This is a genomic window from Micromonospora sp. WMMA1947, from assembly GCF_027497355.1.
Lineage (GTDB): Bacteria > Actinomycetota > Actinomycetes > Mycobacteriales > Micromonosporaceae > Micromonospora.
The window spans coordinates 6,022,979-6,251,362 of record NZ_CP114909.1; the positions used below are offsets into that span (position 1 = coordinate 6,022,979).

Annotated in this window: 207 protein-coding genes and 1 pseudogene (2 of these 208 only partly in view); 102 read left to right on the plus strand and 106 right to left on the minus strand. The window is 73.7% G+C overall.

Features of this window, described 5'->3' with window-relative positions:
- Positions 1–1,600 carry the 3' portion of a helix-turn-helix domain-containing protein gene (locus O7604_RS28235; RefSeq protein WP_269706868.1) on the plus strand. It extends 320 nt beyond the left edge of the window, so only the last 1,600 of its 1,920 coding nucleotides appear in the window; the start codon falls outside the window, past its left edge; the stop codon is at positions 1,598–1,600.
- Positions 1,601–1,632: 32 nt separating this feature from the next.
- Here the strand turns inward: O7604_RS28235 and O7604_RS28240 are convergent, their stop codons facing one another.
- The 3 genes from O7604_RS28240 to O7604_RS28250 all read right to left on the minus strand — a co-directional run bounded on the left by O7604_RS28240 (position 1,633) and on the right by O7604_RS28250 (position 4,999).
- Complete coding sequence (locus O7604_RS28240) at positions 1,633–2,241, minus strand: TetR/AcrR family transcriptional regulator (RefSeq protein ID WP_269700522.1); 609 nt, start codon at positions 2,239–2,241, stop codon at positions 1,633–1,635.
- Between the two features lie 11 nt (positions 2,242–2,252).
- A complete protein-coding gene (locus O7604_RS28245; protein WP_269700523.1) occupies positions 2,253–3,818 on the minus strand; it encodes an MFS transporter in 1,566 nt (521 codons plus the stop codon).
- A gap of 119 nt (positions 3,819–3,937) precedes the next feature.
- The gene (locus O7604_RS28250; protein WP_281578334.1) at positions 3,938–4,999 is read right to left on the minus strand and encodes an FAD-dependent monooxygenase; all 1,062 of its coding nucleotides are present in this window, start codon (positions 4,997–4,999) and stop codon (positions 3,938–3,940) included.
- A 54-nt stretch (positions 5,000–5,053) separates the two neighbouring features.
- Here O7604_RS28250 and O7604_RS28255 point away from each other — a divergent pair, with 54 nt between their 5' ends.
- Complete coding sequence (locus O7604_RS28255) at positions 5,054–5,620, plus strand: TetR/AcrR family transcriptional regulator (protein WP_269700525.1); 567 nt, start codon at positions 5,054–5,056, stop codon at positions 5,618–5,620.
- On the opposite strand, the gene O7604_RS28260 is transcribed toward O7604_RS28255, so the two are convergent.
- The 4 genes from O7604_RS28260 to O7604_RS28275 all read right to left on the minus strand — a co-directional run bounded on the left by O7604_RS28260 (position 5,617) and on the right by O7604_RS28275 (position 9,613).
- A complete protein-coding gene (locus O7604_RS28260) occupies positions 5,617–6,252 on the minus strand; it encodes a transcriptional regulator (protein WP_269700526.1) in 636 nt (211 codons plus the stop codon). The two genes, O7604_RS28255 and O7604_RS28260, sit on opposite strands and share 4 nt — an antisense overlap.
- Positions 6,253–6,399: 147 nt before the next feature.
- Positions 6,400–7,476, minus strand: a complete 1,077-nt coding sequence (locus O7604_RS28265) for an alcohol dehydrogenase catalytic domain-containing protein (protein ID WP_281578335.1) — start codon at positions 7,474–7,476, stop codon at positions 6,400–6,402.
- The gene (locus O7604_RS28270; RefSeq protein ID WP_281578336.1) at positions 7,473–8,915 is read right to left on the minus strand and encodes an aldehyde dehydrogenase family protein; all 1,443 of its coding nucleotides are present in this window, start codon (positions 8,913–8,915) and stop codon (positions 7,473–7,475) included. The genes O7604_RS28265 and O7604_RS28270 overlap by 4 nt, the downstream gene beginning before the upstream one ends.
- 44 nt (positions 8,916–8,959) lie before the next feature.
- A complete protein-coding gene (locus O7604_RS28275) occupies positions 8,960–9,613 on the minus strand; it encodes a TetR/AcrR family transcriptional regulator C-terminal domain-containing protein (protein WP_281578337.1) in 654 nt (217 codons plus the stop codon).
- Between the two features lie 87 nt (positions 9,614–9,700).
- Between O7604_RS28275 and O7604_RS28280 the strand changes: the two genes are divergently transcribed.
- Positions 9,701–10,873, plus strand: coding sequence for an acyl-CoA dehydrogenase family protein (locus tag O7604_RS28280; RefSeq protein WP_281578338.1), 1,173 nt, complete (start codon positions 9,701–9,703; stop codon positions 10,871–10,873).
- A 21-nt stretch (positions 10,874–10,894) separates the two neighbouring features.
- Here O7604_RS28280 and O7604_RS28285 read toward each other — a convergent pair whose 3' ends face one another.
- Positions 10,895–11,932 carry an aminotransferase class V-fold PLP-dependent enzyme gene (locus tag O7604_RS28285; RefSeq protein WP_269700531.1) on the minus strand — a complete coding sequence of 346 codons (1,038 nt, stop codon included), beginning with the start codon at positions 11,930–11,932 and terminating at the stop codon, positions 10,895–10,897.
- A gap of 548 nt (positions 11,933–12,480) precedes the next feature.
- Here O7604_RS28285 and O7604_RS28290 point away from each other — a divergent pair.
- The gene (locus tag O7604_RS28290; RefSeq protein WP_281578339.1) at positions 12,481–14,028 is read left to right on the plus strand and encodes an N-acetylmuramoyl-L-alanine amidase; all 1,548 of its coding nucleotides are present in this window, start codon (positions 12,481–12,483) and stop codon (positions 14,026–14,028) included.
- 24 nt (positions 14,029–14,052) lie between these two features.
- On the opposite strand, the gene dnaE is transcribed toward O7604_RS28290, so the two are convergent.
- Entirely contained in the window at positions 14,053–17,586 is a 3,534-nt protein-coding gene (gene dnaE / locus O7604_RS28295) for a DNA polymerase III subunit alpha (RefSeq protein WP_269700533.1), read from the minus strand.
- Between the two features lie 184 nt (positions 17,587–17,770).
- Between dnaE and O7604_RS28300 the strand changes: the two genes are divergently transcribed.
- The 4 genes from O7604_RS28300 to O7604_RS28315 all read left to right on the plus strand — a co-directional run bounded on the left by O7604_RS28300 (position 17,771) and on the right by O7604_RS28315 (position 20,283).
- Positions 17,771–18,112, plus strand: a complete 342-nt coding sequence (locus O7604_RS28300; RefSeq protein ID WP_269700534.1) for a PadR family transcriptional regulator — start codon at positions 17,771–17,773, stop codon at positions 18,110–18,112.
- Positions 18,109–19,053 (plus strand): permease prefix domain 1-containing protein, encoded by a 945-nt coding sequence (locus O7604_RS28305; RefSeq protein ID WP_281578340.1) that lies wholly within the window; start codon positions 18,109–18,111, stop codon positions 19,051–19,053. Before O7604_RS28300 ends, O7604_RS28305 begins: the two co-directional genes overlap by 4 nt.
- A 143-nt stretch (positions 19,054–19,196) precedes the next feature.
- Positions 19,197–19,736, plus strand: coding sequence for an RNA polymerase sigma factor (locus O7604_RS28310; protein ID WP_269700536.1), 540 nt, complete (start codon positions 19,197–19,199; stop codon positions 19,734–19,736).
- Positions 19,729–20,283 (plus strand): hypothetical protein, encoded by a 555-nt coding sequence (locus O7604_RS28315; RefSeq protein WP_269700537.1) that lies wholly within the window; start codon positions 19,729–19,731, stop codon positions 20,281–20,283. Before O7604_RS28310 ends, O7604_RS28315 begins: the two co-directional genes overlap by 8 nt.
- 9 nt (positions 20,284–20,292) lie before the next feature.
- Here O7604_RS28315 and O7604_RS28320 read toward each other — a convergent pair whose 3' ends face one another.
- Positions 20,293–21,645 (minus strand): serine/threonine-protein kinase, encoded by a 1,353-nt coding sequence (locus O7604_RS28320; RefSeq protein WP_269700538.1) that lies wholly within the window; start codon positions 21,643–21,645, stop codon positions 20,293–20,295.
- Positions 21,646–21,766: 121 nt separating this feature from the next.
- Here O7604_RS28320 and O7604_RS28325 point away from each other — a divergent pair, with 121 nt between their 5' ends.
- Positions 21,767–22,372, plus strand: a complete 606-nt coding sequence (locus tag O7604_RS28325; RefSeq protein WP_269700539.1) for a hypothetical protein — start codon at positions 21,767–21,769, stop codon at positions 22,370–22,372.
- Positions 22,373–22,418: 46 nt separating this feature from the next.
- Here O7604_RS28325 and O7604_RS28330 read toward each other — a convergent pair whose 3' ends face one another.
- Positions 22,419–22,979, minus strand: coding sequence for a GNAT family N-acetyltransferase (locus O7604_RS28330; protein WP_269700540.1), 561 nt, complete (start codon positions 22,977–22,979; stop codon positions 22,419–22,421).
- Between the two features lie 87 nt (positions 22,980–23,066).
- Here O7604_RS28330 and O7604_RS28335 point away from each other — a divergent pair, with 87 nt between their 5' ends.
- From O7604_RS28335 to O7604_RS28350, 4 genes are all read left to right on the plus strand, one after another.
- Entirely contained in the window at positions 23,067–24,356 is a 1,290-nt protein-coding gene (locus tag O7604_RS28335) for a sensor histidine kinase (protein WP_281578341.1), read from the plus strand.
- The gene (locus O7604_RS28340; protein WP_281578342.1) at positions 24,353–25,030 is read left to right on the plus strand and encodes a response regulator transcription factor; all 678 of its coding nucleotides are present in this window, start codon (positions 24,353–24,355) and stop codon (positions 25,028–25,030) included. The genes O7604_RS28335 and O7604_RS28340 overlap by 4 nt, the downstream gene beginning before the upstream one ends.
- Before the next feature lie 77 nt (positions 25,031–25,107).
- Positions 25,108–26,001 (plus strand): ATP-binding cassette domain-containing protein, encoded by an 894-nt coding sequence (locus tag O7604_RS28345; RefSeq protein WP_269700543.1) that lies wholly within the window; start codon positions 25,108–25,110, stop codon positions 25,999–26,001.
- The gene (locus tag O7604_RS28350; RefSeq protein WP_269700544.1) at positions 25,998–27,059 is read left to right on the plus strand and encodes an ABC transporter permease; all 1,062 of its coding nucleotides are present in this window, start codon (positions 25,998–26,000) and stop codon (positions 27,057–27,059) included. Before O7604_RS28345 ends, O7604_RS28350 begins: the two co-directional genes overlap by 4 nt.
- Positions 27,060–27,126: 67 nt before the next feature.
- On the opposite strand, the gene O7604_RS28355 is transcribed toward O7604_RS28350, so the two are convergent.
- The 7 genes from O7604_RS28355 to pgsA form a co-directional block, all read right to left on the minus strand.
- Positions 27,127–27,876: a YebC/PmpR family DNA-binding transcriptional regulator gene (locus tag O7604_RS28355; protein ID WP_043324998.1), complete on the minus strand. Its 750-nt coding sequence runs from the start codon at positions 27,874–27,876 to the stop codon at positions 27,127–27,129.
- 230 nt (positions 27,877–28,106) lie between these two features.
- Entirely contained in the window at positions 28,107–28,712 is a 606-nt protein-coding gene (gene pdxT, locus O7604_RS28360; protein WP_269700545.1) for a pyridoxal 5'-phosphate synthase glutaminase subunit PdxT, read from the minus strand.
- Positions 28,713–28,719: 7 nt separating this feature from the next.
- Positions 28,720–29,631, minus strand: a complete 912-nt coding sequence (pdxS, locus tag O7604_RS28365) for a pyridoxal 5'-phosphate synthase lyase subunit PdxS (protein WP_269700546.1) — start codon at positions 29,629–29,631, stop codon at positions 28,720–28,722.
- 128 nt (positions 29,632–29,759) lie between these two features.
- A complete protein-coding gene (locus O7604_RS28370) occupies positions 29,760–30,263 on the minus strand; it encodes a hypothetical protein (protein ID WP_281578343.1) in 504 nt (167 codons plus the stop codon).
- An 83-nt stretch (positions 30,264–30,346) separates the two neighbouring features.
- Positions 30,347–31,507 (minus strand): glycosyltransferase family 4 protein, encoded by a 1,161-nt coding sequence (locus O7604_RS28375; protein WP_281578344.1) that lies wholly within the window; start codon positions 31,505–31,507, stop codon positions 30,347–30,349.
- Positions 31,508–31,519: 12 nt separating this feature from the next.
- Complete coding sequence (locus tag O7604_RS28380) at positions 31,520–32,452, minus strand: phosphatidylinositol mannoside acyltransferase (RefSeq protein ID WP_281578345.1); 933 nt, start codon at positions 32,450–32,452, stop codon at positions 31,520–31,522.
- A complete protein-coding gene (gene pgsA, locus O7604_RS28385) occupies positions 32,449–33,069 on the minus strand; it encodes a phosphatidylinositol phosphate synthase (protein ID WP_269700549.1) in 621 nt (206 codons plus the stop codon). The genes O7604_RS28380 and pgsA overlap by 4 nt, the downstream gene beginning before the upstream one ends.
- A 252-nt stretch (positions 33,070–33,321) precedes the next feature.
- Here pgsA and O7604_RS28390 point away from each other — a divergent pair, with 252 nt between their 5' ends.
- Complete coding sequence (locus O7604_RS28390) at positions 33,322–35,478, plus strand: elongation factor G-like protein EF-G2 (protein WP_269700550.1); 2,157 nt, start codon at positions 33,322–33,324, stop codon at positions 35,476–35,478.
- Positions 35,479–35,871: 393 nt separating this feature from the next.
- Here the strand turns inward: O7604_RS28390 and O7604_RS28395 are convergent, their stop codons facing one another.
- The 4 genes from O7604_RS28395 to thrS all read right to left on the minus strand — a co-directional run bounded on the left by O7604_RS28395 (position 35,872) and on the right by thrS (position 40,386).
- Positions 35,872–36,930: an aldo/keto reductase gene (locus O7604_RS28395; protein ID WP_281578346.1), complete on the minus strand. Its 1,059-nt coding sequence runs from the start codon at positions 36,928–36,930 to the stop codon at positions 35,872–35,874.
- 207 nt (positions 36,931–37,137) lie between these two features.
- Positions 37,138–37,761, minus strand: a complete 624-nt coding sequence (locus tag O7604_RS28400; protein WP_281578347.1) for a hypothetical protein — start codon at positions 37,759–37,761, stop codon at positions 37,138–37,140.
- 32 nt (positions 37,762–37,793) lie between these two features.
- A complete protein-coding gene (locus O7604_RS28405; RefSeq protein WP_269706870.1) occupies positions 37,794–38,309 on the minus strand; it encodes an HIT domain-containing protein in 516 nt (171 codons plus the stop codon).
- A 55-nt stretch (positions 38,310–38,364) separates the two neighbouring features.
- Entirely contained in the window at positions 38,365–40,386 is a 2,022-nt protein-coding gene (gene thrS, locus O7604_RS28410; protein ID WP_281578348.1) for a threonine--tRNA ligase, read from the minus strand.
- A gap of 204 nt (positions 40,387–40,590) precedes the next feature.
- On the opposite strand from thrS, the gene O7604_RS28415 reads away from it, so the two are divergent.
- Positions 40,591–41,550, plus strand: a complete 960-nt coding sequence (locus O7604_RS28415) for a DUF1775 domain-containing protein (RefSeq protein ID WP_281578349.1) — start codon at positions 40,591–40,593, stop codon at positions 41,548–41,550.
- 150 nt (positions 41,551–41,700) lie between these two features.
- Here the strand turns inward: O7604_RS28415 and O7604_RS28420 are convergent, their stop codons facing one another.
- The gene (locus O7604_RS28420) at positions 41,701–42,630 is read right to left on the minus strand and encodes an ADP-ribosylglycohydrolase family protein (protein WP_269700555.1); all 930 of its coding nucleotides are present in this window, start codon (positions 42,628–42,630) and stop codon (positions 41,701–41,703) included.
- Between the two features lie 73 nt (positions 42,631–42,703).
- Between O7604_RS28420 and O7604_RS28425 the strand changes: the two genes are divergently transcribed.
- From O7604_RS28425 to O7604_RS28435, 3 genes are all read left to right on the plus strand, one after another.
- Positions 42,704–43,393, plus strand: coding sequence for a response regulator transcription factor (locus tag O7604_RS28425; RefSeq protein WP_013285422.1), 690 nt, complete (start codon positions 42,704–42,706; stop codon positions 43,391–43,393).
- A 29-nt stretch (positions 43,394–43,422) separates the two neighbouring features.
- Positions 43,423–44,814 (plus strand): HAMP domain-containing sensor histidine kinase, encoded by a 1,392-nt coding sequence (locus tag O7604_RS28430; protein WP_269706871.1) that lies wholly within the window; start codon positions 43,423–43,425, stop codon positions 44,812–44,814.
- Positions 44,815–45,042: 228 nt separating this feature from the next.
- On the plus strand, positions 45,043–45,318 hold the full coding sequence (locus tag O7604_RS28435; RefSeq protein ID WP_281578350.1) for a hypothetical protein: 276 nt from the start codon (positions 45,043–45,045) through the stop codon (positions 45,316–45,318).
- Here the strand turns inward: O7604_RS28435 and O7604_RS28440 are convergent.
- On the minus strand, positions 45,275–46,300 hold the full coding sequence (locus tag O7604_RS28440; RefSeq protein ID WP_269700557.1) for an adenosine deaminase: 1,026 nt from the start codon (positions 46,298–46,300) through the stop codon (positions 45,275–45,277). The two genes, O7604_RS28435 and O7604_RS28440, sit on opposite strands and share 44 nt — an antisense overlap.
- Positions 46,297–47,088 carry a trans-aconitate 2-methyltransferase gene (locus O7604_RS28445; protein ID WP_281578351.1) on the minus strand — a complete coding sequence of 264 codons (792 nt, stop codon included), beginning with the start codon at positions 47,086–47,088 and terminating at the stop codon, positions 46,297–46,299. Before O7604_RS28445 ends, O7604_RS28440 begins: the two co-directional genes overlap by 4 nt.
- 84 nt (positions 47,089–47,172) lie before the next feature.
- Here O7604_RS28445 and O7604_RS28450 point away from each other — a divergent pair, with 84 nt between their 5' ends.
- Positions 47,173–48,156 carry an aldo/keto reductase gene (locus tag O7604_RS28450; RefSeq protein WP_281578352.1) on the plus strand — a complete coding sequence of 328 codons (984 nt, stop codon included), beginning with the start codon at positions 47,173–47,175 and terminating at the stop codon, positions 48,154–48,156.
- Positions 48,157–48,238: 82 nt separating this feature from the next.
- Positions 48,239–48,430, plus strand: coding sequence for a hypothetical protein (locus O7604_RS28455; RefSeq protein WP_269700560.1), 192 nt, complete (start codon positions 48,239–48,241; stop codon positions 48,428–48,430).
- An 81-nt stretch (positions 48,431–48,511) separates the two neighbouring features.
- Here the strand turns inward: O7604_RS28455 and O7604_RS28460 are convergent, their stop codons facing one another.
- The 7 genes from O7604_RS28460 to O7604_RS28490 all read right to left on the minus strand — a co-directional run bounded on the left by O7604_RS28460 (position 48,512) and on the right by O7604_RS28490 (position 52,824).
- Positions 48,512–48,715, minus strand: coding sequence for a cold-shock protein (locus tag O7604_RS28460; RefSeq protein WP_007075740.1), 204 nt, complete (start codon positions 48,713–48,715; stop codon positions 48,512–48,514).
- A gap of 289 nt (positions 48,716–49,004) precedes the next feature.
- Entirely contained in the window at positions 49,005–49,277 is a 273-nt protein-coding gene (locus O7604_RS28465; protein WP_013285416.1) for a DUF4235 domain-containing protein, read from the minus strand.
- Positions 49,274–49,615 carry a DUF3618 domain-containing protein gene (locus O7604_RS28470; protein ID WP_013285415.1) on the minus strand — a complete coding sequence of 114 codons (342 nt, stop codon included), beginning with the start codon at positions 49,613–49,615 and terminating at the stop codon, positions 49,274–49,276. Before O7604_RS28470 ends, O7604_RS28465 begins: the two co-directional genes overlap by 4 nt.
- Complete coding sequence (locus O7604_RS28475; RefSeq protein WP_013474843.1) at positions 49,612–50,046, minus strand: phage holin family protein; 435 nt, start codon at positions 50,044–50,046, stop codon at positions 49,612–49,614. The genes O7604_RS28470 and O7604_RS28475 overlap by 4 nt, the downstream gene beginning before the upstream one ends.
- 255 nt (positions 50,047–50,301) lie before the next feature.
- On the minus strand, positions 50,302–51,501 hold the full coding sequence (locus tag O7604_RS28480; protein ID WP_281578353.1) for a mechanosensitive ion channel family protein: 1,200 nt from the start codon (positions 51,499–51,501) through the stop codon (positions 50,302–50,304).
- Positions 51,502–51,578: 77 nt separating this feature from the next.
- Positions 51,579–52,400, minus strand: coding sequence for a DUF1206 domain-containing protein (locus O7604_RS28485; RefSeq protein WP_281578354.1), 822 nt, complete (start codon positions 52,398–52,400; stop codon positions 51,579–51,581).
- Between the two features lie 64 nt (positions 52,401–52,464).
- The gene (locus O7604_RS28490) at positions 52,465–52,824 is read right to left on the minus strand and encodes a hypothetical protein (protein ID WP_281578355.1); all 360 of its coding nucleotides are present in this window, start codon (positions 52,822–52,824) and stop codon (positions 52,465–52,467) included.
- Between the two features lie 98 nt (positions 52,825–52,922).
- Between O7604_RS28490 and O7604_RS28495 the strand changes: the two genes are divergently transcribed.
- Together O7604_RS28495 and O7604_RS28500 are read left to right on the plus strand one after the other, a co-directional pair.
- Complete coding sequence (locus tag O7604_RS28495; RefSeq protein ID WP_281578356.1) at positions 52,923–54,149, plus strand: cysteine desulfurase-like protein; 1,227 nt, start codon at positions 52,923–52,925, stop codon at positions 54,147–54,149.
- Entirely contained in the window at positions 54,146–54,433 is a 288-nt protein-coding gene (locus O7604_RS28500; protein ID WP_269700566.1) for a GNAT family N-acetyltransferase, read from the plus strand. Before O7604_RS28495 ends, O7604_RS28500 begins: the two co-directional genes overlap by 4 nt.
- 45 nt (positions 54,434–54,478) lie before the next feature.
- Here the strand turns inward: O7604_RS28500 and O7604_RS28505 are convergent, their stop codons facing one another.
- Positions 54,479–55,978 carry a glycoside hydrolase family 3 protein gene (locus O7604_RS28505; protein ID WP_269700568.1) on the minus strand — a complete coding sequence of 500 codons (1,500 nt, stop codon included), beginning with the start codon at positions 55,976–55,978 and terminating at the stop codon, positions 54,479–54,481.
- A 137-nt stretch (positions 55,979–56,115) separates the two neighbouring features.
- On the opposite strand from O7604_RS28505, the gene O7604_RS28510 reads away from it, so the two are divergent.
- From O7604_RS28510 to O7604_RS28525, 4 genes are all read left to right on the plus strand, one after another.
- Positions 56,116–56,238, plus strand: a complete 123-nt coding sequence (locus O7604_RS28510; RefSeq protein WP_013285408.1) for a hypothetical protein — start codon at positions 56,116–56,118, stop codon at positions 56,236–56,238.
- A 67-nt stretch (positions 56,239–56,305) separates the two neighbouring features.
- Positions 56,306–57,937 (plus strand): RecQ family ATP-dependent DNA helicase, encoded by a 1,632-nt coding sequence (locus tag O7604_RS28515; protein ID WP_281578357.1) that lies wholly within the window; start codon positions 56,306–56,308, stop codon positions 57,935–57,937.
- Between the two features lie 63 nt (positions 57,938–58,000).
- Positions 58,001–58,504 (plus strand): hypothetical protein, encoded by a 504-nt coding sequence (locus O7604_RS28520; RefSeq protein ID WP_269700572.1) that lies wholly within the window; start codon positions 58,001–58,003, stop codon positions 58,502–58,504.
- 124 nt (positions 58,505–58,628) lie between these two features.
- The gene (locus tag O7604_RS28525; RefSeq protein WP_269700574.1) at positions 58,629–59,672 is read left to right on the plus strand and encodes a helix-turn-helix domain-containing protein; all 1,044 of its coding nucleotides are present in this window, start codon (positions 58,629–58,631) and stop codon (positions 59,670–59,672) included.
- Positions 59,673–59,845: 173 nt separating this feature from the next.
- Here O7604_RS28525 and O7604_RS28530 read toward each other — a convergent pair whose 3' ends face one another.
- From O7604_RS28530 to O7604_RS28565, 8 genes are read right to left on the minus strand one after another with little or no spacing between them, the layout of a single operon-like run.
- On the minus strand, positions 59,846–60,835 hold the full coding sequence (locus tag O7604_RS28530) for a DNA topoisomerase IB (RefSeq protein WP_269700576.1): 990 nt from the start codon (positions 60,833–60,835) through the stop codon (positions 59,846–59,848).
- Positions 60,819–61,778 carry a glycosyltransferase family 9 protein gene (locus O7604_RS28535; protein WP_281578358.1) on the minus strand — a complete coding sequence of 320 codons (960 nt, stop codon included), beginning with the start codon at positions 61,776–61,778 and terminating at the stop codon, positions 60,819–60,821. The genes O7604_RS28530 and O7604_RS28535 overlap by 17 nt, the downstream gene beginning before the upstream one ends.
- Entirely contained in the window at positions 61,775–62,476 is a 702-nt protein-coding gene (locus tag O7604_RS28540; protein ID WP_281578359.1) for an SDR family oxidoreductase, read from the minus strand. The genes O7604_RS28535 and O7604_RS28540 overlap by 4 nt, the downstream gene beginning before the upstream one ends.
- A gap of 55 nt (positions 62,477–62,531) precedes the next feature.
- Complete coding sequence (locus O7604_RS28545; RefSeq protein WP_281578360.1) at positions 62,532–64,013, minus strand: PfkB family carbohydrate kinase; 1,482 nt, start codon at positions 64,011–64,013, stop codon at positions 62,532–62,534.
- The gene (locus tag O7604_RS28550) at positions 64,010–64,702 is read right to left on the minus strand and encodes an SIS domain-containing protein (protein WP_281578361.1); all 693 of its coding nucleotides are present in this window, start codon (positions 64,700–64,702) and stop codon (positions 64,010–64,012) included. The genes O7604_RS28545 and O7604_RS28550 overlap by 4 nt, the downstream gene beginning before the upstream one ends.
- Entirely contained in the window at positions 64,702–65,919 is a 1,218-nt protein-coding gene (locus O7604_RS28555; protein WP_281578362.1) for a glycosyltransferase, read from the minus strand. The genes O7604_RS28550 and O7604_RS28555 overlap by 1 nt, the downstream gene beginning before the upstream one ends.
- Positions 65,904–66,878 (minus strand): glycosyltransferase, encoded by a 975-nt coding sequence (locus O7604_RS28560; RefSeq protein WP_269700584.1) that lies wholly within the window; start codon positions 66,876–66,878, stop codon positions 65,904–65,906. Before O7604_RS28560 ends, O7604_RS28555 begins: the two co-directional genes overlap by 16 nt.
- On the minus strand, positions 66,875–68,464 hold the full coding sequence (locus O7604_RS28565) for an HAD-IIIA family hydrolase (RefSeq protein ID WP_281580015.1): 1,590 nt from the start codon (positions 68,462–68,464) through the stop codon (positions 66,875–66,877). The genes O7604_RS28560 and O7604_RS28565 overlap by 4 nt, the downstream gene beginning before the upstream one ends.
- Before the next feature lie 255 nt (positions 68,465–68,719).
- Between O7604_RS28565 and O7604_RS28570 the strand changes: the two genes are divergently transcribed.
- Positions 68,720–69,166 (plus strand): SRPBCC family protein, encoded by a 447-nt coding sequence (locus tag O7604_RS28570; RefSeq protein WP_281578363.1) that lies wholly within the window; start codon positions 68,720–68,722, stop codon positions 69,164–69,166.
- A gap of 90 nt (positions 69,167–69,256) precedes the next feature.
- Positions 69,257–70,024 (plus strand): polyprenol monophosphomannose synthase, encoded by a 768-nt coding sequence (locus tag O7604_RS28575; RefSeq protein ID WP_194801004.1) that lies wholly within the window; start codon positions 69,257–69,259, stop codon positions 70,022–70,024.
- A gap of 394 nt (positions 70,025–70,418) precedes the next feature.
- Here O7604_RS28575 and O7604_RS28580 read toward each other — a convergent pair whose 3' ends face one another.
- Both O7604_RS28580 and O7604_RS28585 read right to left on the minus strand, forming a co-directional pair.
- Entirely contained in the window at positions 70,419–71,480 is a 1,062-nt protein-coding gene (locus tag O7604_RS28580; RefSeq protein WP_120572001.1) for an IS110 family transposase, read from the minus strand.
- Between the two features lie 251 nt (positions 71,481–71,731).
- Positions 71,732–73,324, minus strand: coding sequence for an NAD(P)/FAD-dependent oxidoreductase (locus tag O7604_RS28585; protein ID WP_281578364.1), 1,593 nt, complete (start codon positions 73,322–73,324; stop codon positions 71,732–71,734).
- A gap of 72 nt (positions 73,325–73,396) precedes the next feature.
- Between O7604_RS28585 and O7604_RS28590 the strand changes: the two genes are divergently transcribed.
- Entirely contained in the window at positions 73,397–74,830 is a 1,434-nt protein-coding gene (locus O7604_RS28590) for an aldehyde dehydrogenase family protein (protein WP_281578365.1), read from the plus strand.
- Positions 74,831–74,890: 60 nt separating this feature from the next.
- On the opposite strand, the gene O7604_RS28595 is transcribed toward O7604_RS28590, so the two are convergent.
- Positions 74,891–75,295: a ChaB family protein gene (locus O7604_RS28595; protein WP_194801001.1), complete on the minus strand. Its 405-nt coding sequence runs from the start codon at positions 75,293–75,295 to the stop codon at positions 74,891–74,893.
- 138 nt (positions 75,296–75,433) lie between these two features.
- On the opposite strand from O7604_RS28595, the gene O7604_RS28600 reads away from it, so the two are divergent.
- The 5 genes from O7604_RS28600 to O7604_RS28620 all read left to right on the plus strand — a co-directional run bounded on the left by O7604_RS28600 (position 75,434) and on the right by O7604_RS28620 (position 78,216).
- Positions 75,434–76,480 carry a YihY/virulence factor BrkB family protein gene (locus O7604_RS28600; protein ID WP_281578366.1) on the plus strand — a complete coding sequence of 349 codons (1,047 nt, stop codon included), beginning with the start codon at positions 75,434–75,436 and terminating at the stop codon, positions 76,478–76,480.
- Positions 76,481–76,537: 57 nt separating this feature from the next.
- Entirely contained in the window at positions 76,538–76,954 is a 417-nt protein-coding gene (locus tag O7604_RS28605; RefSeq protein WP_269700591.1) for a DUF2795 domain-containing protein, read from the plus strand.
- Between the two features lie 59 nt (positions 76,955–77,013).
- Complete coding sequence (locus O7604_RS28610) at positions 77,014–77,475, plus strand: SRPBCC family protein (protein WP_013285389.1); 462 nt, start codon at positions 77,014–77,016, stop codon at positions 77,473–77,475.
- A 102-nt stretch (positions 77,476–77,577) separates the two neighbouring features.
- Positions 77,578–77,838, plus strand: a complete 261-nt coding sequence (locus O7604_RS28615; RefSeq protein ID WP_269700592.1) for a hypothetical protein — start codon at positions 77,578–77,580, stop codon at positions 77,836–77,838.
- Between the two features lie 165 nt (positions 77,839–78,003).
- Entirely contained in the window at positions 78,004–78,216 is a 213-nt protein-coding gene (locus O7604_RS28620; protein WP_018784964.1) for a hypothetical protein, read from the plus strand.
- Between the two features lies 1 nt (position 78,217).
- On the opposite strand, the gene O7604_RS28625 is transcribed toward O7604_RS28620, so the two are convergent.
- Positions 78,218–78,664 carry a hypothetical protein gene (locus O7604_RS28625; RefSeq protein WP_281578367.1) on the minus strand — a complete coding sequence of 149 codons (447 nt, stop codon included), beginning with the start codon at positions 78,662–78,664 and terminating at the stop codon, positions 78,218–78,220.
- 163 nt (positions 78,665–78,827) lie between these two features.
- Between O7604_RS28625 and O7604_RS28630 the strand changes: the two genes are divergently transcribed.
- Entirely contained in the window at positions 78,828–79,187 is a 360-nt protein-coding gene (locus O7604_RS28630; RefSeq protein ID WP_281578368.1) for a DUF6401 family natural product biosynthesis protein, read from the plus strand.
- A gap of 60 nt (positions 79,188–79,247) precedes the next feature.
- On the opposite strand, the gene O7604_RS28635 is transcribed toward O7604_RS28630, so the two are convergent.
- Positions 79,248–80,108, minus strand: a complete 861-nt coding sequence (locus tag O7604_RS28635) for a hypothetical protein (RefSeq protein WP_128138840.1) — start codon at positions 80,106–80,108, stop codon at positions 79,248–79,250.
- Between the two features lie 200 nt (positions 80,109–80,308).
- Here O7604_RS28635 and O7604_RS28640 point away from each other — a divergent pair, with 200 nt between their 5' ends.
- The 3 genes from O7604_RS28640 to O7604_RS28650 all read left to right on the plus strand — a co-directional run bounded on the left by O7604_RS28640 (position 80,309) and on the right by O7604_RS28650 (position 84,540).
- Positions 80,309–82,462, plus strand: a complete 2,154-nt coding sequence (locus O7604_RS28640; protein ID WP_281578369.1) for a SpoIIE family protein phosphatase — start codon at positions 80,309–80,311, stop codon at positions 82,460–82,462.
- A gap of 9 nt (positions 82,463–82,471) precedes the next feature.
- Positions 82,472–83,149: an HAD family hydrolase gene (locus O7604_RS28645; protein WP_269700603.1), complete on the plus strand. Its 678-nt coding sequence runs from the start codon at positions 82,472–82,474 to the stop codon at positions 83,147–83,149.
- 101 nt (positions 83,150–83,250) lie between these two features.
- Complete coding sequence (locus O7604_RS28650) at positions 83,251–84,540, plus strand: cation:proton antiporter (protein ID WP_281578370.1); 1,290 nt, start codon at positions 83,251–83,253, stop codon at positions 84,538–84,540.
- Between the two features lie 56 nt (positions 84,541–84,596).
- Here O7604_RS28650 and O7604_RS28655 read toward each other — a convergent pair whose 3' ends face one another.
- A complete protein-coding gene (locus O7604_RS28655; protein ID WP_281580016.1) occupies positions 84,597–85,535 on the minus strand; it encodes an FAD-dependent oxidoreductase in 939 nt (312 codons plus the stop codon).
- 101 nt (positions 85,536–85,636) lie between these two features.
- Here O7604_RS28655 and O7604_RS28660 point away from each other — a divergent pair, with 101 nt between their 5' ends.
- The gene (locus O7604_RS28660) at positions 85,637–85,861 is read left to right on the plus strand and encodes a DUF3072 domain-containing protein (RefSeq protein ID WP_281578371.1); all 225 of its coding nucleotides are present in this window, start codon (positions 85,637–85,639) and stop codon (positions 85,859–85,861) included.
- Positions 85,862–85,863: 2 nt separating this feature from the next.
- On the opposite strand, the gene O7604_RS28665 is transcribed toward O7604_RS28660, so the two are convergent.
- The gene (locus O7604_RS28665) at positions 85,864–86,364 is read right to left on the minus strand and encodes a YfcE family phosphodiesterase (RefSeq protein ID WP_281578372.1); all 501 of its coding nucleotides are present in this window, start codon (positions 86,362–86,364) and stop codon (positions 85,864–85,866) included.
- Positions 86,365–86,447: 83 nt separating this feature from the next.
- The gene (locus O7604_RS28670) at positions 86,448–88,298 is read right to left on the minus strand and encodes a glycoside hydrolase family 15 protein (RefSeq protein WP_281578373.1); all 1,851 of its coding nucleotides are present in this window, start codon (positions 88,296–88,298) and stop codon (positions 86,448–86,450) included.
- Positions 88,299–88,410: 112 nt separating this feature from the next.
- Here O7604_RS28670 and O7604_RS28675 point away from each other — a divergent pair, with 112 nt between their 5' ends.
- Entirely contained in the window at positions 88,411–88,998 is a 588-nt protein-coding gene (locus O7604_RS28675; RefSeq protein WP_269700612.1) for a general stress protein, read from the plus strand.
- A 53-nt stretch (positions 88,999–89,051) separates the two neighbouring features.
- On the opposite strand, the gene O7604_RS28680 is transcribed toward O7604_RS28675, so the two are convergent.
- Complete coding sequence (locus O7604_RS28680) at positions 89,052–89,636, minus strand: DUF1684 domain-containing protein (protein WP_281578374.1); 585 nt, start codon at positions 89,634–89,636, stop codon at positions 89,052–89,054.
- A gap of 114 nt (positions 89,637–89,750) precedes the next feature.
- On the opposite strand from O7604_RS28680, the gene O7604_RS28685 reads away from it, so the two are divergent.
- Positions 89,751–90,233: a MarR family transcriptional regulator gene (locus O7604_RS28685; RefSeq protein WP_269700614.1), complete on the plus strand. Its 483-nt coding sequence runs from the start codon at positions 89,751–89,753 to the stop codon at positions 90,231–90,233.
- Positions 90,234–90,244: 11 nt separating this feature from the next.
- Positions 90,245–91,231, plus strand: a complete 987-nt coding sequence (locus tag O7604_RS28690) for a pirin family protein (RefSeq protein WP_269700615.1) — start codon at positions 90,245–90,247, stop codon at positions 91,229–91,231.
- A gap of 46 nt (positions 91,232–91,277) precedes the next feature.
- On the opposite strand, the gene O7604_RS28695 is transcribed toward O7604_RS28690, so the two are convergent.
- Positions 91,278–91,406: a hypothetical protein gene (locus tag O7604_RS28695; protein WP_255292629.1), complete on the minus strand. Its 129-nt coding sequence runs from the start codon at positions 91,404–91,406 to the stop codon at positions 91,278–91,280.
- 140 nt (positions 91,407–91,546) lie between these two features.
- On the opposite strand from O7604_RS28695, the gene O7604_RS28700 reads away from it, so the two are divergent.
- Entirely contained in the window at positions 91,547–93,136 is a 1,590-nt protein-coding gene (locus O7604_RS28700; RefSeq protein ID WP_281578375.1) for a phospholipase D-like domain-containing protein, read from the plus strand.
- Here the strand turns inward: O7604_RS28700 and O7604_RS28705 are convergent.
- Positions 93,085–93,822 (minus strand): hypothetical protein, encoded by a 738-nt coding sequence (locus tag O7604_RS28705; RefSeq protein ID WP_281578376.1) that lies wholly within the window; start codon positions 93,820–93,822, stop codon positions 93,085–93,087. The two genes, O7604_RS28700 and O7604_RS28705, sit on opposite strands and share 52 nt — an antisense overlap.
- Before the next feature lie 333 nt (positions 93,823–94,155).
- On the opposite strand from O7604_RS28705, the gene O7604_RS28710 reads away from it, so the two are divergent.
- The gene (locus tag O7604_RS28710; protein WP_269700621.1) at positions 94,156–94,977 is read left to right on the plus strand and encodes a SigB/SigF/SigG family RNA polymerase sigma factor; all 822 of its coding nucleotides are present in this window, start codon (positions 94,156–94,158) and stop codon (positions 94,975–94,977) included.
- Between the two features lie 129 nt (positions 94,978–95,106).
- The gene (hrpB, locus tag O7604_RS28715; protein ID WP_281578377.1) at positions 95,107–97,611 is read left to right on the plus strand and encodes an ATP-dependent helicase HrpB; all 2,505 of its coding nucleotides are present in this window, start codon (positions 95,107–95,109) and stop codon (positions 97,609–97,611) included.
- 3 nt (positions 97,612–97,614) lie between these two features.
- On the opposite strand, the gene O7604_RS28720 is transcribed toward hrpB, so the two are convergent.
- Positions 97,615–98,340 carry a protein phosphatase 2C domain-containing protein gene (locus O7604_RS28720; RefSeq protein WP_269700625.1) on the minus strand — a complete coding sequence of 242 codons (726 nt, stop codon included), beginning with the start codon at positions 98,338–98,340 and terminating at the stop codon, positions 97,615–97,617.
- Between the two features lie 213 nt (positions 98,341–98,553).
- Here O7604_RS28720 and O7604_RS28725 point away from each other — a divergent pair, with 213 nt between their 5' ends.
- The gene (locus O7604_RS28725) at positions 98,554–101,160 is read left to right on the plus strand and encodes a glycoside hydrolase family 9 protein (RefSeq protein WP_281578378.1); all 2,607 of its coding nucleotides are present in this window, start codon (positions 98,554–98,556) and stop codon (positions 101,158–101,160) included.
- Positions 101,161–101,204: 44 nt separating this feature from the next.
- Positions 101,205–101,525, plus strand: a complete 321-nt coding sequence (locus O7604_RS28730) for a multidrug efflux SMR transporter (protein ID WP_120570628.1) — start codon at positions 101,205–101,207, stop codon at positions 101,523–101,525.
- A 12-nt stretch (positions 101,526–101,537) separates the two neighbouring features.
- On the opposite strand, the gene O7604_RS28735 is transcribed toward O7604_RS28730, so the two are convergent.
- Positions 101,538–102,068: a DinB family protein gene (locus O7604_RS28735; RefSeq protein ID WP_281578379.1), complete on the minus strand. Its 531-nt coding sequence runs from the start codon at positions 102,066–102,068 to the stop codon at positions 101,538–101,540.
- A 227-nt stretch (positions 102,069–102,295) separates the two neighbouring features.
- Between O7604_RS28735 and O7604_RS28740 the strand changes: the two genes are divergently transcribed.
- Positions 102,296–103,216, plus strand: a complete 921-nt coding sequence (locus tag O7604_RS28740; protein WP_269700631.1) for a hypothetical protein — start codon at positions 102,296–102,298, stop codon at positions 103,214–103,216.
- Between the two features lie 240 nt (positions 103,217–103,456).
- On the opposite strand, the gene O7604_RS28745 is transcribed toward O7604_RS28740, so the two are convergent.
- Positions 103,457–103,984 carry a GNAT family N-acetyltransferase gene (locus tag O7604_RS28745; protein ID WP_231915570.1) on the minus strand — a complete coding sequence of 176 codons (528 nt, stop codon included), beginning with the start codon at positions 103,982–103,984 and terminating at the stop codon, positions 103,457–103,459.
- A 196-nt stretch (positions 103,985–104,180) separates the two neighbouring features.
- Here O7604_RS28745 and O7604_RS28750 point away from each other — a divergent pair, with 196 nt between their 5' ends.
- Together O7604_RS28750 and O7604_RS28755 are read left to right on the plus strand one after the other, a co-directional pair.
- Positions 104,181–105,500 carry an MFS transporter gene (locus O7604_RS28750; protein WP_281578380.1) on the plus strand — a complete coding sequence of 440 codons (1,320 nt, stop codon included), beginning with the start codon at positions 104,181–104,183 and terminating at the stop codon, positions 105,498–105,500.
- Between the two features lie 23 nt (positions 105,501–105,523).
- The gene (locus O7604_RS28755) at positions 105,524–106,057 is read left to right on the plus strand and encodes a GNAT family N-acetyltransferase (RefSeq protein ID WP_269700633.1); all 534 of its coding nucleotides are present in this window, start codon (positions 105,524–105,526) and stop codon (positions 106,055–106,057) included.
- A gap of 1 nt (position 106,058) precedes the next feature.
- Here O7604_RS28755 and O7604_RS28760 read toward each other — a convergent pair whose 3' ends face one another.
- The 5 genes from O7604_RS28760 to O7604_RS28780 form a co-directional block, all read right to left on the minus strand.
- A complete protein-coding gene (locus tag O7604_RS28760; protein ID WP_210894907.1) occupies positions 106,059–106,316 on the minus strand; it encodes a UBP-type zinc finger domain-containing protein in 258 nt (85 codons plus the stop codon).
- Entirely contained in the window at positions 106,313–107,893 is a 1,581-nt protein-coding gene (locus tag O7604_RS28765) for a Na+/H+ antiporter (RefSeq protein WP_269700634.1), read from the minus strand. The genes O7604_RS28760 and O7604_RS28765 overlap by 4 nt, the downstream gene beginning before the upstream one ends.
- Positions 107,894–107,930: 37 nt before the next feature.
- Positions 107,931–108,896 carry a TIGR03885 family FMN-dependent LLM class oxidoreductase gene (locus O7604_RS28770; protein ID WP_281578381.1) on the minus strand — a complete coding sequence of 322 codons (966 nt, stop codon included), beginning with the start codon at positions 108,894–108,896 and terminating at the stop codon, positions 107,931–107,933.
- 88 nt (positions 108,897–108,984) lie between these two features.
- On the minus strand, positions 108,985–110,397 hold the full coding sequence (locus O7604_RS28775; protein ID WP_281578382.1) for an NADP-dependent succinic semialdehyde dehydrogenase: 1,413 nt from the start codon (positions 110,395–110,397) through the stop codon (positions 108,985–108,987).
- Positions 110,398–110,409: 12 nt separating this feature from the next.
- Positions 110,410–110,673, minus strand: a complete 264-nt coding sequence (locus O7604_RS28780) for a DUF6343 family protein (protein WP_269700639.1) — start codon at positions 110,671–110,673, stop codon at positions 110,410–110,412.
- A 162-nt stretch (positions 110,674–110,835) separates the two neighbouring features.
- Between O7604_RS28780 and O7604_RS28785 the strand changes: the two genes are divergently transcribed.
- Together O7604_RS28785 and O7604_RS28790 are read left to right on the plus strand one after the other, a co-directional pair.
- Positions 110,836–111,429 carry an antibiotic biosynthesis monooxygenase gene (locus O7604_RS28785; protein ID WP_269700641.1) on the plus strand — a complete coding sequence of 198 codons (594 nt, stop codon included), beginning with the start codon at positions 110,836–110,838 and terminating at the stop codon, positions 111,427–111,429.
- Positions 111,430–111,528: 99 nt separating this feature from the next.
- Positions 111,529–112,383, plus strand: a complete 855-nt coding sequence (locus tag O7604_RS28790; RefSeq protein ID WP_269700643.1) for a GDSL-type esterase/lipase family protein — start codon at positions 111,529–111,531, stop codon at positions 112,381–112,383.
- Here the strand turns inward: O7604_RS28790 and O7604_RS28795 are convergent.
- The 3 genes from O7604_RS28795 to O7604_RS28805 form a co-directional block, all read right to left on the minus strand.
- Positions 112,360–113,103, minus strand: coding sequence for an EcsC family protein (locus O7604_RS28795; protein WP_269700644.1), 744 nt, complete (start codon positions 113,101–113,103; stop codon positions 112,360–112,362). The genes O7604_RS28790 and O7604_RS28795 overlap by 24 nt on opposite strands.
- Before the next feature lie 40 nt (positions 113,104–113,143).
- Complete coding sequence (locus tag O7604_RS28800) at positions 113,144–113,290, minus strand: hypothetical protein (protein ID WP_166456378.1); 147 nt, start codon at positions 113,288–113,290, stop codon at positions 113,144–113,146.
- 95 nt (positions 113,291–113,385) lie between these two features.
- Positions 113,386–114,231: a peptidase M23 gene (locus O7604_RS28805; protein WP_269700645.1), complete on the minus strand. Its 846-nt coding sequence runs from the start codon at positions 114,229–114,231 to the stop codon at positions 113,386–113,388.
- A gap of 392 nt (positions 114,232–114,623) precedes the next feature.
- On the opposite strand from O7604_RS28805, the gene O7604_RS28810 reads away from it, so the two are divergent.
- From O7604_RS28810 to O7604_RS28820, 3 genes are read left to right on the plus strand one after another with little or no spacing between them, the layout of a single operon-like run.
- Positions 114,624–115,544, plus strand: coding sequence for a PAC2 family protein (locus O7604_RS28810; RefSeq protein WP_120570641.1), 921 nt, complete (start codon positions 114,624–114,626; stop codon positions 115,542–115,544).
- A 37-nt stretch (positions 115,545–115,581) separates the two neighbouring features.
- Positions 115,582–116,379 (plus strand): exodeoxyribonuclease III, encoded by a 798-nt coding sequence (locus O7604_RS28815; RefSeq protein WP_281578383.1) that lies wholly within the window; start codon positions 115,582–115,584, stop codon positions 116,377–116,379.
- A 25-nt stretch (positions 116,380–116,404) separates the two neighbouring features.
- Positions 116,405–116,719, plus strand: a complete 315-nt coding sequence (locus tag O7604_RS28820; RefSeq protein ID WP_281578384.1) for an antibiotic biosynthesis monooxygenase — start codon at positions 116,405–116,407, stop codon at positions 116,717–116,719.
- 279 nt (positions 116,720–116,998) lie between these two features.
- Here the strand turns inward: O7604_RS28820 and O7604_RS28825 are convergent.
- Positions 116,999–117,637: pseudogene (locus O7604_RS28825) on the minus strand (class F sortase); the annotation flags it as partial.
- Between the two features lie 473 nt (positions 117,638–118,110).
- Positions 118,111–118,692, minus strand: coding sequence for a hypothetical protein (locus O7604_RS28830; RefSeq protein WP_281578385.1), 582 nt, complete (start codon positions 118,690–118,692; stop codon positions 118,111–118,113).
- A gap of 79 nt (positions 118,693–118,771) precedes the next feature.
- On the opposite strand from O7604_RS28830, the gene trmB reads away from it, so the two are divergent.
- The 4 genes from trmB (at position 118,772) to O7604_RS28850 (ending at position 124,365) form a co-directional block, all read left to right on the plus strand.
- Positions 118,772–119,458 (plus strand): tRNA (guanosine(46)-N7)-methyltransferase TrmB, encoded by a 687-nt coding sequence (trmB, locus tag O7604_RS28835; RefSeq protein WP_281578386.1) that lies wholly within the window; start codon positions 118,772–118,774, stop codon positions 119,456–119,458.
- Between the two features lie 117 nt (positions 119,459–119,575).
- Positions 119,576–122,080: a DEAD/DEAH box helicase gene (locus O7604_RS28840; RefSeq protein WP_269700654.1), complete on the plus strand. Its 2,505-nt coding sequence runs from the start codon at positions 119,576–119,578 to the stop codon at positions 122,078–122,080.
- Between the two features lie 119 nt (positions 122,081–122,199).
- Positions 122,200–122,847, plus strand: coding sequence for a hypothetical protein (locus O7604_RS28845; RefSeq protein ID WP_281578387.1), 648 nt, complete (start codon positions 122,200–122,202; stop codon positions 122,845–122,847).
- A 258-nt stretch (positions 122,848–123,105) separates the two neighbouring features.
- Positions 123,106–124,365 carry an Nramp family divalent metal transporter gene (locus O7604_RS28850; RefSeq protein WP_281578388.1) on the plus strand — a complete coding sequence of 420 codons (1,260 nt, stop codon included), beginning with the start codon at positions 123,106–123,108 and terminating at the stop codon, positions 124,363–124,365.
- Between the two features lie 55 nt (positions 124,366–124,420).
- On the opposite strand, the gene O7604_RS28855 is transcribed toward O7604_RS28850, so the two are convergent.
- From O7604_RS28855 to O7604_RS28870, 4 genes are all read right to left on the minus strand, one after another.
- Entirely contained in the window at positions 124,421–125,365 is a 945-nt protein-coding gene (locus O7604_RS28855; RefSeq protein ID WP_281578389.1) for an iron-siderophore ABC transporter substrate-binding protein, read from the minus strand.
- Between the two features lie 32 nt (positions 125,366–125,397).
- Positions 125,398–126,285 carry an ABC transporter ATP-binding protein gene (locus tag O7604_RS28860; RefSeq protein WP_269700658.1) on the minus strand — a complete coding sequence of 296 codons (888 nt, stop codon included), beginning with the start codon at positions 126,283–126,285 and terminating at the stop codon, positions 125,398–125,400.
- On the minus strand, positions 126,282–127,271 hold the full coding sequence (locus O7604_RS28865) for an iron ABC transporter permease (protein ID WP_281578390.1): 990 nt from the start codon (positions 127,269–127,271) through the stop codon (positions 126,282–126,284). The genes O7604_RS28860 and O7604_RS28865 overlap by 4 nt, the downstream gene beginning before the upstream one ends.
- A 146-nt stretch (positions 127,272–127,417) precedes the next feature.
- Entirely contained in the window at positions 127,418–128,464 is a 1,047-nt protein-coding gene (locus O7604_RS28870; RefSeq protein WP_281578391.1) for an iron ABC transporter permease, read from the minus strand.
- A gap of 105 nt (positions 128,465–128,569) precedes the next feature.
- Between O7604_RS28870 and O7604_RS28875 the strand changes: the two genes are divergently transcribed.
- Together O7604_RS28875 and O7604_RS28880 are read left to right on the plus strand one after the other, a co-directional pair.
- Positions 128,570–129,502 carry a MerR family transcriptional regulator gene (locus tag O7604_RS28875; RefSeq protein ID WP_281578392.1) on the plus strand — a complete coding sequence of 311 codons (933 nt, stop codon included), beginning with the start codon at positions 128,570–128,572 and terminating at the stop codon, positions 129,500–129,502.
- A gap of 4 nt (positions 129,503–129,506) precedes the next feature.
- Positions 129,507–129,866: a YciI family protein gene (locus tag O7604_RS28880; RefSeq protein WP_281578393.1), complete on the plus strand. Its 360-nt coding sequence runs from the start codon at positions 129,507–129,509 to the stop codon at positions 129,864–129,866.
- 16 nt (positions 129,867–129,882) lie between these two features.
- On the opposite strand, the gene O7604_RS28885 is transcribed toward O7604_RS28880, so the two are convergent.
- Together O7604_RS28885 and O7604_RS28890 are read right to left on the minus strand one after the other, a co-directional pair.
- Complete coding sequence (locus O7604_RS28885; RefSeq protein ID WP_228532080.1) at positions 129,883–130,350, minus strand: cytidine deaminase; 468 nt, start codon at positions 130,348–130,350, stop codon at positions 129,883–129,885.
- A 66-nt stretch (positions 130,351–130,416) separates the two neighbouring features.
- A complete protein-coding gene (locus O7604_RS28890) occupies positions 130,417–130,974 on the minus strand; it encodes a CGNR zinc finger domain-containing protein (RefSeq protein WP_281578394.1) in 558 nt (185 codons plus the stop codon).
- Between the two features lie 60 nt (positions 130,975–131,034).
- On the opposite strand from O7604_RS28890, the gene O7604_RS28895 reads away from it, so the two are divergent.
- Together O7604_RS28895 and hrpA are read left to right on the plus strand one after the other, a co-directional pair.
- The gene (locus O7604_RS28895) at positions 131,035–132,324 is read left to right on the plus strand and encodes an MFS transporter (RefSeq protein ID WP_281578395.1); all 1,290 of its coding nucleotides are present in this window, start codon (positions 131,035–131,037) and stop codon (positions 132,322–132,324) included.
- 44 nt (positions 132,325–132,368) lie between these two features.
- Complete coding sequence (gene hrpA / locus O7604_RS28900; RefSeq protein WP_281578396.1) at positions 132,369–136,364, plus strand: ATP-dependent RNA helicase HrpA; 3,996 nt, start codon at positions 132,369–132,371, stop codon at positions 136,362–136,364.
- Positions 136,365–136,509: 145 nt separating this feature from the next.
- Here the strand turns inward: hrpA and O7604_RS28905 are convergent, their stop codons facing one another.
- Complete coding sequence (locus O7604_RS28905; protein WP_281578397.1) at positions 136,510–137,439, minus strand: LysR family transcriptional regulator; 930 nt, start codon at positions 137,437–137,439, stop codon at positions 136,510–136,512.
- Between the two features lie 35 nt (positions 137,440–137,474).
- Between O7604_RS28905 and O7604_RS28910 the strand changes: the two genes are divergently transcribed.
- The 4 genes from O7604_RS28910 (at position 137,475) to O7604_RS28925 (ending at position 141,736) form a co-directional block, all read left to right on the plus strand.
- Positions 137,475–138,206, plus strand: coding sequence for a succinate dehydrogenase cytochrome b subunit (locus O7604_RS28910; protein ID WP_269700668.1), 732 nt, complete (start codon positions 137,475–137,477; stop codon positions 138,204–138,206).
- 1 nt (position 138,207) lies between these two features.
- Positions 138,208–140,145 (plus strand): fumarate reductase/succinate dehydrogenase flavoprotein subunit, encoded by a 1,938-nt coding sequence (locus tag O7604_RS28915; RefSeq protein ID WP_269700669.1) that lies wholly within the window; start codon positions 138,208–138,210, stop codon positions 140,143–140,145.
- Positions 140,142–140,894 (plus strand): succinate dehydrogenase/fumarate reductase iron-sulfur subunit, encoded by a 753-nt coding sequence (locus O7604_RS28920; protein ID WP_013285329.1) that lies wholly within the window; start codon positions 140,142–140,144, stop codon positions 140,892–140,894. Before O7604_RS28915 ends, O7604_RS28920 begins: the two co-directional genes overlap by 4 nt.
- A 134-nt stretch (positions 140,895–141,028) precedes the next feature.
- Positions 141,029–141,736 (plus strand): TetR/AcrR family transcriptional regulator, encoded by a 708-nt coding sequence (locus tag O7604_RS28925; protein ID WP_281578398.1) that lies wholly within the window; start codon positions 141,029–141,031, stop codon positions 141,734–141,736.
- Here the strand turns inward: O7604_RS28925 and O7604_RS28930 are convergent.
- From O7604_RS28930 to O7604_RS28945, 4 genes are read right to left on the minus strand one after another with little or no spacing between them, the layout of a single operon-like run.
- Positions 141,722–142,855 carry an acyl-CoA dehydrogenase family protein gene (locus O7604_RS28930; RefSeq protein WP_281578399.1) on the minus strand — a complete coding sequence of 378 codons (1,134 nt, stop codon included), beginning with the start codon at positions 142,853–142,855 and terminating at the stop codon, positions 141,722–141,724. The two genes, O7604_RS28925 and O7604_RS28930, sit on opposite strands and share 15 nt — an antisense overlap.
- A gap of 21 nt (positions 142,856–142,876) precedes the next feature.
- Positions 142,877–143,905: an LLM class F420-dependent oxidoreductase gene (locus tag O7604_RS28935; protein WP_281578400.1), complete on the minus strand. Its 1,029-nt coding sequence runs from the start codon at positions 143,903–143,905 to the stop codon at positions 142,877–142,879.
- Positions 143,905–145,065: a CaiB/BaiF CoA-transferase family protein gene (locus O7604_RS28940; RefSeq protein ID WP_281578401.1), complete on the minus strand. Its 1,161-nt coding sequence runs from the start codon at positions 145,063–145,065 to the stop codon at positions 143,905–143,907. The genes O7604_RS28935 and O7604_RS28940 overlap by 1 nt, the downstream gene beginning before the upstream one ends.
- Positions 145,062–145,841, minus strand: coding sequence for an enoyl-CoA hydratase-related protein (locus tag O7604_RS28945; RefSeq protein ID WP_281578402.1), 780 nt, complete (start codon positions 145,839–145,841; stop codon positions 145,062–145,064). Before O7604_RS28945 ends, O7604_RS28940 begins: the two co-directional genes overlap by 4 nt.
- Before the next feature lie 43 nt (positions 145,842–145,884).
- Between O7604_RS28945 and O7604_RS28950 the strand changes: the two genes are divergently transcribed.
- Positions 145,885–146,565, plus strand: coding sequence for a GntR family transcriptional regulator (locus O7604_RS28950; protein WP_269700676.1), 681 nt, complete (start codon positions 145,885–145,887; stop codon positions 146,563–146,565).
- Position 146,566: 1 nt separating this feature from the next.
- Here O7604_RS28950 and O7604_RS28955 read toward each other — a convergent pair whose 3' ends face one another.
- Positions 146,567–148,057 (minus strand): aldehyde dehydrogenase family protein, encoded by a 1,491-nt coding sequence (locus O7604_RS28955; protein ID WP_269700677.1) that lies wholly within the window; start codon positions 148,055–148,057, stop codon positions 146,567–146,569.
- Positions 148,058–148,133: 76 nt separating this feature from the next.
- Between O7604_RS28955 and O7604_RS28960 the strand changes: the two genes are divergently transcribed.
- Complete coding sequence (locus O7604_RS28960; protein ID WP_281578403.1) at positions 148,134–149,285, plus strand: acyl-CoA dehydrogenase family protein; 1,152 nt, start codon at positions 148,134–148,136, stop codon at positions 149,283–149,285.
- Positions 149,286–149,340: 55 nt separating this feature from the next.
- Here the strand turns inward: O7604_RS28960 and O7604_RS28965 are convergent, their stop codons facing one another.
- Positions 149,341–151,488: a 3-hydroxyacyl-CoA dehydrogenase NAD-binding domain-containing protein gene (locus tag O7604_RS28965; RefSeq protein ID WP_281578404.1), complete on the minus strand. Its 2,148-nt coding sequence runs from the start codon at positions 151,486–151,488 to the stop codon at positions 149,341–149,343.
- Between the two features lie 9 nt (positions 151,489–151,497).
- Entirely contained in the window at positions 151,498–152,712 is a 1,215-nt protein-coding gene (locus O7604_RS28970) for an acetyl-CoA C-acetyltransferase (protein ID WP_281578405.1), read from the minus strand.
- Between the two features lie 163 nt (positions 152,713–152,875).
- Here O7604_RS28970 and O7604_RS28975 point away from each other — a divergent pair, with 163 nt between their 5' ends.
- Both O7604_RS28975 and O7604_RS28980 read left to right on the plus strand, forming a co-directional pair.
- Complete coding sequence (locus O7604_RS28975) at positions 152,876–154,078, plus strand: TetR/AcrR family transcriptional regulator (protein ID WP_281578406.1); 1,203 nt, start codon at positions 152,876–152,878, stop codon at positions 154,076–154,078.
- 63 nt (positions 154,079–154,141) lie between these two features.
- Positions 154,142–155,335 (plus strand): TetR/AcrR family transcriptional regulator, encoded by a 1,194-nt coding sequence (locus O7604_RS28980; protein WP_281578407.1) that lies wholly within the window; start codon positions 154,142–154,144, stop codon positions 155,333–155,335.
- A gap of 12 nt (positions 155,336–155,347) precedes the next feature.
- On the opposite strand, the gene O7604_RS28985 is transcribed toward O7604_RS28980, so the two are convergent.
- Complete coding sequence (locus tag O7604_RS28985) at positions 155,348–156,565, minus strand: oxygenase MpaB family protein (RefSeq protein WP_269700683.1); 1,218 nt, start codon at positions 156,563–156,565, stop codon at positions 155,348–155,350.
- Between the two features lie 138 nt (positions 156,566–156,703).
- Here O7604_RS28985 and O7604_RS28990 point away from each other — a divergent pair, with 138 nt between their 5' ends.
- Complete coding sequence (locus tag O7604_RS28990) at positions 156,704–157,690, plus strand: oxygenase MpaB family protein (RefSeq protein WP_281578408.1); 987 nt, start codon at positions 156,704–156,706, stop codon at positions 157,688–157,690.
- Here O7604_RS28990 and O7604_RS28995 read toward each other — a convergent pair.
- Positions 157,598–159,460 carry an AMP-dependent synthetase/ligase gene (locus O7604_RS28995; protein ID WP_281578409.1) on the minus strand — a complete coding sequence of 621 codons (1,863 nt, stop codon included), beginning with the start codon at positions 159,458–159,460 and terminating at the stop codon, positions 157,598–157,600. The two genes, O7604_RS28990 and O7604_RS28995, sit on opposite strands and share 93 nt — an antisense overlap.
- Positions 159,461–159,664: 204 nt before the next feature.
- Positions 159,665–160,432, minus strand: coding sequence for a 3-oxoacyl-ACP reductase family protein (locus O7604_RS29000; RefSeq protein ID WP_269700686.1), 768 nt, complete (start codon positions 160,430–160,432; stop codon positions 159,665–159,667).
- Between the two features lie 137 nt (positions 160,433–160,569).
- Between O7604_RS29000 and O7604_RS29005 the strand changes: the two genes are divergently transcribed.
- From O7604_RS29005 to O7604_RS29035, 7 genes are all read left to right on the plus strand, one after another.
- Positions 160,570–161,793, plus strand: a complete 1,224-nt coding sequence (locus tag O7604_RS29005) for an oxygenase MpaB family protein (protein WP_281578410.1) — start codon at positions 160,570–160,572, stop codon at positions 161,791–161,793.
- Positions 161,794–161,815: 22 nt separating this feature from the next.
- Positions 161,816–162,397 (plus strand): isoquinoline 1-oxidoreductase, encoded by a 582-nt coding sequence (locus tag O7604_RS29010; protein WP_281578411.1) that lies wholly within the window; start codon positions 161,816–161,818, stop codon positions 162,395–162,397.
- 74 nt (positions 162,398–162,471) lie between these two features.
- The gene (locus tag O7604_RS29015) at positions 162,472–163,656 is read left to right on the plus strand and encodes a zinc-dependent alcohol dehydrogenase (RefSeq protein ID WP_281578412.1); all 1,185 of its coding nucleotides are present in this window, start codon (positions 162,472–162,474) and stop codon (positions 163,654–163,656) included.
- Positions 163,653–164,597, plus strand: coding sequence for an SDR family NAD(P)-dependent oxidoreductase (locus O7604_RS29020; protein WP_281578413.1), 945 nt, complete (start codon positions 163,653–163,655; stop codon positions 164,595–164,597). Before O7604_RS29015 ends, O7604_RS29020 begins: the two co-directional genes overlap by 4 nt.
- A gap of 68 nt (positions 164,598–164,665) precedes the next feature.
- Positions 164,666–165,814: an MBL fold metallo-hydrolase gene (locus O7604_RS29025; RefSeq protein ID WP_269700691.1), complete on the plus strand. Its 1,149-nt coding sequence runs from the start codon at positions 164,666–164,668 to the stop codon at positions 165,812–165,814.
- 109 nt (positions 165,815–165,923) lie between these two features.
- On the plus strand, positions 165,924–166,601 hold the full coding sequence (locus O7604_RS29030) for a sugar transferase (protein ID WP_281578414.1): 678 nt from the start codon (positions 165,924–165,926) through the stop codon (positions 166,599–166,601).
- Positions 166,598–167,242: an acetyltransferase gene (locus O7604_RS29035; RefSeq protein ID WP_281578415.1), complete on the plus strand. Its 645-nt coding sequence runs from the start codon at positions 166,598–166,600 to the stop codon at positions 167,240–167,242. The genes O7604_RS29030 and O7604_RS29035 overlap by 4 nt, the downstream gene beginning before the upstream one ends.
- A gap of 7 nt (positions 167,243–167,249) precedes the next feature.
- On the opposite strand, the gene dgt is transcribed toward O7604_RS29035, so the two are convergent.
- Positions 167,250–168,761 (minus strand): dGTP triphosphohydrolase, encoded by a 1,512-nt coding sequence (dgt, locus tag O7604_RS29040; protein WP_269700694.1) that lies wholly within the window; start codon positions 168,759–168,761, stop codon positions 167,250–167,252.
- Positions 168,762–168,810: 49 nt separating this feature from the next.
- Entirely contained in the window at positions 168,811–170,271 is a 1,461-nt protein-coding gene (locus tag O7604_RS29045; protein WP_269700695.1) for a D-glucuronyl C5-epimerase family protein, read from the minus strand.
- Positions 170,272–170,479: 208 nt separating this feature from the next.
- On the opposite strand from O7604_RS29045, the gene O7604_RS29050 reads away from it, so the two are divergent.
- Both O7604_RS29050 and O7604_RS29055 read left to right on the plus strand, forming a co-directional pair.
- A complete protein-coding gene (locus tag O7604_RS29050; RefSeq protein WP_281578416.1) occupies positions 170,480–172,912 on the plus strand; it encodes a Tex family protein in 2,433 nt (810 codons plus the stop codon).
- Positions 172,913–172,989: 77 nt separating this feature from the next.
- Positions 172,990–173,424: a hypothetical protein gene (locus O7604_RS29055; protein WP_269700697.1), complete on the plus strand. Its 435-nt coding sequence runs from the start codon at positions 172,990–172,992 to the stop codon at positions 173,422–173,424.
- Here the strand turns inward: O7604_RS29055 and O7604_RS29060 are convergent.
- Positions 173,387–174,400 (minus strand): DUF389 domain-containing protein, encoded by a 1,014-nt coding sequence (locus tag O7604_RS29060; RefSeq protein WP_269700698.1) that lies wholly within the window; start codon positions 174,398–174,400, stop codon positions 173,387–173,389. The genes O7604_RS29055 and O7604_RS29060 overlap by 38 nt on opposite strands.
- 181 nt (positions 174,401–174,581) lie before the next feature.
- Between O7604_RS29060 and O7604_RS29065 the strand changes: the two genes are divergently transcribed.
- The 3 genes from O7604_RS29065 to O7604_RS29075 are packed head-to-tail and all read left to right on the plus strand — an operon-like array spanning position 174,582 to position 178,137.
- On the plus strand, positions 174,582–175,712 hold the full coding sequence (locus O7604_RS29065) for an aminotransferase class I/II-fold pyridoxal phosphate-dependent enzyme (protein WP_281578417.1): 1,131 nt from the start codon (positions 174,582–174,584) through the stop codon (positions 175,710–175,712).
- Positions 175,709–176,917 carry a glycosyltransferase family 4 protein gene (locus tag O7604_RS29070; protein WP_281578418.1) on the plus strand — a complete coding sequence of 403 codons (1,209 nt, stop codon included), beginning with the start codon at positions 175,709–175,711 and terminating at the stop codon, positions 176,915–176,917. Before O7604_RS29065 ends, O7604_RS29070 begins: the two co-directional genes overlap by 4 nt.
- Positions 176,917–178,137 (plus strand): glycosyltransferase, encoded by a 1,221-nt coding sequence (locus tag O7604_RS29075; protein ID WP_281578419.1) that lies wholly within the window; start codon positions 176,917–176,919, stop codon positions 178,135–178,137. Before O7604_RS29070 ends, O7604_RS29075 begins: the two co-directional genes overlap by 1 nt.
- Positions 178,138–178,191: 54 nt before the next feature.
- Here O7604_RS29075 and O7604_RS29080 read toward each other — a convergent pair whose 3' ends face one another.
- The 6 genes from O7604_RS29080 to O7604_RS29105 are packed head-to-tail and all read right to left on the minus strand — an operon-like array spanning position 178,192 to position 184,883.
- Positions 178,192–179,526: a glycosyltransferase gene (locus O7604_RS29080; RefSeq protein ID WP_281578420.1), complete on the minus strand. Its 1,335-nt coding sequence runs from the start codon at positions 179,524–179,526 to the stop codon at positions 178,192–178,194.
- Positions 179,527–179,575: 49 nt separating this feature from the next.
- Positions 179,576–180,874 (minus strand): oligosaccharide flippase family protein, encoded by a 1,299-nt coding sequence (locus O7604_RS29085; protein WP_281578421.1) that lies wholly within the window; start codon positions 180,872–180,874, stop codon positions 179,576–179,578.
- 23 nt (positions 180,875–180,897) lie between these two features.
- Positions 180,898–182,178, minus strand: a complete 1,281-nt coding sequence (locus tag O7604_RS29090) for an O-antigen ligase family protein (RefSeq protein WP_281580017.1) — start codon at positions 182,176–182,178, stop codon at positions 180,898–180,900.
- 37 nt (positions 182,179–182,215) lie between these two features.
- Positions 182,216–183,223: an SDR family NAD(P)-dependent oxidoreductase gene (locus tag O7604_RS29095; protein WP_269700704.1), complete on the minus strand. Its 1,008-nt coding sequence runs from the start codon at positions 183,221–183,223 to the stop codon at positions 182,216–182,218.
- Positions 183,220–184,158: an NAD(P)-dependent oxidoreductase gene (locus O7604_RS29100; RefSeq protein ID WP_281578422.1), complete on the minus strand. Its 939-nt coding sequence runs from the start codon at positions 184,156–184,158 to the stop codon at positions 183,220–183,222. The genes O7604_RS29095 and O7604_RS29100 overlap by 4 nt, the downstream gene beginning before the upstream one ends.
- Positions 184,155–184,883, minus strand: coding sequence for a sugar phosphate nucleotidyltransferase (locus tag O7604_RS29105; RefSeq protein WP_281578423.1), 729 nt, complete (start codon positions 184,881–184,883; stop codon positions 184,155–184,157). Before O7604_RS29105 ends, O7604_RS29100 begins: the two co-directional genes overlap by 4 nt.
- Before the next feature lie 149 nt (positions 184,884–185,032).
- Between O7604_RS29105 and O7604_RS29110 the strand changes: the two genes are divergently transcribed.
- A complete protein-coding gene (locus O7604_RS29110; protein WP_269700708.1) occupies positions 185,033–185,962 on the plus strand; it encodes an NAD(+)/NADH kinase in 930 nt (309 codons plus the stop codon).
- A 6-nt stretch (positions 185,963–185,968) separates the two neighbouring features.
- Here the strand turns inward: O7604_RS29110 and pgm are convergent, their stop codons facing one another.
- Together pgm and glgC are read right to left on the minus strand one after the other, a co-directional pair.
- Positions 185,969–187,612, minus strand: a complete 1,644-nt coding sequence (gene pgm, locus O7604_RS29115) for a phosphoglucomutase (alpha-D-glucose-1,6-bisphosphate-dependent) (RefSeq protein WP_269700710.1) — start codon at positions 187,610–187,612, stop codon at positions 185,969–185,971.
- A 33-nt stretch (positions 187,613–187,645) separates the two neighbouring features.
- Complete coding sequence (gene glgC / locus O7604_RS29120) at positions 187,646–188,878, minus strand: glucose-1-phosphate adenylyltransferase (RefSeq protein WP_269700711.1); 1,233 nt, start codon at positions 188,876–188,878, stop codon at positions 187,646–187,648.
- 94 nt (positions 188,879–188,972) lie between these two features.
- Here glgC and glgA point away from each other — a divergent pair, with 94 nt between their 5' ends.
- From glgA to glgB, 4 genes are all read left to right on the plus strand, one after another.
- Entirely contained in the window at positions 188,973–190,166 is a 1,194-nt protein-coding gene (glgA, locus tag O7604_RS29125; RefSeq protein WP_269700712.1) for a glycogen synthase, read from the plus strand.
- A gap of 59 nt (positions 190,167–190,225) precedes the next feature.
- Complete coding sequence (locus O7604_RS29130) at positions 190,226–190,954, plus strand: class I SAM-dependent methyltransferase (RefSeq protein WP_281578424.1); 729 nt, start codon at positions 190,226–190,228, stop codon at positions 190,952–190,954.
- A 225-nt stretch (positions 190,955–191,179) separates the two neighbouring features.
- Positions 191,180–193,276: an alpha-1,4-glucan--maltose-1-phosphate maltosyltransferase gene (locus O7604_RS29135; protein WP_281578425.1), complete on the plus strand. Its 2,097-nt coding sequence runs from the start codon at positions 191,180–191,182 to the stop codon at positions 193,274–193,276.
- Positions 193,264–195,366 carry a 1,4-alpha-glucan branching protein GlgB gene (glgB, locus tag O7604_RS29140; RefSeq protein ID WP_269700717.1) on the plus strand — a complete coding sequence of 701 codons (2,103 nt, stop codon included), beginning with the start codon at positions 193,264–193,266 and terminating at the stop codon, positions 195,364–195,366. Before O7604_RS29135 ends, glgB begins: the two co-directional genes overlap by 13 nt.
- Positions 195,367–195,606: 240 nt before the next feature.
- Here glgB and O7604_RS29145 read toward each other — a convergent pair whose 3' ends face one another.
- Positions 195,607–196,647 (minus strand): phosphatase domain-containing protein, encoded by a 1,041-nt coding sequence (locus O7604_RS29145; RefSeq protein WP_269700719.1) that lies wholly within the window; start codon positions 196,645–196,647, stop codon positions 195,607–195,609.
- Positions 196,648–196,765: 118 nt separating this feature from the next.
- On the opposite strand from O7604_RS29145, the gene O7604_RS29150 reads away from it, so the two are divergent.
- The 4 genes from O7604_RS29150 to O7604_RS29165 all read left to right on the plus strand — a co-directional run bounded on the left by O7604_RS29150 (position 196,766) and on the right by O7604_RS29165 (position 200,967).
- Positions 196,766–198,370, plus strand: coding sequence for a hypothetical protein (locus O7604_RS29150; RefSeq protein ID WP_269700721.1), 1,605 nt, complete (start codon positions 196,766–196,768; stop codon positions 198,368–198,370).
- 16 nt (positions 198,371–198,386) lie between these two features.
- Entirely contained in the window at positions 198,387–199,190 is an 804-nt protein-coding gene (gene yaaA / locus O7604_RS29155) for a peroxide stress protein YaaA (RefSeq protein ID WP_269706875.1), read from the plus strand.
- A gap of 107 nt (positions 199,191–199,297) precedes the next feature.
- On the plus strand, positions 199,298–199,945 hold the full coding sequence (locus O7604_RS29160; protein WP_269700723.1) for a hypothetical protein: 648 nt from the start codon (positions 199,298–199,300) through the stop codon (positions 199,943–199,945).
- An 80-nt stretch (positions 199,946–200,025) separates the two neighbouring features.
- A complete protein-coding gene (locus tag O7604_RS29165; RefSeq protein ID WP_269700725.1) occupies positions 200,026–200,967 on the plus strand; it encodes a TAXI family TRAP transporter solute-binding subunit in 942 nt (313 codons plus the stop codon).
- 3 nt (positions 200,968–200,970) lie between these two features.
- Here the strand turns inward: O7604_RS29165 and O7604_RS29170 are convergent, their stop codons facing one another.
- Both O7604_RS29170 and O7604_RS29175 read right to left on the minus strand, forming a co-directional pair.
- Complete coding sequence (locus O7604_RS29170; RefSeq protein WP_269700726.1) at positions 200,971–202,359, minus strand: HAMP domain-containing sensor histidine kinase; 1,389 nt, start codon at positions 202,357–202,359, stop codon at positions 200,971–200,973.
- Positions 202,360–202,369: 10 nt separating this feature from the next.
- Positions 202,370–203,026 (minus strand): response regulator transcription factor, encoded by a 657-nt coding sequence (locus O7604_RS29175; protein WP_269700727.1) that lies wholly within the window; start codon positions 203,024–203,026, stop codon positions 202,370–202,372.
- A gap of 84 nt (positions 203,027–203,110) precedes the next feature.
- Here O7604_RS29175 and O7604_RS29180 point away from each other — a divergent pair, with 84 nt between their 5' ends.
- The gene (locus tag O7604_RS29180; protein WP_269700728.1) at positions 203,111–203,449 is read left to right on the plus strand and encodes a DUF952 domain-containing protein; all 339 of its coding nucleotides are present in this window, start codon (positions 203,111–203,113) and stop codon (positions 203,447–203,449) included.
- Positions 203,450–203,514: 65 nt separating this feature from the next.
- Positions 203,515–204,057, plus strand: a complete 543-nt coding sequence (locus tag O7604_RS29185; protein ID WP_269700730.1) for an acyltransferase — start codon at positions 203,515–203,517, stop codon at positions 204,055–204,057.
- 51 nt (positions 204,058–204,108) lie between these two features.
- Here O7604_RS29185 and O7604_RS29190 read toward each other — a convergent pair whose 3' ends face one another.
- From O7604_RS29190 to O7604_RS29205, 4 genes are all read right to left on the minus strand, one after another.
- On the minus strand, positions 204,109–205,857 hold the full coding sequence (locus tag O7604_RS29190) for a CDP-glycerol glycerophosphotransferase family protein (protein WP_269700732.1): 1,749 nt from the start codon (positions 205,855–205,857) through the stop codon (positions 204,109–204,111).
- Between the two features lie 192 nt (positions 205,858–206,049).
- Positions 206,050–207,333 carry a nucleotide sugar dehydrogenase gene (locus O7604_RS29195; RefSeq protein ID WP_269700733.1) on the minus strand — a complete coding sequence of 428 codons (1,284 nt, stop codon included), beginning with the start codon at positions 207,331–207,333 and terminating at the stop codon, positions 206,050–206,052.
- Between the two features lie 3 nt (positions 207,334–207,336).
- Positions 207,337–208,905, minus strand: a complete 1,569-nt coding sequence (locus tag O7604_RS29200; RefSeq protein WP_269700734.1) for a glycosyltransferase — start codon at positions 208,903–208,905, stop codon at positions 207,337–207,339.
- Positions 208,902–210,467, minus strand: coding sequence for a glycosyltransferase family 4 protein (locus O7604_RS29205; protein ID WP_281578426.1), 1,566 nt, complete (start codon positions 210,465–210,467; stop codon positions 208,902–208,904). The genes O7604_RS29200 and O7604_RS29205 overlap by 4 nt, the downstream gene beginning before the upstream one ends.
- A gap of 280 nt (positions 210,468–210,747) precedes the next feature.
- Between O7604_RS29205 and O7604_RS29210 the strand changes: the two genes are divergently transcribed.
- Positions 210,748–211,938 (plus strand): hypothetical protein, encoded by a 1,191-nt coding sequence (locus tag O7604_RS29210; RefSeq protein ID WP_281578427.1) that lies wholly within the window; start codon positions 210,748–210,750, stop codon positions 211,936–211,938.
- Positions 211,939–211,941: 3 nt separating this feature from the next.
- Here O7604_RS29210 and O7604_RS29215 read toward each other — a convergent pair whose 3' ends face one another.
- On the minus strand, positions 211,942–213,849 hold the full coding sequence (locus O7604_RS29215) for a hypothetical protein (protein ID WP_281578428.1): 1,908 nt from the start codon (positions 213,847–213,849) through the stop codon (positions 211,942–211,944).
- A 439-nt stretch (positions 213,850–214,288) separates the two neighbouring features.
- Here O7604_RS29215 and wecB point away from each other — a divergent pair, with 439 nt between their 5' ends.
- Genes wecB through O7604_RS29230 form a run of 3 tightly spaced genes read left to right on the plus strand, consistent with a single transcriptional unit; the run spans position 214,289 to position 218,941 of the window.
- Positions 214,289–215,374 (plus strand): UDP-N-acetylglucosamine 2-epimerase (non-hydrolyzing), encoded by a 1,086-nt coding sequence (gene wecB, locus O7604_RS29220; RefSeq protein WP_269700738.1) that lies wholly within the window; start codon positions 214,289–214,291, stop codon positions 215,372–215,374.
- A 34-nt stretch (positions 215,375–215,408) separates the two neighbouring features.
- Complete coding sequence (locus tag O7604_RS29225; protein WP_269700739.1) at positions 215,409–216,821, plus strand: glycosyl transferase; 1,413 nt, start codon at positions 215,409–215,411, stop codon at positions 216,819–216,821.
- Positions 216,818–218,941, plus strand: a complete 2,124-nt coding sequence (locus O7604_RS29230) for a glycosyltransferase family 1 protein (RefSeq protein WP_281578429.1) — start codon at positions 216,818–216,820, stop codon at positions 218,939–218,941. The genes O7604_RS29225 and O7604_RS29230 overlap by 4 nt, the downstream gene beginning before the upstream one ends.
- Positions 218,942–219,000: 59 nt before the next feature.
- Here the strand turns inward: O7604_RS29230 and O7604_RS29235 are convergent, their stop codons facing one another.
- The 5 genes from O7604_RS29235 to O7604_RS29255 all read right to left on the minus strand — a co-directional run bounded on the left by O7604_RS29235 (position 219,001) and on the right by O7604_RS29255 (position 225,346).
- Positions 219,001–220,587 carry a glycosyltransferase gene (locus O7604_RS29235; RefSeq protein WP_269700741.1) on the minus strand — a complete coding sequence of 529 codons (1,587 nt, stop codon included), beginning with the start codon at positions 220,585–220,587 and terminating at the stop codon, positions 219,001–219,003.
- Positions 220,588–220,685: 98 nt separating this feature from the next.
- The gene (locus tag O7604_RS29240; protein ID WP_269700742.1) at positions 220,686–222,341 is read right to left on the minus strand and encodes a glycosyl transferase family 1; all 1,656 of its coding nucleotides are present in this window, start codon (positions 222,339–222,341) and stop codon (positions 220,686–220,688) included.
- A gap of 32 nt (positions 222,342–222,373) precedes the next feature.
- Positions 222,374–223,399 carry a Gfo/Idh/MocA family oxidoreductase gene (locus O7604_RS29245; protein ID WP_281578430.1) on the minus strand — a complete coding sequence of 342 codons (1,026 nt, stop codon included), beginning with the start codon at positions 223,397–223,399 and terminating at the stop codon, positions 222,374–222,376.
- Between the two features lie 56 nt (positions 223,400–223,455).
- Complete coding sequence (locus O7604_RS29250; protein ID WP_281578431.1) at positions 223,456–224,562, minus strand: DegT/DnrJ/EryC1/StrS family aminotransferase; 1,107 nt, start codon at positions 224,560–224,562, stop codon at positions 223,456–223,458.
- A gap of 151 nt (positions 224,563–224,713) precedes the next feature.
- Positions 224,714–225,346, minus strand: a complete 633-nt coding sequence (locus tag O7604_RS29255; RefSeq protein ID WP_018784870.1) for a TetR/AcrR family transcriptional regulator — start codon at positions 225,344–225,346, stop codon at positions 224,714–224,716.
- A gap of 155 nt (positions 225,347–225,501) precedes the next feature.
- Here O7604_RS29255 and O7604_RS29260 point away from each other — a divergent pair, with 155 nt between their 5' ends.
- The 3 genes from O7604_RS29260 to O7604_RS29270 all read left to right on the plus strand — a co-directional run.
- Positions 225,502–226,404 (plus strand): ABC transporter permease, encoded by a 903-nt coding sequence (locus O7604_RS29260; protein ID WP_281578432.1) that lies wholly within the window; start codon positions 225,502–225,504, stop codon positions 226,402–226,404.
- A complete protein-coding gene (locus O7604_RS29265) occupies positions 226,397–227,197 on the plus strand; it encodes an ABC transporter ATP-binding protein (RefSeq protein ID WP_269700746.1) in 801 nt (266 codons plus the stop codon). The genes O7604_RS29260 and O7604_RS29265 overlap by 8 nt, the downstream gene beginning before the upstream one ends.
- A 105-nt stretch (positions 227,198–227,302) precedes the next feature.
- Positions 227,303–228,384, plus strand: partial view of a bifunctional cytidylyltransferase/SDR family oxidoreductase gene (locus O7604_RS29270; RefSeq protein WP_269700747.1) — the 5' portion only. Its footprint extends 421 nt past the window's final position; the window shows 1,082 of its 1,503 coding nt (coding positions 1–1,082); its start codon is at positions 227,303–227,305; its stop codon lies off the right edge, out of view.

The window sequence follows — 228,384 nt, forward strand, 5'->3', positions numbered from 1 at the left end:
CAACGACGACGAGCGCGGCGACACGTACATGCGGGTCACCGACGGCTCGATCTCGGCCCGGTTCCAGCGGCTGCGGCTGGAACTGGGCGACGGCCTGGGCGGCCTGGTGGCGCAGACCGGCACCCCGTACGTCACCTCGAACTACCAGGAGGACGAGCGGTTCCGGCACACCGGGGAGATCGACGGCGGGGTGGGCGAGGAGGGCCTGGTGGCCATCCTCGGCGTGCCGCTGCGGCTCGGCTCCAGCGTGATCGGCGTGCTGTACGCGGCGAACCGCTCGGCCCGGCCGTTCGCCCGCGAGGAGGTGTCGCTGCTGGTGTCGCTGGCGGCGCACGCGGCGGTGGCGATCGACACCGCGCGGCTGCTCGCCGAGACCCGGGCGGCGCTGGCGGAGCTGTCGGCGGCGAACAGCACCATCCGGGCGCACAGCAGTTCGGTGGAGCGCGCCGCCGCCGCGCACGACCGGATGACCGCGCTGGTGGTGCGCGGCGGAGGCATGGAGGACGTGGCGGCGGCGGTCACCGAGGTGCTCGGCGGGGCGCTGCTGGCGCTGGACGCCGAGGGCCGGCGGCTGGCCCGGGTCGGCGAGATCGAGGAGCCGGACCGGGCCGACATCGTGGAGGCGGTGGCCGCCTCCCGTACCGAGGGGCGCAGCGTGCGCCGGGGCCCGCTCTGGTACGCCGCGGTGGTGGCCGGCGCGGAGAACCTGGGCGCGCTGGTGCTGCGCCCGGACGACGAGCTGGTCGACGCCGACCAGCGCATCCTGGAGCGCGCCGCGCTGGTGACCGCGTTGCTGCTGCTGTTCCGCCGGACCGTGGCCGAGGCGGAGGGGCGGGTCCGCGGCGAGCTGCTGGACGACCTGATCGCCCGGCCGCTGCGCGACGCCGACGCGCTGCGCGCGCGGGCCCGCCGGATCGCTGTGGACCTGGACGCCCCGCACGTGCTGGTGGCGGTCGGCGACGACGCGTTCGCCGAGACCGGCTCGGCCCGGCAGCGGGTGCTGTCCTGGGCCACCACGTACGCCTCGACACGGGGTGGCCTGGCCGCGGCGCGCGACGGGCGGGTGGTGCTGATGCTGCCCGGCCGGGACGCGGGCGGCGCGGCCCGCTCGGTGGCCCGGGACCTGTCCCGGCTGACCGGCCGCCCGGTGACCGCCGGGGCGAGCGGGCCGTCGACCGGGCCGGCGTCGCTGGCCGTCACGTTCGCCGAGGCGGAGCGCTGCCTGTCCGCGCTGGGTGCGCTGGGCCGGGCCGGGCAGGGGGCGAGCACCGCCGAGCTGGGTTTCGTCGGGCTGCTGCTGGGCGCTGTCGGCGACGCCGGGGACCGGGACGTGGCCCGGTTCCTCGCCACCACTGTGGGGCCGGTGCTGGACTACGACGCCCGGCGGGGCACCGCGCTGGTGAAGACGCTGGAGGCGTACTTCGGGGTGGGCGGCAGCCTGGCCCGGGCCGCCGAGCAGCTGCACGTGCACGTCAACACGGTCACGCAGCGGCTGGAGCGGGTCGGTCACCTGCTGGGCGCGGACTGGCAGCGGCCGGAGCGGGCGCTGGAGGTGCAGCTCGCGCTGCGTCTGCACCGGCTGCGCACGCCCGCCCGCTGAGCGGCCGGACCGCGCCGGGCGGTCCGGCGCGGTCAGCGCACGCGCAGGCCGTCCAGGACCGTGTCCACGATCCGCTCGGGCAGCATCCGCTCGTCGCGCTCGGGGTGCCAGCGCAGCATTCGCTGGGTGAGCATCGGCGCGGTGAGCAGCGACATGGTCACCTCGACGTCGAGGTCGGCGCGCAGCTCGCCCCGGTCGATCCCGCGGTGCAGCACCTCGCGCATCGCCGCGCGCCGGGGCTCGATGATCGCCTCGTACGCCTGCCGGTGGGACGAGCTGCGGTTCACCTCGGGCACCAGGCAGGGCATGATCTTGCGGACCCGGGGGTCGGCGTGCTGGCCCACGGCGCCGACCAGCAGCACCAGGTCGTCGCGGACGGAGCGACCGGCGGTGCGGGGCGCGGGGCCCTTGAGCGTGCGCAACGCGTCCAGCAGCAGCGCGTCCTTGCCCGGCCAGCGGCGGTAGATGGTGGCCTTGCCGACACCTGCGCGGTTGGCGATCGCCTCGATGGACAGCGACTCGACGGTGCTGCCCTCGGCCAGCAGGTCGAGGGTGGCGTCGATGATCGCCTCGTCCGCGCGGGTACTCCGCGGTCGCCCGGGCGACCGCGGAGCATCCGCCGTGGAAGTCATGTCAGACATTGTCCACGAACCTACGCGGTACCGGCCAGCTCCCGGTCGGTGACCGGCGCCGCGTCGGGGGCGACGACCGGCCGCCCCGGCATCCAGCGCAGCACGATCACGATGCCGAGCGCGGCCACCACCGCGGAGGCGCCCGCCGCCCAGTGCATGGCCGAGACGAACGAGTCGTTCGCGGCGTCGATCAGTCGCGGCGCGTCGGGGCCGAGCCGGCCGGCGACGGCGTACGCCCCGGAGATCGACTCCCGGGCCGCGTCGCGTACCGGGGCGGGCAGGGCGGCCACCGCCGGGCCGACCTGGTCGCGGTAGACGCCGGAGAGCACCGAGCCGAGCACCGCCACGCCGAGCGCGCCGGCCACCTGCCGCACGGTGTTGCTCACCGCGGAACCGACACCGGCCTTCTCCCGGGGCAGCGACGACATGATCGACTCGGTGGCCGGGGGCATGATGTTCGCCATTCCGGCGCCCTGGAGGAAGCCCAGCGCCGAAAAGATCCAGATCGGGGTGTCCGCGTCGATGAAGACGAACGCGGCGAGCGCCACGGTGGTGAGCAGCAGCCCGGCGGCCGCGACCGCCCGGCCGCCGTAGCGGCGGACCATCGCGGCGCTGCGCGGCGCGAAGATGAGCTGGGCGGCGGCGAACGGCAGGAACAGCAGGCCGCTCTCCAGCGGGCTGTAGCCGCGGACGAGCTGGAGGTAGAACGCGCCGAAGAACATCACGCCCATGGCGGCGAAGAAGACCAGCCCGACCAGGGCCACCGGGGCGGCGAACCGGGGCACCCGGAACAGCCGTACGTCCAGCGACGGGTGGTCGCTGCGCAGCTCGTGGGCGACGAACCAGCCGAGCACCGCGAGGCCGCCGAGCACCGCGATCCACACCTGCGGGCGGTCGAAGCCGTGCTCGCCGCCGTCGATGATGCCGTAGGTGAGCGCGACCAGGCCGACCACCGACAGCAGCACGCCGAGCAGGTCGACCCGGCCGGGCTTCGGGTCGCGGGACTCCGGGACCAGGGCCGCGACCAGCACCACGCCGAGCACCACCACCGGCACGTTGATCAGGAAGACCGAGCCCCACCAGAAGTGCTCCAGCAGCGCGCCGCCGAGCACCGGGCCGATCGCCACCGCGAGGCCGACCGCGCCGGCCCAGACGCCGATCGCCTTGGCGCGCTCACGCGGGTCGAAGACGTTGGAGATGATCGAGAGCGTCACCGGCATGATGGCCGCGCCGCCGACGCCCATCAGCGCGCGGGCCGCGATGAGCTGGCCCGGGTCCTGCGCGTACGCGGACAGCAGCGAGGACAGGCCGAACAGCGCCAGCCCGAGGATCAGGAAGCGGCGGCGGCCGAGCCGGTCACCGAGCACGCCGAAGGTGAACAGCAGCCCGGCGAAGACGAGCGTGTAGGAGTTGATCGCCCATTCCAGCTCGCCCTGGGTGGCGCCGAGGCCGTGCACCGGGTCGGCCAGGGTGCGCAGGGCGACGTTGAGGATGGTGTTGTCGAGGACGACCACGAGGAGGCTGATCACCAGCACCCCGAGGATCGCCCACCTCCTCGGGTGTCCGGTGTTCTCGTGTGGTTCCACGTCCGTGCTCCCCCCGGTTTCCCCGCGTCGGAATACGATACGGGTCAGACTCGTAACGGAGCCGAGCGTAGGTGAGCGGGTTTCGATACGGAACTGGTTCGTATCGAATGTGTCTCAGGTCACGCGGGCGGCCCGGCCGCCAGCGCCAGCCGCAGCACCGCGTCCCGCACCGGCAGCAGCCGCCGCGCGCCGGACAACCGCCCCGCCCACCGCGCGCCCGCCGCGATCCGCTGCGTGGGCCGCCGGCGACGCCTGTCGTACGCCCGCAGCCCGGCGGGCAGGTCGTCGGCGTCGCGGACGCAGCCGGCGAGCGCGACCGCGTCGATGAGCGCCTGGCAGGCGCCCTGCCCGAGATCCGGGGTCATCGCGTGCGCGGCGTCGCCGAGCAGCACCGTCCGGCCGGACACGTACGACGGCAGCGGCGTCAGGTCGTGGATCTCGTGCCGCAGGATCCCCTCCGGGGTGAGCGCGTCGAGCACCCGCGGCACCGGCTGATGCCAGTCGCCGAAGAGACGGCGCAGCTCGGCAGCGTCGTCGGGCGGCGCCGGGTGCCCCTCGGGCAGCCGCACCGCGGCGTACCAGTTGGTGCGGCCCGGCCCGGCCGGGGTCAGCCCGAACTTGCGCCCCCGCCCCCAGGTCTCGCCACCCTCGGCCAGGTCCAGGTCGACCACACCGCGCCAGGCCACCGCGCCCGCGTAGCGCAGCGGGTACCGCCGGCCGTACATCGCCTCGCGCACCACGCTGTTGATCCCGTCCGCGCCCACCACCAGGTCGTACGCCTCGCGCAGCGGCCCCGGGTCGGCCACCGGGGCGTCCAGGCGCAGCACCGGGCCGGGCAGCGCGCCGGCCAGGACGGCGAGCAGCACCGGCCGGGTGACCAGGTACACCGGCTCGCCGTGGCGGCGCTCCAGCCGGTCGACGTCGATGCCGGCGATCCGGCTGCCGTCCGGGCGCCGGATCGACCCGCCGCCCTGGCGGCTGCCCCGGCGGCGCACCTCGGCACCGACGCCGAGCGCGTCCAGGGCGCGCATCGCGGCGGGCCAGATGCCGAGCCCGGTGCCGCTGTCCGGCAACGCGGCGGACCGCTCCAGGACCGTCACCTCCCAGCCCGCCGCCCGCAGGCCGATGCCCGCCGCGAGCCCGCCGATCCCGCCCCCGACCACGACCGCGCGTCCGCCCATGGCGTCACCGTACTACAGGTGTAGTCACCCGCACTACGGCTGTAGTCTGCCCCGGTGACCGATCGCCGCACGCTCCTGCTCGACGCCGCCATCCGGGTGCTCGGCACCGGCGGGCCGCGACAGCTCACCCACCGGGCTGTGGACGCCGAGGCGGGCCTGCCCGAGGGTTCCGCCTCGAACCGGTTCCGCACCCGGGAGGCGCTGGTCACCGGCGTCTTCGACCGGCTCGTCGAGGTGGAGACGGCGGCCTGGCAACGGCTCGCCGCGGACCTGCCGGCGGGCGACGTCGCCGCGTTCGCCGCCGTCGTCGGCCGGCTGATCCGGGAGTTCACCGACCAGCAGCGGGTGGTCACGCTGGCCCGGTACGCGCTGTTCGTCGAAGCGGCCGTGCGACCCGACCTGCGCCCGGCGATCGAGGCCGCCCGGGCACGGCTGGCCGGCTGGGGGGAGCCACTGCTCGCCACGCTCGGCTCGACCGACCCGCCGGCCCACTTCCGGATGCTGCTGGCACTCGTCGACGGGCTGCTCAGCAACCAGCTCGCCGCCCCGGACGACGACGTCGACCCGGAGGCCGCCGTCGCCACGCTGCTGCACGGCTTCCGCGCCGGCCCGTCCGCCTAGCTCCCGCCGGCGCGGCGCCCGGCCGCGGCGCGGCAGGTGCGCAGCGCGTCGGACAGGGTCGTCAGGTGCCCGGCCGGTGGCATGATCCAGCCCGGTCCGGCGCTGAGCACCCCCACCGACGGGAACTCCCGCGCGAACCGGGCCATCCGGTACGCCCGGCCGGTCACCGGGGTCTGCGACCACACCACCACCGTGTGCGGCCGGCTGCGGCGCACGGCGCTGGCCAGCGCGGGCCAGGGCAGGGCGGCGCCCAGCAGCAGGCTGCCCAGGTTCGCCTCCCGCAGCGCGGCGGCGAGCGCGTGCAGGCCGAGACAGTGCAGTTCCTGTTCCGCCGCGGCGAGCAGGATGCCGCCGCCCGGCGACCTCCGTCCCGGCTCCCGCAGCAGGGCGTCCAGGCCGGACCGGATCCCCTCGGCGAAGGCGTGCTCCACCGCCACCTCGACGGCGCTGTGCCCGGGCAGCGCGGCCAGCATCGGCGCGCAGACCCGCTCCCACACCGCCGTCACGCCCCACCGGCCCGCGGCCTCGACGACAAGCGCGGCGACCCGGTTGCCGTCCAGGTCCTCCGCGGCGAGCGTGAGGTGCTTGCGGACGTCCTCGACGGCGTCGCCCGGCATCGCCTCGGCCACCACCAGAAGCACCTCCCGGGTAGACGGTCACTACCCGGGGTTCGGCCCGACTGCACGGTTTGGATGCGCCCGGACCGGACCGGTCCGGGCGGGATGCGATCCCGGCACCGGGCCGGTGGGCCGGATCACACCGGCCCGGTGCCGGAGGGGTCACTCGGGGAACGTGACCACCCAGCGCGCGCCCTCGCCGCGAGCCAGCCGCTCCAGCGCCGCGGGCGCCTCGGTCAGCGGCACCGTGCCACTCACCAGCGGCGCCAGGTCCAGGTCACCGGCGGCAAGCGCGGCGGCCAGCTCCGGCACCTCCCGGTCCGGGTCGGTCGAGCCGTACACCGAGGAGCGCAGCGTGCGCGCGGAGTGGAAGATGTCCAGCGCGGAGAGGCTGAGCATGTCGTCGCGGGCGCCCATGCCGACCACGGTGACCGCTCCCCCGCGCCGCGTCGCCCGCCAGGCGGCGCGGATGGTGGCGGACCGGCCGACGCACTCGAACGCGTGGTCCACACCGCGTCCCTCGGTGCGAACCCGGATCTCCTTGCCGAGCCGGTCGTCGGAACGGAGGAAGTCGGTCGCCCCGGCGGCGAGTGCCAGGTCCCGCTTGGCCTCCACCACGTCCACGGCGAGGATCGGCGACGCCCCCGCCCGCCGGGCGGCGGTCAGCACGGCCAGGCCCACCCCGCCGAGCCCGATCACCGCGACCGACTCACCGGCCGCGACCCGTGCGGTGTTGCGGACCGCGCCGACGCCGGTGAGCACCGCGCAGCCCAGCACCGCGGCCTGCTCCGGCGGCAGTCCGGCCGGCACCGGTACGGCGGCGTGCTGCGGCACCACCACCTCCTCGGCGAGCGCGCCGAGCCCGAGCGTGACCTGAAGGGGCTCACCGGCGGCCGTCTGGCCCCGGGGTGTGGACGGGTTGGGGTTGGCGGCGCAGAGCCACGGTTCGCCGTGCCGGCAGTGCCAGCAGTCCCGGCAGGCCGGGGCCCAGTTGAGCACCACGGGTGTGCCGACCGCGAGCGTCGTGCCGGGCCCGGCCTCGGCCACCACGCCGGTCGCCTCGTGCCCCAGCACCAGCGGGTACGCGGGCGCCAGCGTGCCGTCCACCATGGCCAGGTCGGAGTGGCAGATGCCGGCGGCGCGGATGCGTACCCGCAGCTCACCCGGGCCGGGCGCGGGCAGGCGTACGTCCTCGACCGCCGGTGTCTCGCCCCGGCCGCGCACCACGAGCGCCCTCATCGCTGGATCGCCTTCACCTCGGTGAACTCCTCCACGCCGTACGCGCCGAGTTCCCGGCCGAGGCCGGACTGCTTGTAGCCGCCGAACGGGGCGAGCGGGTTGAACGCGCCGCCGTTGACGTCCACCTGGCCGGTACGCATCCGCCGGGCCACCGCCAGCGCCGCGTCGGAGTCGGCGGACCAGACCGCGCCGGCCAGCCCGTACCGGGAGTTGTTGGCGATGGCGACCGCCTCGTCGGTGTCGGCGAACGGGATCACCGCGAGCACCGGCCCGAACACCTCCTCCTGCGCGAGGGCGCTGTCCGGGTGGACGTCGGCGAAGACGGTGGGCGCCACGAAGTGGCCCCGCGGCGGCAGTGGCGTGTCCGGGCCACCGGCGACGAGCCGGGCGCCGTCGGCGAGCGCGCGGTCCACGTGGTCGCGTACCCGCTGGGCCTGCGCGGCGGAGGCCAGCGGGCCGAGCCGGGTGGCCGGGTCGAAGGGGTCGCCGAGCCGGTAGCCGGCCACCGCCGCCGCGACCAGGTCCAGCGCCTCGGCGTAGCGGTCGCGGTGCACGAGCATCCGGGTCCAGGCGGTGCAGGTCTGCCCGGAGTTGAGCAGCGCGTTGCCGACGCCGACCTTGACCGCGGTGGGCAGGTCGGCGTCGGCCAGGACGACGTTCGCCGACTTGCCGCCGAGTTCCAGCGACACCCGGGCGATCCGCTCGGCGGCCAGGTGCGCGATGCGCCGGCCGGTGGCGGTGGAGCCGGTGAACGAGACCAGGTCGACGTCGGGGTGGGCGGCGAGGGCCTCGCCGACCACCGGGCCGGTGCCGGGCACGAGGTTCACCACGCCGGGCGGCAGGCCGGCGTCGGTGATCGCGTCGAACAGCAGGTACGCGGTGAGCGGGGTCAGCTCGCTGGGCTTGAGCACCACGGTGCACCCGGCGGCGAGCGCGGGCGCGACCTTGGCGACCACCTGGTGCAGCGGGTAGTTCCACGGGGTGATCGCGCCGACCACGCCGACCGGCTCGCGGACGACGAGGGAGTTGCCCACCGTCTGCTCGGCGGCCGGCCGGGCGGCCAGGTCGACCATGCTCCGCAGCACGGTGAGCGGCAGGCCGGTCTGGACGCGGGTGGCGAGCTTGAGCGGGGTGCCCAGTTCGGTCGCCACGGTGCGGGCGATCTCGTCGGCGCGGGCGGCGAGCGCGGTGTGCAGCCGGTCCAGGTGCGCGGCGCGCTCGGCGGGTGCGGTGTCGGCCCAGCCGGGGAACGCGGCGCGGGCGGCGGCGACCGCGCGGTCCACGTCGGCCGGTGTGCCGGCGGGCACCTCGCCGACGATGCCGCCGGTGGCCGGGTTCTCCACCGGGACGGTGTCGCCCGAGGAGGGGTCGACCCAGTCACCGGCGATGTGCAGGTGGCGGCGCGTCAGCAGGGCGGGAGGGGCGTCGGCGAGATCCATGGCGTCCTTCGGGGGTGTGGAAACTAGCGGTGGGAGTTTCGACGCTACTCCGGACCGCCGACCCGTTCCAGCGGGGCGACGGTGGCGGCGTACTCGGCGGCGAGTCCGTGCAGCAGCGCGTCCAGGCCGAGCGCGAACGCGCCCTCGTCCACGCTGCGCTGGTGGCCGGCGAGCCGGTGCGCCTGGTTGAGGTGCGGGTGCGCGGCGTACAGCGAGGGGTCCTCGACGAAGCCGCGGGCGAACGAGCCGAGCGCGGAACCGGCCACGAAGTAGCGCATCGCGGCGCCGATGTGGGTGGCGCGCGCGGGCGGCCAGCCGGCCCGGACCAGCGCGCCGTAGACCGCGTCGGCCATGGCGAGCGCGGCCGGACGGCGGCCCGGCCCCTGCGCCAGGTACGGCACGATGTTCGGGTGCGCGGCCAGCGCGGCCCGGTACGAACGCGCCCAGCGGCCGAGCGCGTCGAGCCACTCGTACTCGTCGAAGACGCTGATGTCGACCGTCGCCGCGACGCCGTCGGCCACCGCGTCGAGGATCTCCTCCTTGGTGGCGAAGTGGTTGTAGAGCGAGGGGCCGCGGACGCCGAGCGCGGCGGCGAGCCGCCGGGTCGAGAGCGCGTCCAGCCCGTCGGCGTCGATCAGCGCCAGCGCGGTCTCGACGATCCGGTCGCGGGTGAGCAGGGTCTGTCGGGGTCGGGGCACCTGGTCATCATCCTCCTTCCGGCCCGGGGTCTGGACGCGGGAAAACTTCCAGCGCTAGTTTAGAGCCAGTCGACCTGAGGGGGCACCGTGGACTTCGCACTGTCCGACGAGGAACGCGCGATCCGGGACACCGTTCGCACGTTCGTCACCCGCGAGGTGATGCCGCTGGAGGCGGAGGTGCTGCGCCGCGAGCGCGCCCACCAGCCCGGCCTGGACCGCTCCGAGCTGCGCGAACTCCAGCTCAAGGCGAAGAAGTTCGGCTTCTGGGGGCTGGCCACGCCGGAGGAGTACGGCGGCATGGCCCTGCCGGCGGTCATGCAGTCCCTGATCTGGACCGAACTGGGCCGCACCTTCGTGCCGTTCCGCTTCGGCGGCGAGGCCGACAACATCCTGTTCCACGCCACCGAGGAGCAGAAGCGCGAGTTCCTGATCCCCACCATCGAGGGGGAACGGATCTCCTGCTTCGCCATCACCGAGCCCGGCGCGGGCTCCGACGCGGCGAACATCAAGCTGCGCGCCCGCCGCGACGGCGACGACTGGGTCCTCGACGGCGAGAAGACGTTCATCACCAACGGCAACGACGCCGACTTCGCCATCGTGGTCGCGGTGACCGACCCGGAGAAGGGCGCCCGCCGTGGCGGCGCGACCGCCTTCCTGGTGGACCGCGCGATGGGCTGGCGGTCGGAGTTCATCCAGACCATGGGCGAGGGCGGCCCGGCCTCCCTGATCTTCGACGGCGTACGGGTGCCGCACCGCAACATCCTCGGCGAGATCGGGCAGGGCTTCACGCTCGGCATGGAGTGGATCGGCAAGGGCCGCTACACCATCCCGTCGCACGCCATCGGCATCGCCGAACGAGTCCTCCAGATGGCGATCGACTACGCCAACACGCGGGAGACGTTCGGCGCGCCGATCGCCACCAACCAGGCCATCCAGTGGATGATCGCCGACTCGGAGACCGAGCTGGAGGCGGCCCGCTGGCTGATCCTGCGCTCGGCGTGGACGGTCGACCAGGGCCTCGACCCGCGGCACGCCTCCTCGATGGGCAAGCTCTACGGCGCCGGCATGGTCAACCGGGTGGTGGACCGGGCGCTGCAGATCCACGGCGGCATGGGCTACACCCGGGAGCTGCCGATCGAACGCTGGTACCGGCAGGTCCGGCTCTACCGGATCTTCGAGGGCACCGACGAGATGCAGCGGCTGATCATCTCCCGGGACCTGCTGCGCGGATACACGAAGATCGGCGGCCACCTGGCCTGATCGGTCACCCGGCCCGAGCCGTCAGCCGGTCAGCGCCTCGACCGCCCGGTCCACGTCCTCCTCGGTCGTGTACAGGTGGAACGAGGCGCGGACCCGGCCGGCCCGGACCGCGGCGCGCACCCCGGCGCGGGCCAGCCGCTCGTGCGCGTCCGGCACGTCGACGGAGACGATCGCGCTGTCGCCCGGCGGGCGGCCCAGCCCGGCCAGGAACCGGTTGGCCAGCCCCACGTCGTACGCGCGCACCGCCTCCGGATCGAGGTCGGCGAGCAGCTCCAGCGCCGGGGCGGCCCCGACGTAGCACAGCCAGGACGGGGAGATGTCGAACCGCCGGGCGTCGTCGGCCAGGCGCAGCGGCATGCCGTAGTAGGAGGCGTGCGGGTCCTGGCCGGCGTACCACCCGGCCGCGTCCGGGCGCATCCGCTCGCGCAGTTCCGGCGCCAAGTAGGCGAAGGCCGCGCCGCGCGGCGCCATCAGCCACTTGTACGCCCCCACCACCACCGCGTCCGCCCGGTCCGCGGCGAACGGCAGCCACCCGCACGCCTGCGTGGCGTCGACCACCACGAACGCGCCGTGCGCGCGGGCCGCCGCGACGATCTCGTCGTACGCGGTGACGGTGCCGTCGGCGGACTGCACCACGCTGAACGCCACCAGGTCGGTGTCGGCGTCGATCGCGTCGACCAGCCCCTCCAGCGGGACGGTGCGGACCCGCACCCCACGCTCCCGCTGGACCAGCCACGGAAACAGGTTCGAGGTGAACTCGACCTCGGGCACCACCACGGTGGCCCCCGCCGGCAGGCCGGCCGCGATCGGCGCGACGAGCTGCGACACGGCGGAGCCGATGCTCACGTCGGCGACGTCCACACCGGCCAGCCGGGCGAACGCGGCCCGGGACCGCCCGACCGACTCGTCCCACACCTCGAACGACACCCGCCCGGTCCGCCAGTCGGCGAGCACCCGCTGCACGGCGTCCCACACCGGCTCGGGCGGCAGCCCGTAGGTGGCGGTGTTCAACCAGCCCGGTTCCGGCTGCCACAACTTCCGCGCCTGCTCAAGCTCCATGCTCCCGACGCTAACCACCCCCACCCCAACCCCAACACCGCCAATCCCACCCCCGTGGCCCCCCACCCCCACCCCCACCCCCACCCCCACCCCCGCCGATCTTGCACTTTCAGCCCCGACAAAAGGTGCAAACTCACCAACCGCAGGGCCGAAACTGCAAGATCGCGCGACGGGGGCACCCGCCCTGTCGATCATGAAGTTGGCGCCGTCGGCGGTCCGATTTGTCGCCGCCAAGTTCATGATCGTCGCGCTGAGGGTGGGGGGAGGTGGGGCAGCGCTGCGGCGATCTCTGCGCGGATCCGGGGCAGGGGCCAGGTGGCCAGGTCAGGCAGGGAGTGGTGGCGGCGCAGCTGCCCGGCCGCGGCGCGCCGGGCAACACCACGACGGTACGGGGACAGTGCGCCCCGGTCGTCCCGCAGTCGTGAAGGAAGTCTTCAGCAAAGACCCATGTCGATGCAAGGTATCGACATAGATGAACGTCACGCTATAGGGTGCGGCGAACCGGCGACGTGAGCCCAGTCGCCCCCTGCAGTGGACGAGGAGTGCCTGTGACGATTCGGAGACCGTCGCGTCGGGTGAGCCTGCTCGGCGGCGCCATGATCCTCATGCTCGGTTTGACCGGCCAGCCGGCCCAGGCCGCGCCGGAGCACCGCGCGCAGCCTCTCGCCGCCGCCTTCGCGCAGGCCGCAGCCGATTCCGACGTGCCGCGCGACCTGCTCGCCGCACTCGGGTACGCCGAGACCCGCCTGGACGGCCACGGCGGCGCGCCCAGCGCCTCCGGCGGATACGGCGTGATGCACCTGACCAGCAACCCGAAGGTGCGCACCCTCGACGAGGCCGCGCGCCGGACCCGGCTGGACCGCGCCGACCTGCGTACCCGGGACGCGGCGAACGTGGCCGGCGCGGCGGCGGTGCTGCGTTCCTACGCCGACGAGGCCGGGCTCAGCGCGGCGCAGCGCGACGACGTCAACCAGTGGTACGGCCCGATCGCCCGCTACGGCGGCGCGACCGACGCGGCCACCGCCCGGCTGTACGCCGACTCCGTGTACGACCTGCTCGCCCGGGGCTTCATCGCGACCACCGCCGGCGGCGAGGTCAGCGTGGACGGCCGTCCGGTCGCGCCCCAGCGGGGCCGGTACGCCGACGTGGCGCCGCTGGGCACCGGCGACTTCGGCACCCTGAGCACCGACTACGGCCCGGCGGCCTGGGTGCCGGCCAACTCGTCCAACTACACGGTCTCCAGCCGCGAGTCGGCGTACCCGATCAACTACATCGTCATCCACACCATGCAGGGCAGCTACGCCGGCTCGATCAGCTGGTTCCAGAACGCCGCCGCCGGCACCAGCGCGCACTACCTGCTCCGCTCCTCCGACGGCGCGGTCACCCAGATGGTGCGGGACAAGGACATCGCCTGGCACGCCGGCAACTGGACCTACAACACCCAGTCGATCGGCATCGAGCACGAGGGGTACGTCGACAACGCCTCCTGGTACACCGACGCGATGTACCGGTCGTCGGCGGCGCTGACCCGGTACCTGTGCGACAAGTACGGCATCCCGAAGACCCGCACCAACATCATCGGGCACAACCAGGTGCCGGGCGCCACGCACACCGACCCGGGTTCGAACTGGAACTGGACCTACTACATGCAGCTCGTCACCGGCGGCACCACGCCCCCACCGACCGCCTGGTCGACGATCGTGGACAACACCACCGCCGGCCGGTTCACCGCGAGCGCCAACTGGGGAACCTCGACGTACTCGGCGCAGCGCTACGGCGCCGACTACCGGTACGCCAACCCGGTCGCGGCCAGCGACACCGCCTGGTACAAGGTGAACATCCCGGCGACCGCCACCTACCGGGTGGAGGTCTGGTATCCGGCCGTGGCCGGCTACAACACCTCCACGCCGTACATCGTGGCGACGACCAGCGGCAACCAGACGGTCTCGGTGAACCAGAGCGCCAACGGCGGTGCGTGGCGGTCGCTGGGCACCTTCACCCTGGCCGCCGGGGACGCCAACAAGGTCGGTGTCAGCAGGTGGTCCGGCAGCACCGGGTACGTGATCGCCGACGCCATCCGCGTCACCCGCGTCTGAGCGGCACGTCCCCGCTCGGCCCGGTCAGCTCACGTTGGCCGGGCCGAGCACGCTCTTGAGATCACCCATCAGCGCGGTGGTGGGCGCGACCCGGAACGGGCCGAGGCGCAGCGTGGTGACCTTGCCGCCGTTGAGCAGCTTTACGTGCACCTCGGTGTCGCCGGGGTGCAGCACGAGCGTCTCCTTGAGCCGTTCCACCAGGGGCGGCGTGCAGCGGTGCACCGGGATGGTCAGCGTGACCGGCTTGTTGGCCGGGTTGCTGGTGACGTCCGGCATGGACATGTCCATCGCCATGATGCGCGGGGTGTCGTCGCGCCGGTCGACCCGGCCCTTGACCACCACGATGGCGTCCTCGGCGATGTACTGCCCGATCACCTCGTACGTGTTCGGGAAGAACAGCGTCTCCACGCCACCGGCGAGGTCCTCCAGGGTGGCCGACGCCCAGGCCCGGCCCTGCTTGGTGACCCGGCGCTGTACACCGGAGAGGATGCCGGCCAGGGTGACCACCGCGCCGTCGGGCACGGTGCCCTCCTCGGACAGCGCGGCGATGGTGGTGTCGGCGGCCGCCCCGAGCACGTGTTCCAGGCCGAACAGCGGGTGGTCGGAGACGTACAGGCCGAGCATTTCGCGCTCGAACGCGAGCTTGTCGCGCTTGTCCCACTCCCCCTCGCCGATGACCGGCATGACGGTGGTGGTGCCGCCGGTCTCCGCCTCGCCGAAGCCGGCGCCGAACAGGTCGTACTGGCCGACCGCCTCCTTGCGCTTGACGTCGGCGTACGCGTCGATGGCGTCGGCGTGCACGGCGAGCAGGCCCTTGCGCGGGTGCTTGAGCGAGTCGAACGCCCCGGCCTTGATCAGCGATTCGATGGTCTTCTTGTTGCAGACCACGGCGTCGACCTTGGACAGGAAGTCGTAGAAGTCGGCGTAGTCGCCCTTCTCCTCGCGGCACCGCATGATCGAGGCGACCACGTTCGCGCCGACGTTGCGCACGGCGCCGAGACCGAAGCGGATCTCCTTGCCGACCGGGGTGAACGGCCCGGCCGAGGTGTTCACGTCCGGCGGGAGCACCTGGATGCGCATGCGGCGGCACTCGGACAGGTACATGGCCATCTTGTCCTTGTCGTCACCGACGGAGGTGAGCAAGGCGGCCATGTACTCGGCCGGGTAGTGCGCCTTCAGGTACGCGGTCCAGTAGGAGACCAGACCGTACGCGGCGGAGTGGGCCTTGTTGAACGCGTAGCCGGCGAACGGGACCAGCACGTCCCACACGGCCTGGATGGCCTCGTCGGAGTAGCCGCGCTCGCGGCAGCCGTCCCGGAACGGGATGAACTCCTTGTCGAGGATCTCCTTCTTCTTCTTGCCCATCGCCCGGCGCAGCAGGTCGGCCTGGCCGAGCGTGTAGCCGGCGAGGATCTGGGCGGCGCGCTGCACCTGCTCCTGGTAGACGATCAGGCCGTAGGTGGGCGCGAGGATCTCGCGCAGCGGCTCCTCCAGCTCCGGGTGGATCGGGGTGATCTCCTGGAGGCCGTTCTTGCGCAGCGCGTAGTTGGTGTGCGAGTCCACGCCCATCGGGCCGGGCCGGTAGAGCGCCAGGACGGCGGAGATGTCCTCGAAGTTGTCCGGTTTCATCAGCCGCAGCAGCGAGCGCATCGGCCCGCCGTCGAGCTGGAACACGCCGAGCGTGTCACCGCGGGCCAGCAGCTCGTACGCCGCCTTGTCGTCCAGCGGCAGGCCGAGCAGGTCCAGCTCCCGGCCGTGGTTGAGCTGGATGTTCTTCACCGCGTCGTCGATGATCGTCAGGTTGCGCAGGCCGAGGAAGTCCATCTTCAGCAGCCCGAGCGACTCGCAGGTCGGGTAGTCGAACTGCGTGATGATGACGCCGTCGGAGTCGCGCCGCATCAACGGGATGTGCTCGATGATCGGCTCGGCGGACATGATGACGCCGGCGGCGTGCACACCGGTCTGCCGGATCAGGCCCTCGATGCCCTTGGCGGTCTCGATGACCTTCTTGACGTCCGGGTCGGACTCGTAGAGGCCGCGGATCTCGCCCGCCTCGGCGTAGCGGGGGTGCTTCGGGTCGAAGATGCCGGACAGCGGGATGTCCTTGCCCATCACCGCCGGGGGCATGGCCTTGGTGATCCGGTCGCCGACCGCGTACGGGTAGCCGAGCACCCGGGCCGAGTCCTTGATCGCGGCCTTCGCCTTGATCGTGCCGAACGTGGCGATCTGCGCGACCTTGTCCTCGCCCCACTTGTCGGTCACGTACTTGATGACCTCACCGCGCCGGCGCTCGTCGAAGTCGATGTCGACATCGGGCATGGAGACGCGCTCGGGGTTGAGGAACCGCTCGAAGATCAGGCCGTGCGGGATCGGGTCGAGGTCGGTGATGCCCAGCGCGTACGCCACCAGCGAGCCGGCCGCCGAGCCACGCCCCGGGCCGACCGCGATGCCCTGGCTCTTGGCCCACTGGATGAAGTCGGCGACCACGAGGAAGTACGACGGGAAGCCCATCTGGATGATGACGCCCAGCTCGTACTCGGCCTGGACGACGTGGCCCTCGGGGATGCCGTTGGGGAAGCGGCGCTTGAGCCCGGCGAACGTCTCCTTGCGGAACCAGGACTCCTCGGTCTCGCCCTCGGGGATCGGGAAGCGCGGCATCAGGTTGTGGAACGTGAACATGCCGGCCGGGTCGACCTTCTCGGCCACCAGCAGCGTGTTGCGGCAGCCCTGCTGCCACAGCTCGGAGGAGTCGACGGCGCGCATCTGGTCGGCGGACTTGACGAAGTAGCCGCCGCCCTCGAAGCGGAACCGGTTCGGGTCGGCCACGTTGCTGCCGGTCTGGACGCAGAGCAGCACGTCGTGCGCCTCGGCCTGCGCCTCGTGGGTGTAGTGCGAGTCGTTCGTGACCACCGGCGGGACGTCGAGCTTGCGGGCGATCTCGGTGAGCCCGTCGCGGACCCGGCGCTCGATGTCGAGGCCGTGATCCATGATCTCCAGGAAGTAGTTGTCCTTGCCGAAGATGTCCTGGTACGCGGCGGCGACCTTGAGCGCCTCGTCGAACTGGCCCAGCCGCAGCCGGGTCTGCACCGCGCCGGAGGGGCAGCCGGTGGTGGCCATGATGCCCTCGGCGTGCTCGGCGATCAGCTCCATGTCCATCCGGGGCCACTTGACGTAGTGGCCCTCCATGGAGGCGCGGGAGTTGAGCTTGAACAGGTTGTGCAGGCCGTCGCGGTTCTTCGCCCACATGGTCATGTGGGTGATCGCGCCGTTGCCGGAGACGTCGTCGCTCTTCTGCTCGGGGCGGCCCCACTTGACCCGGGCCTTGTGGAAGCGCGACTCCGGCGCGACGTACGCCTCGACGCCGAGGATGGGCTTGACCCCGGCGTCCATGGCCTGCTTGTAGAAGTCGTTCGCGCCGTGCATGTTGCCGTGGTCGGTGATCGCCACCGCCGGCATGCCGAGCCGCGCCGCCTCGGCGAAGAGGTCCTTGAGCCGGGCCGCCCCGTCGAGCATCGAGTACTCGGTGTGTACGTGCAGATGCGCGAACGAATCGCCCATGCGTGGCGCCCCCCGGGTTGTGGATCAAGCTGCGTCGGAGTCGACCGACCCACCCTACCGAGGTGATCGTGCGGGCTCCACCGTCCGCGCCGAGGGTGGTCCGGGTCTCTCCGACTGGCCGGTGTACGGCACGCGATGTTCTTGTCTATTGCAATGGTGTGTGACACACAGTATCGTGTTGGACATGGTCAGCGAAGAGGTCCTCCGGACCCACCTCCAGGAGCTACGACGCGGCACTGTCGTGGTGGCCAGCCTGGTCGCCCTGCGCCGCCCCGACTACGGATACGCCCTGCTGCAACGGCTGGCCGCGCACGGCTTCGCGGTCGACGCCAACACGCTCTACCCGCTGCTGCGCCGCCTGGAGGACCAGGGCCTGCTGACCAGCGAGTGGAACACCGAGGAGAGCCGGCCGCGCAAGTTCTACCGGACCAGCGACGACGGCGAAGCCGTCCTGAACCGCCTGCTCGACGACATGAGCGCAGTGCGGACGTCCGTCACCGAACTGATCGAAGGAGCGGAACGATGAGTTCCCTGACCGACCGTTACGTCGCCGCCACCATGCGGGCCGTGCCCGCGCAGCGCCGCCTGGAACTCGCCGAGGAACTGCGCGGCTCCATCGCCGACATGATCGACGACCGGACCTCGGGCGGGCAGGACCACGCCTCCGCCGAACGCGAGGTGCTCACCGAGCTGGGCCACCCGGAGAAGCTCGCGGCCCGCTACAGCGACCGCACCCTGCAACTCATCGGCCCGCGCTACTACCTGACCTGGTGGCGGCTGCTGCGGCTGCTGCTCACCTGGATCCCGGCGATCGTCGGCGTGCTCACCGGCGTCACGAAGGCGCTCGTCGACGGCGAGCCGGGCGCGGCGATCGGCGCGGCCGTCGTCTCCGCGATGCAGACCGCGGTGCAGATCGCGTTCTGGGTCACGCTGGTGTTCGCCGTGCTGGAACGCACCCGCACGCCGCTCGGGCTGCCCGAGTGGACCGTCGACCAGCTCCCCGAGGAGACCCGGGAGCGGCAGATCAGCCACTCCGACAGCATCGCCTCCGTGGTGTTCCTGCTCGCCACCATCGGCCTCCTGGTCGGCCAGCACTTCCAGCGCTGGACCACCGACGACGGCACCCGGCTGCCGGCGCTGGACCCGGCGCTCTGGAGCTTCTGGCTGCCGGCCCTGATCGTGGTGCTGCTGGCCACCGTCGGCCTGGAGATCGCCAAGTACCGCTCGGGCCGGTGGACCTGGCCGCTGGTGGCGGTCAACGCGGTGCTCAACGTGGCGTTCGCCGCCCCGGTGCTCTGGCTGCTGGCCACCGACCGGCTGCTCAACCCGGAGCTGGTCGAGCGGTTCGCCTGGCTGCGCGACGGCGGGACCGTCGAGTTCGCCCGGGTGGCGGGCGCGGTGGTCGTGCTGGTCGCGATCTGGGACGTGATCGACAGCGCGATCAAGGCCGCCCGCGCCACCCGCTGAAGCCGGGCCGATCCTCCGGCCGCCCTGGCACCCGTCGGTGCCGGGGCGGCCCGCCGTCGGCTGCCCGACTCAGCGGCGGCGGCACGGTCGCCCCGGGCATAGCCTGGTCTTTCCGCACCACCGGCGAGCACTGGACACCCCTGATGCCCCTCCCCGACGGCACGGACGAGCTGGCCCGCTCGGCCGCACGCGGCGACCGGCAGGCGCTCGACGCCCTGCTGGCCACCGTCCGGCCGGAGGTGCTGCGCCAGTGCGCCCGCCTGCTGCCGCACCGGCAGGACGCCGAGGAGGCATGCCAGGACACGCTGCTCGCGCTCGCCCACGGCATCGCCGGATTCGAGGGACGCTCGTCGTTCGACACCTGGCTGTACCGGATCACCGCCAACCGGGCCCGTTCCACCTACCGCGCGCTGCGGCGGCGGTGGCAGCGGGAAGCCGGCGCCGTCCCGCTGCCGGACCCGCCCGACCCCCGCCGGACCAGCGTGGTGGCCGGCACCCGGCTCGACCTGCTCGACGCGCTCGACGCGGTCCCGCCGCAGCTCGCCGAGACGGTCACCCTGCGTGACGTGCTCGGGATGAGCTACCGGGAGATCGCCGACCTGCTCGACGTGCCCGAGGGCACCGTGAAGTCCCGCGTCCACGAGGCCCGCCGGCAGCTGCGCCGGCGGATGTCCGATGCGTGAGCCACCCCGCCGCCGTGTCGCGACGCTCGCCACGCTCGCGCTGCTCGCCGGGATGCCCGCCTGCGCCGACCGCCCGGTCTCACCGCTGCCCGCGCGCCCGCCGGTGACCAGCGCCGCCGCGCCGTCCGCCACGGCGTCCCCGCTCGCCCCCACCCCCGCGCCCGCGGTCGGCGAGGTCACCACACCGCCGGACGCCGCGCCGCCGAGCCCGCCGACCCGGGTACGGCCACCGGCCGCGCCCCGGACCACGAGACCCACCCCGCCGGTACGCACCACGCCACCGGCCGCGTGTCTCGGGCCGGTCCGCTACGACCTGGTCCTCGCCGAGACCGAGCTGGCACTGCTGAAGTCCCTCTGCCTCGCCGCCGGCGGGGTGCTGCGGATCCAGGGGATCGGGCCGGGCGAGGTCACGGTGGACCGCGAGGACCTGGTCTCACGCAACTACGAGGCCGGTGTGGTGGACATCCGGTTCGTGCGTACCGGGACGGTGGTGGTCACCATTCCGCAGGACGGCCGCGCGTACCCGATCACGGTCGTGGTGGTCTGACCGCGCCGGCTATCCGGCCCGCACCCCGGCGAGCACACCGTCGACGAAGTCCGCGCCCGCGCCCGCCGGGGGGACGAGCTGGACGTAGAGCAGACCGGCTCGGCCGGTGGCCAGTCCGGCGGCCTCGACGATCACCGGGCGGCCGGTGGGACAGGTGAACGTGACGACAGTCCACTCGACGCCGCCCTGCCGGCTGCGGCGCGGCGGCGCCCCGGCACAGTCCGCGTGCGGCCGTTCGGTCAGGAAACCCGCCGGGCCGGTCCGGCGGGCGGTGGCGGCGGAGAGGCCGACGAAGGCCCCGGGCAGGGCCGGGTCGACCGCCCAGCTCCCCGGATCCGGGGAGATCACCAGCGCCGGTTCGAGGTCGCCGTCGTCGCCGTACTGGCCGGCCCAGCCGGTGCCCTCGGCCCGCCAGCCGGCCGGCAGGACCACTGTCAGCGGGCCGCTGCGGCCCACCGCGCCGGCCGGGCCGGGACGGGCCGCGTCCCCGGCGCCCGTGCCGCCGACGGCGAGCGTCACCGCGACCGCGGCGACCATCCGGCCCGGGCGCGGCGCCCGCCGCGTCCGCGCGAGCGCGGGCCCACCGTCCACCGCGCGCCGCAGCGCCTGCCGGAACGCGTCAGCGTCCGGGTAGCGGTCGGCCGGGCGTACGGCGGTGGCCGTCCGCAGCACCGCGCCCACACCGGCGGGCACGCCGGCCCGTAGCCGCGAGGCGGCCGGTTCTCCGTCGGCCGGGCCGGTACGGCCGAGCAGCCGCAGTCCCAGGCGGCCCAGTCCGAACACGTCGGCCCGGGTGTCGACCACCGCCAGCGGCTCGTTCTGCTCCGGCGCCATGTAGCCGGGCGTGCCGGCCCGCGCGGTGAGCCCGGAGGCGGAGGCGAGCGCCTTGGCCAGGCCCAGGTCGGCGATGAGCACCCGCTCACCGTCCGGCACGGAGTGGAACAGGACATTGCTCGGCGTCAGGTCGCGGTGCACCACCCGGTGCCGGTGCAGCACCGCCACGCCCGCCGCGATCTCGTCGAGCACCGCCACGGCCCGGCCCACGGGCAGCGGCCCGTGCGCCAGCCGGTCCCGGAGGCTGCCGCCGTCCGCCCAGGCCAGCACCGCGTACGGGCGTCCGTCCGGCAGCTCGCCGACGCCGTGCACCCGGACCAGCCGGTCGTCGTCCAGTCGCCGCAGCAGCCGGGCCTCGTCGAGGAAGCGTTCCCGCACCCGCAGGTCGTGGCTCCAGTTCTCGGCCAGCACCTTGACCGCGACCCGGTCGGCGAGCGCCGGATCGTACGCCAGCCAGACCGTGGCGAAGGACCCCGCGCCGAGCAGACGCTCCACCCGGAACGCCCCGATCCGCGTCGGCGTGGTCATCGGCATCACCTCCGCCGACCGCCGCCACGATCACCGTCACGTCGACGGTAGACGATCCCGAACCGAACCGGACCGGCCGGAGACCAACAGGACAGGAGAATCCGACCGAAGGAGAACCGCCATGAACCGAATCCCGTCCACAGTCCTCGCCGGGCTGCTGGCGCTGACCGCTGTCGTGCCGGTCACCGCCGGCGCGCCGGTCGCCGCCGCCCCCGCCCTCGCCGCCGCCGACGCCGCCCCCGCCCTCGCCGCCGCCGACGCCGCCCCCGTCCGGCCGGCCGTCGCGGAGAACGAGGTGCTCAGCGTCCACGGCGCCGGCCCGTTCCGGATCGGGGCCCGGCTGGACCGGCTCGTCGCGGCCGGGCTGATCGACTGGACCGCGCCGGGCTGTCCCGGAATCGTGCACGCCGGCGTCACCGGCTCCTGGGCCGGGGCGATCATGCTGACCTTCCGGGCCGGCCGGCTCGTCTCGGTGGGCACGGCGACCGCCCCGCCGCGCTCCCCGGCCGGCGGGGCGGTCGGGATGTCCTTCGCCGAGCTGGAGCGCATCTACGGGCCGCGCGGCCGCATGATCCGCAACGACGCGGGTGACGCCGAGGCGTACCTGGTCCGGTTCGGGTCGCGGGTCGAGCTGTTCAGCGACCACCCGATCCGGCCCGGGGTCGGCTTCTACGCGGCCGGTCCGGCGTCGTACGTCGAGCGGTCGTTCCGGCAGGGCTGCTGCTGAGGAGTGGCGGGCCCGGCCGTCACGCCGGGCCCGCGTCCGCCCTCGCTCAGGCCGCCACTCGCCACTCGCGGGCCAGCAGCGCGTAGACCACCTCGTCGGTCCACTCCCCCTTGACGAACTCGTTCTCCCGCAGGTGCGCCTCCCGGCGCATGCCCAGCCGCTCCAGCACCCGGGCCGAGGCGGTGTTGCGGGCGTCCAGCCGCCCGACGATCCGGTGCAGGCCCAGCCCCTCGAAGCCGACCCGCAGCAGTTCCCGGGCCGCCTCGGTGACGTACCCCCGGCCGGTGTGGTCCGGGTGCGCCACGTACCCGATCTCGCCCTGCCGGTGTTCCCCGCTGGTCCAGCTCAGCAGCACGTCCCCGAGGAACTCGCCGGTGTCCGCCGACGTCACGGCAAGGTTGAGCACGTCGCCGGGGGCACGCAGCGCGGTCCGCCGGACCAGCCGCTCGATCGCCGCCCGGGCGGCCGCGTCGTCGTACGGCTCGTGGTAGAGGTAGCGGGTCACCTCCGGGCGGCCCCGGTAGTCCCGGACCACGGCGAGGTCGTCGGCGGTGAAGGCGCGCAGCAGCAGGCGCTCGGTACGTAACGGCAGATCGGGCACGAACACCCCGGCAGGCTACGTCCCGGCTGTCGTCCGGCCCACCCGTTTACGCCCCGGGCACCGCACCGGCGGCAGCGGTGGCATGGTCGTACGGTGAGCACCGCAACCACCACCGCCTGGCGCCGGCCGGCTCCCACAGCCGCCCAGTTGCGTGCCGACCTCTGGATCGGGCTCGCGGTCACCGTGCTGGCCCTGTTCGAGCTGACCCTGGCGTACAGCACCGGGGCCTTCCTGCTCGGACCACCACCGAGCGTCGCCGAGCAGATCTGGTGGACCGTCGCGGTGACCGCCCCGCTGGCGGTACGGCGGCGCTGGCCCGCCACCGTCGCGGTGATCGTGGCCGTCGCCTTCGTCGCCGGGCAGGCCCGGGCGGTCCCGCTGGCGCAGCTCCCGTCGGGCGCGCTGTTCGCCGCCCTGTTCACGCTCGGCGCGTGGGGCGCCGACCGGCGGCTGGCCGGGCGGCTGCGGGCCGGCATCATCGTGGCGATGTTCGCCTGGCTCTGGCTGTCCCTCGCGTTGCGGGCCGACCAGATCTCCGCGGCCTCCTTCGCCGACGCCGCCGGCCCGGTGCCGCCGGTGCTCGCCGCGGTGGTGAACGGCGTGCTCTACAACGTGCTCTTCTTCGGGTTCGCCTACTACGCCGGGCAGACCGCCTGGGTGGCCGCGCGCCGCCGGCACGAGCTACGCGAACAGGCCGAGCAACTGCGCCGCTCCCAGTCGGAGGCGCGCGAGCGCGCGGTGATGGGCGAGCGGGTCCGCATCGCCCGCGAGCTGCACGACGTGGTGGCCCACCACGTGTCGGTGATGGGCGTGCAGGCCGCCGCGTGCCGGCGCGTGTTCGACCGCGACCGGGACAAGGCGCGGACCGCCCTGGCCGCGATCGAGGAGACGGCGCGTACCTCGGTCGACGAGCTGCGCCGGATGCTCGGCGTGCTGCGCGACCCGGACTCCGCGTCCGGCGTGGCCGCGGCCCCCGAGGACATCGCCGGCATCGACCGGGTCGCCGCGCTCGTCGACCGGGCCCGGGAGACCGGGCTGCGGGCCGACCTCGGGGTGTACGGGGAACCGGTACCGTTGCCGCGCTCGGTGTCGCAGGCGGCGTACCGGATCGTGCAGGAGGCGGTGACGAACGTGGTCAAGCACGCCCACGCCACGACGCTGGACGTGCGGATCCGCTACCTGGCCCGGGATCTGGAGATCGACGTGAGCGACGACGGACAGGGCGGCGTGCCGGCCGCCGGGGCCGGGCTCGGCCTGGTCGGCATGCGGGAGCGGGTCGCCGCCCACGGCGGTGAGGTGGAGGCCGGGCCGCGTCCGGGCGGCGGCTTCCGGGTCCGGGCCCGCATGCCGCTGCCGGTCGAGGCCGCCGGGCGGGCGGCGTGAACGCGCCGGTACGGGTGCTGCTCGTCGACGACCAGCACCTGGTCCGGACCGGTTTCCGGGTGATCCTTGAGGTCGAGGACGACATCGAGGTGGTCGGCGAGGCCGCCGACGGGCAGCGCGCCGTGTCGATGGCGTCCGCGCTGCGGCCGGACGTGGTGCTGATGGACGTGGAGATGCCGGTGCTCGACGGTCTGGAGGCCACCCGCCGGATCACCGCCGACGCGACGCCGGGCGGCCCGGCCGTGCTGATCCTCACCACGTTCGACCGGGACGACTACCTGTTCGCCGCGCTGCGTGCCGGGGCGAGCGGTTTCCTGCTCAAGAACGGCACCCCGGAGGACCTGGTCGAGGCGGTCCGGGTGATGGCCCGCGGTGAGGGGCTGATCGCGCCGGCGCTCACCCGGCGGGTGATCTCCACCTTCGCCCGGCCCGGCGCGGTGCCGCCGGACCCCCGGCACGACGCCGCGACGGCGGACCTGACCCCGCGCGAGCGGGAGGTGCTGGAGCTGGTCGCGCGCGGGGCCAGCAACGCCGAGATCGCGGACGTCCTGCGCGTCGGCGAGGCCACCGTGAAGACCCACGTCAGCCGCGTGCTGGCCAAGCTCGGGCTGCGCGACCGGGTGCAGGCGGTGGTGTTCGCGTACGAGCACGGGGTGGTCCGGCCCGGCGGCTGAGGTCCGTCGCGCGACGGACCTCATGATCGCTCCGTGGTGGGACGACGGGAGCGGGGACCGGCCGTAGCGTCGGGGTCATGACCAGCGTGCTCCGCCTCGACGGCGTCGACCGCAGCTTCGGCGGCCGTCAGGTGCTCAAAGACGTCTCCTTCGACGTGACCGCCGGGCGCATGACCGGATTCGTCGGCGGCAACGGCGCCGGCAAGACCACCACCATGCGGATCATCCTCGGCGTGCTCGCCCCGGACGCCGGGCAGGTGACGTGGCGCGGGCAGCCGCTCGGCCGCGAGGCCCGGGCCCGGTTCGGCTACATGCCCGAGGAGCGCGGCCTCTACCCGAAGATGACCCCCCGCGAGCAGGTGGTCCACCTCGGCCGCCTGTACGGGCTGGACGCTGCCGGGGCGCGGCGGCGCACCGACGCGCTGCTGGAGCGGGTCGGTCTCGGCGAGCGGGCCGACGACCTGCTGGAGACGCTGTCGCTGGGCAACCAGCAGCGCGCGCAGATCGCCGCGGCGCTGGTGCACGACCCGGAGGTGCTGATCCTGGACGAGCCGTTCTCCGGGCTCGACCCGCTCGCCGTCGACATGGTGGTGACTGTGCTGCGGGAACGGGCCGCCGCCGGAGCGCCGGTGCTGTTCTCCAGCCATCAGCTCGACGTGGTGGAGCGGCTCTGCGACGACCTGGTGCTCATCGCGGACGGCAGCATCCGGGCCGCGGGCCCGCGCGAGGAGCTGCGCGCCGCGTACACCCTGCCCCGGTTCTCGCTCGTGGTCGACGGCGACGCCGGCTGGCTGCGGGACCAGCCCGGCGTGCGGCTGGTCGACCTCGACGGCGCCCGCGCCGTGTTCGAGGTGGACCCGCCCACCGACGACCAGGCGGTGCTGCGCGCGGCGCTGGAGCGCGGCCCGGTGCGCGCGTTCGGCCCGGTCACCCCGTCCCTCGCCGAGATCTTCCGAGAGGTCAACCAGTGAACACGATCCAGGCCACCCGGCTGGTCGCGGCCCGCGAGATCAAGGTCAAGGTCCGCGACAAGACGTTCCTCTACAGCACGTTGATCTTCCTGCTGCTCGCCGTCGTCGCCACGGTGGTGCCGGCGATGCTGAGCAGCGGTCCGTCCACCGTGGCGGTGACCGCCGCCGGTGCCGAACCGCTGCGCGCGGCCGGGCTGGACGTCCTGGTGGTCGCCGACGACGGCGCCGCCGAGCAGGCGGTACGCGACGGCGACGCGGACGCCGCGGTGGTCGCCGGTCCGGTCGTGGTCGCCGACGAGCGGGCCCCGGACGACGTGGTCTCCGCGCTCAGCGCGGCCCCGCAGGTGAAGCTGCTGGACCCGGACGCGGTGGATCCGCTCGTCGCGTACCTGGTGCCGTTCGCCTTCGCGTTCGTCTTCTTCTTCCTGTCCCAGACGTTCGGGATGCAGATCGCGCAGAGCGTCACCGAGGAGAAGCAGACCCGGATCGTGGAGATCCTGGTCGCCGCCGTGCCGGCCCGGGCGCTGCTGGCCGGCAAGATCCTCGCCGCGGGCGCGCTGGCGCTCGGACAGATCACCCTGATCGCGGCCGCCACGCTGATCGGCATGCGCCTGACCGGCGGAGGTGACCTGCTGGGCCTGATCGCGCCGGCGATCGGCTGGTTCGTGCCGTACTTCCTGTGCGGCTTCCTGCTGCTGGCGGCGATGTGGGCGGCCGCGGGTGCGCTCGTGAACCGGCAGGAGGACATCGCCGGGGCGTCCACCCCGGTGCAACTCGCGGTGATGGCGCCGTTCTTCGCGGTGGTGTTCCTCAACGACAACGCCACCGCGATGCGGATCCTGTCGTACGTGCCGTTCTCGTCGCCCACAGCGATGCCGGTCCGGCTGTTCACCGGCGACGCGGCGCCGTGGGAGCCGTTCGTGTCGCTGGCGCTGCTGCTGCTCGCGGCGGCCGGGTTCCTGCTCGCCGGGGCGCGGATCTACGAGGGTTCGCTGCTGCGCACAAACGGCCGGACCTCGATGCGGGCGGCGTGGCGGCAGCGCGAGCCGATCGGCTGACCGCGATACGCCGAGCGCCGGCCACCCCGGGAGCGGGGGGGCCGGCGCTCGGCGTATCGGACCGGGGTCAGCCGACCGCGGCCATCACCTCGTCGGAGACGTCGAAGTTGGCGTAGACGTTCTGCACGTCGTCGCAGTCCTCCAGCACGTCGATCAGCTTGAAGATCTTGCGCGCGCCCTCCTCGTCCAGCGGCACGTTCACGCTGGGGATGAGGGAGGACTCGGCCGACTCGTACTCGATGCCGGCGTCCTGCAGGGCGGTGCGGACCGCGATCAGGTCACCCGGCTCGGACACCACCTCGTACGCCTCACCGAGGTCGTTGACCTCCTCGGCGCCCGCGTCGAGGACGGCCATCATCACGTCGTCCTCGGTGGTGCCGCCCTTGGGGACGATCACCACGCCCTTGCGGGAGAACATGTACGACACCGAGCCCGCGTCGGCCAGCGAGCCGCCGTTGCGGGTCAGCGCGGTACGCACCTCGGTGGCGGCACGGTTGCGGTTGTCGGTGAGGCACTCGATCAGCATCGCCACGCCGTTCGGGCCGTAACCCTCGTACATGATCGTCTGCCAGTCGGCGCCGCCGGCCTCCAGGCCGGAGCCGCGCTTGACCGCGCGGTCGATGTTGTCGTTCGGGACCGAGTTCTTCTTCGCCTTCTGGATGGCGTCGTAGAGAGTCGGGTTGCCGGCCGGGTCGCCGCCGCCGGTACGGGCCGCCACCTCGACGTTCTTGATCAGCTTGGCGAACATCTTGCCGCGCTTGGCGTCGATGACCGCCTTCTTGTGCTTGGTCGTCGCCCACTTTGAGTGGCCGGACATCTGTTACCTCCGTTGCTACCCGCCGTCTGCATCGACCGCACCGCACACGCCCCGCTCCCCCACCGGCGCACGTCGAGGTGCTGTGATCTTCGCTGGGAGCCGCGGCTGGCTGATGGCCCTGCCGAATCTCGGCAATCCTACCGGCGGCGGGCGGGTCACTGTCACGCGCCGCACGGCACCGGCCCGCCCCAGCCCGCCCGAACCGGCACAACCAGGGACGGACCGGATGCTCAGGAAGCGGCCCGGACCAGCTCCACGAAGTGGCGGTGCAGCCGCAGGTCGCCGGTCAGCTCCGGATGGAACGAGGTGGCCAGCAGGTTGCCCTGCCGCACCGCGACGATCCGGTCCGCGGCCGGGCCGTCGGTCACCCGGCCCAGCACCTCGACGTCCGGGCCGACGCGCTCGACCCAGGGCGCGCGGATGAACACGGCGTGGAACGGACCGCCGTCGACGCCGGTGAGCGCCACCGGCGCCTCGAACGAGTCGACCTGACGGCCGAACGCGTTGCGCCGCACCGTCATGTCGACGCCGGCGAAGCCGCGCTGGTCGGGGCGTCCGTCCAGCACCTCGGTGGCGAGCATGATCAGGCCGGCGCAGGAGCCGTAGACCGGCATGCCGGCGGCGATGCGCTTGTCGATCGGCTCGCGCATCTCGAAGATGTCCACCAGCTTGCTGATCGTGGTCGACTCGCCGCCGGGGACCACCAGGCCGTCGACCGCGTCCAGCTCGCCCGGCCGCCGCACCGGCCGGGCGTCGGCGCCCGCGCCGGTCAACGCCGCGACATGCTCGCGTACGTCGCCCTGAAGCGCGAGCACGCCGATCACGGGTACGGTCACGCCGCGCTCACCAGCCGCGCTCGGCCAGGCGGTGCGGCTGGGGGATCTCGTCGACGTTGATGCCGACCATCGCCTCGCCCAGGCCACGGGACACCTTCGCGAGCACGTCCGGGTCGTCGTGGAACGTGGTGGCCTTGACGATGGCGGCGGCCCGCTGCGCCGGGTTGCCGGACTTGAAGATGCCCGAGCCGACGAAGACGCCCTCGGCGCCGAGCTGCATCATCATGGCCGCGTCGGCGGGGGTCGCGATGCCGCCCGCGGTGAACAGCACGACCGGCAGCTTGCCCTGCTCGGCGACCTCCTTGACCAGCTCGTACGGGGCCTGCAGCTCCTTGGCCGCGACGTACAGCTCGTCGTCGGGCAGCGACTGGAGCCGGCGGATCTCCTGCCGGATCTTGCGCATGTGGGTGGTGGCGTTGGAGACGTCGCCGGTGCCCGCCTCGCCCTTCGAGCGGATCATCGCGGCGCCCTCGGTGATCCGGCGCAGCGCCTCGCCCAGGTTCGTCGCGCCGCACACGAACGGGACGGTGAACGCCCACTTGTCGATGTGGTTGGCGTAGTCGGCCGGGGTCAGCACCTCGGACTCGTCGACGTAGTCGACGCCGAGCGCCTGCAGGATCTGCGCCTCGACGAAGTGGCCGATACGGGCCTTGGCCATCACCGGGATCGAGACGGCGGAGATGATGCCGTCGATCATGTCCGGGTCGCTCATCCGGGACACGCCGCCCTGCGCGCGGATGTCGGCCGGTACGCGCTCCAGGGCCATCACGGCGACAGCGCCGGCGTCCTCGGCGATCTTCGCCTGCTCGGGGGTGACCACGTCCATGATCACACCGCCCTTGAGCATCTCGGCCATGCCGCGCTTGACGCGGGCGGTGCCGACGGCGGTGGCGGTGGTCGGGGCTGCGGATTCAGACACGGGACATCGCTCCTCGGCGTGCTGGGGAGGTGACTGCGCAGGAATGCTATGACCGGCGCGACGCCGTGCCGAGCGCCAATCGAACCCCCGGTGGCCTGCCGTGTGGCCCCCGTCACGCCCGGTGGCGATCAGCCGGTGGTCACGTCCGCGTGCGACGCCAGCGTGGGGTCGTCGATGTCGAAGTAGCGGGGCCACTCCCGCCCGCGTCCCATCCGGAACAGCCGCACCACCGGACGCCCCCGGGCCGAGCGGGCGTCCCGGACCAGGTCGGTGTGCACCTGCCGGGCCAGCGCCAGCCGCCGGCTGGCCGCGATCACCGCCGCGCACGCCGGGTCGTCCGGGTCCAGCCGTACCGCGCGCAACTGCCGGGTCAGGTCGTTCTCGGCCGCCTCGCGCTCCTCCGGAGCGGCGTCCAGCGCGATCCGGGCGGCGGCGTACAGCTCCACGCCGTACCGCTGCTCGGCCAGGACCGCGGCGGCGGCCGCGCGGCGCAGCAGGTGCGCGTCCAGCGCGCGGGCCGCCGAGTCCGCGCGGACCTGCAGCCGCTGCACCCGGCCGGAGGTCCAGATCAGGTACGCCGAGAGCAGCCCGAGCACCGCGACCGCGCCCACCACCCACCACATGCCCGGCATCGTAGTGCTGCTCCTCATCCCGGCCGGCCGGCGCGGTGCACCGGTCGACGCGCTCGTCACAGCGGCCGCAGCGGCCACAGCGGTCAGCCCAGACCCGCCCACTCCTGGTCCATGACCCGGCCGTCGGTGGCCTCGATCGCGGCTGCGTATACCTCCAGAACGCGGCGGGCAACCACGGGCCAGTCGAAATTCGCCACCACCTGGTCGCCGCAGGCGGTCAGCCCGGCGCGGCGCCCGTCGTCGTCGAGCAGTCCGGACAGCGCGCCGGCCAGCGCGGCCGCGTCGCCGGTCGGGAACAGCAGGCCGGCCCGTCCGCCGTCGAGCACCCGGCGGAACGCGTCCAGGTCACTGGCGACCACTGTCGTGCCGGCGGCCAGCGCCTCGGTGAGGATCATCCCGAAGGACTCCCCTCCGGTGTTCGGTGCGACGTAGAGGTGCACGCTGCGCAGCATGCGTGCCTTGTCCGCCTCGGAGACCAGGCCGAGGAACGTGACCCGGTCGCGCAGGCCGGCCGGGAACCGCCCGTACAGCTCGTCGGCGTCACCCGGCCCGGCGACCAGCAGCCGCAGTCCCGGGCGGTGCGGCGCGAGCGCGACGAACGCGTCCCGCAGGATCGGGAAGCCCTTGCGCGGCTCGGTGAACCGGCCCAGGAACCCCAGCGTGCCGCCGGTGCCCGGGGCGCACTCCCCCGGCCAGCCCGGCAGCGGCGGCACCCCGGCGAACTTCGCCACCGCCACCCCGTTGGGGATCTCCACCGCGCCGCCGTCCATGTGCTCGACCTGCACCTTGCGGGCCAGCGCGCTGACCGCGATCCGGGCGGTGATCCGTTCCAGCACGATCTGCAGCGCGCCCTGCGCGGCCGACAGCACCCGGGAGCGGGTCATCGCGGTGTGGAACGTCGCCACCACCGGGCCGCGGGCGCAGAGCACCGCCAGCATCGACAGGCTCGGCGTGAGCGGCTCGTGCACGTGCAGCACGTCGAAGTCGCCCCGGGTGATCCAGCGCCGCACCCGGGCCGTGGAGACCGGGCCGAACGCGATCCGGGCCACCGACCCGTTGTACGGCAGCGGCACCGCCCGGCCGGCCGACACCACGTACGGCGGCAGCGCCGAGTCCTCGTCGGCGGGCGCCAGGACGCTCACCTCGTGGCCGAGCCCGAGCAGCGCCTCGGCCAGGTCCATGACGTGGTTCTGCACGCCGCCCGGCACGTCGAACGAGTACGGGCACACGATGCCGATACGCACTGCGCCCTCCCCCTAGACCGTCCCGGTGGTGGCCGGCGGCGCCGCCGACGTGGGCGTACCGTCCCGGCTCTGGTCCAGCCACATCCGCTGCAACATGTGCCAGTCTTGCGGATGCCGGGCGATGCCCGCCGCCAGACCGTCGGCAATCCGCTGCGTCACCGCGCGGACGCGGGCGTCCAGCGGGGCGCTGTCCGGATCCGGCAGCGGCAGCGGGCCCTCGATCGAGGCGCAGGCCGCGTCCGGCTCGTACCACATCGAGGCCACGTAGAGCGGGGCTCCGGTGCGGATGGCCAGCATCGCCGGCCCGGCCGGCATCCGGGTCCGCCCGCCGAAGAAGTCGACCTCCACGCCCCGGGCGGACAGGTCCCGGTCGGCGAGCAGGGGCACCACGTAACCGGCGCGCAGCCGGTCCACCAGCACGTCGAAGGCGGGACGCGGGCCGCCGGTGTTGGGCAGGATCTCCATCCCCAGCCCTTCCCGGAACCCGACGAACCGCTCGTACACGCCGTCCGGGAGCCGCTCGGCCACCGTGGTCATCGGCCAGCCGGTGGCAGCCACCCAGGCGCCCGCCGCGTCCCAGTTCCCGGCGTGCGGCAGCGCCACCACGGCACCGCGCCCGGCCGCCACGTCGGCGGCGAGCAGTTCCTGCCCGTCCAGGCGGAACCCGGCGAGGATCTCGGCGCGACTCAGGCCCGGCAGCCGGAACGCCTCCATCCAGTACCGGGCGTACGAGCGCAGGCCCTCGCGCACCAGCGCGTCCAGCTCCGCGTCGGGCAGTTCCGGGCCGACCACCCGGCGCAGGTTGGCGCGCAGTCGACGCGTACCCCCGCCGTCCTTGCGGTGGGCGCGGTCGGCGCCCGCCCGGAAGGCCGCGACCGCGACGGGCCGGGGCAGCGCCCGGACCAGGCGCCAGCCCGCGACGAAGCCCGCCTCGGTGAGGTTCACTCGGCGCCGACCCGCTGGGCCTGCCGGTAGACGTGGGCCATCCGCTGGCCCACCGTGAAGATCGAGACGGCGGCGAGCAGCCAGAGCGCGATCTCCAGCGCCGGACGGACGCCGACGCCGGTGAGCAGGCCGCCGACACCCACGATGAGCAGCCGCTCGGTGCGCTCGGCGATGCCCACGTTGCAGGTCATCCCCAGCCCTTCGGCGCGGGCCTTGACGTAGGAGACCAGGCCGCCCGCGGCCAGGCAGATCAGCGCCGCCGCCACGCCCGAGTAGTCGTGTTCGGTGGCCAGCCAGTACGCGACCGCGCCGAACACCGCGCTGTCGGCGACCCGGTCCATGCTCGAGTCGAGGAAAGCCCCGAACCGGGTGGACCCGCCGCTCATCCGCGCCATCGTGCCGTCGAGCAGGTCGGTGAGAGCGAAGACCGTGACGATCAGCGCACCGGCGACCAGGTGGCCGCGCGCGCCGAAGCCGAGCGCGCCGACGAGCACGCCGACGGTGCCGGTCACGGTGACCGCGTTGGGGGACACGCCGGCACGCAGCAGCGCGCGGGCGATCGGCTCCACGACGCGGGTCATGCCCGCGCGGGCCGTCACTTGGAAGATCTTCGCCATGGCGGTCCCACGATAACGGCCCGCAACCGCCGGGGACACAGCCGGGCGTACGACCCGCCCGACGGCCCTTGTGCGGGCACCCGCGCGGGTGTGAGATCGAGCCAGGAGGTGAGCCAGTTCACCGGATCACCGGTCCGCGTTCCCGTCCAGCAGGAAGTCACCGGAAGATATCGCCGCGGCGCCCGTCCCGGGTCCGCTCCCCCGTCGCCCGCGGCGGTCGCCACCACCACCGGTTGAGGGAGGTGCGCCGCGATGGCGCAGAAGAACGAGAAGGGTGTCACCGGCGGTGCGCCGGTGGTGACCGAGCCCGGCAGGGTCCGCAACGTGGTGCTCGTCGGGCACTCCGGCGCCGGCAAGACGACACTCGTCGAGGCGCTGCTGGCCGCCAGCGGCACGATCAGCCGGGCCGGCACCGTCACCGACGGCACCACCGTCTGCGACCACGACCCCGCCGCCGTACGCCAGCAGCGCTCGGTGAGCCTGGCCTGCGCTCCGCTGACGCACCGCGACGTCAAGGTCAACCTGCTGGACACCCCGGGGTACGGCGACTTCGTCGGCGAGCTGCGCGCCGGTCTGCGCGCCGCCGACGCGGCACTGTTCGTGGTCTCCGCCGTCGACGGCATGGACGCCGCCACCGCCGCCCTCTGGGAGGAGTGCGCCGCCGTCGACATGCCCCGGGCGGTGGCGGTCTCCCGGCTGGACCACCCGCGCGCCGACTTCGACGAGGCGGTGGCGCTGTGCCAGCGCGTCTTCGGCGACAACGTGCTCCCGCTCTACCTGCCCATGCTCGGCGACGACGGCGAGTCGGTGGCCGGCCTGATGGGCCTGATCACCCGCCGGGTGTACGACTACTCCGCCGGGCTGCCGGCCGAGGTACGCGAACCGGACCCGGAGCACCTGCCCGCCATCCAGGAGTCCCGCAACGAGCTGATCGAGGGGATCATCGCGGAGAGCGAGGACGAGACCCTGATGGACCGCTACCTCGGCGGCGAGGAGATCGACCCCGAGGTGCTCATCACCGACCTGGAGACGGCCGTCGCCCGCGGTCACTTCTACCCCGTGGTGCCGGTCTGCGCGGAAACCGGTGTCGGCCTGGACGCGCTGCTCGACGGCCTGGTCGCGGCGTTCCCGTCGCCGCTGGAGCACGACCTGCCCGCGGTGACCGGCGTGGACGGCTCGCCCCGCCCGCCGCTGACCTGCGACCCGGACGGCCCGCTCGTCGCCGAGGTGGTCAAGACGACAGTCGACCGCCACGTCGGGCGGGTCTCGCTGGTGCGAGTCTTCTCCGGCACGCTCCGCCCCGACCAGGTGATCCACGTGTCGGGCCACGGCATGGCCGAGCGTGGCCACCCGGACCACGACGCCGACGAGCGGGTCGGCCACGTCTACACCCCGCTGGGCGCGACGCTGCGCGAGGTGGCCGCCTGCGTCGCGGGCGACCTGTGCGCGATCACCAAGTCAGGCAGCGCGGAGACCGGCGACACCATCTCGGCCAAGGACGACCCGCTGCTGATCGCGCCCTGGGAGATGCCGGAGCCGCTGCTGCCGGTGGCGATCGTGGCGCGCAGCCGGGCCGACGAGGACGCGCTCGCCCGCAACCTGTCCCGGCTCGTCGCCGGTGACCCCACCCTGCGGCTGGAACGCAACGCGGAGACCCACCAGCTGGTGCTCTGGTGCATGGGCGAGGCGCACGCCGACGTGGTGCTCGACCGGCTGCGCGGCGGCGGCGTCGAGCTGGACACCGAGCCGGTCCGGGTGCCGCTGCGCGAGACGTTCGGCGCCGCCGCGCGCGGGCACGGCCGGCACGTCAAGCAGTCCGGCGGCCACGGCCAGTACGCGGTCTGCGACATCGAGGTGGAGCCGCTGCCCCGGGGCGCCGGCTTCGAGTTCGTCGACCGGGTGGTCGGCGGCGCGGTCCCGCACAACTACATCCCCTCCGTGGAGAAGGGCGTCCGGGCGCAGATGGAACGCGGCCTGGTCGCCGGCTACCCGGTGGTGGACCTGCGGGTCACGCTCGTGGACGGGAAGGCGCACAGCGTCGACTCCTCCGACGCGGCGTTCCAGACCGCCGGCGCGCTGGCGCTGCGTGACGCCGCCGAGAAGGGCCAGCCGACGCTGCTGGAGCCGGTCGACGAGATCACCGTCCGGGTGCCCGACTCGTCGGTCGGCGCGGTGATGGGCGACCTGTCCGGGCGGCGCGGCCGGGTGCTCGGCACCGAACCGGACCCGGATGCCGAGGGGCGCACTCTGGTCCGCGCCGAGGTGCCCGCGACCGAGTTGCTGCGGTACGCCGTCGAGCTGCGCTCGATGACGGCCGGCACCGGCACGTTCCGGCGCGAGTTCGCCCGCCACGAGCCCATGCCGGCCCACCTGGCCGACCAGGCCCGCAAGGAGTCCACCACCCGCTGACCCCCGCCGTCCCCGCGCCCTCCCGCTTCGGTCCCGCGATCTTGCACTTGCGGCCCCCGCAAAGGGGACATTCCCGGCACCGGAAGGGCCGCGACTGCAAGATCGGCGCCGACGGGGGGGGTGGGTCGGGAACTGCAGATCTTGGTAGGAAGTGGCCCCTATGGGGCGCTTTCGCACCAAGATCTGCAGCCGTCTCGGAATATGGGAAGCGGATCTCGTTTAGCGGAAGCGGTCAGCGGGGAGCGAGTCCGGCAAGAGTGATCGGCGGGCGGGCGGCTCGGCGAACGCGACGGGCCCGGCGGGCGTGATCGGGTCGGCGAGCTTGATCGGGTCGGCGGGCGGGCGAGTGGCCGGCTGGCGGCGTGACCGGGAGCGGGTGGCCGGGAAGCGCGGTCAGGGGCGGACGGCGGGGATCGGGGGCATCGGCCAGTGAGGGCGGTCGGCGTCCCGGAGGGCGGCCGAGCGTACCGCCGCCAGCTGCCGCTCCACCTCGGCGAAGTGGTCCGGCGCCAGCGGGCCCCAAGCCAGCGCGGCAGCGTTCTCCTCGACCTGCGCGACGGTACGGGCGCCGGGAATCGGTACGGCCCGGTCGCTGCGCGCCCAGATCCACCCGATCGCCCCCTGCGCGAGGGTACGACCGTCGGCGGTCAGCGCGTCGCGGACGGCGGCTACCCGGCGCAGCCACTCCGGGGCGGGCCGGCCGCTGCGGAACCACTCCAGCCAGGTCGGCCCGAGTCCGCGTACGTCGTCGCGGGGCAGCGTGGACTCCGGCGTGTACTTGCCGGTGAGCAGACCCATCCCGAGCGGTCCCCGGGCCAGGCTGGCGAGGTCGTGCTTGTCGCAGGCGTCGAGCATGGCCGGGGCGTCCCGGAGCACCGACAGCGCGTGCTGCACGGCGGCGGCACCGCGGGCGACCTGGGCGAACGCGCCGGCCCGGTCGGCCCGGTCGGTGCTCCAGCCGTACGCCCGGATCAGCCCTGCGTCGACCAGCTCGTCGAGCGTGCCGACGAGCGCCTCGGCCCGGGGCAGCGGCAGGTCGCCGAGGTGCAGCTGGTAGAGGTCGATGTGGTCGGTGCCCAGCCGGCGCAGCGAGTCGACAACCGCCCGGCGCAGGTGGTGCGGCGAGGCGTTCTCGCCGGTGGCCTGGCGGGTGTGCTCGTCGAACGTGTAGCCGAACTTCGTGGCGATCACCGCCTCGTCGCGCCGGCCGGCGAGCGCCCGCCCGAGCACCCGCTCGCCGTGTCCGGCGCCGTACGTGTCGGCGGTGTCGAACAGGGTGACGCCGAGGTCGAGCGCGCGGCGGATGGCCCGTACCGACTCGTCGTCGTCGACCCGGCCCCAGCCCAGCGGGCGCGCGCCCTCGGCCCACGGGCCGCCGATCGCCCAGCACCCCATCCCGAGGGCGCTCACCTCGATGCCGCTGCGCCCCAACTGTCGTGTGTCGACTGCCACCGCCGCATCCTGTCACCTTCCCCGCGCCCGCGGGCCGGTTCGTGGCCGACGAGTCCGTACGCGATCACGCCGCGTGACGCCCGGCGGCGAACAGTCACGGTGAACGCGATATGCCTGAGAGTCATGAATATGCCTCTGAGGTACATCGGTCCGAGGTCGTCCCTCCCGATCCGGCGCCGAGGAGGAACGCCGCTGTCCGGCAGGCCGTCAGCGTGCGTAGGCCAGCAGCACCGGCTCGTCCTGGCCGGGCCAGGTGCCGGTGAGCCCGCCCGCCGCCGGAACGTCGGCCGGGACCGGCTGCCGGACCACCGCCAGCTCGACCTCCCCCACCCGGACCACCGTCCCGCCGCTGTCAACCGGACCAGCCGAAACCGGACCGGTCGGCACCGGTCGGCCGGTCCGGCTGCCGGTCAGCGTCATGCTGGCCGGACGCACCTCACGCTTGCCGTCGACCTCGAAGTACTCCTCGGCCTGACCGGCGTCGGCGAGCACGGCGGCGGCCAGCAGCGGCGGGTACACCGGGTCGCCACAGGCGTCGTAGGCCCAGCGGCGGCCGAGCACCGAGTGCTCGATGACGCCCACGAGGTGCTCGTCCGCCCCGGCCAGCGGCGCGCCCCGGTAGGTCAGCGGCACCTGGAGCACCGGCCCGTCACCGGCGCGCACCAGCAGCGTCTCCACGCCGACCTCACCGGCCGGGTCGTCGAACCGGTACGCCGCGACGCGGGTGACCTCCGCGCCCGCCTCCCCGGCGAACCAGGACCGGCCGGGCAGCCAGGGTACGAGCAGCTCCAGTTTCGAGGGGCGCAGTTCCGCGCGGTGCAGGAGAGCCATGCGCGAGATCGTACTGTCGGAACGGGCCGCCGTCAGGCCGCCGCCCACGCCTTGGCGAGCAGCTCCCGGGTGTCGGCGAGCAGCTGCGGCAGCACCTTCGTCCGGCCGATCACCGGCATGAAGTTGGCGTCGCCGCCCCAGCGCGGCACCACGTGCTGGTGCAGGTGCGCGGCGATGCCCGCGCCCGCCACGCCGCCCTGGTTCATGCCCAGGTTGAAGCCGTGCGCGCTGGAGACGTGCCGGACCGCCCGCATGGCGGCCTTGGTGAACGCGGCCAGCTCGACCGTCTCCGGCTCGTCCAGCTCGGTGTAGTCGGCCACGTGCCGGTAGGGGCAGACCAGCAGGTGCCCGGGGTTGTACGGGTAGAGGTTGAGCACCGCGAAGACGTGCTCGCCCCGGGCCACCACCAGGCTCTCCTCGGCCGGCAGACCGGGGGCGCGGCAGAAGGGGCAGCCGGCCGGTTTCTCGTAGCCGCCCTCGGGCCGGTCCTCGCCGGAGATGTAGGTCATCCGGTGCGGCGTCCAGAGCCGGTCCAGCCCGTCCGCCAGACCGTTGTCGCCGCCGTACCCGGTGTCCCGCTCCGCCCCTGTCACACCGGCGATCCTACGATCCGGCCCGCTCGGCGGCAGGACCGGCGTTGGTACGCGACTCCACCACCTCGCGGACGTGCGCCACCGCCTCGTCGATCGGTACGCCGTTGCGCTGCGAGCCGTCGCGGTAGCGGAACGAGACGGTGCCGGCAGCCACGTCGTCGTCGCCGGCGATCACCATGAACGGGATCTTCTGCTGCTGCGCGTTGCGGATCTTCTTCTGCATCCGGTCGTCGCCCAGGTCCACCTCGGCCCGGACGCCGTGCCGGCGCAGCGTCGCGGCGAAGTCGACCAGGTAGTCGCCGTGCTCCTCGCGGATCGGGATGCCGACCACCTGCACCGGCGCCAGCCAGGCCGGGAACGCGCCCGCGTAGTGCTCGGTGAGCACGCCGATGAACCGCTCGATCGACCCGAACTTGGCACAGTGGATCATCACCGGCTGCTGCCGGGTGCCGTCGGCCGCCTGGTACTCCAGCCCGAAGCCCTTCGGCTGGTTGAAGTCGTACTGGATGGTCGACATCTGCCACGTGCGGCCGATCGCGTCCTTGGCCTGCACGGAGATCTTCGGGCCGTAGAACGCCGCGCCGCCCGGGTCCGGCACCAGTTCCAGCCCGGTCTCCAGCGCGCACTGCTCCAGCACGGCGGTGGCGGTCGCCCAGTCCTCGTCGGACCCGACGAACTTGTCCGGCCGGGAGTCGTCGCGGGTCGACAGCTCCAGGTAGAAGTCGTCGATGCCGAAGTCGCGCAGCAGGCTCAGCACGAAGCCGAGCAGGTGCTTGATCTCGGCCGGCGCCTGCTCCTTCGTGCAGTAGGAGTGCGAGTCGTCCTGGGTGAAACCACGCACCCGGGTCAGGCCGTGGATCACGCCGGACTTCTCGTACCGGTAGACCGACCCGAACTCGAACAGCCGCAGCGGCAGCTGCCGGTAGGACCGCCCGCGCGACCGGTAGATCAGGTTGTGCATCGGGCAGTTCATGGCCTTGAGGTAGTAGTCGCTGCCCTCCATCTCCATCGGCGGGAACATCGTGTCCTTGTAGTAGGGCAGGTGTCCCGAGGTGTGGAAGAGACCTTCCTTGGAGATGTGCGGCGTGCCGACGTAGTCGAAGCCCTCCTCGATGTGGCGCGCCCGGACGTAGTCCTCCATCACCCGCTTGAGCACGCCACCCTTGGGGTGGAAGACCGGCAGGCCGGAGCCGATCTCGTCGGGGAAGCTGAACAGGTCGAGGTCCGCGCCGAGCTTGCGGTGGTCGCGGCGGGCGGCCTCCTCCAGGAGCTTCAGGTACGCCTTGAGCTCGTCCCGGGTCGGCCACGCCGTGCCGTACACGCGCTGCAGCTGCGGGTTCTTCTCCGACCCGCGCCAGTACGCGGCGGCCGAGCGCATCAGCTTGAACGCGCCGATCAGCCGGGTGTTCGGCAGGTGCGGGCCGCGGCACAGGTCCGACCAGCAGACCTTGTCCTCGTTCGCGGCGAGGTTGTCGTAGATGGTCAGCTCGCCGCCGCCCACCTCCATCACCTCGGAGGAGTCCAGCCCTTCCCCCTTGACCTCGATCAGCTCCAGCTTGAACGGCTCCGCGGCCAGCTCGGCGCGGGCCTCGTCCAGGTCGGCGAACCGGCGGCGGCGGAACCGCTGGCCGGACTTGACGATCTCCTGCATGCGCTTCTCGAGCTTGGCGAGGTCGTCCGGCTGGAACGGCTTGTCGACACCGAAGTCGTAGTAGAAGCCGTTGTCGATCGGCGGGCCGATGCCGAGCTTCGCCTCCGGGAAGACGTCCTGCACCGCCTGGGCCAGCACGTGGGCGGTGGAGTGGCGCAGCACGTTCAGCCCGTCCGGGCTGTCCAGGGCGACCGGCTCGACGGCGACGTCCTCGGCCGGGCGCCAGTCCAGGTCGCGCAGCTGGCCCTGCGGGTCGCGGACCACCACGATCGCCTTCGGCCCGGTCATCGGCAGGCCGGCCGCGGCCACCGCGTCGGCCGCCGTGGTCCCGGCGGCGACGACGACGGGGTCGGCCACGACGGGGGTACGGGGTGCGGACACGGTGACTCCTAGTCGTCGACGGTACGGAAGGGCCGCTGAACGGCCCCTGCGATGCTATCGGTCGCCCGGACCCGGACCGCCGCCGACGCCACCGCCCGTCCCCGGAGAGTTCCGTGCCGGGTTGAACCTTTTCGCCCCGCCGCCCGAACTACCAGGTGGGGCCGGAGCCGGAACCGGCCCCAGTCGAGAAGGATGGGGACGATCATGAGGATGACCCGTCAGGGCCAGTGGGCGGCAGCGCTGCTGGCGGCCGTACTCGCCGGGGCGGTGGGCTGGCCGGGCGCGGCGAACGCGGCCGGGGTGACCGTCACGACCTCGCCCGCACAGGTCCGCCAGGGCGACGCGATCGAACTCTCCGTGCTGGTGCCGGCCGACAAGCCCGGCACCCGGACGACCCGGATCGAGCTGACCATGCCCGCTGACGCCCCGATCGGCGAGGTGTACCCGCTGTCGGTGCCGGACTGGGCGCCCACCATCACCACCCGCACGCTCGACCAGCCGGTCCCCGGCATGCACGCGGCCGAACTGAACCAGGTGACCCACGCGGTGAGCTGGCTGCGGATGCCCGGCACCGGAACCGGGCCGGCCCGGCTGCCGCTGGGCATGGGACCGATGCCCGCCACCGACCGGCTCACGTTCACCGTGACGCAGACGTACGACGACGGCACTGTGGTCCGGTGGGCGGACCCGGCGGGTGGCGCGCACCCCGCGCCGACGCTCGCCCTGCTGCCGCCACTGCCGGGCACCGTGACGCACGACGGCGCCCCCGCAGCGGGCGGCGCCGGGCACGGCGGTCACGGCGCGCCGGGCGCCCTCGGCGGGGTGCAGGGTGGCGCGCAGGGCGGCACGGCACCGGCGGCCGGGGCCGCGGACGACGGGCCGAGCGCCGACCTGCTGCTCGGCGGCGGCCTGCTCGCCGGGCTGGCCGGTGGCGCGGCGATCGGCTGGCTGCTCAGTCGCCGCCGGCACGACACCACGCCCCTCCCGGAAGACAGCAACGGCCCCTCCAACACCAGCGACACCCCCGACAGCGCGACCTCCGAAACCACCGCGACCGGCAGCGCGACGCCCGAGACTGCGCCCCTCGTCGGCGCGGCCTCCGACAGCGCGACCCCCGAAGCAGGCGAGCCCGTCACCGCCGGCACCGCCCCCACGCGCCCCTGACCGCCACCCGCCCAACAAGCGGACAACCAATCCACGATGCGAGACCACAGTAGATCTTGGTACGAAACGGCCCCCCTGGGGGCCATTTCGTACCAAGATCTCGGACTGCTGCGGCGGCGGAACGCAGCCGCGGGCGCGGGTGGGGTGGGGTCAGGCGGTGGCGGTCAGCCAGCCGGGGAGCGGCTCGCGGGCGGCCAGCCAGCCCTCCGGCACCCCGCCCGGCGCGCCGACCCCGGTGTACGCGGCCACGATCCCGCCCACGATGGCGGCGGTGGTGTCCACGTCGCCGCCCGCCTCCACGCAGGCCCGGATCGCGGCGGGGTAGTCGTGCAGCAGCGTGGCGGCGACCCAGAGCGTGAACGGCACGGTGTCCTGCGCGGTGACCCGGGAGCCGTTGCCGAGCGCGTCGGCCACCTCCGCGGCGCTACGGCCGAGCAGCGCGGCGGCCCGGCGTACCCCTCGGTGCACCTCACCGGCCGGGTCGAGCGCCCCGGCGACGGCGGTGAGCAGCCGGGCCGGGTCGGGCCGGTCGCCGTCGAGGCGGGCGCGGGCGGCGAGCGAGGCGGCCACCGCGACCGCCACCGCCCCGGCGACCCCTTCCGGGTGCGCGTGTGTCACCTCGGCCGAGGCGCGGGCCTGCGCGGCGGCACGGCGGGTGGAGTCGGCGTGCCAGGCGCCGAGCGGCGCGACCCGCATCGCGGCGCCGTTGCCGCAGGAGCCCTGCCCGTCGAACGCGGACGCGGCGGCCACCGGCCACGGCGTGCCGGTGCGGATCAGCCGCAGGACCGTCACCGCGCCCGGCCCGTACCCCCGGTAGGGCTCGCAGCGCTGCGCGAACGCCAACGCCAGCCGGTCGGAGTCGATCCGCCCGGCGGCGGCCAGCTCGGCCACGACGGAGCAGGCCATCTCGGTGTCGTCGGTCCACTCCCACGGCGGCGCGGGCAGCCGACCGGCGGCGAGGTCGTCCGGGCGCCGGCCGGGGACGAAGAACTGGGAGCCGAGGGCGTCGCCCACCGACAGGCCGGCCAGCGCGTCGCGGGCGAGCGCGAGGCGGGTGTCGGGGAAGAGCGTGAACGTCATCGCCGTCCCAGCTTGCCCGCTTCGCCGGACCGCCGCAACGCGTCCGGCTTGCCACGCCGAGTACGGTGCTGACGTGGCAACCGTCCTGCTGGTCGAAGACGACCACGTCGTACGCGGCGCCATGCTGCGGTCGCTCACCGACCGGGGGCACGCGGTGCACGCCGTCGGCACCGCGCTCGACGCGCTGCGGCGGGTCGCCGCGGAGACACCGGATCTGGTGGTGCTCGATCTCGGCCTGCCCGACCTGGACGGCTCGGACGCGCTGCGCATGCTGCGCGGCATCACCGACGTGCCGATCATCATCGCCACCGCCCGCGACGACGAGCAGTCGGTGGTACGGCTGCTGCGCGCCGGCGCGGACGACTACATGGTCAAGCCGTTCACCGGAGCGCACCTGGACGCCCGGATCACCACGGTGCTGCGCCGGGCCGGCCGGGCCAGCCGTACCGTCGCGCCGGCCGTGCACACGGTCGGCGGCCTGCGGGTCGACGTGGGCGAGCGCAGCGCCGTGCTGGACGGGGAGGCGCTGGCCCTGACCCGCAAGGAATTCGACCTGCTGGCGTATCTCGCCGCGCGTCCCGGCCGGGTAGTGTCCCGGCGGGAACTCTTGGAGGAGGTATGGCGGCAGCCATCGGTCGGCGAGGACCAGACCATCGACGTTCACCTGTACTGGCTCCGCCGCAAAATGGGCGAGTCCGCGGCGAAGCCGCGCTACCTGCGCACCGTGCGGGGGGTCGGCTTCCGGCTGGTGGCGCCGGACTGAGGTTCAGCCTCGCCGGGCTCACCGCGGGGCTGTGCGGCCTGATCGCGCTCGCATTCCTCATCCCGCTCGGGCTCACACTCGGCGACCGGACCCGGGAGGCCGAGCTGGCCGACGCGGCCCGCCGGGCCGCGCTGGTGACCGGCGCGCTGGCGGTCAGCACGGACACCGCGACCGTCGAGCGGGCGGTGGCCGCCGCGGCCGGCGACGATCCGGCGCTGCGTCCGGTCGTGCACGGCATCGGGGCGGACGAGTCCGCCGGGCGCGCGAACCCGCAGATGCTCGCCGACGCCGCCGCGCAGCGGCAGTCGGTGGTGACCGACGTGGACGGCGGGGTGCTGCGGCTGGACCCGGTGGTGCTCGGTGACCGGGTCGCCGTGGTGGAGGTGTTCGTCCCCGACGAGGTGCTCGACTCCGGCGGCGGCGGGCGGTGGCTGCTGCTGCTCGCGATCGGCCTGGCGCTGGTCGGCGCGGCGGTGGCGGTGGTCGACCGGGTGGCGGCAAGGGCGGTGGACGCCACCGGCGACCTGGTCAAGGCGGCGCTCGCGGTGGGTGACGGCGAGCTGGGGGTACGTGTCGAACCGACCGGCCCGCGTGAGCTGGCCGAGGCCGGGCACGCGTTCAACCGGATGACGGAACGGCTGGTGGCACTCCGTGCCGACGAGCACGAACTGGTAGCCGACCTGTCGCACCGGCTGCGGACGCCGCTGACCGCGCTGCGGCTGGACGCCGAGGCGCTGGAGTCCGACGACACGAGCATCGGCACGTTCAGCGAGGCGGAGCTGGACCGCCGGCGCGGCATCCGGCGGATCCGGCAGGCGATCGTCACGCTCGAGGGCGAGGTCGACCAGCTCATCAAGACGACCCGCAAGGCGGTCGCCCAGGAGTCGGCGCCGGCGTCGTGCGACGTGAGCGAGGTGGTCCGGGACCGGATGGTCTTCTGGTCGGCGCTGGCCGGGGACCAGAACCGGCCGCACCGGGTGGTCGGGGCGCAGTTGCGCATCCCGGCACCGGTGCCCCGCGCCGAGCTGGCCGCCGCGTTGGACGCGGTGATCGGCAACGTGTTCCGGTACACCCCGCAGGGCACCGCGTTCGAGGTGGCGGTGAGCCGCCGGGACGGCTGGGTGGCGATCCGCATCGACGACGCCGGGCCGGGCATCGCCGACCCGGACCGGGCGCTGCGCCGGGGTGAGAGCGACAGGGGTTCCACCGGGCTCGGTCTGGACATCGCCAAGCGGGTGGCGTTGCAGGCGAACGGTTCGGTCAGCATCGACCGGGCCCGGCTCGGCGGGGCGAGCGTGGTGATGCTGCTGGCCGACCCGGACGCGGCACCCCGGCAGGTGAACCGGTTCGGGCTGGTCGGGCGGATGGCCCGGGAGGCCCGCGAGCCGCGGACCGGACGACGCTGGCCGCGCCCGCGCTGACCCGTGACTGTGGACCGGCGCAAGTTCTCCTTAAAGGTGGTTTAACGCGGGCCGGAAAACCGGCGTGAACTGCCAGGATCGTTGACAGAACCCATCAGTTCCGTCGGCCGGGACGCCCCGTAAGACCTTCCGGCCGGCGGATCATGCGCGCGGCGGGAGTCCGGTCCCCCCACACCTCGCTCCCGTCGCGCGCGCTCTCCCGTCGATCCCGGGCGCGAGGTGACCGTCATGCCGCCGGCCGTCAGCCGTCTGCTCCGCTGGGCCGCTGTCATCGGCCTGGGCATCGCGCTCACGCTCGCACTCTGGCAGGACCCGGTGCTCGCGCACGGTCCCGTCCGGCCCGCGCCCGTCGCCTCCGGTTCCGCCGCCGCGCTCACCGCGCTGGCGCTGTCCGGGCTGATGCTGACCGCGCGGCGCCGGCCGCCCCGGGGATCCCGGCGGCCGGCGCCCGTACGGCCGCTCAGCGTGCCGCGCTCCCCAGGTACGCGTCGATCTCGGCGGTGATCCGGGCCTGCTCGGCCGGCGCGAGGAACGCCGCGGCGACCGCGTCGCGGGCCAGCGCGGCCACCCCGTCCGGGCCGAGTCGCAGCAGCCGGGCGGCCACCGCGTACTCGTCGTTGAGCGTGGTGCCGAACATCGGCGGGTCGTCGGAGTTGATGCTGACCGGCACCCCGGCCTCGACCAGCCGGGGCAGCGGGTGCGCGTCCAGGCTCGGTACGGCCCGGGTGCGCACGTTCGACGTCGGGGAGATCTCCAGCGGGATCCGCCGCTCGGCGAGGTAGGTCAGCAGCGCCGGGTCCTGCGCGGCGGAGATGCCGTGGCCGATCCGCTCGGCGCCCAGCTCGCGCAGCGCGTCCCAGATCGTCTCCGGGCCGGTGGTCTCACCGGCGTGCGGCACCGACCGCAGCCCGGCCGCCCGCGCCTGGTCGAACCAGGGCTTGAACTGCGGGCGGGGCACACCGATCTCGGGACCGCCGAGGCCGAAGCTGATCAGCCCGTCCGGTCGTTCGTCGAGCGCGATCCGCAGCGTCTGCTCGGCGGCGGGCAGTCCGGCCTCGCCGGGGATGTCGAAGCACCAGCGCAGCGCGATGCCGAAGTCGGCCTCGGCGCGCTTGCGGGCGTCCTCGATCGCCTCGCAGAACGCCGGCGCCGGGATGCCGCGGTTGACGTGCGAGTACGGCGTCACAGTCAGCTCCGCGTAGCGGACCTGCTGGCGGGCCAGTTCCCGGGCGACCTCGTGGGTGAGCAGCCAGACGTCGTCGGCGTCGCGGATCAGGTCCACCACGCTCAGGTAGACCTCGATGAAGTGGGCGAAGTCGCGGAACGCGAAGTAGTCGGCGAGCGCCTCCGGGTCGGCCGGGACGGGGCTGCGCCCCTCGTGCCGGGCGGCCAGCTCGGCGACGATCCGGGGTGAGGCCGAGCCGACGTGGTGCACGTGCAGCTCCACCTTGGGCAGTCCGGCGATGAAGGTGGGCAGGTCGGTCACGAGTTCTCCTCTGCGCGGGCGCCGGTACGGGCCACCATGAAGATCCGGCGGAACGGGAAGTACACCTGACCCTGCCGCACCGGGTACGCCTGCGCGAGCCGTACCCCCAGCTCGGCGCGGAAGTCGGCCCAGCCGGCGGCGTCCAGCGCGGCGCGCACCGGGCGCAGCGCGGTGCCCTCCATCCAGGCCAGCACCGGGTGGTCGGCGCCGGCGGCGGGCAGCAGATGCACGTACGTAGTCTCCCAGGCGTCGACCGCGCAGCCCGCGTCGGTCAGCAGCGTGGCGTAGCCGACGGGCTCGTCGACGGGCGCCTCGCGCAGCTTCGCGGCGAGCGCGTCCCGCCATCGGTCCTGCGCGGCCACGGAGCGCAGCAGCCGGTGCGAGGGCGCGTCGAAGTTGCCGGGTACCTGGAACGCCATCCAGGCACCGGCCGGCAGCTCCCCCGCCCAGCGGCGCAGCAGGTCGCGGTGTTCCGGCACCCACTGGAGCACGGCGTTGCCGACCAGCACGTCCACGTCCGGCTCGGGCCGCCAGTCGCGGACGTCGGCGACCGCGTACGCGACCGGACCGCCGTCGGCGCTCGCCCGGGCGATCATCTCCGGGGAGGAGTCCAGGCCGGTGACCCGGCTGCCGGGCCAACGGCCGGCGAGCGTCGCGGTGAGGGTGCCGGGGCCGCAGCCGAGGTCGACGACGGCGCGCGGGTGCGCGGCGCCGACGCGGGCCAGCAGGTCGTGGAACGGCCGGGAACGCTCGTCGCCGTAGCGCAGGTAGGTGCGCGGATCCCACATGACAGCCTCCAAACCGTACGTACGTCTTGCTAGACCGTACGGCCCGCCGAGCGCGACGGCAAGCCGCTCACTAGGCTCGACCGGGTGGAACAGCGCAGCTTCGACCGGCTCGGCCGGCACGTCGGCATCATCGGACTCGGCGCGTGGCAGCTCGGCGCGGACTGGGGCGAGGTCAGCGAGGACGACGCGCTCGCCGTCCTGGCCGCCGCCGTCGACGCGGGCGTCACCTTCCTGGACACCGCCGACGTGTACGGCGACGGCCGCAGCGAGGCGCTGATCGGGCGGTTCCTGCGGTCCCGCCCCGGGCACGGACTCACCGTGGCCACCAAGATGGGCCGCCGGGTGGAGCAGACGCCGGAGGCGTACACGCTCGACAACTTCCGGGCCTGGACCGACCGGTCCCGCACCAACCTCGGCGTCGACACGCTGGACCTGGTGCAGCTGCACTGCCCGCCCACCGCCGTCTTCGCCGACGACCGGGTCTTCGACGCGCTGGACACGCTGGTGGCCGAGGGCCGCGTGGCCGGGTACGGCGTCAGCGTGGAGACCTGCGACCAGGCGCTCACCGCCATCGCCCGGCCCGGGGTGGCGAGCGTCCAGATCATCCTCAACGCGGTCCGGCACAAGCCGCTGGAGCGGGTGCTGCCGGCCGCCGCTGCCGCCGGGGTGGGGATCATCGCCCGGGTGCCGCTGGCCAGCGGCCTGCTCTCCGGGCGGTACGACGAGAACACCACGTTCCCGGCGAACGACCACCGCACGTTCAACCGCCACGGCGAGTCGTTCGACGTGGGCGAGACGTTCTCCGGCGTCGACTACGACAGCGGCCTGGCCGCCGTACGCCGGCTCGCGCCGCTGGTCGGCGACGACCGGACGATGGCGCAGTTCGCGCTGCGGTGGATCCTCGACCAGCCCGGCGTGACCGTGGTGATCCCCGGCGCCCGATCCCCCGAGCAGGCGCGCCGCAACGCCGAGGCGGCCGGGCAGCCGGCACTGACCGAGGTGGAGCTGACCGCGGTGCGGGCCACCTACGACGAGCTGATCCGCCCGCAGGTGCACGACCGGTGGTGAGCCGGCCGGCCGGCGCGGCGTCGCCGGGCACCCGCGGCGGCGGGCATGCTGGAGCGGGACTGTCGTCGTCGGAGGGGGAACGATGAGGGGTTGGTTCCGGCTCACCCTGGGACTGGTCGCCGTGGTGCTCGGTGCGCTGTGGACGGTGCTGGGCCTCGGGTACGTCGAGGGCAGCGTGATGAGCGACCAGCGGGTCTGGGCGCTCGTCGGCCCGGTACTGGTCCTGATCGGACTGACCGGGCTGTGGTGGGGCATGCGGGCCCGGCGCCGCTGACGTCGCGGGCAAGGCGAAGCCCCGCCTCCCGTACGGGATGCGGGGCTTCCGGCACCGGCCGGCGCGGCCGGTGCGGTCAGCTCAGATGGGGCGGACCTGCTCGGCCTGCGGACCCTTCTGACCCTGGGCGATCTCGAACTCCACCCGCTGGTTCTCCTCCAGCGTGCGGTAGCCGCTGGTCTGGATGGCCGAGAAGTGGACGAACACGTCAGCACCCCCGCCGTCGACGGTGATGAAGCCGAAGCCCTTGTCAGCGTTGAACCACTTCACGGTTCCCTGCGCCATGTGTATCTCCTTCTAAAACTGGCGGCCGAGCACGCCGTGCGGCCGATTGGCCGTTTTCGAGCAGCGGCGCCTGAGGCGGCCCCCAATGCAGGAGACTTCTCTCAACCCACGCGTCTCTCAACAGCGTGAGACAGCAAACCACGTACGCAAAAACTTCGCACAGCCTAACGGACGAAATTTCTCCGACATGTGATCTGAAGGTCTCGCGGAGGCCGCCGCGCGGCCCCGTCGCAGCCATGCGAAAGGCCCCTTTCCCGTACTCGGGAAAGGGGCCTTTCCGGCCTTTTCGTCAGTCCGGCCAGCGGCCGGTCAGCCGGCGTACGCCCACCGCTCCGCCCCTGTCGACGGCGGCCCGCACCACCGAGAAGATGGCCCCCTGCAGGGCCGCGGCGGCGAGCACCTCGCCCCAGCGGCGGTCCTCGTCGGTGGCGCTCGGCGCCTCGCCGTCGCCCGCCGTCACCTTCCAGACCTGACGGAAGATCGCCCCGGCGACGGCACCGGCGGCCAGGCCGAGCAGCACCCCCACCGGCTTGTACGCCGCCTTGCCGACCCTTCCACTCACCTGCGCCTCCCTCTGACGATCACCAGCACCACCGCCGTCACCAGCGCGCCGGCCGCGATGGCCGCCCACGGCAACGGGTTGCGCCCGACCGCCTCACCCTTCTCGTACGCCTGCGCCCGGACCAGCCGGGCCCGCTCCGCCGCCCGCCCGCGCACCCTGGCCGCGGTCAGCGACGCCTGCTCCCGCATCCGCGCCTTCGCCGCCTCGGCGGAGTGCCGCACCAGCGCCTTCGGATCGGCCCGCGCCGCGAGCAGCTCCATCGTCTCACCGAGCTCCACCCGGGTCCGGCGGATCTCCTCCCGGAGCGCCGCCACGTCCCCGGTCCCGTTACCGGTCATGCCCGCCTCCCGTCCTTCACCGCGGCGGTGACCGTGTCCACGTCCGCCCGAACGCTGCGCACCGCCGCCTCGGGCACCGGCGGGACTGCACGGCTGACCTGCTTCTTGCCCACAAGCGCCAGGATCCCGGCGAGCAGGAACAGTGCCACCGCCACGATGAGGGCGGCCAGCCACGCCGGCATGACAAGCGCCAGTAGCAGGATCACCGTAGCGACCAGAGCGCCCGCGCCATAGAGCGCCATCACCCCGCCGCCGCCGAACAGACCAATCCCGATCCCGGCGTGCTTGCCCTTCTGGGTCAGCTCCGCCCGGGCCAGGGCCAGCTCGTCCCGCACCAGGCGGGTGACCTGCTCGGTGGCGCGCTGCACCAGTTCGGCGGTGGACGGCTCGCTCCCGGTCCGCGACGTGCTGCGACTCGCGACGTCAGCCATGCTGTCCTCCTTTCGTCATCACCGCGCTGTATGCCCGGAGTCGCCGCCCGTCAATCCTGCGCGGCGCGGCCGGTCCGCCCGGCCGCGCGCCGCCGGACCCCGGTGCCGCGAGCACCGGATCCGGGGCGTGCGCACCACGTCCCCCGCAACGGGCCGGGCAAACCCGTCCGGCCCGAAAGCCCCCGAAAGCTCCCCCTCCGCACGCGCGGAACCCCCGGCGCCGGGGCGGCCGGGGGTTCCGATCGGGGTACGGGGTCAGCGACGCGCCTCGGCGTGCTCCTCCCGGCTGCCCACGAACACCTCGCTGCGGGCCTCGCCGTCGTCGCTGCCGCCGAAGACCCGCGCGTCGTCGGGCGCCTCGGTGTCCGACGCGCGGCGGACCGGGCGGCGCAGCGGCACCGCCTGCCAGGGCAGCGGGCCGGTGGTGTCGCCCACCTCGGCACGCAGCCGGGGCAGGGCGGTCGGGCGCTGGTCGCGTACCCAGGTCACCAGGTGCTCGCGGACCAGGCACCGCAGGTCCCACAGGCTGCCCGCGTCGGCGGCGCTGACCAGCGCGCGGACCTTGACCATGCCGCCGGTCGCGTCGGTCACCTGGAGCACGCAGACGCGCCCGTCCCACAGCTCGGTGCCCTCGCACAGGCGGCGCAGTTCCTCCCGCATCGCCTGCACCGGGACGGCCCAGTCCAGCTCGAACTCGGCGGTGCCGAGCACCGCCGCCTCGGTACGCGTCCAGTTCTGGAACGGCCGGCTGGTGAAGTACGAGGTGGGCAGGATCAGCCGGCGGTCGTCCCAGATCTGCACCACCACGTAGCTGAGTGTCAGCTCCTCGATCCGGCCCCACTCCCCCTCGACCACCACCACGTCGTCCAGGCGTACCGCGTCGCTGAACGCGAGCTGGAGACCGGCGAAGACGTTGGCGAGCAGGCTCTGCGCGGCCAGCGCGGCGACCGCGGCGATCACACCGGCGGAGGTCAGCACACCGGCGCCGACGCCGCGTACGGCCGGGAACGTCATCAGCATGACGCCGACCGTGAGGATCACGATCACCGCGATGGTGAGCCGGCGCAGCAGCACCACCTGGGTACGTACCCGCCGGGCGTGCCTGTTGTTCGGCACGTCGACCCGGAACCGGGCCAGCGCGGTGTCCTCCGCCACCACCAGCAGCGAGGCCACCAGCCAGGCGGTGGCGGCGATCGTCGCCAGCACCAGCGTGTGCAGGACGAACTGCCGCCAGGGGCTGCCGATCGCGTACCCGGTGCTGAACCGGACCGCGAACTGCACCGCGGCCACGGTGAGCGCGACCTGGAACGCGCGGTGCGCGTGCTCGGTCAGCTCGGTCATCAGCAGCGAGCGGCGGCCGAGGCGGCGGGTGACCCGGTGCACCACCTGGGCCAGCACCAACGCGATCGCCGCCGCGGCGAGCGCGGCGGCGATGGTCACGACATAACTCTGCACGTACTCTCTCTCCCTCCGACCGGGCGGGCATCGGGCAAAGGCCCAATGGTGCCCGGCGGCCCGGGTATCGACCAGGATCAGACCTTGCGGTACCGGGACTGGAAGAAGCAGTAGACACCGAACGCGGCGATGCCGAGCGCCATGAGCGCCAGCAGCCACGGCCCGTACGACTGGTCGCGCAGCGTCCGCAGGGCGGCGTCCAGGCCGCGCGCCTTCTCCGGGTCGTAGTTCACCGCGGCGATCACGACCAGCAGGCCGGCGATGGCGAACACGCCACCCCGGGCGGCGTACCCGGCCATGCCGAGGCGGCGGGTGAGCTGACGGGTCTTGGGGCTCATCTCGCCGGTCTTGAGGTTGCGCTCGAACTTCTTCTTCAGGCCGTAGATCACCATGCCGATGCCGACCGCGGCGAGCACCAGCCCGGCCAGTCCGACCAGCCAACGGCCGCCGTCGGAGGCCATCAGCTTCTCGGAGAGCTGCTGCTGCTGGTCGGAGGCGTTGGAGCTGGCGTCCTGGAAGACCTTGATCGCGGTCCAGCCCAGCCAGACGAACACGACGACCCGGACCGCCGAGGCGATCCGTTCGAACAGTCGTTCCTTGCCGGTCTTGGACACGTGGCCGGAGATCGCCTCGAAGGCCTGCCAGATCGCCATGGCGAACAGGCCGACCGCGACCGCGATCAGGAGGAACTTCCCGAGCGGCTGTTCACCGAGGGTGCGCAGCGCGCCGTTCTGGTTTCCCTCCTCGCCCGAGTTACCGAAGGCGATCTGCAGCGCCAGCCAGGCGAAGAGGAGGTGCACCACCCCGTATCCGATGAATCCGGCACGGGTCAACAGTTCGAGCCACCGGCTGTTTCGAGCCTGTGCGGCGGTGGCTCCGGCATTCCGGGTGAGAGACATGAGCCCTCAATCTCCCGGCGGGCGATTTTCCAAACGTCTCGCCCGCCGGGACGGCCGAAACGGATCAGCCGTTGAGATCGCGGGCGACCCGCAGCACCACCTGCTGGTGGGTGACGCTGTCCAGGCTGACCTGGAAGCCGGCCACCTCGGTGGCCTGCTGGCCGACGGTGAGCGAGAGCTGTTCCCCGGCCACCTCGACGGTGACCTGGTCGCCCTCGGCGCCGACCAGCTTCGCCTCGACGCCGAGGATCCGGGCGCTGGCCTCGACGCCACGGTCGAAGGTGATCGTGCAGGCGTCCAGCCCGCAGTCGGTCTCGGCACCTTCGGAACTGCATCCGGCGAGCAGTGCCGCGCCGAGGGCGAGAGCGGCGAGCAGACCGGCGGTACGGCGGGCAGGGGCGGAGGTGGCGCGTCGCATCGTCACCCGCCCAAGGATAGGCGGCCCGTTCCACGCGCCCGTCGTAGGCGGATGGCGCAGGCCACGCCGGGCGGGGCCCACCCGGTGCGCGCTAGGGTGCCGGAATGGCTTTCGACGTCGCCCGGGTCCGGGCCGCCTACCCTGCCCTGAGCGAGGGATTCGCCCACTTCGACGGCGCCGGGGGCACCCAGACCGCCGCCACAGTCGTCGAGGCGGTGGCCGGGGCGATGCGCGCCGCGACGGGCAACCGCAGCACCGCCTTCCGGCCCGGCCGCCGGGCGCTGGATCTGGTCGCCGGCGCGCGGGCCGCGGTCGCCGACCTGCTCGGCGCGCAGCCGTCCGGCGTGGTGCTCGGGCCCAGCGCCACCGCGCTGACGTACACGCTGGCCCGGACGCTCGGCGCCGGCTGGCGTCCGGGCGACGAGGTGGTGGTGTCCCGGCTGGACCACGACGCGAACGTCCGCCCGTGGGTGCAGGCCGCGCAGGCGTCCGGCGCCACGGTGCGCTGGGCCGAGTTCGACCCGGCGACCGGTGAGCTGCCCGCCGGCCAGTACGCCGACCTGGTCGGCGAGCGCACCCGCCTGGTCGCGGTGACCGCCGGCAGCAACGCGATCGGCACCGTCCCGGACGTGGCGGCGATCGCCAAGACCGCGCACGCCGCCGGCGCGCTGGTCTGCGTGGACGGCGTGCACTCGGTGCCGCACGGCCCGACCGACCTGGCCTCGCTCGGCGCGGACTTCCTGGTGACCAGCGCGTACAAGTGGTCCGGTCCGCACCTGGCGGCGATGGTCGCCGACCCGGCGCGCTGGGCGGCGCTGCACCCGGCGAAGCTGGTCCCCTCCGCCGACGGCGTGCCGGACCGGTTCGAGTACGGCACGCCGAGCTTCCCGCTGCTGGCCGGCGTCACCGCCGCGGTGGACCACCTGGCCGGACTGGACCCGGAGGCGACCGGCGACCGCCGGGAGCGGGTACGCGCCGGACTGGCCGCCGCGCAGGCGCACGAGGAGGCGGTGTTCGACCGGCTGCTCGCCGGGCTGGCCGACCGTCCGTTCGTGACCGTGTACGGCTCACCCGCCCGGCGCTGCCCGACGGTGTCGTTCCGGGTGGCCGGACTGACCCCGGTGCAGACCGCGGCGGCGCTCGGCGAGGCGGGCCTGTGCCTGTCGAACGGCGACTACTACGCCTACGAGTACTTCCACGCCATGGGTCTGCGCGACAGCGGCGGCGCCGTGCGGGCCAGTGTCTACCACTACAACACCGTCGATGAGGTGGACCGGCTGCTGGCCGAACTGGACCGGCTGGCCGGGCCCGGAGGGAGAATGATCCGGTGAGTTTTCTGGTCGAGGAGAACGCCGCCAAGCGCCGCTTCGAGATCCTGGTGGACGACGCGCTGGCCGGGTTCACCGCGTACACGCCGCGCGGCGAGACGCTGGTCTTCACGCACACCGAGGTCGACGACCGGTTCCAGGGTCAGGGCGTCGGTGCGGCGCTGGTCCGGGGCGCGCTGGACCAGGTCCGTGCCCGGGGCGGCCGGGTGGTGCCGCAGTGCCCGTTCGTGGCCTCGTTCATCGAGCGCCACCCGGAGTACGCCGACCTGGTGGCCGAGAAGCCGTGAGGCCCGGCCCGGCCGGGGGACCTCCCCACCCGGCCGGGCCGGGAGTCAGCGCACGCCGGTCAGCACCTCGGCGGCGGCCCGGGCCGCGGCGGCGGTGGCGCCGTGGGTGGCCAGGTGCACGGCGCCGGTGACCAGCTCGGGCACGCCCAGCTCGACCACCACCGCGTCGGGGCGTACGGCCAGCGCCCGGCGTACCGCGTCCCGCATCCAGTCGTGGCGGTGCAGGTCGCGCACCACGAGCACCAGCGGCCGACCGGCCGGTGTCGCGCCCGGGTCGGCCGGTACGGCGTCGGCGGCGTAGCGGGCGGTGGTGGTGCCGGGCGCCAGGTGGGTCAGGGGTGCGGCGATGCCCCACGGCGTCTCCTCGCCGATGGCGATGTTGCGCGGCGGCGCGAACTCCACCACGTGCGCCGGACCGGCCAGCGGCAGCAGCCCGGTGTCGCCGCTGACCCGTACCGCCCGGCGGGCGGCGGCGAGCCCGATCGGTGAGCCGTCGGCGGGTGGCGGGCCGGCGATCCGGCGGGCGCGGGCGGCGACGCTCCACGCGGCGAGCTGGCCGACCCGCTTCGCCGCCTCGGCGAGCCGTTCCTCGGGCAGTTCCCCGCTGATCACCGCCGCCACGATCGCGTCACGCAGCTCGCGGGCGTCGGCCTCGGTGGCCCGTTCCCCGCCGACGCAGATCGCGTCGGCGCCGGCCACGAGCGCGCGCACCGCGGCGCCGGTGAAGCCGTACCGGTCGGCCACCGCCCGCATCTCCACCGCGTCGGTGACCACCACACCGCCGAAGCCCATCTCCTCGCGCAGCAGGCCGCCGAGCACGCGCGGGCTCAGCGTGGCGGGCAGTTCCGGGTCCAGTGCCGGCACCAGCAGGTGGCCGGTCATCACCGCCTGCGCCCCGGCGGCCACGGCGGCGCGGAACGGGGCCAGCTCGACCGCGTCGAGGCGGGCCCGGTCGCCGCCGATGCGGGGCAGGTCGTGGTGCGAGTCGACCCGGGTGTCGCCGTGCCCGGGGAAGTGCTTGGCGCAGGCGGCGACGCCGCCGGACTGCAGGCCGCGTACCCAGGCGGCGGTGTGCCGGGCGACCAGGTCCGGGTCGGCGCCGAACGCGCGTACCCCGATGACCGGGTTGGCCGGGTTGGAGTTGACGTCGGCGTCCGGGGCGTAGTCCAGCGTGACGCCGACGGCGGCGAGTTCGGCGCCGAGGTCGCGGGCGACCTCCTCGGTCAGCGCCGGGTCGTCGACCGCGCCGAGCGCGTAGTTGCCGGGACGGGAGCTGCCCCGGGCGGACTCGATCCGGGTGACGTCGCCGGCTTCCTCGTCGATCGCCACGATGACGTCCGGCCGTTCGGCCCGCAGGGTCGCGGTGAGGGTGGCGACCTGTTCGTGGTCGACGACGTTGCGGGCGAACAGGACGACCGAGCCGAGCCCTTCGCCGAGCCAGCGGCACACCCATGGCGGCGGTGTGGTGCCGACGAAGCCCGGTTGCAGGACGGCGGCGGCGAGCGCCGCCAGGTCTCCGGTCGATCCCACGGTCCGCTCGCTCACGCTGTCGTACCCCCGTCTCCCCCACGGACCCGCCGGGGCCGGCGGGTGCTGCCATGGTCACACCGCGCCGCTAAATAGTCAACAATCCTTACTGTTAGCCGCTGGCGCCTCGCGACCTCCCGTGGGAGAGTTCCCACATGTCCGCCCTGCCGCTCGCCGACGCCACCAGCGCCGCCGACATCCCCGGCGTACGCCTGCTCGGTCTGGTCGTCGGCGGCCTGTTCCTGCTGATCGCGATCCGGGCCATGTTCCGCCGCTGATCCCCGCCGGGCGGTGAGCGGCGGGGGCGGTTTCGCGCGGGATCACCGGGGGTAGCTGAGGCGCTTGATGAAACTGACCACGCACTCCTCCAGCCTGCGCCGGGCGGCACGGAACCTGTTCGGCTGGACCGCGCTGCGGCCCAACCAGCTCGCCGCCATGCGCGCCGTGATGAAGCGCCGGGACGCACTGGTGGTACTGCCCACCGGCGCCGGCAAGTCGGCGATCTACCAGATCCCGGCCAGCCTGATCCCCGGTCCGACGGTGGTGATCTCCCCGCTGCTGGCGTTGCAGCAGGACCAGATCGCCGCGCTCAACGAACGGCAGCGCCCGGAGCTGCGCGCGGTGCGGATCAGCTCGGACGAGAGCGCCGCCCAGCAGGCCGAGGCGATCGAGGACATCCGCGCCGGGCGCGCGGAGTTCCTGTTCATCACGCCGGAGGCGCTGAGCAACCCGGACCGCCTCGCCGAGGTCCGGGAGCTGAAGCCGGCGCTGGTGGCGATCGACGAGGCGCACTGCATCTCGGCGTGGGGCCACGACTTCCGGCCGGACTACCTGGCGCTCGGTCACCTGATCGACGGCCTCGGCCGCCCGCCGGTGGTGGCGCTCACCGCGACCGCCTCCCCGCCGGTACGCGACGACATCATCGCCCGGCTGCGGCTGCGCGAGCCGGAGGTGGTGGTCTCCGGGCTGGACCGGCCCAACCTCTTCCTCGAGGTGGCTCACTGCCCGACCGACGACTACCGGTGGCGGCGGCTGATCGCGCTGCTGCGCGACGACGAGCGGCCCGGCATCATCTACGTGCCGACCCGCCGGGCGGCCGAGGAACTGGCCGAGCGGCTCACCGGCGCCGGATACCCGGCCGAGTTCTACCACGGTGGCATGCCCACCGCGGCCCGGCACGAGCTGCACGAGGCGTTCCTGGCCGACCGCGTGCCGATCATGGTGGCCACCTCGGCGTTCGGCATGGGCATCGACAAGCCGAACATCGCCTGGGTGGTGCACATGGCGCTGCCCGACTCGCCGGACAGCTACTTCCAGGAGATCGGCCGGGCCGGTCGGGACGGCTCGCCGGCCCGGGTGCTGCTGCTGTGGCGCTCCGAGGACGTCGGCCTGCAGCGCTACTTCAGCGGCGGACTGCCGGACTCCAAGGAACTGACCGAACTCGCCGCGGTGCTGCGCGGCAAGGCCCGCAACCGCAAGGAGCTGCGCGAGCTGACCGGTCTCGGCCCGCGCAAGCTGGGCCAGTACCTGTCCCTGCTGGAGCAGGTCGGCGCCGCCGAGCCGCGGGCCAGGCAGCGCATCGCGGCGCCCCGGTACGCGCCGCCGGCCGCCGAGTCCGGCCGCGCCGCGCTGGCCGAGGCGGAACGGCAGCAGACGGTGACCCGGTCGCGTACCGACATGATGCGCGCCTTCGCCGAGACCACGGGCTGCCGGGGCCAAGCCCTGCTGGCGTACTTCGGTGAGCAGATGAGCGAGGTCTGCGGGCACTGCGACAACTGCCACGCGGGCACCAGTGTGGCCGGTGACGGCGCGGTCGGGCCGTTCCCGGTGCACAGCCAGGTACGCCACCCGGAGTGGGGCGCCGGCCTGGTGCTCAGCTACGAGGAGGACCGGATGACGGTGCTCTTCGACGAGGTGGGTTACAAGACGCTGTCCGTGCGCGTGGTGTCCGAACAGGGCCTGCTGGAGCTGGACTAGCCTGACCCGGGCGCCGCGGGGGCGCCCGTCGACAACGACGACCACGGCGAAAGGGGCCTGATCGTGATCGAGCAGCCGGCGTACACCCGGTTCGGCGTCTCCGACGAGGAGTGGGGACTGCTTGTGGGGTTGCCGCAGTCGGTGCTCACCGCGGCGGCCGCCGCCGAGTCCGACGGCACCCGCCGCACCATGGCCGAGAACGCCGCCGGGCTGGAGACCATCGCCGCCGGCCGTGAGTCGGCCAGCCCGCTGGTCGCCGCGGTGGCCGGTGAGGTCGTCGACCGGGTCGGCGACCCGGAGACCGGCGCGGAACTGCCGGTCATCACGCCGCCGGACCCGAAGGCGATGATCGACGACGTGCTGGCCCGGGCCGGGCAGGCGTCCGCGCTGCTCGCCGCGCGGGTGGACGAGGGGCAGGCCGGGGCGTACCGCCACTGGCTGGTGGACATCGCCGAGCAGGTGGTGGGCGCCGCCTCCACCGGCGGCATCCTCGGTCTGGGCGGCGACACGGTCACCGACTCCGAGCGCCGGTTCCGGGACCGGCTGGCCCAGGTGCTGAACGACTAGACGGACTCCTAACAGAAGGCTCGCAGTTCCGTCAATGACGGACGTCACGCCCCACCGGTGTCGCTTTCGGGCCCCGTGGGGCGTCCTGCTTACAGCAGGAGTGACGAGCCACGGGGGGTCGTTGATGGACGGGAAGCTGCAACGTCAGGTCCTCGACACGGAGGTGCTGCCGCCACCGGAGCGCTTCGGCATGTGGCTGGACATGATGGCGAGCACGCCGACGCCGCTGCGGGTGCACACCGCGCACGCCGACGACTTCGTCGCCCGGGCCGAGTTCATCGACCTGGGCCGGATGCAGCTCATCCGCTACCGCTACCCCTCGGTGGACTGCGTGCGCACCTCGAAACTGATCCAGCGCTCCGACCCCGACTACTACCTGCTCGCGCTGACGCTCAGCGGGAACAGCCAGGCCGACCAGGAGGGGCAGCGCGCCCGGTGCCGCCCCGGCGACCTCACCTTCTACGACTGCTCCCGTCCGCACGAGGTCAGTCACCACGCCGACGCCGCCGGGTCCGGGTACGCCCGCTCGATCGTGGCCCTGATGCCGTACGACGCGCTGCCGTTGCCGCCCCGCCGGCTCGCTCCCCTGTTCGCCGGCCGGATGTCCGGCTCCGAGGGTGTCGGCGGCCTGGTCGCCGACTTCCTCGTCCGGATCACGGCGAACCCCGAGCAGTACCACGCGGCCGACGCGGAGCGCCTCGGCGCCATCGGCCTGGACCTGGTCGCCACGCTGCTCGGCCGCAACCTCGTCTCCGAGGACGCGGTGCCCACCGAGGTCCGGCGGCGTGCCCTGCTGGCCCAGGTACGCGCGTACGTGCGCCAGCGCCTCGGCGACGCCACGCTGGACCCGGGCGCGATCGCCGACGCGCACCACATCTCGGTGCGCTCGCTGCACCGGCTCTTCGAGGACGAGGAGACCACGGTGGCCGCGTACATCCGGGACGAGCGACTGGCCCGGTGCCGTCGCGACCTCGCCGACCCGGCGCTGAGCGACCGCTCGATCCAGGTCATCGCCGCCCGCTGGGGTTTCCGGGACAAGGCGCACTTCAGCCGGGTCTTCCGGGCCGCGCAGGGTGAGACGCCGCAGACGTACCGGGCTCGTCACCTGGAATCGGCACGGATCGTCAACAGCACGGCATCCGCCGTCAACCTGTCCCGTACATACTGAAACCTGGGCCACCGCTCGCGGTGGCCCACGGATATCGGGGGGCCGGGCGTGGCGTCCGCGGCGGTCCCGGCCGCGGGCGGCCCCGCCCGGTAGGCGCCCCCGGGACCGCACCAGCGGCCGAGGTTTCCGGCCCCGTCGCGCTTCCCCCCAGGACCGACGGGGCCGGTCGGCGGTCAGCCGGCCTCCTCCTCCAGCAGCGCCAGCACCGACTTCTCCACCGCTTCGCGCGGCATCTCCGGCTGCACCGGCGCCAGCACCCCGTCGTGGTAGAGGTCGACCACGCGCGGGTCCACGTAGGAGGTCCGCGCCACCGTCGGGGTGTTGCCGAGCAGGTCGGCCACCGACCGCATCACCCCCGCCACGGCGCGCTTGCGGGCGGTCGCCGAGCGCTGCGGGCCGACGGTGGCCAGTTCGGCGGCGGCCAGCACCGTCGCGTGCCAGGTCCGGAAGTCCTTCGCGGTCATCTCGCCGCCGCTGGCGTCGCGCAGGTAGTCGTTCACCTCGTCGCTGCGCACGTCGCGCCAGGCCCGGCCGTCCCAGTAGCCGAACAGCCGCTCCTGGGCGCGCCGGCGGCGGCGCAGGTTGAGCAGTACCCGGCACAGCTCGGCGTCCTCGATCCGGTGGACCTGGTCGATGCCGCCCTTGGCCGGGAACTCGAACACCACGCAGCCGCCCCGGGAGCGGGCGTGCTCGGGGCGCAGGGTGGCCACCCCGAACGTCGGGTCGTCGCCGGTGGCGTACTGGTCGCTGCCGACCCGGAACGCGCCCATGTCGAGCAGCCGGGCGACGGTGGCGAGCACCCGTTCCCGGCGCAGGCCGCGCAGCGCCAGGTCCTGCGTGACCCGGTCGCGCAGCGCGGGCAGCCGGTGCGCCACCTCCAGCACGTGGTCGAACTTCGCCTCGTCGCGCTTGCGCCGCCAGCCCGGGTGGTAGAGGTACTGCTTGCGGCCCGCCGCGTCGATGCCGGTGGCCTGGATGTGGCCGTTCGGGTACGGCGAGATCCACACGTCCTGCCAGGCGGGCGGGATCACCAGCTCGCGCAGCCGGGCCAGTTCCTCGCCCTCGCGAACCGGTTCGCCGGCCGGGTCGAGGAACAGCCAGCCCTTGCCGCGCCGCCGGCGGGCGTACCCCGGCCGGCCCGGATCGCTACGCCGCAACCGCACCGGAGACCCGTTCCACGTCGGCCACCGCAGCCACCACCTCGTCGATCCCGACGGCACTCAGTGTCGGGTGGGTTCCTACCCCGCCCCACCCGGTCGAATCGCTGGTGACGGGGGTGGGCTCGATCGCACCCAGCGCCCGGTGCCGGGGCCGGTCCGGCGGCGGGCCCCAGTGCGCCGCCGGCACCGGGCCGAACAGCACCACCGACGGGGTGCCGTAGCCGGTGGCGAGGTGCGCCACGCCGGTGTCCCCGCTGACCACCAGCCGCGCGCACGCCACGAGCGCGGCCAGCTCGACCAGCCCGGTCCGGCCGGCCAACACCGCCTGCGGCGGCAGCCCGGCGTCGCGGGCGACCCGCTCGGCCAGCGCCCGCTCGTCCGGCGAGCCGGTCACCGCCACCCGGTGCCCCCGCGCGGTCAGCAACCGGGCCAGCCCGGCGAACCGGTCCGCCGGCCAGCGCTTCGCCGGGATCTTGCCGCCCGGGTGCAGCAGCGTCACCCCGGCCGGTACGCCGTCGACCGCCGGACGCCGCAGCGCCAGGTTCCCCGGGTCGGCGGGCAGCCCGTACGCGTGCAGCAGCCGGCACCAGCGGCGGACCTCGTGCTCGTCGTCGTCCCAGGACGGGCCGTCCGGGTGTCCGGCGCCTGGGTTGCGGTGGGCGAGCAGCCGGCCGGGGCGGACGGCGGCCAGCGCCCGGTGCGACTGCGGCCCGCGGCCGTGCAGGTTGACCGCCACCTCCGGCGGCGGGCCGGTCCACGCGATCCGGTCCGGCCCGCTGGTGGGCAGCACCCGGTCGACCGCGCCGGTCAGCTCCGCCAGCGGCGCCAGCCAGGCCGGGGCGGCGAGCACCAGCTCCCGGCCCGGCAGGCCGGCGCGCAGCCCGCGCAGCGCCGGCACGGCGGTGGCCAGGTCGCCGACCCCGAGCGCCCGCAGCACCAGGATCACGGGTACGAGGACTCCTGCGCGGCGCAGACCACCATCTCGCGTACCGCGCACCCGGCCGGCTGGGACAGCGCGAACATGACCGCGGCGGCGGTGTCGGCCGGCTCGTTGAGCACCGCGTCCGGGCCGGGGCGGTACTGCGCGTCCCGCTCGTCGAAGAACGCGGTCCGCATGCCGCCCGGGATCAGCAGCGTCACGCCCACCGATCCGGCCAGCTCGGCGGCGAGCGCCCGGGTGAAGCCGACCACCCCGAACTTCGCCGCGCAGTACGCGGTCGCGTCGCTCACCGCCTTGACGCCGAGCGTCGAGGCGACGGTGACGATGTTGCCGCGGGACGCCTCCAGCCAGGGCAGCGCGGCCCGGATCACCGCGGCGGTGGCGAGCAGGTCGACGGTGACGATCCGCTCCCAGGTCTCCGCCGGGATGTCGGCCAGCTTGCCGGGAACGTCCATCCCGGCGGCGGTGACCACGGCGTCCAGCCCGCCGGAGCGTTCCGCGAGATCACGGGTGCCGGCCTCGGCGGCGCGGGTGTCGGCCAGGTCGCACTCGACCCAGGGCACCCCGTCGGCGGGGCGCTGCCGGTCCAGCACCAGCGGGCGTCCACCGGCGCGGGCCACCGCGGCGACCACCGCCGCGCCGAGCCCGCTGGAGCCGCCGGTGACCAGGACGGTCGGCCCGGCTCCGGGCGCGCCGGCGCTCACGCCGCCACCGTCGGACCGGCGGGCGCGACCGCGCCGGGTCGGATGCGTCGCTCGTTCATCGTGCTCCCTTCGCCGTGGACCGGACCTGCGCGACCGCCTCGGTCTGGTCGACCGGCCAGCCGCCGCTGCCCCGCCCGGCCCGCGCCGCCGCGATCATGTCGGTGGTCGAGCGCCCGTCGAGGTACGGCACGACCACCGTGTGACCACCCCAGCGGGCCAGGATGTCCGTCTCCGGCAGCGTCTCCGGGCCGCCGCCGCTGGCGTAGTCGCCGCCCTTGACCCAGATGTCGGGGCGCAGCCAGGACAGCGCCGCCTCCGGGGTCGCCTCGTCGAAGATCAGCACCGCGTCGACGCAGCCGAGCGCGGCGAGCAGCCGTCCCCGGTCGCCCTGCGGCACGACCGGGCGTTCCGGCCCCTTGAGCCCGGCGACGCTGGCGTCGGAGTTGAGGCAGACCACCAGGCAGTCGCCGAGTTGCCGGGCCGCCTGGAGCGTCGCCACGTGCCCGGCGTGCAGCAGGTCGAAGCAGCCGCCGGTGGCCACCACGGTGCCGCCCGCCGCGCGTACCCGGGCCACCACCTCACCGGCCGCCGCGGCGCCGATCCGGTCCCCGCCGCCGGTGACCACCGCCGGGGCCACCGCCCGCACCGGCGCGGGCAGCGCGGTGGCCACACCGCCCCCGGCCACGTACGCCGACGCCTCCGCGACCGCCTCCTGCACCGCCTCGGACACCAGCGCGCCCCGGGCCAGGGCGAGCGTCGCGGTGGACGCGAACCGGTCCCCCGCGCCGCAGGTGTCCCCCTCGGCGGGCGGCGCCGGCACCACCAGGGGCGTGGACCCGGCGTGGCTGAGCAGCGCGCCGTCCCCGCCGAGCGTCACCGCCACCGCGCGCGCCTGCCAGCGGCGGCGCAACGCGTGCGCGCTACGGGACGCGACGGCCAGGCGGGAACCGCCAGGCGGCGTCTTGGCCAAGTCGCGGGCCTCCGGCTCGTTCGGCGTGGCCAGGTGCACCCCGGGTACGGCCCCCGGCCCGCGCGGATGCGGATCCCAGACCACCGGCGCCCGGGTGGCGGTCAGCGCGGCGCGCAGCGCGGGATGCGCTGCCACGCCCCGGCCGTAGTCGCTGACGAGCACGGCGGACGCGTCGGCGATCAGCCGCAGCACCGCGTCGCTCGGCTGACCCGGCGCACCGGACGTCCCGCCCCGGTCATGGCGCAGCAGCACCCGGCCGCGCGCCCGCAGCCGGATCTTCTCCGGGGTGGCGCCGGCCAGCGGAAGCGCGTACAACCGGACGCCGGCGGCGGCGAGCAGCGTGCCCAGCCGCGCCCCGCCCGCGTCGTCGGCGACGGCGGTGACCAGCGCGACGTCGGCGCCCTGCGCGGCGGCGAAGACGGCGGCCAGCCCGGCGCCACCGGGCCGGTCGACGGAGACGGTCTCGTCCAGCACCGGCACCGGGGAGTCCGGGCAGAGCCGGTTCACCAGACCCTCGACGTCGCGGTCCAGCAGCGTGTCACCGAGCACCACCACCGGGCCCCTCATGCCGGTCCTCCCCGCCCGGCCGGCGCCGTCGGGTCCGGCTCGCCGACGACGACCTCGACGCCGGCGCGTACCGGCCCGGCCGGCGTCTTCGCGGCGAGCGCGGCGGGCAGCGCCAGTTCGACGTACTCGCAGAGCACGTGCGAGGCCACCAGGTGCAGTTCCTGCACCACCTGCCCGTCCGGCGAGTCGATCGCCAGGTGCTCGTGGCAGAGGTCGGCGAGGGGGTTGGGTGCGGGTCCGGTGAAGGCCCAGCAGCGCAGTCCGGCCTGGTGTGCGGCGTGGGCGGCGGTGAGGAGGTTGGGGCTGGTGCCGCTGGTGGACAGGAGCAGGAGGATGTCGTGGGGTCGGCCGTGGGCGCGGACCTGTCGGGCGAAGGTTTCGTCGTATCCGTAGTCGTTGGCGATGGCGGTGAGGGCGCTGGTTTCGGCGTGCAGGGCGATGGCGGACAGCGGTTGGCGGTCGTGGCGGAGTTTGCCGACGAGTTCGGCGGTGAGGTGCTGGGCTTCGGCGGCACTGCCGCCGTTGCCCGCCACCAGCAGCCGGCCACCGGCGGCCAGCCGCTGCGCCAGTTCCTCACCCCAGCGGGCCAGCATCTGTTCCGCCTCCCGCAGCGGCAGCAGCGCGGCGGCCAGCAGGCTCAGGTGGTCCTCCAGCACCGTCGCGCCGGCCGGCGGCGTCCCGGCCGTCATCAGGCGACCACCCGGGTCGGGCGGCGCACCGTGGCCACCTCGCCGTACAACTCGGTGAGGCGGTCCGCCGTGGTGGCCCAGGAGTAGCGGGTGCGGGCCCGCTCCAGCGCCGCGGTCGCGTACGCGAAGCGGCGGATCCGGTCGTCGAGCAGGCCCCGGAGGGCCGCGCCGAGGGCCGCCGGTTCCCGGGGCGGCACCAGGTCGCCGGTGCGTCCGGCCACCACCGTGTCGATCAGCCCGCCGACAGCCGTCGCCACCACCGGTACTCCGCAGGCCATCGCCTCCAGCGGGGTGAGCCCGAACGGCTCGTACCAGGGCGCGGCCACGAGCACGTCGGCCGACCGGTACCAGCGGCCCATCTCCTCCCGGGGCACCGCGCCGACCAGCCGTACCCGGTCGGCGACACCGAGGGAGTGGGCCAGCGCGCGCAGGCGCAGCGCGTACGGGTCGGTCTCCAGCAGCCCGGCCGGCGGCCCGCCGACGACCACGCACTCGGCGTCGGGCACCTCGGCGACGGCCCGGATGACGTCCTGGAAGCCCTTGCGCTCGACCAGCCGGCCGACGGTGAGGATGCGGGCCCGGCCGCCGTCGCGGTCGGCGACCGGGCCGAGCGGGGAGAACGTCGTGAGGTTCACCCCCGACGGCACGACTGTCATCCGGGACCGGGGCACGCCCATCCGGACCAGTTCGGCCACCTCGTCCTGGCACTGGGCGACCACCCGGTCCACCGAGCGGCCCAGCTTCCGCTCGTGCTCGACCCGGCCCGGCGGGCTGGTGTCCTGCACGCCCTGGTAGCGGCGCTTGACGGTGCCGAGCGCGTGATACGTCTGCACCACCGGCACCCCCGCGCGGCGGGCCGCGGCGAGACCCGCCAGCCCGCTCATCCAGAAGTGCGCGTGCACCACCTCGGGCTGCCAGTCGCCGGTGCGCCACCGATCGGCCAGCCACTGCCCGAACGACGGCATGTACGGCAGCAGGTCGTCCTTGGCCACCGGCTCGGCCGGCCCGGCCGGTACGTGCACCACCTCGTACCCGTCCGGGGTGCGGACGCTCACCGGCAGGTCCACCGCGTCGAGCCGGGTGTAGACGCGCACGTCGTGACCGGCGGCCGCGAGCGCGGCGGAGAGCTCCGCGACATGCGTGTTCTGGCCACCGGCGTCCTCCCCGCCGAGGACGGCGAGCGGGCTGGCATGCTCCGAGATCATCGCGATGCGCATACTTCCTCCTCCAGCAGCCGGTCCCAGTCGGCGAGGAATCGCTCCAGGCCGTAGCGGTCCCGGGCGGCGGCCCGGGCCACGGCGCCCGCCCGGCGGGCGGACTCCGGGTCGTCCAGCAGGCCACGGGCGGCGTCGACGAGCGTGTCGACGCGGGTGGACAGCGCGCCCGCGGCCGGTGGCACCGCCTCCACCGCTTCGGTGGTGGCCAGTGCCACCACGGGCATGCCCATGGTCATGGCCTCGATGAGGCTGAGGCCGAGTGAGGTCCAGCGGCACAGGTGCAGGTAGGCGCGCCGTTTGGCGAGTTCGGCGTGCATGGCGTGCTGGGGTACGTCGTCGTGGCTGGTCAGCCGGTTCTCGGGCAGGCCGAGGTGGGCGGCGAGACCGTCGACCTTCATCCCGTAGACGTCCAGCGGCGCCAGCGCGGCGAACCGGGCGAGCAGGTCGGTGCCGGTGACGCGCCAGCGGCGTACCGGCTCGTTGATGACCACGGCGAGGCGGTCGAGTTCGCCGGTCCACTCGACGGCGGGCGGTACGACGCCGTGGTCGACGACTGTGGTGCGGGTGGCGCCGTTGTCCCAGAACAGCTCGTTGAACGCGGTGACGTGGGTCAGCAGCAGGTCGTCGCGGTCGGCCATCGGGTGCCGGGTGTTCGGCACGTCGCCTTTCGGCGTGTTGTGCTCGACGTAGATCGCCGGCACGTCCCGGCCGGGCCGGCGGCCGAGCCACTCGGCGGCCAGGTCGAGTTCCTCCGGACGTTGCAGGATCACCAGGTCCACGTCGGTGTCGCGCAGCTCCTCGGGAGTGACCTCCACGGCGCTGTCCGGCCACGGGTAGGTGCGCGCCCGGCCCAGCCCGTACGGGCCCCGGTCCGGGGTGACCGGCACCAGGTAGCGGTGCTTGCCGTGCACGAAGGACGTCGTCCACGACCCGTGGACGTGCCACAGCAGGATGTTCATCCGGCCACCCCGTCCGCCACCGGTGTCGGCACGCCGAGCAGCCGCAACGCCTCCAGCACGCGCCCCGGCTCGACCGCCGACAGGCACGGGTGCCCGGGGACCGGGCAGACGGTGGCGCGGGTGTCCCGGCACGCCGCACCCGCGTCACCGAGGCGCACCGTCGGCACCCGGTACGGCCCCCACTGTCCGAACGGCACCGTGGGGGCGAACAGGCTCACCACCGGCACACCCAACGCGGCGGCGAGGTGCGCCGGGCCGGTGTTGCCCACCACCAGCGCGCCGGCTCCGGCGATCACCGCCGCCAGCTCGTCCAGCCCGGTTCGCCCGCCCAGGTCGACGCCGCCCGCCGCGGCGACCCGCGCGGTCAGATCCCGCTCGTCCGGTCCGCCGGTGACCACGACCCGGTAGCCGGCCGCGCCGAGCACGCGGACCACACGGGTGGCCAGTTCCTCCGGGCAGGCGCGGGTCTCCACCGACGATCCGGGGTGCAGGACCACGTAGCCGGGCTCGCCGGCGGCGGCCGCGGGCGGCGGAAGCCGGTCGGTGCGGATGCGCAGCGCCGGTTCGTCGTGGCCGGGCAGCGCGAAGCCGGCGGCGGCAGCGAGGGACAGGGCACGTTCCGGTTCGGGTACGCCTGCCGGAACGCGGTGGCGGACGTCGAGCAGGCTGCCCGGGTAGTCGTCGCTGATCGCGCTGATCCGCGGTATCCCGGCCAGGCGCAGCAGCAGCGCGAGAGGCAGGGCGGACTGGTGGAAGGAGGTGAACACGACGGCCTCGTCGGCGCGTACCTCCGACAGCCGGTCGGTGAGCGCGCGCACGGCGCCGGGGTCGACGGGTGGGGCGGGCGCGTCGATCCACGGCAGTGGCGCCTCGATGATCTCGTCCACGCCTGGTAGCAGCTCGGCGGCGGCCCGGCCGCGTGGCCCGCACAGCAGCACCACGCGCTCCGCGCCGGCCGCCACCGCCCGGATGCCCGGCCCGGTGACCAGCACGTCGCCCGCCGCGTCGCTGCGGACCGCCAGCACCGTGCCCCGGCGCGACCCGCGTGCGGGCTGCGGCGCGGCCGTCAGGCGCATCCGGGCCAGCACGATGCCCACCGCGTCCGGCAGGTCGGCGGCGACCGTCGGCGCGGCGGCCACCTCGGCGGCCCGGGTCGCGGGCGTGGGCACCATGATCGCGGCGGCGCCGGCCGCCGCGGCGGCTGCCGTGTCCGCGCCGATGTCACCGATCAGCACACACCGGGTCGGCGTGGTCCCGAGCGCGGCCGCCGCCTCGTGCACCAGGCCGGCAGCGGGCTTGCGGCAGGCGCACCCGTCGGCCTCCGCGTGCGGGCAGATCGCCCAGTGGTCGAAGGGCCCGAGCAGTTCCTCCACCCGGGCGTTGACCAGGCGCAGGTCGTGCGCGGTGAAGTAGCCCCGGGCCAGGCCGGACTGGTTCGTCACGACGGCGAGCCGCAGTCCGGCCGCCCGCAACCGGTCCAGCGCCTCCCGGGCACCCGGCACCGGCCGTACCTTCTCCGGGTCGCCGTTGTACGGCACGTCCTCCACCAGCGTGCCGTCGCGGTCCAGCAGAACCGCGTCGTACAGGCCGGACGGGAACCGGTCAGCACCCGGGTCAACCCGGGCTGACCTGCACTGATCCCGCTCCTGGTCCCGTCGCACGGGCGGCGGGTTCCCGAGGCCCCGAGGAGTAAACGTCGACGTCGGCGCCAGGCGTCCCCGCCGGTGCCGCACGACCGGTGCACGCCTGCCACGACCTGCCCGGTCCGGCGATACCCGCCGCCCCGGAGAAGCTAACCCGACCGCCGTTAGCGACCGCCCTCACCGGGGTACCGCTCGGTGATGGCGGTTGTGGAGAAGGTGATCGACGCGCCCCCGGAGCAGGTGTTCGAGGTGCTCGCGGACGGGTGGACGTACAGCGACTGGGTGGTGGGCACCGCGCACGTGCGGGACGTGGACGACACGTGGCCGCGCGTCGGCAGCCGGCTGCACCACCGGGCCGGGCCCTGGCCGTTCTCGCTGCAGGACAAGTCCACGGTGCTGGAGTGCCAGGCGCCGCAGCGGCTGGTGTTGCGCGCCGGGCTGTGGCCGGCCGGGGAGGCGATCGTGGCGTTCGACCTGGAGCCGCTGGACGACGGCCGGACCCGGGTGACGCTCGGTGAGGACTTCGCCGCCGGGCCGTTGCGGTGGGTCCGGACCAAGCTCAACGACCTGGTGCTGCATCTTCGTAACCGGGAGACGCTGGCCCGGCTGTCCGACATCGCGACGCGGCAGAAGCCGGAGCGGTGATCGATCGCCGGCGGGGCGTCTGTGCGCCCGCCGCGCGAGGGACTGGCTACCCTCTCAGGTGAACCTGTCGGCTGACCGAGGATGTCCGTGATGATCGAACCCGTGCAGTTACCCTCCCCGTGGGGGGATGCGCGCCTGACCGTCGTCGTTCCGACCTACAACGAGGCGGGCAACCTCCCGGTGCTGGTCGAGCGCCTCCTGGCGCTCCCGCTGCCGGGGCTGAAGGTGCTGGTCGCGGACGACAACTCCCCGGACGGTACCGGCGAGGTCGCCGACAAGCTGGCCATCGAGCACCCGGACCGGGTGATGGTCGTGCACCGCCCGGGCAAGGAGGGCCTCGGCCGGGCGTACGTGGACGGCATCGGCCGGGCGCTCGACGACGGCGCGGACTTCGTCGCGCAGATGGACGCCGACCTGTCGCACCCGCCGGAGGCCCTGCCCGGCATGCTCGGCGCGCTGCTGTCCACGCAGGCGTCGGTGGTCATCGGCTCGCGGTACGTGCCCGGCGGTGAGCTGGACGAGAACTGGCCGCTGTACCGGCGCGCGCTCAGCGGCTGGGCGAACCTGTACGTGCACACGCTGCTGCGGGTCCGCATCCGCGACCTGACCGCCGGCTTCAAGATCTGGCGGGCCGACGCGCTGCGCGCGATCGGGCTGGACCGGGTGCAGTCCAACGGCTACAGCTTCCAGGTGGAGATGCACTACCTCGCCACCAAGCTGGGCCACACGATCCTCGAGGTGCCGATCCGCTTCGAGGAGCGCCGCGACGGCGACTCGAAGATGACCACCGCCACGAAGATCGAGAGCGCGCTGATGCCGTTCAAGCTGCGCAGCCGGCACCGCAACCTGGACTCCTGACACCGCTTTCCGTGTCTCCACCGCGCCCTCACGCTGCGTCATTGTCACCGCGCGTGAGGGCGCGGTCGCGCGGCGACTTCCCTCGTCGGCCCCTTTGCTCTGCAGCCATCGGCGCAGCACCGCCCTGAGCAGGGGCGCTCCTCGGAGCACCGTTTCGCCGGATGCCGACTCCGGAAACGGTACGTGACCGATGCGCATGCGGCTGCAGAGCAAAGGCGGCGGTGCGGTCATTCCGTCGGCGCGATACCGGACACTCAGCGTGACGCCCGGAACGGCCCTCACAGGTGAAGTGCGGCGCGACGATGAGCAGTCGCGCAGTCGGCGGTCGGCCGATGCCGCTGAGCGCCTCCGTCCGGCGGCGGTCCCGGCGGCGAGGTTGCGCGGTGGGACGCTCCTATGGCGCGTCAAGTGGCTGGGGTGGGCTTTCGAGGCGTCGGTAGAGGTCTCTTGCGATGTATCGCTTGAGGCAGCGTTTGATCTCTCGGTCGGTTTTGCCTTGGGCGCGGCGGCGGTCGGCGTAGGCGCGGGTGGGTTCGTCGTAGCGCAGTCGGGACAGGGCGACGGTGTGCAGGGCGCGGTTGAGTTGCCGGTCGCCTGAGCGGTTGAGCCGGTAGCGGATGGTTTTGCCGGATGAAGCAGGGATCGGGGCGGCGCCGGCGAGCATGGCGAACGCGGCGTCGTTGCGGCAGCGTCCGGGGTGGGACCAGGCGGTCAGGACGGTGGCGGCGACGATGGGTCCGACGCCAGTGAGGTCGAGCAGGTCGGGGCGCCAGGAGCGCACGATCATGCGGATGGCTGTCTCGTGGCTGGCTGCCTCCGTTTCCAAGGTCCGAATGCGTCGGGCGAGATCACGTAACACTGCCAGCGCGGTGGCGGCCTCGATGTCGCCACCGGCCGTGGTCGGTCGCAGCCGGCCAGCCGTGGTGATCATCGTTCGGGTGCGCTGCCCGCGAAAGCGGGTTCGCACCGCTTCGGGAGCGGTGATGACCATCGCGTGCAGCTGCCGCTGGGCGGCGGTGGCAGCCTCGACGGCCGCCCGGCGGGCGGTCAGCCGCATCTGCAGCGCTGCCCGCTGAGGCCCGGTCTTGGGCTGCGTCAGCCGGGTGCGGGCCAGGGCATCACGGGCGGCGCGTTCGGCGTCGATCGGGTCGGACTTCGCCCCGGCCCGGCGAGTCGGCCGCTTGGGGCGGTCCAGCTCGACAACCAGCTCACCGGCATCGGCCAGATAACGGTGAAGGCCGGCGCCGTAGCCGCCGGTGCCCTCCAGCGCCCAGGCCCGCAACCCTGACTGCTCATCGGCCAGGGCTACCAGCTCGGCGTAGCCGTCCGGGTCGGTGTTCACCCTGACCCGTGCCAGCACGGCACCGGTGCGGGCATCGAGGACCGCGGCGGTGTGGGTGTCTTTGTGCGTGTCGACGCCGATGACGACCTCGACCAGATCTGCCAGCATGGACATGCGTTCTCTCCTCACCGTGGGGGACGCGAGGTCCGGTCCGGCGCGGAGATGGCAGGACTGTGATGAGACACGCCAGCCGCTAACTGGCGGTCAAGCTCCTGATCAGGCCAAACGTCTCCCGCCGGGCCGGCGCTGGCAGCAGCAGACGGACAAGTCCCGCCAAGGGCACAAAGCCAGTCAGACGAAGGGTCACGCCTGCCACTGCCAGCCATCAGCTCATCACTACTGAACCGACCCCGCCATGCTCACAGTCAGCGGTAGACGGTGCGGTGAGCGGCGGCGATCGTGCGGGCGTACACCGCGCCGGTGACGGCCCGGTCGCGCGCCAGCGCCGCGCGCGCCGCGTTCGCCCCCGGCGCGCCGTGGACGCCGCCGCCCGGGTGGGCGGAGGCGCTGGCCAGGTAGAGCCGGTCCACCGGGGTGTCGGCCCGGCCCAGGCCGGGGATCGGCCGCAGGAACAACTGCTGGTACGCCGCGGCGGTGCCGCCGCCGAGCGCTCCCCCGACCAGGCTCGGCTCGGCGGCCTCCAGGTCGGCCGGGCCGGCCACGTGCCGCCCGACGATCGACGCCCGGAAACCGGGTGCCGCCGCCTCCAGCGCCTCCTCCATCCGCTCCACGTGCCCCGCGACCTCCTCGGCCCGCCAGTCCCGGCGGAACGGCAGGTGGGTGTAGGACCAGAGCGACTCGGTGCCGGGGGGTGAGTGGCTCGGGTCGGCCACCGACATCTGCCCCACCAGCAGGAACGGATCCCGTGGCAGCTCGCCGCGGGCCAGCTGCGCCGCGTACGTGGTGAGGCCGTCCATGTCGGCGCCCAGGTGCACGGTGCCGGCGCCGGCCAGGTCGCGGTTCTTCCACGGCACCGGCGCGGACAGCGCCCAGTCGACCTTGAGCGTGGAGCCGTCCCACTTGAAGTGCGCCAGGTCCTCGACCATCCGGGGCGGCAGCGCCGCCGCGCCGACCAGGTCGAGGAAGAGCGCCGGGGCGGGTACGTCGGCGAGCACCGCCCGCCGGGCCCGCCAGTCGGTGCCGCCGGCGGTGCGCACGCCCATCGCCCGGCCCCGGGCGGTGAGCACCCGCTCGACCCGGGCGCCGTACGTGATCCGCCCGCCCCGCTCGACCAGCCGCGCGACGAGCGCGTCGGTGATCCGCTGGGCGCCGCCGACCGGCACCGGCCAGCCCACCTGCTGGCCGAGCATGGCGAGCAGCCAGCCGTACACCCCGGAGCCGGCCTCCTCCGGGGACAGGTCGGTGTGCAGGGCGCAGCCGGCCAGCAGGACCGGACCGCCCTCGCCGGCGAACAGTTCCGCGCCGAGCTTGCGTACCGGCAGCACGAGACGGCGGGCGAGCCGGAGCGCGCCGCCGATGCGGAGCTGCCGCAGCAGGCCCAGCCCGCCGCGTACCGGCGGGAACGGCGTGGTGATGGTCTGCAGCATCGGCTCGGCCACCTGGAGCCAGTCGGCGTACGCGTGCCGCCAGCGCTCACCGTCGCCGGGCGCGAACGCCTCCAGCGAGGCGGCGGTGGTGTCCAGATCGCGGTTGACCACTGCGGCCCGGCCGTCCGGCAGCAGGTGCGCCAGGACGTCCGGCGCGTGCGTCCAGGACAGGCCGTGCCGTTGCAGGCCCAGCCCGTCGAGCACCGGCGAGGCGTAGCCGAGCGGGTAGAAGGAGCTGTAGAGGTCGCTGAGGTAACCGGGCGCTGTCACGTACGCGGAGCGGACCGCCCCGCCGGGCGCCTCGGTGGCCTCCAGGACCTCGACGTCCCAGCCGGCGTCCACCAGCAGGTTCGCGGCCACCAGCCCGTTGTGCCCGGCCCCGATGACGACGGCGTCTGCGGTGGAGGTCATCCGATCCGCCTACCCGGCCGGTCACCGGGCGAAACGCGTTTGCCCCGCCCAGGCCGGGGCAAGCAGGGCCGCATGTACACGGTTGCGCAGCTCATTGGTGGAGTGTGGGGCGCCGGCGGCGAGGGTGGCGAACTGGTCGTCCACGATCCGGCGGACGGGTCGCCGGTGACCCGGGCGCCCGTCGCCACGGCCGACGAGGTGGCCAAGGCGGTGGAGGCGGCCCGGGGCGTGGCGGCGGAATGGGCCGCGACCGCACCGGCGCTACGGGCCGCGGCACTGCACCGGGCGGCGGACGCGGTCGAGGCGGCGGCCGATGAGCTGGCCGAGGCGACCACGGCGGAGATGGGCAAGCCGCTCGACGACGCGCGGGGCGGGGTGGCTGCGGGCATCGGCACGCTGCGACAGTACGCCGAGCTGGCCCCGGTACGGGGCGGCCGGACGCTGCACGGCGCGCACGACGCGCTGGACTTCATGGCCCCCGAGCCGCGCGGCGTGGTCGCCGCGATCACCCCGTGGAACGACCCGGTGGCGGTGTCCTGCGGCCTGCTCGGCGCGGCGCTGGTCACCGGCAACGTGGTGGTTCACAAGCCGAGCGAGCGGACCCCGGCGACCGGCTGGCTGCTGGCCCGCGCGCTGGACTCGGCGCTGCCGGCCGGGGTGCTGTCGCTGCTCACCGGCGGCGGCGAGGTGGGCGCCGCGCTGGCCGGTCAGGAGCTGGACGTGATCGCCCACGTCGGTTCCACTGCGACCGGCCGGGCGATCGCCGCCGCGGGCGCGCGGACGGGCGCGAAGGTGCTGCTGGAGAACGGCGGCAGCGACCCGCTCGTGGTGGACGCGGACGTCGACCCGATCTGGGCGGCCGAACAGGCGGCGCTGGGCTGCTTCGCCAACGCCGGTCAGATCTGCGTCGCGGTCGAGCGGATCTACGTGCACCGCGACGTCGCCGAGGGCTTCCTGGATGCGCTGGTGGCGCGCGCCGAGGCGCTCACCGTGGGCCCCGGCCGTGACCCGGGCACGCAGCTCGCGCCGCTGGTCGACCGGCGGCACCGGGACCACGTCCACGGTCAGGTCACCGCCGCGCTCGCCGACGGCGCCCGGGTACGCGCGGGCGGCGTGCTGCCGGACGGGCCCGGCGCGTTCTACCCGGCCACCGTGGTCGAGGGCTGCCGCCACGACATGGCGTTGGTCCGCGAGGAGACGTTCGGGCCGGTCGCGCCGGTGGTGGTGGTCGACTCGTTCAGCGAAGGGCTGCGCTGCGCCGCCGACTCCCCGTACGGCCTGGCCGCCACCGTGCTGACCGGCTCGATGAGCCACGCCCAGCGCGCCTGGCGGGAGCTGCCGGTCGGGACTGTGAAGATCAATTCGGTGTTCGGCGGGGCGCCGGGCGGTGCGGCCCAGCCGCGCCGGGGCAGCGGCCAGGGCTTCGGGTACGGCCCGGAACTGCTGGACGAGTTCAGCACCGTGAAGGCGGTGCACCTGGAGGCGCCGGGCGGCGGCCACTGGTGAGACGGCACGACACGAGCCCGGGACCGAGGCGGTCCCGGGCTCGACGCGTACCCCCAGGGGTCAGCGACCCCCGCGGGCCTTGCGGGTCGCGTTGTTGTTCGCCTTCTCGATGGCCTTGACCAGCTCCGGCTTGGTCATCCGGGACCGGCCGCGCACGTCCAGCTTCTTCGCCACCTCCATGAGGTGGTCCTTGGTGGCGTTGGCGTCCACCCCGCCGGCCGTCGGCGCGCGCCGGGCCGGGCCGCCGCCCGCGGCCTGCTTGTCGCTTGGCCCCTTGCGGCCCTTGGGCTCCCAGTGGTCGCCCACCTTCTCGAACTCGTGCTTGACCGCGGCGAAGGCGGTGCGGTGCGCCCGCTCCCCCTCGCCGTACGTCTCGACCGCCGAGTCGTGCGTCTTCTCCCAGGTCCGCTGCGCCTTCGCCGGGGAGCGCCGCAGCGTGCTGGGCAGTACCTCGCGCCCGGGCATCTCGTCCTCCTGGAGTCGGGATCGGCTGTCTGGTGTGGTTCCCTCCCGCCCGGCGGGCAAACCGGCACCCGGTTTGTCGATTTCCCCCCGCGGGTACCGCCCGCCCACGCCCGACGGCGGGGCCTGGAGGAGGCGGACATGACCGTGACGACACCGCAGACGGCCGGCACCCGGACGCGGTCCCGTTTCCCCCGCCGGATCCGTCAGCTGAACTGGCGCACCTGGCGCGGTGTACTGGTACGCAGCGGCAAGGGTTTCGTCACCGACAACTGCGCGGACTGGGCCGCGGCGCTCACCTACTACGGCGTGCTGGCGCTGTTCCCGTCCACGATCGTGGTGGTGGCGCTGGTCGGCCTGGTCTCCGACGGCCCGCGCACCGTCGACACGGTGATCGACCTGGCCCGGGAGATCGGCGCGGGCTCGGTGGTCGGCAACGACGCGTTCGTGGGTGTGGTGCGCAACGTGGTCGAGCAGCAGGGCTCGGCGAAGGTGCTGCTCAGCTTCGGTCTGCTCGGTGCGCTCTGGTCCGCGTCCGGGTTCATCGGCGCGTTCACCCGCGCCTCCAACGCGATCTACCGGGTGCGGGAGGGCCGGCCGTTCTACCGGCTGCGCCCGTTGCAGATCGGCATGGCCGCGGTGACGATCGTGCTGCTCGCCGTGGTGGCCACCGGGCTGATCGTCAGCGGCCCGGTCACCGACGCGGTCGGTGACCTGCTGCACGCCGGGGCGGTGGCCCGTACGACGTGGTCGGTGGCGAAGTGGCCGCTGCTCGCGGTGGTCGCCATGACGCTGCTGTCGCTGCTGTTCTGGATCGCGCCGAACGTGCGGCAGCCGCGGTTCCGCTGGCTCACCCCGGGCGGCGCGCTGGCGCTGGTGGCCTGGGTGCTCGCCTCCTTCGGCTTCGGCCTGTACGTGGCGAACTTCGGCTCGTACGACGTCACGTACGGCAGTCTCGGCGCGGTCATCGCGTTCCTGGTGTGGCTCTACCTGTCCAACTGCGCGTTGATGCTCGGCGTACAGGTGAACGCCGAGCTGCAACGCGGGCGGGCGATGCAGGCCGGGGTCGAGGAGCCGGACGACCCGGTGCTGCCGCCGCGCGCGCCGGCGGACGACGAGAAGGCAGAAGAGGCCGACGGCGAGAAGGCGACTGCGCAGAAGACGGCCGACCGGTTGCCGCCCGGATGACCGGCTTCCCCGGCCGGCGCCGGTTTACCGGCGGCCCCCCGGGGCATCTCCCAAGGCATGGAACGTGGCAGCAGCAAGCACTCGCCCAGGGTCGACGACCAGATGAGCAGCGAGGTCAGCGGTCTCGTCCAAGGCACCGGCACCGGCGGTTCGCGGGCCGAGGAGTTCCGGGTCCCGGAGCCGGCCGGCGAGGACCAGCCGGAGGCCACCACGGCGCCGGCCGGGGAGTTGCGCAGCGGCGCGCCGCAGGGCATGAGCTCCGAGGACGTCGAGGCGCGCAGCCGTCTGGGGCGGTTCATCACGATGACCGCCCTGCCCGGCGACCGGGAGGCGCTGCTTGCCAACGCGCGGGAGAACGAGGCGCCGACGGACATCGTCGCCGCCCTGGAGACCCTGCCCGACGGCGCCCGCTACCAGACGATCTCCGAGGTGTGGGCCGCACTCGGGCACAGGAACGAGACGACGCGCTGGTGAGCGGGCCGGCCCACGGCCCGTACGAGACATCCCACCGGCGGAACAGGAGGAACCCCGACATGAGTGGCGTTACCGAGCACGTGGACGTGGACGTCCCGATCCGGACCGCGTACGACCAGTGGACCCAGTTCGAGGAGTTCCCGCACTTCATGGACGGCGTGCAGGAGGTCCGGCAGCTCTCCGACACGATGACTCACTGGACCGTCGAGATCGCGGGCGTGAAGCGCGAGTTCGACGCCGAGATCACCGAGCAGCTGCCGGACGAGCGGGTGGCGTGGCGTTCCACCGGGGGCACCCAGCAGGCGGGCGTGGTGACCTTCCACCGCCTCGACGAGGGGCACACCCGGGTCACGCTGCAGATGGAGTTCGAGCCGCACGGCGTGGTCGAGCAGGCCGGCGACAAGCTGGGCGTGGTCGACCGGCGCGCCAAGGGCGACCTGGAGCGGTTCAAGCAGTTCATCGAGCGACGCGGTCAGGAGACCGGCGCCTGGCGCGGTGCTGTCGACCGCCCCACCCCCTGAGCCACTTCCCCCGTACCCGAGTCTCCGATGGCCGCCGGCGGTGCCGGCGGCCATCGTCGTGTCCGGCCGTTTGCGATCACCCGGTCCGGGTACCGCAGGGGAATGACCGACAACGACCGCCAGTGGCGCGACGAGGACCGTACTCCCCTGCACGAGCTGGACCAGGCCATCGCCCGGTCGGCCACGGACGGCCAGGGCGACGACGTCACCGCCAACGACGCGGGCGAGGAGGCCGCGTTCGGCCACGGCCCGGAGGCGGTGGACCGGGGCGCCGGCGCGGAGGCCGAGCGGCGGGAGATGACCGATGCGGACCGGGCGTACCGGCCGTCGACGATCGGGCGGACCGGCCCGGACAGCATGTGATCCGCCGGCGGTCGCGGGTGCCCGTTGCGGTGCCCGCGGCCGCCGGATTCATGCTCGACCGAAACGACAAAAAGTGCGGTACGGACGGCCGGGAAAACGGACAGCCCATCTAGAATCGGCCGAACGGCTGACGGCACTCCCCCCGATGCGCGCAAGACTTTCGGGATGCAACAGGGCTCCGGTTTCCTCTCCAACCGTCAGCGCAAGCTCGCCTGGCTGGGCTTCCTGCTCGCCGCGATCCAGGCTCCGGTCTCCGCCCGGTTCACCGAGGACAGCTCCTGGCTGTTCAGCCTGGTGGTGGCGCTGATGGTCGCGACCGTGATCATCGCCGACGACGGCGCCCGCCGTCGCCCGGCCGAAGCACGCTCCTCCGACTGACTCAGCGTGTGCCGGGGCGCGCCTCGTGTCCCGGCACCCCCCGGCTGCGGCGTCGCTCCTTCATCTCCGCCTCGTAGAGGTGCCGCCGGCCCTCGACCAGCTCGTCGCGGGCCTGCCGGTCCAGCTCCCGGAAGAGCGCGTAGTAGCCGTCGTCGAAGTCCTCGACGATCTGGAACGTCCACCGCCCGGCGATGACGTTGCGGCCGAGCAGTTCCCTGTCGATCCGCTCGGCGAGCGCCGGGTGACCGGCGGAGCGGAATATCTGAACCGCGTCGTCGAGCATCAGGTCGGCGTGGCCGATGAGCTGGTGCAGCTCGTACAGGTGGCCGCGGGCCCGCTCGACGCACTCCAGGGCCTCGCTGAGCTTGCCCAGCGCCTCGACCGTGGCGTCACTCACTCCGTCCGGGCGCCGGTGTGCCTGGTCCGGTCCGTCGGGCCGCTGTCCCATCGTGTCCCTCCGTGACCTCGATCGTGTGGTCTGCGTACCGGACTTCTGCCCCCGCACGGGCGACTCAATCCCGGCGGACGAGGCGACGGCTCCCCCGGACGACCCGGGCATCCGCCGCTCGGCCGAGGCCGGCTCCCGGTGGGCGGCGATAGCCTCGGACACCATGCGCGTGCCGAACAACCGGGTCGCGACCCGCTCCGCGGCGGTGGCCGCGCGGTCGACCCTCACCTCGCTGACCGCCGCCGTCGGCACCGCCGGCCTCGCCGCGGCCCACGCCAACCCCGGGCTGCTCGCCGAGGTCGACCAGCACGCCGCCGGGGTACGCGACAGCCTCGACGGCGACCGCCGCCCGCTGACGGTGGCGGCGCTCGCCGGGTACGCCGAGGGTCTGCGCGATGCTGCGGCCGAGCACGGCTGGACGCCGCCGGCCGAGCCGGACTGGTCCGAGCCGGACTGGACGCTCACCCGGCTGCTCGCGGTGTGCCTGCTGGCCCGCGGGCTGGACCCGCGACACCTGGCCTGACCCGGACACGGCTACGGGGCGCCCGCGATCGCCCCGCGGACACCCCGTTACCTGTTGCCGTCAGCCGCCCGGCCGACGGAACTGCTGCGTCTCGTCGCCCGCCTCGCCGGAGCGGTACGTGCCCGCGCCCGACATGGACGACTGCTGCGCCGCCGGCGTCGGTTGCCCGCCCCGGTCGGCCATCCGCCGCTCGTAGTCGCCACGGCCGGCCTGCTGCGCCTGCCGCTGCTCCCGGAACGCCCGGGACTCCTCGGCGGCCCGGTGCAGCCACCCGTCCCAGCGGTCCTGCATCGGCTTGACCAGACCACCACCGACACCGACGATCAGGATGCCGGCCACGGTGGCGAGGAACGCCACGAGCACCGGTGTGGTCACCGTGGTGGCGATGCCCACCTGGTTCAGCGCGGCGATCACGCCGAGCGCAAGGATGAAGATCGCCGTCACGTCGGCCAGCACCCGGCCGTACGAGAGCCCGCCGAGCGCACCCGAGACCAGGTCCCGGACGGCGTTGGCGATGGCGGCGGCGATCACCACGATCACGATCGCCACGAAGGCCCGCGGCAGCCAGGACACCACCCCGCGGATCAGGTCGCTGATCGCGTTCGGTCCCCACACCCCGAAGGCGAACTGCAGGGTGAACAACAGGACCGCGTAGTAGGCCAGTTTGGCCAGGATGTCGCTGGCGTCGTACTTGGTGCGTTCCAGGGCCCGTTTGACGCCGCCTCGTTCGACGGCGCGATCGAACCCCACTCGTTCCAGTGCCGCGTCCACGATTTTGAGGACGGCTCGGGCGATGAGCCAACCCACGACGAGGATCGCGATGAACGCGATCGCCCGCGGTACGAAGAGCAGCACCGACCTCCAGAAGTCGGTCCAGGCCGCACTGATGTCGACCTGTCCGACCGCGAGGGTTTTCGGCATGATGTCCCTCCTGTCGCGTGAACTGCGCCGCCCGCATACCCGGTGACCTGGGCAGCACGCCGGGCCGGACCGGCCCAATTTCCCGACATGGCTGATCGAACTGGCCCTGACCTGCCCGAATGTCCCCGCCGCCGGGAGCCGGGACCCGCCGCGGACGCATGATCGGAACCACCCGGCCACGCTCCGGTTAGGCTGCGGTCATGCCAGGCACCGTCGGTCGGGTTCCCACACCGTCCGCCCCCGCACCGGGAGCGCCCACCGATCCCGTCGTCGCCGGGCAGGCGGCCGGGACCGCCCACCCGTGGGCCGGTACACCGCTGGGCGCCCCGCACACGTGGGACCCCGCGGTACGCGCCGTCGCGGACGTGGTGCTCGCCTCCCCGGTGCCGATGGCGCTGCTCCTCGGCGACGACCTGGTGGTCTTCTACAACGACGGGTACGCCGAGCTGATCGGCGACCGGCACCCGGAGGCGCTGGGCCGGCCGGCGGCCGAGGCGTTCGCCGAGGTGTGGCGCGACCCGGGCGCCGGCGAGGCGCTGGAACGGGTCTACCGGCACGGCGAGCCGTTCCTGCAGCGGGAGGCGGTGCTGCCGGCCGACCGGCACGGACCGACCGAGCCGGCCGTGTTCACCAGGGGCCACTGCCCGGTCCGTGACTCGGCCGGCCGCATCGCCGGCGTACTCACCGTCTCGGCGCAGACCACCCAGCTGACCCAGCAGTTGCAGAGCCTGAGCGACTTCGCGGCGGCGCTGGCCGGCACGCTCACGCTCGACGACGTGGCGCGGGTGGCGCTGCGCTACTGCCTGCACTCCTTCGACGCCGACCGGGTGTCCTTCGCGGTGGACGAGGGCAGCGCGTGGCGGCTGGTCCGCCGCATCCGCGGTGAGCTGCTCGACGAGGCCGACGAGCGGCTGCCCCCGCTGTGGCGCCGGATGTCCGCCGAGTCGGCCCTGCCGGCGGTGGTGAGCGCGCGCAGTGGCGTCGCCTCGTTCACCGCCGACGGGCAGCCGCTGCGCGGCGTCGCGGCGGACCGGCACGACGAGAAGATCCGCGCGCTCGCGGCGCTGCCGCTGCGCACGACTGTGGTCCGTGGCTCGCTCACCATCGGCTACCGGGAGCCGCGGCCCTGGTCCCCCGCGGAACGGGCGCTGCTGGCCGCGTCCGCGGAGCTGGTCGGTCAGGCCGCCGAGCGGGCCCGCCGCTTCGAGACCCAGCACGGCACCGCTCAGATGCTGCAGCGCAGCATGCTGCCGGAACGGCTGCCGGAGCTGCCCCGGCTGCGCATCGCCGCGCGCTACGACCCGGGCGTCGACGGCAACGCGGCCGGCGGCGACTTCTACGACGCGTTCCTGCTGCCCACCGGCGCGCTCGGCGTGGTGCTGGGCGACGTGGCCGGGCACGACGTGCAGGCCGCCGCCCGGATGGGCCAGGTACGCGCCGCGCTGCGCGCGCTCGCCCTGGTCGACCCCCGCCCGGACGCGGTGCTCGACGGGCTGGACCGGCTGGTCAGCAGCCTCGGCGTCGAGGGCGGCACCCAGGAGCTGTTCGTGACTGTGGTCTTCGGCGTGGTCGAGGCGGACCGCGAGCTGATCACGCTCGCCAGCGCCGGTCATCCCGCGCCGCTGATCCGGCGCGCCGGACCCGACGCGGCGGCCGCCGAGTTCGTCGACGTGCCGCCCGCTCCTCCGCTGGGCCTGGGCGGGCGGGCGCGTACCGCCACCGTGCCGTTCCGGCCCGGCGACACCCTGCTGCTCTACAGCGACGGCGTGGTGGAGCGACGCTGGCAGGACCTGGCCGCCGGGATGGCCGGGCTGGGCGCGGCGGTGACCGGGGCGGCCGGCGGTGACCCGCGCGCGCTGTGCGCGGTGGCGACCGCGTCGGTGCCGGGCGCCACCGAGGACGACGTGGCGGTACTCGCGGTGGAGTACGCGGTGCGCCCCAGCCGGTCGGCGAGCATGGAGGTGCCGGCCGAGCCGACCGCGCCGAGCCGGGTCCGGCACTGGATGACCGCGCAGCTCGGCGAGTGGAACGTGCCCGAGGCGGTGATCGGCGCGGCGGTGCTGTGCACGAGCGAGCTGACCACGAACGCGCTGCTGCACGCCGGCACCGCCGCCCGGGTCGAGGTCGACCTGTCCGCGGAGCGGCTGCTGGTGTCGGTGGCCGACTCGGGCACCCGGGGTCAGGTCACCCGGGCGCAGACCGACACGCTCAGCAGCCGGGGCCGCGGGCTGGGCCTGATCGAGGAGCTGAGCGACGCCTGGGGCACCGATCCGACCGTACGCGGCTCGACGGTGTGGTTCGAGATCCTCATTCCGGCGGATGAGCCGCGCGTCGGCGACGCTCCGGGCGGGTAGGAGCCGGGCATGGCCGACGACAAGCGACGCGGTGTCCTCTTCGATGTGGACGGCACCCTGGTCGACACGACGTACCTGCACACGGTGAGCTGGTGGGAGGCGCTGCGGCAGGCCGACCACCGGGTGCCGATGGCGCGCATCCACAGGTCCATCGGCATGGGCTCGGACAAGCTGCTCGACCACCTGCTGGGCGCGGAGCGGGACCGGGACGCCGACGGCCGGCTGCGCGACGCGCACGACGCGCTCTACGGCGAGTACTGGGAGCGGCTCGCGCCACTGCCCGGGGCGCGGGAGCTGCTGCGGGCCTGCGCGGAGCGCGGGCTGCGGGTGGTGCTGGCGACCTCGGCGGCCGAGCACGAGGTCACCGCGCTGCGGGCGGCGCTGGACGCCGACGACGTGATCGACTCGGTCACCTCGTCGGCCGACGCGCAGGAGAGCAAGCCGGCGCCGGACATCCTGGTCGCCGCGCTGGAGCAGTCGGGGCTGGCCGCCGAGCGGGTGGTGTTCGTCGGCGACTCGGTGTGGGACGTCGCTGCCGCCGGCAAGCTGGACATCCCCTGCATCGGCCTGACCTGCGGCGGGACCGGCCGCGCGGAACTGGCCGGCGCGGGCGCGGTGGCGGTCTACGACGACCCGGCGGCGCTGCTGGACGCCCTGCCGGACAGCGCCATCGGCACGCTCGGCTGACCGGCCGGTCAACCCGCGGACCCGCGCACGCTTAACCGGGCCCGCTTCGGGGCACTTCCGGACTCCACCGCCCGGGCGCCGGGCGCCGGAAGGGTGGTGTCGTGGAACCGGTCGATGTCGCGTTCGCTCTGCTGGGCGTCGGTGCGCTGCTGGCCGGGGTGCTGCCCCGGGTCCTGGAGCGACGGCCGCTGTCGATGCCGATCGCGTTCCTCGGGCTCGGCATGCTGGTGTTCCTGCTGCCCACCGGTCTGCCCACACCGGACCCGCTGCGCTGGCCGGAACTGACCACCCACCTCACCGAGGTCGGCGTGATCGTCGCGCTGATGGGCGCCGGCCTGAAGATCGACCGTCCGCTGAGCTGGGCCCGCTGGTCGTCGACGTGGCGGCTGCTGGCGATCGCCATGCCGCTGTGCATCGCCGCGGTGGCACTGCTCGGCTGGTGGTGGGCCGGCCTGGTGCCGGCCGCGGCGTTGCTGCTCGGCGCGGCGCTCGCACCCACCGACCCGGTGCTCGCCTCCGACGTGCAGGTGGGCGAACCGACCGATGTGGAGGACTCGGAGGACGAGGTGCGCTTCGCGCTCACCTCCGAGGCGGGTCTGAACGACGGGCTCGCCTTCCCGTTCGTGTACGCGGCGATCGCGATCGCCACCACCGGGCTCGCGCCGTCCGGCTGGCTCGCCGAGTGGTTCGCGATCGACGTGCTCTACAAGCTCGCCGCCGGGGTGGGCGGCGGGCTGCTCGTCGGCTGGCTGCTCGGCAAGCTGTTCTTCCGCGCCCCGAGCAAGCTGCGGCTGGCCAAGCACTCCGAGGGCTTCCTCGCGCTGGCCGCGACGTTCCTCGCGTACGGGCTGGTCGAGGTGGCCGGCGGGTACGGCTTCCTGGCCGTGTTCGTGGCCGCCCGCGCGATCCGGGCCGCCGAGCGTACGCACGAGTTCCACTCCGTGCTGCACGACTTCGCCGAGCAGGTGGAGCGGCTGCTCACGGTGCTGTTGCTGCTGTTGTTCGGCGGCGCCGTGATCGGCGGGCTGCTCGCGCCGCTGACCTGGCCGGCGGCGTTGGCCGGGCTGGCCCTGGTGCTGGTGATCCGGCCGCTGGCCGGGTGGCTGTCGCTGCGCGGTGCGCCCGGCAAACCGGCCGAACACTGGGTCATCTCGCTGTTCGGCATCCGCGGCGTCGGCTCGTTCTACTACCTGGCGTACGCCACCAGCAAGACCGACTTTCCGCAGGCGGATCTGGTCTGGGCCACAGTCGGTCTCGTGGTGGTGGTGTCGGTGGTGGCGCACGGGATCGCCGCGACACCGGTCATGCAGTTGCTGGACCGGGAGGGCGAACGCACCGGCGAGGACACGCAGGCCGGGTCGGCGGCGCAACCGGTGGGCGCCACCGGCTGAGCGCGCCCCGGGTCGGCGGGCCCCGGATCGGCGGGCCCCGGATCGGCGGGCCCGGTTCAGCCCAGCCGGGCGGCGAGCGCGCGGCCCAGGTCCCGGCCGGAGCGCCAGGCGGTCTGCACGCGCGGGCGCCCGAACGCGTCGCCGGCCAGGCCGATCCCGTCGTCGTCCAGGTGGAACGCCGCCTCCCCGGCGTGCGCGGCCGGGGTCGCGTACGTCCAGCGGTGCACGTGGGCCGACACCGCCGGCTCGGGCAGTCCGAGCAGGTCGCGGACCGCCTGCTCGATCGCCGGACGGGCGGCGGTGGGCTGGAGCAGGTGCCCGGCGGCGAACCCGGCGGTGGTGTGCGCGACCAGCACGGGCGCGCCGTCGCCGCGCCGGTCGCCGTCGTCGCAGACCAGGCTGAGCACGGGGTGGTCGTTGACGAACGCGCCCCGGAAGTCCGGCCAGCGGCGGGCCGGGAAGTGCAGCACCGCGCTCAGCGCCGGCGACCAGCGCTGCGCGGCCACGGCCCGGGTGGCAGCGGCCAGTGCCGGGTCCAGCAGCAGCGCGGCCTGCGGGCCGGGCATGGCGAGCACGACCGCCTCGGCCTCGGTCCCGTCCACCCGAGGGCCGGGCTCGACCACCATCACGAGCCGGTCGTGCGTCACCGGCAGGTCTCCCGCCAGGTGCTCGACGAGCGAGCGCAGTCCGCGCGGGGCGGCCCAGCGCATCGGGCCGGCGACCTGCTCGCGCCCGCCCGGCCCGTACGCGACGAGCGTGTCGGTCCACTCCCGCGCCAGCCCGGCGGCCCGCCACCGGTCCACCACGGCGGCGAAGTCCGGGTCGTCGACTGTGAAGTACGCGGCACCCAGGTCGGCCGGGCGGCCGTCGAAGCGTTTGCTGGCCATCCGCCCGCCGGTGACCCGGGCCCGTTCGCGTATCCGTACCGGGACACCCGCCCGCGCCAGCTCGGTCGCGCACGCCACCCCGGCGATGCCCGCACCGACCACCACCACGCCCGCCCGCTCCGCCGTCATCACGTGATCGTAGGCGGCGGGCGGCATGAACCCGCCGGGCCGGGGGTAGTGGAACACCTGTTCGAGGAGAGGTGATCAGCATGGCCGACCGCAACAACACCAGCGCCAGGAACGTCAACCCGGACGCCGCCGTCAAGGACCCGGACGACTGGGTCACCGGTGACGAGCCGCCCACCGCCGCCCAGGAGTCGTACCTGCACACGCTGGCCCAGGAGGCGGGCGAGCCGGTGCCGGAGGGCCTGACCAAGGCCGAGGCGTCCCGGCGGATCGACGAGCTCCAGGCGGAGACCGGCCGGGGCCGCTGAGGTCAGCGCGGGGGCAGGCGGTGCAGTTCGACCCGGTCGAGCCGCCCCGCCGCCACCCGCGCGGTCAGGTAGGTGGCGTACGGCTGCGCCCGCCGGTCGGTGGGTGAGCCGGGGTTGAGCAGGCGCAGGCCGCCCGGGGCGACGCTGTCCCAGGGGATGTGCGAGTGCCCGAAGACGAGCAGGTCGCAGTCGCCGTACGCGGCGGCGCAGCGTTCCTCGCGGCGGGTCTTCGGGCCGGTCTCGTGCACCACGGCGACCCGCAGGCCGTCCAGGTCGACCCGGGCCACCTCGGGCAGCCGGGCGCGCAGCTCCGGCCCGTCGTTGTTGCCGTACACGGCGACCAGCCGGCGCGACCGCGCCTGCAGCGCGTCCAGCAGCGCCACGTCCACCCAGTCCCCGGCGTGCACCACCACGTCCGCGGCCTCCACCGCCGCCCACAGCGGCGCCGGAAGATCCCGAGCCCGCTTGGGCACGTGCGTGTCCGCCATGATCACGAGTTCCACCCCGCCATCCTCCCCCACCCCCGCACCCTCGGGGTCGATCATGAGGTTGGCGGCACTCAGGGAGATCGACTACGCCGCCAACTTCATGATCGACGCGGAGAGGCGGGGGCGGGGGCGGGGGTGGGGGCCTCGGCGGGGGCCTCGGTGGGGGCGGGCTTGGCTCGGGCGGCGGCGTCCGTTATGCGGCCGGCGGCGATGATCAGGCCGATGTGCGAGTACGCCTGCGGGAAGTTGCCCATCTGCTCGCCGGTGTCCTGGTCGATCTGCTCGGCGTACAGGCCGAGGTCGTTGGTGCGGGCGGCGAGGCGTTCGAACAGCCGCCGGGCCCGGTCCAGCTCCCCCGCCTCGGCCAGGCAGGCGGCCAGCCAGAACGAGCAGATCACGAACCCGGCCGGGTCGCCGTCCCAGCGCCGCAGCAGCCCGTCGCGGGACAGCCGCCGCTCCAGCACGTCCATCGTGGCGCGCATCCGCGGATCGCTCGCCGGCAGGAAGCCGACCAGCGGCATGACCAGCACCGAGGCGTCCAGGGCGTCGGAGCCGAACGCCCCGGTGTACGCGCCGGCCCGCTCGTTCCAGCCGTGGGTGAGCACCGCCTCCCGTACCTCGTCGCGCGCGGCGGCCCAGCGCGCCACGTCGGCGGGCTCGCCGATGCGGGAACCGAACCGGACCGCCCGGTCCAGCGCGGTCCAGCATTCCACCTTCGACGACACGTAGTGGCGCTCCGGGCCGCGCCCCTCCCACATCCCCGCGTCGGGCCGGTGCCAGCCGCGCTCGGCCTGGTCGGCGAGTGTCCGCAGCAGGTCGCGGACCTCCGGCGACATCGGGTCGAGGTAGTACCGCATCACCCAGGCGGCGTCGAGCACCTCGCCCAGCACGTCGTTCTGCCGCTGCCGCCAGGCGTCGTTGCCGACGAGCACCGGCCGGCTGTGCTCGTACCCGGCCAGGTGGTCGAGGTCGTGCTCGGTCAGGTCCCGCTCCCCCTCGACGCCGTACATGACCGGCACCGGCTCGTCGCCGATCCGGCCCATCGCCCGGGCCACCCAGGTGAACTGCCGGTCCGCCTCGTCCGGGCAGGCGGCCCGCCACAGCGCCTGGAGCGTGAGGCTGAAGTCGCGCAGCCAGACGTAGCGGTAGTCGTAGTTGCGGTCGCCGCCGAGGCGCTCCGGCACCGAGGTGGTGGCCGCCGCGACGACCGCGCCGCTGGGCGCGTACGTCATGCCCTGCACCGCGAGCGCGCTGCGCCGCACCTCGTCGCGGTACTCACCCTGGTAGTCGTGCAGCGCCGACCAGGACCGCCACGCGGCGACGGTCTCGGCCACCGCCTCGGCGGCGTCGGGCAGCGCCGGTGCGGCACCGGCGTACGTCGGGGCGTACCCGAGGGTGAAGCGGTGGGTGCTGCCGGCGCGGGCCGTGAACTCCCCGGTGGCCGCTCCCCCGGCGACGGTCAGCGGGACGTCGGCGCGCAGCTCCAGGCGGCAGGCGCCGGCGGTGGCGGCGATCACGCCGTCGCGCTCGGTCAGGTAGGCGCCGACCCGGCCGTACTCGAACCGCGGCGCGTACTCGACGCGCATCGGCACCTCGCCGGTGAGCCCTTCGACCAGCCGGGCGAGCACCCGCGGCGAGCGCATCCCGATCTCGTGACCACGCGCGCCGGGCTCCAGCGCCAGGGCGTCGGTGACGGCTACCGTGCCGGTCGCGGTGCGGAAGACGGTACGCAGCACCAGCGCGTCGTCCAGGTAGGAGCGGGTGCTGGTGGCCGCGCCCTCGGGGCGGATGCTCCAGTGCCCGGCGTCGGAGTCGAGCAGCCGCCCGAACACCGACGGCGCGTCGAACCGGGGCGGGCACCACCAGGTGACCGCGCCCTCGCGGTCGACCAGGGCGGCGCTGCGCCCGTCGGCGAGGAAGCCGTGGTCGCTGATCCGTCGGGTCGGCACGGATGTGGCTACCCGGCCCGGGGCATCGGCATGCCTCGCCACATCGGTCCGGGCCGGTGCGTTACCGCTGCCCGGCGACGGGAACGCGGCGGGTTGACGAAGGAGGATGCTCATGACCAGACCCTCGACTCCGACCGCGGCCTGGCAACCCGGAATGCCGGGCAGCGACAACCTCCCGTCCGGCCCGGGCGGTCGCCCGACGCCGCCGAACGGGGACGGCCACGGCCCGCAGGCCGGGGCGCCGACCGTCACGATCGGCTCGTACCCGGACTATCCGTCCGCCCAGCGCGTGGTGGACTATCTGGCCGACAACCGGTTCCCGGTGGAACGTACCTCGATCGTCGGTACGGACCTCACGCTCGTGGAGACCGTGATGGGACGGCTCACCACGGGCCGGGCGGCACTGCTCGGGGCCGGCACCGGCGCCTGGTTCGGCTTGTTCATCGGCTTGTTGTTCGGCATCTTCACGGCCGGCAACTGGCTGGCGGTGATCCTGGTCGGGCTGGTGATCGGCGCGATCTGGGGTGCGGTGTTCGGCGCTGTCGCGCACGCGATGAGCGGTGGGCAGCGTGACTTCACCTCGGCGAGTTCTCTGCGGGCCGCCCAGTACGCGGTGACGGTGGACGCGGAGCTGGCCGGTCAGGCCCAGCAGCTGCTCAGCCGGATGCACCTGACACCGACCGGCGCCACCGCCCGCTGACCGGCGGTACGCGACATCGAGGGAGGGCCCCGCCGGGGTCCTCCCTCACCGCGTCAGTGGTACGCCCGCTCCCCGGCCCGCAGCGGCACGTCCACCCGGTTCTCCGGTGGCGCCAGGGGGCAGGCCCACCTGTCGTCGTAGGCGCAGCTGGGGTTGTAGAGGTAGTTGGCGTCCAGGCGGACCCGGTCGCCGGGGAGCACGGTCAGGCCCCGGCCGAACGTGCCCTTGACCGTGTCGGTGAGGTACCGGCCCCCGCCGTACGAGCCGTCTCCGCAGGTGCCGTCGCGCAGCGGCAGGAACAGCCCGCCCCCGTACGCCTCGATCCACCACAGCGTCAGCGGTCCCCACGGCGTCGCGGCGACCGCCACCCGCCGGTACGCGACCACGCCGTCCGGGCCACCGGTGTCGATGCGCAGCTCACCGGAGGCCGGTCGCAGCGGCGCCTCCACCACCGCCGACGGGTCGGGCGGGTACCAGCGCAGGCCGGTGAAGCCGGGCCGGTCGGCGGGCGGCACCGGGCTGCTGGGGTGGGTGCGGAACAGCTCGTCGCGGGCGGCCCGGAACCCGGCCAGGTCGAGGTCGGACAGGTAGAGCCGGGCCACCCGCTCCCGCCAGTCGAGCAGGTCGAGATCGTCCATCCCCCGACCCTAGCCGGGTCACCCGTTCAGATTTTGAGGAGGCAGCCCGCCATCGCCGATTCGCGCACGGCAGGGCCTCTTGTTTAAATTTTAAATAGTGCTACTCTCGGAGCCATGACGGAGAGCCTGGACGCCGAGCGGATGGCCTGCTGGCGCGCGTACATCGAGTCGAGCCAGCGGCTGTTCACCCGGCTCGAGGACGACCTGCGCGCCGACAGCGACCTGAGCTTCGCCGACTACCACGTGCTGGTCCTGCTCTCCGAGGCACCCGGCCACCGGCTGCGCATGGGTGAGCTGGCCGACCGGCTGGTGTTCTCGCCGAGCCGGCTGACCTACCAGATCACCACGATGCGCAAGCGCGGCCTGGTGGCGAAGGAGGCCTGTCCGGCGGACCGGCGCGGCAGCGAGGCCGTGCTCACCGCCGCCGGCCTGCTCGCCCTGCGCGAGGCCGCGCCGCACCACCTGCGCTCCGTGCGCGCCCACCTGATCGACGACCTCGATGACGCCGAGGTCGCCTGCCTCACCCGGGTCTTCGAGCGGCTCGGCCGGCGCCTGCGCGCCGACCGCACCGCGTCGTCCACCCCGGCCGACAAGTAAGGAGCCCCGCGATGCCCGCGATCACCGTCGACGACGTCCTCGTCCTGCCCCGCCTGCCGCAGCTCGGCGAGGCCACCGAATACCGCTCGGTCCGCCGGGTCACCACCGCCCCCAGCGGGTACGAGGGCGAGGGCTTCCCGGTCCGCCGGGCCTTCGCCGGCGTGCCGATGACCGAGCTGGACCCGTTCATCCACCTCGACCAGATGGGCGAGGTCGACTACGCGCCGGGTGAGCCGAAGGGCACCTCCTGGCACCCGCACCGCGGCTTCGAGACGGTGACCTACATGATCGACGGGATCATGGACCACCAGGACTCGACCGGTGGCGGCGGCACCATCACCGACGGCGACACCCAGTGGATGACGGCCGGCAGCGGCCTGCTCCACATCGAGGCGCCGCCGGAGCACCTGGTGATGAGCGGCGGGCTGTTCCACGGCCTGCAGCTCTGGGTCAACCTGCCGAGCATCGCCAAGATGAGCGCGCCCCGCTACCAGGACATCCGCGGCCGGGAGTCGGCGCTGCTCACCACGCCCGACGGCGGCGGCCTGATCCGGGTCATCGCCGGTGAGGTCGCCGGGCACCAGGGTCCGGGCTCGACGCACACGCCGATCACCATCGCGCACGTCACGTTGCAGCCCGGCGCCGAGCTGAGCCTGCCGTGGCGGTCGGACTTCAACGCGCTGGTGTACGTGCTGGCCGGGCGCGGCACTGTCGGCACCGACCGGCGGCCGATCCACCTGGGCCAGCTCGCCGTGCACGGGCCCGGTGAGGCGCTGCGGATCACCGCCGACCGGACGCAGGACTCCAACGCCCCGGCGCTGGAGCTGTACCTGATGGGCGGCCAGCCGATCCGCGAGCCGGTGGCGCACTACGGCCCGTTCGTGATGAACACCCGCGCCGAGCTGATCCAGGCGGTCGAGGACTTCCAGGCCGGCCGGCTCGGAGTGATCCCGACCGGGCGGGTGCCGCACAGCGATGGTCAGGGCGACCGGCCCTGACCTGCTACGGGCGCCCCGGTTCGCCGGGGCGCCCGGGCGCGCGGTCTCAGGAGACGGCGAAGATCCCGGCCACCCCGAGGATCACCATCAACAGGACCGCCACCAGCGCACCCCGCTCCCCCTCCACCGCCTGGTCGCGGTCGTCGGTCACGGTGTTCGTCGTCTCGGCGGGCATGTCGGTGCCTCCTCGGTTTCGCGGTCCAGGGGTCCGGCGCACCCCTGACGCGCGCACCGACGCCGACCTGCTGCTCGACGTGCGGGGCCCTGCCGGGGGTCCTACCGTGTGAGGACGTCGTCGACCTCGGGGGGTGGAACGTGACTCTGCGGGACTGGTTCCTCACCGCACAGGAACGCGCCAACCCGGGCTCTGAATTACCCGTCTGGGCCGAGGGAAACCTCGCCGAGCCGCTGATTCACGGTGCCGCGTACTTCGACCGCCTGGTCAGCGAGGTGGAGTCGCTCACGGCGGGCGACCATCTGTTCTTCACCGACTGGCGGGGCGACCCGGACGAGCGGATGCGCCCGGACGGCCCCACCGTGGCGCAGTTGTTCGCGCAGGCCGCCCAGCGCGGGGTGATCGTCAAGGGCCTGATCTGGCGCTCCCACCTCGACACGCTCTCCTACAGCGAGGCGGAGAACCGCGACCTCAGCGAGGCGATCCGCGCGGCCGGCGGCGAGGTGCTGCTCGACCAGCGGGTCCGGCGCGGCGGCTCGCACCACCAGAAGCTGGTGGTGCTGCGCCGTCCGGGCGACCCGAGCCGGGACATCGCCTTCGCCGGCGGCATCGACCTGTGCCACAGCCGCCGCGACGACGCCGGCCACGCCGGCGACCCGCAGCCGGTCGGCATGTCCCCCCGGTACGGCCCCACGCCGCCCTGGCACGACGTGCAGCTCGCGGTGCGGGGGCCGGTGGTCGGCGCGCTCGACACCACGTTCCGGGAGCGGTGGACCGACCCGATGCCGCTGGACTCGGAGAACCCGATGGCCTACCTGCGGGACCGGCTGCGCGGCTCGGACCTGCGCCCCGACCCGCTGCCCGAGCAGCCCGCCGACCCGCCGCCGTGCGGGCCGCACCACGTGCAGGTGCTGCGCACCTACCCGGCGGTGCGGCCCCGCTACTCCTTCGCCCCGGACGGCGAGCGCACCGTGGCGCGCGGCTACACCAAGGCGGTACGCCGGGCCCGGCGCCTGATCTACCTGGAGGACCAGTACCTCTGGTCGACCGAGGTGGCGGAACTGTTCGCGCAGGCGCTGCACGAGCACCCGGACCTGCACCTGGTGGCGGTCGTGCCCCGGCATCCGGACGTGGACGGCCGGCTCGCGCTGCCGCCGAACATGGTGGGCCGGGAGCAGGCGCTGTCGTTGTGCCACCGGGCCGCTCCGGACCGGGTGCACGTGTTCGACGTGGAGAACCACGACGGCACACCCGTCTACGTACACGCCAAGGTGTGCGTGGTCGACGACGTCTGGGCCAGCGTGGGCAGCGACAACTTCAACCGCCGGTCCTGGACGCACGACAGCGAGCTGTCCTGCGCGGTGCTCGACGACACGCGCGACGAGCGGGCGCCGGCCGATCCGGCCGGGCTGGGCGACGGTGCCCGGGTGTTCGCCCGCGACCTGCGGCTGCGGCTGTGGCGCGAGCACCTGGACCGCGATCCCGGCGGCGCGCAGGACGACGACCTGCTGGACCCGGCGGACGCGGTGGCGGCGATCACCGCGGCGGCGGAGGAACTGGACCGCTGGCACGCCGGAGGCCGGGCCGGTCCCCGTCCGCCGGGCCGGTTGCGCCCGCACCGCCCGGAGCGGTTGCCCTGGCGTACGCGGCTCTGGGCGCTGCCCGCGTACCGGCTGGTCTACGACCCGGACGGCAGGCCGCTGCGGGCCCGGCGCGCCGGCACCTGGTGAAGGTCGGCCGGCTCGTCCGGCACGTTCGGGCGGGCCGGGTACGCGAACGACACGCGCGGCGAGTAGAAGCCCCAGCACACGTGCAGCGGGTTGGCCGGACGCAGCGCGTGGACCGGGTGCTCCCGGGCGGGGAACTCCACCGACTCGACCTCGAACGGTGACACCGGCTCGGCCACGTACGGGTAGTCGGTGACGATCAGCTCGCCGTCGCTGCCTGTGAGGTAACGGTGATGGCCCATGTGCGCCTCGGTGCCGGTGTGCCCGACCCGGGCGGTGACCCGGATCAGCAGCGTGCCGTCGGCGGCCCGGGTCTCGGCGGTGAGCTGATCGCCCCGCAGGTCGAGGCGGGTCTCCCCGGCGACGGCCGGTGCGCCCCGCGCGCTCGCGTATTGCCGGACCCGCTCGCTGGAGGAGATGTAGTGCGTCCACCAGCCGCCCGGGGTCTCGCCGTCGGGCGGATCCATGTCCGCCAGCGAGACACCCAGGTAGGTGAGCGAGTACGCGCCGAAGCCGGAGGTCTGCGTCTCGTCGTCGACCACGTACTGGTTGACGAACACCTGCCGCTGCGGGTGCGGCCGCAGCCCCGCGGGCAGGAGCGTCTCGACCGCGCCGGGATCCGCCGGGAGCCAGCTGAACAGCAGCGTCCGGGCGTTGATGACGAGTTGCGGCGCGGCGGGATCCAGCACGGTGCCTCCGTTGACGTGTCGTTACGGACGGTACGGGCGGTCCCGTCGGCGGGACAACGACAGAAAGGCGACACTCCGGTCGCCTGTCGGATTCCACGTTGACCGGTCGGGGTACGACCGGGGCCGACCGGTCACCGCCGCGCGCCACCCCGCCGAGCGCGTTATCCACCGGCTCACGCCTTTTGTAGCTGCTTACACCTTAAGTACATCGTACTTTCGGCTAGATTTCCGCAGCACGATCGGGCTATGGTGGCTTCCGAACGTACTACCGAAACCTAAACCAAAGCGTCACGTCTTTTTTCTTCCGTGGACGAGGTGCAGGGAGGACCACCCATGAGCGCTCCCACGATCAGCGCCCCGGCGACCGCGCCGGCCGGCTCCGCGAAGCTCGACCCCCGCTCGCTCACCGACAGCGCCGCCGACCTGCTCGACGCGATGGCCGCGCTGCCCGCCGACCACCCGTCGCGGCCCGCGCTGCGCGACCGCGCCATCGAGGCGTGGCTGCCGCTGGCGAACCACCTGGCCCACCGCTACAGCGGCCGAGGCGAGCCCAACGACGACCTGGCGCAGACCGCGGCGATCGGCCTGATCAAGGCGATCGACAAGTTCGACCCGTCGCGCGGCGTCGACTTCGCCGGCTACGCCATCCCCACCATCATCGGCGAGCTGAAGCGCCACTTCCGCGACCGCACCTGGGACATCCGGGTCCCGCGCCGCCTCCAGGAACTGCGCCTGGCGATCTCCGACGCCAACAGCACGCTGCTCCAGACGCTCGGCCGTTCGCCGACGGTCGCCGACATCGCCACCCACCTCAAGCTCACCGAGGAAGAGGTGCTGGAGGGCCTGGAGGGCGCCCGCGCCTACAACGCGGTGTCGCTGTCCACCCCGACCGGCGACGGCGAGCGGGCCACCGAGCTGGGCGACATGCTCGGCGGCGAGGACGGCGAGTTCGAGCTGGCCGAGATGCGTGTCGCCCTCGGCCCGGCGCTCGCCACGCTCGACCAGCGCGAGCAGAAGATCCTCACGCTGCGCTTCTACGGCAACCTGACCCAGTCGCAGATCGCCGAGCAGATCGGCGTCTCGCAGATGCACGTGTCCCGGCTGCTGGCCCGGGCCCTGACCAAGCTGCGCGGTCAGCTCGACGGAACGTACTAGCAAGGGGCGGCGGCCGGGTCGGCGGACCCGGCGCGACGCCACCCGGCCCGGTCGGCGGTGCGCCGGCCGGGCCGTTCCGCGTCCGGGGGCAGCGCGAACCGGCCGGCGGCACGGTGCGAGAGTGGGTCGGTGCTCGCCGACCTCCCGCTCGACCTGCCGGTCCGCCCGGTCCTGCCGGCGCTCGTCGACGCGCTGCGCGAGCGCGGCGCCGCCGTCCTGGTGGCGCCGCCGGGCACCGGCAAGACCACCACCGCGCCGCTCGCGGTCGCCGACGCGGTCACCGGCCGCGTGGTGATCGCCCAGCCCCGGCGGGTGGCCGCCCGCGCCGCCGCACACCGGATGGCCACCCTGCTCGGCGAGCGGGTCGGCGACCGGATCGGGTACGCGGTTCGCGGCGAGCGCCGGGTCGGCCCGCGTACCCGCGTCGAGGTGGTCACCACCGGTCTGCTGGTCCGCCGTCTGCACCACGACCCGGAGCTGCCCGGCGTGGACGCGGTAGTGCTCGACGAGTGCCACGAGCGGCACCTCGACGCCGACCTGGCGCTGGCGTTCAGCGTCGAGGCCCGCGCGACGCTGCGCCCGGACCTGTGGCTGCTGGCGATGTCGGCCACCCCGCGGACGGACCGGTTCGCCGCGCTGCTCGGCGCCGGCGACCCCGCCCCCGTGGTACGCGCCGAGGCCGCGCTGCATCCGGTCGAGCGGGTGTGGGCGCCGCCGCCGCGCCCGGTGACGCCGCCCGGCGCGGGCCGGGTCGACCCGGCGCTGCTCGACCACGTGGCCGCCACGGTCCGCCGGGCGCTGCGCGAACGCGACGGTGACGTGCTGGTCTTCCTGCCCGGCGCGGGCGAGATCGGCGCCGTCGCGCGCCGCCTGGCCGACCTGCGCGAGGTCGCGGTACTGCCCCTGCACGGCCGGCTGCCCGGGCCCGCCCAGGACGCGGCGCTCACCCCGGCCGCCGGACGGCGCGTGGTGCTCGCGACGGCGGTGGCGGAGAGCAGCCTGACCGTCCCCGGGGTCCGGGTGGTGGTGGACGCCGGACTGAGCCGGGTGCCCCGCACCGACCTGGCCCGAGGGCTGGGCGCGCTGGTCACGGTGCCGGTGTCGCGGGCCGGGGCCACCCAGCGGGCCGGCCGGGCCGGGCGGGAGGCGCCCGGCGCGGTCTACCGCTGCTGGTCGGAGGCGGCACACGAACGGCTCGCCCCGCAGCCCGAACCGGAGATCGCCACCGCCGACCTGACCGGGTTCGCGCTGGAGCTGGCGGCCTGGGGCACGCCGGACGGCACCGGGCTGGCGCTGCCCGACCCACCGCCACCGGCCGCGCTCACGGTGGCGCGGGAGACGCTGACCACGCTCGGCGCGGTGGACCACGACGGCCGGATCACCGCGCGGGGGCGGGCGGTAGCGGCGGCGGGCACACATCCCCGGCTGGCGCGGGCGCTGCTGGACGGCGCACCCCGGGTCGGTGCCGACCGGGCCGCCCAGGTGGTGGCGATCCTCGGCGAGGACACGCTGGGCGGGACCGGGGACGACCTGCCCGCCCGCTGGCGGCGGCTGCGCGACGGCACCGACCCGGCCGCCACCGCGCGCTGGCGCACCGAGGTACGCCGCCTGCGCGCCGCCCTGCCCGCCGACGGCGCCGAGCGGGAGCGCCTGCCCGACGATCTGGCCGCGGGGCTGCTCGCCGGGCTCGCGTACCCGGAACGGCTGGCCCGGGCGCGGCGGCCGGGCGCGTCCGCGTACCTGATGGCCGGCGGCACCGCGGCGGAGCTGGCGCCCGGGTCGGGGCTGGCCGGGTCGGCGTGGCTGGCCGTCGCGGTGGCCGACCGCTCCCCCGGCGCGCCTGCCGCCCGGGTGCGGCTGGCCGCGCCGATCGACGAGGCGACCGCCCGGGAGGCCGGGGCCGCGCTGCTGGACACCGGGCGGGAGGTGGCCTGGTCCGGCGGGGACGTGGTGGCCCGCGAGGTGGTCCGACTCGGCGCTGTCGAGCTGGTCGACCGGCCGCTGACCGCGCCGGAACCGGAGCTGGTCGCGGCGGCGCTGCTGGACGGGCTGCGGCAGGAAGGGACGGGACTGCTGCGGTGGACGCCCGAGGCGACCGCGCTGCGCCACCGGCTGGCGTTCTGCCGCCAGGCGCTCGGTGACGACTGGCCGGACGTTTCCGACGTGGCCCTGCTCGCCGAAGCGCCGGCCTGGCTCGGCCCGGAGCTGGCCCGCGCCCGGCGCCGGGCCGACCTGCACCGGGTGGACGTGACGGCGGCGCTGCGGCGGCTGCTGGACTGGCGGCAGGCGGCGCGGCTGGACGAGCTGGCCCCGGAGCGGGTCGAGGTGCCCAGCGGCTCGCGGATCCGGGTGGACTACGCCGACCCGGCCGCCCCGGTGCTGGCGGTCAAGCTGCAGGAGACGTTCGGCTGGCGGGACGTGCCGCGCATCGCCGGCGGGCGGGTGCCGGTGCTGCTGCACCTGCTCTCCCCCGCGGGACGGCCGGTGGCGGTCACCGCGGACCTGGCGTCGTTCTGGCGCACCGGCTATCCGCAGGTGCGCTCGGAGTTGCGCGGACGCTACCCGCGCCATCCCTGGCCGGAGGACCCGACCACGGCCGAGCCGACCCGGAGGGCTGCGCCGCGCCGGCGGTGAGGGCTACTCCTCGACGACGTCGGCGATCACGACGGTGATGTTGTCCGGGCCGCCGGCGCGCAACGCCAGGTCGATCAGCCGGGCCGCGCAGGCGTCGCGTTCCGGCTGCTCGCTGAGCACCTCGGTGAGCGTGTCGGCGCGGACCACGTTGGAGAGGCCGTCGCTGCACAGCAGCCAGCGGTCGCCGGCCCGGGGCACCATCGTGGCGTACGACGGCGACACCTCGTCGCCCTGCAACGCCTGGGTCACCACCGCCCGCCGGGGGTGGCTGCTGGCCTGCTCGGCGGTGATGACGCCCTGGTCGACGAGCATCTGCACGAACGTGTCGTCGCGGGTGACCTGCTTGAGCACGCCCTCGCGGTAGAGGTAGGCCCGGGAGTCGCCGACGTGCGCCAGCGCGAGGCAGCTGCCGGTGCGGGCGAACAGCAGCGCGGTGAGCGTGGTGCCCATGCCCTGGCGTTCCGGGTCCTCCTCGACGGCCCGGCGGATCTGCGCGGTGGCCACTTCGATCCCGCCCTGGAGCGCGGCGACGAGCGCGTGTTCCGGCGTCTCCACGTCCAGCGGGGCGATCGCGTCGATGGCGATGCGGCTGGCCAGGTCGCCGGCCGCCATGCCGCCCATGCCGTCGGCGACCGCGACCAGCCAGGCACCCGCGTGCTGCGCGTCCTGGTTACCGCTGCGGATCAGCCCACGGTCGCTCGCTCCGACGGAACGAAGCTTCAGGGTCATGGGTCGCAGCCTGCCAGGTCGAGGGCTCGGATGTCTCTAGGAGATCACTGACATCGTACGTGGCGCGCCGAACCGCACCGCGCGAGGGCGCGCGTGCCCCATCGGGCCGGATCGATTGACAGCGGCGGAACGCGGTGGAAACATCGGGCTGATATTGGGAGCGCTCCCAGTTCCCGGTCTCCCCCACCACCCCCGAGCACGGAAGGAACCTCCGTGACCCGATCCCGTCGTCGGCTCGCCGCACTCGCGGCCACCACGCTGGCGCTCACCGGCCTCACCGCCGGCCCGGCGAGCGCCGAGGTGCCGCCGGACGCCCCCGAACAACTTCGAAACGGCGACTTCAGCGCCGGCGTCTCCCCCTGGTTCTCCTACGGCACCGGCGACCTCGCGGTCGTCGACGGCCGCCTCTGCACCTCCGTCGCGGCGGGCACCGCCAACCCGTGGGACGCCGGCATCGGCCAGGACGCGGTGCCGCTGACCCAGGGCGCCGAGTACGAACTGTCCTTCGACGTCTCCGCGACCCCCGGCGCCCCCCTCAAGGCGGTGCTCCAGCTCGGCAGCGCCCCCTACACCACGTACGCCAGCGTCGACGCCACAGCCACCGGCACCGCGCAGCGCGTCACCACCACGTTCACCTCACCGGCCGACAACCCCACCGCCCAGCTGATCTTCCAGATCGGCGGCAGCGCCCAGGCGCAGACGTTCTGCCTGGACAACGTGTCGCTGCGCGGCGGGGAGCCGGCACCTCCGTACGAGCCGGACACCGGTCCCCGGGTCCGGGTCAACCAGGTCGGCTACCTGCCCGGCGGGCCGAAGCACGCCACCGTGGTCACCGAGGCCACCGACGCGCTGCCGTGGCAGCTGAAGGCGGCCGGCGGCACCGTGGTGGCCAGCGGCGAGACCACGCCGCGCGGCACCGACGCCGCCTCGGCGCAGAACGTGCAGACGGTCGACTTCTCCGCGTACCGCACGCCGGGCACCGGCTACACGCTGACCGTGGACGGCGAGACCAGCCACCCGTTCGACATCTCCGGCGCGCTCTACGACCGGCTGCGCTCCGACTCGCTGCAGTTCTTCTACGCCCAGCGCAGCGGCATCGAGATCGACGGCGACCTGATCGGCGAGGAGTACGCCCGCCCGGCCGGCCACCTCGGCGTCGCGCCCAACCAGGGTGACACCGACGTGCCGTGCAAGGCCGGCGTCTGCGACTACTCGCTGGACGTACGCGGCGGCTGGTACGACGCGGGCGACCACGGCAAGTACGTCGTCAACGGCGGCATCGCCACCTACCAGCTCCTGAGCACGTTCGAGCGGACCAAGACCGCCGAGACCGCCGACGGCGGCGCCGCCCTGGGCGACTCCACGCTGCGGCTGCCCGAGCGCGGCAACGACGTGCCGGACGTGCTCGACGAGGCGCGCTGGGAGCTGGAGTTCCTGCTGCGTATGCAGGTGCCCGCGGGCAAGCCGCTGGCCGGGATGGTCCACCACAAGATCCACGACCGGAACTGGACCGGCCTGCCGCTGCAGCCCGAGGACGACCCGGAGCCGCGTGAGCTGCACGCGCCGTCCACCGCCGCCACGCTGAACCTGGCCGCCGTCGCCGCGCAGTGCCAGCGGCTGTACGCCCCGTACGACGCCGCGTTCGCCGCGCGCTGCGGCACCGCCGCGAAGACCGCGTACGCGGCGGCCAAGGCGAACCCGGCGATCTATGCCCCGGCCAGCGACAGCACCGGCGGCGGCGCGTACGACGACACCAACGTCAGCGACGAGTTCTACTGGGCCGCGGCCGAGCTGTGGCTGACCACCGGCGACAAGGCGTACCTGGCCGACGTCACCGGCTCGCCGCTGCACACCGCCGACGTGTTCGCCCCGAACGGCGCGTTCGGCTGGCAGAGCGTCGCCGCGCTGGGCCGCATGGACCTGGCCACCGTGCCGAACACGCTGCCGGCCGCGGAGAAGACCCGCATCCGCGAGTCGATCACCGCCGCCGCCGACAGCTACCTGGCCACGATCGCCGGCCAGGCGTACGGGCTGCCGTTCCCGGGCAGCGCCGACGCGTACGTCTGGGGCAGCAACAGCAACCTGGTGAACAACGCGATCGTGCTGGCCACCGCGTTCGACCTGAGCCGGGACGCGAAGTACCGGGACGGCGCGGTGCAGGCCGCCGACTACCTGTTCGGCCGCAACGCGCTGAACATGTCGTACGTGACCGGGTGGGGCGAGCAGCACGCCCGCAACCAGCACAGCCGGATCTTCGGCCACCAGCTGAACCCGGACCTGCCGCGCCCGCCGGCCGGTTCGCTCGCCGGTGGTCCGAACGCCGCCCTGCAGGACCCGTTCGCGGCGAGCCTGCTCGCCGGGTGCGCGCCGATGTTCTGCTTCGTCGACGACATCAACTCGTACGCGACGAACGAGGTGGCGATCAACTGGAACTCGGCGCTGGCCTGGCTCGCGTCGTTCCTGGCCGACCAGGGTGACGCGGGCGCGGTCCCGGCGCCGTCCTGTGCGGTCACCTACACCACGCACGGGAGCTGGCCGTCCGGCTTCACCACCCAGGTGACGGTGCGCAACACCGGCACCACGGCGGTGAACGGGTGGAGCCTGCGCTGGGCGTTCCTCGGCGACCAGAAGGTGGACCACGCGTGGTCGGCGCAGCTCGGCCAGAGCGGCGCCACCGTCACCGCGAAGAACATGTCCTGGAACGCGAAGCTGGCGCCGGGCGCGTCCACCACGTTCGGCTTCAACGGCACCGCCTCCCGGTTCCCCAACCCGGATCCGGGGCTGGTCACCCTGAACGGCAAGGCCTGCACGGTCTCCTGACCGAGCTGACCGGGCGCCATCGCAGGACCGGGTACGGTCCTGCGATGGCGTACCTGTTCCTGCTCGGCGCGATCACCGCCGAGGTGATCGGCACCAGTCTGCTCAAGGCCACCGACGGCTTCACCCGCCTCTGGCCGACGCTCGGCCTCGCCGTGGCGTACCTGTCCGCGTTCGGGCTGCTCTCGCTGGCCGTGAAGGACATCCCGGTCGGTGTCGCGTACGCGGTCTGGTCCGGCCTCGGCACCGCCGCCATCATGGCAATCGGCGCGGCGTTCCTCGGTGAGCCGCTGAGCGTGACGAAGGTGGTCGGGGCGGGACTGGTCATCGCCGGGGTGGTGGTGCTCAACCTCGGCGGCGCGCACTGAGCACGGCCCGGCTCAGGCCGGCAGCCCCGCCGCGCGCAGCAGCCGGAGCTGCCCGATCTCGGCCACGTTCTTCATCAGCTCGGCGTTCACCCACGCGGCCAGGTCCGCGACGGTGAACCCCGCGTCGGAGGGCCAGGGGTACGCGGACGGCCGGTCCAGGTCGTCAGCGGTCAGCGCGTCCAGCGCGCCCGCCCACTCCGTCCGCAGCTCCCGCAGCCAGGCGAGCGTGTCGTCCCCCGGCCCGGGCCAGCGGATATCGTCGCGTTCCCGCGCCGGCCGCTGCCGCACGTGGTCGGCGGCGACCGACCACCACCAGCCGATGTGCCAGGTGAGCCAGGCGATCGTGGGCACCGGCACCGGATCCGGCTCGGTGTCGGCCCAGTCCGGGCTCCACCCGCCCGCCGGGTCCCGGCGCATCGTCCAGCAGAGTGCGGCCGGCTCCCAGAGGAAGTCCGCCGGCTCCAGCCGGTCGAGGTGGTACTCGGCAAGCGCCCAGGTCAGGTCGAACTGCCGGCGCAGCAGGGCGGTCACGGAGGCGGGCACCGCGCGATCGTGGCACGGCAGACGCCCCCGGTCGACCGGTTAAGCGCCCTTCCCGAAGCGGCGTGTCGCCCCGGAACAGAAGAGTTGTCCCTCCAGCGTTATGCCCCTGAGTCATACTTATGACTGAGAGGCATAACGTTCAGAAGCTTGTCCTTCCCGAGGGCTGCCGGCCGCGCTCACCCGGCTTGCCGAAAACCCGGTGGACTCGTACAGGCACGTGCGCGACCGTGACCTTCGTGGGCGGCGACGCGGAACGTCGGGTGTGGGCGGCAATGCCGCCCGGCAGCCGCGATGCGTTGGCTGCGCTCCCGGCGGCGGACCTGCGAACGCTGCTTCTCGGCGTCGCCCGGGACCGCGCCGGGGCCGTCCGTCCGGCGCAGGTGCTGCGGCGCTGGAATGAGGACCGCTTCGTCCGGCCGTCCGCTGCCGACCCGCGTGTGCTGTCCCGCTTGGAGGGTCGGATCTGGGCGCTGTTGCCGCCGGATGCGGCAGGGGTGGAGTTGTCGCCGGTGGCGCCACTCGGCACCTGCGCCGCCGTCGCACCGGTCAGCCAGCACCGGATCGTCTCCACGATGCGCGGCACGGAGGTGGTCAGCGACCCGACGAACGCCTTGGCGGTGGAGGCAGCGGCGCGCCGCAGCCAGGCCGACGAGGTGCACCTGGCCGCGATGCACCGGGTGCTGCGGGCACAGGACTTCGGTCCTGACGCGTCCACCCACTTCCGGCTCTGCGCGCTGGTCTCCACCACACGGGACACCGGTTCGGGGCGCACCGAGGCCCGACTGCTTCTGCGGCATCTCACCTTCTGGCGCACCGTGCTGACCGAGCTGGCTCCGGCGGCCGCACCGCGGTTGCACGTCACGGCCCTGGACCCGATCGTCGGCGAACGGCTCCACGACACCGTCCGGCCCGCGTTCGGCGACAGCCTTGTTCCCCTGCACGACGAGCCGGAGCGAAAACGCGGTCGCGGCTACTACCGGGGCGCCGCGCTGCGCGTCTCGCTGCACGACGACAAGCGGGATGTCGGTGACGGCGGCTTCACCGACTGGACCGCCCGACTGCTCGGCGACGCCAAGGAGCGCTGCCTGATCTCCTGCCTGGCGACCGAACGCCTCGCCGACTTGACACCTTGGTCCGACGGACGCTGAACGGCGCGCTCACCGGAGCGCGGGGATTGATCCGCGGGGTGAGCGGCATCGCTTTGTCCAGGGCACCGCGACAGCCGACCCGCGCCTAGCGTCGACCTCATGGCCCCGGCCGGACCCCGCTGATGGGCCGGCCGGGCGCTCTACCTGGCCCGGAACGTGGGACTGGCTCGTACGCGACGGACGGGGTGGCGATCAACCGGAACGTGGCACTGCCCCGATGCCCGGTCGACGGTCAACCGCTCAGTCGGGTAGGCGTGCGGGGACGGGGCGGCGCATCGCGATCCGCTCGGCCGGGTCGAGGCCCAGCGCCGCCTCGGCGGCCAGCAGCTCGATCAGGCCGGGCGTCAACTCCGCGCCGCTCAGCTCGCGGAATCCGCACCGCACGTAGTAGGGCCCGTTCCACGGCACCGAGCGGAACGTGGTCAGCGTCAACGCCGGCAACCCCTGCGACGACGCCCACACCGCCACCCGGTCGAGCAGACGCCGCCCGATGCCACGGCGGGCGTACGCCGGATCGACGCTGAGCTGCTGCACGTGCGCCGCGCCGTCGACCAGATCGGCGAGCACGAACGCGATCGGCCGGTCGGCCGGGTCGGTCGCCACCCACAGCCGGCCGGCGCGCTGCCCGGCGGCCAGCGCCTCCACCGGCAGCGGCGGCATGTCGGCCACCAGGGTCATGCCGATCTCCCGGAACGGGGTGCCGGAAGCCACCTCGATCCGCTGCACCTCGGTCAGTTCCTCGGCCCTGGCGATCCTGCTGCGCTCCACGGCGCCGACCCTGGCAGAGCGGGGACTGGCAGGCGAGCGGATTTCCCGCACCGCGCTCGCTCCGGATGTTTCGGCGGTGACCGGCGGCGGCGACGCCCGGCGGGCTCGCGGTGTGACAGGCGTCGCCCCCCGCGGGGCTCCGGGCCAGCCGGAACAGTCCTAGCGTCGACCCCATGGCCCCCGCCGGACCCCGCTGATGGGACGCGTCTCGCCGCTCCCGCCGCCCGGGCCGCTACGCACCCTCGCGTACGCCACGCTGGTCAACACGGTCGGCGCGGGCCTGTGGCTGGCGGGCGGGGCGCTCTACCTGACCCGGGACGTGGGCCTCTCCGCCACCTCGGTGGGCGCCGGGCTCACCGTCGCCGGGCTGGTCGGGCTGAGCGCGAGCGTGCCGCTGGGCGCGCTGGCCGACAGGTGGGATCCGCGTACGCTCCGGGCCGTCCTCCAGGTGGGCCAGGCGGTCGCCGCGCTCGCGTACCTGCTGGTCGGCTCGTTCCCGGCGTTCCTGGCGGTGGCGGTGCCGGAGGCGCTGCTCGCGGCCGGCAACCTGGCGGTACGGGCGGCGCTCGTCGCGGCGGTGGGCGGCCCGGACGGCCGGGTGCACGCCTTCGCCACGCTGCGCGCGGTGGCGAACCTGGGCATCACCGTCGGTACCGCGCTGGCCGGAATCGCGCTCGCGGTGGACACGCACCAGGCGTACCAGGTGCTCGTGGTCGGCAACGCGGCCACCTACCTGCTCTCGGCGGCACTGCTGCTGCGCCTGCCGCCGCAGCCGGCCGCCGACGCGCGCCGGGCCACGGCGGCGAGGCCGGCACCCGACGCGGAGACGACGCCCGGAACGATGACGACCGGCGGCGGCACCCGACGCGGACCGGGCGCGCGGCGGCGCGGCGGACCGCTGCGGGACGGACGGTTCCTCGCGGTGAGCGGCGCGTCGGCGGTGCTGAGCACGCACGTGACGGTGCTCGTGCTCGTCGTGCCGCTGTGGACGGTGGACCGCGCCGGCGCGCCGCCGCCCGTGGTGTCGGCGGTGCTGCTCGCCAACACGGTCCTCACCGTGCTGCTCGCGGTCCGGCTGAGCCGGGGCGCGGAGCGGGCCGCGCCGGCCGCCCGGAAGCTGCGCCGGGCCGGGCTGGTGCTCGCCGCGGCGACACCCCTGTACGCCGTGACCGGCGTCCTGCCGGTGCTCCCGGCGGTCGTCCTGCTGCTCGTGGCCACGGCGGTGTGGACGGTGGGCGACCTGTGGCACGGCGCGGCCGGCGCGGGCCTCGCCTACGACCTGGCCCCACCCGGGGCGATCGGGGCCTACCAGGGCGCCGACGGCCTGCTCGCCGGGCTGGCCCAGGCGCTCGGCCGGGGCCTGCTCACGCTGCTGGTGCTCGGCGGCGGTCCGGCCGGCTGGCTGGTCCTCGGCGGGGTCTTCGCCTCCGCCGGGCTGGCCGCCCCGGCGCTGGCCCGCCGGGCGATCGCCAACCGGCCGGCGCCGGAGGCCCGGCCCGCCGGGGTGCCCGGGTGAGCGGCGTGTAGCAGCATGGCGGCATGACCGACCAGCAGAGCATCACGATCCGCCCGGGTGGGCCCGGCGACGCCCCGACGCTGCTCCGGCTTCTCGACAGCGCCACCGCCTGGCTGGCCGAACTCGGGCGTACCGACCAGTGGGGCACCGAGCCGGCGTCGATCGACCCGCGCCGCATCGCCCAGGCCGACGCGTGGGCGGCCGGGAACGGCCTGTACCTCGCGGAGATCGACGCGACGGTGGTGGGCGCGCTGGTGCTGGGCGCGGCGACCGAGTACGTGCCGCCGGCCACCGAACCGGAGCTGTACGTGAACCTGCTGGTCACCGACCGGGCGTACGCGGGGTACGGGATCGGGGCGCGGTTGCTGGCGTACGCGGCGGAACTGGCCCGCGACCGCGGCGTCGGCCTGCTGCGGGTCGACTGCTTCCGCAGCCCGGACCGGGCGCTCGTGCGGTTCTACGAGCGCTGCGGGTTCACCGCCACCGAGCCGTTCACGGTGGAGCGGCCGGGCCGCCCGACGTGGACCGGGCAGGTGCTGGAGCGCCGGGTCGGCTGAGTCAGCCGATCTCCTCGTCCACGAAGCACCAGCGCCACGACTCCCCCGGCTGCACCGACCGCATCACCGGGTGCCCGGTGGACTCGAAGTGCTTCGTGGCGTGCTGGTACGGCGACGAGTCGCAGCAGCCCACGTGCCCGCAGGTCAGGCAGGCGCGCAGGTGCACCCAGTCCGGGTTGCCGATCGCCACGCAGTCCGGGCACTCGGTCGTGGTGCCGGGCTCGGCGGTGCCCGCCTCGGCCAGGTGCTGGCAGCTCATTCGACGACCTCCTGTCGCAGCATGGACTCCTCCAGATCCAGATCACGGTAGGCGCGGGTGAGCACCTCCTCCGGGATCTGGCCGGAGTCGCGGGCGGCCCGGAACACCTCCCGCTCCGCGTCGATCATCTCCTGCCGCAGGCGCGCGTACGCCTGGGAGGGGGTTTCCCGTTCGGTGCCGCCCAGTCGCTCCCAGGCCAGGTTGGCGCGGGAGGTGGTCAGCCCGCGCAGGCGTTCCACCACCGCCTCCGGCGCGCCCTCGGCCAGCTCGTCGAGGCGTTCCCGGGCGGCCCGGCTGGCCCGCTGCTGCACCCCGGCGGCGGACAGCGCGTCCTGCACCGGGTCGTCCGGCGGCAGCCGCAGCCGCCGCGCCAGCCAGGGCAGCGTGGCGCCCTGCCCGACAAGCGTCGCGACGATCACCGCGAAGGCCAGCCAGATGAGCAGCGCACGCGGGTACGGCGCGTCGTCGGCGAGGGTGAGCGGCAGGCCCAGCGCGGCAGCGAGCGTCACCACGCCCCGCATGCCGGCCCAGCCGATGACGACGGGGAACTGCACCGGCGGCACCGGGTCGCGCCGGCGGATCCGGGGCACGAGGCGGGCCAGGTAGGTGGCCGGGAACACCCAGACGAACCGGGACAGGAAGACGGCGGCCAGCACCCCGGCGGTGATCGCGGCCAGCGAGCCGATCGGCTCGTCGAGGTCGCGGACCACCTCCGGCAGTTGCAGGCCGACCAGCAGGAACACCAGTCCTTCGAGGAGGAACCGGATCAGCCGCCAGAACGCGGTCACCTGCAGCCGGGAGGCCGCCGACAGCAACAACGGCAACTTGTGCCCGATACCGAGGCCGGTCACCACCACAGCGACCACGCCGGAGGCGTGGATCTCCTCGGCGGCGAAGACCACGGCGAACGGCACGATCAACGACAGCGCGTTGTCCAGCACCGGGTCGGTGATGCGCTTGTGCAGGTAGCCGAAGACCACCACGCCCAGCAGACCGACCAGGATGCCGCCGCCGGCCGCGACGACCACCTCCCGGGCCACCGCGCCGACGCCGACGCCACCGGTGGTGGCGGTCGCGGCGACGATCGCCACCCGCAGCAGCACCAGCGCGGTGGCGTCGTTGACCAGGCTCTCGCCCTCCAGGATGGTGACGACCCGCCGGGGCAGGCCGACCCGCCGGGCCACCGCGGTGGCGGCGACCGCGTCCGGCGGCGCCACCACCGCGCCGAGCGCCAGGCAGATCGCGTACGGCAGTCCGGGCAGGAACCAGTGCACGACGGTGCCCACCACGAACGCGGTGAAGATGACCAGCCCGACGGCGAGCAGCAGGATCGGCCGCAGGTTGAGCCGGAACGCCGGCACCGACGTCTCCAACGCCGCCACGTAGAGCAGCGGCGGCAGGATGCCCACCAGCACGAGGTCCGGGTCCAGCCGCACGTGCGGGAAGAACGGCAGGAAGGACAACGCGAGGCCGAGCACCACCAGCAGGATCGGCGCCAGCAGGCCGAGCCGGCGGGCCAGCGCCGCACCGAAGGTCGCGATGGCCAGGAAGACCACGACCTCGAACAGAGCATCCACGAACGACGAGCCTATGTGCCGCGGCGCCGATGTGTGATCAGGCGGCGGAGCGCAGCTTCGGCAGCACCTCGGCGCCGAACGTGTCGATGAAGGCGCGCTGCTCCTGCCCGACGTGGTGCAGCGCGATCTGGTCGAAGCCCAGCGCCACGTACTCCTCCAGCCAGCCGATGTGCCGTCCCAGGTCGGCGGAGACGTTCACCGTCTCGGCGACCTTCGACATCGGCACGTCGGCGCTCGCCACGTCGAAGTGCTCGGGGGTTTCCAGATCCCAGCAGACCGGCGGCGCGAACACGTTGCTGCGCCACTGCTCGTACGCGATCGCCTCGGCCTGTTCCTGCTCGGGCGCCCAGCTCACGTGCACCTGCAGGTGCAGCGGGCCGCGTCCGCCCGCGTCCCGGTAGGCGTCGATCATCTGCCGCAGGTGCTCGACCGGCGCGTTGACGGTGATCAGTCCGTCCGCCCACTCGGCGCACCAGCGCGCGGTGGCGACGCTGACCGCGGCGCCGACCAGCGCGGGCGGCTCCTCCGGCCGGGTCCACAGCTTCGCCCGGTCCACTGTGACGAGGCCGTCGTGGCTGACCTCCTCGCCGGCGAGCAGCGCCCGGATCACGTCGACGCACTCGCGCAGCCGGGCGCTGCGGACGTCCTTGCGGGGCCAGACCTCGCCGGTGATGTGCTCGTTCGCGGCCTCACCGGTGCCCAGCGCGGCCCAGAATCGTCCCGGGTACATGGCGCCGAGCGTGCCGATGGCCTGCGCGATGATCGCCGGGTGGTAGCGCTGGCCGGGCGCGTTCACCACGCCGAAGGACAGGTTCGTGGCCTGGAGCGCGGCGCCGAGCCAGGACCAGGCGAACCCGGACTGGCCCTGCCGCTCGCTCCACGGCGAGAAGTGGTCGGAGCACATGGCCGCGTCGAAGCCCGCGCGCTCGGCGTGGATCACCGCCTCCAGCAGCCGGGCCGGGTGGATCTGCTCGTGGGATGCGTGGAAGCCGAACGCCGTCATGGTGGGCACTCCTACCCACCACGGGGGAGATGTAAGCAGGGGCCCCTTCTTGACGCCTCCGGTAGAGGAAGGGGCCCCTGTTAACACCTCACTCGGAGTGCGCCCCGGCGCCCGCGCCGGCCTGGCCCTCGCCGATCCACACGGTCTTGGTGTTGCAGAACTCGCGCATCCCGGCGGCGGACAGCTCGCGGCCGTACCCGGAGTTCTTCACACCGCCGAACGGCAGCTCCGGGTAGGACGTGGTCATGCCGTTGATGAAGACGTTGCCGGCGTCCAGGTCGACGGCGAAGCGCTCCTGCTCGGCCGGGTCGTTGGTCCAGGCGTTGGAGCCGAGGCCGAAGCTGGTGCCGTTGGCGACAGCGATCGCCTCGTCGTACGAGCCGACCCGGTAGAGCCCGGCGACCGGCCCGAACACCTCCTCGCTCCACATCCGCATCTCCGGGCGCAGGTCGGTGACCACCGTCGGCGGGTAGTACCAGCCGTCCCCGGCCGGCTTCTCGCCGCCGCAGAGCACCGTCGCGCCCTGGTCCACCGCGTCGGTGACCTGGGCGTGCACCTCGTCGCGGCCGCGTTCGCTGGCCAGCGGGCCGACGTCGGTGCCGTCGTCCATCGGGTCGCCGACGCGCAGCGCCGCCATCCGGGCGGCGAACTTCTCGGCGAACGCGTCGAAGACGTCGGTGTGCACGATGAACCGCTTCGCGGCGATGCAGGACTGCCCGTTGTTCTGGCAGCGGGCGGTGGTGGCGACCTCGGCGGCGGTGTCCAGGTCGGCCGAGGGCATCACCACGAACGGGTCGCTGCCGCCCAGCTCCAGCACCGTCTTCTTGATCTCCCGGCCGGCGATCTGGGCGATGGACCGGCCGGCCGGCTCGCTGCCGGTGAGGGTGGCGGCGCGTACCCGGGGGTCGCTGAGGATCCGGTCGACCGCGTCGGAACCGACCAGCAGCGTGGTGAACGCGCCCTCGGGGAAGCCGGCCCGGCGGAACAGGTCCTCCAGGTAGAGCGCGGTCTGCGGCACGTTGGAGGCGTGCTTGAGCAGGCCGGTGTTGCCCGCCATCAGCGCCGGGGCGGCGAACCGCATCACCTGCCACAGCGGGAAGTTCCACGGCATCACCGCGAGCACCGGGCCGATCGGCTGGTAGCGCACGTACGCCCGCTTGGCCTTGACCGCGGCGGCGTCGGCGGGCTCGTCGGCGAGCATCGCCGGCGCGTTGTCGGCGTAGAAGCGGCAGGCGGTGGCGCACTTGGTGACCTCCGCCTTCGCGGCGGCGTACGTCTTGCCCATCTCGGTGGTCATCAGCCGGGCCGTCTCGTCGCGCTCGGCGTCGAGCAGGTCGGCGGCGGCGGTGAGCCAGCGGGCCCGCTGCGCGATGGCGGTGTCGCGCAACTGCCGGAAGGCGAGGTCGGCCCGCTCGATCGCGGCGTCGATCTGCTCGTCCGACATCGCCTCGTACGTCTTGAGCACCTGTCCGGTGGCGGGATTTGTGGTGGCGATGGGCATCTCGTACTCCTGTCACTCGAACAGCGAGTGCCGCACGCCCGGTTCCTCCCGGCGGCGCGCGGCGCGGCGGCGCTGGATCACGACCAGGTCGACCACCGCCACCACGGCGAGCAGCGCGCAGACGACACCCAGCCAGGCGATGCCGGCGGCGAACGCGAGCACCGCGAAGACGGTCATCACGACCAGACCGAACGTGGCGAGCGCGAGCCGCAGGTTCAGCGCGCTGTTCGCGTGGCCGACCGTGCCACGGGCGCGACGGGGCTGTGATCGGGTCATTCCTGGGGCCTACCCCGGCACGGGCGGGGATAACCGGTCGGCGCGGGAACGCCGGTGATCCGGGACACCCGGCGGGCAGGCGCCGGATGCGCCCGGCGGGCGGGTGCGTTACATCGGTGCGCCGGTACCGGCGGAGATCCCGCGGACGGTGGAGAGGATGGCATGACCACGACGCAGGCCGTACCCGTGACCGTCGCCGTGTCCCGGCGCGCCGACCCGGCGCGTACCGACGAGGTGGTGGCGTGGATGCGGGCCGGGACGGCGCTCGCGGAGAGCTTCCCCGGCTTCCTCGGCGCCGGTTTCGTCCGCAGCGCCCCCGGCTCGGGCGAGTGGCACGTGATGTACCGCTTCGCCGACGCGGACACGCTGCGCGGCTGGGAGGACTCGCCGCAGCGGCGCTGGTGGCTCAGCTCGGCGCAGGGCATCGTCGAGCACACCCGGGTGGAGCGGCGCACCGGCATCGAGGGCTGGTTCGACCCGCCGGTGGACCACGTGGTCGAGACGTTCGGCGAGCCGGAGCCGGCCGCGCCGCCGCGCTGGAAGCAGGCGGTCACGATCTGGCTGGCGTTCTTCCCGCTCAGCCTGGCCGCCACGCTGCTGACCACCCGGTTCCTCGCCGGCGTGCCGCTGGCCGGGCGGACGCTGCTGATGACGCTCGTGCTCACCCCGCTGATGACCTACCTGGTGCTGCCCCGGATCACCCGGTTGCTGCACCGGTGGCTGCACGGCCGGCCCGCGCCGACACGACAGATGTGAACGACGGTGGTCGATGCCCGATAGCCGACAGAACCGCCGCCGGAGCCCCGCCGGGGCATAGGGTCGACGCGCCCGTTGCCGCCGCCGGACGGGGGACCGATGAGACGCTGGATCACCGCACTGGCCTGCCTGGCGGCGCTCGTCGCGCTGGCCTGTGACGGCTCCGGCGACGCGTCGCCCCGGCCCTCCGGCACGCCGCGCCCCGGCGAGCCCGGGGTGCTGGTCGCGCTGGGCGACTCGGTCACCACCGGCTACGGCTCCTGCCTGGTGCTGGTGAGCTGCGAACGCCACTCCTGGTCGACCGGGGACGGCCTGCGGGTGAAGAGCCTCTACCGGCGGCTGCGCGCCGACGCGCCGGGGCTGCGGGCGTACAACCGGGCCGCGCCGGGAGCCCGCGCGGCCGCGCTGACCGGCCAGGCCCGGTCGGCGGTACGCGACAAGGCCGACCTGGTCACCGTGCTGATCGGAGCGAACGACGCCTGCCGGGGCGACGTCGACGACATGACACCCGTCGCCACCTTCCGCGACCAGGTCGACGCGGCGCTGGGCGTGCTGCGCGAGGGCCGCCCCAAGGCCCGGGTGCTGGTGGTCAGCATCCCGGACCTGTACCGGCTCTGGCAGATCGGGCACACCGAGCCCCGCGCCGTGCGGGCCTGGTCGCGGGGCGTCTGCCCGTCGCTGCTCGCAGGCGCCACGTCGAGAGCGCCCGCCGCGGAGGCCCGCCGGGCCCGTTTGAAGGACCGGATCGAGGCGTACGACGGGCAACTGCGCGCCGCCTGCCGGGCCTACGGGTCACGCTGCCGGTGGGACGGCGGCGCGGTGCACCGCCACCGCTTCACGCTGGACCAGGTCAACGCGCTGGACTGGTTCCACCCGAACGCGGCCGGGCAGAGCCGGCTGGCGGAGGTGGCCTGGAACGCCTCCGGCTGGTCAGGGCTGACGCGGGCCCGGTAGCTGCTGCGGGCCGGCGGCGCGGTAGAGGGCGCGCGTACGGTCGGCCAGTTCCTTCGTGGCCGACGAGTTGGCCCAGGTGCCGAGCACGATCGCGGCACCCGGTACGACCTTGGCGAACATCCGCTTGGCGGCGCGCACCCCGGCCATCCTCGCCAGCCGGACGCCGAGCTGGAGCATCACCCGGCCCAGCGCGCGGTCACCGGCGGCGCCGAACAACGCCCCGGCCCGCTCCCGGCCGGCGGCGACCCCCAGCGCGAGGCGGGCGGTCGTGGCGGCCTTGTGCACCCGCTGGAGCACCAGCAGGTCGGTGGCCCGGTCGGGGTGCGCCGGGTCGGCGCCGTAGGCGGCCGCGACGTGCAGCACCAGCCGGGCCTGGGTCCAGGCCAGCACGCCCACGTCGATCACCGCGCCGGGCAGCCCGGCCGCGCCGGACACCGCACCGGAGAGCCGGGCGTGGTTGACGAACTTGCGGACCGCCTGGTCGGCGAGCTGCTCCGGTGGCACGCCCGGCCGCAGCGCGCGCTCCCGGGCGGCCCACTGGGCGGCTTCCGGGCCGAGCCGGCGTACCGCCTCCAGGGCCAGGTGCTCCGGCGCGTACTGCGGGTCCTCCCGCATCCGGTCCCACAGCTTGGCCGGTGGCGCCTCGGGCACCTCCACCGGCGGGACGGGGGCGGTGGGGACGGCGTTGGGCTCCCCGTCGACGGGGGCGGGGTCGGTCACGAAGGGCTCCGGAGGGCTCGTGCGGCGGGGGTGACGCGGGTCAGCGCCGGCGCGACTGCAGCCGGGTCGCGATCTGCCGCAGCCGGGCCTGGTTCTCCGGCTTCGACATCTCACGCCGGCCGCGATCGACCAGCTGCTGGCCCCGCGGCGATCGCAGGAAGGCGGTGATCCGTTGCATCAGCGACATGAGGGTCCTCCCGTCCCGCGGTCCCCTTCATGTGTACCTGGGACCGGCAAGCCCTCTGATACCCGAATCGGTCCTTCGGCAACCACCCGTCCGGGTCAGCCCAGGATCTCGGCCACCACTTCGCCGGCCCGCCACTCGTGCTGGGCGTACGCGTCCGGGAACGCCGAGATCTGCACCGCCTGGGCGGCCACCGAGAGCGGCAGGTCCTGCCAGCCGGGGATCTCGGCCAGCGCGGACAGGAACGCCTTCGTCGCGTACTCGGGGTCCATGAGCTGCTCGACGGTGCCCCAGCCGCTGCTCGGACGCTGCTGGAACAACCCGACCGAGTCGTGGTCCCAGCCGATGGCCTGGTGCGGGTAGCTCTGCGACTCGGGCAGCACGCCGCTGGCGTAGTTGAGCAGGGTGCTCTCCTGCATGGCGGTCGCCACCGCGATGACCAGGGCGCGGCGCGGCATGCCCATCTCCTTGCCGGCCTGCACGATCTTCTTGGCGTTGTTCATCTGGGTACGGTCCAGGCCGGCGACCGGGACGATCTGCCGGACGGTCTTCTTCGGCTTGGGCTTCGTGGTCGCCTTCGGGCTCGCCGTCGCGGACGGGGTGGCGCTGGGGGTGGCGGGGGCGGTGCTCGGCCGGGCCATGGCCCGGGAGGCCGGGTCGACCGCCGCGCGCTCGGCGACCTCCGCCGAGGGCGCCGGGTCGGCGGCGCGGTCCGGGGCGCCGAAGCCGGCCTGGCTGACGCCGACCAGGCCCAGGCAGCAGGCGGCGCCGGTGGCGACCGCCAGCTTCGTCCGGCCGGGCCGGGGGTTCGTGGGTGCCCAGAAACGGGTACGCCGGACCAGTCCCCGGAGTGTGGTCAACCGGTTGGTGGAGGGGGTATCGTCCGAACGGTCAGCCGGGCGGCCGGAGCCGAACGGGTCGTCGAGGTTGCCGTCGTTACGCATCCGACGAGGCTAGGCAGGGCAAACCGGGATCACCCAGGCCCAAAGGGTGGCCCTCGCCACACTCTGGCTGTCGCAATCCGGGCATCGCACCACAGCCCGTCGCAGTGCGCGGCAGACCTCGGGAACCGGGCCAATCACCCGTGCGCCCGGGTCGACCACGAGGCGGGCACGAACCTCGCAGAGCTCCCGGTCCCGCCCGATGATCGACTAACTCGTCCGTTCGGACGATCCGGATATGGGTCGCCGGACCGGGGCGTAGCCGAATCGTGATCATCATCCGGGCATCGGATGTGCCGTAACGGAATGGACCACCCGCCCCGGTACGTTGGCCGAATCGGGGAGGCCGCACGCTCGGCGCTCCCCCGTACGCGTCGACAGGGAGGACCCCACCGGTGCTCGATCCACACGAGCTCTACGAACTCACCGACGAGCTGCCCGAGCTCGGCCAGCCGGTGCTGATCCAGGCGCTCACCGGCTTCGTCGACGCCGGAAACGCCACCCGGCTGGCCCGGGAACAGCTGCTCACCTCGCTCGACGCCCGGGTGATCGCCCGCTTCGACGTGGACCAGGTCTTCGACTACCGCTCCCGCCGCCCGGTGATGACGTTCGTCGAGGACCACTGGGAGTCCTACGACGCCCCGGCGCTGGAGCTGCACCTGCTGCGCGACGACGACGAGACCCCGTTCCTGCTGCTCACCGGCCCCGAGCCGGACCTGCAGTGGGAGCGTTTCGTGGCCGCCGTCGCCGGGCTCTGCGCCCGACTCGACGTCCGGCTCACCGTCGGGCTCAACTCGATCCCGATGGCGGTGCCGCACACCCGGCCCAGCGGCGTCACCGCGCACGCCACCCGCAAGGAACTGATCGCCGGACACGAGCCGTGGTTGCAGAAGGTGCAGGTGCCGGCCGGCGTCGGCCACCTGCTGGAGTACCGCCTCGGCGAGCAGGGGCGCGACGCCCTCGGCTTCGCCGCGCACGTGCCGCACTACGTGGCCCAGGCCGAGTACCCGGCCGCCGCCGAGGCGCTGCTGTCCGCCGTGTCCCGCAGCACCGGCCTGCTGCTGCCCGTCGAGACGCTGCGCACCGCCGCCGAGGCGGTCCGGGTGGAGATCGACCGCCAGGTCACCCAGACCGAGGAGGCGGCGACGCTGGTCCAGGCGCTGGAGGAGCAGTACGACGCGTTCGCCCGTGGCCGGGGCGAGAAGAACCTGCTCGCCGGCGAGACCGGGCCGCTGCCCACCGCCGACGAACTCGGCGCCGAGCTGGAACGCTTCCTCGCCGAGCAGACGCGCCCCGGCGACACCCCGGAGCGCTGACCGGGCGGGGCGGGCGGGGATGCGGCAGGCTGGGGGCATGCGCCTGGCGACCTGGAACGTCAACTCGGTGAAGGCCCGCCTGCCCCGGCTGCTCGACTGGCTGGCCACCACGAAGCCCGACGTCGTGTGCCTGCAGGAGACCAAGTGCCCCGACGGGGCGTTCCCGGTCGCCGAGGTGGGCGAGCTGGGCTACGAGGTGGCCAGCCACAGCGACGGGCGGTGGAACGGCGTGGCAGTGCTGTCCCGGGTCGGGCTGGCCGACGTGGCGGTCGGCTTCCCGGGCGAGCCCGGGTTCCCCGAGCCCGAGGCCCGCGCCATCTCGGCCACCTGCGACGGGCTGCGGGTCTGGTCGGTGTACGTGCCGAACGGCCGCGCGCCGGACGACCCGCACTACGCGTACAAGCTGGCCTGGTTCGCGGCGCTGCGCGACGCCCTGGAAGCCGAGGTGGCCGGTCCCCTGCCGGTGGCCGTCTGCGGTGACTTCAACGTCGCGCCCACCGACGCCGACGTCTGGGATCCCGCGCTGTTCGTCACCTCCACGCACGTCACCCCGGCCGAACGGGCCGCCCTGGCCGCGCTGCGCGACCTGGGACTGGAGGACGTGGTGCCGACGCCGATGAAGGGGCCGCACCCGTTCACGTACTGGGACTACCGGGCCGGGATGTTCCACCAGAACAAGGGCATGCGGATCGACCTGGTGTACGCCAGCGCGTCGTTCGCCCGCGCGGTCCGCTCCGCGTACGTGGACCGGGAGGCCCGCAAGGGCAAGGGCCCCTCCGACCACGCCCCGATCGTGGTGGACGCGGACCTGGTACCGGCCGTCGAGACGTTCTGAGTCCAGGGCTCGTTAGGGTGGACCCATGGCTGTCGTGAAGATCAACGCGATCGACGTCCCGGCCGGTGCCGGCGAGGAACTGGAGAAGCGGTTCGCGGGCCGGGCCGGCGCGGTGGAGAACTCCCCCGGCTTCCTCGGCTTCGAGCTGCTGCGCCCGGTCGCCGGGGACACCCGCTACTTCGTGTACACGCGCTGGGAGAGCGAGGAGGCGTACCAGGCGTGGGCGCAGGGCCCGTCCCGGGCCGCGCACGCCGAGGGCGGCGAACCCCGCAAGCCCGTCGCCACCGGCGCCACCCTGCTGGAGTTCGAGGTGGTCCAGCAGGTCCCCGCCACCCCCTGACCCCCTTTTCTTTCCGGTCGATCATGAAGTTGGCGGCGCCAGGCGTCCGTTTCGTCACCGCCAACCTCATGATCGACGTGGTCAGGGCCGGGGCGCGCGCAGATCTTGGAAGATTTGGGCCCCCATAGGGGCCGTTTCCTACCAAGATCTCCCACGGTCCCGGCGCTCCGCGTCTCCGCTCGGCGATCATGAAGTTGGCGGGGACGAAGCGGGCAACCTGCGCCGCTAACCTCATGATCGACGTGGTCAGGGCGGGTCGGGCAGGCCGGGCGGGAGCGGTCAGCGAGCGAGGGACGCGAAGACGATCACGTTGTCCTGGTAGCCGGTCCGGCCGCCTACCCACTCGCCGCCGCAGGTGATCAGGCGCAGCTCGGCCGGGCCCGAGTCGCCGTAGACCCGCGCGGCCGGCAGGTTCGCCTTGTCGAAGTACTCGACGCTGTCCACCCTGAACGTCACCACGCTGCGGTCCGCGCGGGTCACCGTGATCTTGGCACCCGGCTTGAGCGAGCGCAGCCGGTAGAAGACGGCCGGGCCGCTCTTGGTGTCGACGTGACCCACGATGATCGCCCGGCCCGGGTCGCCGGGCACCGCTCCCCTGTCGTACCAGCCGGTCTGGTCGTGCTCGGTCAGCGGCGGTACGTCCACCGACCCGTCCTTCGCCTGCCCGACCGGGGTGACCGGCGCGTTGACCTTGATGGCCGGCACCGACAGGCGTACCGGCCGGCTCGCGGGCTTCCGGACCGGCGCGGCCGCACTCGCCGGTGCCGCCCCGGCGCCCGAACCGCTCGACCGGCTCGACTCGGTCGACGCGTCGGCGAAGTCGAACGGCCCGGCCGTGCGGCCGAGTCCGGCGCCGGTGGCGAACACACCGACCAGCACCAGCACCACTGCCAGCGGCTTCGACCAGGAACCCCGGCCCCGATCCCCCCTGCCCGGCGACGCCGGTGGCGGCTCGACCGGCGGCGGCCCGGCAGGCCGTGGGCGCAGGGTCGGCGGATCAGCCGACGGCGGGTACCACGGTCGCGACGCGGCAGGCGGCGGCATCCACGGCCGCGCCCCGGAGACCGGCACGGCCGGCGAGCCGGCGGTCGGCCCGCTCCGGCTGGCGGCGGCCGGGTCAGCCCTGGAGGGCCGGGCCGCATCGACGGACGGCGAGCCGGCCCGCGACGGACGAGCCACCTCGGCGGGCGAGCCGACCCGAGGCGGGCGAGCGGCGTCGACGGACGGCGAGCCGGCCCGCGACGGACGAGCCACCTCGGCGGGCGAGCCGACCCGAGGTGGGCGAGCGGCGTCGGCGGGCGGCGCGGCGGGCGGGGGCAGGGCCAGGAACGACCGGCCGGAGCGCCGGGATCCGGCGGACGGCGGAACGATGTGCTCGGCCATGGCGGGCCTCAGCGTCCGGCGGCGCCGCGGGCCTGCCGGCGGGACGCGGCCACGCCGAGCCCGGCGCCGACCACTGTGACCGCCAGCCCCACCGGCACCAGCAGGCCACCGAGGTCGGGACCGGCGGTGCCGCCGAAGCCGGTCGCCGGGCCGCGGCTGGGCAGATGACTGGGCCCGTGGCTCGGCTGCCGGGTGGGCTGTCCCTGCTTCACCACCTGGAGCATGGTCGAGGCGGTCTCCCCGCCCGGGCACTCCAGCTTGACCCGGTAGTTGCCGGGCCGGGTGCGCTCGTGGACCATCGGCGAGGCGGTGAGCAGGCCGCGCTGCGGCTGCACCTGGATCTTGCCGAACGCGTCCGAGGTCACGATCGCCGGTACGGAGTTGTTCCGGCAGCTCGCCCTGATGCCGACGAGGTAGCCGGGCGAGACGGTGCCCGGGGTGACCTCCACGAAGATCACGTCGGCCGGGGGCTGTTCCGGCACCGGTTCGGCGGCGCGCGGCGCGGCCTGGGCGGGCAGCGCGCCGACCAGCGGGGCGGCGCACGCGGCGACCGCGACCAGCAGCGCCTCACGTACCCTCAACGACCCCATGACCCCTCCCGGCGTACGGGATGAATCCTCTCACCCCCGGCCGCACATCACATCCGATCCGGGCTAGGCTCGGCTCGTTGTGACCCTCACCGACCTTCCCGCCACCCGCATCCGCACCTTCCATCCGCGTCGCGGACGGATGAGCGAGCGGCAGCGCGACGCGCTGGACCGGCTCTGGCCCGCGTACGGCCTCGAGATCGCCGCCCTCGACGGGGCGTGCGATCCGACGGCGCTGTTCGGACGACGGGCGCCGCTGGTGCTGGAGATCGGCTCCGGCATGGGCGACGCCACCGCCGCCATGGCGGCGGCCGACCGGGACCGACACTATCTGGCGGTCGAGGTCCATACGCCGGGAATCGCCAACCTGCTCGAGCTGGTCGAACGCCACGGTCTGGACAACGTGCGGGTGGCCGAGGGGGACGCGCTGGACCTGGTCCGGGCCATGCCCGAGGGCTGCCTGGACGCGGTGCACGTCTTCTTCCCCGACCCGTGGCCGAAGACCCGGCACCACAAGCGGCGGATCATCGCGCCGGCGCACGTGGCGCTGCTGCGGTCCCGGCTGGCGCCGGGCGGCACGCTGCACTGCGCGACGGACTGGGCGCAGTACGCCGAGTCGATGCGCGAGACGCTCACCGCCGACCCGGAGCTGGTCGACGTGTACGGCGGCTACGCGCCGCGTCCGGCGCACCGGCCGGTGACGAAGTTCGAACGCCGGGCGCTGACCGCCGGCCGAGAGGTCTTCGACCTGATCCACCGGCGGCGCTGAAGCCGGTGCGCTGAGCCCTGCGCGCTGAGCCCGGTGCGCTGAAGCCGATGCAGCGAACCCGAGGCGTCGAACCCGGTTGGCGCGGCGCGGTGGGATCCAGGCACGATGGGAGCCGCCATGACTCTCACCGCCGCGCTGCCGAAGACCGCCGACCCCGACACCCTCTACGACGCGTTCGCCTCCTGGGCGTCCGAGCGCGGCCTGGACCTCTACCCCCACCAGGAGGAGGCGGTCATCGAGATCGTCTCCGGCGCGAACGTGATCATGAATACGCCGACCGGCTCGGGCAAGAGCCTGGTCGCGATCGCGGCGCACTTCGCCGCGCTGGCCGACGACCGGACGACCTTCTACACCGCGCCGATCAAGGCGCTGGTCTCGGAGAAGTTCTTCGCGCTGTGCGAGGTCTTCGGCGCGGAGAACGTCGGCATGCTCACCGGCGACGCCAGCGTCAACGCGGACGCGCCGATCATCTGCTGCACCGCGGAGATCCTGGCCAACCTGGCGCTGCGCGAGGGCCGCCGCGCCGACGTCGGCCAGGTGATCATGGACGAGTTCCACTTCTACGCCGAGCCGGATCGGGGCTGGGCGTGGCAGGTGCCGCTGATCGAGCTGCCGCAGGCCCAGTTCGTGCTGATGTCGGCCACGCTCGGCGACACCACCCGCTTCGTCGACGACCTGACCCGGCGTACCGGGCGGCCGACCGCCGTCGTCCGCTCGGCCGAGCGGCCGGTCCCGCTCCTCTTCTCGTACGCGACCACGCCGTTGCACGAGACCCTGGAGGAGCTGCTGGAGACCAAGCAGGCCCCGGTGTACGTCGTGCACTTCACCCAGGCCGCCGCGCTGGAACGCGCCCAGGCGCTGATGAGCGTGAACGTCTGCACGCGCGCCGAGAAGGACATGATCGCGCAGGCGATCGGCAACTTCCGGTTCACCTCGGGCTTCGGCAAGACGCTGTCCCGGCTGGTCCGGCACGGCATCGGTGTGCACCACGCGGGCATGCTGCCCAAGTACCGCCGCCTGGTCGAGACGCTCGCCCAGGCCGGCCTGCTCAAGGTCATCTGCGGTACGGACACGCTCGGCGTCGGCATCAACGTGCCGATCCGTACCGTGCTGTTCACCGGCCTGAGCAAGTACGACGGCACCCGCACCCGGCTGCTCAAGGCCCGCGAGTTCCACCAGATCGCCGGCCGCGCCGGACGGGCCGGGTTCGACACGCTGGGCCGGGTCGTGGTGCAGGCCCCCGAGCACGTGATCGAGAACGAGAAGGCGCTCGCGAAGGCCGGCGACGATCCGAAGAAGCGCCGCAAGGTGGTGAAGAAGAAGCCGCCGGAGGGGTCGATCGGCTGGGGCGAGCCGACGTTCCAGCGCCTGGTCGAGGCCGAGCCGGAGCCGCTCACCTCCAGCTTCCAGGTCAGCCACTCGATGCTGCTCAACGTGATCGGCCGCCCCGGCGACGCGTTCGCCTCGATGCGGCACCTGCTCACCGACAACCACGAGGACCCGGCCGCGCAGCGCCGGCACATCCGCCGGGCCATCGCCATCTACCGGGCGCTGCGCGCCGGCGGCGTGGTCGAGGAGCTGCCCGAGCCGGACGAGACCGGCCGCCGGGTACGCCTCACCGTCGACCTCCAGCTCGACTTCGCGCTCAACCAGCCGCTGTCGCCGCTGGCGCTGGCCACCGTCGAGCTGCTCGACCGGGAGTCCCCGTCGTACGCGCTCGACGTGCTCAGCGTGATCGAGTCGATCCTGGACGACCCGCGCCAGGTGCTGTCCGCGCAACAGTTCAAGGCCCGCGGCGAGGCGGTCGCCGCGATGAAGGCCGAGGGCATCGAGTACGAGGCACGCCTCGAACTGCTCGACGACGTGACCTGGCCCAAGCCGCTCGCCGAGCTGCTGGAGTCCGCGTACGAGATGTACCGGCAGGGGCATCCGTGGGTCGCCGACCACCAGCTCTCCCCCAAGTCGGTGGTCCGCGACATGTACGAGCGGGCCATGACGTTCCCGGAGTACGTCCAGTTCTACGGGCTGTCCCGGTCCGAGGGGCTGGTGCTGCGCTACCTCGCCGACGCGTACAAGACGCTGCGCCAGACCGTGCCGGAGGACGCGAAGACCGAGGAGCTGGTCGACCTCATCGAGTGGCTGGGCGAGCTGGTCCGCCAGGTCGACTCCAGCCTGATCGACGAGTGGGAGCGGCTGCGCAACCCGTCGGACGTGGCCGAGGTCGCGGCCTCGCTGGACGACCGGCCGCCGGCGGTCACGCGCAACGCGCGGGCGTTCCGGGTGCTGGTGCGCAACGCGATGTTCCGCCGGGTCGAGCTGGCCGCGCTGCGCCGCTGGGACCTGCTCGGTGAGCTGGACGCCGGTGACGGCTGGAACGCCGACGCCTGGGCCGACGCGCTGGAGCCGTACTTCGAGGCGTACGACTCCATCGGGGTGGGACCGGACGCGCGCGGGCCCGCGCTGCTGATGATCGAGCAGGGCCGCGAGAGGTGGACCGTCCGGCAGATCCTGGACGACCCGGACGGCGACCACGACTGGGGCATCAGCGCCGAGATCGACCTCGCGGCCTCGGACGAGATCGGCGCGGCGGCGGTCCGGATCACCGACGTCGGCCAGCTCTAGGACTACGCGAAAAAGGGCCGCCCGGGATGTCCGGGCGGCCCTTTTCGTACCCTGGGCGATGTCAGACCTGTCGATTAGAATGTATGTACTAATCGAGCTGCTGACCTGGGAGGATGCTCGTGACTGCGCCCACCTCCGCGACCCCTGTCACCCCCTACGCCACCCTCCTCGGATTCACCCGGTACGTCGACCGCACCGGCCCCACCAAGGCCACCTTCGTCGGCGGGCTGCGCCGGCAACGGGCCAGCCGGCACGGCTTCAACCCGCACGGCCAGTTCGTCAAGGCGCTCAAGGCCGACGTCGCCTTCCATACCGGTGGCACGCACCTGGCGCAGGTCGTCGACCTGGTCAAGCCGCGCTGGCGCCCGCTCTACGAGACGCTCGTGCCGGGCGCGACCCGCTGGCTGCACTCGCTGGGCGAGCCGGCCGGCGTCGACCTGGCCCAGACCCGCGACGCCCTCGCGATGCTGGGTGACCTGCCCGTGAAGATCAACCCACAGTTCGGCGTCCGGTACGCCGACGGCCGGGCCGAGGCGATCCGGCTGCACTTCGACGAGGCGCCGCCGAGTGAGGAGGCCACCCTCGCCACGCTGCACCTGATGGCCCGGCACATGGACGCGGTACTGCCGCACGCCGAGCCGGTCCTGGTCGACGTACGGCGCGGCGAGGCGCACCGGATGCCCGCCGACGTCAAGCCCGAGCAGATCGAGCAGTGGCTGGCCGGTGAGGCGGCCGCGTTCCGGGCCATCTGGTCCACCGCCGCCTGACCGAACGGTCCGATCCGGCTCACCGCCGCCCCACCGAACGGCCGTCCCGCACCCGGGACGGCCGTTCGGCGTGCTGCGCCCGGGGCGACCGACCGGGCCGCAGGAGCCGCCGCAGCGGGCGGCACTGTCCCTCGTGGCGCTTTCCCCTCTGCGCCTCAGATTGGTGGCATATGTGAGTAATAGCCGGGAACAACCCGCCTGACTCCGCCTCGCCCCCCGTTCGTCGTCCCGCCGACCGTCGTCCGTCGAGGAGCACCAGTGGTAACAAACGACTCGCCTGTCGTACCCCCGCTGCGGACCGCCCCCGCCCCGCGCCCGGTACGGGGCCGCCTCATCCTGCTCGGACCGGCGTTCGTGGCCGCGGTGGCCTACGTCGACCCCGGCAACTTCGCCACCAACTCCACCGCCGGGGCGCAGTACGGGTACCTGCTGGTCTGGGTGGTGGTGGCGGCGAACCTGGCCGCCATGCTGGTGCAGACGCTCACCGCCAAGCTCGGCCTGGCCACCGGGCGCAGCCTGCCCGAACTGTGCCGGGAGCACCTGCCCCGGCCGCTCAACCGGGTCATGTGGGCGCAGGCCGAACTGGTCGCCATGGCCACCGACCTGGCCGAGGTGATCGGCGGGGCGGTCGCGCTGTACCTGCTGTTCGGCGTCCCGCTGCTGCCCGGCGGCCTGATCATCGGCGCCGCCTCGTTCGCCGTCCTGGCGCTGCGCGCCAGGGGTTTCCGGTCGTTCGAGATCGCCATCGCCGTGCTGCTCGGCGTGATCGTGCTGGCGTTCGCGGTCAACCTGGTCAGCGCGCAACCGGACGTCTCCGACGCCGCGGCCGGCCTGCTGCCCCGGATGCAGGGCACCGACAGCATGCTGCTCGCCGCCGGCATCCTCGGCGCGACGGTGATGCCGCACGTCATCTACGTGCACTCGGCGCTGACCCCGAACCGCCTGCCCGCCGAGGGCGAGACGCAGCGGCGGGTGATCGCCAAGGGCCTGCGGATCGACGTGCTGATCGCGCTCGGCGTCGCCGGCGCGGTCAACCTGGCCATGCTGCTGGTCGCCGCGAGCAGCTTCCACGGCACCTCGATCCCCGGCACCGACACCTTGGAAGGTGTGCACGCCGGGCTCGCCACCACGCTCGGCACGGCCGCGGCGGTCGGCTTCGCCGTCGCCCTGCTCCTGTCCGGTCTCGCCTCCACGAGCGTCGGCACGTACGCCGGCGAGATCATCATGCAGGGCTTCCTGCGCCGCCGGATCCCGCTGCTGATACGCCGGATGATCACGCTGCTGCCCGCGCTGGTCGTGCTCGCGATCGGCGTGGACCCGACCCGCGCGCTGGTGCTGTCCCAGGTGGTGTTGAGCTTCGGCATCCCGTTCGCGCTGATCCCGGTGGTGCTGTTCACGCGCCGCCGGGACCTGATGGGCAGCCTGGTCAACCGCCGGGCCACCACCGCCGCCGCGGTGGCGATCACCGCGTTCGTGGTGGCGCTCAACGCGTTCCTGCTCTGGCAACTGGCGGGCTGAGACACGCCCGCGCCCGTCCGGCCTGTGCGGCGGGACGGGCGCGGGTGATCGGGGCTCAGGCGGCCAGGTACTTCTCCAGGTCGTCCAGGATCTTGTTGGCGGCGCCCACGCCGATGCCGGTCATCCAGATCTCGTCGGAGACCACGTGCGCCTTGCCGGCCTTGACCGCGGACAGGCCCTTCCACAGCGTGCCCCCGGTGACCTTGGCCTGCTCGGCGGCGGCCTTCTCGCCGTACGCGGTCACGAACACCACGTCGCCGTCGGCCTCGGCGATGCGCTCCGGGCTGACCCGGTCCATGCGCTTGTCCTCCTTGCCAGCGAGCATCTGCCGCTCGGGGCGGCCCAGGCCGGTGTCGCCGACGACGATGCCGGAGAACGAGTCCGGCCCGTACAGGCGGATCTCGGTCGGCATGAAGCGCACGATGGAGACCTTGCGGGACTCCGCGTCGCCGAGCTTGGCGCCGAAGTCCTTCGCCCGCTTCTCGTACTCGGCCAGCAGGTCCTTGGCCTGCTGTTCCTTGCCCAGCGCCGCGCCGTCGAGGAGGAAGTTCTCCTTCCAGGTGATGCCGACCTTCTCGGTGAACACGGTCGGGGCGATCTTGGCCAGCTCGTCGTAGAACTTCTCCTGGCGGAACTTGCTGCCGAGGATCAGGTCCGGGTTGAGCGCGTTGATCGCCTCCAGGTCCGGCTCGGTGAGCACGCCGACCTCGGTGATGCCGGCGAGCTTGTCCGCGCCGAAGTAGGTGGGCCAGCTCTTCGCCTCACCGGCGGTCGCCGCGCCGACCGGGGTGACGCCCAGCGACAGCGCGGTGTCGATCTTGTCGGTGTCGAGCACGACCACGCGCTTGGGCTCGGCGGGCACCTTGGTGGTGCCCATGGCGTGGGTGATCTCCCGGGTCTCCCCGGTACCGGTGCCGGCGACGGGATCGCTCTCCCCGCATGCGGTGAGGCCGGCGCCGAGAGCGAGCGCGGCGGTGAGTGCGACGGCGAGACGACGCATCAGGTTCCTTTCGGTGGTGCGGGTCGGCGCGCTCAGGCGTCGCCGACGGGGGCGCCGGCCGTGGCCGGCGTGACGGCCGGAGCGGCCGAGGTCTGAGTGGGGCCGGCCTGGGCGGGCGCGGTCCGGGTGGACCCGGTCTGGGTGAGGGCCGGCACCACGAGCGGGGCGCCGCTGACCGGGCAGGGCACGACCACGCAGTCCAGCCCGAACACGTCGCGGACCAGGTCCGCGGTGAGGATCTCGCGCGGCTTGCCGGCGGCCACCACCGCGCCGTCGCGCATGGCGATCAGGTGGTCGGCGTACCGGGCCGCCTGGTTGAGGTCGTGCAGCACGGCCACCACGGTGCGGCCGCGTTCGGCGCGCAGCCGGTGCAGCAGGTCCAGCACCTCCACCTGGTGGGCCAGGTCGAGGAACGTGGTCGGCTCGTCCAGCAGCAGCGCGTCGGTGTCCTGGGCCAGCGTCATCGCGATCCACACCCGCTGGCGCTGCCCGCCGGAGAGCGTGTCCACGGGACGGTCGGCGAGCGCGCTGACGTCGGCCAGCCGCATGGCCTCCTCGACCGCCCGCCCGTCCTCGGCCGACCACTGCCGCCACCACCGCTGGTAGGGCTGGCGTCCGCGCCCGACCAGGTCGGCCACGGTGATCCCCTCGGGCACCAGCGGGCTCTGCGGCAGCACGCCGAGCCGCCGGGCCACGTCCCGGGTCGGCAGGTCGCGGATCGCCGCGCCGTCGAGCAGCACCGCGCCGCGCCGGGGCGTGAGCAACCGGGCCATCGTGCGCAGCAGCGTCGACTTGCCGCAGGCGTTCGGTCCGACGATCACGGTGAACGTGTCGGCCGGCAGGTCGAGGTCGAGTCCGTCCAGCACGGTGCGGCCCTCGTAGCCGACGACCAGGTCGCGGGTGGACAGCAGCGCGGTCACGACCGCCTCCCTCGGGTGCGCAGCAGCACGAAGATCAGGTACGGCCCGCCGATCGCCGCGGTGAGCACGCCGGCCGGCAGTTGGGTCGGCGCCAGCAGCCGGCGGGCGCCCAGGTCCGCGAGGACCAGCAGCAACGCGCCAAGCAGCGCGGCGCAGAGCAGCGGCGGACGCTCGGCGCGGACCAGCCGGCGGGCCACCTGCGGGGCCACCAGTGCGACGAAGTCGACGGCGCCGACCTGGGCGGTGACCATCGCGGCGGCCAGCACACCGGTGCCGGCCAGGCCGAGCCGCCGGGCCACCGGCCGCAGGCCGATCCCCCGCGCGGTGTCGTCGTCGAGTGCGCTGCTGCGCAGCGCCCACCCGGCCCAGAGCAGCACCGGCAGCAGCACGGCGAGCGTGCCGGCGATCCAGGCCGCCTCGCTCCACCCCTTGCCGGCGAGCGTGCCGATCAGCCAGATCTGGGCGCGCAGCCCGTCGATCGGGTCGGCGGTGAGCATCACCACCTCGATCAGCGCCCGGAACGCGAACGCCACCGCCACACCGGCGAGCACGAACCGCTGGGCCGCCAGGCCGTGCCGGGCGCCGAGCGCGAACACCGCCACCGCCGCGGCCAGGCCGCCGAGCAGCGCCGCCGGCGCCACCAGCACCGCCGCGGCGCCGCTGGTCAGCGCGATCGTCGCGGCCAGCCCGGCGCCCTGGGTGACGCCGATGACGTCGGGGCTGGCCAGCGGATTGCGGGCCACGCTCTGGATCAGCGTGCCGGCCACGCCGAAGGCCGCCCCGGCCATCGCCGCGAGGACCGCGCGAGGCAGTCGCAGGTCGCGCACCACGAGGTCGTACGGGGTACCCGCGCCGGAGAGCGACCGCACCACGTCCACCGGGGCGACGTACGGCGTACCCAGCGACAGGCTGACCACCACCGCGAGGCAGAGCAGCACGAACAGCACCACCGCCACCACGACCGGCCGCCACCGGAACGGCACCACGACGGCTCCGACACGCAGCACCCCGCGCCCGCGCGGCCTGCCTCCCCCACCTCGTTGATCTTGCGCTTCGGGCCCTTGAGGTGCCCGGAATGTCCCGTCCGCCGGGGCAGCGAGTGCAAGATCGCGGGCGTGGGGGGTGGGCCGGGTCATGTCGTTACCGTCTTGGCTCGGTGGACCAGGAAGGCCAGGAGGGGCGCGCCGAGCAGGGCCGTGATGATGCCGGCGGGGATCTCGCCGGGCGGGGCGACGAGGCGGCCGGCCACGTCGGCGGTGAGCAGCAGCGCGGGGCCGAGCAGGGCGGCGACCAGGAGCGTCCACCGCTGGTCCGCGCCGACGAGCGCCCGGGCCAGGTGCGGCACGGCCAGCCCGACGAAGGCGATCGGCCCGGCGGCGGCCACCGCGGCGCCGGTGAGCAGCACCCCACCGGCCCCGGCGGCGATCCGGACCAGGGCGACCCGGTGTCCGAGTCCCCGGGCCACGTCGTCGCCGAGCGCGAGGGCGTCCAGGCCACGGGCGGCGAGCGCGGCCAGCAGCACCCCGGCCATCACGAACGGCAGCACCTGCCCGGCCACGCCGACATCCCGGCCGGTCAGCCCGCCGACCACCCAGAAGCGGTACTCCTCGAACGTGCGGGCGTCGATGCTGAGCAGCGCGTACACCAGGGCGCCGAGACCGGCGTCGAGGGCCGCGCCGACGAGCGCGAGGGTGACCGGGCTGGCGCCCTCGCGGGCGCGGTTGGCGACGGCGAACACGAGCAGCCCGGTGAGCAGCGCGCCGGCGATGCCGAACCAGACGTACCCGGCGAGCGTGCCCACCCCGAACACGGCGATGGCCAGGACCACGCCGAACGAGGCTCCGGCGCTGATGCCGAGGATGCGCGGCTCGGCCAGAGGGTTGCGGGTGACCGCCTGGAACAGCACCCCGGCCAGCGCCAGCGCGAGGCCGACGACGAGCCCGAGGACGGTACGCGGCAGCCGCAGTTCCCGGACCACAGTGGTGGCGTCGCCGCCATCCGGAGAGACGAGCGCGTGCCACACCTGGTCGACGGGGAGGTGCCGGCTGCCGAGCGCCAGGCTGGCGAGCAGCGCCAGCAGGAGCAGGAGTGCCGCCGCCACGGTGACCGCGACGCGGCGGACGGTGCCGCGGCGGACGGGGGCCCCGGCCCGCGCGGGCCGGACGGCGACGGTGGTCACGAGGGGTTTCGCCTTCCGGTTAGGTGCGCCTTACCTTAGCTGACCTGCTAAGGCGTACCTGAGCGGGTTGCGCCTCCACCAGGGGGAGGCGCAAAGGTGGATGCCATGGACGGTGCGGAGCACTACTCGATTGGTGACCTTGCCCGGCGGGCCGGGCTGCCGGTGAAGACCATCCGGTTCTGGTCCGACCGCGGCATCGTGCCGCCCACCGACCGGGGACCGGCCGGTCAGCGCCGCTACGACGCGGCCGCGGTGGCCCGGCTCGACCTGGTACGGACATTGCGCGAGTTGGGTGTGGACCTGCCCACTGTGCGCCGGGTGGTGACCCGGGAGGTCACCCTGGCCGAGGTCGCCTCGGCGCACGCGGACGCGCTGACCGCGCAGATCCGGCTGCTGCGGACGCGCCGCGCGGTGCTCACGGTGATCGCCCGGCGCGGGGCCACCCCGTCCGAGGCCGAACTGCTGCACCGGCTGGCCGGCCTGGTCGCGCGGGAGCGACGGCGGCTGGCCGACGAGTTCCTCGACGCGGCGTTCGGCGGCCTGACCGATCCGGGGTTCGTGGGCATCCGCCGGTCGCTGACGCCGGAGCTGCCGGACGATCCGGACGACGCCCAGATCGAGGCGTGGGTGGAGCTGGCCGAGCTGGCTCTGGACCCGGGATTCCGGGCCGGGCTGCGCTGGCTGGTCGAGCAGCACGCGGCGGACCGGGCCGGCGTCGAAGGCGTGCGCCGGGACGTGGTCGCCGTGGTCCGGGAGGAGGTGGCCCCGGCGCTGGCCGCCGGTGTCGAGCCGGCCTCGCCCGGCGCCGATGCCGTCCTGGCCCGGGTCGCGGAACGGTACGCGCGCCTCTGTGGCCGGCCGGACGACGCCGACCTGCGCCGGCGGATGCTGGACCGGTTGCGGACCGCGCGCGACCCTCGCCGCGAGCGGTACCTGGAGCTGCTCTCGCTGGTCAACGGCTGGCCACCGGCCGAGAGCCTGGCGCCGGTGCTGGACTGGTCGATCCGGGCACTACAGGCCCGGCAGCACCTAGCCTGAGGTCATGCGATTCGACAGGCACACGGTGGTGCTCCTGGTCCGTCCGGACGACGCGCCGGAGCTGCCGCCCGACGCCCTCGACCGGATCCAGGACGCCCACCTGGCGCACCAGGCCGGGCTGGTGGAGCAGGGCGCGGTGCTCGCGGCGGGGCCGTTCCTGGACGGCGACGACGGGCGCGTCCGCGGTTTCGTGGTGCTGTCGGTGGACCCGCAGATGGCCCGTGAGCTGTACGCCAACGACCCGGCGGTCCGCGCGGGCCGGCTCGTCGCGCAGGTCAGCAGCTGGATGGTGCCGGAGGGCCAGGTCCGCTTCGAGCGGGTGCCGGTGCCCCGCTCGATGCTGGAGGCCGCAGCCGGCGACTGAGCGTCGCGGGCGCGGGTCAGTCCTCGGCGGCCTGCCGGACTCCCGGCACCACAGGGGTGGGCCACAGCGGGGCACGCGGTCCGGCCGGCACCTCGACCTGCTGGTCCGACCAGACGTACGTCTCGGGCAGCAGGTCTGCGATCGGGACCGCGCGCAGCCCGTCGGGCGGGCCGACGATCACCTTGATCGACGGAAAGTAGTCGAGCAGCACCTGACGGCAGCGCCCGCACGGCGGCAGGACGCCCCGGCCCCGGTCCCCCACCGCGACGATGGCCTCCAGCTCGCCGGCGCCCTGGGTCGCGGCGGCCCCGAGGGCCACCACCTCGGCGCACGGGCCGCCGGTGAAGTGGTAGACGTTGACGCCGCTGAACACCCGGCCGTCGGTGCTGCGTACGGCGGCGGCGACGGTGTGGTTGTCGCTGCGGCAGCGCAGCTTCGCGACGGCGGTGGCGGCCTGCACGAGCGCCCGGTCGGTGTCCCGCATGATCATCCCCACCTCTCGTCGGACCCCGTCGGCGGCAACTCTAGTCGCGGCGGCCGGCGATCCTCGTCAGCCAGGCCGTTTGCGTTCCCGGTAAGCGCGCATCTTGGCCCGGGCGCCGCAGATGTCCATCGTGCACCAGCGGCTCCGCCCGCCGGGGCTGTGGTCGTAGTAGACCCACCGGCAGCCGTGCGCCGCGCACGCCTTCAGGCGCTGCCAGGTGCCGGCGGCGACCGCATCGAGTACGGCCCGCCCGATCTCGGCCACGAGCGCGTCCGCGCCGGCCAGCCCCGGGGCGGGCTCCGGCCGCGCGCCCCCGGCCTCGTCGAACGCCACGGTCAGCGGGGCCCGGTCGAACAACCGGGCCAGCGTCTGCCGGGTCGGCGGCGACAGGTCGGCGCCGGTGTGCGCCTGGCAGGCGTCGCGCAGCCCTTCACGCAGGGCGCGTGCGGTCACCACGTCGTCGTCCGCACAGGTGAGCGCGATGCCCCGGGCGGCACAGAACGCGGCCAGGTCCTCGGCGGTGCGCAGGGTGTCCCGCCCGGCCTCGATGTCCCAGGTGTTGGCCAGGTCCTGGATCAGGGTGAGCGGCGCTGGGGCCGGAGCGCGGTCACCTGGCTGTCGCATGCGGCGAGCTTACCGGCATGGCATCCTCATCCGGTAACCGTTACTGGATGGAGGCTAGTGATGGTAACCAGGTCCTCGCTTCTCGCCCGCAACCGCGACTTCCGCTGGTACTGGTCCGGCCACACCATCTCCGTGCTGGGCGCCCAGGTCACCGTCGTCGCCCTGCCGCTCGTCGCCTCGGTGACGCTGGACGCCGGAGCGGCCGGCGTCGCCGCCGTGGCCACCGCCGGTCACCTGCCCAACCTGCTGCTTCCCCTGCTGGTCGGGCATTGGCTGGACCGGCGCCGCCGACGGCGGCTCATGGTCGCGGCCGACCTGGTCCGAGCGTCGGCGCTGGCCGTCGTGCCTGCCGCGTTCATCGCCGGGGCACTCTCGCTGCCGCTGCTCGTAACGGTGGCGTTGGTCGTCGGGGCGGCCGGGGTGGTGTTCGACATCGGCGGGTTCGCCTACCTGCCGACCCTGGTCGACGAGACGGACCTGCCCTCAGCCAACCGGGCCGTCCAGGGCTCCAGCACGGCGGCGCAGGTCGCCGGTCCTGGCCTGGCCGGAGCGCTGGCCCAGATCGCCGGCCCGGCGCCGGCCCTCGCACTCGACGCGGCGAGCTATCTGGCCAGCGCGGTGGGTGTGGGCCGGGCCCGCCGGCCGGAACCGGTTCCGGCCCGTGGTACGCGACGCGCCGGAATCCTCGACGGCCTGCGAGTGGTCGCCGTCAACCCCTGGCTCCGGGCCCTGACCGCACACGCCACCCTCTACAACGGCGCGGCGCAGATCCTCACCGTGAACCTGGTGATCTGGGTGGTCACCGATCGAGGTCTGAGCGCCGGGTGGTTCGGGCTCGCCCTGAGCGCGGCCGGCGTCGGCGCGTTCCTGGGGACCCTCGGCTCGCTGGCGGCGGCCCGCCGCCTCGGCTACGGCCGGACGTTCGTCAGCGCTTTGGCGCTGTCCACCGGCACCCCACTGCTGATCGCCACGCTCTCCGGGTCCACCGCGACCCTGGCGGTCGGTCTCGCGGCGGTGCAGTTCGTCAGCGGCGTCGGCCTCGGCGTGGCCAACGTCCTCTCGGTAACGCTTCGGCAGACCGTCATCCCGCGCGACGAACTGGCCCGCAGCAACGGCGGCTACCGCTTCCTGATCTACGGCGTCCTCCCGCTGGGCGCAGCGGGGGGCGGCTTCCTGGGGCAAGCGCTCGGCAGCCGGGCAGCGGTAGCAGCCGGCGCCGCCGGCCTCGCGCTGTCCACGCTGCCGATGCTCACCCGCCGGATCCGTACGCTGCGCCGCCCCGAGGATGCGCGTCCGGTCCCCGGCGCCCCACCCGCGCCCGTGGCAGCCGATGCCGGCGGCGCCCGGTAACCCGGGGGCGGTCCGCCGCGCGGCTGCCTATCCTTGGCGACGACATGCAGAATCCAGCCGTACCCGCCGCCCCTGAGACCGCCCGCGACCTGCGCCGCCGCCTCGCCCCCCTGATGTTCCGCGACCAGCGGCGGCTCCAGCGGCGGCTCGACGGCGTGCGCAAGCTGCGCGACCCGCAGCGGCGGGGGGCGGCGCTGGCCGAGATCGCGACCGAGGTGACCCGGGCCGAGGCGCGGCTGGAGTCCCGCCGCGCGGCCGTCCCGGCGATCACCTACCCGCCGCAGTTGCCGGTCAGCGAGCGTAAGGACGACATCGCCGCCGCGATCCGCGACCACCAGGTGGTGATCGTGGCCGGTGAGACCGGCTCCGGGAAGACGACCCAGCTTCCCAAGATCTGCCTGGAGCTGGGGCGCGGCGTCACCGGCCTGATCGGGCACACCCAGCCCCGCCGGCTGGCGGCCCGCACTGTCGCCGACCGGATCGCCGACGAACTCGGTACGGAGCTGGGCGACGTGGTCGGCTACAAGGTGCGCTTCACCGACCAGGTGGGCGACAACAGCCTGGTCAAGCTGATGACCGACGGCATCCTGCTGGCCGAGTTGCAGAACGACCGGATGCTGCGGCAGTACGACACGCTGATCATCGACGAGGCGCACGAGCGCAGCCTCAACATCGACTTCATCCTCGGGTACCTCAGGCAGCTCCTGCCCCGCCGGCCCGACCTCAAGGTCGTCATCACGTCGGCGACGATCGAGACCGACCGGTTCGCGAAGCACTTCGCCGACGCCGACGGCAACCCGGCGCCGGTGGTCGAGGTGTCCGGGCGCACGTACCCGGTGGAGGTCCGCTACCGGCCGCTGGTCGAGGTCACCGAGGCCGAGGAGGAGGACGAGGCCGACGAGGAGAACGTGCGGGACCAGATCCAGGCCATCGGCGATGCGGTCGAGGAACTGGCCGCCGAGGGGCCCGGCGACATCCTGGTGTTCCTCAGCGGCGAGCGGGAGATCCGGGACACCGCCGACGCGCTGGGCAAGCTGGTGCAGAAGAAGCGGTCGCTGCTCGGCACCGAGATCCTGCCGCTGTACGCCCGGCTCTCCACCGCCGAGCAGCACCGGGTCTTCGCCGCGCACAGCAACCGCCGGGTGGTGCTGGCCACGAACGTCGCGGAGACCTCGCTGACGGTGCCCGGCATCAAGTACGTGGTGGACCCGGGTACGGCCCGGATCTCCCGCTACTCCAGCCGGCTCAAGGTGCAGCGGCTGCCGATCGAGCCGGTCTCGCAGGCCAGCGCCAACCAGCGCAAGGGCCGCTGCGGGCGTACCTCCGACGGCATCTGCATCCGCCTCTACGACGAGCAGGACTTCGACTCCCGCCCCGAGTTCACCGACCCGGAGATCCTGCGGACCAACCTGGCCTCGGTCATCCTCCAGATGACGTCGATCGGGCTCGGCGACGTCGCGGCGTTCCCGTTCATCGACCCGCCGGACCGGCGCAACGTCACCGACGGCGTGAACCTGCTGCACGAGCTGGGCGCGCTCGACCCGGCCGAGACCGACCCGGCGAAGCGGCTCACCGCGCTGGGCCGGCGGCTGGCCCAGCTCCCTGTCGACCCCCGGCTGGCCCGGATGGTCCTCGAGGGCGAGCGCAACGGCTGCGCCACCGAGGTCGTGGTGATCGCCGCCGCGCTGTCCATCCAGGACCCGCGTGAACGCCCGGCCGACAAGCAGGCCCAGGCCGACCAGGCGCACGCCCGGTTCGCCGACAAGGAGTCGGACTTCGTCGCGTACCTGAACCTGTGGCGCTACCTGCGGGAGAAGCAGCGGGAGCTGTCGTCCAGCGCGTTCCGCCGGATGTGCAAGGCCGAATACCTCAACTACCTTCGCGTACGCGAATGGCAGGACATCGTCAGCCAGTTGCGCCAGGTCCTGCGTACCTCGGACAAGGGTGAGGGCCGGCGCGGCGCCGGCGCCGACCTGCCGGAGGAGATCGACACCCCGAAGGTGCACCAGTCGCTGCTGCCCGGCCTGCTGTCGCACCTCGGCCTCAAGGACGCGCAGAAACACGAGTACCTGGGCGCGCGCGGCGCGAAGTTCGCGGTCTTCCCCGGGTCGGCGTTGTTCAAGAAGCCGCCGCGCTGGGTGATGGCGGCGGAGCTGGTGGAGACGTCCCGGCTCTGGGGCCGGGTGGCCGGGCGGGTCGAGCCGGAGTGGGTCGAGCCGCTGGCACAGCACCTGGTCAAGCGCAGCTACAGCGAGCCGCACTGGGAGAAGAAGCAGGCCGCGGTGATGGCCTACGAGAAGGTCACGCTGTACGGCATCCCGATCGTCACCTCCCGCAAGGTGAACTTCGGGCGGATCGACCCGGTGCTGAGCCGGGAGCTGTTCATCAGGCACGCCCTGGTGGAGGGCGATTGGCAGACCCACCACCAGTTCTGGCGGGACAACCAGAAGCTGCTGACCGAGATCGAGGAACTGGAGAACCGGGCCCGGCGCCGCGACATCCTGGTCGACGACGAGACCATCTTCGCCTTCTACGACCAGCGGGTCCCCGCCGACGTGGTCTCCGGCCGGCACTTCGACTCGTGGTGGAAGAAGACCCGCCGGGAACGGCCCGACCTGCTCACGTTCACCCGCGAACTGCTCGTCAACGCCGGCCGGGGCGGGGTGGACGAGGAGGACTTCCCGGACGAGTGGCGGGCCGACGGCGTGACGCTGCCGCTGACGTACACGTTCGACCCGACCGCGCCCACCGACGGCGTCACTGTGGACATCCCGTTGCCGCTGCTCAACCAGGTGCCGGCGGAGAGCTTCGACTGGCAGGTGCCGGGCCTGCGCGAGGAGCTGGTGATCGCACTGATCCGGTCGCTGCCCAAGCCGGTACGGCGCAACTTCGTGCCGGTGCCCGACTACGCCCGCGCCGCGCTGGCCGCGATCACCCCGGGTGAGGAGCCGCTGCTCACGGCGCTGACCCGGCAGCTGCGCCGAATGACCGGGGTGACCGTCCCGGCGGACGCGTGGGACCTGAGCCGGCTGCCACCGCACCTGCGGGTCACGTTCCGGGTGCTCGGCGACGACGACAAGCCGGTCGCCGAGGGCAAGGACCTGCCGGCCCTGCAACGCGAGCTGCGCCAGGAGGTACGCCAGGTCGTGGCGGCCGCCGCACCCGACGTGGCCCGGACCGGGCTGACCGAGTGGTCCGTCGGCGCGCTGCCGCGCACCATCGAGCAGGTACGCGCCGGCTTCGCGGTGACCGCGTACCCGGCACTGGTGGACGAGGGCACGACGGTCGGGGTGAAGGTGTTCGACTCCGCCGCCGAGCAGGAGGCGGCGCACTGGGCGGGCACCCGGCGGCTGCTGCGGCTGACGCTGCCGTCACCGGCGAAGTTCCTGCAGGGGCGGCTGAGCAACGAGGCAAAGCTGGCGCTGTCCCGCAACCCGCACGGCAGCGTGCCGGAGCTGATCGAGGACGCGGCCGGCGCGGCGATCGACAAGCTGATCGGTGACGCCGGCGGCCCGGCCTGGGACGCCGAGGGCTTCGCCGCGCTGCGCGACACGGTCCGCGCGGACCTGGTGGACACCGTGGTCGAGGTGATGGAGCGGGTCCGGCGCGTGCTGGCCGCCGGGTACGCGGTGGAGCAGCGGCTCGGCGCCACCCGGAACCTCGCGGTGGTGGCCGCCCTGGCCGACATCCGCAACCAGCTCACCGGCCTGGTGCACAAGGGCTTCGTGACCGAGACGGGATACGCGCGCCTGCCCGACCTGCTGCGCTACCTGACCGCGATCGAGCGGCGGCTGGACCGGTTGCCGGGCAACCCGCAGCGGGACAAACAGCAGCAGGACCGGGTCGCCGTGGTGCAGAAGGAGTACCAGGACATGCTCGCCGCGCTGCCCCCGGCCCGGCGCCAGGAGGCGGCGGTCCGCCAGATCCGCTGGATGATCGAGGAGCTGCGGGTGAACGTCTTCGCCCAGGCCCTCGGCACCCCCTACCCCGTGTCGGAGCAGCGCATCTACCGAGCCATGGACGACGCCGAGTCCCGCTGACCCTGCCTCCCGCCCCCTCCCCCTGCCCGTCGATCTTGCACTTTGCGCCCCCGCGCCGAGGCTTTCGCACCTTTCGCCGGGGCCGAATGTGCAAGATCGGCGCGGCGAGGCGGCGAGGCGGGGCGGGAGGCGGGGCGGGGCGGGGCTACAAGGGCTCTACGCCTGGGGGGAGTTCGGCGGTGGCGGTGGCGTCGTGGACGTACTCCAGGAGGATGCGGCGCAGCTCGCGCCCGGCGTGGGTGGGCACCACGTCGCGGCGGCGGGCCACCGCGATGGTCCGGCGGACGCCGGGCGGGACGAGCCGGGTGACCCGGATTCCGGGGCGGCGGGCCACCACGATGCCGGGCACCAGCGCGACGCCGAGCCCGGCCTCGACGAAGCTGAGCACCGCGTCCATCTCCCCGCCGTCGACGGACAGCGTCGGCTCGAATCCGGCCGCCCGGCACGCCTGGAGCGTGGCGTCGCGCAGGTCGTAGCCTTCGCGGAACATGACGAGCGGCTGGTCGCGCAGGTCGGCGATGCGCAGCTCCCCGGCTTCCGAGACGCCCGGCAGCGGGTCGACCGAGGCGACCACCAGGCTCTCCCGCAGGATCGGGTCGGCCCGCAACCCGGGGTCGGTGCCGGCCGACGGCATGATGATCAACGCGAGGTCGAGGTCGCCGCGGAGCAGGTCCCGGACGAGGTCCTGCGAGCCGCCCTCCTCCACGCGCAGGTCGATCGTGGGGTGCGCGTCGCGGAACCGGCGCAGCACCGGCGGGGCGAGCGAGGTGGCCAGGCTGGGTGTGGCGCCGAGCCGGACCCGGCCCCGGCGCAGCCCCACCAGCTCCTGCACCTCGCGGGTGGCGGTCTCCACGTCGGCGAGGATCCGCTTGGCCAGCGGCAGCAGCACCTCACCGGCAGCGGTCAGTGTGATGTTGCCCCTTACCCGTTCGAACAACGGGGCCCCCAGGTCGGTCTCCAGCGCGTGAATTTGCTTACTCAACGAGGGCTGGGTTATGCCGACAAGATCGGCTGCCTGGGTGAAATGTCGTACTTCGGCGACCGCTACGAAGTACCGAAGCTGATGGAGCTGCATCTACATAGCTTACGGCTATCAACACTGCGATTTCGATGCATTGGACGCCTGATCGAAGTGCTCCTAGCGTCGACCGCGTGGTAATCACGAAAACTCGGTCGCCCATCCGCTCGAACGTCGGCCTCAAGGCCGTCATGGCGGTGACGGGCATCATCCTCGTGCTGTTCCTGATCGCGCACATGCTCGGCAACCTGAAGATCTTCACGGGCGAGACGGCGTTCGACCACTACGCGCACTGGCTGCGCGACATCGGCACGCCACTGCTGCCGACGACGTGGTTCCTGTGGATCCAGCGCGCGGTGCTCACCCTGGCCGTCCTCGGGCACATCGGCGCGGCCACCGTGCTCGCGATGCGGTCCCGGGCCGCGCGCCCGGTGCGGTACGCGCACCGCCGCAAGATCCACGTGAACTACGCGGCCCGCACGATGCGCTGGGGTGGTGTGATCATCCTGCTCTTCGTGATCTACCACATCCTCGACCTGACCACGGGTCACCTGAACCCGCAGGGCGACCCGGCCAACCCGTACGGCAACGTGGTCGCCGGCTTCGCGCCGGAACGCTGGTACGTCACGCTCTTCTACACCCTCGCGCTGGTGACCCTCGGCTTCCACCTGCGCCACGGCGCGTTCAGCGCGTTCCGCAGCCTCGGCCAGCAGACCCCGAAGGGCGAGCAGCGGGCCAAGATCGCCGCGCTCGTCTTCGCCGTCGCGCTCGTCGGCGGCTACCTGCTGGTCCCGTTCGCCGTGATCACCGGATTGGTGTCCTGACATGGATCTGTACCGCGAAGGCGACCCGATCGCCGACACCCGGGCCCCGGACGGCCCGATCGAGACCCGGTGGGAGCGCCACCGCTTCGAGATGAAGCTGGTCAACCCGGCCAACCGCCGCAAGATGACGGTGATCGTGGTCGGCACCGGCCTGGCCGGCGGCTCCGCCGCCGCCACCCTGGCCGAGCAGGGCTACCGGGTGCGGTCCTACTGCTATCAGGACAGCCCGCGCCGGGCCCACTCGATCGCCGCGCAGGGTGGCATCAACGCCGCCAAGAACTACCGCAACGACGGCGACTCGGTGCACCGCCTGTTCTACGACACGGTCAAGGGCGGCGACTTCCGCTCCCGCGAGTCGAACGTGCACCGGCTGGCCGAGGTGTCGGTGAACATCATCGACCAGTGCGTGGCCCAGGGCGTGCCGTTCGCCCGCGAGTACGGCGGCCTGCTCGACACCCGCTCCTTCGGCGGCGCGCAGGTGCAGCGCACCTTCTACGCCCGGGGCCAGACGGGCCAGCAGCTGCTGCTCGGCGCGTACCAGGCGCTGGAGCGGCAGATCGGCCTGGGCAACGTGGAGATGAACGCCCGCCACGAGATGCTCGAGCTGGTGATCGTCGACGGCCGGGCGCGCGGCATCGTGGTCCGCGACATGGTCACCGGCGAGATCAGCACCGAGATGGCCGACGCGGTAGTGCTCGCCACCGGCGGGTACGGCAACGTCTTCTACCTCTCCACGAACGCCAAGGGCTGCAACGTCACCGCCTCGTGGCGGGCGCACCGCAAGGGCGCGTACTTCGCCAACCCCTGCTACACGCAGATCCACCCGACCTGCATCCCGGTCTCCGGCGACCACCAGTCGAAGCTGACCCTGATGAGCGAGTCGCTGCGCAACGACGGCCGGGTGTGGGTGCCCAAGGCCAAGGGCGACCAGCGCAGCCCCCGGGAGATCCCCGAGGACGAGCGGGACTACTACCTGGAGCGGATCTACCCGTCCTTCGGCAACCTGGTCCCCCGCGACATCGCCTCCCGCGCCGCAAAGAACGTCTGTGACGAGGGGCGCGGCGTCGGCCCGACCGGGCTCGGCGTCTACCTGGACTTCGCCGACGCGATCAACCGGCTCGGCCGCAAGGCCATCGAGGCCAAGTACGGCAACCTCTTCGAGATGTACGAGCGGATCACCGGCGAGGACCCGTACGAGGTCCCGATGCGGATCTACCCCGCCGTGCACTACACGATGGGTGGCCTCTGGGTCGACTACGACCTGCAGTCGAGCATCCCCGGCCTGTTCGTGATCGGTGAGGCCAACTTCTCCGACCACGGCGCGAACCGGCTCGGCGCGTCGGCGCTGATGCAGGGCCTGGCGGACGGCTACTTCGTGCTGCCGAACACGCTCGCCAACTATCTGGCCTCCTCCGGCCCGCTGGACAAGGTCGACGCGAGCCACCCCGAGGCGGTCGCGGCGCGGACCGACGTCGAGGACCGGATCAAGCGGCTGCTGGCGATCAACGGCGACCGCACCGTGGACTCGTTCCACCGCGAGCTGGGCCAGATCATGTGGGAGCACTGCGGCATGGAGCGCTCCGAGGCCGGGCTGCGCAAGGCGATCGACGAGATCCGCGCGCTGCGCGAGCAGTTCTGGCAGCGGGTGCGCGTCCCGGGTGACGGCGAGGGCCTCAACCAGTCGCTGGAGAAGGCCGGCCGGGTGGCCGACTTCTTCGAGCTGGCCGAGCTGATGTGCATCGACGCCCTGCACCGCGAGGAGTCCTGTGGCGGCCACTTCCGGGCCGAGCACCAGACGCCCGACGGCGAGGCGCAGCGCGACGACGACCGGTTCGCCTACGTGGCGGCCTGGGAGTACACCGGCACCGGTGAGCCCGTGCTGCACAAGGAAGACCTGACCTTCGAATACGTCCACCCCACGCAGCGGAGCTACAAGTGAACCTGACCCTGCGCATCTGGCGCCAGACCGGCCCCGAGGACAAGGGTCGGATGGTGACCTACCCGGTGCAGGACGTGTCGCCGGACATGTCCTTCCTGGAGATGCTCGACGTACTGAACGAGCGGCTGATCCTCGACGGCGAGGAGCCGGTGGCGTTCGACCACGACTGCCGCGAGGGCATCTGCGGCATGTGCAGCCTCATGATCAACGGTGAGGCGCACGGCCCGCAGCGTGGCACCACCGCCTGCCAGCTGCACATGCGGCAGTTCTCCGACGGCGACACGATCGACATCGAGCCGTGGCGGGCCCGCGCCTTCCCGGTCGTCAAGGACCTGGTGGTCAACCGCAACGCGTTCGACCAGATCATCGCCGCCGGCGGCTACGTCACCGCGCCGACCGGCAGTGCCCCGGAGGCGCACTCGGTGCCGGTGCCGAAGGCCGACGCGGACGCCGCGTTCGAGTCGGCTGCCTGCATCGGCTGCGGCGCCTGCGTGGCGGCCTGCCCGAACGGCTCCGGCATGCTGTTCACCGCCGCGAAGATCACCCAGCTCTCGCTGCTGCCGCAGGGCCAGCCGGAGCGCTACACCCGGGTGATCGGCATGGTGGACGCGCACGACGAGGCCGGCTTCGGCGGCTGCACGAACATCGGCGAGTGCGCGGCGGCCTGCCCGAAGGGCATTCCGCTGAACACCATCGGCCGGCTCAACCGGGACTACCTGAAGGCTACGGCCAAGCGCTCCGGCTCCTGACCGGACACCGCACGACAGACGCGACCGCCGCGCCCCGCATCCGGGCGCGGCGGTCGCGCTCGCATCGGGGTACGCCCCGGCGATTGGTACGGTGAACCGCCAGCCGCGTCACCGTCTCTCCCGGGAGGGCACCCATGGCCCGGACCGCTCCCCCGCAGGCGTCCTCCCCGCAGGCGGGTCACGACGGACCGGCCGGCCCGCCGGAGTCGCTGCTGGAACGCGCCTTCACCGAGGCGCTGCACAGCCCCGGCGACAGCGACGAGGTCGCGACCCGGATCCTCGACGCCGCCTACGAGCAGTTCTGCCGCATGGGCATCCGCCGCTCCACCATGGAGGACGTGGCCCGCCGGGCGGGCGTCTCCCGGATCACCGCGTACCGCCGGTTCGCCACCAAGGACCGGCTGGTCGAGCAGGTGGTCCGCCGCGAGTTCCGGCGCTACTTCGACCGGTTCCTGGTCGACATCCAGCAGGCGGAGACGGTCGGTGACCGGGTGGTGCTGGGCTTCGTCAGCGCGCTGGACGCGATCCGCCGCAACCCGCTGATCGGCGGGCTGATGAGCGTCGAACCGGACGTGCTCATCCCCTCGATGATCAGCGACGGGGGGCGGACGCTGGCCACCGTGCAGCGGTTCGTCGCCGGGCAGCTGCGCCGCGAGCAGCGCGCCGGCACCATCGCCGCCACAGTGGACGTGGAGGTGGTGGCCGAGCTGATGACCCGGCTGTCCTGCTCCTTCCTGCTCACCCCGAGCCACGTCATCGACCTGGACGACGCCGACGAGCTGCGGCAGATGGCCCGCCGCTTCCTCGTGCCGATGCTGGAGCCCGGCTCACAGGCCGAGTGACCGGCCGATCACCTCCTTCATGATCTCGGTGGTGCCCCCGTATATGGTCTGCACGCGGGCGTCCAGGTAGGCACGGGCCACCGGGTACTCGCGCATGTAGCCGTAGCCGCCGTGCAGCTGCAGGCACCGGTCCACGACGCGCTGCTGCAACTCGGTGCACCACCACTTCGCCATCGCCGCCGTCTCCGCGCCCAGGTCCGGCGCGATCAGGCACTGGTCCACGAAGACCCGGCCCAGACGCAGCTCGGTGGCGAGTTCGGCGAGCACGAACCGGTTGTGCTGGAAGCTGCCGATGGGACGGCCGAACGCCTGGCGCTGCCTGCAGTAGTCGAGCGTCTGCGCGAACACCGTCTCCGCGCCGGCGAGCGCCGCGACCGCAATGGACAGCCGCTCCAGCGGCAGGTTGCGCATCAGGTAGGCGAAGCCCTCGCCCTCCGCGCCGAGCAGGTTGGCAGCTGGCACCCGGACGTCGGCGAAGAACAGCTCGGCGGTGTCCTGCGCCTTCTGCCCGAGCTTGTCGAGGTTGCGGCCGCGCTCGAATCCGGGCATGCCGCGTTCGACCACGAGCAGGCTGATCCCCCGCCGCCCGGCGCCGGGGTCGGTACGGGCCACCACGATCACCAGGTCGGCCAGGATGCCGTTGCTGATGAACGTCTTCTGCCCGTTGAGGACCCAGTCGTCGCCGTCGCGTACCGCTGTGGTGGTGATGCCCTGAAGGTCGCTGCCGGCGCCCGGCTCGGACATGGCGATGGCGGTGACGATCTCGCCGGAGCAGAAGCCCGGCAGCCAGCGCTGCTTCTGCTCCTCGGTGGTCAGGTCGGTCAGGTACGGGCCGATGATGTCGTTGTGCAGCCCGAACGCGGGACCGCTCGCGCCGGCCCGGGCGAGTTCCTCGGTCAGGACGGCGTGGAACCGCCGGTCGCTCACCCCGGCGCCGCCGTACCGTTCGTCGACGAAGAAGCCGAGCAGCCCGGCGGCGCCGGCGGCCCGCCACACGCCGCGGTCGACGATGCCGTCGGCCTCCCAGCGCTCGTGATGCGGGGTGATCTCCTTGTCGATGAACGCGCGCACCAGTTCGGCGAACGCGAGATGGTCGGCGGTGAAGATCGCGCGGTCCATGTGTCAGCTCCCTCCCCTGCGCTACCGGGCCATGTCCGCGACGGCGGCGACGAGACGCCGCGGGTCCTCGCCCAGCGGCGCGACGTTGAGGATCGTCACGCCCGCGTCGCGGTACTCCTGGACCCGGTCGCGCACGTAGCTCTCCGGCCCGATCAGGCTGGTGCGTTCCAGCAGTTCCGCCGGCACCGCGGCGGCGGCCTCGGCCTTGCGGCCGGCCAGGTAGAGCTCCTGGATGCGGTCCGCCTCGGCGGTGTAGCCGTAGCGGCACAGCAGGTCGTGGTAGAAGTTGCGGCCCTTGGCGCCCATCCCGCCCACGTAGAGGGCGACCAGCGGCCGGGCGAGGTCGCGCAGTCCGGTCACGTCCGGGCCGATCACCAGCGGCCCGCCGGCCACCACGTCCAGCGGCCCGAGATCAGCCGACCGCTTCGCGCGGCCGGCGGCCAGCGCGGCGCCCCAGACGTCGCCCGCGCGGGCCGGGTCGTAGAGGAACGGCAGCCACCCGTCGGCGATCTCGGCGGTCATCCGGACGTTCCGGTCGCCCAGGCTCGCCACGTGGATCGGGATGCGGTCGCGGACCGGGTGGGTGAGGATCTTCAGCGGCTTGCCCAGCCCGGTGCCCTCGCCGGGCGGCAGCGGCAGCCGGTAGAGGCCGTCGTTCGTCAGCGTCTCGCGCCGCCACACCCGCCGGCAGATGTCGATCACCTCGCGGGTGCGGGCCAGCGGCCGGTCGTAGGCGACGCCGTGCCATCCCTCGATCACCTGCGGTCCGGACGCGCCCAGGCCGAGGATGGCCCGGCCACCGGACATGGCGTCCAGGCCCGCCGCGGTCTGCGCCAGCAGAGCCGGGGTACGCGAGAAGATCGGCAGGATCGCGGAGCCGATGTGCGCCCGGCTCGTCCGGGCGGCCAGGTAACCCATCACCGTGGGCGCGTCGAAGCCGTACGCCTCGGACACCCAGATCACGTCCAGGCCGTCCTGTTCCCAGGCGGCGACCTCGTCGGCGCCGCTCCGGGGGTCGGCGGCGTACGCCAGTGTCGTCCCGATACGCATCAGTGCGCTGCTCCCTGCTTCCGGCCGACGGCGCCGCCGTCCAGCCACCCCGGTAGGTGTTCGCCCAGCCCCCAGTCGGTGAGCACGGGCTCGGTGTCCGCGCCGGGTGCGGGCGGCGGGCCGCCGACCCGGCCGGGTGTCCCGGACAGGCGGGGCGCCACGGCGGGTTGCCGGACGCCGAAGTGCTCCTCGTACGTGCCGCGCGCGACCAGGTGCGGGTGGCCCGGCGCCTCGGCCAGGGACAGCACCGGCGCGACGCAGGCGTCGGTGCCGTCGAACACGGCCGTCCACTCGTCGCGGGTACGCCCGGCGAACACCTCGGCGAAGCGGGCGCGCAGCACCGGCCATCCGGTGACGTCGTGCCGGTCCGGCAGGTCCGCGCCTGCGAGCCCCAGCAGCCGCAGCAGTTCGGCGTAGAACTGCGGTTCCAGTGCGCCCACCGCCATGTGGCCGCCGTCGGCGGTGGCGTACACGTCGTAGAAGGGCGCGCCGCCGTCGAGCAGGTTGCGGCCCCGCTCGGCGCGCCAGACGCCCTCGGCGAGCAGCCCGGCGAACGGGGTGGTGAGGTGGGCCGCGCCGTCCACGATGGCGGCGTCGACGACCTGTCCTCGCCCGGTGGCGCCGGCGACGTGCAGCGCCGCCAGGATGCCGACGACCAGGTAGAGCGCGCCGCCGCCGAAGTCGCCGACCAGGTTGAGCGGGATCTGCGGCGGCCCGCCGGCCCGGCCGATCGGGTGCAGCGCCCCGGCGACGGCGATGTAGCCGATGTCGTGGCCCGCGGCGCGGGCCAGCGGCCCGTCCTGTCCCCACCCGGTCATCCGCCCGTAGACCAGCCCCGGGTTGCGGGCCAGCACGGCCTCCGGTCCGACGCCGAGGCGCTCGGCCACGCCGGGACGCCAGCCCTCGATCAGGATCGCGGCCCGGTCGGCCAGCGCGAGGACCACCTCGGCACCCTCGGGGTGCTTCAGGTCCACCACGACCGAGCGTTTGCCCCGGTTGAGCAGGTTCCGCCCGGGGTCGCCGGCGGCGAACGCGCCGGGCTCCGGCCGGTCGACGCGCACCACGTCGGCGCCGAGGTCGGCGAGCAGCATGGCGGCGAACGGGCCGGGGCCGATCCCGGCCAGTTCCAGGATCCGGACGCCGTCCAGGGGCCCGCTCACGCGCCGGCCCGGGGGGCGAAGCGGGGCAGTCGGCCCTGGGCCCGGCTGAGCAGGGCCTCGCCGAAGTCGGCGCCGGCCAGGGACTCGACCATGAGCCGGATCGCGTCGGTGGCGGCCTCGGCGGCGCCGGTCTCCGCACCCGACCACACCTGCCGCCGGATCACCGCCATGGAGGCCGGTGAGCAGTGCTGCGCCAGGGCCGCGGCATAGGCTTGTGCCTCGGCCAGCACCTCGTCGCGCGGGAGCACGCGTTGCACAAGTCCGATCCGGAACGCCTCGACCGCGTCGACCTTGCGGCCGGACACCAGCAGGTCCAGCGCGGCGCCGACGCCGATCAGCCGGGGCAGCAGCCAGGCGCTGCCGTACTCGGCGACGAGGCCGAGCCGGCTGAACGAGGTGGACAGGCGCGCCTGCGCCGCGAGGAACCGCACGTCGGCGTAGAGCGCGTGGACCAGGCCGAGGCCCGCCGCGCCGCCGTTCATCGCCGCGACGATCGGCGTGCCGAGCGTCAGCGGCAGGTGCGGCGGGAAGCCGAACTCGCCCGCGAGCAGGTCACGGTTGCGCTCGTCGAGCAGCGCGGCCAGCGCCTCCGGGTCGGCGCCGGCACAGAACCAGTCGCCGGCGCCGGTCACCACGACCGCCCGGACCTCCGGATCCGCGTCCGCCGCGACCAGGGCCGCGTAGTAGTCGCGGAACATCTCCAGCGTCATCGCGTTGCGCCGGTCGGGCCGGTCGAACCAGATGGTGCGGACACCGCCGCTGGTGGCGGCCCGCAAGCCGACGCCTATTCTGACATTTGACATTTGATACCCTCGGGTGGTGGCGGACCGCGGCAGGATCCAGAACGTCTCTCAGCCCCAGCTCTCCGAGACCGTGGCGAGCCTGCTGCGCGACCGGATCATGTCCGGCCAGCTGCGACCCGGCGAACGCATCCGGCTCGAGGAGGTCGCCCAGGAGACCGGACTGAGCATCACGCCGGTACGCGAGGCGCTGCTGATGCTGCGCGCGGAGGACATGGTCGAGCTGCAACCGCGACGCGGGCACGTGGTGGCGCCGCTGTCCCGGCAGGACATCATCGACGTGTTCAGCCTCCAGGGCCACATCGCCGGTGAGCTGGCCGCCCGGGTGGCCGTCGGCATCACCCCGGAGCAGCTCGACGACCTGCGGCAGCAGCACGAGCGGCTGCGCCGAGCCGCCCAGGCCCGGCAGGTCAGCCGGGTCGAGCAGCTCGAATACGAGTTCCACCGCCGGATCAACCGCCTCGCCGACGCGCGCAAGCTGTCCTGGCTGCTGCGCACCGTGACCCGCTACACGCCGTCGCGGTTCTACGCCGCCGACCCGGAGTGGCGGGCCGGCATGATCGCCGATCACGAGGCGCTGCTCGACGCGCTCGCGGCGGGCGACCCGGAGCGCGTCCGGCCGGTCATGGCCCGGCACTTCACCGACGGCGCGGAACGGCTGGTCAAGCACCTCGACGGGCTGGGCGTGTGGGCGCAGTGAGTCACCGGCGGCCATGACGCCACGCGAACATCGCCAGCGACCGCTTCATCGCCGACGCGGACGGCTGGAGCGTCATCACCTCGATCAGCGGCCGGAACCGCTGCCACGTCACCGATCGCGGCCGGGCGAACTCGCGCAGGCCGTCCGCGCCGTGGACCCGCCCGAACCCCGAGTCGCCCACTCCGCCGAAGGGCAGTGACGGCACGCCCGCGTATCCCAGCACCGAGTTGACAGACACCGCGCCGGCCCGCAGCCGCCCGGCGAGCGCCAGCCCACGGCGGCGGTCGCGGGTGAAGATCGAGCCGGAGAGCCCGTAGCTCGTCGCGTTCGTCCGGCGTACCGCCTCGTCGGCGTCGGCCACCGGGTTGACCACGAGCACCGGCCCGAACGTCTCCTCGGTGACGGCGGTGCTGTCCTCGGGCACGTCGGTCAGCACGACCGGCTCCACGAACGGGGGCCGCACGGAGGCCGCGTCACCCACCACCGCCCGGGCGCCCCGGTCGAGGGCGTCGGTGACGTGCCGGAGCACGACGTCCGGCTGGGTGGGCGTGGTCATCGGTCCGTACGGCGCGTCCGGCTCGGCACCGGGCCGGACCTGCCGCGCCAGCTCGGTGAGCGTGGCCAGGAACGGCTCGTAGACGGACCGTTCGACGTAGACGCGCTCGACGCCGGCGCAGGTCTGCCCGGCGTTGCCCAGGCCACCGAAGACCGCCGCCCGCGCGGCGGCGTCGAGGTCGGCGTCGGCGGCGACGATCAGCGCGTCCTTGCCGCCACCCTCGATCACCACCGGGGTCAGGGTCTCGGCGCAGGCGGCCATGACGGCGCGCCCGGTCGCTGCCGAGCCGGTGAACGCGATCTTGTCGGCCGAGGCGCGGCACAGTGCGGCCCCGGTCGTGCCGTCACCGGTGACCACCTGGAGGACCGGGTGGTCGGGAAGCAGCTCGTGCCACCGCTCGGCCAGCCACACCCCGACGCCGGGGGTGAACTCGCTGGGCTTGAACACCACCGCGTTGCCGGCGGCGAGCGCGTGCGACACCGCGCCCATCGGGGTGTAGACGGGGTAGTTCCAGGGGCCGATCACGCCGACCACGCCGTACGGCACGTACTCGACGGAGGCGGCCTGGTTGAACGCGAGCAGGCCGGAGGGGACCGACCGTCGCCGGAGCACCCGCGCGGCGTGCCGGGCCGCCCAGTCCAGGTGCTCGACGGCGAGCATCACCTCGAGCTGCGCCCCGGCGAGGCTCTTGCCGGTCTCGCTCCGGACGATCCCGGCCAGTTCCTCGATGCCGCCGGCGACCGCCGCCTTGTACGCCAGCAGATGCCGGCGGCGCTGCCGGGCGTCCAGCCCGGCCCACCAGCCGGCCGCCTCGCGGGCCCGCGACACGGCGGCGCGTACGGCGGCGTCGTCGGCGAGGTCGTAGTCGGCGCGGTGCTCGCCTGTCACCGGGTCGACGACGCGCAGCCGGCGAGGGTGCTCCACGAGGGACGTCATCGGCAGCCTCCTGACATTTGATATTCGATAGTCTAGCCTTGCTGTCAATCCCTGCTGACGCGCTGGAGGTACCGCGGTGGAGTGGAGCGACGAGCAACGATCCCTGGTCGAGGCGGTGCGGGACTTCTGCCGCCGCGAGGTGGGCACCCGCGAGCAGCGGCAGAACCTCACCAACGGCGGCCGGGAACCGCACAGCCCGGAGCTGTACCGCAGGATGGCCGACCTCGGCTGGCTGGGCCTGTCGCTGCCGGAGGAGTTCGACGGCGGCGGCGCCGGCATGACGGAGCTGTGCCTGTTCCTGGAGGAGACGGCCCGCGCGATGGCCCCGATCGGCGGCTTCACCACCTCGATCATCGTGGCCGCCACCTACCAGCGGTTCGGCACGCCGGCGCAGAAGAAGCTGATCCTGTCCGGGGTGGCCCGCGGCGTCATCGAGGCGGTCGCGATGTCCGAGCCCGAGGCCGGCTCGGACGTGGCGAACCTGAGCTGCCGCGCCGAGCGCACCGACGACGGATACGTCGTCAACGGCCAGAAGACGTGGTGTTCGAACGCCCACCTGGCCGAGCACATCCTGCTGGTCGCCCGCACCTCCGGCCGGGCCGGCGACCACCACGGCCTGACCATGTTCCTGGTCCCCGCCTCGGCGCCCGGCCTGACCGTCTCCGGCATCGACACCATGGGCGGCCGGGAGGTGAACGACCTCTACTTCACCGACTGCCTGCTGCCCGCCGACGCGGTGGTCGGCGAGGTCGACAACGGCTGGCGGCAGCTGATGGCCGGGCTCAACATGGAGCGGTTGATCCTCGCCAGCGTCATGCTCGGCACCGCGCAGCGGGCGTTCGACGACGTCGTGGAGTACGTGAAGAACCGGCGGCAGTTCCGCCGGCCGATCGGCTCGTTCCAGGTGCTCCGGCACCGGCTGGCCGACCTGGCCACCGAGATCGAGTGCGCCCGGCTGCTCGTCTACGACACCGCCGCGAAGGTCGACAAGGCGCCGGACACGGTGCTGCCCCGGGAGAGTTCGATGGCGAAGCTCAAGGCCACCGAGACCGCCCGCCGGGTCGCCCTGGACGCGATGCAGATGATGGGCGGCTACGGCTACACCACGGAGTTCGACATGGAGCGCCTGGTCCGCTCGTCGATCGTGTCCACCGTCTACGGCGGTGCCAGCGAGATCCAGCGCGAGATCATCGCCAAGACGTACGGCCTGTCCGAGCAGATGTCCTGACACGAAGTGGCCCGGCCGGTGAGGGGCATACCCACCGGCCGGACCGCGTCGTCGTCTACTCGAACCGCTCCCCCCGCTCGGCCATGGCCACCAGCGTCGGCGGCGGGTCGAACCGCTCGCCGTAGCGCTCGGCCAGCACCCGGGCGCGGGCCACGAAGCCGGGCAGCCCGCCGTCGTACTGGTTGACGTACTGCAGGACGCCGCCGGTCCAGCTCGGATAACCGATGCCCAGGATCGAGCCGACGTTGGCGTCGGCCACCGAGGTCAGCACGCCCTCATCCAGGCACCGCACCGACTCGATCGCCTCGATGAAGAGCATCCGCTCCTTGAGGTCCTCGAACGGCGTGTCCAGGTTCGTGCCGCCGAACTGCTCCCGCAGCCCCGGCCAGAGCCCGGCCCGCTTCCCGTCGCGGTAGTCGTAGAAGCCGGCGCCGCCCGAGCGTCCGGTCCGGCCGCACTCGTCGATCATCCGGTCGATGACCGCGTCGGCAGCGTGCGGTTGCCAGGTGCCCCCGGCGGCCACAGTCGCCGCGGCCGTCTCCAGGCGGATCCTGCGGGGCAGGGTGAGGGTGAGCTCGTCCATCAGCGCGAGGACCGGCGCGGGATACCCGGCCTGGCTGCTGGCCTGCTCGATCGTCGCCGCCGGGATGCCCTCGGCCAGCATCGCCACGCCCTCGTTGGTGAACGTGCCGATGACCCGGCTGGTGAAGAATCCCCGGCTGTCGTTGACGACGATCGGCGTCTTGCGCAGCTGACCGACGACACCCAGCGCCCGGCCGAGCGTGGCCTCGTCGGTCCGCTCCCCGCGGATCACCTCGACCAGCGGCATCTTGTCCACCGGGGAGAAGAAGTGCAGCCCGATGAACTCCTCCGGCCGGCTGACGCCCTCGGCGAGCAGCGTGATGGGCAGCGTGGAGGTGTTGGAGGCGATCAGCGCGCCTGGCGCCACCTGCTCGATCTCGGCGTACACCTTGTGCTTGAGCGCCGGGTCCTCGAAGACCGCCTCGATCGCGAGGTCGACGCCGGTCAGGTCGGCGAGGTCGCCGGTGGCGTGGATGCGGCCCAGGATCTCGTCGCGCTTCTCCGGCGTGGACCGGCCCCGGGCGACCGCCTTGTCGAGCAGGCCCGCCGAGTACGCCTTGCCCCGCGCCGCCCCCTCGGCGGTGACGTCCTTGAGCACCACCCGCATCCCGGCGCGGGCGCAGACGTACGCGATGGCGGCGCCCATCATGCCCGCGCCGACGACGGCGACGCTGCGCACCGGCTCGTGGTCGCCACCGGCGGTCCGGGACCGGGCGGCCTGGAGGTCGAAGAAGAGCGCCTTGATCATGTTTTTGGCGACCTGGCCGGTGGCCAGCTCGGTGAAGTACCGCCCCTCGATCGTGAACGCGGTGTCCAGGTCGACCTGGGCGCCTTCGACGGCGGCGGCGAGGATGTTGCGCGGCGCCGGGTAGGGCGCGCCCTTGAGCTGCTTGCGCAGCAGCGCCGGCATGGCCGGCAACTGCGTCGCGAGCCCCGGGCTTGAGGGGGTGCCGCCGGGCATCCGGTAGCCCTTGCGGTCGTACGGCTGGGTCGCGTCCGCGTTCGCGGCGATCCAGGCGCGGGCGGCGGCCATGAGGGCGTCCCGGTCGGCGGCCAGCTCGTCGACCAGTCCGTGCGCGAGCGCGTCCTGCGGGCGGCGGCGCTGGCCACGCAGCAGCCAGTTCGTCAGCGCGGCGGTGACGCCGAGCAGCCGGACGGTGCGCACCACGCCGCCGCAGCCGGGCAGCAGACCGAGCGTGACCTCGGGAAAGCCGATCTCGATGCCCGGGTCGTCGAGCACGATGCGGTGGTGGCAGCCCAGGGCCAGTTCGAGTCCGCCGCCGAGAGCCGATCCGTTGATCGCGGCGACCACCGGACGGCCGAGCGTCTCCAGCCGGCGTACGGCGTGCTTGAGCGCGGCCGCGCCGGCCGCCGACGTCCCGGCGTCGGCGGGCGTGAGCCGTACCAGGGTCTCCAGGTCGCCGCCGGCGAAGAACGTCTTCTTGGCCGAGGTGACGATCACGCCGGCGATCCGGTCGCGCTCGGCCTCGAGCCGGTCCACAGTGGCGGTCAGGCTCTCGCCGAACTCCGCGTTCATCACGTTCGCCGAGCGGCCGGGGTGGTCGAGGGTGAGCAGCACGATGCCGTCGTCGCCGTGCTCCCACCGGATGGTGTTTGCCATTCGTGCTCCTCAGATTCGTTCGATCACGGTCGCGATGCCCATGCCGCCGCCCGCGCACAGCGTGGCCAGGCCGTAGCGGCCGCCGCGTCGTTCCAGCTCGTCGACGAGCGTGCCGAGGATCATGGCGCCGGTCGCGCCCAGCGGGTGGCCCATCGCGATCGCCCCGCCGTTGACGTTGACGATCTCCGGCTCGATCCCGAGGTCGGCGACGAACCGCAGGACCACCGCGGCGAACGCCTCGTTGATCTCGACCAGGTCGAGGTCGTCGACGCCGAGGCCGGCCTTCGCCAGCGCCTTGCGGGCGGCCGGGGCCGGGCCGGTGAGCATGATGGTGGGGTCGGCGCCGCTGAGCGCTGTCGCCACGACGCGGGCGCGCGGGGTGAGACCGGCGGCGACGCCGGCCGCCTCGCCGCCGATCGCGACGAGCGCGGCGCCGTCGACGATGCCGGAGGAGTTGCCCGCCGTGTGGACGTGCTCGATGCGCTCGACCCAGTGGTACTTCTGCAGGGCGACCGCGTCGAAGCCCGCCTTCTCGCCGATCTCGGCGAACGAGGGGCGCAGCGCGGCGAGGCTCTCCGCCGTCGAGTCGGCCCGGATGTGCTCGTCCCGGTCCAGCACGGTCAGCCCGTTGCGGTCGCGGACCGGCACCACGGAACGGGCGAAGTAGCCGTTGGCCCAGGCCTTCGCGGCCCGCGCCTGCGACTGGAGCGCGAACGCGTCGACCGTCTCCCGGTCGAACCCGGCGATGGTGGCGATGAGGTCGGCGCTGATGCCCTGCGGCACGAACCCGGTGGTGAAGTTGACCTCCGGGTCCAGCGCCCACGCCCCGCCGTCGGAGCCCATCGGCACCCGGGACATGGACTCGACGCCACCGGCCAGGACGAGGTCCTCCCAGCCGGAGCGCACCTTCTGCGCGGCGATGTTCACCGCCTCCAGGCCGGAGGCGCAGAAGCGGTTGAGCTGCACGCCGGCCACCGTGTCGGGCAGGCCGGCCGCGACGGCAGCGGTCCGGGCGATGTCGGCGCCCTGGTCGCCGAGGGGGGACACCACCCCGAGCACGATGTCGTCGATCAGCGCCGGGTCGAGGCCGGGCATCCGCCGCAGGGTCTCCTCGATCAGGCCGGTGATCAGCGAAACCGGCTTCACCCCGTACAGCGATCCGGTCGGCTTGCCCCGCCCGCGCGGCGTGCGCAACGCGTCGTAGATGAACGCATCGGTCGTCATGCCAAGCTCCTCATTGCTCACCCGCATGCGAATTTCGCCTAACTTTTCTTGAGCCTGCTGCTGCTTGTCAAGAAGCGTCAGGCGCTGCCCGGCTTCAACCTCGGCGCAGGAATCCGCCGAGGGGCGCCACGGGATCCGCGCGAGGGGGCGCTAACGTGTAGCTGTGCGACGAGCAGCAGGCGACACCGCCCCGGCACCGGTCAAGCGGCCCAAGGACCGCAAGGCCCGCATCGCGCTCGCCGGGGCCGAGCTGTTCTGCGAGCGGGGCTACCACGGCGTCTCGGTGGACGAGATCGCCGCCGCCGTCGGCATCAGCGGGCCGGCCGTCTACCGGCACTTCCCGAACAAGTACGCGATCCTCGTGCACGCCACCCGGGAGGTCGTCGGCGCCCTGCTCGCCGCCACCGGACAGCCGACGGCGAGCAGTGCCGACGGGCTGCTCGACGAACTGCTGCGCGCGCTCGCCGAGGTCGCGGTGAGCAGGCGGCGGGTGGCCGGGCTGTACCAGTGGGAGGGCCGCTACCTGACGCCCGAGCACCGGCAGGAGTTCGCCGCGTCGATGGCCACTCTCGTCGGCCGCGTCGCCGGGCCGCTGCGCGAGCTGCGCCCCGAGCTGACCGCCGAGCAGGCGGACCTGCTGGTGAACGCGGCGCTGAGCGCGTTCGGCAGCGTGACCACGTACCGGGCCGCCGGCGCCGACACCGAGCACCTGCTCACCCGGGTCGCCTGGACGCTGCTGCGGACCGACGCGCCGGCGGTGCCGCCCCGGCGGCGTCCCGCGCCGGACGGCGCGCCCGCCACCGGGCCGGTGCGTCCGGCGTCGCGCCGCGAGCTGCTGCTGATCGAGGCGATGCGCCTGTTCCACAGGCACGGCTACCACGCCGTCGCGGTGGAGGACATCGGCCGCGCCGCGGGCATGCAGGCCTCCAGCGTGTACCGCTACTTCCCGGGCAAGGCCGACCTGCTCGCGGCCGCCTACTACCGGGCCACCGACCGGCTGACCGGGGCCACCACCGCGGCGATCGCCGAGGCGAGCGACCCGGCCGACGCGCTGCACCGGGTCGTGCGGGCGTACGTCGACTTCGCGTTCGGCCAGAGCGATCTGATCGCGGTGTACCTGGCGGAGAACAACAACCTGCCGGACCGGGACCGCCACCAGTTGCGCGGCGCGCAGCGGCTGCACGTCGAGGAGTGGGTGGGGCTGGTCCGGGCGGTCCGGCCGGACCTGCCGGCCGCCGAGGCCCGGGTGCTCGTGCACGCCGCGCTGAACGTCGTCACCGACGTCGGGCGGCTCGGCCGCTTCGACCGCACCGAGGGCTACGACACCCAGACCGCCCGGCTCGCGCTCGCCGTCCTGCACGCCTGACGGGCGTCACCGCGAGCGCGCGGGCGGCGTGAGGCGCTGTGGTTGACTGACACCCATGGTTCCGTGCCCGTCCGCGTCCTCCCGGACGACCCGGTGACCACCGGGCCGGCCGCGGCCACCCGGCCCCGCAACCGCAGACAGGTCATCGTCGAGTCGGCCGGGCAGGTGTTCAGCGAGCGCGGCTACCACGGCGCCTCCATGGAGGAGATCGCCGCGGCGGTCGGGATCAGCGCGCCCGCGCTCTACCGGCACTTCCCGAACAAGTACGCGTTGTTCGCCGAGTGCGCGAACGTCATGGTGGACAACCTGGTCGAGGCCGTCGACGCGTGGCCGCCGGACGCGGCGCTGGCCGACGTGCTGCTGGCCCTCACCCGGGTCACCGTCGCGCACCGCGCCTCCGGCGGCATCTACCGGTGGGAGGCCCGCTACCTCGGGCGCCCGGACCGCCACCTGCTCCGCGCGAAGTTCGGCCACGTCGTGGGCCGGGTGACCGAGATGGTACGGCGGGAGTACCCGCTGCCCGACGAGCGCCTGCGGGCGGTGGCTGCGCTCGGGGTGATCGGTTCGGTGACCATGCACCGCACCTCGATCGCCCAGCGCCGGATCGAGGATCTGGTGCTGCGCTCCGCGATGCGGGTGGTGGCCACCGACCCGGCGACCGCCGCCGGGACGGCGGGGCTGGTGGAGCTGCCCGCCCAGCCGGTGCCCCGGACCCGGCGCGCGGAGATCCTGGCCGCGGCCGTGCCGCTGTTCGCCCGGGACGGGTTCGCCACGGTCACCAACGCGCAGATCGCCCAGGCGGTGGGGCTGGCCCCGTCGGCGATCTACCGCCACTACCCCGGCAAGGTGGACATCCTCGTGGCCGCCTGCCTCCAGGCGGCGGAACTGCTCGCCCAGGCGGTGGACCGCAGCCTCCAGCGGGCTGCCGACCCGCGTCAGGCGGTGGTCGCGCTGGCGGCGGCGTACGTGGCCTACTGCTTCGAGCACAACACCCTCAACAGCGTCGCCGAGGCCGAGGTGGCCGGGCTTCCGGAGGACGTCCGGCGTCCGCTCGTCCTCGCCCAGCGGGAGCACATCGCGGTCTGGGAGCAGCAGTTGCGGGCGGTCCGGCCGGACCTGGACCGGCGGCAGGCCCGGCTGCTGGTGCACGCCGGGTTCGGCGTGGCGGTGGAGGCCGGGCGCGCCCTGCGCTGGCAGGACTCGCCCGGCCACCGGGACGCGGTCACCGCGCTGGTCACCGGTGCCCTGACGCTGTGAAGCGGCACCTGATCAGGTGCCCGGCCGGTTCATGACCGGGATCGTGATCGGGGTGTGCGACGCGGACGAGCCGTTGTTGAGGAACAGCATCGCCAGGCCGCGGATGAACCTGTCGAACAGGCCGAACGTCTCCGGCATCAGCGGCGAGAGCCCTTCGCGGAACATCACGTACGTGGGCCAGCCGGCCTCGATCACGCCCCGGGAGATGTAGTCGCGGGGCAGCCGCAGCCAGTCGCCGATCCGGTCGGTGAGCACGTAGCGCGCGAACTCCCGCTGGAATCCGCGAGTGACGCCCAGGTCCACCGAGGACGTCAGGTTCAGCAGGATGTCGGCCAGGTCGATGCCCTCGGGCGTCGGCGCGAGGAGCGGGTTCAGCGCGTACCGGGACTGCTCCTCGGCGGCGGCCCAGCTGTTCGGGATGAACTCGTCGCGCACGCCGAGCAGGTGCAGCGCGACCTGCCACATGTGCAGGTAGGCCTCCTCCTCCGCGGCCGACATCCGCAGTCCCCAGCGACGCCAGTCGAGCAGCTTGCGGTGCACGTACGTGCCGAGGCTGTGGAAGGTGATGAGGATGTCGCCGTTGCTGATCGGGATCGGGTGGTCGGTGACGCCGCGCCACGGCGCGGACTGCGGCAGCAGGTGCCGTACGGCCGCGTGGGTCAGCCGGGTCTTGTGCGAGGTGACCACGAAGCTGCCGGTGGCCTTGAACGCGTCGGGGGCGCTCAGGTCGTAGCCGTAGGTGAAGGTCTTCGCGGCGCGCGCCTTCATGTCCGCGCCGCCCTCGGACCAGTAGACGTTGCGGGCCTCGCGCGGGATCACCGTGCTCATGATCCCGCTGCCCAGGCCGTAGAGCAGGAACAGGTACATGCTCATGCGCTTGTTGAACTGGGCGGCCCGGTCCAGCTTGGCCTGGTCGGCCCAGGACGGCAGCGTGTTGACGCGCCGCAGGTAGGTGGTGAGCGCCGGGGGCAGGCCGGCGGGCAGCGCGTCGCCGTTGCGGATCCAGGACGCGAACGCGGTGTTCACCGCCGGGATCTGCCCGGCGTCCAGCAGCGAGGCGACGAGCGGGTCGGTGTCGTCGTCCCAGACGTCCCACGGGTCGGTGACCGTGTCGGTCCCGGCGATCGAGCCGGACGACGACCACGCCCACGCCTTCGGAGTGTCCGCCACCGCTACCAGTCCCAGCGCGGCACCGAGCGTCAGGACGCTTCGTCTACTGAGATTCTCCATTAGCACCACTTCCCGGTTTCGACCGGACATCGCCCTGAACACCGGCCCGTGAGGTGCGCACAAGCAGGTTTCGAGTTATCCGGGGATGTGATTTTCTATTAACATAGAGGAGCTTGACTGCATCGGCAAGGGTGGACGGTGGGGGTGGTCGCGATGGCCGAGGGCGGGCGGTACCGCTGGTTGCGCCGGATCGAGACGCTCGATCCGGTCCGCGACCATCACGAGATCTACCGGCTCTCCGCCGGGTACGAGTTCCCCTTCGACTACCAGCGGGCGCTGGAGCTGGCGCTGCTGCGCACGTTCTGCGTGCCGAGCATCTCCGCGCTGCTCGACGCGACAGGCGAGTTCCGGCTGCGGGCGCAGCAGCGCTACGACGACACCGCGCTGCTGATGGCCGAGCTGCTGAAGCACGGGTACGACTCGCCGCGCGGCCGGGAGGCGCTGCGGGTGGTCAACCGGGCGCACGGCCGGTACGCGATCTCGAACGACGACATGCGCTACGTGCTGTCCACGTTCGTCTACGAGCCGATCGACTGGCTGGAACGGTACGGCTGGCGCCCGCTGCACGAGCACGAGCGGCTGGCCGCGTTCCACTACTACCGCGCGGTCGGCGCGCGCATGGGCATCCGGGACGTCCCGGCGGACTTCGACGCGTTCCGGGACTTCAAGGACGCGTACGAGCGGGACACGTTCCGCCGCACGCCGAGCAACGAGCGGGTCGCGGCGTACACGCTGGAGCTGTTCGCGTCCTGGTACCCGGCGCCGCTGCGCCCGGCCGCGCGCCTCGGCGTGCGCGCGCTGCTGCCGCCCGAGATGCGCGCCGCCTTCGGGCTGCCGGCCGCGCCGCGACCGCTGCCCGCGCTGGTCGGCGGCGCGCTGCGCGCCCGGGCCGCAGTGGTGCGGCTGCTGCCCGCGCGGACCGTGAGCCGGTTGACCCGCGCGCCGCGCAACCGCACCTATCCCGGCTACCCGCGGGGGTACCGGCCCGCCGATCTCGGCGCGCCGCCACCCCCGCCCGGCATCGACCCGGCGCTACTGGGTAACGGGCTCCGCCGCCGCGTCACCCGGCCGGTAGAGGGCGTCGATCCGGTCGCCGTACCGGTCGACGATGACCCGGCGCCGTAGCTTCAGCGTCGGGGTCAGCTCGCCCGACTCCGGCGTCCACGCCGACGGCAGCACCTGGAACGTCTTGACCTGCTCGGGCCGGGCCAGCCGTGCGTTCGCCGCGTCCACAGCGGCCTGGATCTCGGCCCGCAGCACCGGATCCGAGGCCAGGGCGGGCAGCTGCGGGTCGCTGATGCCGTGCGTACGCGCCCACTGGGGTGCCACCTCCTCGTCCAGCACGATCAGCGCCGTGACGTACGGCCGCCGGTCGCCGATCGCGACTGCCTGACCGATGAGCGGGTGGGCCCGCAGCAGGTTCTCGATCTGCGCCGGCGAGATGTTCTTCCCGCTGGACGTGATGATGAGTTCCTTCTTGCGGTCGGTGATGGTGAGGAACCCGTCCTCGTCGAGCGTCCCGACGTCGCCGGTCGCCAGCCAGCCGTCCGCGTCGACCACCGGCTCGACGCCGCCGTCCTCGCGCAGGTAGCCGGAGCAGACCAGCGGACCCCGGACGAGGATCTCGCCGTCGTCGGCGAGGCGTACCTCCATGCCCACGTTCGGGCGACCGACCGTCCCGGTGCGGAAGCAGTAGGGGGTGTTGAGGGTGGCGGTGCCGGTGGTCTCGGTCAGACCCCACACCTCCAGCACGTCGATGCCGAGTCCGGCGAGGAACCGCAGCACGTCCACCGGGATCGGGGCGGCGCCGCTGCCGGGCCAGGTCATGTTCTGCAGCCCGAGGGTCGCCTGCAACGGTCGCAACACGGTGTCCCGGGCCTGCGCCACCCGGGCGGCCAGCTCGTCCGGCACCGGCTTTCCGGCGGCGCGCAACTCGTACGCCTCCAGTGTCACAGCGCTCGCGGCGGCGACGGCGGCGCGGACCGCGGGCTCGGCGGTCGCCAGGTGGGCCTGGACGCCGGCGGCCATCTTCTCCCAGACCCGCGGCACCCCGAAGAACGAGGCGGGACCGACGGTGCGCAGCGCCGCGACGAGCTGCGTGGCGTCGGGGCAGATGGTCACGTGCCCGGCGCGGTAGATCGGGTTGTAGATGCCGAGGAACCGTTCGGCGATGTGCGCGAGCGGCAGGTAGGCCACGGTCGGCGCGTGGTCGGGGACGGACACCATCGCGTCCAGCGCCACCGCCTGGTAGATCACGTTGTGGTGGCTGAGCACGACGCCCTTCGGGTTGCCGGTCGTCCCGGACGTGTAGAGCAGCGTCACCGGCTGCCCGGGCCGGATCGTGCGCCAGCGCCGCTCGAAGGCGTCCGGGTCCGCCGCGTGGGCGGCCCGGCCGAGGGTACGCACGCGCGACAGCGGCACGGTGTCGGTGGCCGCTTCGGCGGGCTCGTCCACCAGCACCACCCGGAGCAGGTCCGGCAGCTCGGCCAGGATCGGCCGCCAGCGCTCCAGCTCGGCCGGCCCTTCCAGCACGAGCACCTGGGCGGCACTGTGCCGGGCCAGGTAGCGCATCTGCTCGGCGCTGAGCGTCGGGTAGATCGTGGACGGCACCGCGCCCAGGTGGACCGCGGCGAGGTCGACCAGCCAGTGCTCGGTCCGGCCGGACATCATGATCAGCATGTGTCGCCCGGTCTCCAGGCCGATCTCGGCCAGGCCGGCGGACAGCTCGGCGACCTCGTCGCGCAGCTGCGACCAGGTGCGGGTGTCGTCCCGGCCGAGCGTGGTCAGGGCGGGCCGGTCGGCGTACTCGGTGGCGTTGCGGTGCAGCAGCGCCGGGACGGTCAGGTCGGCGGCTTTCTTGGCGCAGTCCTCGGCGAGGACGTCGGCGGGGTCCATGGGCTACTCCTTCACACGCAACCGGGCCTGGTGGTGGCAGAGCTGGCCGCACCCCTCGCCGTGGTGCCCGCGCGGGTTCCGCAGCCGATGGCAGCACTGTAAACGAGGGTTAACTTTCTGGGAAGAAGTGCCGGTAGATCGCGCCTGAACCGAGCCGCAGCGATGATCCGGCGACGAACCTGGACTAACCAAACGGATCGCCGGTCACTGCGCGGTCCAGCCACCGTCCACGTGCAACACGCTGCCCGTGACGTAGCTCGCGGCGTCCGAGGCCAGGAACAGCACCGCGCCGACCACCTCCTCGGGACGGCCGAAGCGGCCCATCGGGATGCGGTCGCGCAACCGCTTCGACCACTGCTCGTGGCCGCGCAGCCCCTCCGTCATCGGGGTCTCCAGGTAGCCGGGCGCGACCGCGTTGACGCGTACGCCGGCCGCCGCCCACTCCAGCGCCAGCGTGCGGGTGAGCTGCTCGACGCCGCCCTTGCTGGCGCTGTACGCGGCCAGTCGTGGGAACCCCACCTGACCGTGCACGGAGGACATGTTGACGATGCTGCCCGCACCCTGCTCGACCATGAGCGCGCCGGCCGCGCGGGCGCAGACGAACACGCCGGACAGGTTGGTGTCGATCACCTGCTGCCAGTCACCGAGACTCAGCCGCTCGCTGCGGTGCAGCGCCGGGCTGATGCCGGCGTTGTTGACGAGGACGTCCAGCCGGCCCCAGCGCTGCCGCGCGAGGCCGACGACGGCGTCGGCGGCGGACTCGTCGGCGACGTCCCCGGCGACCACGGCCGCCGTGCCGCCGCCGGCCGCGATCCGGTCCCGCACCTCGTCGAGCGCGTCCGGCCGACGGGACTGGAGGATCACCGACGCGCCGGCCCGCGCCAGCCCTTCGGCGATCGCCGCGCCGACGCCCTGACTCGCGCCGGTCACCCACGCCACCTTGCCCGACAGCATCCCCTCGACCTGCGCCACCGTGGACTCCCCTCCTCGCAAACCATCGACAGATGTCGTCATGGGCCTTGTGGACACCGTTACCACGTGCTCTCATGTGATACACGGGCGCAATATTTGTTTCACCGTATCAGCGGCCTCGACCCCGAGGAGTGAACGTGGAACCGGTAAGCAGGCGCAAGATGTTGAAGGCCGGCGGGGCACTGGGAGCGCTCGGCGCGCTGAGCGTCGCCGCCCCCGCGCAGGCCCGATCGGCGTGGACCTGGTCCCCCACGGGATCAGTGGCCGGCGCCGGGGCGGGCGTGGACCCGCGCTGGGTGTGGGACGAGGAGGCCGACCCGCTCGTCGCCTCCCTCCTGGACCGGGGCGACGCACCACTGGTCAACCAGCTGCTGCGGACGTGGACGAAGAACGGCCAGCCGCTGCCGTCCGGCCTCCCGGCGGACGTACGCGCGTTCATCGAACGCGCACGCGTGCTGCCGTCCTGGGTGGACCAGGGCAAGCTCGCCACCGCCGTGCGCTTCAACGAGAAGCGCGGCCTTTACCTCGGCGTGCTCTACGGCCTGGCCAGCGGCATGATGAGCACCGTCATCCCGAAGGAGGCGCGCGCCGTCTACTACTCCAAGGGCGGCGCGGACATGAAGGACCGCATCTCCAAGACCGCCAAGCTCGGGTACGACATCGGCACCGCCAACGCCTACCAGCCCGACGGCTCGATGATCGTGACCGCCGTGAAGACCCGGCTCGCGCACGCCGGTGTGCGTCACCTCCTGCCGCAGTCGCCCGAGTGGGCCGACGTCGCGCCCGAGGACATCCCGATCAGCCAGCGGGACCTGATGGTCACCTGGCACAGCCTGCCGACCACTGTGATGCGGAAGCTGACCGACTGGCGGGTGCCGATCCCGGCCGCCGAGTCGGCAGCGTTCCTGCACCTGTGGCAGGTGGCCGCGCACATGCTCGGCATCCGGGACGAGTACATCCCGGCCACGTGGAGCGAGGCGAACTCCCAGGCCGGCGAGGTCCTCGACCCGATCCTCGCGCCCACCCGCGAGGGCAACGCGCTCGCCGACATCCTGCTCGGCCTCGGCAAGGAGATCGACGCCGGGCTGCTCAGCAAGCCCATCCTCGGCTCGTTCACCCGGTTCATGCTCGGCAACCAGATCGCCAACTGGCTGGAGATCCCGCGCGACCTGCTCTGGGACACGCTGCTGCGGACGAGCTGGGGCCCGTTCGTCGCGGTCCGGGAGGCGCTGCTGCCGTTCCCGCTCGCACCGGAGTGCTACTGGCTGTTCGACGAGTTCCTCCGCAAGCTCGCCCTGCTGTTCCTGTCCGAGGGGCAGTCGATAAACATCGAGATCCCGCTCGGCAACCGCGAGTTCTGACCACCGGGTCGCGGTGAGCACCATGACCGCGCCCCTCCCCCCGTTCCTGGGGTACGTGCTCGCCGCGCCGGTCCTCGTGGCCGCCGCCGAACTCACTGTGGGATATCCGGCCACCGCCCGCACGCCGTCGCCGGACGTGGCCGGACTGCTCGGCCTCGGCGAGATCATGACGGCCACGGCCCTGCCCGGGGCGGCCCTGATCTCCGTCGAGGTCGGCCCGGACGGGACCGTGTCGTTCACGCCGCCGCCGGGCCGCTGCGGGTACGACTGCCACACCTCGGCCGCTGAACTGATCGCCGACGGGCTGTCGGTACCGCGCCGGCGCGTCCGCGTGCCACCGCCACGGCCGGCAGCGGGCCGGACCCGTCGCGCACCCCATCCGGCCGCCGGCACCCGTACCCCGCTCCGGGTCGCCGTGGCGGTGGCCCGGCGACGGCTGCTGGAGGCCGCGTCGGCGGCGCTCGGCACGCCCGTCGCCGACCTGCGGCTCGCGGCCGGCGCCGTCACCGACGGCGCGGGCCGCCGCGTCGACATCGGCGCCCTCGCCGGCTCCGCCGCCAGCACCAGCACGATCGCCGTGCCGGTCGACCTCGAGCCACGATGACCGGCGCCGCCGATTCAACGGGCCTGTGCCGGGTAGCAGTCCGATGGACGGCACCGGAGAGGGGACATACAGGCATGAAGGCACTGACCTGGCACGGCAAGCGGGACGTCCGCGTCGAGGACGTCCCGGACCCCCGGATCAAGGAGCCGACCGACGCGATCATCCGGATCACCTCGACCGCCATCTGCGGTTCCGACCTGCACCTGTACGAGGTGCTCGGGCCGTACCTGAAGCCCGGCGACATCCTCGGGCACGAGCCGATGGGCATCGTCGAGGAGGTCGGATCCGGCGTGACCCGGCTCAAGAAGGGCGACCGGGTGGTCGTCCCGTTCAACATCTCCTGCGGCTCGTGCTGGATGTGCGAGCGGCAGCTCTACGCGCAGTGCGAGACCACGCAGGTGACCAGCCAGGGCAAGGGCGCGTCCCTGTTCGGCTACACCTCGCTGTACGGCTCGATCCCCGGGGGCCAGGCCGAGTACCTGCGCGTACCGCAGGCGCAGTTCGGCCCGATCACCATCCCGGACAGCGGCCCGGACGAGCGCTGGCTCTACCTGTCCGACATCCTGCCGACCGCCTGGCAGGCGGTGAAGTACGCGGACACCCCGCCCGGCGGCACGCTCGCCGTGTTCGGGCTCGGCCCGGTCGGCCAGTTCAGCGCCCGGATCGGCCGCCACCTGGGCGCCGGCCGGGTGATCGGCCTGGACCTGGTGCCGGAGCGGCTGGAGATGGCCCGCCGCCACGGCATCGAGGTGCTCGACGTCAGCCAGCTCGACGACGTGCCCGGCGCGCTCATCGACCTGGTCGACGGGCGCGGCCCGGACGCGGTGATCGACGCGGTCGGCATGGAGGCGCACGGCGCGCCGCTGGGCAAGATGGCCCAGACCGCCGCCGGGCTGCTGCCCGACAAGCTGGCCCAGGCCATGACCGACAAGGCCGGTGTGGACCGGCTCGTGGTGCTGCACGCCGCGCTCAAGGCGGTCCGGCGCGGAGGCACCGTGTCGATCTCCGGCGTGTACGGCGGCGAGCAGGACCCGATGCCGCTGATGGAGATGTTCGACAGGGGCATCCAGCTGCGCATGGGGCAGTGCCACGTGCGGCGCTGGGTCGACGAGATCATCCCGCTGCTGGAGCGCGACGACGACCCGCTGGGCGTGGAGGACCTGCGCACCCACCGGCTGCCGCTGACCGACGCGCCGGGGGCGTACGAGATGTTCCAGAAGAAGGAGGACGGCTGCGTCAAGGTCGTGCTCGCGCCGTGACCCGGACGGTGGTCGTCACCGGCGCGACCAGCGGGATCGGCCGGGCGACCGCCAGGGAGCTGGCGGGCCGCGGGGACCGGCTGGTCCTCGCGGCCCGCTCCCCCGCCACCCTCGACGAGGTACGCGACGAGTGCCGGGCGGCGGGCGCGCGGGCGATCGCCGTACCGATGGACGTGACAGAGCCCGGCGCGGTGGCCGCGCTCGCCGACGCGGCGCGAGCCGAGTTCGGCCGCGTCGACGCCTGGGTGCACACCGCCGCGGTGATGTCCTACGGCCGCTTCGACGAGACCCCGGCCGAGGTGTTCGAGCAGGTGGTCCGCACCGACCTGCTGGCCGCCGCCGCGGTGGCCCGGGAGGCGCTGCGCCGGTTCCGGGACAACGGCGGCGGCACACTCGTGCTCACCGGCTCGGTGCTCGGGCACATCACCGCCCCCTACATGAGCGGCTACGTGGCCGCCAAGTGGGGCCTGCAGGGGTTGGCCCGCACCCTGCAGCAGGAGGCGCGGGAGACGCCCGGCATCGCGATCTGCCTGGTCAACCCGGGCAGCGTCGACACACCCGTGTACCGGCAGGCGGCCAACTACCTGGGCCGCGTCGGCCGGCCGCCGCCCCCGATCGCGTCGCCCGAACGGGTGGCGCGGGCCATCGCGCACTGCCTCGACCGGCCGCGCCGCGAGGTCTCGGTGGGACGGCTCAACGTGATCATGCGCTTCGGCTTCACCGCCCTGCCCGGCGTGTACGACGTGCTGGTCGGGCCGCTGATGCGCCTGGCCGGGCTGACCCGGACGCCGGTCGCCGCGCACCAGGGCATCGTGTTCACGCCCAACCCGGCCGGCGAGGCGGTCCGGGGCGGATGGCTGCCCGACGTGTCCCAGGTGGTCCGGGCCGTGGGCGGACGCGCGGCCACTGTGGCGTCCGCGGTGCGGCGCCGGCTGCCCTGACCGTGGCGTGGGCGGGCCGGGACGACTGTGGTTACCGTGTACGGCGGGACACGGCGGAGGGGACGAGCATGCGGGAAGCAACGGGGCGGGAACCCGGCCGGACGCGCGGCGGGCGGGTGTGGAAGCTCGCCGGGCTGGCCGCCGTCGCCGGGCTGGCCTGGGCGGCGCGGGACGTACCGGCGCAACTCGGCGGCCGGCTCACCGGCACCCGGGCGGAACGGGCGGCCCGGTCACCGCGCTTTCGCGACGGCACGTTCCACAATCCGGCCGGCGCCAGCGCCACCATGGTCGCCGACCCGGGCCGCAACCTGCTCCGTGAGCTGATCTTCGGCAAGCAGAAGCGGCGACCGGGCAGCCCGGTGCCGCTGCTGCGTCCGGGTGCCGCGCCCGCCGCCGCCGACCCGGCCCGCGAACTGAACGTCATCTGGTACGGCCACGCCTCCACGCTCGTCGAGATCGAGGGACACCGGGTGCTGCTCGACCCGGTGTGGAGCGACAGGTGCTCCCCGTCCGGGCTGGTCGGCCCGCGGCGCATCCACGAGCCGCCGGTCCGCCTGACCGACCTGCCCCCGCTGGACGCCGTGCTGATCTCGCACGACCACTACGACCACCTGGACATGGAGACCGTCCGCCGGCTGGCCGATCTCCAGTCCGCGCCGTTCGTGGTGCCGCTGGGCGTCGGCGCCCACCTGGCCCGCTGGGGCGTACCCGAGCACCGCATCGTCGAGCTGGACTGGTCGGAGAGCCACCGGGTCGGCGGCCTGACGCTCACCGCCACCGCCGCGCAGCACTTCTCCGGGCGCGGCCTGCGCCGCGACGGCACGCTCTGGAGCTCCTGGACGATCACCGGCGCGCACCGGAAGGTCTTCTACACCGGCGACTCCGGCTACTTCGATGGGTACGCCGCGATCGGCGCCGAGCACGGCCCGTTCGACCTGACGCTCATGCAGATCGGCGCGTACGACAGGGCCTGGCCGCACATCCACATGTTCCCGGAGGAGGCGGTCGCCGCCCACCTCGACGTGCGCGGCGGGCTGCTGGTGCCGGTGCACTGGGGCACGTTCAACCTGGCCCTGCACGACTGGTCCGAGCCGGTGGACCGGCTCTGGGCCGAGGCGAAGGCGCGCGACGTCCGGCTGGCAGTGCCGCGTCCCGGTGAGCGGGTGGTGGTGGACGAGCCGCCGGCGGTGGACGGGTGGTGGCAGGCGGTCGCCTGAGACGCGCCGAAAAAACCGGACAAGGCATTCTTCTGCGCATATTTGCGTACTCTGTTCGCTGACGAGTCAGCGGCCGGAGGACAGCATGCAGGTTCGCCTCTCCCCAGGCGTGGAAGATCTCCGTACACCCACCCCGCCGGCGAGCGGCGCCGCGGCCGTCAAGCGGGGTGTCGACGTCGTCGTGTCGGCCACGGCCCTGCTGGTGGCGGCGCCGGTCCTCGCCGTGGTCGCGGTCGCGGTGCTGCTCGGGATGGGCCGTCCGATCATCTTCCGGCAGCGGCGGATCGGCCGGCACGGCCGGGAGTTCACCATCCTGAAGTTCCGGTCGATGGCGGGCGGGGGCGACGGCTTCTCCCCCGGCGACGACCAGGCGCGGCTGACGCCCCTGGGGCGGTGGCTGCGGGCCACGAGCCTGGACGAGCTGCCCAGCCTCTGGAACATCCTGCGCGGTGACATGAGCCTCGTCGGCCCGCGCCCGTTCCCCACCAGCTACCGCGACCTCTACACACCGCGGGAGTTCCGCCGGCACGACGTCCGGCCCGGCCTCACCGGGCTCGCGCAGGTGAACGGCCGCAACGCGCTGGGCTGGGCGGAGCGTTTCGCCTACGACCTGCACTACGTGGAGCACTGGAGCCTGCGGCTGGACGCCCGCATCCTGGCGCGGACCGCGGTCGCCGTGCTCCGCCGGCAGGGCATCAGCGCGCCCGGCGCCGCCACCGCACACGAGTTCCGCGGCACCGCCTCGGAGCAGGCCGTGGCGGCGACCGCGGGAAGCGGATCCCGGTGAGCCTCGACCTCGTCGTCGTCGGGTGCGGCGGCCACGGCCGGGAGATCGCCCAGATCGTGGCGGCGGTGAACGAGTCCGCGGCCCGGCCACCCTGGCGGCTGGCCGGCTTCGTCGACGACGACCCGTCCGAGTCGAACCGTAAACGCGCCGAGGCGTGCGGCGCCCCGTTCCTCGGGACCCTGGCGGCGATCGGTCAGCTACCGCCGGAGACCCACGTCGTCATCGGGGTGGGCGACCCACGGGTCCGGCAGAAGGTGGCCGCCCGGATCGACACGTACCGCAGGCCGGCGGCGAGCCTCGTCCACCCGGACGCCACCGTCGGCCCGGACCTGGTGTCGGCCGAGGGCCTCGTGGTGTTCGCCGGTGGCCGGATCACCACGAACGTCACCGCCGGACGGCACCTGCACGTCAACCAGAACGCCACGCTCGCGCACGACTGCGTGGTCGGCGACTACGTCTCCCTGCATCCGCTCGCGGCCGTGTCGGGCGACTGCCACCTGGGCACCGCCGCGCTGATCGGCGCGGGCGCCGTGGTGCTCCAGGGCCTGCGCGTCGGCACCGGCGCTACGGTCGGCGCCGGCGCGTGCGTGGTGCGCGACGTGCCGCCGCAGACAGTGGTCAAGGGCGTGCCGGCGCGCTGAGCCGTCCTCAGAGCACGAAGGCGTCCGTCCACAGCGCGCCCGAGCGGCCCGACAACGCGTCCAGCATCGCCACCGCCTGACCGTCGGTGAGCTGCGCGACGAAGTCGATGATGGCCCGGCCCCGGGCCCGGCCGATCCGGTCCGGGGTACGCGGGTGCAGCTCCGCCTCGGCCAGCTCCACCAGGTCGTGCAGCCGGCGCGGCAGCCGGGACTCCTCGTCCGGGTCCAGCAGCCACTCCCAGAGCGCCTCCACCAGCGTGCCCAGCAGCCGGGCCTGGCCGCGCTGGTGCAGGGCCAGGTCCGGGCGGGCCAGCACGAACCGGTGGTGCACGAACTTGAGCACCTGCACCTCGTGCCACTGCGCCTTCGCCAGCAGCACGTAGCCGGAGCGGACGTCCGGGTCCGGTGTCACGGTGATGGCGTCCACGAAGCGGGTGGACCAGCGGGCGGAGAACCGGGCGACGTACTGCTCCGCCTCGATCGAGCCGTCGAACGGCAGCGCCAGCAGCCCTTCCACCAGTTCCTCGCGCACATGCTCGACCGCGTCGGCGAACGCCTCGTCGTCGGCGATCCAGCCGTCCTTGCGGTGCAGTTGCCGGCGCAGCCGCTCGATCGCCGCGCCCGGCCGCCGGCCCGCCGCCTCCAGCGCCGAAGCGGTGATCGACCGCAGGTGCCCGCACTCGCGCTGCCAGGCCATCAGCTCGGCCGCCACGGTGCCCTGCTGCAGCACCCCGACGCGGTAGAAGTCCTCCACGTCGTGGATCGCGTACGCGATGTCGTCGGCGGTGTCCATCACCGACGCCTCGGGGGTCTGCTGCCAGTCCGGGATCCGCCCGGCGAACGGCTCCCGCGCCTGGCGCAGGTCGTCCAGCTCGGTGCGGTACGCGCCGAACTTCACCGAGCCGCTCTCCGGGTCCTCCGGCGGGGCCGCCGCGCCCCGGGGCGCCGGTTCGAGGTGGCGCGGGTGCGGGTCGGGATGGTCCAGCCGGGTCCACGGGTACTTCAGCATCGCGGCCCGGACCGCGGCGGTCAGATCCAGTCCGGTGGTCGCCGCGCCACGGATCTCGGTGCTGGTGACGATCCGGTACGACTGGGCGTTGCCCTCGAATCCGTCGGCCAGCCCGAGCCGCTGCCGGGCCAGCCGGTCGAGCACCCGCTCCCCCAGGTGCCCGAACGGCGGGTGCCCGAGGTCGTGCGCGAGCGCGGCGGCCTCCACCACCTCCGGGTCGCAGCCGCCGAGCTTGTCCAGCAGGGCCCGGTGCGCCGGATCGGCGGTCAGCCGCTCGGCGATCGCGCGGGCCACCTGGGCCACCTTCAGGCTGTGGGTCAGCCGGTTGTGTACGAGCAGCCCCGATCCGCCCGGGCTGATCACCTGGGTCACGCCGCCCAGCCGGGCGAAGAACGGCGACCCGACGATCCGGTCCCGGTCGGCCCGGAACGGGCCGGCGGCCAGGTCGCCGAGCGCCCGGGCGCTGCCTCCGAAGAGCCGCCGGGCCCGCGGATCCGCAGGTACCTCCATGATCGCCACGCTAGCGCAGCCGTACCGGACGGCGGGCCGCGACCTGTGCCTAGGCCAGCGGGGGCGCGTCCCCCAGCACCAGACCGGGTGCCGCCGGCAGCCAGTAGCCGAGGTAGGTGCCGGCGGTGACCTGGTAGCTCAGGCGCCCGTTCACCCAGGCGCTGGCGCTGAGGAACGCGCCCGAGGCGCGCGGGAAGGTGACGGTCTTGGACCCGACGACCTGCCACCTGCTGTCGTACGCGTAGCCGGTGTAGGTGCCGGGCTCGACGGTCAGCAGCCGGGTGGGCGCGTACGTGTGCTCGACGAACTTCCCGGCGAGCCACCGGTTCTGCGCGTCCTCCGCCACGAACATGCCGGCGAACACCCCGTTCGCCATGCGGTAGTGCACGCCCCGGCCGGTCACCCGGACGCGCTGGTCGGCGGTGGCGGTGGAGAACCGGATCAGGTTGATCGACTTCTGCGCGACGACCCGGCCGGCGGCGTCGAACTGGTAGGCGACGTGGGAGCCGGGACCGAACCACACGATGCCGTCGACAGGCGGGTACGGGTAGTCGGCGCGCAGCACGTCGGCGTACGCGGCGAACACGCCGGCGTGGGTGAGCTGGTGCAGCGCGAGCATCTGCTGGGTGTGCACCTGGTGGTAGCTCGGGTAGGACCGGGCGCAGCCGACCGAATAGCGGCTGGCCCACTGCGGGACGCGCAGCGTGGCCGGCACGTAGCGCCGCACCGTCGTGGCCGTCCCGTCCATCAGGCTCACCGCCCGGCTGTCCCGGGTGATCCGCCAGTAGTCGTACACGCCGTAGAACGCGTAGATCATGCCGTTGAGGACCCGTTCCCCGCGCACACCCGGGCTGTCCGGATACTCCTCCAGCCACAGGTAGCCGTCCGTGTCGGTCCAACTCACCCAGGGCACCCCGAGCTGTGGTCCGAGGGTGAGGCTGAGGAACGTACGGTCCGCCGCCGTACGCCAGGTGGCGTCGCCGGTCACCTCGTACAGCCGGACGAACAGGCTGAGCAGTTCCCCCTGTGCCATCGCGCTGTACCAGGGCGCCTGGAGCACCAGCCCGGTGCACCGGGGCAGGTCGAAGGGGTACGAGTACCACCACGCGCCGCGGGACTCCACCTTGCGGTCCAGGTTCCGCCGCGCCTGCGCGATCGCCCGGTCGAGGAAGAACCGGTCGCCCGTGACCTGGTAGGCGTTGAGGTTGTCCAGTCCCCAGTCGGCCTGGACCACCGGGTGGTCGTACAGCGCACCCTGCCAAGTGAAGAGCCGTACCCCGGAGGCGTCGTGCGCCAGCGGGTCGGTCCGCGGGACTGTCATCTGTCGCGAGGTCGGTGAGACCGAGCCGGGCAGCAGGCGCGGCAGGTAGCCGTCCCGGGCGTACGCGGTGAGCGTCGCGCTCCGCCCGGAGAGTGCGGTGGCGGCCGCCGCGCCGGTCACCGGCGTCCCCGTCAGGCCGACGGCGAGCACCGCCGCCACCCACGCGCGCCAGGCCAGCCGGATCCTCATGGGACCTCCAAGGTCGGGAGTGTCCTCCCATCCCAGCAACCGCATGTCGCTTTTGCCAGCCTCCTTTCATCATGCGTGGAATAGACGCACATAACATGAGTATTCGTGACTGTTACCGACCCTCCGGCGAGGCGGGCGGGCGCGCACGCCGGTCGCGGGCCGGGACGGCAGAATGCACGGGAACCCACCCGAGAAGGCGGATCAGATCGTGACCCAGTCAGTGCACCAGCGCATCGCCGAGGAACTCGGCGTCGCCGAACGGCAGGTGCGGGCGGCAGTCGAGCTGCTCGACGGCGGCGCCACAGTGCCGTTCATCGCCCGCTACCGCAAGGAGGCCACCGGCCTGCTCGACGACGCGCAGCTGCGCACGCTGGAGGAGCGGCTGCGCTACCTGCGCGAGCTGGACGAGCGGCGCGCGGCGGTGCTGGAGTCGATCCGGAGCCAGGGCAAGCTCGACGAGGCGCTGGAGGCGCAGATCCTCGCCGCCGACTCCAAGTCCCGCCTGGAAGACATCTACCTGCCCTACAAGCCGAAGCGGCGCACCCGCGCGCAGATCGCCCGCGAGGCCGGGCTGGAGCCGCTCGCGGACACGCTCCTGGCCGACCCGGCGCAGGACCCGAAGACGGTCGCCGCCGGGTTCGCCGACCCGGACAGGGGCGTCGCGGACGTCGCGGCCGCCCTGGACGGGGCGCGGGCCATCCTGATCGAGCGCTTCGCCGAGGACGCCGACCTGATCGGCACGCTGCGCGAGCAGATGTGGTCGCGGGGCCGGCTGGTCTCCCGGGTACGCGACGGCCAGGAGACCGCGGGCGCGAAGTTCGCCGACTACTTCGACTTCGCCGAGCCGTACCCGAAGCTGCCCTCGCACCGCATCCTCGCCATGTTCCGGGGCGAGAAGGAGGGCGTGCTGGAGCTGACCATGGACCCGGAGGCCGAGGGCGACGCCGACGCGGCGACCGGACCGAGCCGCTACGAGGCCGCCGTGGCCGGACGCTTCGGCATCAGCGACCAGGGACGGCCCGCCGACAAGTGGCTGGCCGACACGGTGCGCTGGGCCTGGCGTACCCGGATCCTCATCCACCTCGGCGCGGACCTGCGGATGCGGCTGTGGCAGGTGGCCGAGGAGGAGGCCGTGCGGGTCTTCGCCACCAACCTGCGTGACCTGCTGCTGGCCGCACCGGCCGGGGCGCGGGCGACGATGGGCCTCGACCCGGGCCTGCGTACCGGGGTGAAGGTCGCGGTGGTCGACGCCACCGGCAAGGTGGTCGCCACCGACACGATCTACCCGCACGAGCCACGCCGGCAGTGGGACGCCTCGCTGCACACGCTCGCCACGCTCGCCGCCGCGCACGGCGTCGAGCTGATCGCGATCGGCAACGGCACCGCCAGCCGGGAGACCGACAAGCTCGCCGGTGACCTGATCAAGCGGCACCCGGAGCTGAAGCTGACCAAGGTGGTGGTCTCCGAGGCCGGCGCGTCGGTCTACTCCGCCTCCGCGTACGCCTCGCAGGAGCTGCCCGGCCTGGACGTCTCGCTGCGCGGCGCGGTGTCGATCGCCCGCCGCCTCCAGGACCCGCTGGCCGAGCTGGTAAAGATCGACCCGCGGTCGATCGGGGTAGGGCAGTACCAGCACGACCTGTCCGAGGTGAAGCTGTCCCGCTCGCTCGACGCGGTGGTCGAGGACTGCGTCAACGCGGTCGGCGTGGACGTCAACACCGCCTCCGCGCCGCTGCTCACCCGGGTCTCCGGCATCGGCGCCGGGCTGGCCGAGAACATCGTGCTGCACCGCGACGCCAACGGGCCGTTCCGCACCCGCGCCGAGCTGAAGAAGGTGCCGCGGCTCGGGCCGAAGGCGTTCGAGCAGTGCGCCGGCTTCCTGCGCATCCCCGGCGGCGACGACCCGCTCGACTCCTCCAGCGTGCACCCGGAGGCGTACCCGGTGGTGCGCCGCATCCTCTCCTCCACCGGGCAGGACCTGCGCGGTCTGATCGGGAAGTCGGCCATCCTGCGCGGCCTGCGCGCGACCGACTTCGTCGACGAGACGTTCGGCCTGCCCACCGTCACCGACATCCTGGCCGAGCTGGAGAAGCCCGGCCGTGACCCGCGCCCGGAGTTCCGCACCGCGACGTTCGTCGAGGGCGTGGAGAGGATCGGCGACCTGACGCCGGGCATGGTGCTGGAGGGCGTGGTGACGAACGTGGCCGCGTTCGGCGCGTTCGTCGACGTGGGCGTGCACCAGGACGGCCTGGTGCACGTCTCGGCCATGTCGCACACCTTCGTGAAGGATCCGCGCGACGTGGTGAAGTCCGGCGACGTGGTCAAGGTCCGGGTACTCGACGTGGACGTGCCCCGCAAGCGGATCTCGCTGACGCTGCGGCTGGACGACGAGGCGCCGGCCGGCGGTGGTCGCCCGGCGGGCGGCGACGGACGGCGGGACCGGGGCGGGCAGGGCGGCGCCGCTCCGCGGGCCGGCGGCCAGGGTCGCGGCCAGGGCCGGGGCGGGCAGGGCGGCGGTGGCCAGCGGGGTGACCGGGGCGCGTCGCGCGGCGGCCAGCAGCAGCGGCCGGGGCGCGGTGGCGGCGGTTCCGCCCCGCTCAACGACGCCATGGCCGAGGCGCTGCGCCGCGCCGGGCTGGCCTGATCTCCCGGGGTGCGCTGCCGAGCTGACGACTCAGCTCGGCAGCGCGCCGTGCGCGCGGCGCGCGTACCCTCGCGGTCGTGGGTGGCGAGGACGACGAGCGGTGGCGGGAACGACGACGCCACGCGGTGCGGGCGCACGCGGAGGCCGCTGATCGGGAACGCGCCGCGGAGCAGGCGGAGGCCGCGGAGCTGGTGGCCCGGTTCGCCGCCGAGGCGCTGCGGCGCGGGCTGCGCACCGACCGGCTGACCGCGACCGGCCACGACGGGCGCGGGCGTTACCGCACACGACTGACCGGGTGGTACGTGGACCGGGCGCACAGCCGCGCGGTGGACACCGACGGGTGCTTCTACCTGCTCACCGTGACGCCCGGTCTGCGCGCGCGGCTGTTCGGGGCCGACCCGCGGCCCAGCGCACCGCCGCTGGTGGTCGGCCGGGGCGGTCGCGACGGCGAGTCGGTGCCGCTGGCGGCGCTGCTCAGCCGGCGTCTCGACGCGGGCGACGACTGGCGCTGAGGGCGGCGGCCGGCCGCTGATCGGCCCGCTGCCGCGGCACCGGACGCGCGGCGCGCCGGGCGACGTGCCGCCACCAGCACAGCTGCACCACGAGCGTGAGCAGCCCGGCGAGCACGATCGCGGCCAGGTTGATCACCAGTTGGAGGGCCGAGCCGGCCGCCTCGTGCCACACGCCGTACGCGGACGCCACGGCCACGTTCGCCGCCGCCGGCACGGTGGTCACCGAGATCAGCACGCCCACGAGCGAGCCGGACTTCTTCGACGTCAGCGACAGCATGCCGGCGATGCCGGCGAGCAGGCCCACCACCCAGGACAACGCGTCCGGGCGCCAGATGAAGTCGGTCATCGGCCGCTCGGCCAGCAGCATGTCCCGGCCGACCAGGCCCGCTGCGGTGAGCGCCCAGGTGCTCAGCACTGTCGCCGCCATGGCGACCAGGAAGCCGACGGTCAGGGCCTGCACCGAGCGGCCTGCCACGCGCGGCTGCCGGCGCAGCAGCGCCACGCAGAGCGCGGCGAGCGGACCGAACTCGGGGCCGACCACCATCGCGCCGACGATCAGGATCGGCTGGTCCAGCAGCACGCCGATGCCGGCGATCATGGTGGCCACCACGATCAGGGCGAGGAACGTGCCGGTGAGCACCGTCTGCTCGCCGGTCTTCGCGGCGATCTCGTCCCAGACCACGGCGTCCTCGCCGTGCCCCGGCGCCTCCTCGGCGGCCCGGTCGGCCGCCTCGGACAGCGTCAGCTCCACGTCGTCGGCCGCGATCGCCCCGTGCGCCTCGACACCCAGTTCCTGGAGCCGGCTCAGCACGCCGTCGGCGCTCTCCCGGACGACGTCGCAGGTGACGTAGTCACCGGCGGGCTGGCGGGCGGCCCCGGGCAGCACCACGAGGTGCGTGACGCCGGGATCGGCGGCCAGCAGGTCCACGACCGCCGACGACTGGTCACTCGGCGCGATCACCCTCAGGTGCAGCACTCGGGGCTCCTGGCTCGTCGATTCCTGTGCGGGGCCGCCGAACTCTACTCGGTCGCGGCCCGATCGTGTGCTTTTCGGCACGAACCCGGCGTACGCCATCACCCCTCGGCAGGTCGTCCGTTTTACCGTCCGTGACCCTTCGATGCCACGACTGTGATCCCACTGCGGGGACGGAGGCTCGATGACCGGCCGAATCTACCTGTCGCCGCCCGATGTCGGGCCCCTGGAGGAGTCCTACGTGCTCCGCGCGATCCGCTCGGGCTGGGTCGCGCCGCTCGGCCCCGAGGTGGAGGCGTTCGAGCGGGAGGTCGCGCAGCGAGTCGGGGCGGCTCACGCGCTGGCCCTGAACTCCGGTACGTCCGCGCTGCACCTGGCCCTGCTCGCCCTGGGGGCCGGGCCGGGAAGCGTGGTGGCGGCACCGACCATGACCTTCGCGGCGACCGCGAACGCCGCCGTCTACACCGGCGCCGAACCGGTCTTCGTCGACTGCGACCCGGCGACCGGCAACATGGACGTGACAGCGCTCGCCGAGATGCTCGACCGGCTGGGCCGGTCCGGCGAGAAGGTCGCCGCGGTGCTGATCGCGGACATGTTCGGCACCTGCGCCGACTACGACGAACTGCTGCCGGTGTGCGAGGCGGCGGGAGTGCCGGTCGTCGAGGACGCCGCGCAGGCGCTGGGCGCGACCTACCGCGGGCGTCCGGCCGCCTCCTTCGGGCGGCTCAACGCGCTGTCCTTCAACGGAAACAAGATCATCACAACCTCCGGCGGAGGGATGCTGCTCTCCGACGACGAGGCGTTGCTCGCCCGCTGCCGACACCTGGCGACCCAGGCACGCGAACCCGTGCCGCACTACGAACACGTCGACGTGGGTTACAACTACCGGCTCAGCAACCTGCTCGCCGCCCTGGGGCGGGCACAGCTGCACCGGCTGGACGGGATGATGCGGCGCCGCCGGCTGCTCCGCGAGCGCTACGCCAAGCTGTTCTCCGGCGTTCCCGGCGTCCGGCTGCTCGGCGACGGGGACGAGGGCTCGAACTGCTGGCTGACCAGCATCGTGGTCGACCCCGAGCGGACCGGCTGGCCGGCGGCGGACCTCGGGGCGCACCTGGCCGCGCGCGACATCGAGACCCGGCACGTGTGGAAGCCGATGCACCGGCAGCCGGTCTTCGCCGGGTGCCGGTCGGTCGTCACGGGCGCCGCGGACCGGCTGTTCGCCCAGGGTCTCACCCTGCCCAGCGGTTCCGCACTGGACGACGACCGGGCGGCGCGGGTCATCGGTGCCGTCGAGCAGTTCCTGGACGCCCGGTGACGGCCGGCGCGGGCGCGCGTCCGCTGCGGATCGTCGTCCTGCTGAAGACGGACCAGGGCGGGCTCTGGGTCCTCCCCCAGGTCGAGGAACTGCGCCGCCGCGGGCACCAGGTCGTCGCGGTCCTGCCGCGCGCCACCGGACGCCTGACCGGCGAACTCCGGCAGCGAGGCGTCGAGGTGCACGACTCGCCGTTCGACTTCCGCTTCCGGCCGCGCCCGTCGACGCTGCGGGACCTGTGGCGGCTCCGCCGCCTGATCAGCCGGCTCCGCCCGGACGTCCTCAAGTACCACCTGTACGCGTCCGCGCTCGCCGCCCGCTTCGCGAGCCTGCGCCTGCCGCTGCGTCGCGTCCACATGGTGGCCGGGCCGCTCTACCTGGAGTCTCCGCTGATCAAGGTCGTCGAGCGGGCGTTGTGGCGGCTCGACCACGTCACCATCTGCGGCACCGGCCACACCTCCGGTCTCTACGGCGCGCTCGGGTGTCCCGCGCCCCGGCGCCCGGTCGTCACCTACGGCGCCAGGGCCGCGCACTTCGCCGAACTCGAGGGCGCGGCCGGCCGGCGAGAGGTGCGCGCCAAGGCGCGCGCCGAACTCGGCATCGAGGAGGACGCTTTCGTCGTCATCATGGTCGCCTACGTCTATCCGCCGCGCCGACTGGTCCACCAGGGCCGCGGCATCAAGGGCCACGACGTGCTGCTGGCGGCCTGGCGGGAGTTCCGCGCCGACCACCCGGACGCCCGGCTGCTCCTGGTGGGCGCCGGCTTCTCCCCGGCCGGAGAGACACACCGGCGCGAGCTGATCCGGCGCTTCGAGGTCGACCGGGATCCGAGCGTGACGTGGTTGACGTCGGTGTCGGACGTGCGGGACTGCTACCGCGCCGCCGACCTGAGCGTCAGTCCCTCCCTCTCCGAGGGGCACGGCGCGGCCTGCGAGGCGGGAGCCTCCGGGGTGCCCAGCGTCGTCAGCGACGCGGGCGGCCTGCCCGAGACCGTCGACGAGACGACCGGGTGGGTGGTGCCGCGCAACGACGTGCCGACGCTGGTCGCCGCGCTGCGCAACGCCCATCGGGAGTTCACCGACGGCCGGCTCCGTCTGCGCGGTGAGCGGGCCCAGCAGTTCGCCCTGCGGCACTTCGACGACACGGTGGCCGCCGCCGCCGTGGCCGACGTGGTGGAGGCCACCTGCCGGACCGGCGGGAGATCCTGATGCGGGTCGTGGTGACGTCGGAGTCGCGCTTCAGCCGGACTCCGGACGGTGCGGTGTGGGTGGAGGCCGGCCCCGACCACACGATCTGGCGGCGGTACCTGGTCGCCTTCGACCGCGTCCGCGTCGCCGCCCGGGTCCGGGACGTCGCGCAGCGGCCGGCGGCCGCCTCCCGGGTCGACGGAGACGGCGTCGAGGTCTGGGCGCTGCCGTACTACGTCGGGCCACGGGGCTACCTGCTCGGGCGGCGGACGCTCGCCGAAGCGGTGACCGCCGCCGCGGAGCCTCGGGACGCCGTGGTGCTCCGGGTGCCGTCGCCGATCGGCGCGCTTCTGGCCCGGGCGCGCAGCCGGGCCCGCCTCCCGTACGCGCTCGAGGTGATCGGCGATCCGTACGACGTGCTCGCCCCGGGGGTCGTCCGGCATCCGCTGCGGCCCGTGCTGCGGACGCTGTCCACCCGCACGCTGCGCAGGCAGTGCCGGGAAGCCGCCGCGGTGGCGTACGAGACGGAACGGCGCCTGCAACTGCGGTACCCGACGCTGCCGACCACGCCGACGGCGGGCATCTCCAGCGTCGATCTGCCACCCGCGGCGTTCGTCCCGCACGCCCGGCCGCTCCGGCAACCGCCGGCGGTGCCGACGCTGGTGTCGGTCGGCTCGCTCGAACAGCTCTACAAGGGCATCGACACGCTCATCTCGGCGCTGGCGCTGATGCCCGCCGACGGGCCGCGGGCCCGGCTCGTGCACGTCGGCGTGGGTGCCTACCGGCCCCACCTGGAGCAGTTGGCCGCCCGGTCGGGCGTGGCCGGCCGGGTGAGCTTCACCGGCCCTCTCCCCGACGCCGAGGCGGTCCGCCGGACGCTGGACTCGGCGGACCTGTTCGTGATGCCGTCGCGCACCGAAGGTCTGCCCCGGGCGCTCATCGAGGCGATGGCCAGGGCGCTCCCGGCCGTGGGTTCGACCGCCGGCGGCATCCCGGAGCTGCTCGAACCGGACTGCCTGGTGCCGCCCGACGACCCGGCCGCCCTCGCCGCCACCGTCACCGCGATGCTCGCCGCCCCGGACCGGCTGGCGGCGGCCTCGGCCCGCAACCTCGGCCGGGCCCGTGACTTCTCCGCCGAAACGCTCGACGCCCGCCGGGCGTGGTTCTACCGGACCGTCGCCGAGGTCGCCGCCGGCCGGCCGGACCGGCGGTCACCGGTCGCCCTGCGGTCCGGACGCTGACGTACGGCGCCGGCGCACCTCCGAGGTGCGCCGGCGCCCTGCGGCCGGGACCGCTCAGTGCACGGGGTGTCCCGGACGCACGTCCCCTCGGGTCACGCCTCGGAGGATGTCGAGGTAGCGGCCGAGCTGGTCCTCCCGGAACAGTCCGTCGAGCGCGGTCGCCGGCACCGCCGGCACCCGTCCGGTCCGGTCCTTCACGGCCAGCCACTCCCGCAACCGGGCCGCGATCGCGGCCGGATCGTTCGCCACGACACCCGCGCCGCGATCACGCAGCAGGCGTGCGGCCACGCCGTCCGCGAAGCCGAGCAGGAGGACGGGACGGCGGGCCTGGAGGTAGTCGAAGATCTTGCCGGTCATCGTGCCGGCGTCCCGGGGGTCGTTCCACATGAGCAGCACGAGCGCGTCCGCGTCCGCCTGGATCCGCCACGACTTCTCCGGCGAGACCTGGCCGAGAAGGGTGACGGAGTCGGTCACGCCGGCTCGTTCGGCGGCGGCGCGGACGATGCCGTGGTCCTCCCCCGCGAAGATCACATGCACCTTCGCGGCGTCCGGCCCGAGCAGGGCGATCGCGTCGAGGAGAGGACCGGGGTCACGCTTGCCCGGATAGATGTAACCGGTGTGCGCGAGCGTGAGTGTGCCGGACGGCACCTCGACACCGGCCGGGGTCGCGGGTGCGGGCCGGCGGTCGATGCCGTTCATGACCACGTGCGTCCGGACCCCGAACGTGCGGCGGATCGTCTCGGCCAGCGGCTCCGAGATCGTCACGCACGCCGCCACGGTACGCAGCACCCGGCGTTCCAGCCGCTCGTCGACAGCCCGGCGCAGCGGCGTCCGTACCCAGTGGTCGTTGCCGACGGACCACAGATCCCGGTAGTCGGCGACCCAGGGCACCCGGAACCGCCGGGCGAGCGTCGCGGCCACGACGAACCCGGAGAAGGGCGGGCCGGACACGAGGATGACGTCCGGGCGCCAGCCCGCCGCGAACCTGTCGAACTCGCGCACCGGCGGCCGGATCCAGTTGAGCTGTGGGTCCGGCAGCAACAGCTCCATGCCGGCCCTGACCAGCAGCCGTCGGGCACCCGCGCGGGTCCGGCCGAGGCGGGAACGCACGGGTGCCGGGCCGCCCGCCGCCGAGCCGTGCCCGCTGCCGCCGGGCCGGGGAAGACGCGGTGCCGGTGCGATCCGGATCAGCCGGTCCTCGGGCACCGGGACGGGAGCTCCGCCCTGGTCCGCGCCGACGGCGGTGAGTACCCGGACGTCCCACCCCTGTCGCGCCGCGTACGCCGCGAGGGCGGCGGGCCGGCGGGCACCGACGGTCTCCGCCGGCGGGAAGTGGTACGAGACGATGAGCAGGCGCGGAGCCGGCTCCGGGTGCGGGTCGTTCGTCATAGCGGGGTCAACCATTCCTTCCGGTACACGGACATGACGACGAGGAGCCTCAGCTCTGTGGGACGAGTCGCGGCGCGGGACGAGGACGGCCGTGTTCGCGTCCGGCCGCCGTCACGACGCGCAGCGACATCAGCCACCCGACCCCGTACGCCAGCGCGCCGGACACCCCGAACGCCCACACCGCGGTCAGCGGTGACCCGCCGGCCAGCGCCACCACCGAGACGGCACCGGCCACCACCACGACCCGGCCCGCGTCCCAGACGAGCTGGAGAGCCTGGCGTTCGTACACGACGAGCGTCTGCGACAGCGGCGAGACGACGAGCTGAGCCGCCATGAAGACGGCCAGGGCCTGGGCGTAGACGCCGCTGCTGTGCCACTGCGCGCCGAAGACCAGGCTGAAGGCCGTGGGCGCGGCGACCACGACGAGGAGCGCGCCGGGACCCGCGATCAGAGCCAGCTTCCGGCTGGCGCCCAGGAAGACGCGCCGGCCGCCCCGCGGCTGCTCCCGCGCGATCCGCGCGATCTCCCCCAGGTAGACCTGCGCCACCGCGGACGCCACGAGCGCGGCGGGCATGGCGATCATCCGCTGGGTCAGCCCCAGCCAGCCGGCCACCGCCGAGCCGTACCAGTAGGCGATGAGCAGCACCGGCAACTGCATGCCGAGAATGTTGAGCAGGCCGGACGGAGCCAGCAGGAAGGGAAACCGCCGGTAGCGGCGCGCCACCGCCAGCAGGCGGGGCCGCCGCCGAGGCGTCCGGGCGGTCGCGTCGCGTCCCCCGGCGCCCCGGAGCAGGACCGCGGCGGCCGCGACCTGACCGAACCCGAAGCCGAGCGCCAGGCCACCGGGACGAAGCCCCGCCACCCCCGCCCCGACCTGGGTGACCACGACCGCCAGGGACTGCAGGAGGTTGCGCCGGCCGATCACGCCGTACCGACGATGCCGCACCGCGAACTGGTTGAGCACCAAAACGACACCCATCGCCGCGGCGGAGGGCGGCACCACCCAGAGCCAGTGGACCAGTTCGGGCTGACCGAACCAGGCGGCCACCCGGTCTCCCACCAGCAGGACCACGACCGATCCCAGGAGCGCCGTACCCGCGGCCGCGGCGAGACCGAGCCGCACCAGCGCCCGTGCGTCCGCCTCCCGTTCCGGCAGCGGAACCGCCATCTCGAACCGGAGCGCGGCCACCGTGCCCGCGATCACCACCAGTGCGGCGACCACCGCGAGGACGCCGAAATCGACAGGGCGGTAGAGCCTCGCCAGCAACGGCGCCGCGGCCAGCGCCAGCAGTTGACCGCCGGCCGATCCGGCGGCGATGCCCACCACTCCGCGCCGCCCGCTCGACATGGCGAGCCGCCTGGCACGCCACCTCACCCAGGGACACCCGGCCGGTCGGCCGGCCGCGTCCGCCCGCCGCGGACCGGCATACCGGTGCGCAGCGTCGCACCGGCCATCACGAGCACACCGAGAGCCAGTGCGGCGAAGAGCGGACGGCCCGCGTTCACGTCACCGGAGGTCGACACCGCCACCACGTTGAACGCCAGCACCGCCAGGACGAACCCGGCGACCGGGTCACGCCGGGTCGCGCGCCAGAGCCCCGCGGCCACGACGAGAGTGGCCAGGATGAAGGCCCCGCCCACCAGCCAGCCCGCTTCGGCCGGCAGCTCCAGCCAGAGGTTGTGCGGGTAGTTGTGCACCAACATGCCGGAGTAGTCGGACCAGTTGCCGTAACCGACCCCGCCCGGATGCTCGGCGATCATCGGCACGCTGACGTCACGCATCTCCGCCCGAGCGGTGCCGACCATCTCCTCGCTCGGGTCGACCAGGAGCGCGTACACCCGGGGCGGCAGCAGCGACGGCATGGCGATGACGGCCAGCACCAGGGCACCCATCAGGCCCAGACCGACCCACTCGCGCCGGCCCCGCCGCAGCTTGAGGCGGAACCCGGCCAGCACCAGGACGAAGAGGGCGACCACGGTGGCCAGGAGCGGTCCCCGGGAGCCGGTCGCGAACAGAGCGAGGCCGAGCAGCACCGCCAGGCCCGCCGCCCACCAGGCCGCCACCCGCTTCTGCAGGTAGAGCCAGGTGAGAGCGACGAGCGCACCCCCGATGGCCCGGGCCAGCCAGATCGGGTTGGAGCCGAAGCCGTCGGCCCGCCCGTCCTGCGGATCGCCGGTGAGCGTGGCGATCGCGAGCACCACCCCGGACAGCACGAACACGGCGGCGAACATCTCCACGTCACGTCGTCCGCGCAGCACCGCGATCGCCAGCGTGGCGAACATCGTCAACGTCAGGAGCAGCAGGAACTTCTGCCGGCCGTAGTCGGTCTCCGGGGGGTGCAGGAAGCCCGGCAACGCGAGGACACCGAAGACCACCAGAACCCAGAAGATCACCGTGCGGGCCCGGGAGGACGGACGGAGGATCTCGTGCAGGAGCAACGGCACCGCGAGCACGACCGCGGCGATGAGGAAGCCGCGGCCGACCTCACGCGTGAACTGGTCGAAGTTGAGCAGCAGCACCACGGCGGTGGCGCGCAGCACCGCCGAGACGAGACCACCTGTTCGCCGTACCGGTGCCTCCGGCCGGGCGGGCCCGGCGGCGCCGCGAACCGTACCGATCGCCGACGACCGCCGGTTGTCCTGCATCACCATCACGTTCGAGCCTCCTGCGGCACCGAGCTGGGAACCCTCACACCGCCCGGTCGGAGCGGTAGCGCGCGAGGTTGGCCGGATCGAGGAACCACTCGACGGTCGCCTTGAGCCCCTCGTCGATGCTCGTGGCCGGCTGCCAGCCGGTCCGCGCCCGGAGCAGGCCGGCGTCGCCGAGCAGGCGCTCGACCTCGGACTCCGCGGGGCGGAGCCGGGACTCGGAGACCTCCACCTCCGGCTGGACGCCGAACATCGCGGCGATCTTGCGCACCAGGTCGCCGATCGAGGTCTCCCGGCCGGTCGCGGCCTGGAACACGCCGCCCACGACCGCCTCGTCGGGCGCGGTGCCGACGGCTCGGAAGGCCGCCACGGTGTCCGTCACGTAAAGCAGGTCGCGGGTGGTACGCAGCGCGCCGAGCCGGACCACCCCGCCGTCCTTGGCCAGCTGGCTGATGATGGTGGGGATGACCGCCCTGGTGGACTGACGCGGGCCGTACGTGTTGAACGGCCGGAGGGTGACCACCGGCAGGCCGAAACTGAGGTGGTAGCTCTCGGCCAGCTTGTCCGCACCGATCTTGGAGGCCGAGTACGGCGACTGCCCGCGCAGCCGGTGCTGCTCGGTCATCGGGACCGTGGTGGCCGTCCCGTACACCTCGCTGGTGGAGGTGACGACGACGCGGCCCACGCCGGCGGTCCGCGCGCTCTCCAGCACGTTGAGCGTGCCGGTGATGTTGGTGTCCACGTAGGACTGCGGTGCCAGGTACGAGTACGGGATGCCGCCCAGCGCGGCCAGGTGGTAGACGGTGGAGGCACCGTCGACCAGCCGCTGCACCATTCCCCGGTCGCGGATGTCCCCCGCCACGACCTCGACGCCCGCCAACTGGTCCGGATCGAAGGTGTCCAGCCAGCCGTGCGATCCGGCGCCGTTGTAGTGCACGAGGGCGCGTACCGGGTGGCCCGCGGCGACGAGGGCCTCGACCAGGTGGGACCCGATGAAGCCACCGGCTCCGGTCACCACCACCGGTCCGCCGGACGAGTGTGCCGTCATGGTTCGCTCCTCCTCTGCGCCGGTCCGGCGGTGACCGGTACCGGGTCGGTTCCACGAGCCGGTGCCGCCTGACTCCACAGCGCACCGACCGAGTCGTACAGGTCGTGTTCGGGGACCCACCCCAGGACCGAGGCGGCCCGGCCGACGTCGGCGCGCATCCAGCCGACCTCGGCGGACCGGGGGGACGGTGGGCGGTCCTCAAGGACGCGGACCGGCCGGCCGGCGACCGAGACCAGCAGGTGGACGGCGTCGCGCACCGGCACCGCCCGGCCGCTGCCCACGTTGAGGACACGAGCCCCGGGCGCGGTGACGGTCACGGCCCGCCGGACCGCGGCGGCCACATCCCGGACGTCGACGAAGTCCCGGTACGCCCCGAGCGGACCGGTGCGCAGGTCGTCGCCGGGCGCGAGGCGGGCCAGCAGCGCCGCCACCCGGCCGAGCAGTGTGGTGCCGGGCATGCCGGGGCCGACGGGGTTGAACACCCGGAGCACGACCGCGTCCACCCGGCCGGCGTCGGCCGCCAGCTCCATGAGCCGGGTCGCCGCCGCCTGGCTCACGCCGTAGGCGCTGACCGGGGCCGGGGGAAGGTCCTCGGTGGCCGCGGTGCCGAACGGCACCGGACCGTACTCGGCCGCGGAGCCGAGACGGACCAGCCGTGCGCCGGGTGCGGCGTCGGCGACCGCGTCCACCAGCTTGGCGGTCGCCGTCGTGTTCGCCCGGACGAGATCCTCGGCCGCGCCGCTGACCGCGCCCGCGCAGCTGACCACGGCGTCCGGCCCGGCCCGGCCGAGCAGCGCCCGCAGCGCCTCCGGCGTCGCGGTGACCAGGTCGCACTCGGCGCGCGACGGGCACACCACCTCGGCGGTGGTCGCCAGTTCCCGTCGTACGTGCGCGCCGATGAAGCCGGAGGCGCCGAAGAGGAGGACGCGCATCATGCCCCGGCCGGCGCGCCGGCGGGCAGGAGCACGTCCCGCAGCTCAGCGAAGCAGCGGTTGGCCTCGTCGTAGTCCTCGGGGCGGCCGATGTCCAGCCAGTAGCCGTCGAACTCGTAGCCGGCCGGTGGCTCGCCCCGGCCCAGCAGGTCCAGCACCAGCTGGTCGAACCCGAACGGCTGCCCCGCCGGGTAGTGGGCGATGGTGTTCCGGGAGAGCCCATAGACACCCATGCTCACCCGGTAGTGCAGGACGGGCTTCTCGGAGAAGGAAGTGATCTTGTCCCCGGCCAGCTCCAGGACCCCGAAGTCGATCTTCACGGTACGCCGGTAGGTGGCGACGGTCAGCGGTGCGCCCGACCGCGCGTGGGTGGCCAGCAGGTCGGCGTAGTCGAGGTCGGTGAGCACGTCGCCGTTCATCACCAGGAAGTGCTCGGGCAGGCGGTGCCGGATGCCGAAGAGCGGGCCGATGGTGGACAGCGGCCGGTCCTCCTCGACGTAGTCGACGGCCAGGCCGAACCGCGAGCCGTCGCCGACGAAGGCCCGGATCAGCGCGCCCAGGTGGTTGATCGCCAGGATGACGTGGGTGAAACCGCGATCCGCGAGCTGGCGCAGCACGATCTCGAGGATCGCGTGGCTCTCCCCGATCGGCACGAGCGGTTTCGGCAGCGTGGAGGTGTAGGGACGCAGCCGGACCCCCGCGCCGCCCGCCATGATCACGACATGCATCGACTCTCCACTCGTCCCCACGCCCTACCTCGCGTCCAACGAGCCGGACCGGCACCCGGGTACGGAAATCACCTGTTCGGGGCACGTCCCCCGCGTCACGCCTGCGGGTAAGCCCGGCGGGCGGCACGCCCCTGTGATGAGCTGTACCGGTGGCGGGAGATGTGCTGGGGCTGGTGCTGCACCCCACCCGGGACGTCTCCGAGGTGGTGCGGATCATCGCGGACTGGGCCGCCCGGCACCGGATCACCCTCGCGGTACGCGCCGAGGACCGCGCGCGGGTACCCGCCTCGGTGGAGGCGATCGCCGCGGACGAACTGGCCGACCGCTGCGCCGCGCTGATCAGCATCGGTGGCGACGGCACCATGCTCGGCGCGCTGCGGATGGCCGTCCGCGACCCGAAGCCGGTGCTCGGCGTACATCTGGGCCGAGTGGGCTTCCTGGTCGAGGTGGAGCCGCCCGATCTGCCCCGGGCGCTGGAACGGCTGGTGGAGCACGACTTCACCGTCGAGTCGCACGCCTGCCTGGCCTGCGACGTCTGCGGCGACGACGTGGTGGCGTTCAACGACATCGCCCTGGTCCGGCAGCCCGGCGCCGGGTTCGTCACCGCCACGCTGGCGGTGGACGGCCAGCGGTACGGCTACTACCGCTGCGACGCGCTGGTGGTGAGCACGCCGACCGGCTCGACCGCGTACAGCTACGCCGCCGGCGGCCCACTGATCTCACCGGCCACGGAGGCGATGGTGGTGACGCCGTCCGCGCCGATGGCCGGGATCTCCCGCTCGGTGCTGCTCTCCGCGCACGAGACGGTGCACCTGGAGCTGCGCGCGGACTCGGCACCGGTGGCGGTGGAGATGGACGGCCTCCTGATCCGGCAGGCGGCGACCGAGGGTTCGGTGCACATCCGGTACGTCAAGGACGCCGGCCGCGTGGTCCGCCTCGACCCGCGCCGCTACCAGGAGCGCAACCAGCTCAAGCTGAGCCTGCTGGACCTGCCGCTGCTGCCGGACCAGCTGCGGGAACTGTTGCCGGACGGGTTGCGGGAGCAGCTCAACCGCAGGGAGCTGCCCCCGCCCCGCTGAGCCGGGTCAGGCGGTGGCGAGCACCCCGTCGACCAGCGCCTTGGCCTCCTCCTGGATCCGGGCCAGGTGCTCCGGGCCCTGGAACGACTCGGCGTAGATCTTGTAGACGTCCTCGGTGCCGGACGGCCGGGCGGCGAACCAGCCCGACCCGGTGGTCACCTTGAGCCCGCCGATCGCGGCGCCGTTGCCGGGCGCGGTGGTGAGGGTCGCGGTGATCGGCTCACCGGCCAGCTCGGTCGCGGTGACCTGCTCCGGCGACAGCTTCGCCAGAACGGCCTTCTGCGCCCGGTCGGCCGGCGCGTCGATCCGGGCGTACGCGGGCGCGCCGAAGCGGTCGGCCAGCTCGGCCCAGTGCTCGCTGGGCGTACGGCCGGTGGTGGCGATGATCTCGGCGGCGAGCAGGCAGAGCAGGATGCCGTCCTTGTCGGTGGTCCACGTGCTGCCGTCGCGGCGCAGGAACGACGCGCCGGCGCTCTCCTCGCCGCCGAAGCCGACGGTGCCGTCGAGCAGGCCGGGCACGAACCACTTGAACCCGACCGGCACCTCCAGCAGCGGGCGGCCCAGGTCGGCCGCGACCCGGTCGATCATCGAGGAGGAGACGAGCGTCTTGCCCACCGCCGCGGCCGGACCCCACTGCTCCCGGGTACGGAACAGGTGGCCGATCGCCACGGCCAGGTAGTGGTTGGGGTTCATCAGGCCGCCGTCGGGCGTGACGATGCCGTGCCGGTCGGCGTCGGCGTCGTTGCCGGTGGAGACCGCGTAGTCGTCCCGGGCGGCGATCAGCGAGGCCATCGCGTTCGGCGACGAGCAGTCCATCCGGATCTTGCCGTCGCCGTCGAGCGTCATGAACCGCCACGTCGGGTCCACGAGCGGGTTGATCACGGTGAGGTCGAGGCGGTGCCGCTCGGCGATCTCCCCCCAGTACGCCACGCTCGCCCCGCCCATCGGGTCCGCGCCGATGCGCACCCCGGCGTCGCGGATCGCGTCGATGTCCAGCGCGGCGGGCAGGTCGTCGACGTACCGGGCGAGGAAGTCGTACTCGCCGGTGGTGTCGGCGGCGCGCGCCCGCGCGTACGGGATGCGTTTCACCTCCTTGAGCCCGGCGGCGAGGATGGCGTTCGCGCGGTCCTGGATCCACTTGGTGGCGTCGGTGTCGGCGGGCCCGCCGTTGGTGGGGTTGTACTTGAAGCCGCCGTCGGACGGCGGGTTGTGCGACGGGGTGATCACGATGCCGTCGGCGAGGCCGCTGGTGCGCCCCCGGTTGTGGGTGAGGATGGCGTGCGAGACCGCGGGCGTCGGGGTGTAGCCGTCGCGGCTGTCGCGCAGCACTGTGACGTCGTTGGCGGCGAGCACCTCCAGCGCGTCGGCCTCGGCCGGCGCGGACAGCGCGTGGGTGTCCCGGCCGAGGAACAGCGGCCCGGAAAGGCCCTGCTCGCGGCGGTAGTCGCAGAGCGCCTGGGTGACCGCGAGGATGTGGTCGGAGTTGAAGGCGTTGCGCAGGCTGGACCCGCGGTGCCCGGAGGTGCCGAAGGAGACCTGCTGCGCCGGGTCGTCCGGGTCCGGGTGCTCGGCGTAGTAGGCGGTGACCAGCCGGGGCACGTCGACCAGGTCGTCGGGCTGGGCGGGCCGGCCGGCACGGGGGTGGGCCACTGCGGGATCCTCCTCGGGAAACGGTGGAACTGCTCAGGGCTCGACGCGCTGGCCCTTGCCGATGACGACGATGCCGTTGTCGGACACGGTGTAGCGCTGGCGGTCCTTCTCCAGGTCGACGCCGATCTCGGCGCCCTCCGGGACGTGGACGTTCTTGTCCAGGATCGCGCGCCGGACGACCGCGTGGCGGCCGATCTGGACACCCTCCATCAGCACGGCGCCGTCGACGTGCGCCCAGGAGTGCACCTTCACCTTCGGCGCCACGATCGAGTTCTCCACCAACGAGCCGGAGATCACCGAGCCGGGCGAGACCATCGAGCTGACCGCGCGGCCCACGCGCTCGCCCCAGGCGTGCACGAACTTGGCCGGCGGGTACGGCGGCTGCTCGGTGTAGATCGGCCACTCGAAGTTGTAGAGGTTGAACACCGGGTGCACGTTGATCAGATCCATGTGCGCGTCGTAGAACGAGTCGAGCGTCCCCACGTCCCGCCAGTAGCCGCGGTCGCGGTCGGTGCTGCCCGGCACCTCGTTGTCCTTGAAGTCGTAGACGTTGGCCTCGCCGCGCTCGACGAGCATCGGGATGATGCTGCCGCCCATGTCGTGCTTGCTCGTCTTGTCCGCCGCGTCGCGCTCGACCGCCTCGCACAGCGCCCGGGTGGTGAACACGTAGTTGCCCATCGAGGCGTAGATCTGGTCCGGCGCGTCGGGCAGCCCGACCGCGTCGGTGGGCTTCTCCCGGAACGCGCGGATGCGCTTGCCGTCCTCGCCGACCTCGATCACGCCGAACTGGTCGGCCGTCGACAACGGCTGCCGGATGCCCGCGACCGTCACCCCGGCCCCGGAGGCGATGTGGTCGTCGACCATCTGCCGGGGGTCCATCCGGTAGATGTGGTCGGCGCCGAAGACGATCACGTAGTCGGGCTGCTCGTCGTTGATCAGGTTGAAGCTCTGGTAGATCGCGTCGGCCGAGCCGGCGAACCACCACGGGCCGCGGCGCTGCTGCGCGGGCACCGGCGTGACGTAGTTGCCGAGCAGCGTCGACATCCGCCAGGTCTTGGTGATGTGGCGGTCCAGCGAGTGCGACTTGTACTGGGTCAGCACCACGATCTTGAGGAAGCCGGCGTTCGCCAGGTTGGACAGGACGAAGTCGACCATGCGGTACATCCCGCCGAAGGGGACGGCGGGCTTCGCCCGGTCGGTCGTCAGGGGCATCAGGCGCTTGCCCTCCCCGCCGGCCAGGACGATCGCGAGCACCTTGGCAGCCATGCTCAGACGCTAACGACCTGGACCCGACTTCACCACTCGGACGCCCACACTTGCGCACCGCGTGGGACACCCGGCTCTGCACTAGGGTGCGGGCATGGCACCGATGCGCGTCGACCTGCTCACCCGCGAGTACCCGCCGGAGGTCTACGGCGGCGCCGGGGTGCACGTGGAATACCTCGCCCGCGAACTGCGCCGGCTCGCCGACGTCCGGGTGCACTGCTTCGGCGCGCCCCGCGACGAGAAGGGCGTGACCGCGTACGCCGAACCGGCCGCGCTGGCCGGCGCCAACGCCGCGCTGCGCGTCATGGGCGTCGACCTGGAGATGGCCGCCGGTACGGCCGGCACCGACGTGGTGCACAGCCACACCTGGTACGCCAACCTGGCCGGGCACACCGCGAAGCTGCTGCACGGGGTGCCGCACGTGGTGACCGCGCACAGCCTGGAGCCGCTACGCCCGTGGAAGGCCGAGCAGCTCGGCGGCGGGTACGCGCTCTCCTCCTGGTGCGAGCGGACCGCGTTCGAGGCGGCCGACGCGATCATCGCGGTCAGCGCGGGCATGCGCCGTGACGTGCTCACCGCGTACCCGGCGGTGAACCCCGACCGGGTCCGCGTGGTCTACAACGGCATCGACACCGCGCAGTACGCCCCGGACCCGGCCACCGACGTACTCGACCGGCTCGGCATCGACCCGGGGAGGCCCAGCGTCGTCTACGTCGGGCGGATCACCCGGCAGAAGGGCCTGCCGTACCTGCTGCGGGCGGCCCGCGAGCTGCCCGCCGACACCCAGCTGGTGCTGCTCGCCGGCGCGCCGGACACCCCGGAGATCGCCGCCGAGGTGGAGGGCCTCGTGGCGGAGCTGCGGGCGAAGCGCTCGGGCGTGATCTGGGTGGCGGCGATGCTGCCCAAGCACGAGGTGATCCAGGTGCTCACCCACGCCACCGTCTTCGCCTGCCCGTCCGTCTACGAGCCGATGGGCATCGTCAACCTGGAGGCGATGGCCTGCGAGACCGCCGTGGTGGCGACCGCCACCGGCGGCATCCCCGAGGTGGTCGCCGACGGCGAGACCGGGCTGCTGGTGCCGATCGAGCAGGCCGGCGACGGCTCCGGCACGCCGCTGGACCCGGAGCGCTTCGTGGCCGACCTGGCCGCGCGCATCAACGAGCTGCTGGCCGACCCGGAGCGGATCGCGGCGTTCGGGGCGGCGGGGCGGCGGCGCGCGGTGGAGCACTTCTCCTGGGACGCGATCGCCCGCCAGACGCTTGAGGTCTACCGCTCGGTGGGGGTGTAAGGAAGGGCCCCTTCTTGACAGCCCGCCCGGTCGCGGTCGGCGGCGGATACAGTCCCTGGATGCCGGATGCGATCTTCGCCCATCCTCGGCTCGCGCCGGTCTACGACGCGTTCGACGGCGACCGGGACGACCTGGACGCGTACCTCGCGATCGCCGACGAGCTGGACGCGCGCGTGGTGCTCGACCTCGGCTGCGGCACCGGGAACCTGGCCCTGCTGCTCGCCCCGCACGGCCGTACCGTCGTGGGGGTCGACCCGGCCGAGGCGTCCCTCGCCGTCGCCCGGTCGAAGGACCGCGAAGGCCGCGTGCGCTGGGTGCACGGCGACGCCACGACGCTGCCACCGCTGCGCGCCGACCTGGCCGTGATGACCGGCAACGTGGCGCAGGTGTTCTGCACCGACGACGACTGGGCGCGCACCCTGCGGGGCGTCCACGCGGCGCTGCGGCCCGGCGGGCATCTCGTGTTCGAGGCGCGGCGTCCCGAGCGCCGGGCGTGGGAGGAGTGGGCGGCGGACAGCGCGCCGGTGACTCGGGACGTGCCGGGCGTCGGGCCGGTGGAACGACGTCTCGAGGTCACCGCTGTGGAACTGCCGTTCGTGTCCTTCCGGTTCACGTACCGGTTCCCGGCCGACGGCGCCGTCCTCACGTCGGACTCGACGCTGCGGTTCCGCGACCGGGACGAGGTCGAGGCGAGCCTGGCGGCCGCCGGCTACCGGGTGCTCGACGTGCGGGACGCGCCCGACCGCCCCGGCCGGGAGTTCGTCTTCGTCGCCCAGCGGTCGACCTGAACGTCGCTGTCGGACGGGCCAGAGCGCCCGGAGCCCGCCGACCCTGTGCCCGAGGCGCGGAGAGAGGCCGTTCGTGGCACCGGGGCCGGCCGCCGGAAGTCCGCCACCCGTTCGGTGGAACGCCATGGGTGCCTCACCGGCACGGACTCGACGCCCTCGTGAGCGGGTTGAGGGCTGAGGTGAAGTCGCCGAGCGCGAGAGGATCTCGCGCAGTAGGTTGAGCGGGTGACTGGACGGTTCCCGATCGAAGACGTCTCCCCCGTCGTCTCCTGCGGTCGCTACCCGGCCAAGGCGGTGGTCGGCGAGGTCGTGCCGGTGTCGGCACGGGCCTATCGCGAGGGCCACGACGCGCTCGGGTGCAACGTGGTCTGGCTCGGCCCGGACGGCGCGGCCCGCCCGTTCACCCGGATGCGCCCCGGCGAGCCCGGCCAGGACCGCTGGCACGCCACCATCCGCCCCGACGCGGTGGGCCTGTGGCGCTTCGCCGTGGAGGCGTTCGGAGACCCGTACCTCACCTGGCAGAACGCGGTCACCAAGAAACTCGCCGCCGGCCAGGGCCCGGCCGAGCTGGCGAACGACCTGGCCGAGGGCGTACGCGTGCTCACCGCCGCGCTCGACCTGGTGCCGAAGGCCGACCGTGATCGCGTACGCGAAGCCGTGCGAGCCCTGGCCGACGACGACCTGGACCTGCCGCGGCGGGTGAGCGCGGCGCTGGATCTGGCCGACCTGCTGTGGGAGCACCCGGTGCGCGAGCTGGTCACCACCGGCGAGGAGCGCACGATCTGGGTGGACCGGCCGCGGGCGCTCTTCTCCGCCTGGTACGAGTTCTTCCCCCGCTCGGAGGGCGCGGTCCCGGCGACCGTCGACGCGCCGGCCCGTTCCGGCACGTTCGCCACCGCGATCCAGCGGCTGCCGGGTGTCGCGGCGATGGGTTTCGACGTGCTCTACCTGCCGCCGATCCACCCGATCGGCCGGGTCAACCGCAAGGGCCGCAACAACGCGCTCACCGCCGGGCCGGACGACGTGGGCTCGCCGTGGGCGATCGGCGCGGCCGAGGGCGGCCACGACGCCATCCACCCCGACCTGGGTACGCCGGAGGACTTCCGCGACTTCGTCGCGGCCGCCGCCGAGCAGGGGCTGGAGGTGGCGATGGACCTGGCGTTGCAGTGCGCGCCGGACCACCCGTGGGTCACCGAGCACCCGGAGTGGTTCACCACCCGGGCCGACGGCAGCATCGCGTACGCGGAGAACCCGCCGAAGAAGTACCAGGACATCTACCCGCTGAACTTCGACAACGACCCGGAGGGCATCCGGGCCGAGGTGCTGCGGGTGGTGCTGCACTGGGTCGGCGAGGGCGTCCGGATCTTCCGGGTGGACAACCCGCACACCAAGCCGTTCGACTTCTGGCACTGGCTGATCGCCGAGGTCAAGAAGGTCGACCCGGACGTGCTGTTCCTGGCCGAGGCGTTCACCCGGCCGGCGATCATGCACGGCCTGGGCAAGATCGGCTTCACCCAGTCGTACACCTATTTCACCTGGCGCACGACGGCGGCCGAGATGCGGGAGTACTGCGAGGAGCTGGTCGCCTCGGTCGACTGGATGCGGCCGAACTTCTGGCCCAACACGCCGGACATCCTGCACTCGTCGTTGCAGCACGGCGGGCCGCCGATGTTCAAGATCCGGGCGGTGCTGGCGGCGCTGCTGTCCCCCTCGTGGGGCATGTACGCCGGGTTCGAACTGTTCGAGCACGTGGCCCGGCCGGGCGCCGAGGAGTACCTGGACAACGAGAAGTACGAGCTGCGGCCCCGGGACTGGGACGCGGCGCTGGCGCAGGGCCGGTCGCTGGCGCCGTTCATCACCACGCTGAACCGGGTACGCCGGGACAACCCCGCCCTGCACCAGCTGCGCAACCTGCGGTTCCACGACATCGACAACCCGGCGCTGCTGTGCTGGTCGAAGCACGACCCGGAGACCGGCAACACGGTGATCGTGGTCTGCTCGTTCGACTCCCGCGAGGTGCAGTGGGGCAACACCACACTCGACATGCCGGCGCTCGGGCTGGACTGGCACGAGCGGTTCACCGTGCGCGACGAGCTGACCGGCGCCGAGTACGACTGGGGGCAGCGCAACGCGGTACGCCTCGACCCGTACCTGCAGCCCGCGCACGTGCTCACCGTGCGCCGCCCGGCCGCACCGGCCCCTGCCGAACCGGAGCACCCGGCCGCGCCCGACCTGACAGTGGAAGACGTACCCGCCGACCTCTCCGGCGGCACCGCCCCGACCGCACCGGCCGACAAGGACGACGCCCGATGGACCAGCTGATCACCGGCGAGGTACACGACCCGCACGCCGTGCTCGGCGCGCACCCGGCCGGCGGGAGCACCACGATCCGGACGCTGCGCCGGGGCGCCGGCGAGGTGACGGTGCTGGTCGACGGCGAGGCGCACCCGATGAAGCGGGTCCACGACGCCGGTGTCTTCGAGGCGGTGCTCCCCGGCGAGGTGCTCGACTACCGGGTCGAGGTGGACGGCACGACGCACGACGACCCGTACCGTTATCCGCCCACGCTCGGCGACCTCGACCTGCACCTGATCGGCGAGGGCCGCCACGAGCGGCTCTGGGCGGCGCTCGGCGCCCGCGTGTTCGACGAGGGCGTCGCGTTCACCGTCTGGGCGCCCAACGCACGGGCCGTGCGGCTGATCGGCGACGTCACCGGCTGGGCGCCGGACGACGGGTGGCCGATGCGGTCGCTCGGCTCCAGCGGCGTGTGGGAGATCTTCGTGCCCGGCCTGCCGGTGGGCAGCCGCTACAAGTACCGCATCCTGGGCGCCGACGGCCGGTGGCGGGACAAGGCCGACCCGATGGCCGCGCGCACCGAGGTGCCGCCGGCCACCGCGTCGGTGGTGCACGAGTCACGGTACGAGTGGGGCGACGCGGACTGGCTCGCGCGCCGGTCCCGGCAGGCGCCGCACCAGGAGCCGATGAGCGTGTACGAGGTGCACCTGGGCTCCTGGCGGCCCGGCCTCGGCTACCGGGAACTGGCCGAGCAGCTCACCGCGTACGTGCTGGAGATGGGCTTCACCCACGTGGAGTTCCTGCCGGTGATGGAGCATCCGTTCGGCGGTTCGTGGGGCTACCAGGTCACCGGCTACTACGCGCCGACCGCCCGGTTCGGCGACCCGGACGACTTCCGGTACCTGGTGGACCGGCTGCACGCGGCCGGCATCGGCGTGCTCCTGGACTGGGTGCCAGCGCACTTCCCGAAGGACGAGTGGGCGCTCGCGCGCTTCGACGGCACCCCGCTGTACGAGCACCCCGACCCGCGTCGCGGCGAGCACCCCGACTGGGGCACGTACGTCTTCGACTTCGGCCGCAACGAGGTGCGCAACTTCCTCGTCGCCAACGCGCTGTACTGGCTCGACGAGTTCCACATCGACGGGCTGCGCGTGGACGCGGTCGCGTCGATGCTCTACCTGGACTACTCGCGCTCCGACGGGCAGTGGGCGCCGAACGTGCACGGCGGCCGGGAGAACCTGGAGGCGATCGCGTTCCTCCAGGAGGTCAACGCCACCGTCTACCGGCACCACCCGGGCGTGCTGATGATCGCCGAGGAGTCCACCGCCTGGCCCGGCGTCACCAGGCCCACCTCCGAGGGCGGGCTCGGGTTCGGGTTCAAGTGGAACATGGGCTGGATGCACGACACCCTGCTCTACACCTCGAAGGACCCGATCTACCGGCAGCACCACCACCATCAGCTCACGTTCTCGCTGGCGTACGCGTGGAGCGAGAACTACGTGCTGCCGATCAGCCACGACGAGGTGGTGCACGGCAAGGGGTCACTGGCGGGCAAGATGCCCGGCGACACCTGGCAGCGGCTGGCGACGGTACGGGCACTGCTGGCGTACATGTGGGCGCACCCGGGCAAGCAACTGCTGTTCATGGGCTGCGAGCTGGCCGACGACAGGGAGTGGAGCGAGGAGCGCGGCCTCGACTGGTACCTCACCCACGACCCGGCCCGCGCCGGTGTGCAGCGGCTGGTCGCCGACCTGAACCGCGTCTACCGGGCCAGCCCGGCGCTCTGGGCGCAGGACACCGACCCGGCCGGTTTCCGCTGGATCGCCGGGGACGACGTCGCCAACAACGCGGTGTCGTTCATCCGGATCGCCCCGGACGGACAGACGCTGGTGTGCGTGGCGAATTTCTCCGCGTTGCCGCTGGAGGACTACCGGATCGGTCTGCCGGCCGCAGGTACGTGGGCCGAGGCGCTGAACACCGACGCCCACCACTACGGCGGTTCCGGCGTGGGCAACCTGGGCGAGGTGCACGCGGAGAACGTCCCGTGGCACGGCCTGCCCGCGTCGGTCGCCCTGCGCGTCCCCCCGCTTGGCGTCCTCTGGCTCCGCCCGGCCTGACGGCGTCGCCCGATGGTCGGCCGGCCCGATCGGCGACCGCCCCACACCGCACCCTGCTCCCGGCCGGCAGATCACCCTCGCCGGTGCTGCCCGGGCCGGCGGAAGGTTCTCGGTTTGAGCGTTATGACTCAGAGGCATATTTATGCCTCTGAGTCATACCCGTCGCGGGGAGTAGTTTCCTGGGGCGGGACTACGCAACGTGTTGAGGGACCGCCCGTCGGCGCGGGCCGACCGCAGGAGTCAGACCAGGTCGGCTTCGCGCAGGAGCTTCCAGAGGCCGGCGCCGTCGGGGGCGCTGAGCCACTTCTGGCCCACCGGGCCCGAGGACGACCGCCCGGCCGGTGCGGGCAGGCTGCCGGCCAGCACCGACTGGGTCGGGGACAGCTGCCGGATCGCCACCCCTGCGACGTGGTCCGGGTGCGCGGCGGCGAACTCCCGGTAGATCTCCGGGTCGTGCTGCCCGTCGTCGCCGATGAGCAGCCACCGCACCTCGGGGAACTCCCGGGACAGCCGGGCCAGCGTGGCCCGCTTGTGTTCCCGGCCGCTGCGGAACCACCTGTCGGCGGTCGGCCCCCAGTCGGTGAGCAGCAGCGGCCCGGCCGGGTAGAGGTGCCGGGACAGGAACCGGGTGAGCGTCGGCGCGACGTTCCAGGCGCCGGTGGACAGGTAGAAGACCGGCGCGCCCGGGTGGGCGGTGGCCAGCCGCTCGTACAGCACCGCCATGCCGGGCACCGCGGTGCGGGCGTGCTCGTCCAGCACGAACGTGTTCCACGCGGCGAGCAGCGGCCGGGGCAGCGCGGTCACCATGACGGTGTCGTCGATGTCGGAGATGATGCCGAACCGGACGGCCGGGTCGAGGACGCGGACCAGCGCCTCCACCGGCTCGGCGTCGGCGACGCTGAGGCGTACGCAGCCCCAGCCCGGGGTGAAGTCGGCCTCGATCACGGTGTCGACGAAGCCGCTGCGGTCGGCGGTCACCTCCTGGCGCACGCCGTCGGCCTCGATGGTCACTTTCACGTGCTTGGCGGGCAGTGTGGCGAAGCTGCGCCAGCCCCGCACCTTGTCCAGCCGGCCCCGCCGCCGCGTGTCCGGACGCCCGAGCAGCACCCGGCAGAGCACGCGCGCCCAGCCCGGGGCGCCGTAGCCCGCGTACGCGATGATGTTCGGCTGCCACCCGGTGCGCCGCAACCGGCGCTCCACCAGGCCGTGCACGGCGTCCTCGAAGCGCGCGGCGCGGTGCAGTTGCGGTACGGCCAGCTGGTCCGGTGGTGTGGGTGGCACACGGCAACAGTGCCACAACCGGCCCGGCCGGGCCACGCGAGTGATCCACGCCGATCCGCCCAAAGGCCGGGCGCCGCCGTGACAGACTTCGGTCGGGACGACGACGGGGGCGTTGGTCGTGTCGACGACGAAGCGGGACCGGGTACGGCCGCGTCCGGACGCGGCGGCGCTGGTGGCGCTGCTGCTCGGTGCCGCGGGGGTCGGCTACCGGCTGGTGCTGACACTGCTCACGGTGCCCGCGTCGAACAGCGACGAGGCCACGTTCGGCCTGGCGGCGCTGCACATCGCCGCCGGTGACGAGCGGCCGGTCTTCCTCTACGGCCAGCGCTACATGGGCGTGCTGGAGTCGTACCTGGCCGCGCCGCTGGTCGGCTGGGCCGGGCCGAGCTGGCCGGTGCTGCGGCTGCCGCTGCTCGCGCTGTTCGCGGTCTTCCTGTGGCTGGCGTACCGGCTGACCCGCCGCCTGTTCTCCCCCTGGCTCGCCGTCGCCGTGGTGGGCCTGCTCGCGCTCGGCTCGGAGCGGGTGGTCCGCGACCAGCTCACGGTGGTCGGCGGTCGCCCGGAGGTGAAGCCGGCGGTGCTGGCGATGCTGCTGATCGCGGTCGCCCTCGGCGACCGGCGGATCCGGCACCACTGGCTGGCCACCGGCGCGTTCGGGCTGCTCGCCGGGCTGGCCCTCTGGTCGGACTGGCTGATCGCGCCGTACCTGCTGGTGGCGGCCGTGGTGCTCGCGGTGGCGGTGCCCCGGGACCTGATCGGCTGGCCGGGCGTGCTGCTGGTCGTGGGCTTCCTGGCCGGGATCGCCCCGGTGGTCAAGGACAACCTCGTCGCCCCGCCCGGACAGGACTCGCTGTCGGTGTTCCGCGAGATCAGCACCAAGGAGGGGGTCGCGCCGTCGCTCGCCGAGCGGCTGCGCGGCGGGCTGCTGGAGGGCGTGCCGCTGGCCTCCGGCATGTGCCCGATGGACGGCTGCGCGCGCTGGGCGCAGTGGTTCGGCGTGCTCTACCCGGTGCTGCTGGTGGCCGCCGCCGCGCTCGGGCTGGTCGCCTACCGCCGGGCCGCCGACCACGCCGCGCGGGTCCGGGCCGTGGCGATCATCGCCCTGGTCGTGGGCGCGGCGCTGACCCTTCTGGCGTACGTGCGCAGCCCGCTCGCCGCGACCGACCCGCTCGGCAACGCCCGCTACCTGTCGGTGCTCCAGATCTCGCTGCCGGCCGTGCTGTGGCCGCTCTGGCTGGCCGCCGCGCACGCGCTGCGGGCCACCGCCGGGTGGGCGGCCCGGCTCGGCGGCGCCACGGCGGCGGTGGTGCTGGCCGCGCTGACCGCCGCCACGCTGGCCGGCACCGTGGCGTTCCTGGCCGGCGTGCCGGGCGTACGGGACGAGGAACGCGCCGCCCGCCGCCTGGCCGACGCGGTGCGGGCGGCGGGTCTGCACGAGGTGTACGGGGACTACTGGACCTGCAACCGGATGATCTTCAACACCGGCGAGGCGGTGGCCTGCGGTGTGCTCGACGAACGGCTGACGCCGGGGCAGAACCGCTATCCGGCGTACTGGCGGCGGGTGGCGCGCGCGGACCGGCCCGGGTACGTGCTGGCCGTCGGCTCCCCCGCCGAACGCACCCTGCGGCGGCTCCTGGGCGAGCGTGCCGACGCGGCGGTGGTGGCCGAGGTGGGTGGCAGTCGCGTGTACCACCCCGACCGTGCCGTGCGGCCGTGGCGCTGAGCCCGGCCCGTACGCTGTGCCGGTGCTCATCCTGCTGCCCCCGTCCGAGGGGAAGGCCGAGGCCGGCACCGGCCGCCGGCTGGACCTGTCCCGGCTGTCCCTGACCGAGCTGAACCCGGCCCGGGAGGCGGTCCTGACCGCGCTCGTCGACCTGTGCGCCGGGCCGGACGAGACGGCGGCCCGGACCGCGCTGGGCCTGACCGAGGGGCAGCGCGGCGAACTGCGGCGCAACGCCCGGCTGCGGGAGACGGCGACCGCACCGGCCGGGCGGCTCTACACCGGGGTGCTCTACGAGGCGCTCGGCCTGGACACGCTGCCGCCCGACGCGCAGCGGGCGGCCCGCCGCCAGGTGCTGATCAGCTCCGGCCTGTGGGGCGCGGTCCGCCTCGCCGACCGGATCCCGCCGTACCGCTGCCCGATCGGGGCGCGGCTGCCGGGGCTCGGGGCGCTGTCGGCGTACTGGCGGGAGGCGCTCGGCCCGGTGCTGGAGCCCGCCGCCGGACGCGGCCCGGTGCTGGACCTGCGCTCCGGGGCGTACGCGGCCACCTGGACGCCGCGCGGCGCGCTCGCCGAACGCACGGTGACCGTACGGGTGCTCCACGAGCGGACCGTGGACGGCACGCCGACCCGGTCGGTGGTGAGTCACTTCAACAAGGCGACGAAGGGCCGCCTGGTGCGGGACCTGCTGCTCGCCGACGCCCGGCCGCGCACCGCCGACGCGCTGGTGGGGGCGCTGCGGGAGCTGAAGTACACGGTCGAGGAGGCGCCCCGGGCGACCGGCCGGCCCCGGCAGGTCGACCTGGTGGTCACCGAACTCTGAGGCGCGCGCTTCCCGCAAATTTTCCTCAAGGCTCGGGCGCAGCGGTTCCCGGTCCGGCGCTCGGCAGCGACGGTAGAGGTACCCCGACTCTGACCGAGGAGCGCGCCATGCTCACCACGCTGCTCGACCGCCCGCGACCGTCGCCGCCGCCGCTGGACTGGCTGACCCTCACCGACGCCTTCGAGATCGCCTGCATGGTGCGCTGCACGCCGCCGCCGGCCGCCGACGTCCGCCGGCTCGACTCCGGACCGCACCGGGGTGGAATCGCCGAGTTCAACCGCGAGGACGCGGCGCAGCGGATGCGACAGCTGCTGGGACGCCTCGACGTACCTGTGGAACACGAGCTGACCACCGGTGGCCTGCGCCGCCGCTACGAGCTGCACCGGCTGTCTGTGCCGCCGCCGCACCGGGCGGCGTACGCGAATCTGCTGACCGCGGGCTGGCGGCAGGGTCGCCGGGAACTGCTCGGCGGGCCGTTCCCCGGCGCCTCGACGGCGCGCCGGCTGTGGCGTCCCCGGCTGGCGGCGGCGGCCTGGCGGGCCGCGCTGCTGGCGGGCGGGCGGCACGTACGCCGGCACTGCCTCGGCATCCGGCTCGCCGACCGGGACCTGGCGGCGGTGCTGGTACGCGGCGCGGCGCTGCTGGACGTGCCGGCGGCGCTGCGGCCCGGTTCGGGCTGTTTCCTGGTGGTCGTGCCCAACGGCGAGCACCGGGAACGGATCACCGAGAGCGCGGAGCTGGCCCCGGCGAGCTGACCGGCCCGGTGCGGGCGCTCGGCGGTGCCCGCACCGTGCGGGCTTGCGCCGCGACGGGTGCACGGCGCAGAGTGCAGCCCGTGAGCCGACACTGGCCTGTGCGCGCCGCCGCCCCGCTCGTGCTGGTGCTGCTGCTCGTCGCCGGGCTGGCCGCATGCCGGGACGAGCCGTCCGAGCCGACCCGGATCCGCATCGCCACCGGCAGCCCGACCGCCGTCTACCACGCCTTCGGCCAGTCGCTGGCGTCCCTGCTCAACCGGGAGGTGCCCGGCGTACGGGCCGAGGTGGTGGTCACCGCCGCGTCGGCGCAGAACGTCCGGCTGGTCGGCGCCAGGGAGGCGGAGCTGGGCTTCACCCAGGCCGACGTGCTGCCGCCACGCGAGCCCGAGCACCCGTCGGTGCTCGCCGTGGCCCGGGTCTACGACGACCTGCTGCACCTGGTCACCCGCGCCGGCGGGCCGATCCGCACACTCGGCGACCTGCGCGGCCGGCGGGTGTCGGTGGGCGCCGACGGCTCCGGTACCGAGATCACCGCCAGCCGTCTGCTGGAGGTGGCCCAGCTCGGCGGGAACCGGGTCCGCCAGGAGCACCTGGGGCTGGACGACTCGGTGGCGGCCCTGCGGGAGGGGCGGATCGACGCGTTCTTCTTCTCCGGCGGGCTACCCGTACGCGGCGTCGCCGAGCTGGCCCAGCGGACCTCGCTGCGGATCGTGGACCTGGGCGACTGGACCGAGCCGCTGCGCCGGGCGTACGGGCAGGTCTACGTGACCCGGGACGTGCCGCGTTCGGTGTACCGGGCCGACCCGGTCAGCACCGTGGCGAACCCGAACTACCTGATCGTCCGCGCCGACCTGCCCGCCGCGCTGGTGCGGGAGGTGACCCGGCTGCTGATGGACCGCCGGCAGGAACTGGCCGCCGCACACCCGGCGGCGGGACGGATGAGTCCCCGGTCGGCGATCGTCACCACCCCGCTGCCGCTGCATCCGGGCGCGGCCCAGTGGTACCGCGCCGCGAAGCCCTGAGGATCAGCACCGCACCGGCACGTCGGCGGGCGCCGGGAACCACAGCTCGGCGACCAGGCCGCGGGGATCGCCCTGGCGCATGGTGAGCCGGCCGTCGGAGGCGTCCACGAGCACCGCCGCGATGGTCAGCCCCAGACCGGCGCCGTCCACGTTCTGCGCGTCCGGCGCCCGCCAGAACCGCTCGGTGGCCTGGTCGAGCTGACTCGCCGTCATGCCCGGACCGGTGTCGCTGACGGTCAGCACCGTCCCGCCGCCGTCGGCGCGTACGGTCACCGTCACCTCTCCCCCGGTTCCGCTGAACTTCACCGCGTTGTCGATCAGGGCGTCCAGCGCCTGGTCGATGGCGGTCGGCACGGTCCAGGCGTACACCGGCGCGCCCCCGGCGTCGAGGCGGAGCGTGACGTCGCGGTGCCGGGCCAGCGGCAACCAGGCCGACACCCGGGAGGCGGCGGTGGCGGTGGCGTCCACAGTCACCCGCTGGTTCTCCTCCCGCTCGGCGCGGGCCAGGGTGAGCAGCGCGTCGAGCACGGTGGCGAGCCGGTCGGTCTCCTCCAGCGCCAGCCGGTGCTCGGCGCGCCCGTCCGGGTCGGTCAGGCTCGGGCCCAGTTCCTCCACCCGCAGCCGCAGCGCGGTGAGCGGGTTGCGGAGCTGGTGGCTGGCGTGCGCGACGAAGGCGCGTTGCCGGTCCATCACGTCGGACACCGCGTCGGCCATGTCGTTGAAGCTGGTCGCCAGCCGGCGCAGCTCGGGCGGACCGAGCCGGGCGCGGACCCGCGCGGTGCGGCGGCCCTCGGCGATCTCGTGGGTCACCGCGTCCAGCTCGGTGACCGGGCGCAGCACCCAGCCGGCCAGCCCGAACGCGGTCGAGACGCAGGCCAGCACCGCCAGCAGGCCGATGCCGGCGAGCAGCAGCCACCACACGGTGACGGTGCGGCGGACCCCGTCGGCCGGGCTGGTCGTGACGACGGCGCCGAGCACCTCGCCGCCGTCGTTGATCGGCACCGCCGTCACCACCGGGCCGCTGACCCAGGGCCAGACCGACTCCGGGCCGCTGAACTGCTGCCCGGACAGCGCGGTGTCGAGCGCCGGCCCGCTGCCCGCGTCCGGCTCCCACCCGGACGAGGCCACCACGGTACGGCGTTCCCGGTCCACCACCGCCGCGCCGATGCCGTAGAGCGCGTCGTAGGCGGCCAGTTCCCCGTCCAGCGGGCCGGGACCGCCGCCCCGCAACGCCGGCCCGGCCAGCGAGGCGAAGCGGGTGGCGTCGGCGAGGCGGTCGGCGCGTACCCGGTCGGTCTCCCGGGTCGCCAGCGTGGCCGCCAGCGGGGTCTCCAGGGCGATCAGGACCAGCACCATCAGCAGCAGGTAGCTGATCACCAGCCGGCGGCGCACGGCCCCCTCCTCACGCGTCGCGGAGCCGGTAGCCGACCCCGCGTACGGTCTCCACGAGCGTCGGGTCGCCGAGCTTGCCGCGCAGCGACCCGACGTGCACCTCCACGGTGTGCCGGTCGGCCCAGGTGGTGCCCCAGACGTCGAGCAGGATCCGCTCGCGCGGCACCGCCACCCCCGGCTGGCGGGCCAGGGACAACAGGATGTCGAACTCCTTGCGGGTGAGCGAGACGTCCCGGCCGGCCACCGTCACCGTCCGGCCGCCCACGTCGATGCGGACCGTGCCGGCCTCGATCAGGCTGCGCTGCGGCGCGGTGTGTGCGGCCCGGCGCAGCACCGCCTCGATCCGCGCCTGCAACTCCACCATCGAGAACGGCTTCACCACGTAGTCGTCGGCGCCCAGCCGCAGCCCCAGCACCCGGTCGCGTTCCTCGCCGCGCGCGGTCACCGCGATGATCCCGAGCCGGCTGCTGCGCCGCCGCAGCTCGCGGCACAGGTCGGTGCCGTCGCCGTCGGGCAGCCCCAGGTCGAGCAGCACCAGGTCGCAGGGGGCGGCGGAGAGCGCGGCGGCCACCGTCGCGGCGTGTTCCACCTGGTAGCCGCGCCTCGTCAGCGCGGACGACAACGCCGCGGCGACCCGGCGGTCGTCCTCGACCAGGAGGATCCGCACCCGTTGCCTCCCTCACTCGACGTGTTGCCCTGCGAATGGTGGCAGACGCGCCGCCGGGACGCGAGGCCGCTCTAGGCTGCTGCCGTGATCTACAAGATTCTCTCCGACGACGAGTGGGCGCAGGCGCGGGCGGACGGACGGTTCGCCGGCACCGCGATGGACCGCCAGGACGGCTACGTCCACCTCTCCGCCGCCGACCAGGTGGTGGAGACCGCCCGGCGCTTCTTCGCCGGGGTCACCGGCCTGACGGTGCTCGCTGTGGACGAGGCCCGGCTCGGTGACGCGCTGCGCTGGGAGGAGTCCCGCGGTGGCGCCCTGTTCCCGCACCTGTACGCGGCGCTGCCGGTGGACGCGGTCCTCGCCGCGCACCCGCTGCCGGCCGACCGGCCCGCCGCCGACGCGGTGGCCGAACTGCTCGGGTGAGCGCTCGTTATGCTGCGTCGAGCCCGCCCGACGGCGCGACGCGCCCTGGCATGATGCGAGTTGAGATGACTGACAGCAACGACCGGTCCGCCTCCGTCTTCGTCCACCCGACGGCCGACGTGGAGGACGGCGCCCAGGTCGGGGACGGCACCAAGGTCTGGCACCTGGCGCACATCCGGTCCAGCGCCCAGGTCGGCGCCGGCTGCGTGATCGGCCGCAACGTCTACGTCGACGCGGGCGTCACCGTCGGCGACCTGGTGAAGATCCAGAACAACGTCTCGGTCTACCAGGGCGTGACCATCGAGGACGAGGTGTTCGTGGGCCCGTGCGCGGTGTTCACGAACGACTTCCGGCCGCGCGCCCAGAATCCGGACTGGACGATCACCCCGACGCTGGTCCGCCGGGGCGCGTCGATCGGCGCGAACGCCACGCTCGTGTGCGGCATCGAGGTCGGCGAGTACGCGATGATCGCGGCCGGCTCGGTGGTGACCCGCGACGTCAAGCCGTACCAGCTCGTGGCCGGCAACCCGGCCCGCCCGAAGGGCTGGGTCGACGCCAAGGGCGAGGTCATCTCCCGCGACGTCGACAACCCGCCGCAGCAGGGCTGAACGCGACGAGGGCGACGACCGCGCCGGTCGTCGCCCACGCGTCGGTACGCCTCAGCCGCAGAGCCGGCCGATCTCGTCCCGGAACCGGTCCATCGGGTTCGACCCGGCCGGGCCGAGCAGGTACTCCTTCAGCTCCCGCCGCGCCCCGGCCATCGCGTCGTCAGCGGCCCGGGACACGTCGAGGATCTTCGCCAGCTCGCCGCAGTCCGCCGAGAGCAGGTACGCCGCCCGCGCGGTCGGGAACTGCCGCCGGAACTCGTCCTCGGGCAGGCCGGCCGGGTTGGCCACCACGTACGGGCGCTCGCTCTGCACGAAGTCGGAGACCACGCTGGACACGTCGCTGACCAGCAGGTCGGTGACGTTGAAGCAGTCGAACAGCCCCGGGGTGCGGCCGGTGACCACCAGGTGCGCGGCACCGTCCAGCGAGGACGGATCGGTCTCGGCGCCGGCAGCCTTGATCCGGGACACGATCCGCTCGTGCACGGCGCGGGCCTTGGGCGAGCGTGTCCCGGTCAGCGGGTGCGGCTTGTAGATCACCCGCACGTCCCCGGCGGCGAGCAGACCGGACACGATCCGCTCCCCCATCAGCACCAGCGACGTGTGGTACGGGTCGTCGTCGAGCCAACCCTCCCAGGTGGGCGCGTACAGCACGGTGAAGCGGTGGTCGGCGGCCCCGGAACCGAACGTGTGCACCCCGGCCAGCTGCGGCCGGCCGATCTCCACGATGTCGCGGTCCAGCACGCCGACGTCGGCGCGGGCGTACCGTTCCCGCCCGGCCGGCCCGGCCACCCAGACCTCGTCGTACACCTTGCTGTACGGGTTGACGCTCGCCTGCTTGTCGCTGTCGCCGTGACCCACGAAGACGTGCTTGACGCCCGGCTCCCGCAGCAGGTGGATGTTGGCGCCGACGTTCGCGGCGTACAGCGCCACGCGCAGCGAACTCAGGTCCAGGTTCATGAAGTCCACACCGGCCGGCACGCAGATCACCGGCAGCCGGGTGTCGGCGAGCTGCCCGAACGCGTCCGCGGCGCGCAGCAGCACGACCGCCCGGCGGCCGGTCGCCTCCACCGGGGCGAGCCACATGTTGGCCTGGTAGACGTCCTTGGCCGGGCCGGCGAAGTAGAGCGCCACCTCGGGCCGTTCCCGGGCCATCCAGTCGTGCACGGCGGGCAGCACACCCGGTGCCTTGCCCCGGCCGCGCAGCGCGGTGAGCGCCAGCACCGCGGCGGTGACCAGGCCGGCGGCGAGCGTGACCAGGCCGGTGACCACCACCGGGGCGACCCGGTCGAGCGCGGCGGCCACCACCGCGGCCGGCACCAGCAGCACGTTCAGCAGCGGCATGCGCAGCCCGGCCAGCTGCCGCGCCCAGGCCGGCGGCACCGGGACCCGCCGCAGCGCGCCGAGGTCGATGTTGCGGGTGTACGCCGGGGGGTCGACCCGGCCGTCGATCACCTTGGTCACCGCGCCTGTGGCGACGGCCAGCGTCCACAGTGCGGCGGGCAGCAGCAGGACGGCGACGGTGCCCGCCACGCCGGGGCGCACCGCGGCGATCACCAGCAGCACCACAGACAGGTCCCGCACCAGCCGCCGGAACGTCTCGCCGAGACCGGCCTTGTCGAGCAGCGTGGCGGTTCCGGTGTGCCGCCCGGCCAGGGCCAGCTCACCGGCGACGGCGGCCACGGCGGCCACCGCGTACGGGACCACCAGGCCGAGGACTCCGGCGAGGACCATGACCGCGTAGCCGAGGAGCGTCGCGCCGACCGCGGCGAGACCCTGCTGGCTGCGTACTCTGCTGAACAACGACACGCTCCCTGTCTGTCCCGCCGATGTCGGTCCGAGTCGATCTCCGACGGCTGCGACCCTAAACGGGCCACATGACACAAGTATTGCCGGGGTGTCCGGCAGGTGAACTGCGGACGGCGTCATCCCGGCGACGGCATGCGACAGGCCCCGGCCGTTCGAGACGGCCGGGGCCCGTGAAGCCGGTAGGGGTCAGCCCCCGATGACCACCCGGCGCACGCCGGTCCAGCGCGCCGGGTCGGTGACCCGGCGGCCGTCGACCAGCACCGTCACGCCCGGCAGGTCGGCCGGGGCGAGGGTGCGGTACTCCGCGTGGTCGGCCTGGATCACCGCGGCGCCGACCGGCTCGCCGTCGTAGCCGGGCAGGCCGTGCGCGACCAGTTCCTCGTTCGTGTACATCGGGTCCGAGACGTACGGCACGGCGCCCCGGCGGCGCAGCGCGTCCACGGTCGGGAAGACGCCGGAGAACGCGGTCTCCTTGACGCCACCCCGGTAGGCGGCGCCCAGCACCAGCACACCCACACCGGTCAGGTCGCCGTACGCGGCGGCGAGCAGGTCCACCGCGTACTCCGGCATGGCCGCGTTGGCCTCGCGGGCCGAGCGGACCACGGTGGCGGCCGGGTCGTTCCACAGGTACATCCGCGGGTAGATCGGGATGCAGTGGCCGCCGACCGCGATACCGGGCGAGTGGATGTGGCTGTACGGCTGCGTGTTGCACGCCTCGATGACCTTGGTGACGTCCACGCCGACGGTGTCGGCGAAGCGGGCGAACTGGTTCGCCAGGCCGATGTTCACGTCCCGGTAGGTCGTCTCGGCGAGCTTGGCCAGCTCGGAGGCCTCGGCCGAGCCGAGGTCCCACACGCCGTTGGGGCGGTCCAGGTCGGGCCGCTCGTCGAAGTCGAGCACCGCCTCGTAGAACCGCACGCCGTGCGCGGCCGACGCCTCGTCGATGCCGCCGACCAGCTTCGGGTAGCGGCGCAGGTCGGCGAAGACCCGGCCGGTGAGCACCCGCTCCGGGCTGAACACCAGGTGGAAGTCGGTGCCGGCGGTCAGGCCGGAACCCTCGGCGAGCATCGACGCCCACCGGGTACGGGTGGTGCCGACCGGCAGCGTGGTCTCGTAGCTGACCAGCGTGCCCGGCTTCAGCCCGCGGGCGATGGCCCGGGTGGCGTCGTCCATCCAGCCGAAGTCCGGCACGCCCTCGGCGTCCACGAACAGCGGCACGACCACGACGACCGCCTCCGACTCGGCGACCGCGGCGGCGGTGTCGGTGGTGGCCGACAGCAGGCCGGCGGCCACCGTCTCCTTGAGCTTGACGTCCAGGTCGGCCTCGCCCGGGAAGGGCACGGCACCGTCGTTCACCAGCTGGACGACCCGCTCGGAGACGTCGGCGCCGATCACCCGGTGCCCCTTGGACGCGAACTGCACGGCCAGCGGCAGACCGATCTTGCCGAGCGCGACGACGCAGATGTTCATGAACTACTTTCCTCCAGAGGGCCAGATTCGGCGCAGGCGGGCAAGGAACCGACCGGGGGTCACCGGCGTGATCGCGACGATCACCTGGCCCTTGTGGTTCGTGGTGGGCGTGACGAGGTGCCATCGGACACCGCGCCGGGCCACCAGCCGGGGTGCGGAGACCGGGCGGTCGGTGCGCATCGGCGACGAGCCCGTCCCACCCAGGGCGGAGACCTCGGCGCGTACGATACGACGCTCGTCCGTCCCCGCGACGACCGCCAGCAACCGGTCCACCGCGAAGTCCGTCCGTACGACGGTACCGGGGCCGGACGCCTCGATCGACGTGGCACCCGTCAGGTCGCCCACGCTGACGCGCAGCGCCTCCGCGCTCAGCTCGGCCAGCTCGGCCCAGCGGCTGCGCGCGGTGACCACCAGGGCCCGCGCCCCGGCGGCGTCGCGTCCCCAGGCCAGCTCGGTCGCGGTCAGCTTGGCCAGTATCGCGGCGGCACGCTCGGTCACGTCGTACCAGTCGTCCGGGTAGCCGAACGCCGGGTCGCGGAAGCCGACCTGGTCGGCGTACCAGCGGTCGCCCTCGATGACGACATCGGACAGCGACCGGTCGGACTGCTGGCCGACGAGCGTGCGCAGCGCGTCGAGGTCACCGTCGCGCGCCACCGCCAGCCGCACCCGCTCCTCGGGCGCCATCCGGGCGGTGACCCCCTCGGTCAGGTACGCCTCGGCGAGCTTGCGGATCCGGTCGTGGACGTGCCGCTGCACGTCCGGGGAGAGGGCGAGGAACTCCGCGCGGAGCAGCTTCGCCACCTCCCAGGTGAAGTGGCGCACCAGCACCGCGTCCCGCCGCGGGCCGGGCTCGATCAGCCCGGCGACGAAACCGACGAGTTCCTCGGCGCAGCGCAGCCGCTCGGAGAATCGGCTGGCGTACGTGATGTTCTGGGCGTTGTCCCGCTTGACCGCGTAGTAGTACTCGTAGTCGCCGAGGACCGACACCTTCTTCGCCCGGAAGCACGCCTCCAGCGTGAACGGCTGGTCGCTGCCCATCGGCATGTCGGTGCGGTACCGCAGGCCGTACCGCTCGATCAGGTCCCGGCGGAACAGCTTGGTGTTCGACAACGACCAGGGCAGGTCGCTGTCGAACAGGTCGAGCCGCTCCTGGGTGGTGGCGTAGACGGCCTGGTGCACGTAGCGCTTGTTGGTGCCGACCATCCGGCCCAGCACCACGTCGGAGTCCCACCGGTCGGCGGCGTCGACCAGGCGCTCCAGCGCCTCCGGGCCGAGGTGGTCGTCCGAGCCGATGAAGAAGACGTACCGGCCGCGGGCGTGGTCGAGCGCCACGTTGCTCGGCGCCGCCGGGCCGCCGGAGTTGGCCTGGTGCAGCACTCGGAACGTGCCGGGGTACCGCTTGGCGTAGCGGTCCAGTTCGGCGCCGCTGCCGTCGGTGGAGCCGTCGTCGACGGCGACGACCTCCAGCCGGTCCAGGCCGATGGTCTGCCCGACCAGCGAGTCCAGGCAGGCGGTCAGGTACGGCATGGTGTTGTAGACCGCGACCACCACTGTCACGTCCGGCCCGCTCATGCCCCCACCTCCACCTGTGCCGGCTCCACCGGGGCGAGTGCCGGCGCCGGCCGGGGCGGCGCACCGGGCAGCAGCCGGGAGTAGACCTCGTCGAGCACCCGGGCCTGTGCCTCCCAGGTCCATCCGGCCAGCAGGCCCGGCCGGTCGTACGCGGCGCGGTACCGCTGCGGGTCGGCGAGCACCGCGGTGACCGCGCGGACGAAGTCGGTCACGTCCTCGGCGCGGAACACCTCGCCCTGACCGGTCTCCCGGACAGTCTCGGCCATGGTGCGCACGTCGGAGACGACGAGCGGCAGGCGGGCGTGTGAATACTCGAAGAACTTGGTGATCAGCGCGATCTCGTGGTTCGGCCAGTGCTGGATCGGGATGACGCCGACCTGCGCGCCGCTGAGGAACCGGACCACCTGGTGGTGCGGCACGTACGGCAGCACGTGCAGCCGGTCCGCCACGCCCAGTTCGCCGGCCCGGGTGACCAGGCCCCGGACGTACGCCGAGTCGGGCTTGTTGACCACGAACGCGACGTGCGCGCCGGGCAGCCGGGGCAGCGCCTCCACCATCACCCCGAGGCCGCGCTTGGCGGCGGCCACCCCGCTGTAGACCAGCAGTGGCTCGTCCGGCCCGAGTCCGCAGCGGGCGCGAATGTCCGGCACCGGCTCGGCCGGGTCGGCCGGCAGCTCGTCCACGGCCGGTGCGTTCAGGACGACCGCCGGCCGGTCGGTCAGCCCGTGCTCGGTGCGCAGCAGGTCGGCCAGGCCACCGGAGACGGTCATGGTGGCGTCGGCGTACGGCACGTACTCCCGCTCGTGCGCCACGTTGCCTGGTAGCCAGCGGGCGTTGTCGCGCCACGGCTGCACGCCGGGCAGGTATTCGTGGGCGTCCCACAGCAGGGCGATCCGGCGCCCCTTCGCGGCGGCCCGGACCTTCGCGCGGGCGCCGACGCCGAGCATCCGGAAGTCGTTGGCGTGGATCAGGTCCGGCGCCAGCTCGTCGACCACCGGGCCGTAGGCCAGTTCGTAGTCCCACAGGCCCGGTTCCAGGCGCCGCCACGCGCCGTCGCCGCGCAGGCGGCGCCAGAACAGCGTGTACGCGCGGTCCCAGGGGCCGTCCAGCTTGCGGCCCTTGCGGGCCCGGGTGAGCTGACGGTTGCGGAACCCGACCCACTTGCGGGTGAGGCCGGACAGCTTCTCCTCGGCGCGCAGCGCGGCCCAGGGCAGCCCGCCCGGCCGGCCCGCGCCGGACTCGCGGGCCGCGACGGTGAGCGCCGCCCGGCGGACCGCCAGGTCCGCGCGCCAGGCCTTGACCGCCTGGGTACGGTGCGCCGCGATGCCGCTGGGCGGGTAGGCGAGCGGGTGCCGCAGCCAGGCCCGGCGGAACTCGTGCCGGCGGCGGGCCAGCGGTTCGGGCATCGGCACGAGGCGTACCTCGGCGGCGCCGAGGCGCCAGGTCTGCGGGCTGCCGACCGGCGCCCGCCCGAGCAGCACCACGTCCCAGCCGGCGTCGGCGGCGGAACGGGCCGCCTTCTGCACCCGGGAGTCACCGATGACCCCGTTGTCCACCAGCATGACGACCCGTCCCCGGGTGCCCGTCGCTGCGGTCGTGCCGTCAGATCCCATTCCTGCCCGTTTCGTCGTCGCCAGCACCGCGCCCGCGGACCCGAGCGAGTCTACGACAGCGGATCGGGCCCGGACGCCCGCCGCCGCCGGTGCCCCCCGACCTGCTGTGACTGTTGCTACCCTCCACCCTGTTCAACGACCGGCGCCCGCTCCGGGTCGTTCGCCGGGTCGCCGGTCGCGCCACGCGGGCCTTCGGCCAACCCCAGCTCAGCGCGAACGGGACCGCACAATGGACGTGGTGACCACCGAGGAACCCCGCCGGCCCGCACCAGCCCCGCCGACCGGGCCGGCCACAGCCGAGCGCGCCCGGCCGGGCCCCGTCCGACGGCTGCGCGACGCCGCCCGGGACGCGGCGCCCGCGCTGGCGGTGTACGCGGTGATCCGGCTCGTCGGCGTCCTTGCCGTCTACGTCTGGGCCCGCTCGCTCAACCTCTCCCCGGTGCGCGAGCTGACGCTGTCCGACGCCACGTACTACCTCGCCATCGCCCAGCGGGGCTACGACGGGTACGAACGGGTGCAGAGCGACATGGCGTTCTTCCCGCTCTACCCGGCCCTGATCGGCGTGGTCGAACGGGTCACCCCGCTCGGCCCGCGTACCGCCGGGCTCGCGGTGGCCGCGCTGGCCGGCCTGGCGGCGGCCTGGGCGCTGTACGCGATCGGCTCGTACCTGCACGACCGTCGCACCGGCGTGCTGCTCGCCGCGCTCTGGGCGGCGCTGCCGCACGCGATCGTGCAGTCGATGGCCTACAGCGAGACGCTGTTCACCGCCCTGGCCGCGTGGACGCTGTACGCGCTGCTGCGCCGCCACTGGCTGACCGCGGGCGTGCTCTGCCTGTTCGCCGGCCTGACCCGGCCCACCGCCTCGTCGCTGATCCCGGTGGTCGGCCTGGCCGCGCTGCTCGCCGTCATCCGGCGCCGGGACGGCTGGCGCCCGTGGGTGGCCATGCTGCTCGCCCCGGCCGGCTGGCTCGCCTACCTGGCCTGGGTGGGCGTCCAGACCGGGCGGCCGGACGGCTGGTTCCACATCCAGTCCGCCGGCTGGCGCAGCCACTTCGACTTCGGCGTGGACACGGTGCGGCGCGGACGCGAGGTGCTGGCGGTGTCCGCGACGCCGCAGATGCTCGTGGTGAGCCTGGTGCTGCTGCTGGCGCTGATGTTCTTCGTGCTGAGCGTGATCGACCGCCAGCCCTGGGAACTGCTGCTGTTCAGCGGGCTGATGCTGGTCACCACGATCGGCGCGGCGGGCTACTACCACTCGAAGGCGCGGTTCCTGGTGCCGGCGTTCGCGCTGCTGCTGCCGGCCGCCGTCGGCCTGGCCCGGGCCGGCCGGGCCCGGGCCGTCACGGTGCTGGTCGCGCTCACCGCGTTCTCGACCTACTTCGGCGGCTACCTGCTGCTCATCTGGACCAGGTCGCCGTGACGCTCACCGGGTGAGCGGGCGGACGTCCCACAGCCAGACGTCCGCCACCCGCTGCCCCGGCCCGTAGAGCGCGTCGAGCACCACCTTGAGGTCGTCGTGGCGGCGGGCCCGGTCCGGCAGCGCCACCGCGTCGGCCTTCCAGTGCCGCACGTCGGCGCGGGCCTGCTCGACGTCGGCCGGGCCGACCGCGGTGTCCCGCTGGCCCCGCGACACGGCGGTGAGCAGCTTCGCGGTCGGCTGCGGCTCGACGCCCCACCGGCCGGTGTTGTCGGTCTTGGAGACCGGCGCGAGGAAGTACCCCTCCGGGACGGCGAAGCCGGCCAGCGCCGCGGAACTCCAGTACAGCGACGTCATGCCGTCGACCGGGACCGGCACCAGGGTGCGGCCGGGAGCGACGTGGTCCTTCCAGACGCCGGCGGTGACGAAGTCCGGCACCGGGTTGCGCCCGCGCGCCTCCAGCGGGGTCGGCAGGATCGGCAGCAGCGCGGCGAGCAGCGCCACAGCGGCCAGGCGGGGCACCAGCCGGCCGGCCTCGCCGACCCGTACCCGGGCCACCCGGTCCCCGGCGACCGCGAACAGCACGCCGAGCGCCACCGTGGTGATCAGCGCGAACCGGGACACCACCACCGAGTCGAACACCGGCAGCTCGGACACCAGCGCGAACGGCGCCGGCACGTCGGTGCGCCGGGTGCCGACGGTCCAGGTGGTGCCGATCGAGAACACGGCCGAGATCAGCGCGACCACGGCGAGCACCCGGACCACGATCTCGCGGCGCAGCCACCAGGCGGCGCCGACCGCGAGGATCACCACCGACCAGCCGTAGAAGCTGGCCTGCTCGGTGGTGTTCGGGCCCCAGCGCAGGGCGCTGGTGGGGCTGCCGGCCACGGACTCGGTGGCGTACCGCACGAACGACCCGAGGGTCAGCGCGTAGACGTCCGGGTTGCCCGGGTGACCGACCCGGTGCTGCGGGCCGGCGAACTGCATCCACAGCGGGTACGCGGCGGCGGCCCCGACCAGTACACCGGTCACGGCGAGGCCGCCGAGCATCGGCCGGGCCCGGCGCAGCGCCTCGCGCGGCCGGAAGATCACGTAGCCGATCACCATCATCAGGCAGCCGAGCGCGGTCAGGAACAGGATCTCCAGGCTGACGAAGAACTGCGCCGTCACGAGCGCGCCCAGCACCAGGCCGTCGCGTACCGGGCGGCCGTCCCGGGCCAGCCGGATCACCCGCCAGAGGATGAACGGCACCAGCCACTGGGCGGTGATGTGCGGGTGGCCGTTGCTGTGCGACACCAGCGCCGGCGCGAAGGCGCAGAACAGGCCACCGGCGAACGCCGCCACCCGGGACGAGACCAGGTTCCGGGACAGCACGTGGTACCAGGCGTACGCGGTGCCGGCCAGGTTGAGCGTGATGAACAGCAGGTACGCGAACGGCGCCCCGAACAGCAGGGTGACCGGGGACAGCACCAGCCCGGGCAGCTGCATGCCGACGTTCGTCATCAGGTTCACGCCGTCCGGGGCGTTCTGCAACGTGGTGAAGAACGGGTTCTCCAGGTTGCTGACCGCGTGCGCGGCGTACGCCAGCATCCACTCGTTGAAGCCCTGGTCGTTGGGGCGGCTGCCGAGCAGCCGGCCGTCCGGATTCACCCAGCCCCGGCCGGTCACCCAGAACGCGCCGGCCAGGAAGATCGCCGCGACCAGCAGGTCCGGCCGCATCCGGCGCCAACGCGACGGGCGGTCGGTGTCCTCCGCCGTGGCGGCCTCCGGCTGCGCCGGGCGCGGCGGCGTGGCCTCGGCGGGCCGGTCCGCGCCGTCGGCGGCCGGCGGCTTCGCGGTCTCGTCGGTGGCGTCGGCCACCGATCCACCGGCGTCTGCGGTGCGGGTACGGGTCTCGGGCCCGGGGGCGGTCATGGCGCCGTAGTGTACGCAAGCCGGGCAGCGGCGCCGGGCCAGGCTCGCCCGGCCCGGTGAAGAGTCGGCGACGATCCGCCGACGGCGGGACGTACCCGCGGTGACCGGGCCGCGCCGCGGCGGGCGCACCCCGCCGGCCGGGCACCCGGCGGGCCGGGGTGATCCGGCCGGTTCGGTTAGGCTGGTCCCTCGTGTCCCGTTCCATGCCACCGGTCACCGTGCTCCCCGTCGGGGCGGCGGCGTCCGGTGACGGCGGGTGGCCCGGCCCACCATCGCGCACCGGCCGTGTCCGCGTACGTCGTCCGGCGGCGGCCGGGGCACTACTATTCCTAGGGCCTGCGGGCACCGGCCCGGCCACCCGGCCGGGGTCCACGGCCTCCCGACTCGGGCGGCGGCCGGTCCGCACCGAGAATCCGTCGCAGATCACGAGGAGTCACGTGTGAAGGTCGTCAGCATCGTCGGCGCCCGACCGCAGTTGGTGAAGCTGGCGCCCATCGCGGCGGCGTTCGCCGAGGACGGGTGCGAGCACGTGATCGTGCACACCGGCCAGCACTACGACGCCGACCTGTCCGACGTCTTCTTTTCCGGTCTCGGCATCCCCGACCCGGACGTGCACCTCGGGATCGGCTCCGGCAGCCACGGCGTGCAGACCGGCAACACGCTGGCCGCCCTGGACCCGGTACTCGCCGCCGAGGCCCCGGACTGGGTGCTGGTGTACGGCGACACCAACTCGACGCTGGCCGGCACGCTCTCGGCGGTCAAGCAGCACCTGCGGGTGGCGCACCTGGAGGCCGGGCTGCGGTCGTTCAACCGGCGGATGCCGGAGGAGCACAACCGGGTGCTCACCGACCACGCCGCCGACCTGCTGCTCGCCCCCACCGAGGAAGCCGTCCGGCACCTGGCCACGGAGGGCCTGGCCGCCCGTACCGAACTGGTCGGCGACGTCATGGTGGACGTCTGCCTGCGGGTCCGCGACGACGTGGCCCGGGGTGGGCAGCCCCGCCCGGCGCTGCCCGACGGCATCGACCCGGACGCGCCGTACCTGCTCGCCACCCTGCACCGCGCGGAGAACACCGACGACCCGACGCGGCTCGCCGCGCTGCTCGACGCGCTCGCCGACCTGCCCGTGCCGGTCGCGCTGCTGGCCCACCCGCGGCTGGTCGCCCGCGCCGACGAGCACGGCCTGAAGCTGACCCGGGGCGCGCTGCACGCCGGCCGGCCGCTGCCGTACGCCGCGATGGTGGCCGCCGTGGTCGGCTCCGCCGGCGTGGTCACCGACTCGGGCGGCCTGCAGAAGGAGGCGTACCTGCTGGACCGGCCGTGCACCACGCTGCGCACCGAGACGGAGTGGGTCGAGACGCTCGCCGACGGCTGGAACGTGCTGGTGCCGGACCCGCGCGAGCTGGGCGCCCGGTGGGCGGCCACCGCGACGCGGCCCGCCCCGGACGCGCCGCGCGGCACCCCGTACGGTGACGGCCGGGCGGCCCGGCGGGTCGCCGAGACGCTGCGACGGCACCTGGCATGACGACGCGCTCCCTCCTCACGATCGGTTATCCGCGATGACCAACCGCCCTGTCCCGCTCCCCCGCTCGCGCGGCGGGAAGCGGCCGCACGCCATCTACCTCGCGATCGGCTTCCCGCCCGCGGCGAAGAGCAGCGCGTACCGGCTGCGCGAGACGGCGAACCAGTTCGTCGCCCAGGGCTGGGACATCACCGTCATCACGATCTGCCAGCAGGCGTGGGAGCGGGAGTACGGCCTGGACCACACGCTGTCGGAGAAGGTCGACCCGCGGGTGCGGGTGGTCGAGCTGCCGCTGATCCGGGAGGATCTGGAGACCGACATCCGGGCGTTCTCCGAGGAGCGCTCGCTGGACCCGGCGGGCTGGATCAAGCGGCTGCGCAAGCGCGAGCAGCAGGCGTTCCCGGAGCCGGTGTTCGGCGGCTGGCGGTACGAGCTGGAGAAGGCGGTGCTGCGGCTGCACCGCGAGCACCCGGCCGACCTGCTGCTCGCCTCCTGCGCCCCGTACGTGAACCTGGCCGCCACCCGGAAGCTGTGGGAGGAGCACAAGGTCCCGTACGCGGTCGACTTCCGCGACGGCTGGTCGCTCGACGTGATCGGCGGCGGCGAGGCGTTCACCCGCGACTCGGTCTCCGGCCGGTGGGAGTCCTCCGTGCTCGAACACGCGCTCGCGGTGTGGTGCGTCAACGACCCGATCGCCGGCTTCTACCGGGAGCGGTATCCGCACCTGGCCGACCGGGTGCACGTGGTGCGCAACGGCTACGACGAGGACAGCCTGCCGGACATCTCCGGCCGCTCGCCGGACCCGGCGGCCGGGCTGACCTTCGGCTACCTGGGCTCGGTCAACTTCAGCCCGGCGTTCCTGGAGTCGGTGCTGGACGCCTGGCGCATCGCCCGCCGCGACGACCCGTTGCTGGCCCGTTCCCGGTTCGAGGTGCGCGGCCACATCGGCGCGGGCGCGTCGCGTGAGGCCAACCGGCACATGGACCTGCTCAAGGAGGCCGCCGTCGACGGGGTCAGCTTCGGCGGCCCGGTGCCGAAGGCGGAGCTGGCGGCGACGTACGGCTCCTGGGACGCGCTGGTGCTGATGCTCGTCGGCGGGCGGTTCGTCACCTCCGGCAAGGTGTACGAGTTCATGGCCAGCGGCCTGCCCGTGCTCTCCGCCCACGACGTCGACCACGACGCCAGCAACGTGCTGGCCGGGCATCCGCTGTGGACCGGGGCGGTCGGGCTCGACCCGCACCGCCTCGCCGGCTCCTTCGTGGAGGCCGGCCGGCTGGCCCTGAAGGCGACCGACGCGGACCGGGCCGCCGCCCGGGAACTGGCCCGCCGTTACGCCCGGCCCGCCGTGCTCGCCCCGGCGGTCCGCCGCCTCACCGAACTCGTCCGGCCCACCGGCGCCGGCGCGGCCACCCCGGCCACGACCTCCTCGACGGGAGATGCCCGACAGTGACCACAGTGCTCATCGTGGCCGCCGCCGCACCGAAGCAGCCGGCCGTGCTGATCGAGGCGCTGGAACGTTTCCGCAGCCGTGGCGCCCGCGTCACCGTCGCCTGCTTCTTCGACAGCGCGGAACTCCCGGTCGACCCGGCGCTGGCCGAGGTGCGGTCGTTCGTCGTACCCGCCGAGAAGCGCGACGCCCGGCTGCGGCGCGCGCTCGGCCGGGCACAGGCCAACCGCAAGATCTGGCTGCACGCACAGCGCCACTCCTGGCTGCGGCAGCGGTTCCGGTCGGCCGACCTGCTGGTGGCCCTCGACCCGCGGTCGGTCTACACGGTGTGGGAGATGGCCCAGCGCAACACCCGGGCCGGCGCGCACTACGGGCTCGTGCCGGCGCAGCGGGCGCTCGACGCGCCGCGTACCGAGCCGGTCGGCAAGCGGCTGGAGCGGCAGGTCGCGGCCGCTGCCGGCATCGGCACCCGGGGCGCCAAGCGGGCGGCGGTGGAGACGGTGCGCACCACCGTCCAGAAGGCGACCGGCCAGCGGATCATGAGCAACCCGGCGGGTGCCTGGTTCTGGTCCCGCGCGGTGGCCGCGCCCCGCGTACCGGACCGGCTGCGCAGCAAGCTGGCGGTACGGCTGCACGACAGCGCGGTCAAGGCGGGGCGCCCGGCGGTCGCCGCCCGCACCGCCGCGGCCGCGGTCAGCCGGATCAACAGCGCCGCCACCCGCGCGGACGTGCTCACCAAGGCCGCGCAGGGCGAACTGGCCCTCGGGCACGTCCCGTCCGGCCTGCACGACGCGATCCGCGCCCAGCTCGCGCTGGCCGACGCCCGGCTGCCGAAGGACCCGAAGAAGGCCGCCGCGGCGGTGTCGCGGGCGTGGAGCCTGGCGTCCAACCGGGTGCTGCACTTCGACCGGCTCTCCTCGCCGATGAGCGACGACCCGGGCGCCTTCCTGGCGCCGTTCCGGGAGAGCGCGGCGGCGCGGAAGCTGTCGCAGCCGCGGGGCCGGCTCGCCCCGGCCGCCCCGGCGCCGACCGACCGGCCGCTGCGGCTGCTGGTCACCACGCTGATCAACGACAACTTCCTCCAGGAGATCCTGGAGCGCTACCGGGCCATGCCGAACGTGGAGGTCCGTTTCCTGGACCTGTACGAGGACCCGGTGACCCGCCCGCTGGCGCTCAGCGGCAGCACGGTGATGGAGCACCTGCTCGGCGCCGAGTCGACGTACGGCGCCAAGATCGAGGAGTGGCTGCGGCCGCACCTGGACTGGGCCGACACCGTCTTCGTCGACTGGTGCCAGGCCACCGCCGCGCTGTTCACGCTGCACGACCCCGGGACGGCCAGGATCATCGTCCGGCTGCACAGCTTCGAGGCGTTCAACTTCTGGCCGCACCTGGTGGACTTCTCCCGGGTCGACGACGTCGTCTTCGTCTCCGAGCACCTGCGGGACCTGTCCACCGCGGTGCTGCCCCAGCTCACCGGCGAAGGCGCGCCCCGGCTGTGGGTGGTCGACAACGCGATGGACCTGCAGCGCTACCCCCGGGCCAAGCCGGCCGACGCCCGGTTCACGCTGGGACTGGTCGGGTTCAGCTCGGTGGCGAAGGACCCGCGGTGGGCGATCGACGTCCTGCGGAAGCTGCGCGAGCACGACGAGCGGTACAACCTGACGCTCATCGGCAGCAACTTCAACAACCGGACCAGCAAGCCGGCGAAGGACTACGGCCGGCAGCTCGCCAAGGACCTGGCCGAACTGGAGCCGCTGGGCGCGGTCCGGCGCTACGGGCAGACCGACGACGTGCCGGGCGCCCTCCAGGAGGTCGGCGTCATCCTCAGCACCTCGGTGCGGGAGAGCTTCCACTGCGGCCTGGTGGAGGGCGCGGCGAGCGGCGCGGTGCCGGTGGTGCGGGACTGGCCGTTCTTCGCCGGCAAGCCGCACGGCGCCCGTACCCTGTTCCCCGCCGACTGGGTGGTGGACACCCCGGCGGAGGCGGCGGAGCGGATCCTGGCCGTCACCGCGACCGAGCAGGCGTGGGCGGAGGCCGGCCGGGCCGCCTCGGAGCACGTGCTGAAGACCTGGGACTGGGGTGTCAGCCAGGCCGACTACGACCGGTTGCTGCTGGGCGACTGAGCAGGCGCAACGACAGCGGGGCCCGGCCGGTCGGCCGGGCCCCGCCGCGTTGTCGCCGGTCAGCGCGCCGGCACCGTGGCCCGCTGGTTCGGCACCGGCACGACGGCGGTGTCCGCCGGCGCGACGGGCCCGGGGTGGTGCGGCAGCAGCCGGGTGTAGACCTCGTCCATCACCCGGGCCTGGGCCTCCCACGTCCACTGCTCCAGCACGCCCGGCCGGTCGTACGCGGCCCGGTAGCGCTGCGGGTCGGCCAGCACGGTACGCACCGCCCGGACGTAGTCGGCCAGGTCCTCGGCCCGGAAGACCTCGCCGTGCCCGGTGGCCCGGGTCGCCTCGGCCATCGTCCGCACGTCGCTGACCACCATCGGCAGGCCACCGTGGGCGTACTCGAAGAACTTGGTGATCAGCGCGATCTCGTGGTTCGGCTTGTGGTGGATCGGGATGACGCCGAGGTCGGCCGGGGAGACGAACGCGGACACCTGCCAGTGCGGCACGTACGGCAGCAGGTGCACCCGGTCCGCCACGCCCAGCTCGGCGGCCAGCTCCTCCAGCTCGTACATGATCGGGGCCTTGCCGTTGGGGTGCACCGAGACCAGCGCGACGTGCGCCTCGGGCATCTCGGTGAGCCCGCGGATCATGATGTCCACGCCCCGCGACGGGTTGATGCCGCCGCAGTAGACCAGCAGCGGCGTGGCGGCGCCGATCCCGCACATCGCCCGGATGTCCGGCACCGGCGTCGCCCGCTGTTCCGGCGTGAGCGCGCGCGGCGGCGCGTTCAGCACCACGGCCGGCTGCTCGGGCAGGTCGTGGCTCTCCCGCAGCAGGTCGGCCAGGGTGGACGAGACGGTGATGACCGCGTCGGCGTACGGCGCGTGCTCCCGCACGTAGGCGATCTGGGCGGGCAGCCAGCGCAGGTTGGCGGGCCGGCCGATGATGCCGGGGACGAACTCGTGCGCGTCCCAGAGCAGCTTGACATCGCGACCGCCGGCCCGGGCCCGCATCACCGCCCGCGCGCCCACGCCGAGCATCCGGAAGTCGTGCGCGTGGATCAGATCCGGCCGCAGCTCATCCACCACCGAGGCGAAGGCCAGCTCGAAGTCCCACAGCTCCGGGTCCAGCCGGCGCCAGGCCCGGTCGCCGTGCACCCGCTGCCAGAACCGCAGCGCGGCGCGGTCGAGCCGGGAGTTCGGGTCCTGCTGGCTCTCCTGGAGCCGCCGCAGCTGCGCCGAGCGGAACTTGACCCACTGGAACATCGCCCTGTTGAGGAAGTACGGCGCGGCCAGCCGGGCCTTGCCGGCCAGCTCGGCGAAGCGGGGGCCGCCCGCCGCCCGGTTCACCTTGATCTCGGAGAGGCGGAACGTCAGGTCGTCCCGGCGGGCCCGCAGCGTGTTCAGCCGCCGCTTGGCGTCCGGCCCCGGCTTGTACGCCAGCGGCCGGCGCAGCAGCGCGCGGCGGTACGCGACCGGATGCGTCAGCCGCCGGGGCATCCGGATCAGGCGGACCTCGGCGTCGCCGATGCGCCAGCTGTCCTCGGTCGCCGCGCCCTTGAGGATGCCGACCAGGATCACCTCCCAACCGGCCTCGGCGGCGGAGCGGGCGGCCTTCTGCACCCGGGAGTCGCCGTGGACCCCGTTGTCGACCAGCATCACCACCCGTCCCCGGGTCGGTCGGGCATCGCTACTCGGGACAGCTTGCATCGGGTGCTTCTCCTCGTCGAGGGGGCGGTGCACGGGCGGTCGGCGGGTCACCGCAGGAAGGCGTCGAACACCTCAGCGGTCCGCCGGCCGTCGTGGTGGTCACGGACGTAACGGGCGCCCTCCGCGGCCAGGGCGACCGCGGCGGGTCTGTCGTCGAGCAGCGACTCGATCGTCTTGACCAGCGTGCCGGGTGTGGCGTTGGCGATCGGCGGCTGGACCCCGGCGGCCCGGTGCGGCCCTTCACTCACGTACGCCACCACGACCTTGCCGGCGGCCATCCCCTCGCAGGAGAACGTGCCGTAGCTGCCCATCACCAACTGGTCGACCACGATGTCGCAGTCCTGCACCAGGCGGCGCATCTCGCTGTGCGGCAGACCCTCCACCAGGCGCAGTTCGATGATCCGTCGATCGTGCAGCTCCTGCAACCGGGGCAGCAGCCGGTCGGTGCCCTTGGTCCAGCGGTTGGACGGGGCGTGCAGCACCACCGGCCGGGTGCGTTCCAGCACCGGACGGTCGCAGGCCCAGGCGTCCACGTCCACGATCAGCGGCGCCCAGGTGGCGAACGGCACGTCGTCCAGCAGGTCCGGAGTGGTCACGAAGAACGGCAGGCCGCTCTCCTGCGCGGTACGCCGGTTCCGCTCGGTCACCACGGTGAGCCGCTCGCGCAGCTCCTCCGGGGCGTCCCGGAACGCGGACTCGGCGTGCCGCTCCAGGTGCGCGCCGGGGTGGCGGATCTCACTGCCGTGCGCCAGCAGCGCGACCTTGATCCGGGCCCGGCGCAGCGCGGGCAGGTCCCCGGCGATGTCGTCGCCGTTGAGCCGGCCGAGCACCGGGCGGAAGGCGTCCACGATCAGGTGCGTGTACCAGCCGAGCACCCGCGCGGCCTGCTGCATCTGCACGTCGAGCCGGTGTTCGCCGGGGAAGTGCAGATAGCGGTCGGCCGGGTAGCGGTAGGTGGCCGGCGGCTTGGCCACGACCAGTTCGATGCCGACGTCCGTCCGCGCGGCGCTGATGGCCGCCGCGAGGGCGGAGAGCTGACCGGCGTAGTTCGCCGTGCCCAGTCCCAGCCGGACCGGCCCGGCGCCGAGCGCCCGCCACCGGCCCGGTGTGCCGGCCTCGACCGGCGCGACCGGCGGGTCCTGCTGCTCCGGCGTCTCGGGGGCCTCGTCGCCGCCCCGCTGCCAGGCCCGTTCCACCGCCTTGGCGAAGGAGGGCACCGAGCCGGAGGCGAAGAAGTCGCCGGCCCGGTGCCGGGTCAGGTGCTCGCGGACCGCCCGGCTGTCGGCCGCGACGATCCGCAGCCCGGCGGCGAGGCAGGTGTCGAGCAGCCCGAGACCGGCGTCCGGCGTGAACCCGACCACGGCCACGTCGGCCGAGGCGAGGAACGTGGCAGTCACCGTGCGGGGGCGCGGGACCGGGTGGACCCGGCGGCGGGCCTTGCCGGCCCGGCGGACCAGGTCCTGGGCGGTCGTCTGCTCCGCCGGGTCGCAGACCAGCGCCAGGTGGAACTCGGGCAACCGGGCCAGGGCGCGCAGCACGCCGTCCAGCGCCCGGTCACCGGTGATCCCGCCGGCATGCACCAGCAGCGGCGTGCCGGCGGGAAGTTCACACAGTTCGCGTACCGAAGGGGTCTCCCAGGGCCGCGCGCCGGCGGCGGCCCGGCGGAGCGCGATGCGCCACCGCCGGGGAATCCGCCGTCGCACCGCGGAGACCGTCCGCCGCACCGGCGCCGGGCTCATCGCAGTGCCGGCTCCGCGTCGCTGCCGCTGGCCGTGACGGACACGACCTTGCCGTCGGCGGACGACTCCAGGAGAGCCGCCGCGACCTGCACGGTACGCAGGCCCTGCCGCAGCGTGACGATGTCGCTCTGCTTGCCCTCGACCGCGTCCCGGAAGCGCTCGTGCTCGACCAGCAGCGGCTCCCGCTTCGGGATGGCGTATCGGACCATGTCGCCCTCGGCCACGCCGCGGAACGCGCGCAGCGCCTCCCACTCGGTGTCGATGGCGGCGTTGGCGTAGAACGTCAGGTCGGCGGTGAGCGTGTCGGCCACGAAGCAGCCCTTGTCACCGGTGACCACAGTCGACCGCTCCTTGAGCGGGCTGAGCCAGTTCACCAGGTGGTTGACCATCGTGCCGTCGGCGAGCTGGCCGACCACGGCGACCATGTCCTCGTGCAGCCGGCCGCTGCGCGAGACGGTGCGGGCCGCGACCGAGGCGTACTGCTGGCCGGTGACCCAGGCGGTCAGGTCGATGTCGTGGGTGGCCAGGTCCATCACCACGCCGACGTCGGCGATCCGGTGCGGGAACGGGCCCTGGCGCCGGGTCACGACCTGGAACACCTCGCCCAGTTCGCCCGCCTCGAGCCGGGTACGCAGGCTCTGCAGCGCCGGGTTGTAGCGCTCGATGTGCCCGACGCCCGCGACCAGGCCGGCGTTCTCGAACGCCTCGACCAGCCGGTTGGCGGCGTCGACGGACTGGGCCAGCGGCTTCTCGATGAGCGCGCAGACGCCGTTGGCGGCCAGCTCCATGCCGATCGGCTCGTGCAGCGCGGTCGGGCAGGCCACCACCGCGTAGTCGACGCCGATGGCGAGCAGGTCGCTCAGCTCGGGTACGACCGGCGCGCGCAGCGTGCCGGTCACGTCGCCGGCCGGGTCGACCACGCCGACCAGCTCGACGCCGTCCAGGTTGGACAGCACGCGGGCGTGGTTGCGCCCCATCGCGCCGAGGCCGATCAGGCCGGCCCGCAGCTTCCGTCCGCTCACTGCGCTCTCCTTCGTTCGCGACTGCGGGGCTCGCAGACCCGGCTCACTCCTCGCGCTCACCGGGCACCGGCGGCCAGGTTCGCAGCCTCGGCGATCCGCTCCAGCTCGGCCTGGGTCAGCGACGGGTGCACCGGCAGCGAGACCACCTCGGCGGCGGCCCGCTCGGTCTCCGGCAGGTCCCACGCGCCGGGCTTGCCGTCGACGAGGTACGGCTTGAGCCGGTGGATCGGGGTCGGGTAGTAGACCGCGTTGCCGATGCCCAGCTCGGTGAGGCGGGCCTGGGCGGCGTCACGGTCGCCCCGCACCCGCACCGTGTACTGGTGGTAGACGTGCTTGGCGCCGTCGGCGACCGGCGGGGTGACCATGCCGGTGATCGCCGAGTCGAGGAACTTGGCGTTGGCGCGGCGCTGCTCGGTCCAGTCGGCGAGCTGGGTGAGCTGCACCCGGCCGATGGCGGCGGCCACGTCGGTCATCCGCATGTTGGCACCGACGATCTCGTTGGCGTACCGCTGCTCCATGCCCTGGTTGCGCAGCAGCCGCAGGGTGCGGGCGAGGTCCGCGTCGGCGGTGGTGATCATGCCGCCCTCGAGGGAGTGCATGTTCTTCGTCGGGTAGAAGCTGAAGCAGCCGGCGGTGCCGAACGCGCCGACCGGGGTGCCGTTGCGCTCGGCGCCGTGCGCCTGCGCGGCGTCCTCGACCACGGCGAGGCCGTGCTGCTGCGCGATCTCCATGATCCGGTCCATGGCGGCCGGGTGGCCGTAGAGGTGCACCGGCATGATCGCGACGGTCTTCGGCGTGATCGCCGCGGCGACCGCCTCCGGGTCGATGCAGAAGCTGCCCGGCTCGATGTCCACGAAGACCGGCTCGGCGCCGACCAGCCGGACCGCGTTGCCGCTGGCGGCGAAGGAGAACGACGGGACAATGATCTCGTCGCCCGGGCCGAAGCCGAGCGCCATCAGCGTCAGCTGCAGCGCGGAGGTGCCGGAGTTGACGGCGACGCAGTGCCGGCCGCCGACCAGGTCACCGAACTCCTCCTCGAACGCGGCGACCTCGGGGCCCTGCACGACCCGGCCGCTCCGCAGCACCCGGACGGCCGCCTCGATCTCGGCTTCGCCGATGATCGGCCGTGCGGGGGGAATGAACTCTGGATGCGGCCCGACCATGGGGCTTCCTCCTGTCGACGCGTGGTTCATGAGAGACATTTCGGGGGATCGTAGCGGTCTGTCGGGAGAAACCGCGTATCGCACGGATTGTCCGACCGGTTGTGACCTTCTGTTCATGATCGACGACGGCCCTCCGGGGGCGGCCCGGGGTTCAGACTTCCACCTCGTCGCGCACAGGCCCCACGCATGCTACCCGCAGGGCGGCGACGATCGCGGCCGCCATCCGGGGCACCTCGGCGGGTTCCAGCGGGGCCCGGGAGATCGCCATCCGCCAGTAGACCGGGCCGACGATCAGGTCGACCGCGGCGCGCCGGTCGGTGTCCGGGGACAGCTCACCGCGCTCGACCGCCCGGCCGATCAGGATCCGGCCCACGGCCTGCTGGTAGTCGTCCAGGGCGGCCTGCAACTTCTCCGCGATCTGCGGGTTGCGCGCCGCTTCGGCCAGCAGATCCGGGATGATCTGCGCGGCCAGCCGGTGACGCAGTGCGCGCGCCATCACGTGCAGCAGAATCTCCAGGTCACCGAGAAGGCTGCCGGTGTCCAGCAGCGGGATGTTGCGCCCCGCCACCGCCGAGACCATGTCCAGCACCAGGTCGAGCTTGGAACGCCAGCGGCGGTAGATGGCGGTCTTGCTCACACCGGCCCGGCGGGCCACCGCCTCGATGGAGAGGCGACCGTAGCCCACCTCGGCCAACTCCTGCATCACGGCGGCGCGGATGGCACTGGTGATCTCCCCGCGCAGCACCGCCGCGCCGGCCGGAGCACGCCTCTTCTCGGTCGTCACGTGGAACAATGTAGCGCAACGACGGTACGGTTGCGTCCCGACGTTCGGTGGACTACCTTCCATGCAGCAGCGAGGCGGCTCCTCCCCGCCCGGCCACGCTGGATCTCTTTCACCGCACTGCTCCCCATCAGCACGAAAGATCGGAGCGCCTGAACATGGCCAACACCGCGGTGGCCGACCCCGAATCCGGGCTGACCCGGGCCGAACTGGCCCGGCGGTACGGGCTACGGGTGGCCGGGGAACGACCCGCCCTGGGCGAGTACGCCCGCCGGTTGTGGGCGTACCGGCACTTCATGACCGCGTACTCCCGGGCGAAGGTCGCCTCCTCGCTGAGCAACACCCAGCTCGGCCAGCTCTGGCAGGTGCTGACACCGCTCACCAACGCGGCCGTCTACTTCCTGATCTTCGGCGTCATCCTGGGCCAGCACCGGAACGTGCCGAACTTCATCGCGTACCTGTGCACCGGCGTCTTCATCTTCATCTTCACGCAGACCGCCGCCTCGAACGGCGTCAGCGCGATCACCGGCAACCTGGGCCTGATCCGGGCGCTCCAGTTCCCCCGGGCGGCGCTGCCGATCACGGTCACGCTGGTGCAGCTCCAGCAGCTGCTCATGTCGATGGTGGTGCTGGCCGGCATCGTGCTCGTCACCGGCGAGCCGCTCACCTTCCGCTGGGTCCTGATCGTCCCGATGCTGCTGCTCCAGACGATCTTCAACGTCGGGCTGAGCATGGTCATGGCCCGCCTCGGCTCCAAGGTCACCGACCTCAAGCAGGTCATGCCGTTCGTGATGCGCACCTGGCTGTACGCCTCCGGCGTGCTCTACCCGGTGACGCTCATCCGCGAGCACCTGCCGAACTGGGCGGCCAACGTCCTGGAGTGGAACCCACCGCTGGTCTTCATCGAGCTGGCCCGCTACGCGCTGCTCGACTCGCACCAGGCGCACCTGGTGAGCTCCCCGGCGAAGCTCTGGGCGCTCGGGTTGTTCTGGGCGGTCGTGGCGGGCGTCGGCGGGTTCGTCTACTTCTGGCGCGGAGAGAAGGAGTACGGCCGTGGCTGAGCAGACCCTGCCGCTGAACGCCGGCCCGGTGACCGACTCGGGTCGCGTCCCCACCGTGGTGGTGGACGACGTGCACGTGATCTACCGGATCCACAAGGGCGCGACTGGCGGCACCAGCCCGGTCTCCGCGCTCAAGCGGATCGTCTCCCGCACCAAGGCGCCGAACATCCGCGAGGTGCACGCGGTCAAGGGCGTGAGCTTCACCGCGTACGAGGGTGAGGCGATCGGCCTGATCGGCAGCAACGGCTCCGGCAAGTCCACACTGCTGCGGGCCATCGCCGGGCTGCTCCCGCCGGCCCGCGGCGCCGTCTACACCCAGGGCCAGCCGTCGCTGCTCGGCGTGAACGCCGCGCTGCTCAACGACCTGTCCGGCGAGCGCAACGTGGTGCTCGGCTGCCTCGCCATGGGCATGCACCCGGACGAGGTCAAGAAGATCGCCCCGGAGATCATCGAGTTCTCCGGGATCAACGAGCGCGGCGACTTCGCCTCGCTGCCGATGCGCACCTACTCCTCCGGCATGGGCGCGCGGCTGCGCTTCGCGATCTCCTCGGCGAAGAAGCACGACGTGCTGCTCATCGACGAGGCGCTGGCCACCGGCGACCGCAAGTTCCGGGTCCGCAGCGAGCAGCGGGTCCGCGAACTGCGCGACAGCGCCGGCACCGTCTTCCTGGTCAGCCACTCGATCGGCTCGATCCGGGACACCTGTGAGCGGACCATCTGGCTGGAGAGCGGCGTCCTGAAGATGGACGGCCCCACCAAGGAGGTCTGCGACGCGTACGAGAACCAGAAGTAGCGCCCCGGAGCGCACCGCACCGGGTTTCCGCCCGGAGCGGTGCGCTCCCGCGTACGCGTTAAGGTTTTCGGACCCATCCCCTTTCACCCAGAGTGAGGTACGGCAATGACGCAGGACCACACCACCGCACCGGACGCCGCGCCGGCGAGCCCGGCACCCTGGCGCCCCGCGCGTACGGTGGCCGTGATCCTCGCCGGGGGGACCGGCACGCGCCTGGGGCTGGGCATCCCGAAGCAGCTCCTCAAGATCGCCGGCAAGCCGATCATCGAGCACACCCTGGCCGTCTTCGAGGCCGCACCGGAGATCGACGAGATCATCGTGCTGATGGCCACCGGTCACGTGGACGACGCGCGGCGCATCGTCGCCGACGCCGGCTTCCGCAAGGTCACCAAGGTGATCGAGGGCGGCGAGACCCGCAACGACACCACCCGGATCGCGCTCGACGCGGTCGGCGAGGGCGACGTCAACATCCTCTTCCACGACGCGGTCCGCCCGCTGGTCAGCGCCCGGATCGTGCGCGAGTGCGTGAACGCGCTCTGGACCTACTCGGCGGTCGACGTGGCCATCCCGTCCGCCGACACGATCATCCAGGTCGACGCGGACGACTGCATCACCGACATCCCGGTCCGGTCCCGGCTGCGCCGCGGCCAGACCCCGCAGGCGTTCCGCTCCGGCACCATCCGCGAGGCGTACCGGCGGGCCGAGGGCGACCCCGACTTCGCCGCCACCGACGACTGCGGCGTGGTGCTGCGCTACCTGCCCGGCACGCCGATCAAGGTGATCGACGGCTCGGACGAGAACATCAAGGTCACCCACCCGGTCGACGTGCACCTGGCCGACAAGCTGTTCCAGCTCGCCGCCGCCCAGGCGCCCCGCCTGACCGACCACCGCAGCTACGCCGAGGAGCTGACCGGCCGGACCATCGTGGTCTTCGGGGGCAGCTACGGCATCGGCCACGACCTGGCCGAACTGGCCCGCTCCTACGGCGCCCAGGTCTTCCCGTTCAGCCGCTCCACCACCGGCACGCACGTCGAGCGCGCCGAGGACGTGGCCGCCGCGCTGAAGACCGCGTTCGAGGCGACCGGCCGGATCGACCACGTGGTGGTCACCGCCGGCATCCTGGAGAAGGGCGCGCTGGCCGAGATGGACTCGGAGACGATGGACCGTCTCCTGCACGTCAACTTCGT

Bases quoted from the DNA above. Each gene is read 5' to 3' on its own strand.
- O7604_RS29015 (WP_281578412.1), top strand. From the start codon at position 162,472: ATGAAGGCACTGACCTGGCACGGCAAGCGGGACGTCCGCGTCGAGGAC.
- O7604_RS28420 (WP_269700555.1), bottom strand. From the start codon at position 42,630: ATGACGTTCACGCTCTTCCCCGACACCCGCCTCGCGCTCGCCCGCGAC.
- O7604_RS28400 (WP_281578347.1), bottom strand. From the start codon at position 37,761: ATGGCTCTCCTGCACCGCGCGGAACTGCGCCCCTCGAAACTGGAGCTG.
- O7604_RS28345 (WP_269700543.1), top strand. From the start codon at position 25,108: ATGACCAGCGTGCTCCGCCTCGACGGCGTCGACCGCAGCTTCGGCGGC.
- O7604_RS28890 (WP_281578394.1), bottom strand. From the start codon at position 130,974: ATGCGACAGCCAGGTGACCGCGCTCCGGCCCCAGCGCCGCTCACCCTG.
- O7604_RS28780 (WP_269700639.1), bottom strand. From the start codon at position 110,673: ATGACCCGATCACAGCCCCGTCGCGCCCGTGGCACGGTCGGCCACGCG.
- O7604_RS28320 (WP_269700538.1), bottom strand. From the start codon at position 21,645: ATGACCACGCCGACGCGGATCGGGGCGTTCCGGGTGGAGCGTCTGCTC.
- O7604_RS28570 (WP_281578363.1), top strand. From the start codon at position 68,720: ATGGCGGTTGTGGAGAAGGTGATCGACGCGCCCCCGGAGCAGGTGTTC.
- O7604_RS28460 (WP_007075740.1), bottom strand. From the start codon at position 48,715: ATGGCGCAGGGAACCGTGAAGTGGTTCAACGCTGACAAGGGCTTCGGC.
- O7604_RS28585 (WP_281578364.1), bottom strand. From the start codon at position 73,324: ATGACCTCCACCGCAGACGCCGTCGTCATCGGGGCCGGGCACAACGGG.
- O7604_RS28985 (WP_269700683.1), bottom strand. From the start codon at position 156,565: ATGGAGAATCTCAGTAGACGAAGCGTCCTGACGCTCGGTGCCGCGCTG.
- O7604_RS28840 (WP_269700654.1), top strand. From the start codon at position 119,576: ATGACTCTCACCGCCGCGCTGCCGAAGACCGCCGACCCCGACACCCTC.
- O7604_RS29235 (WP_269700741.1), bottom strand. From the start codon at position 220,587: ATGCTGGTCGACAACGGGGTCCACGGCGACTCCCGGGTGCAGAAGGCC.
- O7604_RS28485 (WP_281578354.1), bottom strand. From the start codon at position 52,400: ATGTCTCTCACCCGGAATGCCGGAGCCACCGCCGCACAGGCTCGAAAC.
- O7604_RS28880 (WP_281578393.1), top strand. From the start codon at position 129,507: ATGCGATTCGACAGGCACACGGTGGTGCTCCTGGTCCGTCCGGACGAC.
- O7604_RS28495 (WP_281578356.1), top strand. From the start codon at position 52,923: ATGGCTTTCGACGTCGCCCGGGTCCGGGCCGCCTACCCTGCCCTGAGC.
- O7604_RS28510 (WP_013285408.1), top strand. From the start codon at position 56,116: ATGTCCGCCCTGCCGCTCGCCGACGCCACCAGCGCCGCCGACATCCCC.
- O7604_RS29075 (WP_281578419.1), top strand. From the start codon at position 176,917: ATGCGGGTCGTGGTGACGTCGGAGTCGCGCTTCAGCCGGACTCCGGAC.
- O7604_RS29130 (WP_281578424.1), top strand. From the start codon at position 190,226: ATGCCGGATGCGATCTTCGCCCATCCTCGGCTCGCGCCGGTCTACGAC.
- O7604_RS29090 (WP_281580017.1), bottom strand. From the start codon at position 182,178: ATGGTGATGCAGGACAACCGGCGGTCGTCGGCGATCGGTACGGTTCGC.
- O7604_RS29080 (WP_281578420.1), bottom strand. From the start codon at position 179,526: ATGACGAACGACCCGCACCCGGAGCCGGCTCCGCGCCTGCTCATCGTC.
- O7604_RS28315 (WP_269700537.1), top strand. From the start codon at position 19,729: ATGCGTGAGCCACCCCGCCGCCGTGTCGCGACGCTCGCCACGCTCGCG.
- O7604_RS28590 (WP_281578365.1), top strand. From the start codon at position 73,397: ATGTACACGGTTGCGCAGCTCATTGGTGGAGTGTGGGGCGCCGGCGGC.
- O7604_RS28605 (WP_269700591.1), top strand. From the start codon at position 76,538: ATGGAACGTGGCAGCAGCAAGCACTCGCCCAGGGTCGACGACCAGATG.
- O7604_RS28925 (WP_281578398.1), top strand. From the start codon at position 141,029: ATGGCCCGGACCGCTCCCCCGCAGGCGTCCTCCCCGCAGGCGGGTCAC.
- O7604_RS28560 (WP_269700584.1), bottom strand. From the start codon at position 66,878: ATGAACATCCTGCTGTGGCACGTCCACGGGTCGTGGACGACGTCCTTC.
- O7604_RS28445 (WP_281578351.1), bottom strand. From the start codon at position 47,088: ATGTGGGATCCGCGCACCTACCTGCGCTACGGCGACGAGCGTTCCCGG.
- O7604_RS28965 (WP_281578404.1), bottom strand. From the start codon at position 151,488: ATGGCAAACACCATCCGGTGGGAGCACGGCGACGACGGCATCGTGCTG.
- O7604_RS28910 (WP_269700668.1), top strand. From the start codon at position 137,475: ATGCATTGGACGCCTGATCGAAGTGCTCCTAGCGTCGACCGCGTGGTA.
- dnaE (WP_269700533.1), bottom strand. From the start codon at position 17,586: ATGGGCGATTCGTTCGCGCATCTGCACGTACACACCGAGTACTCGATG.
- O7604_RS28355 (WP_043324998.1), bottom strand. From the start codon at position 27,876: ATGTCCGGCCACTCAAAGTGGGCGACGACCAAGCACAAGAAGGCGGTC.
- O7604_RS28285 (WP_269700531.1), bottom strand. From the start codon at position 11,932: ATGGAGCTTGAGCAGGCGCGGAAGTTGTGGCAGCCGGAACCGGGCTGG.
- O7604_RS28370 (WP_281578343.1), bottom strand. From the start codon at position 30,263: ATGCCGGGCATGTGGTGGGTGGTGGGCGCGGTCGCGGTGCTCGGGCTG.
- O7604_RS29185 (WP_269700730.1), top strand. From the start codon at position 203,515: ATGACTGACAGCAACGACCGGTCCGCCTCCGTCTTCGTCCACCCGACG.
- O7604_RS28915 (WP_269700669.1), top strand. From the start codon at position 138,208: ATGGATCTGTACCGCGAAGGCGACCCGATCGCCGACACCCGGGCCCCG.
- O7604_RS29100 (WP_281578422.1), bottom strand. From the start codon at position 184,158: ATGATGCGCGTCCTCCTCTTCGGCGCCTCCGGCTTCATCGGCGCGCAC.
- pgsA (WP_269700549.1), bottom strand. From the start codon at position 33,069: ATGGCGAAGATCTTCCAAGTGACGGCCCGCGCGGGCATGACCCGCGTC.
- O7604_RS28930 (WP_281578399.1), bottom strand. From the start codon at position 142,855: ATGGACCGCGCGATCTTCACCGCCGACCATCTCGCGTTCGCCGAACTG.
- dgt (WP_269700694.1), bottom strand. From the start codon at position 168,761: ATGGAGGTACCTGCGGATCCGCGGGCCCGGCGGCTCTTCGGAGGCAGC.
- glgA (WP_269700712.1), top strand. From the start codon at position 188,973: ATGGCACCGATGCGCGTCGACCTGCTCACCCGCGAGTACCCGCCGGAG.
- O7604_RS28755 (WP_269700633.1), top strand. From the start codon at position 105,524: ATGACCGACCAGCAGAGCATCACGATCCGCCCGGGTGGGCCCGGCGAC.
- O7604_RS28630 (WP_281578368.1), top strand. From the start codon at position 78,828: ATGCGCGTGCCGAACAACCGGGTCGCGACCCGCTCCGCGGCGGTGGCC.
- O7604_RS28785 (WP_269700641.1), top strand. From the start codon at position 110,836: ATGACCACGACGCAGGCCGTACCCGTGACCGTCGCCGTGTCCCGGCGC.
- O7604_RS29225 (WP_269700739.1), top strand. From the start codon at position 215,409: ATGACCAACCGCCCTGTCCCGCTCCCCCGCTCGCGCGGCGGGAAGCGG.
- O7604_RS28695 (WP_255292629.1), bottom strand. From the start codon at position 91,406: ATGCCCGCCGAGACGACGAACACCGTGACCGACGACCGCGACCAGGCG.
- O7604_RS28305 (WP_281578340.1), top strand. From the start codon at position 18,109: ATGAGTTCCCTGACCGACCGTTACGTCGCCGCCACCATGCGGGCCGTG.
- O7604_RS28805 (WP_269700645.1), bottom strand. From the start codon at position 114,231: ATGCGTAACGACGGCAACCTCGACGACCCGTTCGGCTCCGGCCGCCCG.
- O7604_RS28720 (WP_269700625.1), bottom strand. From the start codon at position 98,340: ATGACCCTGAAGCTTCGTTCCGTCGGAGCGAGCGACCGTGGGCTGATC.
- O7604_RS28390 (WP_269700550.1), top strand. From the start codon at position 33,322: ATGGCGCAGAAGAACGAGAAGGGTGTCACCGGCGGTGCGCCGGTGGTG.
- O7604_RS28760 (WP_210894907.1), bottom strand. From the start codon at position 106,316: ATGAGCTGCCAGCACCTGGCCGAGGCGGGCACCGCCGAGCCCGGCACC.
- O7604_RS28595 (WP_194801001.1), bottom strand. From the start codon at position 75,295: ATGCCCGGGCGCGAGGTACTGCCCAGCACGCTGCGGCGCTCCCCGGCG.
- O7604_RS28580 (WP_120572001.1), bottom strand. From the start codon at position 71,480: ATGTCCATGCTGGCAGATCTGGTCGAGGTCGTCATCGGCGTCGACACG.
- O7604_RS29065 (WP_281578417.1), top strand. From the start codon at position 174,582: ATGACCGGCCGAATCTACCTGTCGCCGCCCGATGTCGGGCCCCTGGAG.
- O7604_RS28600 (WP_281578366.1), top strand. From the start codon at position 75,434: ATGACCGTGACGACACCGCAGACGGCCGGCACCCGGACGCGGTCCCGT.
- O7604_RS28875 (WP_281578392.1), top strand. From the start codon at position 128,570: ATGGACGGTGCGGAGCACTACTCGATTGGTGACCTTGCCCGGCGGGCC.
- O7604_RS28270 (WP_281578336.1), bottom strand. From the start codon at position 8,915: ATGGATCTCGCCGACGCCCCTCCCGCCCTGCTGACGCGCCGCCACCTG.
- O7604_RS28815 (WP_281578383.1), top strand. From the start codon at position 115,582: ATGCGCCTGGCGACCTGGAACGTCAACTCGGTGAAGGCCCGCCTGCCC.
- O7604_RS28885 (WP_228532080.1), bottom strand. From the start codon at position 130,350: ATGCGGGACACCGACCGGGCGCTCGTGCAGGCCGCCACCGCCGTCGCG.
- O7604_RS28545 (WP_281578360.1), bottom strand. From the start codon at position 64,013: ATGAGGGGCCCGGTGGTGGTGCTCGGTGACACGCTGCTGGACCGCGAC.
- O7604_RS28550 (WP_281578361.1), bottom strand. From the start codon at position 64,702: ATGACGGCCGGGACGCCGCCGGCCGGCGCGACGGTGCTGGAGGACCAC.
- O7604_RS28240 (WP_269700522.1), bottom strand. From the start codon at position 2,241: ATGTCTGACATGACTTCCACGGCGGATGCTCCGCGGTCGCCCGGGCGA.
- O7604_RS28310 (WP_269700536.1), top strand. From the start codon at position 19,197: ATGCCCCTCCCCGACGGCACGGACGAGCTGGCCCGCTCGGCCGCACGC.
- O7604_RS28855 (WP_281578389.1), bottom strand. From the start codon at position 125,365: ATGCGTCGTCTCGCCGTCGCACTCACCGCCGCGCTCGCTCTCGGCGCC.
- O7604_RS28750 (WP_281578380.1), top strand. From the start codon at position 104,181: ATGGGACGCGTCTCGCCGCTCCCGCCGCCCGGGCCGCTACGCACCCTC.
- O7604_RS28675 (WP_269700612.1), top strand. From the start codon at position 88,411: ATGACCAGACCCTCGACTCCGACCGCGGCCTGGCAACCCGGAATGCCG.
- O7604_RS28525 (WP_269700574.1), top strand. From the start codon at position 58,629: ATGGACGGGAAGCTGCAACGTCAGGTCCTCGACACGGAGGTGCTGCCG.
- O7604_RS28800 (WP_166456378.1), bottom strand. From the start codon at position 113,290: ATGTCGCTGATGCAACGGATCACCGCCTTCCTGCGATCGCCGCGGGGC.
- O7604_RS28645 (WP_269700603.1), top strand. From the start codon at position 82,472: ATGGCCGACGACAAGCGACGCGGTGTCCTCTTCGATGTGGACGGCACC.
- O7604_RS28575 (WP_194801004.1), top strand. From the start codon at position 69,257: ATGATCGAACCCGTGCAGTTACCCTCCCCGTGGGGGGATGCGCGCCTG.
- O7604_RS28895 (WP_281578395.1), top strand. From the start codon at position 131,035: ATGGTAACCAGGTCCTCGCTTCTCGCCCGCAACCGCGACTTCCGCTGG.
- O7604_RS28690 (WP_269700615.1), top strand. From the start codon at position 90,245: ATGCCCGCGATCACCGTCGACGACGTCCTCGTCCTGCCCCGCCTGCCG.
- O7604_RS28325 (WP_269700539.1), top strand. From the start codon at position 21,767: ATGAACCGAATCCCGTCCACAGTCCTCGCCGGGCTGCTGGCGCTGACC.
- O7604_RS28555 (WP_281578362.1), bottom strand. From the start codon at position 65,919: ATGCGCATCGCGATGATCTCGGAGCATGCCAGCCCGCTCGCCGTCCTC.
- O7604_RS29200 (WP_269700734.1), bottom strand. From the start codon at position 208,905: ATGAGCGGGCCGGACGTGACAGTGGTGGTCGCGGTCTACAACACCATG.
- O7604_RS28685 (WP_269700614.1), top strand. From the start codon at position 89,751: ATGACGGAGAGCCTGGACGCCGAGCGGATGGCCTGCTGGCGCGCGTAC.
- O7604_RS28635 (WP_128138840.1), bottom strand. From the start codon at position 80,108: ATGCCGAAAACCCTCGCGGTCGGACAGGTCGACATCAGTGCGGCCTGG.
- O7604_RS28955 (WP_269700677.1), bottom strand. From the start codon at position 148,057: ATGACGTCCCTCGTGGAGCACCCTCGCCGGCTGCGCGTCGTCGACCCG.
- O7604_RS28435 (WP_281578350.1), top strand. From the start codon at position 45,043: ATGCCGCCGGCCGTCAGCCGTCTGCTCCGCTGGGCCGCTGTCATCGGC.
- O7604_RS29205 (WP_281578426.1), bottom strand. From the start codon at position 210,467: ATGCTGGTGGACAACGGGGTCATCGGTGACTCCCGGGTGCAGAAGGCG.
- O7604_RS28250 (WP_281578334.1), bottom strand. From the start codon at position 4,999: ATGGGCGGACGCGCGGTCGTGGTCGGGGGCGGGATCGGCGGGCTCGCG.
- glgC (WP_269700711.1), bottom strand. From the start codon at position 188,878: ATGGCTGCCAAGGTGCTCGCGATCGTCCTGGCCGGCGGGGAGGGCAAG.
- O7604_RS28610 (WP_013285389.1), top strand. From the start codon at position 77,014: ATGAGTGGCGTTACCGAGCACGTGGACGTGGACGTCCCGATCCGGACC.
- O7604_RS29085 (WP_281578421.1), bottom strand. From the start codon at position 180,874: ATGTCGAGCGGGCGGCGCGGAGTGGTGGGCATCGCCGCCGGATCGGCC.
- O7604_RS28615 (WP_269700592.1), top strand. From the start codon at position 77,578: ATGACCGACAACGACCGCCAGTGGCGCGACGAGGACCGTACTCCCCTG.
- O7604_RS29260 (WP_281578432.1), top strand. From the start codon at position 225,502: ATGGCCAACACCGCGGTGGCCGACCCCGAATCCGGGCTGACCCGGGCC.
- O7604_RS28905 (WP_281578397.1), bottom strand. From the start codon at position 137,439: ATGCAGCTCCATCAGCTTCGGTACTTCGTAGCGGTCGCCGAAGTACGA.
- O7604_RS28515 (WP_281578357.1), top strand. From the start codon at position 56,306: ATGAAACTGACCACGCACTCCTCCAGCCTGCGCCGGGCGGCACGGAAC.
- O7604_RS29250 (WP_281578431.1), bottom strand. From the start codon at position 224,562: ATGGTCGGGCCGCATCCAGAGTTCATTCCCCCCGCACGGCCGATCATC.
- O7604_RS28455 (WP_269700560.1), top strand. From the start codon at position 48,239: ATGAGGGGTTGGTTCCGGCTCACCCTGGGACTGGTCGCCGTGGTGCTC.
- glgB (WP_269700717.1), top strand. From the start codon at position 193,264: ATGGACCAGCTGATCACCGGCGAGGTACACGACCCGCACGCCGTGCTC.
- O7604_RS29160 (WP_269700723.1), top strand. From the start codon at position 199,298: ATGCTCACCACGCTGCTCGACCGCCCGCGACCGTCGCCGCCGCCGCTG.
- O7604_RS28710 (WP_269700621.1), top strand. From the start codon at position 94,156: ATGAGCGCTCCCACGATCAGCGCCCCGGCGACCGCGCCGGCCGGCTCC.
- O7604_RS28995 (WP_281578409.1), bottom strand. From the start codon at position 159,460: ATGGACCCCGCCGACGTCCTCGCCGAGGACTGCGCCAAGAAAGCCGCC.
- O7604_RS29195 (WP_269700733.1), bottom strand. From the start codon at position 207,333: ATGAACATCTGCGTCGTCGCGCTCGGCAAGATCGGTCTGCCGCTGGCC.
- O7604_RS28970 (WP_281578405.1), bottom strand. From the start codon at position 152,712: ATGACGACCGATGCGTTCATCTACGACGCGTTGCGCACGCCGCGCGGG.
- O7604_RS29095 (WP_269700704.1), bottom strand. From the start codon at position 183,223: ATGACGGCACACTCGTCCGGCGGACCGGTGGTGGTGACCGGAGCCGGT.
- O7604_RS28770 (WP_281578381.1), bottom strand. From the start codon at position 108,896: ATGACGGCGTTCGGCTTCCACGCATCCCACGAGCAGATCCACCCGGCC.
- O7604_RS28265 (WP_281578335.1), bottom strand. From the start codon at position 7,476: ATGAGGGCGCTCGTGGTGCGCGGCCGGGGCGAGACACCGGCGGTCGAG.
- O7604_RS29010 (WP_281578411.1), top strand. From the start codon at position 161,816: ATGACCGCGCCCCTCCCCCCGTTCCTGGGGTACGTGCTCGCCGCGCCG.
- O7604_RS28790 (WP_269700643.1), top strand. From the start codon at position 111,529: ATGAGACGCTGGATCACCGCACTGGCCTGCCTGGCGGCGCTCGTCGCG.
- O7604_RS28820 (WP_281578384.1), top strand. From the start codon at position 116,405: ATGGCTGTCGTGAAGATCAACGCGATCGACGTCCCGGCCGGTGCCGGC.
- O7604_RS28730 (WP_120570628.1), top strand. From the start codon at position 101,205: ATGGCGTACCTGTTCCTGCTCGGCGCGATCACCGCCGAGGTGATCGGC.
- O7604_RS29045 (WP_269700695.1), bottom strand. From the start codon at position 170,271: ATGAGGATCCGGCTGGCCTGGCGCGCGTGGGTGGCGGCGGTGCTCGCC.
- O7604_RS29025 (WP_269700691.1), top strand. From the start codon at position 164,666: ATGCGGGAAGCAACGGGGCGGGAACCCGGCCGGACGCGCGGCGGGCGG.
- O7604_RS28680 (WP_281578374.1), bottom strand. From the start codon at position 89,636: ATGGACGATCTCGACCTGCTCGACTGGCGGGAGCGGGTGGCCCGGCTC.
- O7604_RS28660 (WP_281578371.1), top strand. From the start codon at position 85,637: ATGGCCGACCGCAACAACACCAGCGCCAGGAACGTCAACCCGGACGCC.
- O7604_RS28620 (WP_018784964.1), top strand. From the start codon at position 78,004: ATGCAACAGGGCTCCGGTTTCCTCTCCAACCGTCAGCGCAAGCTCGCC.
- hrpA (WP_281578396.1), top strand. From the start codon at position 132,369: ATGCAGAATCCAGCCGTACCCGCCGCCCCTGAGACCGCCCGCGACCTG.
- O7604_RS29210 (WP_281578427.1), top strand. From the start codon at position 210,748: ATGGACGTGGTGACCACCGAGGAACCCCGCCGGCCCGCACCAGCCCCG.
- O7604_RS28415 (WP_281578349.1), top strand. From the start codon at position 40,591: ATGAGGATGACCCGTCAGGGCCAGTGGGCGGCAGCGCTGCTGGCGGCC.
- O7604_RS28935 (WP_281578400.1), bottom strand. From the start codon at position 143,905: ATGCGTATCGGGACGACACTGGCGTACGCCGCCGACCCCCGGAGCGGC.
- O7604_RS28300 (WP_269700534.1), top strand. From the start codon at position 17,771: ATGGTCAGCGAAGAGGTCCTCCGGACCCACCTCCAGGAGCTACGACGC.
- O7604_RS29105 (WP_281578423.1), bottom strand. From the start codon at position 184,883: ATGCATGTCGTGATCATGGCGGGCGGCGCGGGGGTCCGGCTGCGTCCC.
- O7604_RS28830 (WP_281578385.1), bottom strand. From the start codon at position 118,692: ATGGGGTCGTTGAGGGTACGTGAGGCGCTGCTGGTCGCGGTCGCCGCG.
- O7604_RS28775 (WP_281578382.1), bottom strand. From the start codon at position 110,397: ATGCCCATCGCCACCACAAATCCCGCCACCGGACAGGTGCTCAAGACG.
- O7604_RS28470 (WP_013285415.1), bottom strand. From the start codon at position 49,615: ATGACCGGTAACGGGACCGGGGACGTGGCGGCGCTCCGGGAGGAGATC.
- O7604_RS28625 (WP_281578367.1), bottom strand. From the start codon at position 78,664: ATGGGACAGCGGCCCGACGGACCGGACCAGGCACACCGGCGCCCGGAC.
- O7604_RS29215 (WP_281578428.1), bottom strand. From the start codon at position 213,849: ATGACCGCCCCCGGGCCCGAGACCCGTACCCGCACCGCAGACGCCGGT.
- O7604_RS28640 (WP_281578369.1), top strand. From the start codon at position 80,309: ATGCCAGGCACCGTCGGTCGGGTTCCCACACCGTCCGCCCCCGCACCG.
- O7604_RS28475 (WP_013474843.1), bottom strand. From the start codon at position 50,046: ATGGCTGACGTCGCGAGTCGCAGCACGTCGCGGACCGGGAGCGAGCCG.